The organism is Caballeronia sp. ATUFL_F1_KS4A, from assembly GCF_023630905.1.
Taxonomy (GTDB): Bacteria; Pseudomonadota; Gammaproteobacteria; order Burkholderiales; family Burkholderiaceae; genus Caballeronia; species Caballeronia zhejiangensis.
This window is the reverse complement of record NZ_JALQEB010000011.1, coordinates 1-229,016: the sequence shown is the minus strand read 5'-3', so window position 1 is coordinate 229,016 and position 229,016 is coordinate 1. Positions and strand designations below refer to the sequence as shown.

General features: G+C 63.3%; 213 protein-coding genes, 6 tRNA genes, 1 other RNA gene and 1 pseudogene (1 of these 221 running past the window's edge). 126 read left to right on the top strand and 95 right to left on the bottom strand.

All coding sequences use genetic code 11. From position 1 onward, the window contains the following. The 3 genes from NCS03_RS10960 to NCS03_RS10950 all read right to left on the bottom strand — a co-directional run. Nucleotides 1-273, bottom strand: partial view of a phosphatase PAP2 family protein gene (locus tag NCS03_RS10960; protein WP_250521356.1) — the 5' portion only. 315 nt of this gene lie to the left of the window's left edge; 273 of the gene's 588 nt are visible here — the first part of the coding sequence; the start codon lies at nt 271-273; its stop codon lies beyond the left edge, outside the window. A gap of 30 nt (nt 274-303) precedes the next feature. Beyond that, a complete protein-coding gene (locus NCS03_RS10955) occupies nt 304-1,362 on the bottom strand; it encodes a GlxA family transcriptional regulator (protein ID WP_034472789.1) in 1,059 nt (352 codons plus the stop codon). Between the two features lie 189 nt (nt 1,363-1,551). Further along, a complete protein-coding gene (locus NCS03_RS10950) occupies nt 1,552-2,004 on the bottom strand; it encodes a GDP-mannose mannosyl hydrolase (protein WP_034472787.1) in 453 nt (150 codons plus the stop codon). Nucleotides 2,005-3,085: 1,081 nt separating this feature from the next. Here NCS03_RS10950 and NCS03_RS10945 point away from each other — a divergent pair. The 5 genes from NCS03_RS10945 (at nt 3,086) to NCS03_RS10925 (ending at nt 10,772) form a co-directional block, all read left to right on the top strand. Continuing rightward, the gene (locus tag NCS03_RS10945) at nt 3,086-4,084 is read left to right on the top strand and encodes a GlxA family transcriptional regulator (protein WP_033537200.1); all 999 of its coding nucleotides are present in this window, start codon (nt 3,086-3,088) and stop codon (nt 4,082-4,084) included. 143 nt (nt 4,085-4,227) lie between these two features. Then, nucleotides 4,228-5,757, top strand: a complete 1,530-nt coding sequence (locus NCS03_RS10940; RefSeq protein ID WP_250529153.1) for a mannose-1-phosphate guanylyltransferase/mannose-6-phosphate isomerase — start codon at nt 4,228-4,230, stop codon at nt 5,755-5,757. Between the two features lie 112 nt (nt 5,758-5,869). Further along, on the top strand, nt 5,870-7,249 hold the full coding sequence (locus tag NCS03_RS10935; RefSeq protein ID WP_008342527.1) for an undecaprenyl-phosphate glucose phosphotransferase: 1,380 nt from the start codon (nt 5,870-5,872) through the stop codon (nt 7,247-7,249). 50 nt (nt 7,250-7,299) lie between these two features. Continuing rightward, a complete protein-coding gene (locus tag NCS03_RS10930; RefSeq protein ID WP_008342525.1) occupies nt 7,300-8,454 on the top strand; it encodes a polysaccharide biosynthesis/export family protein in 1,155 nt (384 codons plus the stop codon). 86 nt (nt 8,455-8,540) lie between these two features. Further along, a complete protein-coding gene (locus NCS03_RS10925; protein WP_250529152.1) occupies nt 8,541-10,772 on the top strand; it encodes a polysaccharide biosynthesis tyrosine autokinase in 2,232 nt (743 codons plus the stop codon). Nucleotides 10,773-10,783: 11 nt separating this feature from the next. On the opposite strand, the gene NCS03_RS10920 is transcribed toward NCS03_RS10925, so the two are convergent. After that, nucleotides 10,784-11,074: a hypothetical protein gene (locus NCS03_RS10920; RefSeq protein WP_008342521.1), complete on the bottom strand. Its 291-nt coding sequence runs from the start codon at nt 11,072-11,074 to the stop codon at nt 10,784-10,786. Nucleotides 11,075-11,171: 97 nt separating this feature from the next. Between NCS03_RS10920 and NCS03_RS10915 the strand changes: the two genes are divergently transcribed. Continuing rightward, nucleotides 11,172-11,630, top strand: coding sequence for a hypothetical protein (locus NCS03_RS10915; protein ID WP_244807495.1), 459 nt, complete (start codon nt 11,172-11,174; stop codon nt 11,628-11,630). A gap of 11 nt (nt 11,631-11,641) precedes the next feature. On the opposite strand, the gene NCS03_RS10910 is transcribed toward NCS03_RS10915, so the two are convergent. Continuing rightward, entirely contained in the window at nt 11,642-13,063 is a 1,422-nt protein-coding gene (locus NCS03_RS10910) for a hypothetical protein (RefSeq protein ID WP_241814162.1), read from the bottom strand. Between the two features lie 536 nt (nt 13,064-13,599). Between NCS03_RS10910 and NCS03_RS10905 the strand changes: the two genes are divergently transcribed. Next, nucleotides 13,600-14,295 (top strand): dienelactone hydrolase family protein, encoded by a 696-nt coding sequence (locus NCS03_RS10905; RefSeq protein WP_008342514.1) that lies wholly within the window; start codon nt 13,600-13,602, stop codon nt 14,293-14,295. A 44-nt stretch (nt 14,296-14,339) separates the two neighbouring features. On the opposite strand, the gene NCS03_RS10900 is transcribed toward NCS03_RS10905, so the two are convergent. From NCS03_RS10900 to NCS03_RS10880, 5 genes are read right to left on the bottom strand one after another with little or no spacing between them, the layout of a single operon-like run. Beyond that, nucleotides 14,340-15,449 carry an MraY family glycosyltransferase gene (locus NCS03_RS10900; protein WP_033537192.1) on the bottom strand — a complete coding sequence of 370 codons (1,110 nt, stop codon included), beginning with the start codon at nt 15,447-15,449 and terminating at the stop codon, nt 14,340-14,342. A gap of 58 nt (nt 15,450-15,507) precedes the next feature. Next, on the bottom strand, nt 15,508-16,542 hold the full coding sequence (galE, locus tag NCS03_RS10895) for a UDP-glucose 4-epimerase GalE (RefSeq protein ID WP_250529151.1): 1,035 nt from the start codon (nt 16,540-16,542) through the stop codon (nt 15,508-15,510). Nucleotides 16,543-16,567: 25 nt separating this feature from the next. Continuing rightward, nucleotides 16,568-17,707 carry a glycosyltransferase family 4 protein gene (locus tag NCS03_RS10890; protein WP_034472774.1) on the bottom strand — a complete coding sequence of 380 codons (1,140 nt, stop codon included), beginning with the start codon at nt 17,705-17,707 and terminating at the stop codon, nt 16,568-16,570. Nucleotides 17,708-17,726: 19 nt separating this feature from the next. After that, nucleotides 17,727-18,533, bottom strand: a complete 807-nt coding sequence (locus NCS03_RS10885) for a glycosyltransferase (protein WP_250440066.1) — start codon at nt 18,531-18,533, stop codon at nt 17,727-17,729. Continuing rightward, a complete protein-coding gene (locus NCS03_RS10880; RefSeq protein ID WP_034472769.1) occupies nt 18,530-19,792 on the bottom strand; it encodes an oligosaccharide flippase family protein in 1,263 nt (420 codons plus the stop codon). Before NCS03_RS10880 ends, NCS03_RS10885 begins: the two co-directional genes overlap by 4 nt. 452 nt (nt 19,793-20,244) lie before the next feature. Between NCS03_RS10880 and NCS03_RS10875 the strand changes: the two genes are divergently transcribed. Beyond that, on the top strand, nt 20,245-21,645 hold the full coding sequence (locus NCS03_RS10875; RefSeq protein WP_008342501.1) for a phosphomannomutase/phosphoglucomutase: 1,401 nt from the start codon (nt 20,245-20,247) through the stop codon (nt 21,643-21,645). Nucleotides 21,646-22,036: 391 nt separating this feature from the next. Here the strand turns inward: NCS03_RS10875 and NCS03_RS10870 are convergent, their stop codons facing one another. From NCS03_RS10870 to NCS03_RS10860, 3 genes are all read right to left on the bottom strand, one after another. Beyond that, entirely contained in the window at nt 22,037-22,684 is a 648-nt protein-coding gene (locus NCS03_RS10870) for a hypothetical protein (protein ID WP_250529150.1), read from the bottom strand. 129 nt (nt 22,685-22,813) lie between these two features. After that, entirely contained in the window at nt 22,814-23,284 is a 471-nt protein-coding gene (locus NCS03_RS10865; protein WP_250435019.1) for a YajG family lipoprotein, read from the bottom strand. A 1-nt stretch (nt 23,285) separates the two neighbouring features. After that, on the bottom strand, nt 23,286-25,727 hold the full coding sequence (locus NCS03_RS10860) for a hypothetical protein (protein WP_250529149.1): 2,442 nt from the start codon (nt 25,725-25,727) through the stop codon (nt 23,286-23,288). 224 nt (nt 25,728-25,951) lie between these two features. Here NCS03_RS10860 and waaC point away from each other — a divergent pair, with 224 nt between their 5' ends. From waaC to NCS03_RS10840, 4 genes are all read left to right on the top strand, one after another. Further along, the gene (waaC, locus tag NCS03_RS10855) at nt 25,952-26,947 is read left to right on the top strand and encodes a lipopolysaccharide heptosyltransferase I (protein WP_250529148.1); all 996 of its coding nucleotides are present in this window, start codon (nt 25,952-25,954) and stop codon (nt 26,945-26,947) included. A 47-nt stretch (nt 26,948-26,994) separates the two neighbouring features. Continuing rightward, nucleotides 26,995-27,879 (top strand): Kdo hydroxylase KdoO, encoded by an 885-nt coding sequence (gene kdoO / locus NCS03_RS10850; protein ID WP_175980396.1) that lies wholly within the window; start codon nt 26,995-26,997, stop codon nt 27,877-27,879. A 44-nt stretch (nt 27,880-27,923) separates the two neighbouring features. Next, nucleotides 27,924-29,246 carry a lipid IV(A) 3-deoxy-D-manno-octulosonic acid transferase gene (waaA, locus tag NCS03_RS10845; RefSeq protein WP_250440083.1) on the top strand — a complete coding sequence of 441 codons (1,323 nt, stop codon included), beginning with the start codon at nt 27,924-27,926 and terminating at the stop codon, nt 29,244-29,246. 165 nt (nt 29,247-29,411) lie between these two features. Beyond that, on the top strand, nt 29,412-30,215 hold the full coding sequence (locus tag NCS03_RS10840; protein WP_034472761.1) for an FkbM family methyltransferase: 804 nt from the start codon (nt 29,412-29,414) through the stop codon (nt 30,213-30,215). Nucleotides 30,216-30,242: 27 nt separating this feature from the next. Here NCS03_RS10840 and ureG read toward each other — a convergent pair whose 3' ends face one another. The 19 genes from ureG to NCS03_RS10745 all read right to left on the bottom strand — a co-directional run bounded on the left by ureG (nt 30,243) and on the right by NCS03_RS10745 (nt 48,440). Then, the gene (ureG, locus tag NCS03_RS10835; RefSeq protein ID WP_034472760.1) at nt 30,243-30,893 is read right to left on the bottom strand and encodes an urease accessory protein UreG; all 651 of its coding nucleotides are present in this window, start codon (nt 30,891-30,893) and stop codon (nt 30,243-30,245) included. A gap of 11 nt (nt 30,894-30,904) precedes the next feature. Then, nucleotides 30,905-31,585, bottom strand: a complete 681-nt coding sequence (locus NCS03_RS10830) for an urease accessory protein UreF (protein ID WP_250479452.1) — start codon at nt 31,583-31,585, stop codon at nt 30,905-30,907. Then, complete coding sequence (gene ureE / locus NCS03_RS10825; RefSeq protein WP_250529147.1) at nt 31,572-32,171, bottom strand: urease accessory protein UreE; 600 nt, start codon at nt 32,169-32,171, stop codon at nt 31,572-31,574. The genes NCS03_RS10830 and ureE overlap by 14 nt, the downstream gene beginning before the upstream one ends. A gap of 1 nt (nt 32,172) precedes the next feature. Then, complete coding sequence (ureC, locus tag NCS03_RS10820; protein ID WP_175980394.1) at nt 32,173-33,879, bottom strand: urease subunit alpha; 1,707 nt, start codon at nt 33,877-33,879, stop codon at nt 32,173-32,175. 12 nt (nt 33,880-33,891) lie between these two features. Beyond that, on the bottom strand, nt 33,892-34,197 hold the full coding sequence (locus NCS03_RS10815; protein ID WP_008342484.1) for an urease subunit beta: 306 nt from the start codon (nt 34,195-34,197) through the stop codon (nt 33,892-33,894). 4 nt (nt 34,198-34,201) lie between these two features. Next, a complete protein-coding gene (locus tag NCS03_RS10810; RefSeq protein WP_008342482.1) occupies nt 34,202-34,504 on the bottom strand; it encodes an urease subunit gamma in 303 nt (100 codons plus the stop codon). A gap of 99 nt (nt 34,505-34,603) precedes the next feature. After that, nucleotides 34,604-35,323 carry an amino acid ABC transporter ATP-binding protein gene (locus NCS03_RS10805; protein ID WP_008342480.1) on the bottom strand — a complete coding sequence of 240 codons (720 nt, stop codon included), beginning with the start codon at nt 35,321-35,323 and terminating at the stop codon, nt 34,604-34,606. Then, the gene (locus tag NCS03_RS10800; RefSeq protein ID WP_008342479.1) at nt 35,310-35,960 is read right to left on the bottom strand and encodes an amino acid ABC transporter permease; all 651 of its coding nucleotides are present in this window, start codon (nt 35,958-35,960) and stop codon (nt 35,310-35,312) included. The genes NCS03_RS10805 and NCS03_RS10800 overlap by 14 nt, the downstream gene beginning before the upstream one ends. Then, the gene (locus NCS03_RS10795; RefSeq protein WP_034472752.1) at nt 35,957-36,634 is read right to left on the bottom strand and encodes an amino acid ABC transporter permease; all 678 of its coding nucleotides are present in this window, start codon (nt 36,632-36,634) and stop codon (nt 35,957-35,959) included. Before NCS03_RS10795 ends, NCS03_RS10800 begins: the two co-directional genes overlap by 4 nt. Nucleotides 36,635-36,652: 18 nt before the next feature. Continuing rightward, entirely contained in the window at nt 36,653-37,441 is a 789-nt protein-coding gene (locus NCS03_RS10790) for a transporter substrate-binding domain-containing protein (RefSeq protein ID WP_250521350.1), read from the bottom strand. Nucleotides 37,442-37,613: 172 nt separating this feature from the next. Continuing rightward, nucleotides 37,614-38,474, bottom strand: a complete 861-nt coding sequence (locus NCS03_RS10785; RefSeq protein WP_250479390.1) for an urease accessory protein UreD — start codon at nt 38,472-38,474, stop codon at nt 37,614-37,616. 32 nt (nt 38,475-38,506) lie between these two features. Continuing rightward, entirely contained in the window at nt 38,507-39,199 is a 693-nt protein-coding gene (gene urtE / locus NCS03_RS10780; protein WP_008342470.1) for an urea ABC transporter ATP-binding subunit UrtE, read from the bottom strand. Nucleotides 39,200-39,349: 150 nt separating this feature from the next. Further along, the gene (gene urtD / locus NCS03_RS10775) at nt 39,350-40,216 is read right to left on the bottom strand and encodes an urea ABC transporter ATP-binding protein UrtD (RefSeq protein ID WP_008342468.1); all 867 of its coding nucleotides are present in this window, start codon (nt 40,214-40,216) and stop codon (nt 39,350-39,352) included. Continuing rightward, on the bottom strand, nt 40,213-41,406 hold the full coding sequence (urtC, locus tag NCS03_RS10770; RefSeq protein WP_250496942.1) for an urea ABC transporter permease subunit UrtC: 1,194 nt from the start codon (nt 41,404-41,406) through the stop codon (nt 40,213-40,215). Before urtC ends, urtD begins: the two co-directional genes overlap by 4 nt. Nucleotides 41,407-41,409: 3 nt before the next feature. Further along, nucleotides 41,410-43,014, bottom strand: coding sequence for an urea ABC transporter permease subunit UrtB (urtB, locus tag NCS03_RS10765; RefSeq protein ID WP_008342464.1), 1,605 nt, complete (start codon nt 43,012-43,014; stop codon nt 41,410-41,412). A 77-nt stretch (nt 43,015-43,091) separates the two neighbouring features. Further along, nucleotides 43,092-44,399, bottom strand: coding sequence for an urea ABC transporter substrate-binding protein (gene urtA / locus NCS03_RS10760; protein ID WP_008342462.1), 1,308 nt, complete (start codon nt 44,397-44,399; stop codon nt 43,092-43,094). A gap of 322 nt (nt 44,400-44,721) precedes the next feature. Next, a complete protein-coding gene (locus tag NCS03_RS10755; RefSeq protein ID WP_008342460.1) occupies nt 44,722-46,038 on the bottom strand; it encodes an MFS transporter in 1,317 nt (438 codons plus the stop codon). 175 nt (nt 46,039-46,213) lie between these two features. Next, nucleotides 46,214-46,990 carry an SDR family oxidoreductase gene (locus NCS03_RS10750; protein ID WP_008342458.1) on the bottom strand — a complete coding sequence of 259 codons (777 nt, stop codon included), beginning with the start codon at nt 46,988-46,990 and terminating at the stop codon, nt 46,214-46,216. Between the two features lie 10 nt (nt 46,991-47,000). Continuing rightward, nucleotides 47,001-48,440 carry an aldehyde dehydrogenase family protein gene (locus NCS03_RS10745; protein WP_008342457.1) on the bottom strand — a complete coding sequence of 480 codons (1,440 nt, stop codon included), beginning with the start codon at nt 48,438-48,440 and terminating at the stop codon, nt 47,001-47,003. Nucleotides 48,441-48,628: 188 nt separating this feature from the next. On the opposite strand from NCS03_RS10745, the gene ppa reads away from it, so the two are divergent. Further along, nucleotides 48,629-49,156, top strand: coding sequence for an inorganic diphosphatase (gene ppa / locus NCS03_RS10740; protein WP_008342456.1), 528 nt, complete (start codon nt 48,629-48,631; stop codon nt 49,154-49,156). 51 nt (nt 49,157-49,207) lie between these two features. On the opposite strand, the gene NCS03_RS10735 is transcribed toward ppa, so the two are convergent. Continuing rightward, the gene (locus NCS03_RS10735; RefSeq protein WP_250529146.1) at nt 49,208-49,501 is read right to left on the bottom strand and encodes a GIY-YIG nuclease family protein; all 294 of its coding nucleotides are present in this window, start codon (nt 49,499-49,501) and stop codon (nt 49,208-49,210) included. A 166-nt stretch (nt 49,502-49,667) separates the two neighbouring features. Between NCS03_RS10735 and NCS03_RS10730 the strand changes: the two genes are divergently transcribed. From NCS03_RS10730 to NCS03_RS10710, 5 genes are all read left to right on the top strand, one after another. Further along, the gene (locus NCS03_RS10730) at nt 49,668-50,810 is read left to right on the top strand and encodes a GNAT family N-acetyltransferase (RefSeq protein WP_250529145.1); all 1,143 of its coding nucleotides are present in this window, start codon (nt 49,668-49,670) and stop codon (nt 50,808-50,810) included. 56 nt (nt 50,811-50,866) lie between these two features. Next, nucleotides 50,867-52,921, top strand: a complete 2,055-nt coding sequence (locus NCS03_RS10725) for an NAD(+) synthase (RefSeq protein ID WP_250529144.1) — start codon at nt 50,867-50,869, stop codon at nt 52,919-52,921. A 129-nt stretch (nt 52,922-53,050) separates the two neighbouring features. After that, nucleotides 53,051-53,389 carry a P-II family nitrogen regulator gene (glnK, locus tag NCS03_RS10720; protein WP_008342452.1) on the top strand — a complete coding sequence of 113 codons (339 nt, stop codon included), beginning with the start codon at nt 53,051-53,053 and terminating at the stop codon, nt 53,387-53,389. A gap of 167 nt (nt 53,390-53,556) precedes the next feature. Next, nucleotides 53,557-55,314: a cation:proton antiporter gene (locus NCS03_RS10715; RefSeq protein ID WP_034472734.1), complete on the top strand. Its 1,758-nt coding sequence runs from the start codon at nt 53,557-53,559 to the stop codon at nt 55,312-55,314. Nucleotides 55,315-55,476: 162 nt separating this feature from the next. Next, a complete protein-coding gene (locus NCS03_RS10710) occupies nt 55,477-56,883 on the top strand; it encodes a gamma-glutamyl-gamma-aminobutyrate hydrolase family protein (RefSeq protein ID WP_008342450.1) in 1,407 nt (468 codons plus the stop codon). 87 nt (nt 56,884-56,970) lie between these two features. Here NCS03_RS10710 and NCS03_RS10705 read toward each other — a convergent pair whose 3' ends face one another. From NCS03_RS10705 to NCS03_RS10695, 3 genes are all read right to left on the bottom strand, one after another. Continuing rightward, nucleotides 56,971-57,684 carry a DUF2968 domain-containing protein gene (locus NCS03_RS10705; protein ID WP_034472732.1) on the bottom strand — a complete coding sequence of 238 codons (714 nt, stop codon included), beginning with the start codon at nt 57,682-57,684 and terminating at the stop codon, nt 56,971-56,973. A 51-nt stretch (nt 57,685-57,735) separates the two neighbouring features. Next, on the bottom strand, nt 57,736-58,755 hold the full coding sequence (locus tag NCS03_RS10700) for a hypothetical protein (RefSeq protein ID WP_250457498.1): 1,020 nt from the start codon (nt 58,753-58,755) through the stop codon (nt 57,736-57,738). 211 nt (nt 58,756-58,966) lie between these two features. Then, on the bottom strand, nt 58,967-59,479 hold the full coding sequence (locus NCS03_RS10695; protein ID WP_250435007.1) for a GNAT family N-acetyltransferase: 513 nt from the start codon (nt 59,477-59,479) through the stop codon (nt 58,967-58,969). 245 nt (nt 59,480-59,724) lie between these two features. Here NCS03_RS10695 and NCS03_RS10690 point away from each other — a divergent pair, with 245 nt between their 5' ends. Then, on the top strand, nt 59,725-61,020 hold the full coding sequence (locus tag NCS03_RS10690) for an MFS transporter (protein ID WP_250529143.1): 1,296 nt from the start codon (nt 59,725-59,727) through the stop codon (nt 61,018-61,020). 48 nt (nt 61,021-61,068) lie between these two features. On the opposite strand, the gene NCS03_RS10685 is transcribed toward NCS03_RS10690, so the two are convergent. Continuing rightward, nucleotides 61,069-62,928, bottom strand: a complete 1,860-nt coding sequence (locus tag NCS03_RS10685; RefSeq protein WP_250529142.1) for a tetratricopeptide repeat protein — start codon at nt 62,926-62,928, stop codon at nt 61,069-61,071. Between the two features lie 131 nt (nt 62,929-63,059). Here NCS03_RS10685 and NCS03_RS10680 point away from each other — a divergent pair, with 131 nt between their 5' ends. Genes NCS03_RS10680 through NCS03_RS10670 form a run of 3 tightly spaced genes read left to right on the top strand, consistent with a single transcriptional unit; the run spans nt 63,060 to nt 66,234 of the window. After that, nucleotides 63,060-63,419, top strand: a complete 360-nt coding sequence (locus NCS03_RS10680; protein ID WP_085955275.1) for an ArsR/SmtB family transcription factor — start codon at nt 63,060-63,062, stop codon at nt 63,417-63,419. A 25-nt stretch (nt 63,420-63,444) separates the two neighbouring features. Continuing rightward, on the top strand, nt 63,445-64,440 hold the full coding sequence (locus tag NCS03_RS10675; protein ID WP_250529141.1) for a cation diffusion facilitator family transporter: 996 nt from the start codon (nt 63,445-63,447) through the stop codon (nt 64,438-64,440). A gap of 57 nt (nt 64,441-64,497) precedes the next feature. Beyond that, complete coding sequence (locus NCS03_RS10670; protein ID WP_051996560.1) at nt 64,498-66,234, top strand: FAD-dependent monooxygenase; 1,737 nt, start codon at nt 64,498-64,500, stop codon at nt 66,232-66,234. A 32-nt stretch (nt 66,235-66,266) separates the two neighbouring features. Here NCS03_RS10670 and NCS03_RS10665 read toward each other — a convergent pair whose 3' ends face one another. From NCS03_RS10665 to NCS03_RS10650, 4 genes are read right to left on the bottom strand one after another with little or no spacing between them, the layout of a single operon-like run. Then, nucleotides 66,267-66,512 carry a formate dehydrogenase subunit delta gene (locus NCS03_RS10665; RefSeq protein WP_008342440.1) on the bottom strand — a complete coding sequence of 82 codons (246 nt, stop codon included), beginning with the start codon at nt 66,510-66,512 and terminating at the stop codon, nt 66,267-66,269. A 3-nt stretch (nt 66,513-66,515) separates the two neighbouring features. Then, nucleotides 66,516-69,437, bottom strand: coding sequence for a formate dehydrogenase subunit alpha (gene fdhF / locus NCS03_RS10660; protein ID WP_034472719.1), 2,922 nt, complete (start codon nt 69,435-69,437; stop codon nt 66,516-66,518). A 16-nt stretch (nt 69,438-69,453) separates the two neighbouring features. Next, complete coding sequence (locus NCS03_RS10655) at nt 69,454-71,010, bottom strand: formate dehydrogenase beta subunit (RefSeq protein ID WP_250529140.1); 1,557 nt, start codon at nt 71,008-71,010, stop codon at nt 69,454-69,456. Beyond that, nucleotides 71,007-71,495, bottom strand: a complete 489-nt coding sequence (locus NCS03_RS10650; RefSeq protein WP_250529139.1) for an NAD(P)H-dependent oxidoreductase subunit E — start codon at nt 71,493-71,495, stop codon at nt 71,007-71,009. Before NCS03_RS10650 ends, NCS03_RS10655 begins: the two co-directional genes overlap by 4 nt. Nucleotides 71,496-71,623: 128 nt before the next feature. On the opposite strand from NCS03_RS10650, the gene NCS03_RS10645 reads away from it, so the two are divergent. Both NCS03_RS10645 and NCS03_RS10640 read left to right on the top strand, forming a co-directional pair. After that, the gene (locus NCS03_RS10645; protein ID WP_008342436.1) at nt 71,624-72,694 is read left to right on the top strand and encodes a substrate-binding domain-containing protein; all 1,071 of its coding nucleotides are present in this window, start codon (nt 71,624-71,626) and stop codon (nt 72,692-72,694) included. Nucleotides 72,695-72,788: 94 nt separating this feature from the next. Next, the gene (locus NCS03_RS10640) at nt 72,789-73,058 is read left to right on the top strand and encodes a hypothetical protein (RefSeq protein WP_008342435.1); all 270 of its coding nucleotides are present in this window, start codon (nt 72,789-72,791) and stop codon (nt 73,056-73,058) included. 383 nt (nt 73,059-73,441) lie between these two features. On the opposite strand, the gene ssrA is transcribed toward NCS03_RS10640, so the two are convergent. The 4 genes from ssrA to ompA all read right to left on the bottom strand — a co-directional run bounded on the left by ssrA (nt 73,442) and on the right by ompA (nt 76,182). Beyond that, nucleotides 73,442-73,800, bottom strand: a transfer-messenger RNA (tmRNA) gene (gene ssrA, locus NCS03_RS10635). Between the two features lie 59 nt (nt 73,801-73,859). Continuing rightward, nucleotides 73,860-74,624: a phosphoglycolate phosphatase gene (gene gph / locus NCS03_RS10630; RefSeq protein ID WP_008342397.1), complete on the bottom strand. Its 765-nt coding sequence runs from the start codon at nt 74,622-74,624 to the stop codon at nt 73,860-73,862. Between the two features lie 4 nt (nt 74,625-74,628). Beyond that, a complete protein-coding gene (gene ubiG, locus NCS03_RS10625; RefSeq protein ID WP_008342396.1) occupies nt 74,629-75,327 on the bottom strand; it encodes a bifunctional 2-polyprenyl-6-hydroxyphenol methylase/3-demethylubiquinol 3-O-methyltransferase UbiG in 699 nt (232 codons plus the stop codon). Nucleotides 75,328-75,519: 192 nt separating this feature from the next. Beyond that, complete coding sequence (ompA, locus tag NCS03_RS10620) at nt 75,520-76,182, bottom strand: outer membrane protein OmpA (protein WP_033537188.1); 663 nt, start codon at nt 76,180-76,182, stop codon at nt 75,520-75,522. Between the two features lie 733 nt (nt 76,183-76,915). On the opposite strand from ompA, the gene gyrA reads away from it, so the two are divergent. The 16 genes from gyrA to cysM all read left to right on the top strand — a co-directional run bounded on the left by gyrA (nt 76,916) and on the right by cysM (nt 94,815). Further along, the gene (gyrA, locus tag NCS03_RS10615; protein ID WP_250529138.1) at nt 76,916-79,561 is read left to right on the top strand and encodes a DNA gyrase subunit A; all 2,646 of its coding nucleotides are present in this window, start codon (nt 76,916-76,918) and stop codon (nt 79,559-79,561) included. A 150-nt stretch (nt 79,562-79,711) separates the two neighbouring features. Next, a complete protein-coding gene (locus tag NCS03_RS10610) occupies nt 79,712-80,326 on the top strand; it encodes a DUF2059 domain-containing protein (RefSeq protein WP_008342389.1) in 615 nt (204 codons plus the stop codon). A gap of 207 nt (nt 80,327-80,533) precedes the next feature. After that, entirely contained in the window at nt 80,534-81,616 is a 1,083-nt protein-coding gene (serC, locus tag NCS03_RS10605) for a 3-phosphoserine/phosphohydroxythreonine transaminase (RefSeq protein ID WP_250502331.1), read from the top strand. 26 nt (nt 81,617-81,642) lie between these two features. After that, on the top strand, nt 81,643-82,725 hold the full coding sequence (gene pheA, locus NCS03_RS10600; protein WP_034472713.1) for a prephenate dehydratase: 1,083 nt from the start codon (nt 81,643-81,645) through the stop codon (nt 82,723-82,725). Nucleotides 82,726-82,759: 34 nt separating this feature from the next. Beyond that, on the top strand, nt 82,760-83,680 hold the full coding sequence (locus tag NCS03_RS10595) for a prephenate dehydrogenase (RefSeq protein WP_250496935.1): 921 nt from the start codon (nt 82,760-82,762) through the stop codon (nt 83,678-83,680). A gap of 21 nt (nt 83,681-83,701) precedes the next feature. Then, nucleotides 83,702-85,006 (top strand): 3-phosphoshikimate 1-carboxyvinyltransferase, encoded by a 1,305-nt coding sequence (aroA, locus tag NCS03_RS10590; RefSeq protein ID WP_008342383.1) that lies wholly within the window; start codon nt 83,702-83,704, stop codon nt 85,004-85,006. A 75-nt stretch (nt 85,007-85,081) separates the two neighbouring features. Beyond that, the gene (cmk, locus tag NCS03_RS10585) at nt 85,082-85,768 is read left to right on the top strand and encodes a (d)CMP kinase (RefSeq protein WP_008342380.1); all 687 of its coding nucleotides are present in this window, start codon (nt 85,082-85,084) and stop codon (nt 85,766-85,768) included. A gap of 112 nt (nt 85,769-85,880) precedes the next feature. Beyond that, on the top strand, nt 85,881-87,611 hold the full coding sequence (gene rpsA, locus NCS03_RS10580) for a 30S ribosomal protein S1 (protein ID WP_174447740.1): 1,731 nt from the start codon (nt 85,881-85,883) through the stop codon (nt 87,609-87,611). Nucleotides 87,612-87,634: 23 nt separating this feature from the next. Next, entirely contained in the window at nt 87,635-87,964 is a 330-nt protein-coding gene (locus NCS03_RS10575; protein ID WP_008342376.1) for an integration host factor subunit beta, read from the top strand. A gap of 295 nt (nt 87,965-88,259) precedes the next feature. Next, nucleotides 88,260-88,553 (top strand): LapA family protein, encoded by a 294-nt coding sequence (locus NCS03_RS10570; RefSeq protein ID WP_008342374.1) that lies wholly within the window; start codon nt 88,260-88,262, stop codon nt 88,551-88,553. A 38-nt stretch (nt 88,554-88,591) separates the two neighbouring features. Next, nucleotides 88,592-89,767 (top strand): lipopolysaccharide assembly protein LapB, encoded by a 1,176-nt coding sequence (lapB, locus tag NCS03_RS10565; protein WP_250460419.1) that lies wholly within the window; start codon nt 88,592-88,594, stop codon nt 89,765-89,767. 82 nt (nt 89,768-89,849) lie between these two features. Then, nucleotides 89,850-91,253, top strand: coding sequence for a UDP-glucose dehydrogenase family protein (locus NCS03_RS10560; protein WP_250529137.1), 1,404 nt, complete (start codon nt 89,850-89,852; stop codon nt 91,251-91,253). Then, nucleotides 91,219-92,193: a D-glycero-beta-D-manno-heptose-7-phosphate kinase gene (gene rfaE1, locus NCS03_RS10555; RefSeq protein WP_008342371.1), complete on the top strand. Its 975-nt coding sequence runs from the start codon at nt 91,219-91,221 to the stop codon at nt 92,191-92,193. The genes NCS03_RS10560 and rfaE1 overlap by 35 nt, the downstream gene beginning before the upstream one ends. A 19-nt stretch (nt 92,194-92,212) precedes the next feature. Then, nucleotides 92,213-93,205 (top strand): ADP-glyceromanno-heptose 6-epimerase, encoded by a 993-nt coding sequence (gene rfaD, locus NCS03_RS10550; protein ID WP_250529136.1) that lies wholly within the window; start codon nt 92,213-92,215, stop codon nt 93,203-93,205. Between the two features lie 75 nt (nt 93,206-93,280). Further along, a complete protein-coding gene (locus tag NCS03_RS10545; protein WP_008342369.1) occupies nt 93,281-93,655 on the top strand; it encodes a ComEA family DNA-binding protein in 375 nt (124 codons plus the stop codon). 257 nt (nt 93,656-93,912) lie between these two features. After that, nucleotides 93,913-94,815: a cysteine synthase CysM gene (gene cysM, locus NCS03_RS10540; RefSeq protein WP_034472705.1), complete on the top strand. Its 903-nt coding sequence runs from the start codon at nt 93,913-93,915 to the stop codon at nt 94,813-94,815. 73 nt (nt 94,816-94,888) lie between these two features. Here cysM and mltB read toward each other — a convergent pair whose 3' ends face one another. Then, entirely contained in the window at nt 94,889-96,061 is a 1,173-nt protein-coding gene (gene mltB, locus NCS03_RS10535; protein ID WP_250440040.1) for a lytic murein transglycosylase B, read from the bottom strand. Nucleotides 96,062-96,369: 308 nt separating this feature from the next. Between mltB and NCS03_RS10530 the strand changes: the two genes are divergently transcribed. Then, nucleotides 96,370-97,293 (top strand): histone deacetylase family protein, encoded by a 924-nt coding sequence (locus NCS03_RS10530; protein WP_008342364.1) that lies wholly within the window; start codon nt 96,370-96,372, stop codon nt 97,291-97,293. Here NCS03_RS10530 and NCS03_RS10525 read toward each other — a convergent pair. Further along, nucleotides 97,290-98,171, bottom strand: coding sequence for an alpha/beta hydrolase (locus NCS03_RS10525; RefSeq protein WP_250529135.1), 882 nt, complete (start codon nt 98,169-98,171; stop codon nt 97,290-97,292). The two genes, NCS03_RS10530 and NCS03_RS10525, sit on opposite strands and share 4 nt — an antisense overlap. A gap of 164 nt (nt 98,172-98,335) precedes the next feature. Here NCS03_RS10525 and NCS03_RS10520 point away from each other — a divergent pair, with 164 nt between their 5' ends. The 6 genes from NCS03_RS10520 (at nt 98,336) to NCS03_RS10495 (ending at nt 104,580) form a co-directional block, all read left to right on the top strand. Further along, complete coding sequence (locus NCS03_RS10520) at nt 98,336-99,370, top strand: methionine ABC transporter ATP-binding protein (protein ID WP_008342360.1); 1,035 nt, start codon at nt 98,336-98,338, stop codon at nt 99,368-99,370. Further along, nucleotides 99,360-100,013 (top strand): methionine ABC transporter permease, encoded by a 654-nt coding sequence (locus tag NCS03_RS10515; RefSeq protein WP_008342358.1) that lies wholly within the window; start codon nt 99,360-99,362, stop codon nt 100,011-100,013. Before NCS03_RS10520 ends, NCS03_RS10515 begins: the two co-directional genes overlap by 11 nt. A gap of 14 nt (nt 100,014-100,027) precedes the next feature. Continuing rightward, nucleotides 100,028-100,822, top strand: coding sequence for a MetQ/NlpA family ABC transporter substrate-binding protein (locus tag NCS03_RS10510; protein WP_250460427.1), 795 nt, complete (start codon nt 100,028-100,030; stop codon nt 100,820-100,822). A gap of 175 nt (nt 100,823-100,997) precedes the next feature. Continuing rightward, complete coding sequence (locus tag NCS03_RS10505) at nt 100,998-101,747, top strand: electron transfer flavoprotein subunit beta/FixA family protein (RefSeq protein WP_250496932.1); 750 nt, start codon at nt 100,998-101,000, stop codon at nt 101,745-101,747. Nucleotides 101,748-101,749: 2 nt separating this feature from the next. Further along, the gene (locus NCS03_RS10500; protein ID WP_250529134.1) at nt 101,750-102,685 is read left to right on the top strand and encodes an electron transfer flavoprotein subunit alpha/FixB family protein; all 936 of its coding nucleotides are present in this window, start codon (nt 101,750-101,752) and stop codon (nt 102,683-102,685) included. Nucleotides 102,686-102,789: 104 nt separating this feature from the next. Beyond that, nucleotides 102,790-104,580 (top strand): acyl-CoA dehydrogenase, encoded by a 1,791-nt coding sequence (locus tag NCS03_RS10495; RefSeq protein WP_250529133.1) that lies wholly within the window; start codon nt 102,790-102,792, stop codon nt 104,578-104,580. A gap of 59 nt (nt 104,581-104,639) precedes the next feature. On the opposite strand, the gene NCS03_RS10490 is transcribed toward NCS03_RS10495, so the two are convergent. After that, a complete protein-coding gene (locus NCS03_RS10490) occupies nt 104,640-105,932 on the bottom strand; it encodes a D-amino acid dehydrogenase (RefSeq protein ID WP_034472691.1) in 1,293 nt (430 codons plus the stop codon). Between the two features lie 132 nt (nt 105,933-106,064). Between NCS03_RS10490 and NCS03_RS10485 the strand changes: the two genes are divergently transcribed. Next, a complete protein-coding gene (locus NCS03_RS10485) occupies nt 106,065-106,553 on the top strand; it encodes an Lrp/AsnC ligand binding domain-containing protein (protein ID WP_008342349.1) in 489 nt (162 codons plus the stop codon). Nucleotides 106,554-106,621: 68 nt separating this feature from the next. After that, nucleotides 106,622-107,749 (top strand): PA0069 family radical SAM protein, encoded by a 1,128-nt coding sequence (locus NCS03_RS10480; RefSeq protein WP_008342347.1) that lies wholly within the window; start codon nt 106,622-106,624, stop codon nt 107,747-107,749. Nucleotides 107,750-107,753: 4 nt separating this feature from the next. Here the strand turns inward: NCS03_RS10480 and NCS03_RS10475 are convergent, their stop codons facing one another. Beyond that, a complete protein-coding gene (locus tag NCS03_RS10475; RefSeq protein ID WP_034472686.1) occupies nt 107,754-108,257 on the bottom strand; it encodes a TM2 domain-containing protein in 504 nt (167 codons plus the stop codon). A gap of 240 nt (nt 108,258-108,497) precedes the next feature. Between NCS03_RS10475 and rpsP the strand changes: the two genes are divergently transcribed. The 6 genes from rpsP to NCS03_RS10445 all read left to right on the top strand — a co-directional run bounded on the left by rpsP (nt 108,498) and on the right by NCS03_RS10445 (nt 112,729). Next, nucleotides 108,498-108,752, top strand: coding sequence for a 30S ribosomal protein S16 (rpsP, locus tag NCS03_RS10470; RefSeq protein ID WP_008342343.1), 255 nt, complete (start codon nt 108,498-108,500; stop codon nt 108,750-108,752). Between the two features lie 54 nt (nt 108,753-108,806). Next, a complete protein-coding gene (gene rimM / locus NCS03_RS10465; protein ID WP_250523062.1) occupies nt 108,807-109,553 on the top strand; it encodes a ribosome maturation factor RimM in 747 nt (248 codons plus the stop codon). 25 nt (nt 109,554-109,578) lie between these two features. Continuing rightward, on the top strand, nt 109,579-110,349 hold the full coding sequence (gene trmD, locus NCS03_RS10460; protein ID WP_008342340.1) for a tRNA (guanosine(37)-N1)-methyltransferase TrmD: 771 nt from the start codon (nt 109,579-109,581) through the stop codon (nt 110,347-110,349). A 129-nt stretch (nt 110,350-110,478) separates the two neighbouring features. Continuing rightward, the gene (gene rplS, locus NCS03_RS10455) at nt 110,479-110,868 is read left to right on the top strand and encodes a 50S ribosomal protein L19 (protein ID WP_008342338.1); all 390 of its coding nucleotides are present in this window, start codon (nt 110,479-110,481) and stop codon (nt 110,866-110,868) included. A 143-nt stretch (nt 110,869-111,011) separates the two neighbouring features. Beyond that, nucleotides 111,012-111,671 (top strand): CoA pyrophosphatase, encoded by a 660-nt coding sequence (locus tag NCS03_RS10450; RefSeq protein WP_008342336.1) that lies wholly within the window; start codon nt 111,012-111,014, stop codon nt 111,669-111,671. 119 nt (nt 111,672-111,790) lie between these two features. Further along, complete coding sequence (locus NCS03_RS10445) at nt 111,791-112,729, top strand: CobD/CbiB family protein (RefSeq protein ID WP_008342334.1); 939 nt, start codon at nt 111,791-111,793, stop codon at nt 112,727-112,729. Here NCS03_RS10445 and NCS03_RS10440 read toward each other — a convergent pair whose 3' ends face one another. The 3 genes from NCS03_RS10440 to NCS03_RS10430 are packed head-to-tail and all read right to left on the bottom strand — an operon-like array spanning nt 112,730 to nt 115,241. Beyond that, on the bottom strand, nt 112,730-113,053 hold the full coding sequence (locus tag NCS03_RS10440) for a putative signal transducing protein (protein WP_034472677.1): 324 nt from the start codon (nt 113,051-113,053) through the stop codon (nt 112,730-112,732). Then, the gene (gene rsgA / locus NCS03_RS10435; protein ID WP_250434988.1) at nt 113,050-113,976 is read right to left on the bottom strand and encodes a ribosome small subunit-dependent GTPase A; all 927 of its coding nucleotides are present in this window, start codon (nt 113,974-113,976) and stop codon (nt 113,050-113,052) included. The genes NCS03_RS10440 and rsgA overlap by 4 nt, the downstream gene beginning before the upstream one ends. After that, a complete protein-coding gene (locus NCS03_RS10430; protein WP_008342330.1) occupies nt 113,973-115,241 on the bottom strand; it encodes a M48 family metallopeptidase in 1,269 nt (422 codons plus the stop codon). The genes rsgA and NCS03_RS10430 overlap by 4 nt, the downstream gene beginning before the upstream one ends. 103 nt (nt 115,242-115,344) lie before the next feature. Here NCS03_RS10430 and orn point away from each other — a divergent pair, with 103 nt between their 5' ends. After that, entirely contained in the window at nt 115,345-115,953 is a 609-nt protein-coding gene (gene orn, locus NCS03_RS10425) for an oligoribonuclease (RefSeq protein WP_250529132.1), read from the top strand. On the opposite strand, the gene mog is transcribed toward orn, so the two are convergent. Both mog and yjgA read right to left on the bottom strand, forming a co-directional pair. Next, nucleotides 115,950-116,558, bottom strand: coding sequence for a molybdopterin adenylyltransferase (gene mog, locus NCS03_RS10420; RefSeq protein WP_250529131.1), 609 nt, complete (start codon nt 116,556-116,558; stop codon nt 115,950-115,952). The two genes, orn and mog, sit on opposite strands and share 4 nt — an antisense overlap. Next, nucleotides 116,545-117,150, bottom strand: coding sequence for a ribosome biogenesis factor YjgA (gene yjgA / locus NCS03_RS10415; protein ID WP_034472813.1), 606 nt, complete (start codon nt 117,148-117,150; stop codon nt 116,545-116,547). The genes mog and yjgA overlap by 14 nt, the downstream gene beginning before the upstream one ends. Nucleotides 117,151-117,365: 215 nt before the next feature. Between yjgA and pmbA the strand changes: the two genes are divergently transcribed. Further along, entirely contained in the window at nt 117,366-118,736 is a 1,371-nt protein-coding gene (gene pmbA / locus NCS03_RS10410; RefSeq protein ID WP_008342321.1) for a metalloprotease PmbA, read from the top strand. 62 nt (nt 118,737-118,798) lie between these two features. Here pmbA and NCS03_RS10405 read toward each other — a convergent pair whose 3' ends face one another. Both NCS03_RS10405 and NCS03_RS10400 read right to left on the bottom strand, forming a co-directional pair. Beyond that, entirely contained in the window at nt 118,799-119,296 is a 498-nt protein-coding gene (locus tag NCS03_RS10405; RefSeq protein WP_250496926.1) for a dihydrofolate reductase, read from the bottom strand. Between the two features lie 101 nt (nt 119,297-119,397). Next, nucleotides 119,398-119,598, bottom strand: coding sequence for a hypothetical protein (locus tag NCS03_RS10400; protein WP_008342315.1), 201 nt, complete (start codon nt 119,596-119,598; stop codon nt 119,398-119,400). Between the two features lie 655 nt (nt 119,599-120,253). Between NCS03_RS10400 and NCS03_RS10395 the strand changes: the two genes are divergently transcribed. Then, the gene (locus tag NCS03_RS10395) at nt 120,254-121,633 is read left to right on the top strand and encodes a sigma-54 dependent transcriptional regulator (RefSeq protein WP_008342313.1); all 1,380 of its coding nucleotides are present in this window, start codon (nt 120,254-120,256) and stop codon (nt 121,631-121,633) included. Between the two features lie 150 nt (nt 121,634-121,783). Continuing rightward, nucleotides 121,784-122,755 (top strand): thymidylate synthase, encoded by a 972-nt coding sequence (locus NCS03_RS10390; protein ID WP_008342312.1) that lies wholly within the window; start codon nt 121,784-121,786, stop codon nt 122,753-122,755. A gap of 65 nt (nt 122,756-122,820) precedes the next feature. On the opposite strand, the gene NCS03_RS10385 is transcribed toward NCS03_RS10390, so the two are convergent. Together NCS03_RS10385 and NCS03_RS10380 are read right to left on the bottom strand one after the other, a co-directional pair. Continuing rightward, the gene (locus NCS03_RS10385; protein ID WP_250529130.1) at nt 122,821-124,821 is read right to left on the bottom strand and encodes a DUF6600 domain-containing protein; all 2,001 of its coding nucleotides are present in this window, start codon (nt 124,819-124,821) and stop codon (nt 122,821-122,823) included. A gap of 134 nt (nt 124,822-124,955) precedes the next feature. After that, nucleotides 124,956-125,705, bottom strand: coding sequence for an ArsR/SmtB family transcription factor (locus NCS03_RS10380; protein ID WP_008342310.1), 750 nt, complete (start codon nt 125,703-125,705; stop codon nt 124,956-124,958). Between the two features lie 146 nt (nt 125,706-125,851). On the opposite strand from NCS03_RS10380, the gene NCS03_RS10375 reads away from it, so the two are divergent. Together NCS03_RS10375 and NCS03_RS10370 are read left to right on the top strand one after the other, a co-directional pair. Next, on the top strand, nt 125,852-125,995 hold the full coding sequence (locus NCS03_RS10375; RefSeq protein ID WP_200889189.1) for a hypothetical protein: 144 nt from the start codon (nt 125,852-125,854) through the stop codon (nt 125,993-125,995). A gap of 52 nt (nt 125,996-126,047) precedes the next feature. After that, nucleotides 126,048-126,569, top strand: a complete 522-nt coding sequence (locus NCS03_RS10370; protein ID WP_033537097.1) for an acyl-CoA thioesterase — start codon at nt 126,048-126,050, stop codon at nt 126,567-126,569. Nucleotides 126,570-126,596: 27 nt separating this feature from the next. Here the strand turns inward: NCS03_RS10370 and fumC are convergent, their stop codons facing one another. From fumC to NCS03_RS10340, 6 genes are all read right to left on the bottom strand, one after another. Continuing rightward, complete coding sequence (gene fumC / locus NCS03_RS10365; RefSeq protein WP_250529129.1) at nt 126,597-128,003, bottom strand: class II fumarate hydratase; 1,407 nt, start codon at nt 128,001-128,003, stop codon at nt 126,597-126,599. Between the two features lie 26 nt (nt 128,004-128,029). Continuing rightward, nucleotides 128,030-129,604 (bottom strand): phospholipase D family protein, encoded by a 1,575-nt coding sequence (locus NCS03_RS10360; RefSeq protein WP_250460493.1) that lies wholly within the window; start codon nt 129,602-129,604, stop codon nt 128,030-128,032. 406 nt (nt 129,605-130,010) lie between these two features. After that, nucleotides 130,011-131,459 carry an MATE family efflux transporter gene (locus NCS03_RS10355; RefSeq protein ID WP_250529128.1) on the bottom strand — a complete coding sequence of 483 codons (1,449 nt, stop codon included), beginning with the start codon at nt 131,457-131,459 and terminating at the stop codon, nt 130,011-130,013. 221 nt (nt 131,460-131,680) lie between these two features. After that, nucleotides 131,681-131,902: an RNA-binding S4 domain-containing protein gene (locus tag NCS03_RS10350; protein WP_008342305.1), complete on the bottom strand. Its 222-nt coding sequence runs from the start codon at nt 131,900-131,902 to the stop codon at nt 131,681-131,683. Nucleotides 131,903-132,128: 226 nt separating this feature from the next. Further along, on the bottom strand, nt 132,129-132,575 hold the full coding sequence (locus NCS03_RS10345) for a hypothetical protein (RefSeq protein WP_250460490.1): 447 nt from the start codon (nt 132,573-132,575) through the stop codon (nt 132,129-132,131). 45 nt (nt 132,576-132,620) lie between these two features. Next, complete coding sequence (locus NCS03_RS10340) at nt 132,621-135,284, bottom strand: glycoside hydrolase family 19 protein (protein ID WP_250529127.1); 2,664 nt, start codon at nt 135,282-135,284, stop codon at nt 132,621-132,623. Between the two features lie 608 nt (nt 135,285-135,892). Between NCS03_RS10340 and NCS03_RS10335 the strand changes: the two genes are divergently transcribed. The 3 genes from NCS03_RS10335 (at nt 135,893) to NCS03_RS10325 (ending at nt 138,907) form a co-directional block, all read left to right on the top strand. Next, a complete protein-coding gene (locus NCS03_RS10335) occupies nt 135,893-136,309 on the top strand; it encodes a hypothetical protein (RefSeq protein ID WP_250529126.1) in 417 nt (138 codons plus the stop codon). 70 nt (nt 136,310-136,379) lie between these two features. Then, the gene (locus NCS03_RS10330; RefSeq protein ID WP_034472671.1) at nt 136,380-136,637 is read left to right on the top strand and encodes a hypothetical protein; all 258 of its coding nucleotides are present in this window, start codon (nt 136,380-136,382) and stop codon (nt 136,635-136,637) included. A 149-nt stretch (nt 136,638-136,786) separates the two neighbouring features. Further along, entirely contained in the window at nt 136,787-138,907 is a 2,121-nt protein-coding gene (locus NCS03_RS10325; RefSeq protein WP_250529125.1) for an ATP-dependent helicase, read from the top strand. 8 nt (nt 138,908-138,915) lie between these two features. On the opposite strand, the gene NCS03_RS10320 is transcribed toward NCS03_RS10325, so the two are convergent. From NCS03_RS10320 to NCS03_RS10295, 6 genes are all read right to left on the bottom strand, one after another. Further along, complete coding sequence (locus NCS03_RS10320) at nt 138,916-139,680, bottom strand: DUF4088 family protein (protein ID WP_008342301.1); 765 nt, start codon at nt 139,678-139,680, stop codon at nt 138,916-138,918. A gap of 163 nt (nt 139,681-139,843) precedes the next feature. After that, on the bottom strand, nt 139,844-140,167 hold the full coding sequence (locus NCS03_RS10315) for an AzlD domain-containing protein (RefSeq protein WP_008342300.1): 324 nt from the start codon (nt 140,165-140,167) through the stop codon (nt 139,844-139,846). Further along, on the bottom strand, nt 140,164-140,865 hold the full coding sequence (locus NCS03_RS10310; protein WP_085955274.1) for an AzlC family ABC transporter permease: 702 nt from the start codon (nt 140,863-140,865) through the stop codon (nt 140,164-140,166). Before NCS03_RS10310 ends, NCS03_RS10315 begins: the two co-directional genes overlap by 4 nt. 137 nt (nt 140,866-141,002) lie before the next feature. Continuing rightward, complete coding sequence (locus NCS03_RS10305; protein ID WP_250434971.1) at nt 141,003-141,824, bottom strand: helix-turn-helix transcriptional regulator; 822 nt, start codon at nt 141,822-141,824, stop codon at nt 141,003-141,005. A 74-nt stretch (nt 141,825-141,898) separates the two neighbouring features. Further along, complete coding sequence (locus NCS03_RS10300) at nt 141,899-142,375, bottom strand: CreA family protein (protein ID WP_008342297.1); 477 nt, start codon at nt 142,373-142,375, stop codon at nt 141,899-141,901. Between the two features lie 299 nt (nt 142,376-142,674). Continuing rightward, nucleotides 142,675-143,418, bottom strand: coding sequence for a FadR/GntR family transcriptional regulator (locus tag NCS03_RS10295; RefSeq protein ID WP_034472660.1), 744 nt, complete (start codon nt 143,416-143,418; stop codon nt 142,675-142,677). 110 nt (nt 143,419-143,528) lie between these two features. Here NCS03_RS10295 and NCS03_RS10290 point away from each other — a divergent pair, with 110 nt between their 5' ends. From NCS03_RS10290 to NCS03_RS10280, 3 genes are read left to right on the top strand one after another with little or no spacing between them, the layout of a single operon-like run. Continuing rightward, nucleotides 143,529-144,272 (top strand): (Fe-S)-binding protein, encoded by a 744-nt coding sequence (locus tag NCS03_RS10290; protein WP_034472657.1) that lies wholly within the window; start codon nt 143,529-143,531, stop codon nt 144,270-144,272. Beyond that, nucleotides 144,269-145,660, top strand: a complete 1,392-nt coding sequence (locus tag NCS03_RS10285; RefSeq protein ID WP_250434969.1) for a lactate utilization protein B — start codon at nt 144,269-144,271, stop codon at nt 145,658-145,660. Before NCS03_RS10290 ends, NCS03_RS10285 begins: the two co-directional genes overlap by 4 nt. Beyond that, nucleotides 145,657-146,238, top strand: coding sequence for a LutC/YkgG family protein (locus NCS03_RS10280; protein WP_250529124.1), 582 nt, complete (start codon nt 145,657-145,659; stop codon nt 146,236-146,238). Before NCS03_RS10285 ends, NCS03_RS10280 begins: the two co-directional genes overlap by 4 nt. Before the next feature lie 66 nt (nt 146,239-146,304). Here NCS03_RS10280 and NCS03_RS10275 read toward each other — a convergent pair. The 4 genes from NCS03_RS10275 to fdxA all read right to left on the bottom strand — a co-directional run bounded on the left by NCS03_RS10275 (nt 146,305) and on the right by fdxA (nt 147,131). Then, nucleotides 146,305-146,380: transfer RNA gene (locus tag NCS03_RS10275), tRNA-Asn, on the bottom strand. Between the two features lie 78 nt (nt 146,381-146,458). Then, nucleotides 146,459-146,534 (bottom strand) — tRNA-Asn (locus NCS03_RS10270). A gap of 78 nt (nt 146,535-146,612) precedes the next feature. Then, nucleotides 146,613-146,688 (bottom strand) — tRNA-Asn (locus NCS03_RS10265). Nucleotides 146,689-146,807: 119 nt separating this feature from the next. Continuing rightward, nucleotides 146,808-147,131: a ferredoxin FdxA gene (fdxA, locus tag NCS03_RS10260; RefSeq protein WP_008342289.1), complete on the bottom strand. Its 324-nt coding sequence runs from the start codon at nt 147,129-147,131 to the stop codon at nt 146,808-146,810. A 290-nt stretch (nt 147,132-147,421) separates the two neighbouring features. On the opposite strand from fdxA, the gene pncB reads away from it, so the two are divergent. The 5 genes from pncB (at nt 147,422) to NCS03_RS10235 (ending at nt 153,288) form a co-directional block, all read left to right on the top strand. Then, entirely contained in the window at nt 147,422-148,612 is a 1,191-nt protein-coding gene (pncB, locus tag NCS03_RS10255) for a nicotinate phosphoribosyltransferase (protein WP_008342288.1), read from the top strand. Between the two features lie 136 nt (nt 148,613-148,748). Beyond that, a complete protein-coding gene (locus NCS03_RS10250) occupies nt 148,749-149,420 on the top strand; it encodes a LutC/YkgG family protein (protein ID WP_250529123.1) in 672 nt (223 codons plus the stop codon). A gap of 5 nt (nt 149,421-149,425) precedes the next feature. After that, entirely contained in the window at nt 149,426-150,838 is a 1,413-nt protein-coding gene (locus NCS03_RS10245; protein ID WP_250529122.1) for a sodium:proton antiporter, read from the top strand. Between the two features lie 9 nt (nt 150,839-150,847). Further along, nucleotides 150,848-151,831, top strand: a complete 984-nt coding sequence (locus tag NCS03_RS10240) for a 2-hydroxyacid dehydrogenase (RefSeq protein ID WP_250529121.1) — start codon at nt 150,848-150,850, stop codon at nt 151,829-151,831. Continuing rightward, entirely contained in the window at nt 151,828-153,288 is a 1,461-nt protein-coding gene (locus NCS03_RS10235) for a DNA recombination protein RmuC (RefSeq protein WP_250440021.1), read from the top strand. Before NCS03_RS10240 ends, NCS03_RS10235 begins: the two co-directional genes overlap by 4 nt. Before the next feature lie 13 nt (nt 153,289-153,301). Here the strand turns inward: NCS03_RS10235 and NCS03_RS10230 are convergent, their stop codons facing one another. From NCS03_RS10230 to NCS03_RS10205, 6 genes are all read right to left on the bottom strand, one after another. Next, nucleotides 153,302-153,721: a GNAT family N-acetyltransferase gene (locus NCS03_RS10230; RefSeq protein WP_051078884.1), complete on the bottom strand. Its 420-nt coding sequence runs from the start codon at nt 153,719-153,721 to the stop codon at nt 153,302-153,304. Nucleotides 153,722-153,777: 56 nt separating this feature from the next. Further along, nucleotides 153,778-154,053, bottom strand: a complete 276-nt coding sequence (locus tag NCS03_RS10225) for a hypothetical protein (RefSeq protein ID WP_008342276.1) — start codon at nt 154,051-154,053, stop codon at nt 153,778-153,780. Nucleotides 154,054-154,113: 60 nt separating this feature from the next. Beyond that, nucleotides 154,114-155,418, bottom strand: a complete 1,305-nt coding sequence (moeA, locus tag NCS03_RS10220) for a molybdopterin molybdotransferase MoeA (RefSeq protein ID WP_250458306.1) — start codon at nt 155,416-155,418, stop codon at nt 154,114-154,116. 102 nt (nt 155,419-155,520) lie between these two features. Further along, on the bottom strand, nt 155,521-156,075 hold the full coding sequence (mobA, locus tag NCS03_RS10215; protein WP_250458332.1) for a molybdenum cofactor guanylyltransferase MobA: 555 nt from the start codon (nt 156,073-156,075) through the stop codon (nt 155,521-155,523). Between the two features lie 82 nt (nt 156,076-156,157). Continuing rightward, a complete protein-coding gene (gene moaA / locus NCS03_RS10210; RefSeq protein ID WP_008342271.1) occupies nt 156,158-157,264 on the bottom strand; it encodes a GTP 3',8-cyclase MoaA in 1,107 nt (368 codons plus the stop codon). A 214-nt stretch (nt 157,265-157,478) separates the two neighbouring features. After that, nucleotides 157,479-160,757 carry an Rne/Rng family ribonuclease gene (locus NCS03_RS10205; RefSeq protein ID WP_250529120.1) on the bottom strand — a complete coding sequence of 1,093 codons (3,279 nt, stop codon included), beginning with the start codon at nt 160,755-160,757 and terminating at the stop codon, nt 157,479-157,481. A gap of 897 nt (nt 160,758-161,654) precedes the next feature. On the opposite strand from NCS03_RS10205, the gene NCS03_RS10200 reads away from it, so the two are divergent. From NCS03_RS10200 to NCS03_RS10185, 4 genes are read left to right on the top strand one after another with little or no spacing between them, the layout of a single operon-like run. After that, nucleotides 161,655-162,653 (top strand): RluA family pseudouridine synthase, encoded by a 999-nt coding sequence (locus NCS03_RS10200; protein WP_034473545.1) that lies wholly within the window; start codon nt 161,655-161,657, stop codon nt 162,651-162,653. Then, entirely contained in the window at nt 162,654-163,313 is a 660-nt protein-coding gene (locus NCS03_RS10195; protein ID WP_008342265.1) for an HAD-IA family hydrolase, read from the top strand. It abuts the gene before it with no gap. Then, nucleotides 163,310-163,684 carry a Rieske (2Fe-2S) protein gene (locus NCS03_RS10190; RefSeq protein ID WP_250478766.1) on the top strand — a complete coding sequence of 125 codons (375 nt, stop codon included), beginning with the start codon at nt 163,310-163,312 and terminating at the stop codon, nt 163,682-163,684. Before NCS03_RS10195 ends, NCS03_RS10190 begins: the two co-directional genes overlap by 4 nt. Nucleotides 163,685-163,709: 25 nt before the next feature. Beyond that, entirely contained in the window at nt 163,710-164,672 is a 963-nt protein-coding gene (locus NCS03_RS10185; protein WP_008342262.1) for a S49 family peptidase, read from the top strand. A gap of 2 nt (nt 164,673-164,674) precedes the next feature. On the opposite strand, the gene NCS03_RS10180 is transcribed toward NCS03_RS10185, so the two are convergent. Next, nucleotides 164,675-165,394 (bottom strand): SAM-dependent methyltransferase, encoded by a 720-nt coding sequence (locus NCS03_RS10180; RefSeq protein ID WP_250529119.1) that lies wholly within the window; start codon nt 165,392-165,394, stop codon nt 164,675-164,677. Continuing rightward, complete coding sequence (locus NCS03_RS10175; protein ID WP_250529118.1) at nt 165,391-166,008, bottom strand: Maf-like protein; 618 nt, start codon at nt 166,006-166,008, stop codon at nt 165,391-165,393. The genes NCS03_RS10180 and NCS03_RS10175 overlap by 4 nt, the downstream gene beginning before the upstream one ends. A 322-nt stretch (nt 166,009-166,330) precedes the next feature. On the opposite strand from NCS03_RS10175, the gene NCS03_RS10170 reads away from it, so the two are divergent. The 22 genes from NCS03_RS10170 to nagZ all read left to right on the top strand — a co-directional run bounded on the left by NCS03_RS10170 (nt 166,331) and on the right by nagZ (nt 186,232). Continuing rightward, complete coding sequence (locus NCS03_RS10170; protein ID WP_008342256.1) at nt 166,331-166,951, top strand: DUF177 domain-containing protein; 621 nt, start codon at nt 166,331-166,333, stop codon at nt 166,949-166,951. Between the two features lie 119 nt (nt 166,952-167,070). Beyond that, a complete protein-coding gene (rpmF, locus tag NCS03_RS10165) occupies nt 167,071-167,250 on the top strand; it encodes a 50S ribosomal protein L32 (RefSeq protein WP_008342254.1) in 180 nt (59 codons plus the stop codon). Between the two features lie 138 nt (nt 167,251-167,388). Further along, a complete protein-coding gene (gene plsX, locus NCS03_RS10160) occupies nt 167,389-168,540 on the top strand; it encodes a phosphate acyltransferase PlsX (protein WP_033537090.1) in 1,152 nt (383 codons plus the stop codon). Continuing rightward, the gene (locus tag NCS03_RS10155; RefSeq protein WP_034473534.1) at nt 168,540-169,529 is read left to right on the top strand and encodes a beta-ketoacyl-ACP synthase III; all 990 of its coding nucleotides are present in this window, start codon (nt 168,540-168,542) and stop codon (nt 169,527-169,529) included. Before plsX ends, NCS03_RS10155 begins: the two co-directional genes overlap by 1 nt. Nucleotides 169,530-169,650: 121 nt before the next feature. Further along, entirely contained in the window at nt 169,651-170,583 is a 933-nt protein-coding gene (gene fabD, locus NCS03_RS10150; RefSeq protein WP_250478763.1) for an ACP S-malonyltransferase, read from the top strand. An 11-nt stretch (nt 170,584-170,594) separates the two neighbouring features. Further along, the gene (gene fabG, locus NCS03_RS10145) at nt 170,595-171,335 is read left to right on the top strand and encodes a 3-oxoacyl-ACP reductase FabG (protein ID WP_034473531.1); all 741 of its coding nucleotides are present in this window, start codon (nt 170,595-170,597) and stop codon (nt 171,333-171,335) included. A gap of 250 nt (nt 171,336-171,585) precedes the next feature. Next, complete coding sequence (acpP, locus tag NCS03_RS10140; RefSeq protein WP_004197638.1) at nt 171,586-171,825, top strand: acyl carrier protein; 240 nt, start codon at nt 171,586-171,588, stop codon at nt 171,823-171,825. A gap of 143 nt (nt 171,826-171,968) precedes the next feature. Continuing rightward, entirely contained in the window at nt 171,969-173,207 is a 1,239-nt protein-coding gene (fabF, locus tag NCS03_RS10135) for a beta-ketoacyl-ACP synthase II (RefSeq protein ID WP_008342106.1), read from the top strand. 31 nt (nt 173,208-173,238) lie between these two features. Continuing rightward, the gene (locus NCS03_RS10130; RefSeq protein ID WP_350029357.1) at nt 173,239-173,694 is read left to right on the top strand and encodes a protein YgfX; all 456 of its coding nucleotides are present in this window, start codon (nt 173,239-173,241) and stop codon (nt 173,692-173,694) included. A 96-nt stretch (nt 173,695-173,790) separates the two neighbouring features. Then, the gene (gene rpoE, locus NCS03_RS10125; protein ID WP_008342103.1) at nt 173,791-174,390 is read left to right on the top strand and encodes an RNA polymerase sigma factor RpoE; all 600 of its coding nucleotides are present in this window, start codon (nt 173,791-173,793) and stop codon (nt 174,388-174,390) included. 81 nt (nt 174,391-174,471) lie between these two features. Then, entirely contained in the window at nt 174,472-175,110 is a 639-nt protein-coding gene (locus NCS03_RS10120; protein WP_008342099.1) for a sigma-E factor negative regulatory protein, read from the top strand. A 4-nt stretch (nt 175,111-175,114) separates the two neighbouring features. Next, the gene (locus NCS03_RS10115) at nt 175,115-176,158 is read left to right on the top strand and encodes a MucB/RseB C-terminal domain-containing protein (RefSeq protein WP_008342097.1); all 1,044 of its coding nucleotides are present in this window, start codon (nt 175,115-175,117) and stop codon (nt 176,156-176,158) included. 22 nt (nt 176,159-176,180) lie between these two features. After that, nucleotides 176,181-177,716, top strand: coding sequence for a DegQ family serine endoprotease (locus tag NCS03_RS10110; protein ID WP_034473529.1), 1,536 nt, complete (start codon nt 176,181-176,183; stop codon nt 177,714-177,716). Nucleotides 177,717-177,721: 5 nt separating this feature from the next. After that, entirely contained in the window at nt 177,722-177,982 is a 261-nt protein-coding gene (locus tag NCS03_RS10105) for a glutaredoxin family protein (protein WP_008342094.1), read from the top strand. 135 nt (nt 177,983-178,117) lie between these two features. Continuing rightward, nucleotides 178,118-179,908: a translation elongation factor 4 gene (lepA, locus tag NCS03_RS10100; protein ID WP_008342093.1), complete on the top strand. Its 1,791-nt coding sequence runs from the start codon at nt 178,118-178,120 to the stop codon at nt 179,906-179,908. Between the two features lie 45 nt (nt 179,909-179,953). Further along, nucleotides 179,954-180,847, top strand: coding sequence for a signal peptidase I (gene lepB, locus NCS03_RS10095; protein ID WP_250458315.1), 894 nt, complete (start codon nt 179,954-179,956; stop codon nt 180,845-180,847). A 163-nt stretch (nt 180,848-181,010) separates the two neighbouring features. Further along, a complete protein-coding gene (gene rnc, locus NCS03_RS10090) occupies nt 181,011-182,123 on the top strand; it encodes a ribonuclease III (RefSeq protein ID WP_033537089.1) in 1,113 nt (370 codons plus the stop codon). Between the two features lie 60 nt (nt 182,124-182,183). Next, nucleotides 182,184-183,083, top strand: a complete 900-nt coding sequence (gene era / locus NCS03_RS10085; protein WP_008342088.1) for a GTPase Era — start codon at nt 182,184-182,186, stop codon at nt 183,081-183,083. A 3-nt stretch (nt 183,084-183,086) separates the two neighbouring features. Further along, on the top strand, nt 183,087-183,968 hold the full coding sequence (recO, locus tag NCS03_RS10080; RefSeq protein WP_250434955.1) for a DNA repair protein RecO: 882 nt from the start codon (nt 183,087-183,089) through the stop codon (nt 183,966-183,968). Further along, the gene (pdxJ, locus tag NCS03_RS10075) at nt 183,965-184,738 is read left to right on the top strand and encodes a pyridoxine 5'-phosphate synthase (protein WP_175980375.1); all 774 of its coding nucleotides are present in this window, start codon (nt 183,965-183,967) and stop codon (nt 184,736-184,738) included. Before recO ends, pdxJ begins: the two co-directional genes overlap by 4 nt. Before the next feature lie 11 nt (nt 184,739-184,749). Then, on the top strand, nt 184,750-185,166 hold the full coding sequence (acpS, locus tag NCS03_RS10070; protein WP_250458316.1) for a holo-ACP synthase: 417 nt from the start codon (nt 184,750-184,752) through the stop codon (nt 185,164-185,166). Nucleotides 185,167-185,203: 37 nt separating this feature from the next. After that, nucleotides 185,204-186,232: a beta-N-acetylhexosaminidase gene (gene nagZ, locus NCS03_RS10065; protein WP_250458317.1), complete on the top strand. Its 1,029-nt coding sequence runs from the start codon at nt 185,204-185,206 to the stop codon at nt 186,230-186,232. Nucleotides 186,233-186,279: 47 nt separating this feature from the next. Here nagZ and NCS03_RS10060 read toward each other — a convergent pair whose 3' ends face one another. The 4 genes from NCS03_RS10060 to earP form a co-directional block, all read right to left on the bottom strand. After that, the gene (locus tag NCS03_RS10060; protein WP_250529116.1) at nt 186,280-187,677 is read right to left on the bottom strand and encodes a sigma-54-dependent transcriptional regulator; all 1,398 of its coding nucleotides are present in this window, start codon (nt 187,675-187,677) and stop codon (nt 186,280-186,282) included. A gap of 160 nt (nt 187,678-187,837) precedes the next feature. Next, a complete protein-coding gene (locus tag NCS03_RS10055) occupies nt 187,838-188,188 on the bottom strand; it encodes a BON domain-containing protein (RefSeq protein WP_008342078.1) in 351 nt (116 codons plus the stop codon). A gap of 265 nt (nt 188,189-188,453) precedes the next feature. Further along, complete coding sequence (efp, locus tag NCS03_RS10050) at nt 188,454-189,011, bottom strand: elongation factor P (RefSeq protein ID WP_008342076.1); 558 nt, start codon at nt 189,009-189,011, stop codon at nt 188,454-188,456. Nucleotides 189,012-189,266: 255 nt separating this feature from the next. Next, nucleotides 189,267-190,436, bottom strand: a complete 1,170-nt coding sequence (gene earP / locus NCS03_RS10045; RefSeq protein WP_250529115.1) for an elongation factor P maturation arginine rhamnosyltransferase EarP — start codon at nt 190,434-190,436, stop codon at nt 189,267-189,269. A gap of 101 nt (nt 190,437-190,537) precedes the next feature. On the opposite strand from earP, the gene uvrC reads away from it, so the two are divergent. The 5 genes from uvrC (at nt 190,538) to NCS03_RS10020 (ending at nt 194,270) form a co-directional block, all read left to right on the top strand. Then, nucleotides 190,538-192,574 (top strand): excinuclease ABC subunit UvrC, encoded by a 2,037-nt coding sequence (gene uvrC / locus NCS03_RS10040; RefSeq protein ID WP_008342073.1) that lies wholly within the window; start codon nt 190,538-190,540, stop codon nt 192,572-192,574. Nucleotides 192,575-192,683: 109 nt separating this feature from the next. Beyond that, nucleotides 192,684-193,280 carry a CDP-diacylglycerol--glycerol-3-phosphate 3-phosphatidyltransferase gene (gene pgsA / locus NCS03_RS10035; RefSeq protein WP_008342071.1) on the top strand — a complete coding sequence of 199 codons (597 nt, stop codon included), beginning with the start codon at nt 192,684-192,686 and terminating at the stop codon, nt 193,278-193,280. 154 nt (nt 193,281-193,434) lie between these two features. Further along, nucleotides 193,435-193,510, top strand: a tRNA-Gly gene (locus tag NCS03_RS10030). A 77-nt stretch (nt 193,511-193,587) separates the two neighbouring features. Beyond that, a tRNA-Cys gene (locus NCS03_RS10025) sits at nt 193,588-193,661 on the top strand. A gap of 114 nt (nt 193,662-193,775) precedes the next feature. Next, on the top strand, nt 193,776-194,270 hold the full coding sequence (locus tag NCS03_RS10020; RefSeq protein ID WP_008342069.1) for a GNAT family N-acetyltransferase: 495 nt from the start codon (nt 193,776-193,778) through the stop codon (nt 194,268-194,270). On the opposite strand, the gene NCS03_RS10015 is transcribed toward NCS03_RS10020, so the two are convergent. Further along, on the bottom strand, nt 194,265-195,131 hold the full coding sequence (locus NCS03_RS10015) for a cytochrome c oxidase assembly protein (RefSeq protein ID WP_250434951.1): 867 nt from the start codon (nt 195,129-195,131) through the stop codon (nt 194,265-194,267). The two genes, NCS03_RS10020 and NCS03_RS10015, sit on opposite strands and share 6 nt — an antisense overlap. Nucleotides 195,132-195,133: 2 nt before the next feature. Next, the gene (locus NCS03_RS10010; protein WP_175980488.1) at nt 195,134-195,748 is read right to left on the bottom strand and encodes an SCO family protein; all 615 of its coding nucleotides are present in this window, start codon (nt 195,746-195,748) and stop codon (nt 195,134-195,136) included. 264 nt (nt 195,749-196,012) lie between these two features. On the opposite strand from NCS03_RS10010, the gene otsB reads away from it, so the two are divergent. Both otsB and otsA read left to right on the top strand, forming a co-directional pair. Beyond that, entirely contained in the window at nt 196,013-196,765 is a 753-nt protein-coding gene (otsB, locus tag NCS03_RS10005) for a trehalose-phosphatase (protein ID WP_008342064.1), read from the top strand. Continuing rightward, a complete protein-coding gene (gene otsA / locus NCS03_RS10000) occupies nt 196,762-198,141 on the top strand; it encodes an alpha,alpha-trehalose-phosphate synthase (UDP-forming) (protein WP_008342063.1) in 1,380 nt (459 codons plus the stop codon). The genes otsB and otsA overlap by 4 nt, the downstream gene beginning before the upstream one ends. Nucleotides 198,142-198,190: 49 nt before the next feature. Here the strand turns inward: otsA and NCS03_RS09995 are convergent, their stop codons facing one another. Beyond that, on the bottom strand, nt 198,191-200,071 hold the full coding sequence (locus tag NCS03_RS09995; protein WP_235366332.1) for an ABC transporter ATP-binding protein: 1,881 nt from the start codon (nt 200,069-200,071) through the stop codon (nt 198,191-198,193). Nucleotides 200,072-200,904: 833 nt separating this feature from the next. Here NCS03_RS09995 and NCS03_RS09990 point away from each other — a divergent pair. The 3 genes from NCS03_RS09990 (at nt 200,905) to NCS03_RS09980 (ending at nt 203,543) form a co-directional block, all read left to right on the top strand. After that, on the top strand, nt 200,905-201,969 hold the full coding sequence (locus NCS03_RS09990; protein WP_008342061.1) for a glycosyltransferase family 4 protein: 1,065 nt from the start codon (nt 200,905-200,907) through the stop codon (nt 201,967-201,969). A gap of 221 nt (nt 201,970-202,190) precedes the next feature. Beyond that, on the top strand, nt 202,191-203,018 hold the full coding sequence (locus NCS03_RS09985) for a hypothetical protein (protein ID WP_008342060.1): 828 nt from the start codon (nt 202,191-202,193) through the stop codon (nt 203,016-203,018). A 51-nt stretch (nt 203,019-203,069) separates the two neighbouring features. Further along, nucleotides 203,070-203,543 (top strand): DUF2214 family protein, encoded by a 474-nt coding sequence (locus NCS03_RS09980; protein WP_034473512.1) that lies wholly within the window; start codon nt 203,070-203,072, stop codon nt 203,541-203,543. A 93-nt stretch (nt 203,544-203,636) separates the two neighbouring features. Here NCS03_RS09980 and NCS03_RS09975 read toward each other — a convergent pair. From NCS03_RS09975 to NCS03_RS09960, 4 genes are all read right to left on the bottom strand, one after another. Continuing rightward, nucleotides 203,637-203,711: transfer RNA gene (locus NCS03_RS09975), tRNA-Val, on the bottom strand. Between the two features lie 69 nt (nt 203,712-203,780). Further along, nucleotides 203,781-204,518, bottom strand: coding sequence for a DNA polymerase III subunit epsilon (gene dnaQ, locus NCS03_RS09970; RefSeq protein WP_250434949.1), 738 nt, complete (start codon nt 204,516-204,518; stop codon nt 203,781-203,783). Nucleotides 204,519-204,537: 19 nt separating this feature from the next. Then, nucleotides 204,538-204,999: a ribonuclease HI gene (rnhA, locus tag NCS03_RS09965; RefSeq protein WP_008342054.1), complete on the bottom strand. Its 462-nt coding sequence runs from the start codon at nt 204,997-204,999 to the stop codon at nt 204,538-204,540. After that, entirely contained in the window at nt 204,999-205,832 is an 834-nt protein-coding gene (locus NCS03_RS09960) for a class I SAM-dependent methyltransferase (RefSeq protein WP_008342053.1), read from the bottom strand. The genes rnhA and NCS03_RS09960 overlap by 1 nt, the downstream gene beginning before the upstream one ends. Nucleotides 205,833-205,850: 18 nt before the next feature. On the opposite strand from NCS03_RS09960, the gene gloB reads away from it, so the two are divergent. From gloB to NCS03_RS09925, 7 genes are all read left to right on the top strand, one after another. Beyond that, nucleotides 205,851-206,702 (top strand): hydroxyacylglutathione hydrolase, encoded by an 852-nt coding sequence (gloB, locus tag NCS03_RS09955; protein ID WP_250440003.1) that lies wholly within the window; start codon nt 205,851-205,853, stop codon nt 206,700-206,702. Nucleotides 206,703-206,866: 164 nt separating this feature from the next. Beyond that, nucleotides 206,867-208,513: a transglycosylase SLT domain-containing protein gene (locus NCS03_RS09950; RefSeq protein ID WP_033537087.1), complete on the top strand. Its 1,647-nt coding sequence runs from the start codon at nt 206,867-206,869 to the stop codon at nt 208,511-208,513. A 114-nt stretch (nt 208,514-208,627) separates the two neighbouring features. Beyond that, nucleotides 208,628-209,872: an MFS transporter gene (locus NCS03_RS09945; RefSeq protein WP_250529114.1), complete on the top strand. Its 1,245-nt coding sequence runs from the start codon at nt 208,628-208,630 to the stop codon at nt 209,870-209,872. Between the two features lie 337 nt (nt 209,873-210,209). Beyond that, complete coding sequence (gene carA, locus NCS03_RS09940) at nt 210,210-211,352, top strand: glutamine-hydrolyzing carbamoyl-phosphate synthase small subunit (protein WP_250529113.1); 1,143 nt, start codon at nt 210,210-210,212, stop codon at nt 211,350-211,352. Nucleotides 211,353-211,385: 33 nt separating this feature from the next. Next, entirely contained in the window at nt 211,386-214,640 is a 3,255-nt protein-coding gene (carB, locus tag NCS03_RS09935) for a carbamoyl-phosphate synthase large subunit (protein ID WP_008342048.1), read from the top strand. A 114-nt stretch (nt 214,641-214,754) separates the two neighbouring features. Then, nucleotides 214,755-215,231, top strand: a complete 477-nt coding sequence (greA, locus tag NCS03_RS09930) for a transcription elongation factor GreA (protein WP_008342047.1) — start codon at nt 214,755-214,757, stop codon at nt 215,229-215,231. Further along, entirely contained in the window at nt 215,231-215,746 is a 516-nt protein-coding gene (locus tag NCS03_RS09925; protein ID WP_008342046.1) for a DUF4149 domain-containing protein, read from the top strand. The genes greA and NCS03_RS09925 overlap by 1 nt, the downstream gene beginning before the upstream one ends. Before the next feature lie 56 nt (nt 215,747-215,802). On the opposite strand, the gene NCS03_RS09920 is transcribed toward NCS03_RS09925, so the two are convergent. Further along, a complete protein-coding gene (locus NCS03_RS09920) occupies nt 215,803-216,339 on the bottom strand; it encodes a YhbY family RNA-binding protein (protein ID WP_175980371.1) in 537 nt (178 codons plus the stop codon). 285 nt (nt 216,340-216,624) lie between these two features. Here NCS03_RS09920 and NCS03_RS09915 point away from each other — a divergent pair, with 285 nt between their 5' ends. The 11 genes from NCS03_RS09915 to phoR all read left to right on the top strand — a co-directional run bounded on the left by NCS03_RS09915 (nt 216,625) and on the right by phoR (nt 228,837). Then, nucleotides 216,625-217,287, top strand: a complete 663-nt coding sequence (locus NCS03_RS09915) for an RlmE family RNA methyltransferase (protein ID WP_008342044.1) — start codon at nt 216,625-216,627, stop codon at nt 217,285-217,287. 185 nt (nt 217,288-217,472) lie between these two features. Beyond that, nucleotides 217,473-219,359: an ATP-dependent zinc metalloprotease FtsH gene (ftsH, locus tag NCS03_RS09910; protein ID WP_008342043.1), complete on the top strand. Its 1,887-nt coding sequence runs from the start codon at nt 217,473-217,475 to the stop codon at nt 219,357-219,359. A 209-nt stretch (nt 219,360-219,568) separates the two neighbouring features. After that, nucleotides 219,569-220,369 (top strand): dihydropteroate synthase, encoded by an 801-nt coding sequence (folP, locus tag NCS03_RS09905; protein ID WP_250529187.1) that lies wholly within the window; start codon nt 219,569-219,571, stop codon nt 220,367-220,369. A gap of 113 nt (nt 220,370-220,482) precedes the next feature. After that, complete coding sequence (glmM, locus tag NCS03_RS09900) at nt 220,483-221,844, top strand: phosphoglucosamine mutase (RefSeq protein ID WP_250529112.1); 1,362 nt, start codon at nt 220,483-220,485, stop codon at nt 221,842-221,844. Nucleotides 221,845-222,065: 221 nt separating this feature from the next. Then, a complete protein-coding gene (pstS, locus tag NCS03_RS09895) occupies nt 222,066-223,097 on the top strand; it encodes a phosphate ABC transporter substrate-binding protein PstS (protein WP_008342038.1) in 1,032 nt (343 codons plus the stop codon). A gap of 126 nt (nt 223,098-223,223) precedes the next feature. After that, nucleotides 223,224-224,207, top strand: a complete 984-nt coding sequence (pstC, locus tag NCS03_RS09890) for a phosphate ABC transporter permease PstC (protein ID WP_008342037.1) — start codon at nt 223,224-223,226, stop codon at nt 224,205-224,207. Further along, nucleotides 224,207-225,094, top strand: a complete 888-nt coding sequence (gene pstA / locus NCS03_RS09885) for a phosphate ABC transporter permease PstA (protein WP_250529111.1) — start codon at nt 224,207-224,209, stop codon at nt 225,092-225,094. Before pstC ends, pstA begins: the two co-directional genes overlap by 1 nt. Nucleotides 225,095-225,109: 15 nt before the next feature. After that, nucleotides 225,110-225,970, top strand: coding sequence for a phosphate ABC transporter ATP-binding protein PstB (gene pstB / locus NCS03_RS09880; protein WP_008342032.1), 861 nt, complete (start codon nt 225,110-225,112; stop codon nt 225,968-225,970). Nucleotides 225,971-226,008: 38 nt separating this feature from the next. Further along, nucleotides 226,009-226,713 carry a phosphate signaling complex protein PhoU gene (gene phoU / locus NCS03_RS09875; RefSeq protein WP_008342031.1) on the top strand — a complete coding sequence of 235 codons (705 nt, stop codon included), beginning with the start codon at nt 226,009-226,011 and terminating at the stop codon, nt 226,711-226,713. A 45-nt stretch (nt 226,714-226,758) separates the two neighbouring features. After that, on the top strand, nt 226,759-227,460 hold the full coding sequence (gene phoB, locus NCS03_RS09870) for a phosphate regulon transcriptional regulator PhoB (protein ID WP_008342029.1): 702 nt from the start codon (nt 226,759-226,761) through the stop codon (nt 227,458-227,460). Nucleotides 227,461-227,523: 63 nt separating this feature from the next. Beyond that, nucleotides 227,524-228,837: a phosphate regulon sensor histidine kinase PhoR gene (phoR, locus tag NCS03_RS09865; protein ID WP_008342027.1), complete on the top strand. Its 1,314-nt coding sequence runs from the start codon at nt 227,524-227,526 to the stop codon at nt 228,835-228,837. Here the strand turns inward: phoR and NCS03_RS09860 are convergent. Beyond that, nucleotides 228,815-229,016: pseudogene (locus NCS03_RS09860) on the bottom strand (hypothetical protein); the annotation flags it as partial. The gene phoR and the pseudogene NCS03_RS09860 overlap by 23 nt on opposite strands.

Here is a 229,016-nt window from a genome sequence, read left to right as displayed (position 1 = left end):
CAGCAAGCCGCCCGCGACGGTGTAGATCGACGCGGCGAGCATCGTGTGTCCGCTGATCATGCGCAACTGGATCGCGGCGATCTCGACGCCGCAGCCGGCATAGAGAATCTTCGACAGACCGACGAGCCCCATGCCGATCGCGAGCAGCACGGCCCAGCGCAACGCGAGGCGCACGTCGACCGTGCGCAGCCACAGCGCGCAGACGAGCGCGAGCGGCAGCAGAAAGGCCGCGTCGCCGAGATTCGAAAGCGTCCAGAGTACCTTTGATTCCATGCGTATTTGTTCTAGGCCGGCTCCGGACGTTTACGAACCGTCGCCCTGTTTTCGGCGGCCTGCCATCCGGTATTCGGTCGGCGAGATCGAGAGCCGCTTGCGGAAGATTTTCGCGAGGCCGTCGCCGCTGCCCGCGCCGCAGCGCCGCGCGATCTTGTCGACCGGCAGATCGGTCGCGGCCAGCAACATGCAGCTCGCATCGAGCCGCGCGCGCAACAGGTATTCCGACGGCGTCAGCCCGATCTGCGCCTTGAAGCGGCGCAGGAAATTGCGCTCGCTCATCGCGGCGACGCGCGCCGCATCGGTGATCGAGATCGGCCGCACGTAGTTCTCGCGGATCCAGCGCGCGGCGGCGTCGATCTTCTGGCGCACGCTGCCGGCTTCGGTATCGTCGAGCACGGTGGCGAGCTTCTGCCACGCGCCCGGAATGGAGCGCTCCGATACTTCACGCGCGAGCGCCGCGCCGTGGTCGCGCTTGATGATCGACAGCGCCGCCGCGATCGGCCCTTTGGGATCGTCGAGCGTGAGCGTTTGTTCCGCGATGAAAAGCGGATTCGACAACGCCGGCGCAAGCGCGCGGCCTTGCGGCTCGCCGGCGAAATCGAGCGTGCGGTTCTGCACGTCGAGATTGGCCGCGGCGAGAATCTGCGCGCCTTCGCCGATCGCCTTGATGAACGGAATCTTCGGCGCCACGCGCGCGAGGCGCTTGCGCAGCGCGGCATCGTTACGCGCATGACGCGCGCCCACGCCGCCCGCGATGAACAGCGCGTCGCATTCGTTCATCCAGCGCGTTTCGAGACTCTCGGTCCAGATCCGCATCGAGCAACTGCTCGCCACGCTGCCGCCATCGCTCGACAGAAACATCAGCGAATAATTCGGCGCCTGCGCGCGTGCGTTGGCGTCGGCGGGCAGATGCACCTGATTCGCGACCGAGAAGACCTCGGAGATCGAGCTGACTTCGACGAGCGAAAAGTCCTCGAAGATCAGAATGCCGATTCGCTTCGCCGCGCTGGTCATATCGGCGGACGGCACGTCGGGCGCGACCGCGCGCACGACCTGAAGCCGGCCCGTACCATTGGCGTACACCATCGACTTCTCCCTGTGCGAACCGCGGCAGGCGTCGTGGCCGGCCGGGGTCCGATCGATGCAGGAACGTAAGTAGCGGGAAAGTGAGCTTACATGGGCGCACTATACGCGGCGCCCGGCAGCCGCCGCGCGCCGAGTCCGAAATTGACGAAGTGTTGGCAGATGATCTCGGTACGCGCCTTTTCGCGCGGATCAGCGGAAGTAGGCCTTGGTGTTTTCGTGCACGTCGTCTCGCGCGAGCAGTTCGTCGGGCATAAGCCATCGATAGTCGCTGTGCTGATCGAAGCGGCCGATCGGAACCTTGCTCGAGAGCGTCAGCGCGTAGGCGAGCACGATGTAATGCGTGCCGATGCCATCGGCGCCCGCGAAGTTGTCGTCGTAGAGATGCTCGTAGACGCCGAAGAAGCGTGCGGCCGAACGCTGCGCGCTCGCGACGCCCAACTCGTTGCTGACGATGCGCCTGTAGGCGGCATCGAGCGATTCGTCTTTTCTGATGCGGCCGCCCGGCACGAACCATGTGCCCTGCGCGGGCCGGTTGCGCCGATGCCCCACGAGGATGCGCCGGTTGCCATCGGTGACGATCAGATCGATCGCCACGAGCGGCGCGAGCCGCACGACCGTCAGGAAATCAGCGTTGCTCAGCATCGTTGCTCCGGGTTGGCTTCGGTGAGTCGTGCGTCGCGCAAACGATGCCCGCTGCGACGCCGCATGACCGTGCGTGCGCGCACGCGCGACGGAATTTCACGACTGAAACAAGCAAGGCTGACGAGCAACGGTCAGCACATTGTCAGCGCGGGCGGCAAACCTGACCGATTTGCGTGTCCGCGCGCTGTACGAAAATTTGCGTGAAGACGATTGCGAACGTACGCGCGATTCGAGCCGCATTCAGCCGATCATTGCAAAACAAGAATTGGGCGATTCGGCAAATAGTGTCAAAGCGTGCGCCGCCGCAAAAATACTAGCCGATGGCGGACGGTGACAGCGCCCGAGTCCCGCGCGCATGCAGGTTCGACGCGATCTCGCGTCCGCTGCAATGCAGCATCTAAGTTCATATGAAAATACCGCATTATGCCTTTGAATAAAAATAAAACGGGTTAATCAAAAATCACGTTGGGGACCTCGATTGCGTTATTAGAAAATCATTGAGTATTAATGCCGAAGCCGTTCGCGGATTTTAATCGGCGTCTGAAATGCGCATTACATATCGTTCCTAAATGTAACGGCGAAACCAAAATTTTCCGATTGCAGCGGTACGAACGTCCGCTTTCGCACACATCGATGTTTCATAAATGAATCAATTCGAATGATCGGACTTGGCGGCCATCGCATCCGGCGGACCGCGCAGGGCCGTGCTGCGGAGCTTAGTGAGCAACGCTGTGTCCGATCTGGCGGCACGGGAATCAGATTGAGCTAAACCGCCGAATCAATCCTTGTATGACAAATCCGTATTTGTTTTCCATGCATTGAATGCAGGCTTTCCGGAATTTGGGGAAGGATTTCAATGTGCGCTCACCCTCATAGCGGAACAGATTTTGTGGTTTAAGCGCGAAAATCCAGAGCACAAAAAACATTGTCTGCTTATTATTCAAGCCAGCGGATCGATTCCGCCAACACTTCGTTCCAATCGGTCACGGCAACCCGGCGAAGTTCGGGAAGTCCATTGATGCGCCGCAATGACCGAACAACTCTTCCGCGCCTTCCAGGAAACAAGCTGCAGAGGATGACCATGCCTTACGCCACTCTTGAACCCGCAGTCATGGGTTGGACGCCTCCCGCGTCGAACGCCTCGCAGACCGAGGTGCGCCAGGTCGCGATCCTGCTGTTCGACGGCTTTTCGCTGCTCGGCGCGGGAATCGTCGCGGAGGTCTTCCACATGGCGAACGAGCTGTCGTCGGCGAAGTCGCGGCCGGATTGCACGTACGACGTGCGGTTCCTGTCGGTCGAAGGCGGCAACGTGGCGTGCTCGTCGTCGGTGCGCGTCTGGACGGACGGTCTCGATGCGCGCCACTACGGCGGCTTCGACGCGCTTTTCGTCGCCGGCGGCCGTGGCGCGGAAGAAGCGGCGAAGGACGATCGCATCATCGAATGGCTGCGTCGCGTGCAGACCAAGACCACGGTCGTGCGCGCGATTTCCGAGGGCCGCAAGGTGCTCGACGCCGCGGGCATCGGTCAGGCGCAGGACGCGCAGGCGCGCTACGGCAACGCGATGCAACTCGTGCGCGACGAGCAGCAGGGCGACGCCGGCGACCGCTACGAGTCGATGAAGGGCGCGCTTCTGATCGTGAAGCGCGATCTCGGCATCGACGTGTCGCGCAGCGTCGCCGAACGTCTGATGCCCGGTTCGGCCGCGAAGCTCGTGTCGATCCTCGGCGACAGCGGCGTGGCGTCGGCGGGCGACAAGATCCGCGCGGCGGCGCGCTGGCTGCAGGACAACTGCGAACGGCCGATTTCGGTCGTCGATGCGGCGCAGGTGGCCGCGATGAGCGAGCGCAACTTCTTGCGCCGCTTCAAGATCGAGATGGGCATCACGCCATCCGATTATTTGCTGCAGGCGCGCCTCGCCGTGACCTGTGCGCTTCTGACGGATTCGGAACTGCCGGTCGACAAGATCGCGCGCAGAAGCGGCATGGGCAACGGCGACAGGCTCGCGAAGATTTTCCGCAAGCGCCTTCTGATCTCGCCGACGGAGTACCGGATGCAGAGCAGACGCGAGGCGAACGGCTGACCCGCGCGCTTATGTGACGTGGGCCGCTCTGAGCCCGACTATGGCGTAAAACGTCGGACCTTTGGCCGGACCCGATCGGTCCGGCACTTAATCATTTCCCGAACGGTTCGCCGTTCGGACGAACAGGCAGGCAGGAGTTCTTTATGACGAATGAAGCACGCACGGAAGGTGGGGTGAAGCAGGGAGCAGCAGGTGTGGAGGCGGGCCCGGCCAAGGCGGCCGGGCCGTGCCGCCGCCTCGTCCCTGTGATCCTCGCCGGCGGCTCGGGCACGCGCCTGTGGCCGATGTCGCGTGAACAATTCCCGAAGCAGCTGATCGGCGTCGTCGGACGTGACTCGCTGCTCCAGGCGACGGTGTCGCGGCTCAAAGGCTTTGCCGGCAACTTCAAGGTCGATGGCGAGCCGATCATCGTGTGCGGCGAAGAGCATCGGTTCACGACGGAAGAACAGACGCGCGAAGCCGGCGTCGATGCACGCATCATCGTCGAGCCGGCGCGCCGCGACACCGCGCCCGCGCTCACGCTCGCGGCACTTGCCGCCGTGAGGGACGGCGAGGACGCGATCATGGTCGCGATGCCGGCGGATCACTCCATCGCCGATATTCCGGCGCTGCATCGCGCGATCGCGATCGCTGCGGAACATGCGGAGCGCGGCGTGATCGCGACGCTCGGCATTCCGCCGACGCGCCCCGACACCGGCTTCGGCTACATCCGTCTGGGCGCGGCGCTCGATGACGGCGCGCACGAGATCGACCGCTTCGTCGAAAAGCCGGCGGCGGAACTCGCGGCGCAATACGTCGCGGCGGGCACGTACTGGTGGAACAGCGGCATCTTCGTCGTGCGCGCGAGCGTGTGGCTCGCGGCGCTGCAAAAGCTCAATGCCGACATGCACGCGGCGTGCTCGGCCGCCGCGCAGGAGGGCGAGGCCGACGGCAAGTTCTTCCGCCCGCAGGCGGCGCAGTTCGGGCGCGCGCCGTCCGACTCGATCGACTATGCGGTGATGGAGCACATCGGCACGCCGACGAAGCCGTGCGACGGCGTGGTCGTGCCGCTCGTCGCGGGCTGGTCGGATCTCGGTTCGTGGGACGCCGTGTGGGACGCGATGGACAAGGACGAATCGGGCAACGTCGCGAGCGGCCGAGTCGTGTTCGAAGGCGCGACATCGAGCTATGCGCGCTCCGAAGGCGGACGGCTCGTCGCGTGTGTCGGCACGACCAACGTGATCGTCGTCGAGACGGACGACGCCGTGCTCGTCGCGGACCGTTCGCGCGTGCAGGACATCAAGGGGCTGGTTGCGCGCATCCGCGAGCAGCACGCGCCCGAAGCGGATACGCATCGCAAGGTGCGCCGCCCGTGGGGTTTCTACGATTCGATCGAGCACGGGGAGCGCTTCCAGGTCAAGCGCATCGTGGTGTCGCCGGGCTCGAAGCTGTCGCTGCAGATGCATCACCATCGCGCGGAACACTGGATCGTCGTGTGCGGCACGGCGCTCGTCACGCGCGGCGAAGAGCAGTTTCTGCTCTCCGAGAACGAATCGACGTTCATTCCGCTCGGTGTGCGGCATCGTCTGGAGAACCCGGGCAAGGTGCCGCTCGAAATCATTGAAGTGCAGTCGGGGAGCTATCTCGGCGAAGACGACATCGTGCGTTTCGACGACACCTACGGGCGCAGTTGAGCGTTCGAAGGCAGAAGACTTTCTTGCAACCGTTCACAAGAAGAAGACGGGGCTAACGCGAGGAGGAGACTGAAGGGCGGTAAAGGGCTGATTGCGTTCCGGGGAAAAAAACATGCGCGATTTACAGGGATTGCTCGCGCGCCTGTTCGACGTCTTGATGATCGTCGGCGGTGCGGCAGTGGCGTCGCAAATCAGGTTCGAGTACATCGAGGCACACACCTATTCGGTGGCGTTCGTCGCGTTCGCGGCGGCGTTCTCGCTTGCGCTCTTTCCTGGCTTCGGCGTCTACCAGTCGTGGCGCGGCCGCAGCAAGCTTCAGCTTGCGTGTCAGGTCTCGCTCGGCTGGCTCGTCGTGCAGGGCTGCGCGCTCGCGCTGATGTTCTCGCTGCATCGGCTCGACTACGTGTCGCGCCTCTGGTTCGCCTACTGGACCGCGATGTCCGGCGGCCTCATGATCGCCGGCCGTCTCATCACGCACGCGATTCTCGCGCACATGCGCAACGCGGGCCTGAACCTGCAGCAAGTGGCGATCGTCGGCTGCGGCAGACATTGCGATTCGATGCTGCGCAAGATCGAGCGTTCGCAGGACACCGGTTTTCGCATGTGCGCGGCGTTCAACGCGGCGGCGGGCAAGTCGCGTCTGAACACGCGCCTGCCCGTGTATGACGATTTCGACGCGTTCGTCGCCTTCGTGCGCGCGCAGAACGTCCATGAAGTGTGGCTCGCGCTGCCGCTGTCGGAGGAGCCCACGATCCTGCGCTTCGTGAACGAATTCCGCGACGATCTCATCAACGTGCGCTTCATCCCCGACGTGCGCAGCCTCGCGCTGTTCGAAAGCGGCGTCACCGATCTGCTCGGCCAGCCCGCGATCAATCTCGTCGCGACGCCGTTGTCGGCGTCGGCGCAGCTGCAAAAGGAAATCTTCGACCGCCTGTTCGCGCTCGGCGCGATCATCGCGGTCTCGCCGGCGCTCATCTGCATCGCGCTCGCAATCAAGCTCACTTCGCGCGGGCCGGTGTTGTTCCGGCAGAACCGCAAAGGCGCGGATGGCCGCGTCTTCACCATCTACAAGTTCCGTTCGATGCGCCTGCACACGGAACAGGCCGGAGTGCTTCGCCAGGCCACGCGCAACGATCCGCGCGTGACCCGTGTCGGAGCGTTCCTGCGCCGCACCAGCCTCGATGAGCTGCCGCAGTTCTTCAACGTTCTGCGCGGCGACATGTCGGTCGTGGGCCCGCGTCCACACGCGCTCGAACATGACGACCTGTATCAGAAGGTCGTATCGGGGTACATCCATCGTTACCGGATCAAGCCAGGCATCACCGGCTGGGCCCAGGTCAACGGTTTTCGTGGGGAAACGGATCGGATCGAAAAGATGGAAGGACGCGTCGCTCACGATTTGTACTATCTGGGTAACTGGTCGTTCGGACTCGATATGAGAATCATCGCCGCAACGATCTTCAAGGGACTACGCCACACCAACGCTTACTGATGCAGGGGACGACCATCATGCACAACCAACAACAACCGGGCACCACCTCCATGGCCGCCAACACCAACGTGTCGCGTATCTTCCGCCTCACGAGCCTGGCTGCGGCAGCTTCCGTCGCCGTGATCCTGACGGGTTGCGGGCTCTCGCCGGGCATGCACATGGAAAAGCCCGCCCAGCTCGTCGAAACGTCGAACGATCAGGGCGATCCGGCCACGACCACCAACATTCCGATCACGACGATCGACGCCGCGCTCGTGAAGAAGATGCGCGCCGCGCAGCCGTCCGTGACGGGCGATCCGAACGCCTCGCTCTACGGCAAGCCCGCGCCTTACAAGCTGGGCGTCGGCGACGTGCTGCAGATCACGGTCTGGGATCACCCGGAACTCGTCGCGGCGCTCGGCCAGCCGGCGAACCAGACGCGCACGTCGGATGCCGCGCCCGGCTTCGTCGTCGATGCCGACGGCAATCTGCAATTCCCGTACGTGAACAAGCCGCTGCACGTCGCGGGCAAGACCGAGACGCAGGTTCAGCGCGAGCTGTATGCCGAGCTGTCGAAGGTGTTCGTGAAGCCGCAGGTGACGGTGCGCGTCGCGTCGTTCCGCGCGTCGCAGGTGTATATCGACGGCGATGTCCGCACGCCGGGCGCGCAGCAGATCAACGACATTCCGATGACGCTCACCGAGGCGATCGGCCGCGCGGGCGGTTTCGCGACGACGGCGGATCAGAGCCGCGTCACGCTGATCCGCGATGGCGTCACGTATCACATCAACATGGCCGGCATGACGTCGAAGGGCCGCAGCCCGTCGGACATCATGCTCAAGCCGGGCGATGCGCTGCGTGTCGATTCGCGCGACGAAAACGGCGTCTACGTGATGGGCGAAGTGACCAAGCCGGCCACCGTCATCCCGATGCGCAACGGCAAGCTCACGCTGTCGGACGCGATCTCGCAGGCGGGCAGCTTCAACCCGGAAACGTCGAACCCGCGCGAGCTGTACGTGATCCGCAACGGCGCGACGGACCAGCCGGAGGTCTACAAGCTCGACGCGCTGTCGCCGGTGTCGATGCTGCTCGCGAACAACTTCGAGCTGCAGCCGCATGACGTCGTCTATGTCGACAACAACGGGCTCGTGCGCTTCTCGCGCGTGCTCAACCTGCTGCTGCCGGCGATCAACGCTGGTTTGACGGCGGCCGTGTTGACGAAGTAAGCATCTGGCATCAAGTGTCTGACCGGCGCGCGCGGGGCGCGCCGGAGCATCATGGTTCGACTTAAAAAATATAAGCGAGCGAGATCATGTCGATGAACTTTGATACGCGATACGTGGACGTATCGACGGGTGACGAACTGCGCCTGTCCGATTACCTGGCCGCGGCGATGCTCAACTGGAAGCTCGTGACGCTCGTCATGCTCGCCGTGATTGCGCTCGGCACCTCTTACGCGTATCTCGCGACGCCGACCTACAAGGCCGACGCGATGATCCAGGTCGACGAGCCGGCCAACACGAACAACGCGAACGCCGGCGCCAAGGCGCTGCAAGCCGCCGTTCCGCAACTCACCGAAACGAAGACTTCGACTGCCGCGCAGATCGAACTGCTGCGCTCGCGACTCGTCATCGACGATACGGTGCGGCGTCTGCATCTGGATATCGATGCCTCGCCGCGCGTGTTGCCGGTCGTGGGCAAGCTCGTCGGCAACGTGTTCGCGATGCTGAACCGGCCGATTCCGCAGGGTTATCTGTCGCGCTTCGCGTGGGGCGGCGAAGCCATCGACGTGCCGCTCTTCGACACGCCGAAGGAGCTCTACGACAGGAAGTTCACACTCGTCGCGCTCGAGCGCGGCGCTTACGAACTGCGGGATCCGAACGGACTGATCGTGCTGACGGGGCAGGTCGGCAAGGAAGTGTCGGGCGCGACGCCGCAAGGCCCGGTGACGCTCAAGGTCGACAAGCTCGACGGCAAGCCCGGCGTGCAGTTCGAACTGCAACGCTTCTCGACGATCACGACCATCGATCGTCTTCAGCAGCGCCTGACCGTGGCGGAGACCGCACTGCAATCGGGCATCATCGGCGTATCTCTGGAAGGTAGTAATCCGAAGCAAATCGCGGCGATCGTCAACAACATCGCGAATCGTTATGTGGAGCAGGACACGCAGAAGCGTTCGGCCGAAGCGGAGCACACGCTCGCGTTTCTGGAGCAGCAACTGCCGCTCGTGAAGAAGCAGCTCGATGAAGCCGAGCAGCGCCTGAGCGCGTTTCGCAACAAGCAAGGTTCCGTCGATCTCTCCGAAGAGAGCCGCTTGCTCCTGCAGCAGATCGTCGACAACAAGACGAAGCTCTCCGATCTTCAGCAACAGCGCGCGGAACTGTCGCTGCGCTTCACGGCGAATCATCCGTCGGTGCAGGCGCTCGATGCGCAGATTGCATCGCTCACCGCCGCGCAGACGCGCCTCGGCAAGAACGTGTCGACGCTGCCCGATACCGAGCAGACCGCGCTGCGCTATACGCGCGACGTGCGCTCGAACAGCGAGCTTTACGCGAACCTGCAGAACAGCGCGCAGCAATTGCGCATCGCGAAGGCGGGGCAGGTCGGCAACGTGCGGATCGTCGATCTCGCGCAACCCGCCGACGATCCCGTGCGTCCGAAGCGCGCGCTCGTGATCCTGATCTCGGCGGGCATCGGCCTCGTGCTCGGCATCATCGCGGCGTTCGTGCGCAAGTCGCTGTGGGGCGGCGTCGAGCGTCCCGAAGACATCGAACGGCAACTGGGCACGCGCGTGTTCGCCATCGTGCCGCGCAGCACGCAGCAGCTTCGTCTGCAACGTCAGGTCGGCATGCGCCGCGAAGGCATGCACGTGCTCGCGGCGCAGGCGCCGGAGGATGCGGCCGTCGAAGGCATTCGCAGCTTGCGCACGTCGCTGCAACTGCAGCTCGGCGAAGCGCGCAACAACGTCGTGATGCTGACCGGCTCGCGGCCCGAAGCGGGCAAGTCGTTTCTGTCGGCGAATCTCGCGACGCTCGTCGCATCGACGAGAAAGCGCGTGTTGCTGATCGACGGCGACATGCGCCGCGGCGACATCCACTCGCACTTCGGCGTGCGTCACACGCCGGGTCTATCCGACGTGCTGATGGGCGCCAACGCGATGGACGTCATCGTTCACGACGTGTTGCCCGGCGTCGATCTGATTCCGAAGGGCTCGCTGCCATCGCATCCGGCGGAACTGCTCGCGAGCGATCGGCTCGGCGAAATCCTCGGCGAACTGAAGCAGCTCTACGATCTCGTCGTCATCGATACGCCGCCCGTGCTCGCCGTCACCGACGCGACCGTGATCGGCCGGCACGCGGGCACGAGCCTGCTCGTCGTGCGGCACGGCAAGAATCAGGTGCAGGAAATCGGTGAAACGATGAAGCGCCTCTATCACGGCGGCGTGCACATGAAGGGCGTGCTCCTCACCGATGTGCCGCAATCGAAGGTGCTGATGGGCAGCACCTACGCGGGCTATTACAGCTACGAGAGCATCGGGGAGTAGGTCTTCTCAGTTCAATACGGCGACTTGTAGATGTCGCGCGCACGCGCGGCATTCGACGCCGGCGCCTTCAGACCCGAAGGCGCCGGATAAAGCGTCGCCGCCGCGCTTCGCGGCATCATCATCGCTTTTGCGTCGGCCTTGCGCGTGCCCGGACGCAGCCGCGCGCCCCCCGCCGGATTGCCCACATAGCCGTTCTGTTGCGCGAGCAGCGCGTCCATCGACGGGGTATCGGCCGAATCGCCCGCATACGCGAACGACGGCGCGAAGGCCGCGATGGCCAGCCACAAAAGCGCGTGTTTCATGTGTCTCCTCCTGATCGCGCGATACCGCACGCAAATGGTTGCCGAAAGCGGGCGTCGTTATAATCGCCGTCCGACCTGATTCTTTGGCTTTCCGTCCGTGAAAAAGCTCATCGCTCTCGCAGTCGCTTCCACCGTCCTCACCGCGTGCTCGTCCGTCGAGAAAGAGCAGACGAAGGAACGCACGTTCCTGCTCTCGCAGCAATCGCTCGATACGGCGCAACGCAATGCGACCGTCGCATGCCGCGACGCGGCGCAGTGCGATGCGGCCTGGAAGCTCACGAAGACTTACGTCGAGCAGAATTCGAAGGAACGCCTGACACGCGCCGACAATGCCGCGATCGAAACAGACGTGCCTTCGGACACCGGCAAGCCGGTGTTCTCGGCGACGCGCGTCCCGAACGGCGACGGCGCGACGATCTCGCTCTTCGCGCAATGCAAGGGCATGTTCGAGGACGAGCGCGCGCGAGGCTCGGATTTCGACGACTGCGCGACGAAGATCATCTCCGTTCAAAACGGCTTCGCGCCTTATCTGCGGGCACATCTGCGCGCGCAGTGAGCGGACGGATCTTACTGCGCGGGCAGCGAACCTGACGCGCGCGGCGGATTCGCCGGACGTATCTCCGTGAGCGGCCCGTCTTGCGGATGCATGTCGGGCGGCGCGCCGTAAAAAGGCGCGCTTTGCTGCGGCGTGCGACCGGCCGCTTCGGCGGCGCGCGCGTGGATGCCATGCGCGATGCGCGCATACGACGCGACGACGAGACCCAGCGCGACACCGAACATCAGCCCCGGAAAACGCTCGCCGAGCGGATTACCGCCGATCGACGTCGCGGGCAGCGCAGCGAGCACGAAGAGCGCACGGCCGAGCACCGGCAGCCAGGGCGCATCGGGCGTGCTGTGCCGCCATGCGCGATACGCCCGCGAACCGCGCCAGAGCGCCCACAGAATGGCGATCGGCAGCGCGAGCCCGAACAGCACGCCGCCTGCGAAGAACTGATAGACCCAGAAGTCGCGGCCGGCCGCCCATTTTTTGAAGGCGTAGAAGTCCTGCTCGCTGATGTCGCCGGCAAGATCCGGCAGATACGACGGCGCGTAGCGATAGTCGTGTCCGTAGCCCATGCCGACGATCGTCGACATCGCCGACGACGTAGTCTGATCGACCTGATCCTTCATTTCCGCGAGACGCGCGATCAGCACCGGATCGCGTGCGGGCGGCGCATCCTGCACGAGCGAGAGACGCTTCATCCACGGGGCTCCGATCGTCGGAAAGAACGTGGCCGTCGCGGTGGCCATCGCGATCAGCAGCGTCAGGATCGTGGCCGCGCGCAGACCGGCGGCGAAGAACGCGCGCAGCGAAGGCGCGGCGAGCCACGTCGCATAAGCGATCAGCAGCACGGTGCCGACCAGGAGGCCCGGCGTGCCGAACAGAATCTCGATGACGATCGTCGCGAGAAAAAACAGCCCGGCCAGCTTCCCGATGCGCTGCGCGAAGACGATTTCGTGCAGCAACAGCCCTTGCAGGCAAAGGAACGTGACCGGGACGACGCGAATGCTCAAGGTGTCGATGCCGCCAGGCATCGCCATGCCGAAACCGCCGCCGAACACGAGCGATGCGATCATCGACCAGACCATCGCGCGTTCGATCTGCGCAAGACGCTGCGCATCCCACGGACGGCAGCCTACGAAATAGCCGAGCAGCATCAAGAGGAACGGCAGCACGACGCGCGCGTAGTTGCCGGCGTCGTTGCCTTGCAGCCATTGGGTTGCGACGCTGCCGAAGATCGTGAGCAGAAAGAGCGCGCTGACGAACCCGCGCATGCGCGAGCGGCGCGCGAAGCGCGGCGCGATGAGCAGCATCGCGCAGGCGGCGCCCATCGATGTCACGGTGAGCAGAACATCGATGGCCTTGCTGGCCGTCTCGACGCTTCGTAAGTCGAACGCGAGCGGAAGCAGGCAAAGCCAGATCCAGACGACGGCGAACTTGTTGCGCATGACGGCCCCGGCACCCCTATTTTTTGCGTCGAATATAGCAGCGGCTCTTGTCGTGCGCGGTTGCGGCGGCGTCTTGCGACTAGTCTTCGGCGCGAAACGACGGATGCGCGTGTGCGCCGGACCACGCTTCATCGGACGCTTCGAATCGATGTCCGCAAAGCACGGCATTCTGGCGGATCGCCGCCGTTCGATGGACCGAAGATGCAATGGCCGGAAGCGGTCCGATCCGGCTTGAGACCACTCAATATGCGCGATGTGCGTGCTACACGCCGGAACGAGGTGCCCCGCGATGCCGGGGAAGCAGGCCCACGAGGACGCGCGGTTCCGGCCGCGCGAGCCACTCGATAACAATCGACCCTCGCAGAAGGGAAATGGCATGGGCGGTTCGGCGCGACACGCATGCAAGGCCCCGATCGATCGATACGCTCGATTCATCCGGGGACTCGCGATCATCGCCGAGATGAGTGGTCCGCTTCGAGCGCGGCGCGGGAAAGTTTGGATATGATGGGCTCGCTTCATCATCTAGGAGACTTCCCATGTCCGAGACGCTCAGCATCTCCATCCCCGATGGCAATTTCGACGCTTACGTCGCATATCCCGCGCAAACGACCGCGCCGGCCGTGATCGTGATTCAGGAAATTTTCGGCATCAACGCCGACATGCGCGAAACCTGTGACGAATACGCGCGCCAGGGATACGTCGCGCTATGCCCCGATCTCTTCTGGCGGCTGGAGCCGAACGTCGAACTCACCGATCGCACCGAAGCCGAATGGCAGCAGGCGCTCAAGTACTACAACGCATTCGACGTGAACACGGGCGTCGAGGACATCGCGGCGACGATCGGTTTCGCGCGCGGACTCTCACAAGTGCAGGGCAAGATCGGCTCGGTCGGCTTTTGTCTCGGCGGCTTGCTCTCGTTCCTGACGGCGGCGCGCACGGATGTCGACGCATCGGTTTCGTACTACGGCGGCGGCACGGATCAATACCTCGCCGAACTGCCGAAGATCAAGGTGCCGCTCATGCTGCATCTCGCGGAAGAGGACGAATTCATTCCCGCCGATGCGCGCAACCGCGTGCTGGCGGCGGTGAAGGGGCAGCCGAATGTCGAGGTGTACACGTATCCCGGCTGTCATCACGCGTTCGCGCGCAATCAGGGCGCGCATTACGACGCGGCGGCCGCGCAACTCGCCAACGGCCGCACCGCGGATTTCTTCGCAAAGCACCTGAAATAAGGCTTCGAATGAAAAACGCCGCCTGGAACTCAGGCGGCGTCGCTTCATTTCTTCACCGTGTGCGGCCGGCGAAACACGAGCCAGCGCGGTGATTTGAAGCGCACGATGCTCATGTAGAGCCACACGTAAGTTGCCGCGAACACGACGACGAAGCAGAACAGATGCACCGTATGCCGCCAGAAGAGCGTCGCGGGAATCACGGCGACGAGACACAGCAGCCACAGATACGGCGACGTCAGCGAATTGCGCCGCGTCAGCTCATGCGCGTTCTTCACGCCGACGGCCCAGCGCATCAGACGCTTGTAGACGAGCATATGCAGATGCACGCCGTCCGGAATGCCCGGCGAAATGCCGCGAATGAACTTCTTGCGATAGATCGAGAAGCACGTCTCGAAGATCGGATACATGAAGAGCAGTACCGGATACCACGCGGAGACATCGCGGTTGCGCATCACGAGCATGATCGAGAGTTCGCCCAGCATGAAGCCGACGAAGTACGCGCCGCCGTCGCCGAGAAAGATCAGCCCGGCGGGGAAGTTCCAGATGAAGAAGCCCATCACCGCGCCCATCATGATGAGCGAGCCGGAGAGCACGATCGGATCGTGCACCTGGAACGCCACATAGGCGAGCGAGGCGAACATCATGAAGCTGACCATCGATGCGAGGCCGTTGAAGCCGTCGATGATGTTCACCGCGTTGGCGAGCGCCGCGACGGCGAGCACCGTCACCGCGCATGAAATGACCGCGTAGGACAACAGGAAATCGAGCGGCGGCACGCTGATGCGCGTGACCGCGATGTTCAGGAACGCATAGGCGAGGCCCGCGGCGGCCATCGTGCAGACGAGGCGCGCGAGCGGCGAGACGCGCTTGGTCAGGTCTTCGATCAGCCCGGAGAGAAACGCCGGCAAGCCGCACGCGACGATGCCGAGAATGCCGCCCGATACGGCCGGATAGCCCCATCGCAACTGCACGGCCGATGCCGTGAGCCCGCAGATGATGCCCACGCCGCCGATGCGCGGAACGGGCCGCGCGTGAAACTTCTGCACGCCGGCGAGATCGGTGTCGCCGAGCACGCCTTCCTGCAGGTGTGCGAAGCGCACGATCAACAAGGTCACGAAGAGCGAGACCAGAAAAGCAAGCGCGAAACTAAGCATGAAATAGAACCGATGGAAAAAAGCGGCGCCGCGCGCAAAGCGCAGCGCCTCGACGCTTTTAAGCGAACCCTTGCGGATTCTGCGACTGCCAGCGCCAGTGATCCGCGCACATGCGTTCGATGCCATGCTCCGCGCGCCAGCCGATCAGTTCCGCCGCGGCGGCCGGATCGGCGTAGCAGGCGGCGATATCGCCCGGACGGCGCGGCACGAGCTCATACGGAACCGGCTTGCCCGACGCCGCCTCGAACGCCTTCACGACATCGAGCACGCTATAGCCTTGCCCGGTGCCGAGATTCACGACGAAGCTGCGGTCGAGCTTCCTGAGCGCATCGATGGCCGCGATATGCCCGCGCGCCAGATCCACGACGTGAATGTAATCGCGCACGCCGGTGCCGTCGTGCGTATCGTAATCGCTGCCGAACACGCGCAGTTGCGCGAGCTTGCCGACGGCCACTTGCGCCACATACGGCATCAGGTTGTTCGGAATGCCCGCCGGATCTTCGCCGATCAAACCGCTCTCGTGCGCGCCGACCGGATTGAAATAGCGCAGCGTCGCGATGCGCCACGACGGATCGGACACTTCGAGATCGCGCAGGATCTGCTCGGCGATGAGCTTGCTCTGGCCGTAGGGGTTCGTCGCGGAAAGCGGAAACGATTCGTCGATCGGCACGCTCTTCGGCACGCCATACACCGTCGCCGACGAGCTGAACACGAAGTTGCGCACGCCGCGCGCTTTCATGACCTTGAGCACCGCGAGCAGGCTGCCGATGTTGTTCTCGTAGTACTCGATGGGCTTCGCGACCGATTCGCCCACGGCCTTCAACGCCGCGAAGTGGATCGCGCCGGTGATCGCGTGCGCGTCGAAGATGCGGTTGAGCGCGGCTTCGTCGCGGGCATCGGCTTCATAAAACGTGACGCTCTTGCCCGTGATGCGCTCGACGCGCTTCAACGACTCCGCGCGACTGTTGACGAGATTGTCGATGACCACGACGCCATAGTCCGCGTCGAGTAGTTCGACGCACGTATGCGAACCGATGAAGCCCGCGCCGCCGGTGACGAGAATCGTGCCCTTCGTCGGCTGATTGCCATTCATCTTGTGCTCTCCCGATTGCATGAAATCAAAGTGAAATGCCGGTAATGGCATGTATTGTGCCCTTGTAGCGTTCGACGACATTTTTTTCGTCGAATTCGCTCGCGACCTTTTCGCGGCCGCGCCGCGCCATGGCGGCGCGCTCGTCGGCGGAGAGCGTCAGCATGCGCTCGAGCGCTTCGGTCAGGCTGTCGGCGCTTTTGACCTCGCAGAGCAGGCCGTTCACGCCGTCCTCGACCACTTCGCGGCAGCCGGGAACGTCGGTGGCGACGATCGGGCGGCCCATCGCCGATGCCTCCATCAGCGTGCGCGGCACGCCTTCGCGATACGAAGGCAGCACGACGCAATCCGCCGCGGCGACGAGCGGCCGCACGTCGTTCGCTTCGCCGAGATATTCGACGATATGCTCCGCTTCCCACTTTTCTACGTCGGTGCGGCTGATCGCGCTCGGATTGTCGACGCCGACCGGCCCGAGCAACTGAAAACGCGCGTGCGGAAACTTCGCGCGAATCCTGCGTGCGGCTTCGACATATTCCGCCACGCCTTTATCCCACAACAGACGGCCGATCAGGATGAACACGAAATCCTCGCGCGCGGGCAGCGGCTCGAACGCGAATTCATCGAGATCGACGCCTTCGCCATGCAGACGCCGCGCGCGATCCGGATGCGCGAGCAGATTCTCGTGCAGGAAGGCTTCGTGATCGTCGCGATTGAGGAACCACACTTCGCGCGGAAAGCGGAACGCGAAACGGTACAGCCGCTTCGCGACCTGCGCCGTGCGGCTCTTCTGGATGAAGACGTAGCCGAGACCCGTCGTCACCGCGATCGACGGCACGCGCGCGAGCATCGCGGCAAGCGAGCCGTAGATGTTCGGCTTGATCGTATAGTGAAACACGATATGCGGACGCGTCGCACGATATTCGCGAAAGAGCGCGGCGAGCGTCCTGAGGTCATCGCGCGGATCGGTGCTTTTCGATGCGACCGGCAACTCGACGCAGCGGCAGCCCATTTCGGTGAGCGGCTCGAAGGTGCGGTCGCGCGGCGCGATGATCGTGACTTGCGCGCCGCGCGCGGTCAGCATGCGCAGCACGCCTTGCCGGTAGGTATAGATCGCCCACGCCGTGTTGCACACGAGGGCGATACGAAGCTTCGACTTTTCTTTGGTCATCCGGAAGTCAGGAATAGGTTCACGCGGCGGATGCGCGCTTCAGCAAGCGCGCCTTCAATCCACGCAACGCGCGATACGGCAAAACGAGATGCGCGATGCTCTTCGCGACGCCCGCCCAGTCGAGCGGATTGGTCACGCGCAAATGGCGCAGTTGCAGACGCAGTGTCGACATGATTTGCGCACGCCGTTTGGTCGCGCTGATGCCGCTTTCGTTCAGTTCGTAGAAGAGACCGAACTCGGGCAGATTCGCGCCGTCGTGCCGTTGTAGCAGACGCAGGATCAGATCGAGATCCTCGGCGGCGCGATACTGCGCGCGATAGTTGCCCGCTTCGATCACGGCGTCGATGCGCAGCATCAGCGACGGATGCGTGAAGCATGTGCGCGCGAGCATCATGCGGCGGATCGCGGCGGGATCGGCGGGCGGCGTGAGATCGAAGAGCGGCGCGCCATCGGTCGATACGACGTGCGTCCACATGCCGAGCACCGCGACGCGCGGATGCGCCTCCATATACGCGCGTTGCTTCGCGAGGCGAGCGGGCGTCGCGAGATCGCCTGCGTCGATGCGCGCCGCGTAACGGACGCCTCGCGCGTACAGCGCCGCGATGCCCGCTTCGAGCGCGCGCTCGATGCCGCCGTTTTTCGGCATGCGCAGAATGTCGATGTTCATGCCGTCGATGACGGGCGCGACGATAGGCGGCGTGCTGCCATCGTCGACGATGAGCACGTTCACCATCGACGTTTCGCCAAACGACGCGAGCGTGCGTTCGACATCGGCCTGGCCGTTGAACGCGGGCATCAGCACGGCGACATCGTGGAGTTCGTTCATGCGCGCAGCCGAAAACGGATGTAGTAGAAATTCACCGACGCCGCCGCGACATAACCCGCCGCGAGTCCGATCAGCGCGCCGTAGCCTTCCATGCGCGGTATCGCGAACCAGTTCACCGCGAACGCGACCGCGAGCGCGAAAAGCCATTTCGATAGCAGCACATACTTCGCCTGATATTTCAGCACGACGAGATTGCCGATCGCTTCGATGCCCGCGGGCACCGAAAGCCACACGGCCCAGCGGAAGATGTCCGCCGCGCCCGCGTAATTCGGTCCGAACACGCGCGCGATGATGAAGCCCGCGAGCGCATCGAGGACGGCCGCGCCTGCGATCATCAGCGCGGCGGTCATCGCGAAGAGGCGCACGAGATTGCGCTTCAGGCGCGCGGTTTCCTGCACGCGATACACGAACGCCGGCGCGATGGTCTGCGAGAGCATCAGCGCGAGCGCGATCCAGTTCTCGTTCAACTGCTGCGCGGCGGAGTAAAGCCCGAGTTCCGCGAACGACACGCGATGCGCGAGCATCAGCCGGTCGAGCTTCAGGAACAAATACATGCAGATGAGGCCGAGCCAGAACACCGTGCCCGCGCTCGCGAAATGTCTGAACAGTGCGCGGTCGAAACGCCAGCCGAGCGTGCCGCCGTGACGGCGCACGTAGTACGCGACGAGCGCGGCGCTGATCGCCGCGGCTTCGAGCGCCCAGAGCCAGCCGAAGCTCGACGGCGCGGCCGCGATGCGCACGAGCGCGAAGACGAGCGCCGCCTTGACGATGGCCGCCGCCATGCTCGCGATGAGCTGCGGCTTGCTGTAGGTGAGGCTTTGCAGCCACGAATTGACGACGCCGATGAACGGCTCGCGAAAGAGCATCGTGACGGCGAGTCCGGCGAGCATCAGCCCGACCATCGGGTCCGTGCCGCCGGCGGCGATCCAGATCCACGTCACGCAGAGTGCGACGACCGACACGCCCATGCGCAGCACGAACGCGCTGCCGAGTACGGCGCCGGTATCGGCGGGCTTGCGGTTGACGATCGTCGGCACGAGAATCTCCGCGCCGCACACCCACGTGATCGGCGCGATGACGAGCAGCAGCGTGTTCGCGTATTGCCATTTGCCGAAGTCGTCCGGGCCGAGGTAGCGCGCGAGCAAACCGGAGATGACGATGGCGACCGCGATCTGCGTGAGCCGCTCCAGCCCGAGCCAGACGATGTTGGCGAGCGCGCGGGCGACGTCCGGATTGCCGGAGCGCGTGAGCGCCTTCATGCGGTGAAGCGCTCGGCGTAATCGGGCACGGCGCGTGCTACCCAAGCCTGACCGCCTCGCGCAAACGTGCGATCGGTCAAGTTTTGTGTGTTTGCACGCAGACGCGCCTCATTCGAAGGCATCGAGGCGAAAGAGCGTTTGAGCATTGGATTAGAATGAACGCGCAGGCTCCAACCGGCTTCGTCAGAGCGAGCGCAACCACCAGAGCGCCGAAAGACAGCGATTATAAGTGCGGTCCGTGGGCCGCCCGCTGCGCCGGTTTTGCATCCATTTGCTTCGAATTGTTTCTTTCGTATTGGTTTACCAGACGCATAGGCAGAATTCGATACGTCATCTGGCAGTCGTTCGCGCGCGCTGTGCATTGCAGCGGCGCGCCAACCGTCACGACCTGCATGCCCTCATGGCTGCATCGCCGAGAAACCATCAATTAATAGAGAGGAGGTAGCCATCTCATGAGCCAAGTTTCCCAATCCATTTTCAAGGCCTACGACATTCGCGGGATCGTCGGCAAGACGGTCGACAAGGACGTCGCTAAGAGCATAGGCCAGTCGTTCGGCAGCGAGATCAAAAAGCAGGGCGGCGATTCGGTCGTGGTCGCGCGCGACGGTCGTCTCTCCGGTCCCGAACTCGTCGGCGCACTCTCGGATGGCCTGCGCGCGGCGGGCGTCGATGTCGTCGATATCGGCATGGTGCCGACTCCGGTCGGCTACTTCGCGGCGAGCGTGCCGCTGCCGTTGCCTTCGGGCGAGCGTCGCGTCGATTCGTGCATCGTCGTGACGGGCAGCCACAATCCGCCGGACTACAACGGCTTCAAGATGGTGCTGCGCGGCGCGGCCATCTACGGCGATCAGATCCAAGGCTTGTACAAGCGCATCGTCGATAACGACTTCACGACGGGCGAAGGCACGTACACCGAATTCGACGTGTCGCAGATGTATCTCGACCGCATCGTGTCGGACGTGAAGCCGGTGCGCGCGATGAAGATCGTCGTCGATACGGGCAACGGCGTCGCGGGCGGTCTCGCGCCGCGTCTTTTCAAGGCGCTCGGCTGCGAGCTGGTCGAACTCTTCACGGAGATCGACGGCAACTTCCCGAATCATCATCCGGATCCGGCGCATCCGGAGAATCTGCAGGACGTCATCAAGGCGCTCAAGGAAACGGACGCGGAAGTCGGCTTTGCGTTCGATGGCGATGGCGACCGTCTCGGCGTCGTCACGAAGGACGGGCAGGTCATCTATCCGGATCGCCAGTTGATGCTGTTCGCGCAGGAAGTGCTGTCGCGCAACAAGGGCGGCCAGATCATTTACGACGTGAAGTGCACGCGCAATCTCGCGAAGTGGGTGCGCGAGCAGGGCGGCGAGCCGGTCATGTGGAAGACCGGCCATTCGCTTGTGAAGGCGAAGCTGCGTGAAACGGGCGCGCCGCTCGCGGGCGAAATGAGCGGCCACGTGTTCTTCAAGGATCGCTGGTACGGCTTCGACGACGGTCTGTACACCGGCGCGCGTATGCTCGAAATCCTGTCGCGCGTGGCCGATCCGAGCAAGCTGCTCAACGATCTGCCGAATTCGCTTTCCACGCCTGAACTGCAATTGAAGTTGCAGGAGGGCGAGAATTTCGAGCTGATCGCGCGTCTGCAGAAATCGGCGAAGTTCACTGGCGCCGACGACGTGCTGACGATCGACGGTCTGCGTGTCGAGTACCCGGATGGGTTCGGGCTGGCGCGTTCGTCGAATACGACGCCGGTCGTCGTGATGCGTTTCGAAGCGGACAACGACGCGGCGCTTAAGCGCATTCAGGAAGATTTTCGTCGGGTGATTCTGGCGGAGAAGCCGGACGCGCAGTTGCCGTTTTAAAAAGTTGATGAGATATCGGCGGCTTTCCGGAGCATGGAGGCCGCTGATTTGTTTGCGGACGCTGGGCGACGTCGCCGGGTGAGTCAACTGTTATTCGGAACAGGCGACCGTCAACACTAGTGATGCATGCCCGCACCAAGCCCGTGATGACAGGTTTACTTTCCTCAAGAAACGCAGTTTCGGCTCTCGCCTTCTTCGCTTCTGCCGCTATCAGATAGCACTGCCCAGTGCATCAGGCAGGCTTGGCACAGTGCATGAATAGGCGGAACCAGAGAAAAGTGACAAGGCACCAAGGGATCTACGGCACATGACCAACAATATGTGCCAGGATATGCCGCGGGCGTCGGCGGAGGGTCCTGCAAAGGCTGGACTATCCTTTCTAATTCGAGAGCTACCAGCAATTAATCGATCCTCTCTGGCATTGTTCGATCTCGGTATTGGACAGTGCTCGCTCCCGGATAGCATTCATGGCCTCCTCGGACTGTATTTCCATCGAAACTGCTATCCCCGTTGAGTCATCATTCCAATTGAAGCCAATTGCGCGGTGCAGATCCAGCCTTTCGCCCTTCACTCTATAAAAGTATCTTATGGCTTGAAATTCACCGCTGCTCGACGTCAAGCCGGAAAAATAACCCTGCATGAATCTGTCCTTGGCCAACAAGGGAGCACTTCCGAGATCAGTTATAGATCGTCCGTCCTTCGAGATCTTCCAATAGTGCATTCCGTTTGCATCGCGCCTTTCGCCAGTGGTGACACCAAGGCCTTGACTGATGCCATTGTCGAAATCGATCAATGAATCCAGCGAAAGCTGATAGGCTGAGTCCGCATAGACTGTTCTTGCCCAGGCGCGCTTTTCAGCTCCGACTAATACCGTCAGCGTGATCGTCCCGCCGCCTTCGTCGTCGGGGCAGGCTTCAACGAGTACGCGGCCGTTACTGACTTTAGATAGTGATAGATTCGCGCGTTGACATGACGCAAAGACGCTAGCCGATAGACAGCAAGAAATAGCGCCAATGGCGATTATGAATTTGCGTCGCATAAAATGTCCTTTGCCTTTTGGGAGCGAAGCTTCTTAGCCCGCTCACATGACCTCGGGTACGTGTCGTGGCATCGGTCGACAATGGGTTGAAATCTAAACTTCTTACCTGAAGCCGACAGCGCAATTTCTTCATCGGTTCAACCGTCTAGTTTCCGTCCTGCAAAGCTTCGGTTCGTTCCCGTCATAGTACGTGCTCACGAGTACATGCTTAAGGCGATCGACCCGCAAATTGACGAACTCATCCGCGCATTTCGGACGTATTTCCACGAAACCACGTCTGATTGGCGAGTAGAGAAAAACACGCGATATCGTGCTCGTTGCCATTCCTTCGTCCAAATACCACACAGAAAAGCCCCTGGTTCCATCGAAGCCGTAATCATCCACGCCAATATGAGGAGCGCTCTCTGTATCGAGTTCTATGTCTTGGGACGTTAAACCAAAGATGGTATCGCGGACATCCACATGTACCGACCGATCCTTCAATCGAACGGATGCTGACGCTGTTTCGGTCACTTTAAACGTCACGGTCTGAGCCGAGGCCCTTGCTAGTGCAAATAGGAAGGCGCAGACGACAATCATTAATGGTTTGTGGATCTTCATATCAATCGTCGCTCCTGGTCAGATCGGGCTTAATCGTGGTTCGTCGAGTAGGCGCGATTATTTCCGGGAAATAGCCGAGCGTTGCGTCCCATAATCCATTCATTATAAAAATGGTATAAGCCTGTCGTTCGTTGTATCCATTGAAACCGCCGTTGACCAGCCTGTTGATGAGTCCAATATTATCGGCGGAGTATTCTTTATCTGCGACGCGATTGATATTCTGACCTTGCGAGAATGCCTTTGAAACCCAGTAGAATCCTCCAGAATCACAGGCTAACGGAGGCTCCTCCGCAATGCGATCAGGATCGAAACGAGGGAACCAACGCATAGGCATCCCGCCATCTCGAGGATTGAAATTATAGTGCTCAGACGTCTCGGTAATTCTGACGGGCGAGTTAGGAAGTCGCTCAACGTAAGGCCCAACGTGCGCAGGCAATGCCCGATACGTTCCATACTCTGAAAAATTTCCCGCCCAAGTCAGTTGCATAATCCCGCGTCCGTAGAACGGTCCATAAAATTGAGTCGCTGGATTTACCGCCGAGTACTTACCGAAACCCCACTCACTCAACAATCGCCTTACGCCTCCCAAATTCCGCCACTGGGCAGTCTCCAGCAGAACCTGAGCGAGAAATATTGCAGTTCTACGGGCGTCTGCTCCCAGATATTTTCGAATCGTCTGATTCAGCGCGATTACATGATTTTGTATGCGCGCGATTGCAGTGGATTTTGTGATGACATACGTTGAATTGTTCGTTGTTATTGCTGATGCGGGCGATCCGTTATTCGTGTAATACGGATAGCGAGGAAAAGTGTTGGCGAACTCCTTGTGATTCAACCACCCACACTTCCTAAAATGCCGAATAAACGCAAGCGGATGAAAGAACCAAAATTTCTTTCCTTCGCCAAGCGGCGTTTGCGCCAGGAACTGACACCGCTTCACGAAGTTGATGAAGTTCTCGTAACCGTGCGGATCAGTATCCTTGCGTTTGCCAAAAAATCCCTCCGGCTCGTTCAACCAGCCGTAGCGCTGATCGTTGTTGCTCGCATCCCATTCGCTCCGGGCGTGACAGATGAACCCTTTGAGCTTGGCGCGCACGCTCACATCGCGCTGTACTAGCGCCGCTACCTGCTGATCGTGGCTGAATTCTGACGTCATATCGCTTGGAGTAATCGGCTGCGAATCGGTCGCACCCGCAATTCGACACAAGGTGTCGTATCCGCACAGCCCATCCTGATCGAACGGCGTATTGCCATCTTCGATCTTCTGCCAGTGCATGAACGACGGAAAGTCCGCATCCGAAAGCTTCTGGATGCCGGCCTGATTGATGTCGATATAGCCCGTTTTGCCCTCAGCAAACGGCACCGAGACCCATGTAGCCTGTTCAGTGGCAGTCAAGGTCGGCGTATCCGTGCTCAGGATTCGCCCGAAACGCAATAACTCGAAGCCTTCGCTCGGACAGGTTCCATAGAGCGCAGTGGCACGCTCATAAAGGCCGTACTCGTATTCCTCGAATTTGTCCCGTGCGAAATCGGATGTCACCGGAACAGGCTTACCGTCTCCGCGATCAATCCACGCACGCATAAAGCGCTCGCCACGATTGAAATACGTCTCGACATAAAGCGTGCTGTTTTCGTTCAACGCACCAGTGTCCAAAGCCGGAAAGAACGGCTTGGGCGAGCGGCCCTTAGTTTTCAGATCACCTAACCCCGCCGGCACGCTGACGAACGTCGAACCGCCCGGAATCACAAAATACGTGCTTCCCCAGTAATCCTTCGACGCCGGCGTCGTTGGCTGCGCTTCGCCTAATGCGACCTTATGCCCGTCTTGCTCAAAATATGCGATGAAATCCTCCTCGGTCATGAAGATCTCAAAGTGCAGATGAGCCTCGCCCTGATACCGGCCGCGAAAACCCAACCGATCCTTCCGAAAAACCTTCTTGCCCGCGCCCGCCTGCACACCGTCCGTCTCGGCGAGCAGCCACGCAGGGAGCGCATTGGGCGAGCTGTCCGAAGCAGGATGGTTCGGCTGCGGGCTCAATTCATTCGTTTTCACCAGATCAAGCAAATGCATATACAGCGAATAGAACGTGATGGTGCGGCCTTCGCCGGTATCGGTTACATGCTTGAGCAGTACGAATCCGATGTTGCTGTTCAATGCCTCGGTGCCATCGGCGTTTCTATGTCCGTCCGAGATGGCCTTCAACGACACGCGATAGGCGACGACCTCTCCGTCTGCGATCGCGCGCACGGGCTCGAGCTGGCCGAGCCCTCCGAACGGCACCACGTGCATGCCGCAATGCCAGCGACGATCGAACGCGATAGGAAATACGCCACTGTGCGACAACTCGAAAGTATCGACCACATCCATCATCGGGTCGGTCTTCCATTTCTCAGCGGGCATGTTGAGGCCTTCAGCCGGAAGGAACGGCGGGCTGATTATCATGATTTAGCGTTACTAAATATACAGTGCGACAGAACTGAATCTTTCTCGGCTTATGGAGCAGCAGCGCGCCAATGCGACGACGTCCGAGTTCCACTCAGCCAGCATTATTTCAGACCTGAACCGCCGCGAAAGTCACGAACTGTGCCCGTTCAGCAGGCAAGCCGCGCTAAAATCCCCGTTTTCCTGCTCACCGCGCCGCGCCGTCCGCGCTTCTCCATCTCAGCGTGCAAAAGATCCTGATCGTCCGCGTGTCGTCGCTTGGCGACGTCGTCCACAACATGCCGGCCATCGCCGACATCCGCCGCCGCTATCCCGATGCGCAAATCGACTGGCTCGTCGAGGAAAGTTTCGCGAGTCTCGTCGAACTCGTACACGGCGTGCGCCGCGCGATTCCGTTTTCGCTCAGGCGCTGGCGCAAGGCGTTCACGTCGCCGGCGAACTGGCGCGAAATCGGCAAGTTCAAGCGCGAACTCGCCGCCGAAAAATACGATCTCGTCATCGACTGCCAGGGTCTCATCAAGACCGCGTGGGTCGCGAGCTGGGCGCGCGGGCCGCTCGTCGGCCTCGGCAATCGCACCGACGGCGCGGGCTACGAATGGCCGGTGCGCTTTTTCTACGACCGGCGCGTGCCGATCGAACCGCGCACGCATGTCGTCGAGCGCACGCGGCAACTCGTGGCGGCGGCGCTCGACCTGCCGAAGCCGCAAATGACCGACGACATCGACTTCGGCCTCGACACGCGACGCGCGACGCTCGCCGTCTCCGCGCTCGGGCTGAATCTTCCCGTGCCTTACGTCGTGTTCGTGCACGCCACCTCGCGCGCCGACAAGCAATGGCCCGAAGCCGCGTGGATCGAACTGGGCCAAGCGCTCGTGACGCGCGGCGCGTCGATCGTGCTGCCGTGGGGCAGCGAGGCCGAACGCGCAACGAGCGAAAAGCTCGCGAAGGAATTCGGCGCGGCCGCGATCGTGCCGCCGAAGATGTCGCTGCCCGCGGTCGTCGGGCTGATCGACGGTGCCGCGGCGACCGTCGGCGTCGATACCGGTTTGGTGCATATTGCCGCGGCGCTGAAGCGCCCGACCGTCGAGTTGTACAATTTCTCGACCGCATGGCGCACCGGCGGCTATTGGTCGCCGAACGTCGTCAATCTCGGCGACGCGAGCCGGCATCCGACGCTTTCCGAAGTGAAGACCGCGCTCGCGGGCTTCGGCCTGCTGTAGTTTTCACCGCGCTGCGCTGTGTGCGGGCAACTCAAGGTCGTAGACACATGACGGAATCTCAAATCATCGAAGTCGCCTCGGGCGATTGGCAAGGCAAGAACCTGTCCGTGCCGCGCGAGACGCTGCTCGCCGGCGTCGAGAACGGCAAAGTGCTGTATTTCCCCAACCTGCGCTTTCCGATCGAAGGCGGCGAGCTTTCGCTGCTCGATCCGGGCATCGCGGATCCGAAGCGCAAGAACATCAGCCTCGCGCCCAACGGCGGCGCGTTAAACGGCGTGCTCGGCGACAGCGTGATGCAGTCGGCGGTGCGCTCGCTCATCAAGCGCTATCAGGATCATGCGCGTTCGCTCGTCGACGGGCTCTTTCCCGAATACGACGGCAAGCTGCGCGTCGCGCCCACGAGCCTCAGGCTGCGTCAGGTCGAGACGCGCGAAACATCCTGGCGAAAGGACGATGCCCGTCTTCACGTCGATGCCTTCCCGTCGCGGCCAACGCACGGCGAGCGCATCTTGCGCGTGTTCACGAACATCAATCCGAAAGGCGCGCCGCGCGTGTGGCGCGTCGGCGAGCCGTTCGAGGACATGGCGAAGCGTTTCCTGCCCGGCATCAAGGCGCAGGCGCCCGGCTCGGCGTGGCTGATGAATCTGCTGCACATCACGAAGTCGCCGCGCAGCGAGTACGACCATCTCATGCTGCATCTGCATGATGCGATGAAAGCCGATCTCGACTATCAGAAAAATTCGCCGCAGGAGACGATGCCGTTTCCGCCCGGCTCGGTGTGGGTCTGCTTTTCCGATCACACCTCGCATGCGGTGATGTCCGGCCAGTTCATGATGGAGCAGACCTTCTTCCTGCCCGTCAAGGCGATGGCGCGCCCCGATCACGCGCCGCTCGGCATTCTCGAACGCCTGAAGGGCCGGGCGCTCGTTTGAGCGGCGCCGCCTCGTCCGCCGCTACGCCGGGCGCATCGGCTTCCGTGCTCCGGCTCGTCTATCGCGCGCTCTGGTGGATCGTCGCGCCGCTCGCGGTGCTGCGGCTCTACATCCGTTCGCGAAAGGAGCGCGGTTATCGCGAGCATATCGGCGAGCGTTTCGGCCACATCGCGCCGCGCCGCGCCGACGATCTCGCGCCGCTCATCTGGGTGCACGCGGTGTCCGTGGGCGAGACGCGCGCGGCGCAGCCGCTCATCGACGCGCTGATGAAAGCGCATCCCGAAGCGCGCGTGCTGCTCACGCACATGACGCCGAGCGGCCGCGCGACCGGCGTCGAGCTTTTCGGCGACCGCGTGTTGCGCAGCTATCTTCCCTACGATCTGCCCATTCTCGTGCGGCGCTTTCTGCGCGCGTGGCGGCCGTCGCTCGGCATCGTGATGGAAACCGAAGTCTGGCCGACGCTCATCGACGAATGCAAACGCGCCGACGTGCCGCTCGTCTTGACGAACGCGCGCATGTCGGAACGTTCGTACCGGCGCGCGGCGAAGTTCGGGCGCGCGGTGCGCGAGGTGTTCGGCGGCTTTTCGCGTGTGCTCGCGCAGACGCCGTCCGATGCCGAGCGGCTCACCGCGCTCGGCGCGCGCAATGTCGCCGTGCTCGGCAATCTGAAGTTCGACATGACCGCGCCGCCCGAACTGGTCGCGCGCGGTCACGCGTGGCGCGCGGCGATCGGCGAGCGGCCCGTGTGGGTCGCGGCGAGCACGCGCGAGGGCGAGGAAACGCTCGTGCTGCGCGCATTCTCGGCCCTCAACGTGCCCGATGCGTTGCTGATTCTCGTGCCGCGTCATCCGCAGCGTTTCGACGAAGTGTCCGCGCTGATCGCGAGTCTCGGGCTGACGAGCGCGCGCCGGTCGGTGTGGGCGCCGAAGCCCGTCGCGGCGGGCTCGGGCGCGGACGTGCCCGAGCCGTTGCCGGCGAGCGTGCAGGTCTTGCTCGGCGATTCGATGGGCGAGCTCGGCGCGTATTATGCGGCCGCGGATCTGGCGTTCATCGGTGGAAGTCTGTTGCCGCTCGGCGGGCAGAATCTGATCGAAGCGTGCGCGGCAGGTGTGCCGGTGCTGATCGGCCCGCACACGTTCAACTTCACGCAGGCGACCAACGATGCGATCGCGGCGGGCGCGGCGTTGCGCGTGCAGGATCCGCAGGAGCTCGCGCGCGGTCTGCGCGAGATTTTCGGCGACAAGGCGCGGCGTCTCGCGATGAGCGCGGCGGCTTCGGCGTTCGCGGCGCGGCATCGCGGCGCGACGGAGCGTACCGTGAGCGTGCTGAGCGCGCTGCTTGAAGAGGACAGCGAAGCGGCGAAGTGATCCGACGCGATCTCGCTGTTTTCTGCCGCCAACTGCGCTTTTCCTCAGATGAAACTTGCGAAGTAAGTTCGGAGGATAATGAACTTCCTCGAGCCGATCCTTTCGAACGAATAACAAGCGGCCGGGTGCCTGCGAACGTGCTTCCAATTTTCTTCGAGGACGCGCATGCAAGATCTCATCAAGTCCGTCGTCAAGGACATGTTGCCGCCAAGACTGTTGCGCCTGCTGCGGCCATCCCCAGGACCGACCGACGCATGGGGCACCGTCCGTTACGGCGCGCATGGCCTGATTCTTCCCGGCAATCGGCGCTTCGAATACCGGCCTTGTCCGGCGGATCGCTCGGTTTGTCGGCAGATCTTCTTTCTTCGCGAATACGCGACGGATCATCTCATGCGCGCGAAGGAAATCGCCGCGTTCTATGAGGCTTGCGAAAATCCGCTGATCGTCGATGCGGGCGCCAATATCGGCGCCGCCGCAGTGTGGCACGCGCTCACTTATCCGAAAGCGAAGATCGTCGCCATCGAGCCGGACATATCGAATTTCGCGCTGCTCAACAAGAATGCACAGGCGTTTCCGTCGATCAAACCGCTCAACGCCGCGATCGCGGCCAAGCGCGGCACGCTTTATCTGAACGATCCGGGCGGCGGCGAGTGGGCGTTTCGCACCGCGGAGCAGCCCACCGAGAAAGGCTATGCCGTCGATGCGCTCACGCTCGAAGACGTGATGCCGTCCGGCACGACGCCGTTCATCCTGAAGATCGACATCGAAGGCGCGGAGGCCGACCTGTTCTCGCGCCATTGCGATGCGCTGAACATGTTTCCGGTCATCATCATCGAGCTGCACGACTGGATGCTTCCCGGCGAATCGAACAGCCGCAACTTCCTGCAATGGCAAGTCGCGATGAAGCGCGACTTCGTGCAGGTCGGCGAGAACGCGGTCTCGATATCGAATTCGATCGCGCTGCCGTAACGCGCTGTCGTCACGCGATTTTCCGCGTCAAGCCAGCAGCAAACCCTTCTTCTCGATGAAGCGGATGACTTCGTCGAGCCCATCGAGCGCCTTCAGATTGCACATCACGAAGGGCCGCTCGCCGCGCATCTTCTTCGCGTCGCTCGCCATGATGTCGAGATTCGCGCCGACGTGAGGCGCTAGATCGGTCTTGTTGATGACGAGCAGATCCGACTTGGTGATGCCAGGCCCGCCTTTGCGCGGAATCTTCTCGCCGCCCGCGACATCGATCACGTAGATAGTCAGATCGGAGAGTTCGGGGCTGAAAGTCGCCGCGAGGTTATCGCCGCCCGATTCGATGAACACGATATCCGCATCCGGAAACTTCGACACCATGCGATCGACGGCTTCGAGATTGATCGACGCATCTTCGCGGATTGCCGTATGCGGGCAGCCGCCCGTCTCGACGCCCATGATGCGCTCGGCCGGCAGCGCGCCCGCGACGGTCAGCAGGCGCTGATCTTCCTTCGTGTAGATATCGTTGGTGATGGCGACGAGATCGTATTTCTCGCGCATCGCCTTGCAGAGCATTTCGAGCAGCGTGGTCTTGCCGGAGCCGACCGGCCCGCCGACACCGACACGCAACGGCGGCAGTTTCTTGGTTCGGCGAGCGGCGGAAGAGTAAGCGGGAGCGTTCATGGAGTGTCGGTTCAGGAGCGGAAAAGCCGCGAATATTGCGATTCGTGCCGCGCGGACAAAACGCCGAGCTGCGGCGCGAAGGTGTTGATCTGTTCAGGCGCTGTATCGAGCGCGCGGCGCACGGCGGCATCGATCGGCTCGCGCAACGCGACGATGATGCGCTGTCCCGCGAGCTGGCCGAGCGGCACGGCCTTGAGCGCGGCGGCCGCCTGATTCTCGACCCAGCTGAATGCGTAGGCCGCGAGCGCGGCGTCGGGTGCCGCATCGTGCGCGAACGCAGCGAAGGCGAAGGCGGTCGGCTGCGCGATCGGCTTGATCGCGGCGAGCGTCGCGCGGCGTGCTTTGTCGCCCCATTCGAGCGACACGCACAACTGCGCGAGCGACCAGCCCATCTGCTCCGTTTCGCGTCGCAGTTCCGCCGACTCGCGACTCCCGATGTATTCATCGTTCGCGGCGTTCAGCGCGGCTACGTCGTGCGAACGCCAGTGTTCGATCTGATGCGCGAGCATCGGCAATTCGCCGCGCGCGAGCACGCTGGAAAGGCCGCTCGCGATCCAGTCGCGCGCGCTGTCGCCGTCGTGGATCAGGCCGTGCTCGATCGCCGCTTCGAGCCCTTGTGAATAGCTGAACGCGCCGATCGGCAATGCCGGCGACGCGAGATGCAACAGCGCGGTGAGTTCAGCGATGCGCATGGCCGTGGTGATGATGACCGTGATCGTGATCATGACTATGATCGTGGCCGCACGACGAATGATCGTGATCGTGCCCGTGATGCTCGTCGAATACCTTCTGCGCGAGCGCGTAGTCTTCGCTGAATGTCTCGTCGTGGCCGTGCTTGTGTCCGCCGCCGTACGCGCCCGTTTCGGGCTGGAACGGCTGCGATTCGTGCGCGACGAGCACGCCTAAGCGCTTCAGCATGTCTTCGAGCACGGGATCGGCTTCGAGCTTCAGATACTCCGCGCCGACTTCGACCGGCGTATGCCGGTTGCCGAGGTGATAGGCCGCACGCGTCAAGAGACGCACGCTCGGCGCACGCACGATGAGCACGTCCTCCGCCGCCGCGACGACGCGCACGAAGCCGCCGTCGTCGGCGACGAGCATGTCGCCATCCGCAAGCACGGTGCCGCGCGGCATGACGAGGGCGACTTCCTCGCCGTTGTCGAGCGTGGCGGCGAGGCGGCTCTTGCAGCGCGCATCGAAGGGAAGAGTCAGCGTGGGCGCGCGTTTTTTGAGGACGTCGGCAAGCTTCGCGGTCAGACGTTTGTCGATGGTACGCATATCAGAACAAGAAGTAACGCTGCGCCATCGGCAGAACGGTGGCGGGATCGCATGTGAGCAATTGTCCGTCGGCGATCACCTGATAGGTCTGCGGATCGACGCTGATGGACGGCTGCCATGCATTGTGAATCATGTTGGCCTTCGTCACATTGCGGCAGTTCCTGACCGCGACGATCTGCTTTTGCAAGCCATAACGATCCGCGATGCGCGCCTCCATCGCCATCTGCGATACGAATGTCAGCGACGTCTTGCCGAGCGCGCCGCCGCGTGTCGCGAACATCTCGCGATAATGCACTGGCTGCGGCGTCGGAATGGACGCATTCGGGTCGCCCATCTGCGCGACCGCGATCATGCCGCCCTTGACGATCATCGCGGGCTTCACGCCGAAGAACGCGGGTTCCCAGAACACCAGATCGGCCCACTTGCCCGGCTCGATCGAGCCGACTTCATGCGCGATGCCGTGCGTGATTGCCGGATTGATCGTGTACTTCGCGACATAGCGCTTCGCGCGGAAATTATCATTACGCGCGCTGTCTTCGGGCAACGCGCCGCGCTGCACCTTCATCTTGTGCGCGGTCTGCCATGTGCGAATGATGACTTCACCGACGCGGCCCATTGCTTGGGAATCCGAAGAAAGCATCGACAGCGCGCCGAGATCGTGAAGGATGTCTTCGGCCGCGATGGTCTCGCGACGAATCCGCGATTCCGCGAACGCGATGTCTTCCGCGATCGACGGATCGAGGTGATGGCACACCATCAGCATGTCGAGATGCTCATCGAGCGTGTTGACGGTGTAGGGGCGCGTCGGATTCGTGGAAGAGGGCAGCACGTTCGATTCGCCCGCGACCTTGATGATGTCCGGCGCATGGCCGCCGCCCGCGCCTTCTGTGTGATACGTGTGGATCGTGCGGCCCTTGAACGCGGCGATGGTCGTTTCGACGAAGCCCGCTTCGTTCAGCGTGTCGGTGTGGATGGCGACTTGCGTGTCGGTGTCGTCGGCGACGCTCAAGCAATTGTCGATCGCGGCGGGCGTCGTGCCCCAATCCTCGTGCAGCTTCAGGCCGATCGCGCCCGCTTTCACCTGCTCGATCAGCGGCTCCGGCAGGCTCGCGTTCCCCTTGCCGAGAAAGCCGAGATTGACGGGCCAGCCGTCGGCGGCCTGCAGCATGCGCTCCATGTGCCACGGGCCCGGCGTGCAGGTTGTCGCGTTGGTGCCGGTCGCGGGGCCGGTGCCGCCGCCGAGCATCGTCGTGACGCCGCTCGCGAGCGCTTCGTCGATCTGTTGCGGGCTGATGAAGTGAATGTGCGTATCGACGCCGCCCGCCGTCACGATCATGCCTTCGCCCGCGATCACTTCCGTCGCCGCGCCGATCGCGATGTTCACGTTCGGCTGAATGTCCGGATTGCCCGCCTTGCCGATGGCGAAGATGCGTCCACCCTTGATGCCGATATCGGCCTTCACGATGCCCCAGTGATCGAGGATCAGCGCATTGGTCACGACGGTATCGACGACGTCGGCGGCCGGGCGCTGCGACTGGCCCATGCCGTCGCGAATCACCTTGCCGCCGCCGAACTTCACTTCTTCGCCGTAGGTCGTGAAGTCGCGTTCCACTTCGATGATGAGATCGGTGTCGGCGAGGCGCACGCGGTCGCCGGTGGTCGGGCCGAACATTTCGGCATAAGCGCGGCGGCCGATGCGTAGCGTCATATCTGTCCTTTTTTAGAGCGGGCCCATGACGAGCGCGTTGAAGCCGTACACATGGCGATCGCCGGCCAGCGCGACGAGTTCGACGGTGCGTTCCTGACCGGGTTCGAAGCGGACTGCCGTGCCCGCCGCGATGTTCAATCGGAAGCCGCGCGCCTTCTCGCGCTCGAATTTGAGCGCCGCGTTGACTTCGTAGAAGTGGAAGTGCGAGCCGACCTGCACCGGCCGGTCGCCATGATTCGCGACCACGACCGTAACCGTCTCGCGGCCCGCATTGAGCTCGTGCTCGCCATCGTCGATGAAATATTCGCCGGGGATCATGGTGTCAGGGAATCGGATGATGAACGGTGACGAGCTTGGTGCCGTCGGGGAAGGTCGCTTCGATCTGGATGTCGGGAATCATCTCGGGCACGCCTTCCATCACGTCGTCGCGCGTGAGCAGCGTGGTGCCGTAGTGCATGACTTCGGCGACGGTCTTGCCGTCGCGCGCCGCTTCCATCAATGCCGCCGATATGAACGCGACCGCTTCCGGATGATTGAGCTTGAGGCCGCGCGCGCGGCGACGCTCGGCGAGCAGGGCCGCTGTGAAGATCAGCAGCTTGTCCTTTTCTCTGGGCGTGAGTTTCATGGGCTTCTTCTATGGAGAAAAGTGTTTCGGGCTTTGCAATGCTAGCACCGGAATGCCGCGTCTCATGCGCTTTTAAGGGGCTTTCGGTCGGCTTTCGGCTTACTGGATGAAGCGCTGCAACTCCACGGTCGACGGCCGCTCGAAGATGGCGTCCGGCGCGCCCGATTCCCACACGCGCCCCTGATGCATGAACACGACCTTGTCGCTCACCTTGCGCGCGAAGCGCATTTCGTGCGTGACCATGATGAGCGTCATGCCGTCGCGCGCGAGGTCTTCGACGACCGCTAGCACTTCGCCGACGAGTTCGGGATCGAGCGCCGATGTGATCTCATCGCAGAGCAGCACGGTCGGCTTCATCGCAAGTGCGCGCGCGATCGCGACGCGTTGCTGCTGACCGCCCGAAAGCTGATCGGGAAAAGCATCGAACTTGTCGCCGAGACCGACGCGTTCGAGCACGGTATGCGCCGTCGCGCGCGCCTTCGCCCTGTGGATCTTCCTGACGACGGTCTGCGCGAGCATCACGTTTTCGCCCGCGGTGAGATGCGGAAAGAGGTTGTACTGCTGAAACACCATGCCGACTTTCAGCCGCAGCGCGCGCAGGTCGGCATGACGCGCATCGATATGCTCGCCGTCGATTTCGATCGAGCCTTCGTCGATGCTCTCCAGACCGTTGAGCGTGCGCAGCAACGTGCTCTTGCCCGAGCCGCTGCGCCCGATGATCGACACGACTTGTCCGCGCTCGACGGCGAAGTCGATGCCCTTCAGCACCTGATTCGCGCCGAACTGCTTCTGAAGATTGCGGGTTTCAACGAGCGGCATTCCATTTCCTTTCGAGCGTGCGCGCATAGCGCGTCAGCGGATAGCAAAGCAAGAAGTAGATAACGGCGACGAGCCCATACACGAGAAACGGCCGGAAAGTTGCGTTCGAAATCATCGTGCCAGCCTTCGTCAGTTCCGTGAAGCCGATGATCGATACGAGCGCCGTGTCCTTCACCGCCTGCACCGCGAAGCCGACCGTCGGGCCGACCGCGATGCGCGTCGCTTGCGGCAGGATCACGTGACGAAGCTGCTCCATGTAACTCATCGCGAGCGACGACGATGCTTCCCACTGGCCCTTCGGCACCGCTTCGACCGCGCCGCGCCAGATCTCCGCGAGATACGCGCTCGTGAAGAGCGTGAGACCGACGCTCGCCGCGAGCCACGGCGACACGTCGATGCCGAGCAAGGGCAGGCCGAAGAACACGAGGAACAACTGCATGAGAAGCGGCGTGCCCTGAAAGAGCTGGATATAGCCTTTGACGAGCATGCGCAGCACTTGCGATTTCGACACGCGCATGACGAGCAGCACGAAGCCGACGATGCCGCCCAACACGAACGACACGATCGACAGCACGACGGTCCAGCGCGCCGCGAGCAGCAGGTTCTCGAAGATCTGCGCGAGCGTGAATTCGATCATCGCGCGGCGCTCCGGTGATTCATCAGAAAGCGCTTGCCCATGGCGTTCAATGCGGCGCGCAGAGCGAGCGCCATCACGAGATACGCGGCCGTGATGAAGAAGCACGTCTCGAACGCGCGGAAGTTGCGCGACTGGATATAGCTCGCGGCATACGTGAGATCGGGCACCGATATCTGCGAGACGACCGCCGAGCCGAGCATCGTAATGACGATCTGGCTCGTCAATGCGGGGAACACTTTGGCGAGCGCTTGCGGCAACACGACATGACGGAACGTCTCGCCACGCGACATCGCGAGCGATGCCGCCGCTTCGAGATGACCCTTCGGCACGGCGGCGACGCCCGCGCGCACGATCTCGATCGAGTACGCGCCGAGATTGAGCGTCATCGCGAGAATGGCCGCGACGTATTCGCTGAGATGAATGCCGAGCGCGGGCAGGCCGAAGAACACGAAGAACAGTTGCACGATGAACGGCGTGTTGCGGACCGCTTCGACATAGGCGCCGACGATCGCCGCGAGCCACGCATGCCGGCTGTTGCGCGCGGCGGCGCCGAGCACGCCGACCGACACGCCGAGCGCCGTCGAGACGGCGGTCAGCGCGAGCGTGGTCGCCGCGCCGCTCGCGAACATGCCCGCGTACTGCGCTAGATCGGCGAATTGAAGTTCATAGGCCATACGATGCCGCGCTCCCGATCAAAGGGTCGCGGGCAGCGGCTGGTTGAACCACTTCTTCGACATCGTGTCGAGCGTGCCGTCCTTCTTCGCCTGCGCGATGGTGTCGTCCACTTTCGACATCAGGCGCGGCTCGTTCTTGTTCATGCCGACGAAGCACGGCGAATCCTTGATGATGAACTTCGCTTCCGGCCGGCGCGGCGGATTCTTCGACAGGATCGCCGCCGCGACGATGTTGCCCGCCGCGATCAGTTGCACCTGTCCCGAGAGAAAGGCCGAGATGGTCGCGTTGTTGTCCTCGAAGCGCTTGATGGTCGCGTTGGGCGCCATCTGCGAGAGCGCGATCTCTTCGAGCGCGCCGCGCGTGGCGCCGACGGTCTTGCCGGTGAGATCGGCGGGGCTCGTCACCTTGATGTCGGCGGGGCCGAACACGCCTTGGAAGTAGGGCGCGTAAGCCGTCGAGAAGTCGAGCACCTTCTCGCGTTCCGGCGTCTTGCCGAGCGACGAGATCACGAGATCGACCTTGTTGGTCGTCAGATACGGGATGCGGTTCGCGCTGTTGACGGGCACGAGTTCGAGCTTCACGTTCATCGACTTGGCGAGCAGCGCGGCCATGTCGACGTCGTAGCCTTGCGGTTTCATGTCGGCGCCGACCGAGCCGAAGGGCGGATAGTCTTCGGGCACGGCGACGCGCAGCGTGCCGTTCTTCGCGATGGTGTCGAGCGCGTCGGCATGCGCGGCGAGAGGCGCGAGGGAAAGCAGCAGCGCGACGAGTGCGGTGCGCCGCGTGCGGGAAAAAGTCGTGAGCATCGATGATCCTTCGGTCTTGAACGGCCGCGTTGGAATGCGCGGCTCTCGAGCGAAGGCTTAAAGCGAGAGTCGTGCCATCGATGCTTATTTCTTATGCTGTCAGCGTTTGCCGGTTACGCATATATCGCCGCGCACAACGGATGTGCAGACGCGTGCGCTTCGTTGGTGCGTACTAGGTAGTCCACAAACGCAGAGGTCGCGCATCGACGCCATGCACGAGCGGACGAAGACGCGACCAGCAATCGGTGAGTGCGTTTTGCAGCGGTTCCATGGAGCGGCTGATCGCGCGCACGATCAGCACGCCCGGCGCGACGCACGATGCGCCTGCGCGGAGCTCATCGTCGAAGGGAAGATGTGCGGCGAGGGTCTCGGCGAGGGCATCGTCGCATGCGGGGCCGATCGCCCAGAGCGTGCCGTAAGCGGGGAAGCCCGCGAGACCTTGAGCGGAGTCGCGCAGCGGATCGCGCGCATCGAGCAGCGTGCGTTCGAACCAGAGCGTCGAACCATTGCGATGCGCGATACGCGATGTCGCCTTGATTTGCCCTTGCGTCCACTTTTCGCCGGCGGCGGCGCGCCCGAGCAGCATTGCGTCCCAGCCGATCGCGCTCGCGCCTTCATCGAGTGTCAGGTTGAATTCGAGTTCGACGTTCGACGATTCGAACACGATGTTGTTTTGCGGTAGCCAGTCGAGCTTCGCATGCGCGGCGAGATCGATATCGATGCGCTGCGTCGCGAGCTTGCCGTTGGCCTTGTACCACTTGGTCGCGCCGGGCGTCGTGATGACGGCGTGCGTGTCTTGGTGCAGACGAACGTCGATGGAAAGACGATCGCCGCCCGCGACGCCGCCGGGCGGGTGCACGATCACCGAATGACAGATATCGCCTTCGGGATAGAGCGGCCGTTGCAGCCGCAATGGGCCTTCGTGCTTGCGATGAACGCAGACGGTGCGGCCGTGCTGACGGGCGTAGCCGAGTTCGAGCGAGCCGCGCCAGATGTTCGGATCGGCGAGTGTTGCGTGCGATTCGTGGTGCATGAGCGATGCGTTCTTCTAGAGCGGAGCCTCGATCATACGGCGATCAGCTCGCGCACTCCATGCGCGTCCATTTCCGAGCCCGCGCCGCCCGCGACGATTTCGCCGCGGCTCATGACCCAGTATCGATCGGCGAGTTCGCGCGCGAAGTCGTAATACTGCTCGACGAGCAGGACGGTCATGCCCATTTCGTCGACGAGTTGCCGAAGCGTTCGGCCGATATCGCGGATGATCGATGGCTGAATGCCTTCGGTCGGCTCGTCGAGGATGAGCAGTTGCGGCTCGCTCATCAGCGCGCGGCCGATTGCGAGTTGCTGTTGTTGACCGCCGGAGAGATCGCCGCCTCGGCGGTTCTTCATGTCTTTGAGGACGGGGAACAGCGCGTAGATGTGATCGGGAATCTTCGATGGCGCTTTGCGGCTCGCTGCTCCGACGAGCAGGTTTTCTTCGACGGTGAGACGGCCGAAGATGTCGCGGCCTTGCGGCACGTAGGCGAGGCCGTTTGCGACGCGCGCGTGGGTGGGCATCGAGGAGAGCTTGTTGCCGCGCCAGGCGATGGTGCCGCTTTTTGTCGGGACGACACCCATCAGGCAGCGAAGGAGCGTCGTTTTGCCCACGCCGTTGCGGCCTAGCAGGACGGTGAGTTTTCCATCGGGGACGGTGAGTTTCACATCGCGGAGGATGTGGCTGCCGCCATAGTATTGGTTCAGGTTTTCGACTTCTAGCATTTGCTTTGTCTCTTGGTCTGCGCTTGTTTGCTTACGCTTGCGTGGAGTCCTGTGATCGCGTCGGTCTATTAGCACTGCCCCGCACAGGGGCAACGCTAATCGACCACTAAGAAAACAGGCTTCCACGACGACCCACGCCGACATAAAACACTAACGCCCAAGATAAGACTCAATAACGGCCTCGTCCCGTTTGACGTCATCGAGCGTGCCTTCGGCAAGAACACTCCCCTCAGCCATAACAGTAACCTTCCCGCTATCCCCCGAAAGCGCAGCAACAAACTCCATATCATGCTCGACGACCATCATCGAACACGACCCACGCAGCTTGTTGAGCAACTCCGCGAGTTCCATCGTTTCATGATCGGTCATGCCGGCCGCAGGCTCATCGAGCAGCAAGAGAGCAGGCTGCTGCATCAACAACATGCCGATTTCGAGCCGCTGCTTCTGCCCATGCGACAACTCGCCCGCAAGCCGCGTCGCCTGATGCTGAAGGCGAATCAGCTCCAGCGTCTCTTCGATGCGAGCCTGCGCGGCACCATCCAGCCGCGCCCTCAACGATGCGAACCAGCGCTTGTCCGTCTTCATCGCGAGTTCGAGGTTCTCCCACACCGGATGATTCTCGAACACAGTCGGCTTCTGAAACTTGCGCCCGATGCCCGTGCGCGCAATCACCGGCTCCGACATGCGCGTGAGATCGAACGTCTGCCCGAGAAAAACCTTGCCGTCGTCGGGACGCGTCTTGCCGGTGATGACATCCATCATCGTCGTCTTGCCCGCGCCGTTCGGGCCGATCACGCAGCGCAACTCGCCCACATCGATCGACAACGTCAGCTTGTTCAGCGCGCGAAAGCCGTCGAAGCTCACGGTGACGTCCTCGAGATAGAGGATCGTGCCGTGCGATACATCGATCTCGCCGGGCGCGAGCACATGCCCCAGGCCCGACGACACGTTGATGTTCTTGTGGCTCGTCTCCGGAATCGGCGGCAAATCCACGATCAATGCGTTATGTGCAGTCATTCGGCAGCGTCTCCATGCGCCTTCTTGCGGCGCGCGAGATCGATCAGTCCCATGATGCCGTTCGGCAGAAGCAAGGGCACGAGCGTGAAGATGAGGCCGAGGAAAAACAGCCAATACTCCGCGAAATAGGCGGTGAAAAAGCTCTTCGCGCCGTTGACGGCGAACGCGCCGACGATCGGTCCGATCAGCGTGCCGCGTCCGCCGACCGCGACCCAGATCGCCATTTCGATCGAGTTCGCGGGCGACATCTCGCTCGGATTGATGATGCCGACCTGCGGCACATACAACGCGCCCGCGATGCCGCACAACACCGCCGACACCGTCCAGATGAAGAGCTTGTACGCGAGCGGGCTATAGCCGAGGAACATCAGGCGCGCTTCGCCGTCGCGCACGCCGGTGACGACTCGCCCGAGCTTCGACGTGACGATCCATCTCGCCGCGAGAAACGCGAGCACGAGCACCGCGAACGTGATGAGAAAGAGGGCAGTGCGCGTGCCCGGATGCGTGATTGGAAAGCCCGCGATGCGCTTGAAGTCGGTGAAGCCGTTGTTGCCGCCGAAGCCCGTTTCGTTGCGATAGAAAAGCAGCATCGCGGCGAAGGTCATCGCCTGCGTGATGATCGACAGATACACGCCCTTCACGCGCGAGCGGAACGTGAAGAAGCCGAACACCCACGCAAGCACGCCAGGCACGAGGACGACGAGCAACAGCGCATACCAGAGATGTTCCGTGCCCTCCCAGTACCACGGCAGCTTGTGCCAGTCGAGAAACACCATGAAGTCGGGAAGATCGCTTTGATACGTCCCCTCGCGGCCGATCGAGCGCATCAGGTACATGCCCATCGCGTAGCCGCCCAGCGCGAAGAAAAGCGCATGGCCCAAGCTCAGAATGCCGCAATAGCCCCATACGAGGTCGAGCGCGAGCGCGCCGATTGCGTAGCACATGAGCTTGCCGACGAGCGTCATCGCATAAGCCGAGAGATGGAACGTGCTCGTTTCCGGCAGCACGAGCGCGCTGACGGGCACGAAGATGCTCATCGCGATGACGAGCGCGATCAACGCGAGCCAGCCTTTCTTCGGCAAGAGCGCGGCGCGCGGCGGCAGGCCGAGCGCGAAGCCTGCGCGCGCCGCGCCCGGATCGGGTTGCGGCGTGACGTCGAGGTTCGTGCCGACATTGGTCGAGGCGGTCATGTCTCAAGCCTCCGCGCTGCGGCCCTTGAGGGCGAACATGCCCTGCGGACGCTTCTGGATGAACAACACGATGAGCACGAGCACCGCGATCTTCGCGAGCACCGCGCCCCAGAACGGCTCGACCGCCTTGCTGACGAGCCCGAGCCCGAAGCCGCCGATCACCGTGCCCGCGAGCTGGCCGACGCCGCCGAGCACCACCGCCATGAACGAATCGATGATGTAGCTCTGGCCGAGATCGGGCCCTACGTTGCCGATCTGCGAGAGCGCGCAGCCGCCGAGTCCCGCGATGCCCGCACCGAACGCGAACGCGTACGAATCGACACGCGCTGTCTTGACGCCGACGCACGCGGCCATGCGGCGGTTCTGCGTCACCGCGCGCACGAAGAGGCCGAGGCGCGTCTTCGTGAGCACGCCCCACGCGATCGCGACGACGGCGAGCGAGAACGCGAGGATCGTCAGACGGTTGTACGGGAGGATGAGGTTCTGCATCACGGTGACGCCGCCGCTCATCCACGAGGGATTCGTCACCTGCACGTTCTGTGCGCCGAAGAGCGTGCGCGTCGCCTGAATCAGGATCAGGCTGATGCCGAAGGTCGTCAGCAGCGTTTCGAGCGGACGTCCGTAGAGATGCTTCAGCACGAGCCTTTCGAGCACGATGCCGACGAGCCCCGCGGCGATGAACGACGCAGGCACCGCGAAGAGCGGATACCAGTTGAACGCGGCGGGCGCGTAATGCTGCACGAGGTTCTGCACGACATAGGTCGCATAGGCGCCGATCATCAGGAACTCGCCGTGCGCCATGTTGATGACGCCGATCAGCCCATATGTGATCGCAAGCCCGAGCGCCGCGAGCAGCAGCACGCTGCCGAGCGAGAGGCCCGCGAAGATCGTGCCGAAGATTTCGCTGCGGCGCTGAATCGAATCGAGTGCGTAGATGCCTTCCTGAGCCGCGTTGCGTACGCGTTCGTCGGGTTCGTTGAACGTGCCGTCGGCCTTCTTCGCGACGATCGGGCGCAGCAGTTCGTACATGTCGAGGTCATGGCGCGCCGCGACGAGTTGCGCGGCTTCGAGACGCCTGTTCACGTCGGGATCGTGCAGCGCGGTCATCGCCCAGAGCGTGTCGAGGCGCTTCTTTAGTTCGGAATCCTTTTCGATGGCGCGAGCTCGGTCGATCATCGGCTTCATCGATGCGTCCGGGTTCTTCAGCAACGCAGCGATGGCGTCGCGGCGTTTGGCCGTATCGGGCGATGCGAGCTGCAGCCCCGACAACGCGCCCGCGACCTTCGTGCGCAGCAGATTGTTCAGCGTGATCGGCTGCGCATCAGGCGCTTCGGCGGTCTTGCCGGTGATCGCGTCCTTCGTGCCGTCATCGGTCTGAATGTAGACGTGACCGTTATCGGTCGCGACGAGCGAGCCATCGGACAGCGCGCCGAGCACGGCGATGGAAGGCGCATCGGCATTGGCAATGAGCTTGTCGATGGCGGCGGTCTTGGCTTCGAAGTCGTCGCCGGCGAGCGGGGCGAGATCGTCGTTGGTGAGCGCGTGGGCCGCGAGCGACGTCATCGCGAGGATGAGCGCAAAGAGCGCGCGCTTGAGGGAGCCGGTCATGTGGGCCTTTCCGTTAGAACTCGAAAGGCCGCGCGCATCGCATGAAACGCGCGGCCTCGCTGCATCGACGTCACGCGTTACGCGACACGCACACGCTGACGGCGCAGGAACGCGGGAATCGAGCTGACGACATCCGGCTTGCCCTCGTTGCCCGCGATATACGGGCTCCACGGCTGCGCGCGTATGGCGGTCTTCGTCTTCCAGACGACGTTGAACTGACCGTCGCCGCGAATTTCGCCGATCATCACGGGCTTATGCAGATGATGGTTGCCGTCCATCGTCAGCGTGAAGCCGGAAGGCGCGGCGAAGGTCTGACCGACCATCGCGGTGCGGACCTTGTCGACATCGGCGCTCTTCGCCTTTTCGACGGCCTGCTTCCACATGTGGATGCCGACGAAGGTCGCTTCCATCGGATCGTTGGTGACGCGCTTGTCGCCGCCCGGAAGGTTCTGCGCCTTTGCGTACGCAAAGAATTCCTTCTCGAACTTCGAGTTGTTCGGGTTCTTCACCGACATGAAGTAGTTCCATGCGGCAAGATGGCCGACGAGCGGTTTCGTGTCGATGCCGCGCAGTTCCTCTTCGCCGACCGAGAACGCGACGACAGGCACGTCCGTCGCTTTCAGGCCCTGGTTGCCGAGTTCCTTGTAGAACGGTACGTTCGAATCGCCGTTGATCGTAGAGATGACAGTCGTCTTTCCCCCTTGGGCAAAGGTCTTGATGTTCGCGACGATGGTTTGATAGTCGCTATGTCCGAACGGTGTGTAGACCTCCTGAATGTCTGCATCTTTCACGCCCTTGGAGTGAAGGAACGCGCGCAGGATCTTGTTGGTCGTGCGCGGGTACACGTAGTCGGTGCCGAGCAGGAAGAAGCGCTTGGCGCTGCCGCCTTCCGGTCCCATCAGATATTCGACGGCGGGAATCGCCTGCTGATTCGGCGCGGCTCCCGTATAGAACACGTTGCGGGACATCTCTTCGCCTTCGTACTGCACGGGGTAGAAGAGCAGGCCGTTGAGTTCCTCGAACACCGGCAGCACGGACTTGCGCGACACCGAGGTCCAGCAGCCGAACACGACCGCGCACTTGTCCTGCGTGAGAAGCTGACGCGCCTTCTCGGCGAAGAGCGGCCAGTTCGAAGCGGGATCGACGACGACGGGCTGAATCTGCCGGCCCATGACGCCGCCGCTCTTGTTGATATCGGCGATGGTCATGAGTGCCGTGTCTTTCAGCGACGTCTCGGAGATCGCCATCGTGCCCGACAGCGAATGGAGGATGCCGACCTTGATCGGACCGGTATCGGCGGCGTGGGCTTTCGTGATCGGAAGTTGGCCCGCAAGGGCGAGCGCGCCCGACATGGAGCCGAACTTCAGCAGACTGCGTCGTTTCATTTCTGTGTTCCCCTTGCCGATGTGGTTGTTTGAGCAATGACGATTGCTCGGAGCGTTCTGCAAGGGGTATGCCAATTGGGGTCTTTTGCCCTAATGGCGGGGGTTTGCGGGGAATCGCAGGGAAGTTTTACTTCGGGGGATGGGGGTTAGCGGGCGAGGTTTTGGTGCATGCACGGGGGATGTGCATCGTTGCGGTGCGGGTTTCGTTCTTTTCCGCCGGCTCCCGATTACGCGTCGGTCTATTGGGACTGCCCTGCACAAGGGCAGTGCCAACAGACCGACGCGATCACAGGCTTCCGCGAAAAAAAAGCGGAATGCAACCTTACCGATTAACCAACCGCGCCGGCACACTAAGCACAAGCACAGCCCCAAGAACGAGAAAACCCGCGAGCATATACATCCCACTCGAATTAGAAGCAGTGACCTGCTTCAACCACCCCACGAGATAAGGACTCAAAAACCCGGCGAGATTCCCAAGCGAGTTGATCATCGCAATACCCGCAGCCGCCCCGGTGCCGGCAAGAAACGCCGTCGGCAGACTCCAGAACAGCGGCAGCGTCGTGAGAATGCCCATCGTGGCGAGCGTGAGGCCGAGCATCGCGAGCGTCGTGTTGTTGAACCACACCACCGACAGCACCAGCCCGATCGCACCGATCAACGCCGGAATCGCGATATGCCAGCGACGCTCGCCGGAACGATCCGCGCTGCGCGCCGCGTACAGCATGCCGATCACCGCCGCGCCATAAGGAATCGCGGAGAGCAGGCCGACATGCAGCGCATCCTTGATTCCCATCGACTTGATGATCGTCGGCAGCCAGAAGCTCACGCCATACAGTCCCATCACGAACGAGAAGTAGATGATGCTCATCAGCCACACTTTCGGGCTCGACAAGATCTTGCCCAGCGACAGATCTTCCTTCTGGACGTTATCCGCCGCGATGTTGCGTTCGAGCAGTTCGCGTTCTTCCTGCGTGAGCCAAGAAGCCTTCGAGATACGATCGTCGAGCTTCAGGAACACGACGATGCCGACGATGATCGACGGAATGCCTTCGAGCAGCAGCAGCCATTGCCAGCCGTGCCAGCCGTTCTTCATGTGGAACGCATCCATGATCCAGCCGCTGATCGGCCCGCCGATCAGACCCGAAAGCGCGATCGCCGTCATGAACAGCGTCGTGATGCGCCCGCGCCGCTGCGCCGGAAACCAGTACGTCAGATAAAGAATGATGCCGGGGAAGAAGCCCGCTTCCGCCGCGCCGAGCAGAAAGCGCATGACGTAGAACATCGTCGGCGTGGTGATGAACATCGTGAGCGCCGAAATGACGCCCCACGTGATCATGATCCGCGCGATCCACACGCGCGCGCCGACGCGATGCAAGATGATGTTCGACGGAATCTCGAAGATGAAGTAGCCGAAGAAGAAAATGCCCGCGCCGAAGCCGTACACGGCATCCGACAGTTGCAAATCGGCGGCCATCTGCAGCTTGGCGAAGCCGACGTTCACGCGGTCGAGATACGCCACCACATAACAGATCAGCAGAAGCGGCGCGAGACGCCAGACGACCTTTCGGTAAGTGGCCTCCTCGAACGCGGAAGGCGTGCCCGCGCCGGGGCGCGGCATGGGTTTGGCGGTGCTGGCCATGATGCTTGTCTCCAATATTTTTTGTGTGCGCCAGGCGAGCGGACGGGCCCGCTCGCGATTACAGGCGCGTAAGGATTCTAGCCCGTCGGCCGCACCGCAAAACGCCCGTTTCTGCTAGGGAAAGCACCGATGCCCGCACTCGCCGCACGCGGCGCGCGGCGTGCGCGGGCAAGCGTCAGACGCAGCGTCCGCCGTCCACTTCGAGCGCGACGCCGGTGATGAACTCCGCATCGTCGGATGCGAGATAAAGCGCCGCGTTGGCGATGTCCTGAGGCGTCGAAAGCCGGCCGAGCGGTATCGTCGCGAGAAACTTGCGGCGGTTCTCGGGCGTGTCCTCCATGCCCATGAACTCGGAGAGCAGGGCGGTCTCGCCCATCACCGGATTGATGCAGTTCACGCGGATGCGGTCCGCGCCCAGTTCGACCGCGAGCGCCTTGCTCGCGATGATGACCGCCGCCTTGCTGCCGTTGTACCAGACGAGTCCCGGACGCGGCCGCACGCCCGCCGTCGACGCGATATTGATGAACGCGCCGCCGCCCCGTTCGCGAAAGTACGGCACGAACTGCTCGACGCTCCAATAGATGCTCTTCACGTTCACCGCGTAGACGCGGTCGAATTCGGCCTCGGTGACGTCGAGAACGGGCTTGTTACGGTGCGTCGTGCCCGCGTTGTTGACGACGACCTGCACGCTGCCGAAGTCCCCGATCGCGGCATCGAAGAGCGTTTGCCAGTCGGCGCGCTTCGTCACATCGCCTTGAACGGCGATCGCGCGGCCGTGCTTCACCTCCGGCGACGATGCGAGCGCGATCTCGCTCGCGACGCGCTCGGCGGCCGGCCCGTTCAGATCGTTGACGACGACGTTCGCGCCCTCACGCGCGAACGTCTTCGCGATGCCTTCGCCGAATCCCGAGCCGCCGCCCGTCACGATGACGGTTTTGCCCTGCAGTCGCATGCGTGTCTCCTTATCCGTGTTTGATGGCGATGGTCTTGAGCGTCGTGAAGCCGTACAGCGCCTCGAAGCCTTTCTCGCGTCCGTGTCCCGAATGCTTGACGCCGCCGAACGGCAATTCGATGCCGCCGCCCGCGCCGTAGTTGTTGATGAACACCTGTCCGGAACGCACGCGGCGCGCGAGCCGCATCTGACGCGCGCCGTCGCGGGTCCAGATGCCGGCGACGAGCCCGTAGTCGGTGCCGTTGGCGAGTCGCAGCGCGTCGGCTTCGTCGTCGAAGGGCATCGCGGCGAGCACCGGGCCGAACACTTCCTCGCGCGCGAGACGATGCGTCGGCGGGACGTCGCGCAACAGCGTCGGCGCCTGATAGAAGCCCGCTTCGGGCGCATCGCCGACGACTTCGCCGTGCGCGGCCATCGGAATGCCGTCGTGCTGCGCATCGGACAGAAAATCCCACACGCGCTGCTGCTGCTTCGCGCTGATGAGCGGGCCGCAGTCGAGATCGAGCTTGCTCGGACCGACCTTCAGCGCCGCGAACGCCTCCGAGAGACGATCCAGCAAGGGTTCGTACGCCGCGCGCTCGATCAGCACGCGGCTGCCCGCCGAGCACGTCTGTCCGGCGTTCTGCACGATCGCGGCGACGAGCACGGGGAGAGCGGCGTCGAAATCGGCATCGGCGAATACGATTTGCGGCGACTTGCCGCCGAGTTCCAGCGTGACGGGGACGTGATTGTCGGCGGCCATCTTGGTGACGGCCGCGCCCGTCGCGGGCGAGCCGGTGAACGAGATGTGATCGATGCCCGGATGCCGCGCGAGCGCCGCGCCCGCTTCGTGACCGTATCCGGTGACGATATTGAGCGCGCCATCCGGCAGGCCGGCTTCCGCCGCCAGTTCCGCGATGCGCAACAGCGACAGGCACGCGTCCTCCGCCGGCTTCACGACGCACGCGTTGCCCGTGGCGAGCGCCGCGCCGACGCTGCGCCCGAAAATCTGCAGCGGATAGTTCCACGGCACGATATGCCCGGTCACGCCGTGCGGCTCGCGGATCGTGAGCACGGTGTAGCCGTGCTGATAGGGCAGGGTTTCGCCGTGGAGCTTGTCGGCGGCGCCCGCGTAAAACTCGAAATAGCGCGCGATGCCGGTGGCGTCGGCGCGTGCCTGCTTCAGTGGCTTGCCGGTGTCGCGCGCCTCGACCTGCGCGATCTCCTCGTGGCACGCGCCGATCAGCATCGACAGGCGCGCGAGGATGCGCCCGCGTTCCGCCGCGCTCGTCGCGCCCCAGCCGCCGTCGAAGGCCGCGCGGGCGGCGGCGACCGCGCGGTCGATGTCCGCCGCGGTGCCCCGCGCGATCTGCGCGAAGACCTGGCCATCGGACGGATCGACGACCGGAATCGTCTCGTTGCCCGATGCCGCGATCCAGCGGTTATCGATGAAATGCTTCGCGTCTTCCATGCATGTCTCCTGAAATCGGATGTTCTGGAGCCGGAAACCGATTATCGCGCCAACCGGGAACGCGCGTCGGGCGTGCGGGGTCGATTGGCTATAATGGCGAAATCACGCGCAGACAAGCGCGACGGGCCGCAAGACACCGTCCGCCCGTGCGATTCCATCTCCGATCTCAACTTCTCCAGAGAGCGCTCATGAGCTTCAACAACGTACCTCCCGGCAAAGATCTCCCGCACGATTTCAACGTCATCATCGAAATTCCCGCGCAGAGCGATCCGGTCAAATACGAAGCGGACAAGGACATGGGCCTGCTCGTCGTCGACCGTTTCGTCGGCACCGGCATGCGCTATCCGGCGAACTACGGCTTCATTCCGCAGACGCTCTCCGGCGACGGCGACCCGGTCGACGTGCTCGTCATCACGCCGTATCCGCTGCTGGCGGGCTCGGTCGTGCGTGCGCGCGCGGTCGGCATGCTGCAGATGACCGATGAATCGGGCGTGGACGCGAAGCTCGTCGCGGTGGCGCACGACAAGGTCTGCCCGATGACGGCGAACATCAAGTCGATCGACGACGTGCCCGAGTATCTGAAAGACCAGATCAAGCACTTCTTCGAGAACTACAAGGCGCTCGAAAAGGGCAAGTGGGTGAAGGTCGAAGGCTGGGCCGGCATCGACGCCGCGCACAAGGAAATCTCGGAAGGCGTCGCAAACTACAAGAAGTAAACGCGTTCTCCGACAAAACGCCGCCGCGTGTCACCCACGCGGCGGCGTTTTTTATTCTTCTTCGCTTGCTTCGGCCTGAGGCAACAACGACTCCAGCGTCCTTTCCCCCGCAATCAACGCGCGCTTCTGCTGCGCGGTCAGTTGCTTGACGCGATATTCCGCGCGCAGCGCCTCCGATTTCCCCGCCAGTTCGAACGACGCCAGCACGCGCACCGGCTTTCGCGCCCGCGTGTAGCGCGCGCCCTTGCCGCTCGCGTGCGCGGTGAAGCGCGCCTCGACGTCCGTCGCGATGCCCGTGTAGAGGCTGCCGTCGGCGCATTCGATCAGGTACAGAAACCAGGGCATGGGAGAACGATGAAAGATTTGCCGCGCATTATCGCCGAAAGCACCGCGCCGGGGCGTTTTGTCCGCATCGGCGCGCCGCTGCGACTTGCGCGAGAATAGCCGCTTTCGGGCGCGCTCTGCGATGGTTCGGGGCGTGCTCGTCGGTCAATCACAGCGAGGTAGCCTGTTGAATCGCGAGGTCGAAATTCATGTGGTCGATGCGCTCGCCGACATCGCCGCCGACGACTGGAACCGGCTCGCCGGCGAAAACCCGTTCGTGCGTCACGCGTTTCTCTCGGCGTTACAGGAGACGGAGTGCGCCGTCAAGCGCACCGGCTGGCGCGCGCATCATCTGATACTGAAGCGTGGCGGCGAATTTGCCGGCGCGATGCCGCTCTACATCAAGTCGCATTCGCGCGGCGAATACGTGTTCGATCACGCCTGGGCCGATGCCTTCGAGCGCCACGGTCTGCGCTACTACCCGAAGGCGCTGTCGGCGGTGCCGTTTTCGCCGGTCACGGGCCCGCGCCTCATCGCCGCGCATCACGAGGATCGCGTGCTGCTCGCGCGCGGCGCGATCGAATTGACGCGGCGACTCGAACTGTCGTCGCTGCACGTGCTGTTTCCGCACGCGCAGGATGTCGAGGCGCTCACCGACGCGGGCTACATGCTGCGCGAAGGCGTGCAGTTCCACTGGGAGAATCTGCCCGGCGATGGCTACGCGAGCTTCGACGCCTTCCTCGCGACGATGAGCCACGACAAGCGCAAGAAAGTGAAGCAGGATCGCCGGCGCGTGGCGGATGCGGGCGTCACGTACAAGTGGCTGCGCGGTGGCGAAATCGACGATGCCGCGCTCGACTTCTTCTACGACTGTTACGACAACACGTATCGCGAGCACTGGAACGCGCCGTATCTGACGCGCGAGTTCTTCGGCCGCATTCACGCCGATGCGCCCGACAGCATGCTGCTCGTCATCGCCGAAGTGGACGGCGAGCGCCTCGCGTGCGCGCTCAACATGATCGGCGGCAACACGATGTACGGCCGCTATTGGGGCACGCGGGAGTTCGTCTCCGGGCTGCACTTCGAGACGTGCTACATGCAGGGCATCGCGTATTGCATCGAACATAGGCTCGCGCGTTTCGAGGGCGGCGCGCAGGGTGTGCACAAGATGTCGCGCGGACTGTTGCCGACGCCGACATGGTCCGCGCACTGGATCGCGGATCGGCGTTTCGCGCACGCGATCGCCGAATTTCTCGATGCCGAAACGCAGGCGATGGATCAGCACATCGAGGAACTCGAAGCGCACACGCCGTTCAGGAAGAAAACCTGAGATGCGATAATCGATTCGACCCCCTTCGCTGCAACTCGCGCACATCCATGTCAGCCATGAGCAGAAATTTCTTCAACCTGTACAGCCACGATTTCGCGCGCGTCGCGGTCGGCGTTCCGTCCTGCAAGGTCGCCGATCCCGCGTTCAACGCGGCGCAGACGATCGAACTCGCGAAAGAAGCCGCCGCGCACGGCGCGGTGCTCGTCGCGTTTCCCGAGCTCGGGGTGTCCGCGTATACGTGCGACGATCTCTTCCATCAGCGCGCCTTGCTCGACGCGTGCGAAGACGCGCTGCAAAGCATTCTCGACGCATCGAAGCAACTCGATATCGCGATGATCGTCGGCGCGCCGGTGCGCGCCGAGCACAAGCTCTTCAACTGCGCGATCGTCATCGCTGGCGGCTTCATTCGCGGCGTCGTGCCGAAGAGCTATCTTCCGAACTACGGCGAGTTCTACGAGGCGCGCCAGTTCAGTCCCGCCGATGCCGCCGCCGAAAACACGGTCACGCTATGCGGTCAGGACGTGCCGTTCGGCGCGTCGCTGCTGTTTCAGATCGAGGATCTTCCGCTCTTCCGGTTTCACGTCGAGATTTGCGAGGACGTTTGGGTGCCGATTCCGCCGTCGTCGTTCGCGGCGCTCGCGGGCGCGACCGTGCTCGTGAATCTGTCGGCGTCGAATATCGTCGTGGGCAAGTCGGCTTATCGGCATCAGCTCGTCGGGCAGCAGTCTGCGCGTTGCGTCGCGGCGTATCTGTACACATCGGCGGGCAATGGCGAATCGTCCACCGATCTCGCCTGGGACGGGCAAGGCCTCATCTACGAAAACGGCGAGCTGCTGGCGGAGTCCGAGCGCTTCTCGGACAAGTCGCACCTCATTTACGCCGATATCGATCTCGAACGCCTCTCGCGCGAACGCATGCGGCAAACCACGTTCGGCCGCTCGACGCATCGCCACGCCGGCGAAGTCGCGCAATTCGACGTGATCGCATTTCCGCTATCGATTCCCGACGATGAAAAGCTGCCGCTCGAACGCCGGGTCGCGCGCTTTCCGTACGTGCCCGCCGATGCCGCGCGCCGCGACGAACGATGCAACGAGGTCTACAACATTCAGGTGCAGGCGTTGCTGCAACGGCTGCAATCGTCGGGGATGTCGAAGGTGGTCATCGGCATATCGGGCGGGCTGGACTCGACGCATGCACTGCTCGTGTGCGCGAAAGCGATGGACCGCCTGGGTCTGCCGCGCTCGAACATCCTCGCCTATACGATGCCCGGCTTCGCCACCAGCGACCGCACGCTCAAGCAGGCGCGCGAGCTGATGGAAGTCGTCGGCTGCACGGCGAGCGAGATCGACATTCGCCCGAGCTGCGTGCAGATGCTCGCCGACATCGGCCATCCGCACAGCACGGGCGCCGAACAATACGACATCACGTACGAGAACGTGCAGGCGGGCGAACGCACGAGCCATCTGTTCCGGCTTGCGAACTTCAACCATGCGATCGTCATCGGCACGGGCGATCTGAGCGAGCTCGCACTTGGTTGGTGCACCTACGGAGTGGGCGATCACATGTCCCACTACAACGTGAACGCGAGCGTCCCGAAGACGCTGATCACGCATCTGGTGCGCTGGGTTGCCGAGTCGGGACAGATCGGCGGAAGCGGAACCGATGTGCTCGAAAACATCCTCTCCACCGATATCAGCCCGGAACTCATCCCCGGCAAGACGAGCGGCGTGGTGGAGCAGAAGACGGAGAGCGTCATCGGCCCGTACGAATTGCAGGACTTCAATCTGTACTACACGTTGCGCTTCGGCTTTGCACCAACGAAGGTCGCGTTTCTCGCGTTGCATGCATGGCGCGATCGCGATGCGGGCGCGTGGCCGGAAGGCCCGACCGTTACGCGGAATCAATACGACATCGGCGCGATCCGCAAAAATCTGCGCATCTTCCTGGATCGGTTCTTCCGCACGAGTCAGTTCAAGCGCTCATGCGTGCCGAACGCGCCGAAGGTCGGCTCGGGCGGCTCGCTTTCGCCGCGCGGCGACTGGCGCGCGCCGAGCGACGGCCAGGCGACGGTGTGGCTCGCGGACCTCGAACGCGTGCCGACGAAGGAGTGATATCCGACGTCCTCGCGAATATACGGACCGCCTGCTCGATGAAACGCGGCTAGAATCGAAAACATCTGTCCCGCGCGGGACACGACCTTTTTTCGAACCCATTGAATCGATCTTTACGCGAGGCACGCCATGAAACGCATCACCGCCATCATCAAACCGTTCAAGCTCGACGAAGTTCGCGAAGCGCTGGCCGAAGTGGGCCTGACCGGTCTCACGGTCACGGAAGTGAAGGGCTTCGGCCGTCAGAAGGGGCATACCGAGCTTTATCGTGGTGCAGAGTATGTCGTCGACTTCCTGCCGAAGGTGAAGATCGAAGTCGTCGTCGCGAACGATCAAACCGATCAGGTCATCGACGCGATCATCGGCGCCGCGCGCACGGGCAAGATCGGCGACGGCAAGATCTTCGTCGCCGATGTCGAGCGCGTGATCCGCATTCGCACCGGCGAGGAAAACGAAGCGGCAGTCTGAGCGCCGTTGTTCTTTCGTTTTCATCGAGGCCCGCCATTTGCGCGGGCCTTTTCTTTGCGCTTGCACCAGCGCGATGCGCGTCCAAAAGATCGCTTGCCGGAGGGCAGGAATCCGCGTCCGTGCGGTAACATCGGCTATCCCATTATCATTTTGTAAGGAAATAGTTGATGCATCACGCGATCGGCTTCATTCAGGATCTCGCAGTGATCATGGCCATCGCGGGCGTGGTGACGGTGCTCTTTCACCGTCTGCGGCAGCCGGTCGTGCTGGGTTATATCGCGGCGGGCGTGATCATCGGGCCGTACACGCCGCCGTTCAATCTGATCCACGACGAAGCGACCATCCAGACGCTCGGCGAACTCGGCGTCGTCTTCCTGATGTTTTCGCTCGGGCTCGAATTCAGCTTGCGCAAGCTCTTCAAGGTCGGCGCGACCGCCTTCGTCGCCGCGCTTTCGGAAATCGTGCTGATGATCTGGGTCGGCTACGAGATCGGGCGATGGTTCGGCTGGAGCTCGATGGACTCGCTCTTTCTCGGCGCGATGCTCGCGATCTCGTCGACAACCATCATCGTGAAGGCGCTTTCCGAACTCGGCATGAAGGGCGAGCACTTCGCGCAGATCGTGTTCGGCATTCTGATCGTCGAAGACATACTCGCGATCGCGATGCTCGTGCTGCTCTCCGGCATCGCGCAGACGGGGTCCGTAAGCGCTGGCGTCGCGGTCGTCACGCTCGGCAAGCTGCTGCTTTTCATGACGGTGTCGCTGGTCGTCGGCATTCTCACGGTGCCGCGCGCGCTCAACTACGTCGCGAAGGCGAAGAGCGACGAGATGCTGCTCGTCACCGTGCTCGGCTTCTGCTTCGGCTTCTGCCTGCTCGTCGTGAAGCTCGATTATTCGATCGCGCTCGGCGCGTTTCTCATCGGCGCGATCATGGCGGAGTCGCGGCATCTCGCGCGCATCGAGCATCTGATCGCGCCGGTGCGCGACATGTTCTCGGCGATCTTCTTCGTCACCATCGGTTTGCTGCTGAACCCGACGGTGCTCGTCGACTACGCGTGGCCGATCGCCGTCATCACGATTGCCGTCGTGCTCGGCAAGATCGTGTCGTGCGGGCTCGGCGCGTTTCTCGCCGGCAAGGACGGCCGCACGTCGATGCGCGTCGGCATGAGCGTCTCGCAGATCGGCGAGTTCTCGTTCATCATCGCGTCGCTCGGCCTGTCGCTGAAGGTCACGAGCAGCTTTCTCTATCCGATCGCGGTGGCCGTGTCCGCGCTCACGACGCTCTTCACGCCGTATCTGATCCGCGCCGCCGATCCGCTCACGATGCGCCTTTCCCGCGCGATGCCCGCGCCGCTCGCGCATACCTTCGGCCTGTATTCGCAGTGGCTCGCGAGCCTGACGCCCGCGTCCGGCGGCCCGACGCTTTTCTCGATGACGCGGCGCATCGTCATGCAGATCGCGGTGAATCTCGCGCTCGTCGCGGCGATTTTTCTCGGCGCGTCGTATGCGGCGCCGTTCGCGTCGGGCTATCTCGCGCGCTGGCTCGACACCGATAACGCGCAGCGCGTCGTGCTGTGGGGCGCCGCGTTGGTGATCGCGCTGCCGTTTCTCGTCGCGGTGTATCGCAAGCTCGAATCGCTCGCGCTGCTGCTCGCCGAAGTGAGCGTGCAGCCCGCGAAAGCGGGGCGCTTCACGAGCGCGATCCGTTCGGCGATTTCCGGGCTCATTCCGATCGTCGCGATGTTCGGCGTCTTCCTGCTCGTCGCGGCACTGTCGGGCGGGATCCTGCCGCCGTTCGGGTTGATGGTCGGCGTGCTCGTGTGCGTCGCGCTGTTGCTGACGGTGTTGTGGCGCTGGTGCGTGAAAATCCACGCGACGATGCAGATCGCCTTGCGCGAGACCTTCGAGGAGCCGCGCGACCATTGAGGGTTTTCGTCACGGGATAGCCCCGACAGCGGCCCGCACCGGGTTCCCGCGATAATGTGAGCCAATGTGACCAAATGTGTGCTGGTTTGCCCCGTGCAGGTCTCAGGCGGATAATCGGGGTTTGTCCACTCTCCTTATGGCGTTCGAGCGCCTGAATCAGGAATGAGCGATAACAAAACGTCCAACGACGCAAGCAGCACCGATGCCCGCCGCAGCGGCGCCGATTCACAAGCCGCCCCGCGCAGCGCGAACCCGACGGCCTCGCCCGAAGCCGCCGCCGCGGCCTCGGCGCCCGGTCCGCAGGCGAGCGCGACCGAACGGGCATCGACGGATGCGCCTTCGAGCGCGTCGAACGTCGAGCCGGCCGACACGGCGCAAGCCCGCCGCGACGACGCGCTGCAGGACGCTCGCGAGGCGCGCGCATCGGCGGCTAGCGCGACCGCCGCGCAGGAAGCCGCGGTGCGCGAGAAGCAGCGCGCATCGGCGAAACCGCGTGCGAGCCTCGCCGAAAACTTCGAGGCCGCGACCGATGCGGAAGCCGCCAGCACCGCGAACGCGCAATCCGCGTCATCCGATTCCCCGACTGGCCGCGCCACCGTTCTGCCGCCCGAATTCACCGAGGCGCCGGACTTCGGCAAGCTCAATCCGCCGCCGCTGCCCGCCACCGAGCAGACGTCCGCGCAGCCTCAACCCGCGTATCTCAAGCAATCCGATTCGGCGTGGTCCGTCTTTGGCCGCGTGATCGCGGCGCGCGCGCGGCAGATTTTCGATCGCGCGGGACAGCGCATGACTCAGCGCACGTTGCGCATCGGCGTGTCGGCGCGGATCTTTCATCCGGAGCCGGGCGCGAAAGGGTTGCGCGGCAAGACGCTGCAATATCTCGAGGAATCCATCGCGCATTGGGTGATGTCGCGCGACGTGCTCGTGTTCATGATTCCGACGGTCGGCAATCAGGGCATGCTGCACACGAGCAATATCCGTCTGCGCGACTACGCGAAGCATCTCGACGGCCTGCTGCTGCAAGGCGGCGCGGACGTCTCGCCGCAGTCGTACGAAGAAGCGACGACGCGTCCCGAATGGCCGGGCGACCGCGTGCGCGATATGTACGAACTGGAGTTGCTGCATGAGTTCGTCGAGTCGGGCAAGCCGGTGCTCGGCGTGTGCCGCGGCTGTCAGCTCATCAACGTGGCGTTCGGCGGCACGCTTTACGGCGACATCGCCACCGATGTGCCCACGGCCGGCATCCACGTCAACGAGCAGTACGACCAGCATAGGCATTCGATCCGCTTCCCCGAAGGCTCCACGCTCGTCAACATGTTCCCCAACCAGCGCGAGGCGATCGTCAACTCGATCCACCATCAGGCGGTGAAGACGATCGGGCGCGATCTGAACATCGAGGCGGTGTCGGCCTCCGATGGGATCATCGAGGCGGTGCGCTACCGGAAGGCGCCGTTTGTCGTCGGCGTGCAGTGGCATCCGGAGTTTCATCGCGCGGGCGGCGCGGAACTGCTCGATTGCACGCCGCTGCTCGATACGTTTCTGCGCGTCGCGCGCGAAACACGCTTCTGACGCGAGACGCGTTTTCGACGTCGCCAAGCAGGAAGGCCCGCTCGGATCGAGCGGGCCTTCTTCGTTTTCAGATGCGTATCGCGCAGATCAACGCGACGGCGACGCGCTCACCGGCGCGAGTCCGGCTTCCGTCTGCTTTTGAAGCTGCTCGACCTGCAACTGCAGCGTGCGCAGCTTGCGTTCGGCTTCGAGCTTGTCCGTCTGCAGCACGGCCGATTCGGCCTGCAATTGCTGCTGACGTTGCGACACCTGCGAATCCTGCTGCTGCGCGAGTTCGAGATCGGCGGTGAGACGGTTGGCGCGATCCGCCGATTTCGCTATCACGCGATCGAGCAGCGCTTTCTGCGCCTGCAATTGCGCGCGGCGGATTTCGCCATCGGCAAGCTCGAAGCTCTTGCGTGAGAACTGCGCGTAGATCGTTTCCGCGCGGGCCGCGTCCTGTGTCTTCACGACGCGCCACAAGCGCGCGTCCTGCGACAGCGCGACGTAATACAGCATTTCCTGCGCGAGGAAGTAGAGCCGCGCCCCGTAACTGCCGTTGCGCGTGGCGCGCAACTCGGTGAGGCTTCCCGCCTGCACGAGACTCTGCAACTCGGCGATGTTCCCCTCGACGCGCGGCGCGTTCGAGTTGGCGGTCAAGTCGGAGAGGTCTACGGGCGCGGGTTGCGCGGGCTCGCTTGCAGCGGATTTCGCCGCCGTTGCGGGCGCCGCGAACGTGCTGCCGAAAGGCGCAAGGAAACCACACAGGGACAAGGCGAGGGCGAGCGTCGCGTAACGGAGATGATGACGTAGTTGCTTCATGTTGGCGTCGTGGCCGGGAATGGTTGATCGTTCTGATGCGTATTGCGCGCTTCAGCGCGCGCTGTTCGCGGATGCGCGACCGGACGAGGCCGCGTTGCTGTCGAGTGTCGGTGAGTGCTGAAGCATCGCGTAGAGCGTGGCCGGATTCGTCGATTCCGACGCCTTCGACTGGCTCGCGATTGTTGCGGCCGGCGTCGAGCGCGTGCGCCGCGCGGGTCCGTGCTTGGCGGACCGGCTCGCGATTTTTTCGACCCGCGTCGCCCGCGCCGGTCGCGCCGATTCCTGCTTCACGACGCGCGCGTCCGACGCAGGGATGCGGTAAAAGGCCGGCTTCCCTCGCGGCGTCAGTACGGCTCGCACACGACCGCCGTTCTTTTCCGGTCCTGCCGTCGATGCCGCAGGTGACTTCGGATTGTCAGCAGTCACGATTCCTGGCGCGACGGAGTCATTGGCGGTTGCGGCCGGGAGCGAGGCGGGAGGCTCCGCGACCGAAGGCTGCGCGTCCGTCGCGGGTTGATCGGCTGTCGATACGGCGGTCGCCGCGACCGGCGCCGGAGCCGATGCGGGCTCGGCTTGCTGCGTGCGCGTCTCGCTCTGCGCGGCCGGTGCGGCGTCGCGCTTCGAGTCCGACGGATATCCGAGCACGAGCCATACGATGAACACGCCGCAAGCCGCCGCGATCGCAGTCGCGACCGGCGCGCTCAGGCGATAGGTCCGCGCGGTCTTCGGAGCGTTGACCGCCAGTTGGATGGGATCGGTGCGCGAGTCGCTGGCGTTGCTGGGGGCATTCGAGCCTTGCATGAGGCGCAGCATCGCGCGGGGAATGTCCTCTTTGCCGAAGACGCCCCACAGGCTCGTGGCGCGATAGGGCGAACTGGTGTCGGACAGGCTCAGCGCCGGCACATAAGCCGTGGCGAAGCGCGCGGCGAACAGCGCGACTTCAGATGCCGACTGGACAGGTCGCGCGCACGCGGGCGTCCACTCGCAACCGAATTTCAAGGACGGATCCTTCAGCACGCGCAGCGCCGGCAGACGCAGATTGCCTTCCACTACGATCAAGGGTTCGGACATGAAGATTCCACATGCATGCGCCCGGGCGTGGGCAACGCGACAACTCACCCGGACCATCGTGGTGTATGGAGACAGCACCGCGGGTTCGACGCGAGAATCGCCGAAATTTCGACCCGCGATCATACGAAACGGTCACGTCCCCGACGACCAGAAGATTCCTATTGTCGATTTTTGACAGGAATGCTTATTGACCGAGCCGATCCTCGTGTGCTCAGTCGAGCGGATACACGTATCGAAGAGAGAAAAGCGCGACGCCCGCCATGTGATCCGCTTCGCGCGCCGCGAGTTGCCAGCCGCGCGATTCGTAAAAGCCGATCGCCGCGGCGTTCTGTTCGAGCACGGAAAGATACAGTTCCCGCGCCCCGCGCGCGCGTGCCCAGCGCGCCGCTTCCTCGAGCATCGCGGTGCCGGTGCCGAGGCCGCGATGTCCCGGCAGCGCGTGCAGATTGTCGACGAGCACGCTGCCCGCCGCATCCGGCTCGACGAGACAGATGAAGCCGACCGGCTCGCCCTCGTGCTCCGCGATGAACACGGTCGCCGCGCCGGCCGCGACATCCTTCATGCGCGCGATCCAGTGTTCGGCGCGCTCCGCGCTCAGATCGCGATCGAGATACTCGTCCGGCAGGATGCCCCGATACGCCGACGCCCAACTCGACGCGTGCATCGAGGCGATGAGGGCGGTGTCTTCGGCGGTCGCCGTGCGTAGCCTGATATTCGCGTTCATCTTTTGAGGTGCTGTCAGTTAAAAGTTAGGCATACGTAATCGTATTTTAAGCTTTATTTCGGCGATATTGCACGAAGTTGTGTACAGTCGCGAGCGGCGCGGCGTTAAGATTGTCGACGTTGCACTTACAAAAGATGGCACAAGTCGTCCCGTCGTGGCGGCCGGCCGAGCACGGCGACCGTCTACGGTCTTGCGGCCACGCCGAAACCAAAACTGAGTGCGCCCACAGCTCTTTCGAGAAATTCATGTCCACAGCCCACGTAGCACCCGCCAACGAGTCGAAGTTCAAGACGGTGTTTCGCGTCGTCAGCGGAAACTTCCTTGAAATGTATGACTTCATGGTCTACGGCTATTACGCCTCGGCGATCGCCAAAACCTATTTTCCGAGCGGCAACGAATTCGCCTCGCTGATGCTCGCGCTGTCCGTCTTCGGCGCGGGCTTTCTGATGCGGCCGGTCGGCGCCATCGTGCTCGGCGCCTATATCGATCATCACGGCCGGCGCAAAGGCCTGATCCTCACGCTCGGGCTAATGGCCGTCGGGACCGCGTGCGTCGCGCTCGTGCCGGGCTACGCGACCATCGGTGCGCTCGCGCCGGTCATCGTACTAGGCGGGCGGCTGCTGCAAGGATTCTCGGCCGGCGTGGAGCTGGGCGGCGTCTCCGTGTATCTGTCCGAAATCGCGACCAGGGGCAACAAGGGCTTCTATTGTTCGTGGCAGTCGGGCAGCCAGCAGGTCGCCGTCGTGTTCGCCGCCCTGATCGGCGTCATCATGAACCGGCTCCTTCCGCCCGAGCAGATGACCGCGTGGGGCTGGCGCGTGCCGTTTTTGATCGGCTGCCTGATCGTGCCGTTTCTCTTCATCGTGCGGCGCTCGCTGCGTGAAACAGACGAGTTCCTCGCGCGGAAGCATCGTCCGAGCATGGGCGAGATCGCGCGCTCGATCGGGCAGAACTGGGGCGTCGTGCTGGCCGGCATGGGCATGGTCATCATGACGACGGTGTCGTTCTACATGATCACCGCGTACACGCCGACCTTCGGCAAGGAAGTGCTGAAGCTCTCCGCGATCGATGCGCTCGTCGTGACCGTATGCGTCGGCATCTCGAATCTCGTCTGGCTGCCGCTGATGGGCGCGGTCTCGGATCGCATCGGCCGCCGCCCGGTGCTGCTCGTCTTTACGATTCTCACCATTCTGACGTCGTATCCGGTCGTGCAATGGCTCGTCGCGGAGCCGTCGTTCGTGCGTCTGCTGATGTGCGAACTGTGGCTCTCGTTCCTGTACGGCAGCTACAACGGCGCGATGGTGGTGGCGCTGACCGAAGTAATGCCCGTCGATGTACGCACGACCGGCTTCTCGATGGCCTATAGCCTCGCGACGACCATCGGCGGTTTCACGCCCGCGATTTCGACGTATCTGATCCACGCGACCGGCAACAAGGCCGCGCCCGGACTGTGGATGGGACTTGCCGCGGTGTGCGGCCTGATCGCGACGCTCGTGCTGTATCGGTCGCCCGAGGCGCGCAATCAGTACAAGACGGCGTGATCCGGCTGAACAGTCGAAAAAAATCCCCGCGGATGAAGCAGGGATTTTTTATGCAGGAAGCGCAGCCAGCGCCGCCGCGGTGTCGTCGATGACTTCGCGCCATTGCCCCGGCGCGCGCTGACGCACGAGCCGCGCGCCCGGATACCACGCGCATTCGGCGCTGCCGATGCCCCAGCGCCAGTCGGCGGCGAACGGCAGCATTACCCAGAGCGGCTTGCCGAGCGCGCCCGCGAGGTGCGCGACGGACGTATCGACGGAGACGACGGCGTCGAGCCGATCGACGATCGCGCCCGTATCGGCGAAGTTTTCGAGCCGGTTTTCCAGCAGATGAATCGATGCCGCGTTCGCATGCGCGCCCAGCAAGTCACGCTCGCGGCCCGTGACGAACGGCTGCAGCACGACCCAGTCGATGCCTTCGAGCGCGAACAGCGGCGCGAGCTCGGCGACAGGGATCGAGCGCGTTTCGCCCGGCTGCATCCGTCCGGACCAGGCGATGCCGATCTTGCGCTTGTGCTGGCCACCGATCGAGCCGCGCCACTTGCGCCGGTATTCGGCGGGCACGACGAGATAGGGCGCGCGCGCCGGGATCGCGTCGAGCGCGGTCATGCCGAGCGCGAGCGGCAGGCTTAACAGCGGACAGAACGCGTCGGCGTGCACCGGGACGCCATCTGACTTGCTCTTCAGTTCGACGCGCGCGGCATGCGCGGCAGGCGCGAGCAGCGGCACGAGCGCGGGCTGCACTTCGAGCACCAGCTTGCCGGCGAGCTTCGCCGCGAACGGCACGAAACGCGCGAACTGCAAGGTGTCGCCAAAGCCCTGCTCGGCGCGCACGAGCAGCGTGCGGCCCGGCATCGGTTCGCCGTTCCAGCGTGGCAGGCGCGGCGGCGGCTCGCTGCCGGGCGTCTGCAGACGCCACTCGTAACCGGCGAGACCGCGCGCGTAATCGCCGATGGCGAGCAGGGCCAGCGCCCGGTTCAGATGCGCGGCGGGCATCGAAGGATCGATGCGCAACGCTTCGTCGAATGCGCGCAGCGCCGCCTGATGCGCGCCGAGCGCAAGCCGCGCGTTGCCGAGGCACAGCCAGGCGACGCCGTATTTCGGATCGAGCCCGACCGCGCGCTCGAAGTGCGCGATGGCGTCATCGTGACGGCCCAGCTTCGCGAGCGCGTGACCAAGCCCGAAATAGCCCGGCGCGAAATGCGGATGCAAGGCGACGGCTTTCTGCAGCGCTGGCAGCGCGTCTTCCGGATGGCCGTGCGTTTCGAGGAGATTGCCGAGATTGAAGTGCGCGGCGACGTAGTTCGGCTCGGCGTCGAGCGCGGCGCGAAAGTGCGCGATCGCGCCGAGGGTATCGCCGAGCGCGTTCAACGCCATGCCGAGATTGTTGTGCGCGCCGGCATGACGCGGACGCAGCGCGAGCGCGCGCCTGAACGCCTGCGCGGCGTCTTTGAAGCGCTGCAGCGCGGAAAGCGAGTTGCCGAAGTTGTTCCACGCGGCGGCGTCGTTCGGCTGCAGGCGCAGCGCCTTCTCGAACGCGTCGGCGGCGTCTTCGTGACGGCCGGCCGCCGTGTAGGCGTTGCCGAGGTTGTACTGCGCGAGCGGAAAGCCCGGCGCGAGCGTGAGCGCGTTGCGAAAGCGCTCGATCGCGTCGTCGAGACGGCCGAGCGCCTTCAGCGCGTTGCCGAGATTGAGCTGCAGGCCGGCATCGGTCGGGCGCAGGTCGACCGCGCGGCGCACGAGCTCGGCCGCCTCCGCGTGCTGGCCCTGTTGATGGCGCAGCACGCCGAGATAGTGCAAGGCGTCGACATGATGGGGTTCGGCGGCGAGCGCGGCCTGATAGTCGCGCTCCGCGTCGGTCAGGCGACCGTCGCGATGGGCCGCGAAACCGCGGGCGAATACGGTGTCCATGACGGGGAAACTGCTGTCCCGGAAAAGCAAACCTCGCATTTTCCCACACCGGGGACAGCGCCCCGCCAAAGCGACGTTGACTTGTTGCGGCGATGGCACTTAACATATGAACATCTATTCATATGTTGACGATGTCCGTGGCTTCCGATCCGGTTTCCGATTCTTCCGCCGCCGTCCCGATCACTTCGGATGACCGCGTCGTGCCGCTCGCCGATCTGTTCCGTCTGCTCGGCGACCCGACGCGCCTGCGCATCGTGCTCGCATGCGTCGAACGCAAGCGCGCGGTGGGGGCGATCGCGGAGTTGCTCGGGTTGTCCGCGTCGCTGGTGAGCCATCATCTGCGGCTCTTGCGCGCGGCGCGAATCGTGCGGGCCGAACGCCAGGGCAAGCAGGTTTTCTACGTGGCGGCGGATCGCCATATCAGCACGATGCTCGCCGAGCTGCGAGAGCACATCGCGGAGCCGCAGGCCGATGCCGCGGACATCGAATGACACTCACCGAACAACGAGCACGCCGATGAGCACGCATCAGCACGACAAACACGAGCATCACGACGGGCACGAGCACGAGCACGGGCACGGGCACGGGCACGGGCACGGCGGACATGGACATCACCATCATCACGCGCCGCAGGAAGGGCAGGGCCGCACGTTCGCGCTCGCGGTCGGCCTGAATCTGCTGATCGTGATCGTGCAGGCCATCTACGGCTTTCTCGCGCATTCGACCGCGCTGCTCGCCGACGCCGGCCACAATCTCTCCGATGTGCTCGGCCTGCTGCTCGCGTGGGGCGCCGTGTGGCTCGGCAAGCGCCGGCCGAACGCGCGCTATACGTTCGGTCTCGGCAGCTCGTCGATTCTGGCGTCGCTCGCCAACGCCGCGCTCCTGCTGTTCGCGTGCGGCGCCATCGTCCTCGAAGCGATCGAGCGTCTCTTCGACCCGGCGCCCGTCGCGGGCCTCGACGTGTTCATCGTCGCGACGCTCGGCATGGTCGTGAACGGCTTTTCCGCGTGGCTCTTCATGCACGGCAGCAAGGAAGACCTCAACGTGCGCGGTGCGTTCCTGCACATGGCCGCCGATGCCGCGATCTCCGCCGCCGTCGCGGTGAGCGGCCTCATCATCCTGTTCACGGGCGCGAGCTGGCTCGATCCGCTGATGAGCCTGATCGTCGTGTCGGTGATCGTCTACGGCACCTGGGGACTCGGGCGCGACGCGATGCGCCTCGCGATGGCCGCCGTTCCGCCTTCGGTCGACATGTCGCGCATCGAGCGATATCTGACCGGGCTTCCCGGCGTGCGCGACGTCCACGACCTGCACGTCTGGGCGCTCTCGACGACCGAAAACGCGCTCACCGTGCATCTCGTGATGCCGCAAGGCCATCCCGGCGATGCGTTCGTGCAGGACGTCGTCACGACCTTGCGCAGCGAATATTCGATGCATCACGCGACCGTGCAGGTCGAGTTCGGCGAGGCATGCCAGGCGTGCGTGCTCAGCGAGCGCGGCCACGCCCACTGAGCGAGCGGTTCGCGGGCGTACACTAGAGCGCGTGACGTTTCAGGGAGGACCGACTGCATGTTCGCGCCAAAGCTGAATCCGAACGACAAGCTGGACGTGGCGCCCGTTCTCATCGTCGGCGCCGGTCCGACGGGCCTCGCCGCCGCGATGAGTCTCGCGCGCGCACACATTCCGGTGAGGCTCGTCGACCGCGCGCGCGAGCCGTCGCCGCATTCACGCGCGATCGGCATTCAGGCGCGCACGCTCGAACTCTTCGAACAGCATCGCGTCGTCAAGCCGTTTCTCGAGCTCGGCCATCGCGCGCGCGTCGCGAATCTCTATTCCAACGGCCAGCGCCTCGCGCGCCTCGATTTCGATCCGCTGCAGACGCGTTATCCGTATCTGCTCTTTCTCGAACAGTCGCAGACCGAACGTCTGCTCGCCGAGCATCTGGCGGGCTGTCGCGTCGATATCGAGCGCGGTGTCGAAGTGGTCGATGTGTCGCAAGGCTCGGCCGGTCTGCACGCGACGCTGCGCCATCCGAACGGGCGCGACGAGCTGCTGCGGCCTTCGTATCTGATCGCCGCGGACGGCGCGCACAGTTTCGTGCGGCATCGGCTCGGCATCGGTTTCGACGGCAAGACGTTCGATCAAACGTACCTGCTCGCCGACCTCGATGCGGACTCCGACTGGCCCGACGACGAATTCCACATCTTCGCTTCGGGCGAAGGCTTGGCCGCGCTCTTTCCGATGGGCGGCGACCGCGCGCGCCTGATCGCCGATCTGCCCGCGCCTGCCGCAAGCGCGGTCAACGCGGCCGGCGCGAAAGCCGGCCCGACGCTCGACGAATGCCGCGCGCTCGTCGAGCGGCGCGTGCATCACAAGATCGCGCTGTCGAACATGACGTGGTCGTCGTACTTTCATCTGAATAGCCGCATGGTCGACAAGCTTCGCGTGGAGCGCGTGTTCCTGGCCGGCGATTCGGCGCACGTGCATAGTCCCGCCGGCGCGCAGGGCATGAACACCGGCATTCAGGAAGCGTTCAATCTCGGCTGGAAGATCGCTCGCATGCTCGCGGGCAACGCGCCCGAGCGGCTGCTCGACACTTATCACATGGAGCGGCATCCGATCGAGCGCGACGTGCTGCGCCAATCGAGCATGCTCACGCAGATGGCCGGCGCCGAGCATGGCCCGATGAAGCTGATGCGCGATCACGTGATGCCCGCGCTCGCCGCGATCGGTCCGTTGCGCGACGCGATGCGGCGCACGGTCAGCGAGCTGTCGATCAACTATCGCAAGAGTCCGCTCACGCTGGAGCGTCTGCTCGACGGCGGTCCGCGCGCGGGCGAGCGCGCGCCCGATGCGCGTGTGCATGTCGTCGACGGGCCGCTCGGGCGTTTGCCGGGCGTGGGCTGTCTTTACGATCTGCACGATCCCGGCTGCTTCTCGCTGTTTCTGCTGGTGAATCCGTCGGGCGAGGACGATATCGCGCTCGCGCCCGCGACGATCACCGTCGCCCACGCGATGCGCGATCCCGATCTCGACGGCCTCGCGCAGTCCGTCGAAGCGATCCTGCCGAACGCGGTGCGCGTGTGGCGCATCACCGATACGCAAGGCGACGGCGCGAACTCGCTCACCGACAACTATGGCCGCACGCGCCCCGCGTTCTATCTCGTGCGTCCCGATGGCTATATCGCGGCGCGCGGGCGGGCGCCGTCGGATGTGCACGCGCTCTTGCGTCACTGCGAAACGTGGTTCGGCGCGCAGGAGACGAACATCGAGCGGCAGCCGCAACGCGAGTATCGGGAGGATTGAAAAAGCCCTGCGGTGCAGGGCTTCGAGGAGTTTCAGGCGGTCGCAGCTTTCGGCGTCAGATCTATTCGATGCAGACTGAGCGCCTCGCGCACGATCGGCTCCATCGTCGCGCTCGCTTCCGGATTGTCGAGCGCGGCGAGAATCGCGAGCCGCATGCGCGGCTCCCAGAACCGGCGGATGTGATCCGCGACGCTATCGACGGCTTCGGGGCGGTCCGGCATCGAATCGAAGAATTCGCCGATGCGGTTCGCCATCTCGATCAGGTTATCGACATCCATTGCTTATTTTCCTGAAGAAGTCGTGGCGAGGTTGAGCAGCTCGAGCTGCTGCGTGTTGAAGCGCGAATACTCCTTCTGCCATTGCGACGGCTGCTCGACCGGCATCACCTGCACCGCCGTCACCTTGTACTCCGGACAGTTCGTCGCCCAGTCGGAAGAATCCGTCGTGATGACGTTCGCGCCCGACTCGGGGAAGTGGAACGTCGTATAGACGACGCCCGGCTGCATGCGCTCCGAGATCTTCGCGCGCAACACGGTCTGCCCCGCGCGCGACTCGATGCCGACCCAGTCGTCCATCTTGATGCCGCGATCTTCCGCGTCGACCGGATGGATCTCCAGGCGATCCTCGTCGTGCCATTGCGAGTTTTCGGTACGACGCGTCTGCGCGCCCACGTTGTATTGCGACAGGATGCGCCCCGTCGTGAGCAGCAGCGGATATTTGCGCGTGACCTTTTCCGGCGTCGCGACGAACTTCGTAATGACGAAGCGTCCCTTGCCGCGCACGAATTCGTCGATGTGCATGGTCGGCGTGCCGTCCGGCGCGCGCTCGTTGCACGGCCACTGGATGCTGCCGAGCTCGTCGAGACGTTCGTACGAGACACCGTGGAACGTCGGCGTGAGACGCGCGATCTCGTCCATGATCTCGGACGGGTTCGCGTAGTTCATCTCGTAGCCGAGCGCGCGCGAAAGCTTGATGGTCACTTCCCAGTCGGAGAAGCCCGCGAGCGGCGGCATCACCTTGCGCACGCGCGAGATGCGGCGCTCGGCGTTGGTGAAGGTGCCGTCCTTTTCGAGGAAGGTCGAACCGGGCAAGAGCACGTGCGCGTACTTCGCCGTCTCGTTCAGGAAGATGTCCTGCACGACGATGCATTCCATCGACGACAGCGCATCGGCGACGTGCTGCGTGTTCGGATCCGACTGAACGATGTCCTCGCCCTGGCAGTAAAGGCCCATGAAGGTGCCGTGCATCGCGGCATCGAACATGTTCGGAATGCGCAGGCCCGGTTCCGGCTGCAGCTTCACATCCCACGCTTCTTCGAAGAGCGAGCGCGTCGCAGCATCGCCGATATGCCGATAGCCCGGCAGCTCGTGCGGGAACGAGCCCATGTCGCACGAGCCCTGCACGTTGTTCTGGCCGCGCAGCGGATTCACGCCGACGCCTTCACGGCCGACATTGCCGGTCGCCATCGCGAGATTCGCGATGCCCATGACCGTCGTCGAGCCTTGCGCGTGCTCCGTGACGCCGAGGCCGTAATAGATCGCGCCGTTGCCGCCCGTCGCGTACACGCGCGCGGCTTCGCGCACCAGTTTCGCGGGCACGCCGGTGACGCTTTCCATCGCTTCGGGCGAGTTCTCTTCCGTCGCGACGAAATCGCGCCATTGGCCGAACGCGCGCTCCTCGCAGCGCTCGGCGATGAAATCGTCCTTCAGCAAGCCTTCCGTGACGATCACGTGCGCGAGCGAATTGACCATCGCGACGTTCGTGCCGGGGCGCAATTGCAGGTGATACTGCGCCTTGACGTGCGGCGTATCGACGATATCGATGCGGCGCGGATCGATCACGATCAGCTTCGCGCCTTCACGCACGCGGCGCTTCAGCCGCGAGCCGAAGACGGGATGGCCGTCGGTCGGATTCGCGCCGATCACGATGATCACATCCGACTGTTCCACCGATGCGAACGTCTGCGTGCCCGCCGATTCGCCGAGCGTCGTCTTGAGGCCGTAACCGGTCGGCGAATGGCAGACGCGCGCGCAGGTATCGACGTTGTTGTTGCCGAACGCCGCCCGCACGAGCTTCTGCACGAGATACGTCTCTTCGTTCGTGCAGCGCGACGACGTGATGCCGCCGATCGAATCGCGTCCGTACTTGTCCTGAATGCGGCGGAACTCGCTCGCCGCATAGTTGAGCGCTTCGTCCCACGACACTTCGCGCCACGGATCGGTGATCTTCGCGCGGATCATCGGCTTCTTGATGCGGTCCTTGTGCGTCGCGTAACCCCATGCGAAGCGGCCCTTCACGCACGCGTGGCCTTCGTTCGCCTGGCCGTTCTTGTTCGGCGTCATGCGCACGACGGTGTTGCCCTTCATCTCCGCCTTGAGCGAGCAGCCGACGCCGCAATACGCGCACGTCGTGATGGCGGAATGCTCCGCCTGGCCGAGCATGATGACGCTCTTTTCCTGCAGCGTCGCGGTCGGGCACGCGGCGACGCACGCGCCGCACGACACGCATTCGCTTTCCATGAACGGCACGTTTTCGCTCGCGGCGACGCGCGATTCGAAGCCGCGTCCGGCGATGGTCAACGCGAACGTGCCTTGCGTTTCCTCGCACGCGCGCACGCATCGATTGCAGACGATGCACTTCGACGGATCGTAGGTGAAGTAGGGGTTCGACTCGTCCTTCTTGTCCTTCAGATGGTTTGCGCCTTCGTAGCCATAGCGCACTTCGCGCAAGCCGACGACGCCCGCCATGTCCTGCAACTCGCAATCGCCGTTGGCGGGACAGGTGAGGCAATCGAGCGGGTGATCGGAGATATAGAGCTCCATCACGTTCTTGCGCAGCGATTGCAGCTTGTCGCTTTGCGTGCGTACTTTCATGCCCGCTTCGACGGGCGTCGTGCACGATGCCGGATAGCCGCGCTTGCCTTCGATCTCGACGAGGCACAGGCGGCACGAACCCCACGGTTCGAGCGAATCGGTGGCGCAGAGCTTCGGCACGTTGACGCCGGCTTCGATCGCGGCGCGCATCACGGACGTGCCGGCCGGAACCGTGACGCTTTCGCCGTCGATTTCCAGCGTCACGTCGACATCCGCATGACGCAGCGGCGTGCCGTAGTCGGTTTCGTCGAACGGATCGCGGCGCTGCACCGATGCCGCGCTCTTGCACGCGCAGTTGCCGGAGCCGCAGCCGTTGATGGTGTTGGACATGTTTGTCTCCTTTTCTTTACGCCGCCTTCTGCGCGGGCGTGCGGGGCAAGCCGAAATCTTCGGGGAAGTGATCGAGCGCGGACATCACCGGAAACGGCGTCATGCCGCCCATCGCGCAGAGCGAGCCGGACACCATCGTGTCGCACAGTTCGCGCAAGAGCGTGATCTGCTTCACCGACGTATCGCCCTCGCGAATCTTCGCGATGACTTCCTCGCCGCGCGTCGAGCCGATGCGGCACGGCGTGCACTTGCCGCACGATTCGAGCGCGCAGAAGTGCATCGCGTATTGCGCGAGCTCGGCAAGGTTCGATGTGTCGTCGTGAACGACGAGCCCGCCGTGGCCGACCACCGCGCCGACCTTCGCGTACTCCTCGTAATCGAGCGGAATATCCCACTGGCTTTCCGGCAGATACGTGCCGAGCGGACCGCCGACTTGCACCGCGCGCGCGGGACGTCCGCTCGCGGTGCCGTCGCCGTAGGTATAGATCAGCTCGCGCAGCGTCACGCCGAACGCGAGTTCGACGAGTCCGCCTTGCTTCACGTTGCCGGCGATCTGGAAGGGCAGCGTGCCGCGCGAACGGCCCATGCCGAAGTCGCGATAGAAGGCCGCGCCCTTCGCGAAGATGATCGGCACCGTCGCGAGCGTGATGACGTTGTTGATGACCGTCGGCTTGCCGTACAGACCCGTGAGCGCGGGCACCGGCGGCTTCGCGCGCACGATGCCGCGCTTGCCTTCGAGCGATTCGAGCAGCGCCGTTTCCTCGCCGCACACGTACGCGCCCGCGCCCTTTGCGACATACAGTTCGAACTCGTGCGACGTGCCGAGCACGCTCGCGCCGAGCCAGCCCGCGTCGCGCGCCTTGTCGATCGCACGGCTCAGCGTCGCGATCGAATGCGGATACTCGCTGCGCACATAGATGTAGCCCTTGGTCGCGCCGACCGCCACGCCCGCGATGATCATGCCTTCGATCAGCATGTACGGATCGCTTTCCATGACGAGGCGGTCGGAGAACGTGCCGGAGTCGCCTTCGTCGGCATTGCAGACGATGTATTTCTGGTCCGCCAGCGCGCCGCGCACGGTCTTCCATTTGATGCCCGCCGGGAACGCCGCGCCGCCGCGTCCGCGCAGGCCGGAATCGAGCAGCGCTGCGCAGACGGCGTCGCCGTTCATGTCGAGCACGTTGCGCAGGCCATGGAGTCCGCCGAGCGCGACGTAATCGTCGATCGACAACGGATCGGTAATCCCGATGCGCGCGAACGTCAGACGCTGCTGGTTCTTCAGATACGGAATCTCATCGACGATGCCGACGTTCTTTTCATGCGCGCTGCCTTCGTGGAAGCCCGCATCGAAGAGCGAGGCGACGTCTTCCACGTCGACGTTCGAATAGCCGATGCGCCCGTCCGGCGTCTCGACCTCGACGAGCGGTTCGAGATAGAAGAGGCCGCGCGAGCCGTTGCGCACGAGTTGGACGTCGAGGCCGCGCTTCAGCGCTTCGCTCGCGATGGCTTGGGCGACGGCGTCCGCGCCCAGCGCGAGCGCGGCGGAATCGATCGGTACATAGATGCGGGTCATGCCGTCACCTCCGCGACTTTCGTCTGCGCCGCTGCATACAGGCGGTCGAACTTCGCCGGCGTCACGCGCGCGTGCAGTTCGCCGTTGATCGTCATCGCCGGGGAGCGCGCGCATTGACCGAGGCAGAACACGGATTCGAGCTCGGTCTCTTCGGCATGGCCGCTGTCGAAGCGGCAACCCGTTTGTCCTTCGATGTGATCCTTCAGCGCTTCCGTGCCCATGCTGCGGCACGCTTCCGCGCGGCAAAGCTGCACGATCACGCGCGCGGGCGGGGCGGACCGGAAGTGATGGTAATACGTGACGACGCCATGAACTTCTGCGCGCGACAGCGACAGCGTTTGTGCGAGCGGCGCGATCGCCGTCTCCGGCACATAGCCGACTTCGTCCTGGATGGCGTGAAGAATGGTCATCAACGTCGCGCCTTGTACTGCGTGGCGACGCACGATTTCAGCGGATGCAGCGGCGGAAAACTGCGGATGTGTCATGGGGCTCCTCCAACACTCGGCATATGTTTTGTTGGTACATATTTGGACGGATATAATTACGGGTGCCGAGCCTGTAAAAGAACAATAGGCGTCGTGATATATCTTGGCAATAGGAAGGGGGAGTGCATATGGTGGACGTCGAATGCCGCGCGGAGCTGATCCTGCGCGACGCGGATGGCCGGGAAACCAGTCTCAGCGCGGTTGTGCCGCTTTTGAAGCTCGTCGCGCAGACGGGCAGCATCGCGAACGCCGCGAGCGCTAAGGGTTTGTCCTATCGTCACGCGTGGGGTTTGTTGCGCGAAATCGAAGCGCGGCTGGGCGGTGCGCTCATCACCAAATCGCGCGGTCGCGGCTCGGTGCTGTCCGAACTGGGCGAATCGGTGTTGCGCGCGCAGCGCGTGTGCGGCGAGCGGCTCGAAACGCCGTTGCAGGCGGTGGCGAACGATGTGGCCATCGAGCTGAACCGGCGTCTCGCGGGCGGCGTCAGCCAGGTGCGGATTCACGCGTCGCACGGTTACGCGGTCGCGGCGCTCGTGCGCGCGCTGGGCGATCAACGCGTGCCGGTCGACATCAAATATCGCGAGAGCGCCGAAGCGGTGAGCGCCCTCGCGCGCGGCGAGTGCGAACTGGCGGGCTTTCACTTGCCGATCGGCGAATTCCGTTCCACTTGCGCGGACATTTATCGGCCGTTTCTGGACCGGAACAGGCATCAGCTCATCCGGCTCACACGCCGCACTCAAGGGCTGTTTCTGCCGAAGGGCAATCCGAAGCAGATTTCCGGCTTGCGCGATCTCGCGCGCGGCGACGTGCGCTTCGTCAATCGTCAGCCGGGTTCGGGCACGCGCATGCTGCTCGATCTGTCGTTGCGTAGCGTGGGCGTCGATCCCGATCAAATCAACGGCTACGCGACCACCGAGCTCACGCATTCGGCGATCGCCGCGTTCGTCGCGAGCGGCATGGCCGATCTCGGCTTCGGCGTGCAGCCCGCCGCTCATCATTTCGCGCTCGATTTCATCCCGATCATCGACGAGGATTACTTCTTCGCGTGCGAGCGCGCCCGGCTCGACGAGGCGCAGCTTGCGTCGGTGCTGCGTATTTTGCGCAGCGACGGCTTCACGGAGAGCGTCGCTCATCTGGAGGGCTACGATCCGGCGCACTGCGGCTTGCTCGTCGATGTCGACGAAGGCCTGCACGGCTGAAACGGAAACATGCTGTAAAAGAGCGGGGCGGACGCAAAACTGCCATCGACGGCGAATTGAGCTAACCTAACGCTTTGCTGTCGACTTCACTGCCATGAAACTCTCGTTGCTTGCTTGTTCTTCCGCCGCGCTCGTCGCTGGCGCGATCTATATGGTTCCCGTCGCTTTTGCCCAGAACTCGCCGGGCGTGCCGGGCGGCGTGCTGCAGGACCAATTCCGTTTGAACGAGCATCCGCAGATGCAGTTCGCGGCGTCGGCGCCGTCGGCGAAATATCAGCAGGGCAAATCGGCCATGCGCCGCCGTGGCGATAACGGCGATCCGAACGGCTGCAATCTGAAGTGTCCGCAGGACGGTTCGAACTAAGGCAAAAAAAGACCTCGCACGGAGCGAGGCCAAGGTACTTGGAATGACACCTGGCCCGCCGCAAACCTCCGACGTTCCGAAGTGCAGCTTCAGAATAGGCTGAGGCTCGGACGGCGAGAATCGGAGTTTTCTGAGTAAACCGGCATCCGATCTGTTGGTCATTGACACAAAGCAACAGCATTCGGACCGCTCCGATACGAACGCAGCGCGTGGCCGCCTATTCTCTCGGACGTAGCGATGGTTGTCTCTGTCCTCGCTATGTCTCTCAAGGATGTTTGCCCCGCCCCCGTGCGGGGCTTTTTTTTCGTCTGTCGTTGTGCCTGCCGTGCGGCCAAAGAAAAACCCGCGATGCTTGCGCGATCGCGGGTTTCACGGGGGTGTTTTGGTGGAGGCGGCGGGAATCGAACCCGCGTCCAGAAGCGCTCTACGACCAGTTCTACATACTTAGTTCTGTCATTTGATTTAACCGTAACGACGCGGACGAACACGCTGCGTTACGGCGATTCACTAGATTTTCGACTCGGGCGTCGTGACGCCACCAAAGCTTATCTGACGTATATGACCTCTCGTGGTATTGCTACCCTAACCCGTCAGCGAATTAGTGAGAGGACGGCTAGCCCTTAGGCTGCCAGTGCGAACGTATCGTCGTTTGCAGTTACGTTTTTCCCATTGATTAACGAGGTGACGGGTCCTCGGTATGCCCTGACCGCTTCACAACCCCTGTCGAAACCAGGTCGCCCCCAAGCGGAAGAGAAATTATCCCACGAAAAGCCATATGAGGCGAATCGCGGGACTTTCAAGTCAGGCGATGTCACGCAGCAGATGCTGCAACTCCTCAGGCGAATCGACGACGTGATTGGCGTGCCAGCGGCGCGGCGGAATATCGTCGCCGCAATAGCCGTAGGCTGCCGCCACGGTGATCATGCCAGCCGCGAAACCGGCCTGCACGTCGCGCAAATCGTCGCCGACATAGACGATGCGCTCCGGCGCGACATCCAGCAGCTCGGCCGCGTGCAGGAGCGGTGCCGGATGCGGCTTCGAATGCGGCGTCGTGTCGCCGCAGACGAGGCAGCCCGCGCGCGTGTCGAGTCCCAGCAAGGCCACGAGCGGCGCGGCGAACCGCGTCACCTTGTTCGTGACGATGCCCCAGCGCACGCCGCGCGCATCGAGTTGATCGAGTATCTCGGCGATGCCCGGAAAGAGCGTCGTCTCGATGCACAAATCGGCTTCGTAATTGGCGAGGAATTCCTCGCGCATCGACGCGAAGTCGTGATGCTCCGGCCCGATCTCGAACGCGCCGCCGAGCAGACCGCGCGCGCCCCCCGACGCGAACGGCCGCAACGTTTCGAGCGGGCGCATTTCGAGGCCGCGATCGTGCCGCATCTTGTTCACCGCGGCGACGAGGTCGGGCGCGGTGTCGGCGATCGTGCCGTCGAGGTCGAACAGCACGGCCTGGCACAGCCCGAGGCCATCGCCTTCGGCAAGGCGCTGGGGCAGGGGATTCGTGTCTTCCGGAAGGGGCGTGGTATCGATGGTGCCCGTAGACAAGGGATCGTCGTTGGTCATGGCGTCAGGCTTCGCGGCGGCAAGCCATCATGTAGTTGATGCTCGTGTCGTTCGACAGGCCGAAGTGCCTGGAGATCGGCCGATACGTGATGCCCTTGATATCGACGGGCAAGAGCGAGGCGGCGCGCGCGAACGTGGCGAGCTCCGACGGTTTGATGAAGCGCGCGTAATCGTGCGTGCCGCGCGGCAGCATGCGCGCGATGTATTCCGCGCCGATGACGGCGAACAAATACGCCTTCGCGTTCCGGTTCAACGTGGAGAAGAATACCCAGCCGCCCGGCTTCACGAGCGCGGCGCAAGCGGCAACGGTGCCCGCGGGATTCGGAACGTGCTCGAGCATCTCCATGCAGGTGACGACGTCGTATGAGCCCGGTTCGCGCGCGGCGAGCGCTTCCGCCGAGATTTCTTCGTACGCGACCTCGACGCCGCTTTCGAGACTGTGCAGATCCGCGACGCCGAGCGCGCTCGACGACAAGTCGATGCCTTTGACGTTCGCGCCGCGCGTGGCCATCGACTCGGACAAAATGCCGCCGCCGCAGCCGATGTCGAGAACGCGTTTGCTCATTAGATGCGCGTGCGCGTCGATCCAGTCGAGCCGAACCGGGTTCAGTTCATGCAGCGGCTTGAACTCGGCGTTCGGGTCCCACCAGCGATGCGCGAGCTCGCTGAATTTCTGCAGTTCGTGGGGATCGACGTTGGTCATGTTCGGGAGTGCCTTGTTTGAGTCGTGAATCGATTAGGACCGAGTATATAGGCGACGCAATGGGCGGGCAAAACGCGGCATAGCCGAAGCCTACCTGAATCGGCGGCCCATTAAACGAATGCGCGAAACGCTTCGGGCATAAAAAAACCCCCGCCGAGGCGGGGGTTTGATCTGCGGCAATCCTGCTCGCTATTACTGCTGCGGCTGACGCGTCGTGCCGACAACTTCGACTTCCACGCGACGATCCGGTGCGAGGCAAGCGATGAGTTGCTTGCGATTCTTCTGTTGGCAGCTACCCTTCGTGACCGGGTCGCGCTTGCCCTTGCCTTCCGTGTAGATACGGTTGGCTTCGATGCCCTTGCTGACCAGGTAAGCCTTCACAGCTTGCGCACGGCGCAGCGACAGACGATCGTTGTACTTGTCCGAACCGATGCGGTCGGTGTAACCCGTTGCAACCACGACTTCGAGGTTCAGCGCGCCGATCTTCGATGCCAGGTCGTCAAGCGCCGTCTTGCCAGCCGGCTTCAGAACAGCCTTGTCGAAGTCGAACAGGGCGTCGGCTTGATACGTGATCTTCTGCGTCGTGATAGCAGGCGGCGGCGGAGCGACCGGCGTCGGCGGCGGTGCAACTTGCGCGACCAGCGCGCCGTCGCACTTCGCGTTTGCCGTAGCCGGCGTCCAGAATGCGTCGCGCCAGCACAGTTCGTTCGTGCCGTTCATCCACACATACTCGCCCGTACCGTTCACCCAGTTGTCATTCACGGCTTGTCGCGAGGCCGGCACCGACTGTGCCGAGGCCGATGCAGCCATAACTGCGGTAGCTGCAATGAACGCGAGCTTTGAAAGTTTATTCATATTTCTCCTCTCGAAATTGAGATTACCGCAGGTTTACTGCGAGCCTGTAGACGAAGACAAGTCATACATTGCTCGAAGTATAACATTCCCTACGGAACAAAACGCGCTGTATAGACTTCGAGCAGTGTCTAAGTTTGTGCGTTGGCATTTTGCCATATCGTTCCCTTGCAACGATAAAAATATCCCCGCACGCTGCACGCCCGCAACCTTATGTGGTGCATGCGCAACAAGAAGGGGACAGGAGACGGTCAGGCCCGGAGAAGGCGCAAAATCCGCGCATATTGCGTGCCTGAATGCCATTTCCTGCGTGTTTTTATCGCGGGTACTTTATCGATCAGCAAAAAGACGAGGCGGCATGATAGCCCGCCGAAGTGACGAAAGGACGGAAATCGTTCCCCGGTTTTTGTAAGTAATTGGTACGACGTTGCGCAATGCGAACTCGGCGTGCACATTCTGGCTGGACGCGCGCAACACACTGTATGTATACAGCAGTCGTCAGGGCGCCAATGTCGCGCATGGTAGAATCTCCTGATGCGCTGCGTTCGCACGCATAAATATGACATGCGCAGCATATGCACCGTACGCAGCGCTCAGAGGCGTGCGCCGCATATGGGGGCGCGCAGCGTACGCCGGCTACGCCCCGCGGCAGCCTCATGTCGTGCGGCTGACGGGCGAGATTCGCGAAATCGTCGCGCGCTGCCGTGTCGCCGCTGCATAGTTCAAGACACGGATAATGGATCAATTCGCCAAAGAGACTCTGCCAATCTCCCTCGAGGAGGAAATGCGCCGCTCGTATCTCGATTACGCGATGAGCGTGATCGTCGGGCGGGCGCTTCCCGATGTACGCGATGGCTTGAAGCCGGTGCATCGTCGGGCGCTCTACTCGATGCACGAGCTGAACAACGACTGGAATCGCGCGTACAAGAAGTCGGCGCGTATCGTCGGTGACGTCATCGGTAAGTACCATCCTCACGGCGACGCGTCCGTCTATGAGACGATCGTTCGGATGGCGCAGCCGTTCTCGCTGCGCTACATGCTGGTCGATGGCCAGGGCAACTTCGGTTCGGTCGACGGCGACAACGCCGCGGCGATGCGTTACACCGAAATCCGCATGGCGAAGATCGGCCACGAGCTTCTGGCCGACATCGACAAGGAAACGGTCGACTTCGGGCCGAACTACGACGGCAGCGAAAACGAGCCGCTCGTTCTGCCGGCGCGCATTCCCAATCTGCTGATCAATGGCTCGGCCGGCATCGCGGTCGGCATGGCGACCAACATTCCGCCGCACAACCTGCGCGAAATCGTCGACGCCTGCCTGCATCTGCTGAATACGCCCGAGGCCACCGTCGACGAACTCATCGAGATCGTGCCGGCGCCGGACTTCCCGACCGCCGGCATCATCTACGGCGTGGCGGGCGTGCGCGACGGTTATCGCACGGGGCGCGGGCGCGTCGTGATGCGCGCGGCCACGCACTTCGAAGAGATCGACCGCGGCCAGCGCATGGCCATCATCGTCGACGAAATTCCGTATCAGGTGAACAAGCGCACGCTGCTCGAGCGCATCGCCGAACTCGTCAACGAGAAGAAGCTGGAAGGCATTTCCGATATTCGCGACGAATCCGACAAGTCGGGCATGCGCGTCGTGATCGAGCTGAAGCGCGGGGAAGTGCCGGAAGTCATTCTGAACAACCTGTACAAGCAGACTCAGCTGCAGGACACGTTCGGCATGAACCTGGTCGCGCTCGTCGACGGCCAGCCGAAGCTCCTGAACCTGAAGGAGATGCTCGAGTGCTTCCTGTCGCATCGACGGGAAGTGCTGACGCGGCGCACTGTATACGAACTGCGCAAGGCCCGCGATCGCGGGCACGTGCTCGAAGGTCTCGCTGTCGCGCTCGCTAACATCGACGAATTCATCGCGATCATCAAGGCCGCGCCGACGCCGCCTATCGCGAAGCAGGAACTGATGGCGCGTCCGTGGGATTCGTCGCTCGTGCGCGAAATGCTCACGCGCACCGAGACCGAGGCTTCGGGCGGCCGCGCGGCGTATCGTCCGGAAGGGCTGAATCCGGCATACGGCCTGCAGGAAGACGGTCTGTATAAATTGTCGGACGTTCAGGCGCAGGAAATTCTGCAGATGCGTCTGCAGCGCCTGACGGGTCTGGAGCAGGACAAGATCGTCGGCGAGTATCGCGAAGTGATGGCGCAGATCGCCGAGCTGCTCGACATCCTCGCGCGGCCGGAGCGGATTCGCCAGATCATCGTCGAGGAGCTGGGCCAGATTCGCGCCGAGTTCGGCGACGACCGCCGTTCTCGTATCGAGATGAACGCGACCGAGCTCAACACCGAAGACCTCATCACGCCGACGGACATGGTCGTCACCATGTCGCATTCCGGTTATGTGAAGTCGCAGCCGCTTTCCGAATATCGCGCGCAGAAGCGCGGCGGTCGCGGCAAGCAGGCGACGCAGATGAAGGAAGACGACTGGATCGACACGCTCTTCATCGCGAACACGCACGATCACATGTTGTGCTTCTCGAATCGCGGCCGCGTGTACTGGATCAAGGTCTATGAAGTGCCGCAGGGCTCGCGCAACTCGCGCGGCCGTCCGATCGTCAACATGTTCCCGCTGCAGGATGGCGAGAAGATCAACGTCGTCCTGCCAGTCAAGGAATTCTCGGTCGACAAGTACGTGTTCATGACGACCGCGCTCGGCACGGTCAAGAAGACGCCGCTCGAAGCGTTCAGCCGTCCGATGAAGAAGGGCATCATCGCGGTGGGTCTCGACGAGGGCGATTACCTCATCGGCGCCGCCATCACCGACGGCCAGCACGACGTCATGCTGTTTTCCGACGCGGGCAAGGCCGTGCGCTTCGACGAGAACGACGTGCGCGCGATGGGCCGCGAGGCGCGCGGCGTGCGCGGCATGCAGCTCGAAGACGGGCAGCAGGTCATCGCGATGCTCGTTGCGGGCGGCGAGAATCAGTCGGTGCTGACGGCGACCGAGAACGGGTACGGCAAGCGCACCCCGATCAACGAGTACACGCGTCATGGCCGCGGCACGAAGGGTATGATCGCGATCCAGACGTCGGAGCGTAACGGCCGCGTCGTCGCGGCGACGCTCGTCGAGCCGGAGAGCGAGATCATGCTGATCACGACCGCGGGCGTGCTTATTCGCACGCGAGTTTCGGAAATCCGCGAAATGGGCCGTGCAACTCAAGGTGTTACACTCATCAGCCTTGACGAGGGTACGAAGTTGTCGGGACTGCAGCATATCGCCGAAGCGGAAGCCGAGGCCGAACTCGAGGCAGACGCCGGTTCGGAAGATTCTGCAGCGAAACCGGGTGACGCGGAAAATGGTGAAGGCGAAGAAAACGCCTGATATTTTTTGTGTCTCAACGCTCTCGTTATCGCTTTTGAAAGCTCGGATTGGTTAAGCTGCGCGACGTGACATGAGCGGGTTGCCGGCGTCGAAACGACAGGCAACGCTCGTCGCCAGTGCTGAACTGGATATTTTTTACAGGGAGTAATAATGCAAGGACGTTTCAAGCAGTGGATGTTGCTGGCCGCTTTCGTGCCGACCTTCGCGATGGCTCAGTCGCTTCAGAATCAGGCGCCCGCGCAAACGGCCGCACCGGCAGCCGCAGCAGCACCGGTTGATCCGGCCAAGCAAGCCGCGATCAAGGACCTGCTCGACGCGATCGACGCGCAGAAGCTGGTCGGTGCGATCGGTAACAGCGCGCAGATGCAATCGAAGCAACTCGTGCCGGCGATCCTCTCGGACGCGCTGTCCGAGAACAAGACGATGAACGACAAGCAGAAGCAAGCCGCCGTTCCGACGCTGCAGAAGAACGCAGTGCCGAAGCTGGTCGACTCCGCCGGCCAGGTTTTCGCCACCGACGCCTTCCGCAAGGACGCGATGCAAGCTCAGTACGACGCATACGCCAAGTACTACTCGACGGACGAGATCAAGGATCTGACCAACTTCTACAAGAGCACGACTGGCCGCAAGTTCATCCAGGTTCAGGACCAGGTTGGCCGCGACGTCGTGAATGGCCTGATGCAGAAGTACATGCCGCAAGCCATCAAGGCAACGCGCACGCAAGCCGATCAGGAAGTGGCGAGCGTCAAGCCGAGCGCCAAGTAAGCTCGATGACGTCGGCCTGACGGGAATCCGCCGGCGGGGCTCACCGCCCCGTGCATTGGCGGGTTTTCAGGACAGTGCGATAATGGCTGTTTGCGCGCGAGCGCAAGCAGCCATTTCTTTTTCGGGCGCGAAAACGGTGATTGCGCGGTCTTCGCTGCATTTGCCGCGCAATTCGCGCCTGCCGAATCGGATTTCCGGGATCTCCAGATGCGCGTGTTCAATTTCTCCGCCGGCCCAGCCGCCATGCCAGAAGAAGTCCTGAAGCAGGCAGCCGATGAAATGCTCGACTGGCAAGGCAGCGGCATGAGCGTGATGGAAATGAGTCACCGCGGCGCGGAGTTCATGTCGATCCACGAGGCCGCGCTCACCGATCTGCGTGAACTGTTGGACGTGCCGGCGTCGCATCGCATTCTGTTTCTGCAGGGCGGCGGCATCGGCGAAAACGCCATCGTGCCGATGAATCTGCTCGGCAAGCGGCAAACCGCCGACTTCGTCGTCACCGGTTCATGGTCGACGAAATCGTTCAAGGAAGCGCAGAAGTACGGCACGCCGCATCTCGCGGCGAGCGGCAAGACCGAAGAAGGCTTCACGCGCGTGCCGGCTTTCAGCGAATGGAAGCTGTCGGACGATCCGGCCTACGTGCATCTGTGCAGCAACGAAACCATCGACGGCGTCGAAGCCTTCGAGATTCCCGATCTGGGCGACATCCCGCTCGTCGCCGACGCGTCCTCGCACATCCTCTCGCGCCCGATGGACATCGCGAAGTTCGGCGTGCTCTTCGGCGGCGCGCAGAAGAACATCGGCATGGCGGGCGTGACCGTCGTGATCGTGCGCGAAGACCTGCTCGACCGCGCGCTGTCCATCTGTCCTTCGGCGTTCGAGTGGAAGACCGTCGCCGAGAACAACTCGATGTACAACACGCCGCCCACGTATGCGATCTACATCGCCGGTCTCGTGTTCAAGTGGCTGAAGAAGCAGGGCGGCCTCACGGCGATCGAAGCGCGCAACGTCGAAAAGGCGAAGCTGCTGTACGACACCATCGATTCGAGCGATTTCTACGTCAACAAGGTCGAGCGCCCGAACCGGTCGCGCATGAACGTGCCGTTCTTCCTCGCCGACGAATCGCGCAACACCGATTTCCTGGCCGGCGCGAAGGTGCGCGGGCTGTTGCAACTGAAGGGCCACAAGTCCGTCGGCGGCATGCGGGCATCGATCTACAACGCGGTGCCGATCGAGGGCGTGAAAGCGCTCGTCGATTACATGAAGGAATTCGAGCGCGAAAGCGCTTAAACCTGGCTTCAAACATCAAGCACCGCATGGACGACGATCTCAATACAAGACTCAAACCGCTGCGTGAGCGCATCGATGCGCTCGACGCGCAACTCATCGCGCTGCTGAATCAGCGCGCTTCCGTCGCGCTCGAAGTCGGCGAAGTGAAGAAGCATTTCAATGCGCCCGTGTTTCGTCCGGAGCGCGAGATGCAGGTCATCGCGCGCCTGCAGGAAATGAGCGACGGGCCGCTCGCCGACGAGCACATCGCGTCGATCTGGCGCGAGATCATGGCCGCGAGCCGCGCGCTCGAACAGACGATCAGCGCTGCGTTCCTCGGCCCGGTCGGCACCTATAGCGAACAGGCGATGTTCGAATACTTCGGGCATTCGATTCAGGGCGTGCCGTGCCCGTCGATCGACGAAGTGTTCCGCGCCGTCGAGGCGGGCGCGGCGCAGTACGGCGTCGTGCCGGTCGAGAATTCGGCAGAAGGCGCGGTGTCGCGCACGCTGGATCTGCTGCTGCAGACGTCGCTCTTGATCGGCGGCGAACTCGCGTTGCCGATCCATCACAATCTGCTGACCGCGTCCGGCACGCTCGACGGCGTGAAGCGCGTATGCGCGCATCCGCAGGCGCTCGCGCAGTGCCAGCGCTGGCTGTCCGCGAACGCGCCGCATCTGGAACGGCAAGCGGTGTCGAGCAACGCGGAAGCCGCGCGCATGGCGGTCGAAGATCCGACGGTCGCGGCCATCGCCGGCGATCGCGCCGCGACGCATTACGGCCTCGGCGTCGTGTTCTCGATGATTCAGGACGATCCGCACAATCGCACGCGATTCGTGATCGTCGGCAAGCAGCCGACGGATTCGAGCGGCCACGATCAGACGTCGCTCATCGTCACGGTGAAGAACGAATCCGGCGCGGTCTTCAAGCTGCTCGAGCCGCTCGCGAAACACGGCGTTTCGATGACGCGCTTCGAGTCGCGTCCCGCGCGTTCGGGCGCGTGGGAGTACTACTTTTATATCGATATCGAAGGCCATCGCGACGATGCCGCGGTTGCGGCCGCGCTCGACGAACTCGGGCGCAAGTCCGCGTTCCTGAAGATTCTCGGTTCGTATCCGCGGGCGCGTTGAGCGGCCGCTTCGTTTTCAGCTTCAGGCTGCATCGATGTTCTCTTTCAATAAACTGGTTATCTTCGGCGTCGGCCTGATCGGCGGATCGCTCGCGCGCGCGTTGCGTGAGCGCGCGGGGCTCGAAGGTCGCGTCGTCGGCGTGGGTCGGTCGCGTGCGTCGGTCGAGCGCGCCATCGAACTCGGCGTGATCGACGAAGCCGCCGCGCTCGACGACGACGCCGCGCTCGTCAAGGTGCTCGAAGGCGCCGACGTGGTGCTGCTCGCCGCGCCCGTCGCGCAGACCGAGCCGCTGCTCGCGCGCATCGCGCCGTTTCTCGACGCGCGAACCATCGTCACCGACGCCGGCAGCACGAAAACCGATGTCGTCGCGGCGGCGAAGCGCGCGCTCGGTGCGCGCGTCGCGCAGTTCGTGCCGGGACATCCGATCGCCGGGCGCGAGTCGAGCGGCGTCGATGCGGCATTGCCCGATCTGTACGTCGATCGCAATGTCGTGCTGTGTCCGCTGCCGGAAAATGCGGCGGATGGCGTCGAACGCATCGCGTCGATGTGGCGCGCGAGCGGCGCGTGCGTGCGTCAGATGAGCGAGGCGCAGCACGATCGCGTGTTCGCGTCGGTGAGTCATTTGCCGCACGTGCTCTCGTTCGCGCTCGTCGATCAGATTCTCGACACGCCCGATGCCGATCTGAAATTCTCGTTCGCCGCAGGCGGCTTTCGCGATTTCACGCGCATCGCGGCGTCGAGTCCCGAAATGTGGCGCGATATCTGTCTCGCGAACCGCGCCGCGCTGCTCGCCGAGCTCGACGATTACACCGCGGTGCTCGCGCGTTTTCGCGCGGCGATCGACGCATCGGACGGCGCGGCGCTCGAAGCGGCGTTCGCGCGTTCGCGCGTCGCCCGGAAAGAATGGCAGGAACGCGGCGGCATCAAGCCTTCGAACGACATCGCCGCCAAGTAAGCCGCGAAACAAGGAAACAACATGGAACATCTCGATCTCGGACCTTTTTCCCGCGCGTCCGGCACCGTGCGCCTGCCCGGCTCGAAGAGCATTTCGAACCGCGTGCTGCTGCTCGCGGCGCTTGCGCACGGCGAAACGTCGATCACGAATCTGCTCGATTCCGACGACACGCGCGTGATGCTCGCCGCGCTCCGGAACCTGGGCGTCGCCGTGCGCGAGGACGGCGAGCGCGTGATCGTCGGCGGGACGGGCGGCGCGTTTCCGTCGAAATCGGCGGAGCTGTTTCTCGGCAACGCGGGTACGGCGGTGCGTCCGCTGACCGCGGCGCTGGCCGTGAACGGCGGCGAATATCGTGTGCACGGCGTGCCGCGCATGCACGAGCGGCCGATCGGCGATCTCGTCGACGGGCTGCGCCAGATCGGCGCTGCGATCGATTACGAGCTCAACGATGGCTTCCCGCCGCTCAGGATCCACGCCGCGAAGATCGCCATCGACAAGCCGATCCGCGTGCGCGGCGACGTGTCGAGCCAGTTTCTCACCGCGCTCCTGATGAGCCTGCCGGTCGTGGAAGGCCGTAACGGTCCCGTTACGATCGAGATCGAAGGCGAACTCATTTCGAAGCCGTACATCGAAATCACGATTCGTTTGATGGAGCGCTTCGGCGTGACGGTCGAGCGCGACGGCTGGGCGCGCTTCACCGTTCCCGCCGGCGTGAGCTACAAGTCGCCGGGCGCGATCATGGTGGAAGGCGATGCGTCGTCGGCCTCGTATTTCCTGGCGGCGGGCGCGATCGGGCATGGACCGGTGCGCGTGGAGGGCGTCGGTCGTTCGAGCATTCAGGGCGATGTCGGCTTCGCGGACGCGCTGAACCGCATGGGCGCGAACGTGATGATGGGCGAGGACTGGATCGAAGTGCGCGGCGTCGAATCGGACGATGGCAGGCTCGCGCCCATCGACATGGATTTCAACCTGATTCCCGACGCCGCGATGACGATCGCCGTGGCCGCGCTCTTCGCCAGCGGCACGACGACGCTGCGCAATATCGCGAGCTGGCGCGTGAAGGAAACGGATCGCATCGCCGCGATGGCGAACGAGTTGCGCAAGGTCGGCGCGACCGTGGAAGAGGGTGCGGATTATCTCGTCGTCACGCCGCCGGCGAAACTGACGCCGAACGCCGCGATCGACACCTACGACGATCACCGCATGGCGATGTGCTTTTCGCTCGTGAGCCTCGGCGGCGTGCCGGTCCGCATCAACGATCCCAAATGTGTGGCTAAAACCTTTCCGGACTACTTCGACCGCTTCTCGACGCTCGTGAAAGCGTAACGGGAGCGCTGTACCGTGAAACGCGATGACTTCGACTTCCATGACCGTAATAACGGGCCAGAACGGCCAGACTCAATGAAACCGACCCGTCCTTTCGACCCAACACCAGTGATTACCATCGACGGGCCGACGGCGTCGGGCAAGGGCACGGTCGCGGCGATCGTCGCGGCGACGCTCGGCTTCCACCTGCTCGACAGCGGCGCGCTCTACCGGCTCGCGGCGCTCGCGAGCATCCGCTACGAAGTGGACAAGGACGACGCCCCCGGCCTTGCAAAACTGGTCGAGGCGCTCCATATCACGTTCCGCGAAGGTTGCGCGCAGCTCGATGGCGCCGATGTCTCGGGCGAAATCCGGCAGGAAGAAGTCGGCAACCGCGCCTCCGCCATCGCCGTGCATCCCGAAGTGCGCCAGGCGCTCGTCGCGCGCCAGCGGGCTTTTCGCAAGCGCCCCGGCCTCGTCGCCGACGGCCGCGACATGGGCACGGTCATCTTCCCCGACGCCACGCTGAAGGTGTTCCTGACTGCAAGCGTCGAGGCGCGCGCGGCGCGGCGGTATAAGCAATTGATGCAAAAAGGTTTTTCTGCTAATATGGATGACTTGCTGCGAGATTTGCGCGCACGCGATGCCCGGGACATGAACCGGAGCGCCGCGCCGCTCAAGCCCGCGGCGGATGCGAAGACGCTGGACACCTCCGGTTTGTCGATCGATCAAGCGGTCGAGCAGATCATCGGCTGGTTCAGCGAGATTCGTGTAGTGCAGTAGAAGTAAGGTGCTCTGCCGGGAGGCAGGGCGTGTGTTAAACCATTTAACCCCGTATGGCGTTGCGCATCTGGGTAAAACCCGCCGGTTCATTCTGAATCACCGCGCAAAGGCCGTGCAAATATCGATTTTTATGTCCGACCTGCAAACCTCCACCCCGAATACCGAATCCTTTGCGGCTCTGTTCGAAGAGTCGCTGACCAAGCAGGACATGCGCGCCGGCGAAGTGATCTCCGCCGAAGTCGTGCGTGTCGACCACAACTTCGTGGTCGTCAACGCTGGTCTCAAGTCCGAAGCCTATATTCCGCTCGAAGAATTCCTGAACGACGCGGGTGAAGTGGAAGTGCAGGCGGGCGACTTCGTTTCCGTCGCGATCGACGCGCTGGAAAACGGCTATGGCGACACCATCCTGTCGCGCGACAAGGCGAAGCGCCTCGCTTCGTGGCTGTCGCTGGAAAAGGCGCTGGACAACAACGAACTCGTGACCGGCACGATCACCGGCAAGGTCAAGGGCGGCATGACCGTGATGGTCAACGGCATCCGCGCGTTCCTGCCGGGTTCGCTCGTCGACACGCGTCCGGTCAAGGACACGACGCCGTACGAAGGCAAGACGCTCGAATTCCGCGTCATCAAGCTCGATCGCAAGCGTAACAACGTGGTGCTGTCGCGCCGCGCGGTCATCGAAGCGACGCAGGGCGAAGAGCGCGCGAAGCTGCTCGAGACGCTGAAGGAAGGCGCGATCGTCGAAGGCGTGGTCAAGAACATCACCGACTACGGCGCGTTCGTGGACCTCGGCGGCATCGACGGCCTGCTGCACATCACCGACATCGCATGGCGCCGCGTGCGTCACCCGTCGGAAGTCCTGTCGGTTGGCCAGGAAGTCACCGCCAAGATCCTCAAGTTCGACCAAGAGAAGAACCGCGTTTCGCTCGGCATCAAGCAACTGGGCGACGATCCGTGGGAAGGCATCTCGCGCCGTTACCCGTCGGGCACGCGCCTGTTCGGCAAGGTCACGAACATCACCGACTACGGCGCATTCGTCGAAGTGGAATCGGGCATCGAAGGCCTCGTCCACGTGTCGGAAATGGACTGGACCAACAAGAACGTTGCTCCGTCGAAGGTTGTTCAACTGGGCGACGAAGTCGAAGTCATGGTTCTCGAAATCGACGAAGACCGCCGCCGTATCTCCCTCGGCATGAAGCAGTGCAAGCCGAATCCGTGGGATGACTTCAGCCGCAACTTCAAGAAGGGCGACAAGATCAGCGGCGCCATCAAGTCGATCACCGACTTCGGCGTGTTCATTGGTCTGCCTGGCGGCATCGACGGTCTGGTTCACCTGTCGGATCTGTCGTGGTCGGAAACCGGCGAAGAAGCCGTTCGCAAGTACAAGAAGGGCGACGAAGTCGAAGCCGTGGTTCTGGGCATCGACGTCGACAAGGAACGCATCTCGCTCGGCATCAAGCAGCTCGAAGGCGATCCGTTCAGCAACTTCGTGGCGATCAACGACAAGGGCGCTATCGTCGACGGCGTTGTGAAGTCGGTCGATCCGAAGGGTGCGGTCATCACGCTGTCCGGCGAAGTCGAAGGCTACCTGCGTGCTTCGGAAATCGCGCAAGACCGCGTGGAAGATGCGCGCAACGTGCTGAAGGAAGGCGAGAAGGTCAACGCGATGATCATCAACATCGATCGCAAGTCGCGTGGCATCAACCTGTCGATCAAGGCGAAGGATTCGGCCGAACAGCAGGAAGCCATGCGCAGCCTGCAGGGCGACTCGAACGCCGCCGCGACCGGCACGACCAACCTCGGCGCGCTGCTCAAGGCCAAGCTCGACGGCCAGAACAGCTAAGCCCTTAACGGCACAGCTGCAGAATGACCAAATCGGAATTGGTCGCCCAGTTGGCGTCGCGATTTCCGCAACTTGTCCTCAAGGATGCGGATTTCGCGGTGAAGACGATGCTGGATGCGATGTCGGAGGCTCTGGCCAACGGTCATCGCATCGAGATTCGCGGCTTCGGCAGCTTCGGGCTCAATCGTCGTCCGTCGCGCGTCGGGCGCAATCCCAAGTCGGGTGAAAAGGTGCTGGTGCCGGAGAAATTCGTGCCGCACTTCAAGCCGGGCAAGGAGTTGCGCGAACGCGTCGACGGCCGCGCGGGCGAGCCGCTGAAAGCTTCGAATGACGACGATGCCGACGATCTCTGATCGGCACGCATCCTGACTGATGATCCTTCAGGATTTTCGGTTCGCGGCGTCGGCCTGCGAGGCAATCGACCAGAAAAGCACCCTTCGGGGTGCTTTTTTTATGCGCGGCGTTTCGATAGCAGCGATCCAGCGCGACGGGTGCGTTGTTTGCTAAAAATTCATGCGTCGAGCGGGCGACTGCCGGCGCCCGGGAGCATCAATTACAATACCGGTCACTTTGACCTGGGTGTTCAACCGCGCAGGCCCGGCCGAAACGGAAGGGCCGTCTGGTGCAACCGCTCTTGCGAGACCCTACATGAAATTCATCGTCTGGCTGATCCGCGTTCTGGTATTCGTGCTGTTGCTGGTGCTGGCGCTCGCCAATACCCAGCCCGCGACGCTGAACTTTCTCGCGGGCTACGCGTGGCAGGCGCCGCTTATTCTGATCGGCCTCGCGTTTTTCGTGGTGGGATTGCTCGCGGGGCTCGTGTCGGCTGTGCCGGCCAGGGTGCGTCTGCGCATGGAGAACGGGCGTCTGAAGCGCGAGCTGCGCGTCGCTCGCGAGACGCCGGTGGTGAAGGAAGAACCGCCGATGCCGCCGCTCATCTGACCTTTCGCGCAGACATCTGACACTCAACGACTAATCGCATGGATCTAGACTTCTGGTGGCTGCTTGTCATCCCCGTCGCTTTCGCGCTGGGGTGGATGGCGTCCCGCTATGACTTGAAAGCGCTGTTGTCCGAAAATGCGAATCTGCCGCGCTCGTATTTTCGCGGCCTCAACTTTCTGCTCAACGAGCAACACGACAAGGCGATCGATGCGTTCATCGAAGTCGCCAAGCTCGATCCCGAAACGATCGAACTGCATTTCGCGCTCGGCAATCTGTTTCGCCGTCGCGGAGAGACCGATCGCGCGATTCGCGTGCATCAGAATCTGTTGAGTCGCGCCGATTTGCCGGTCGCGGAACGCGATCACGCGCTCTACGAACTCGGACAGGATTTCCTGAAGGCGGGCCTGCTCGATCGCGCCGAGGAAACGTTCAAGTCGCTCAACGCCGGCGAATATTCGCTCGGCGCGCAGCGCGCGCTGCTGACCATCTACGAGATCGAAAAGGACTGGCCGAAATCGATCGCGACGGCCGAGCAGATCGAAAAGATGGGCGCGCCCTCGCTGCATATGGAAATCGCGCATTTCCACTGCGAGCTGGCGCAGGAAGCGCTTCAGCGCAAGAATCCAGATGGTGCGCGCGCCGAACTGAAGCTCGCGCTGGCATCGAACCCGGACAACGTGCGCGCGACCATCCTGGCAGGCGATGTCGAAGCGGCCGCCGGCAACGTCGATATCGCGATCGCGCACTGGAAGCGCGTCGAGGAGCAGAACGAGGCGTATCTGCCGCTCGTCGCCGAGAAGCTGATGAAGGCGTACGCCGCGCTCGGGCGCAAGGAAGAGGGCGTCGATCTGCTGATCGATTACGCGACGCGCTATCCGTCGAACGATCTGCTCGATGTCGCCTACAAGCACGTTCAAGAGTTGCGCGGTCTCGAAGCCGCGCACGAGCTGGCACGCAAGCAGATGCAAAGCGCGCCGAATCTCGCGGGCATGACGCGTCTGCTCGAGGCGCAGGAAGCGACGGCCGACGAGCCGCGCCGCGGCGAGCTCGAACTGATGCGTAATCTGGTGAAACAGCGCACTAAGAATCTGCCGCGTTATACGTGTCAAACTTGCGGGTTCCGTGCGCGTCTATTCTATTGGCAATGCCCCGGCTGCAGCGGCTGGGAGACGTACGCGCCGCGTCGCGTCGAGCCGATCACGAGCTCGGCCTGAGCCAGCGCGGCGAGCATGACATCGGGCGGCGCGCGAATGCGCCGCTTCTGCCACCGGCATTTCAGGAACAACCGGAAAGCGTATGAAAGTGACCATCGTCGGCACGGGTTACGTCGGTCTCGTAACCGGCGCGTGCCTTGCCGAAATCGGCAATGACGTGTTTTGCGTGGACGTCGATCCGCGCAAGATCGAAATTCTCAACAATGGCGGCGTGCCGATCCACGAGCCGGGCCTTCAGGAAATGCTGAGGCGCACGCGCGCGGCAGGCCGCATCCAGTTTTCCACCGACGTGAAAGCGAGCGTCGAGCACGGCGACATTCAATTCATCGCGGTCGGCACGCCGCCCGACGAAGACGGCTCAGCCGATCTGCAATACGTGCTCGCCGCCGCGCGCAATATCGGCAAGTATTCGAACGGCTTCAAGGTGATCGTCGATAAATCGACGGTGCCGGTCGGCACGGCGCTGCAAGTGAAGCGCGTCGTCGAGGAAGAGTTGCGGGCGCGCGGGCTCGGCGAGTCGGAGAAGCACGGCTTCTCGGTCGTGTCGAATCCGGAGTTCCTGAAGGAAGGCGCGGCTGTGGACGACTTCATGCGCCCGGATCGCATCGTGATCGGCATCGACGACGACCGCGCGGGCAACCTCGCGCGCGAGAAGATGAAGCGCCTCTACACGCCGTTCAACCGCAATCACGAGCGCACGCTGTACATGGACGTGCGTTCGGCCGAGTTCACGAAGTACGCCGCCAACGCGATGCTCGCGACGCGCATCTCGTTCATGAACGATCTGTCGAATCTCGCGGATACCGTCGGCGCCGACATCGAATCGGTGCGGCGGGGCATGGGCTCGGATCCGCGCATCGGCTATCACTTCCTGTATGCGGGCTGCGGCTATGGCGGCTCGTGCTTCCCGAAGGACGTGCAGGCGCTCGCGCAAACCGCGCGCGAAAACGGCCACACGCTGCGCGTGCTCGAGGCGGTCGAAGCGGTCAATAACGATCAGAAGGAAGTGCTCGTCAACAAGATCGTGAAGCGCATGGGCGAGGATCTGCGCGGGCGCACGTTTGCCGTGTGGGGCCTCGCATTCAAGCCCAACACCGACGACATGCGCGAGGCGTCGAGCCGGCGCGTCATCGAGGCGCTGCTGCAGCGCGGCGCCACGGTGCGCGGCTACGATCCCGTCGCGCGCGACGAGGCAGAGCGCGTGTTCGCGCTCGATCTCGCGGATCGCCCCGACGACTTCCAGCGCCTGCATCTCGTGAACACGCAACAGGATGCGCTGACGGACGCGGACGCGCTCGTCATCGTGACCGAATGGAAAGAATTCAAGAGCCCGGATTTCTGGCACTTGAAGAGCGCGTTGAAGACGCCGGTGATCTTCGACGGCCGCAATCTGTATGAACCGGAAGCGATGGCCGAAATGGGCATCGACTACTTTGCAATAGGACGTCCCCATGTCGAACTCGACCGCAACGGCAGCCACAACTAACGCCGATATTCCCGTCGTCCCGCTTGCGCGCGTTTCGGCGGCGCGCGTGCTCGTGGTCGGCGACGTGATGCTCGACCGCTACTGGTTCGGGGACGTCAACCGCATCTCGCCCGAAGCGCCCGTGCCGGTCGTGCACGTGCAGAAGAAGGAAGACCGCCTCGGCGGCGCGGCGAACGTCGCGCGCAACGCGGCGGCGCTCGGCGCGCAGGCCGGCCTGCTTTGCGTAGTGGGACATGACGAGCCGGGCGAGCGCATCGTCGAGCTGCTCGGCGAAAGCAAGGTCGCGGCGCATCTCGAGCGCGATCCCGAACTGCTCACGACCATCAAGCTGCGCGTGCTGTCGCGTCAGCAGCAGTTGCTGCGCGTCGATTTCGAGAACACGCCGAATCATGAAGTGCTGCGCGCGTGTCTCGAACGGTTCACCGAGATCCTGCCGCAGCACGACGTGATCCTCATGTCCGATTACGCGAAGGGCGGCCTCACGCACGTCACGCAGATGATCGCCGACGCGAAACGCGCCGGAAAGCCCGTGCTCGTCGATCCGAAGGGCGACGACTGGGACCGTTATCGCGGCGCGACGCTCATCACGCCGAATCGCGCGGAGCTGCGCGAAGTCATCGGCCAGTGGAAATCGGAAGAAGATCTGCACGAGCGCGTGAGGAAACTGCGTGCGGAGCTCGATCTTTCAGCGCTGCTCCTCACGCGCTCGGAAGAGGGCATGACGCTCTTCACCGAGGACCAGGTGCTGCACACATCGGCTGAAGCGCGCGAAGTGTATGATGTCTCGGGCGCCGGCGACACCGTCATCGCAACGGTCGCGACCATGCTGGGCGCGGGTGTGCCGCTCGTCGACTCGATCGTCTATGCGAACCGCGCGGCGGGCATCGTCGTGGGCAAGCTCGGTACGGCGACCGTCGACTACAACGAACTCTTCGCCTGACCTTATCTGAAATAACGCCATGACCATCATCGTTACCGGTGCAGCCGGCTTCATCGGCAGCAATATCGTCAAGGCGCTCAACGAGCGTGGCGAGAATCGCGTGATCGCGGTCGACAACCTCACGCGCGCCGACAAGTTCAAGAATCTCGTCGATTGCGAAATCGACGATTACCTCGACAAGACCGAGTTCGTCGAGCGCTTCAAGCGCGGCGATTTCGGCCGCGTGCGCGCGGTGTTCCACGAAGGCGCCTGTTCGGACACGATGGAAACCGACGGCCGCTACATGATGGACAACAACTTCCGCTACAGCCGCGACGTGATGGACGCGTGCCTCGCGCAGGGCGCGCAGTTCCTGTATGCATCGTCGGCGGCGACATACGGCGGATCGAGCCGTTTCGTCGAAGAGCGCGAAGTCGAGAAGCCGCTCAACGTGTACGGTTATTCGAAGTTCCTCTTCGATCAGATCGTGCGGCAGGTGCTGCCGAAGACGGAAAGCCAGATCGCCGGCTTTCGCTATTTCAACGTGTACGGCCCGCGCGAAACGCACAAGGGACGCATGGCGTCGGTCGCGTTTCACAACTTCAATCAGTTCCGCTCGGAAGGCAAGGTCAAGCTCTTCGGCGAGTACAACGGCTATGCGGCCGGCGAGCAGACGCGCGACTTCATCTCGGTCGAAGACGTCGTGAAGGTGAATCTGTTCTTCTTCGATCATCCGGAGAAGTCGGGCATTTTCAATCTCGGCACCGGGCGCGCGCAGCCGTTCAACGACATCGCGTCGACGGTCGTGAACTCGCTGCGCGCGCTGAACGGCGAAGCGGCGCTCTCGCTCGCCGAACTCGTGCAGCGCGGTCTGATCGAGTACGTGCCGTTCCCCGACGCGCTGCGCGGCAAGTACCAATGCTTCACGCAGGCGGACCAGTCGAAGCTGCGCGCAGCCGGTTACGACGCCTCGTTCCTTACGGTTCAGGAAGGTGTCGATCGCTACGTGCGTTGGCTATTCGGCCAGCTATAAACGCGCTTCGAGCCTCTCTAAACTGGGTCTCACGGTTGGCGCTGGTGCCGGCCGGTTCTTCACGGAGACTCAGTCATGTTCAAGCAAGCACTCTCGTCGATCGCTGCGTTCGCGCTCATCTTTTCCATCGGTAGCGCGTTCGCGGCCGTCGACGTCAATACCGCCAACTCCGACGCGCTGCGCGGCATCAAGGGCATCGGTCCGGCGAAGGCGAAAGCCATTCTCGATGAACGTCAGGCGCACGGTCCGTTCAAGGACGCGAGCGATCTCGGCACGCGCGTCAAAGGCATGGGCGGCAAGACCGTCCAGCGTCTGGAAGCGGAAGGACTGACAATCGGCGCAACGACGAAGACCGCGGCCGTCGCCGCACCGCCTGGCGGCGCGAACTCGGCTGTCGCGACGCCGGTTTCGGCGTCCGCATCAGCTAAACCGGTCATTGTGAAGAAATAAGCACGGCCCGGAGGCGCGCCCTGGTGCGCGGCGCGCCATCGATCTCCTTCAGCCTTCGGATGTCTTGGGCTCCCCGCGGACGGCCTCCCCGCGGGGCTTTTTGCATGCGCGGACGGCGCGCGCGAGCGGCATCCCATCCGTGCATCAGGGATGCACCGGCATCGGCGGAACCGGTGGGCTACAATCGACGAATCCCTATATCAAAATCCGCGCGGAAAGGCAGTGTCGTCCGCGGGGAATCCGAATCGGCTCCGCATATGGCTTACATGACTATCGAAGACACGATCGGCAACACGCCGCTCGTGCAACTCGTCCGCATCGTCGACGATGAAATTCGCAGCCGCAACAACGTCGTGCTGGGCAAGCTCGAAGGCAACAATCCGGCGGGATCGGTGAAGGACCGGCCGGCGCTGTCGATGATCAGGAAAGCTGAAGAGCGCGGCCGCATCAAGCCGGGCGACACGCTCATCGAAGCGACGAGCGGCAACACCGGCATCGCGCTCGCGATGGCCGCCGCAATGCGCGGCTACAAGATGGTGCTGCTGATGCCGGAAGATCTGTCGATCGAGCGCCGCCAGAGCATGGCCGCGTATGGCGCCGAAATCGTGCTGACGCCGGTGACGGGCGGCATGGAATACGCACGCGATCTCGCCGATCAGATGCAGCGTGACGGCAAAGGCATCATTCTCGATCAGTTCGCGAACCCGGACAATCCGCTCGCGCATTACGAAGGCACGGGCCCGGAGCTGTGGCGTCAGACCGAAGGCCGCCTTACCCACTTCGTCTCGTCGATGGGCACGACCGGCACGATCATGGGCGTGTCGAAGTATCTGAAAGAGCAGAACGAAAAGATCGAGATCATCGGCGCTCAGCCGGAAGAAGGCTCGCGCATTCCGGGCATCCGCAAGTGGCCGGAAGCGTATCTGCCGAAGATTTTCGATCGCAGCCGCGTGGATCGCGTGGAGAACGTAAGTCAGGCGGCCTCCGAAGCGATGGCGCGACGCCTCGCATCGGTCGAAGGCATTTTCGCGGGCATTTCGTCGGGCGGCGCGTGCGAAGTGGCGCTGCGCATCGCGCGCCAGGTGGAGAACGCGACGATCGTGTTCATCGTCTGCGATCGCGGCGACCGTTATCTTTCGACGGGCGTGTTCCCGGCGTGATGCCGCGCATCCTGATCGCGCAATGAGAGAACCCCGGCGAGCCGGGGTTTTTTACGTCTGTAGCGGACAAACGTCACTGCGAATTCGCGCCCGTGTCGCCCGCGACCATGCGCGCCTTGACCGCTTCGCCAAGCTGATACACCGCGAGCGCGTAGAAGAAGCTGCGGTTGTAACGCGTCAGCACGTAGAAGTTCTTCAGCCCGAGCGTGTATTCGGTCGCGCGGCCGGGCGTGGGCAAATCGACGACGGTGAGCGGCGTCGGCGCTTCTGCGTCGATATTCAAGCCCGGCTCGTTGAGCAGCATGCCGGCCTTCGTCAGTTGCGCGAGCGACCATTTCGGTTCCGGCGCGCCATCGGCGGCGGCCTGCGCGATGCCCTGACTGCCGACATCGCCGGCGATGCGCCACACGACCGGCCGGCCCGGTTCCCAGCCGTTCTGCTTCAGATAGTTCGCCACACTGCCGATGGCGTCTGCCGGGCTCGTGCGCAGATCGATGCGGCTGTTGCCGTCGTAATCGACCGCGTATTGCACGATGCTGCTCGGCAGGAACTGCGGAATCCCGATCGCGCCCGTGTATGAACCGAGGACGGTCGTCGGATCGATCTGCGAATCGCGCGTCCACACGAGCAGGTCTTCGAGATTCTTGCGGAACGTCGCCATGCGCTCGACGCGGTTCGGCGTGTTCGGGTAATCGAAGGTGAGCGTGGTCAGCGCGTCGAGCGCGCGGAAGTTGCCCATGTACTTCCCGTAGATCGTCTCCACGCCGATGATTCCGACGATCACCTCCGGCGGCACGCCGAATTGCTCGGACGCGCGCTGCAGCGTCGCCTGATTCGCGCGCCAGAACTTCACGCCCGCGTTGATGCGAACCGGCTCGATGAAACGCCCCTGGTACGCGCGCCAGTTCTTGGCCTGCGGCGTGGGCGACGGCAACACCAGTTTCGCCGCGGTCGCCGAATAGCTCACGCGCGCAAACAGATCGTGCAGCGCGGACGAATCGAAGTCGTAGCGCGCGACCATGTCATTGATGAACGCATCGACATTCGGATTGTTCGCGTAGCGCTGCGGCACGATCTCTTCTTCGAACACCTGCCCTTGCGGCGTCGCGGCCTGCGGCTGCTGCGACTGCGCAAAGGCACTGTTCCCGGAGAGAAAGCCGAGCGCGCAGACGAGGGAAGTAACGAGTGCGCGCTTTGCCGGCCTGGATGAAGCCGTGAAGACGAACGGAGCAAACTGGAAAGTCATAGTGTGCGTGGTTGGGGGCGGTTGGGGCGATGCCGGATGCGCGAGTGGCCAAAAACGCCTGTGAAGTCGAATCGATGCAACGATTCTCAGCGGAACGCAACAGCCTGCAACATGCCGCGCGCAATCGCTCGGCCGGCAAGGCGTCGGGGCAGTATAACCGACGCTTCGCGCCCATATCGGCCATGTGCCCGGGCGAGGGCGGCCGTGCCGGACGGTGTGGTAACTTAACGTCAATTACGCGACAAGTGGTCGCGTATGACGAAAAAATACGAGACGAGAGCCGACGACAAGCGGCATTGCGAGACATCATGGCCACCGGCTTCTACTCCCACCCCGACTGCCTCCAGCACGACAACGGCCAATGGCATCCCGAGTGTCCGGCGCGCCTGCAGGCGATCGAAGACCAGCTGATCGCGAGCCGGATCGATTCGCTCATCGAGCGCGAGGAAGCGCCGCTCGCCGACGAAGCCGACCTCGCGCGCGTGCATACGCAGGCGCACATCGACTACATCAAGAGCCGCACGCCGGAATCGGGCCGAAGCGAACTCGACCCCGATACGTCGATGTGCCCCCAGTCCTATCGCGCGGCGTTGCGCGCGGCGGGCGCGGCGGTCGCGGCCACCGATGCCGTCATCGAAGGCCGTTACGACAACGCGTTTTGCAGCATCCGGCCGCCGGGCCATCACGCCGAGCCCGCGCGCGCGATGGGCTTCTGCCTCTTCAACAACGTCGCGATCGCCGCGCGGCATGCGCTGGAAGTGCACGGCCTGCAGCGGGTCGCGATCGTCGATTTCGACGTGCATCACGGCAACGGCACCGAAGCCGCGTTCAGCGGCGATTCGCGCGTGCTGATGTGCAGTTTCTTCCAGCATCCGTTCTATCCGTTTTCCGGCGCCGACAATCACGCGGCGAACATGGTCAACGTGCCGCTCGCCGCGCGCACTAAGGGCATGCAGGTGCGCGAGGTCGTCGACATGATGTGGCTGCCGCGGCTCGAAGCGTTCAAGCCGCAGATGATCTTCGTCTCGGCCGGCTTCGATGCGCATCGCGAAGACGACATGGCGAACATGGGTCTCGTCGAGGACGATTACGCGTGGATCACCGAGCAGATTCGCGGCGTCGCGAAGCGCCACGCGCAAGGGCGCATCGTGAGTTGTCTCGAAGGCGGCTATAACCTGTCGGCGCTGGGCCGCAGCGTCGTTGCGCATCTGCGGGTGCTGGCGGAAATCTAGCGGGCGCGAGCGCGCGCGTAGTCCGCGCGCACGAGCGTCCAGTCGATCAGCTCGCGGATCACGCGCTCGCGGTCGAGATCGTTGAGCGTTTCGTGGGCGCTGCCTTCGTGGACGATGAGCGTGGTGTCGGTCGATCCCGTGTTGGCTTCGAACTCGCGGCTGCCGGCGGGATCGCAGATCGCGTCCGCGCTGCCGTGAAAGACGAGAAGCGGCAGCTTGATGTCGCCGCGCTTTTCCGCCACGCGCTCCATGCCGGCGAGAATCTGCGCGGCAGTGCGTGCGCAGACGGCTGCGTGATGCACGAGCGGATCGCGCTTGTACGCTTCGACGACGCCCGGCGCGCGCGACAGCAGCGCCGGATCGATGCTGAACGCGGCGACGCGCGGCGCGACCACGCCCACGATGCGGCTCAGTTTGGCCTTCCGGCGCGGCGTGCCCGGTCCGATCTTCAATGCCGGGCTCGACAGGATCAGACCGGCCAGCTTGTTCTCCTGCGCACGCTCGGCGGCGTAGAGCGCCGCGATCGTTCCGCCCATGCTGTGGCCCATCAAAAAGAGCGGCGTGCCGGCGGGCGGCGTGGCCGCGCACGCTTCGAGCAGGACATCGGTGTCGCGCAGATAGTCCGTGAAGACGCGAACCCACGCCCGTTCGCCCGACGACTTCCCGTGTCCGCGCAGATCGATCGCGATCAGCTCGATGCCCGCCGCGTTCAGCGCGGTCGCGAGCGCGTCGTAACGGCCCGCGTGTTCGCCGAGACCGTGGACGAGCGCGATCCGCGCGTTGAGTTCGATGCCCGGCGCGGGGTGCCAGCGATGCAGAAACAGTTCGACGCCGTGTCGCGTCGTGACGGCGCTCGTCGAATAGATAGTGCGTGACATGGCGCGGTAAATATCTCCACGTTATTAGCCGATCTGAAATCATTATTAAACAGAATGTAACGCGTCCTGTAAAATCCCCGCCACGATACAAACAGCTAAGAACGAGCGGCGGCCGGCGGCGCGGGTGGGTTCCACCCGACAAGCCTTCCGCCGTTTGCATTTTCATGATCGAAATACGCAATCTTTCGCAGCGTTTCGCGGGGCCCCGAGGCTGGGTCGAAGCGCTGCACAACGTCAATCTGACGATTCCCGCCGGCGAAGTGTTCGGCATCATCGGGCGCAGCGGCGCGGGCAAGAGCACGCTGGTTCGCACGATCAATCTGCTGACGCGGCCGAGCGAAGGCAATGTGATCGTCGACGGACGCGATCTCACGACGCTCGGCAAGGACGATCTGCGCGCCGCGCGCCGCGACATCGGCATGATCTTTCAGCATTTCAATCTGCTGAGCTCGCGCACGGTGTACGACAACGTCGCGCTGCCGCTCGAACTCGCCGGCAAGAAGCGCGCGGAGATCGAAGCGGCCGTGTTGCCGCTGCTCGATCTCGTCGGCCTCACGACGCACAAGGACAAGTATCCCGCGCAGATCAGCGGCGGACAGAAGCAGCGCGTCGGGATTGCGCGGGCGCTCGCGAGCAAGCCGACAGTGCTGCTCTCCGACGAAGCCACGTCCGCGCTCGATCCCGAAACCACGCGCGCGATTCTCGATCTGCTGCGCAAGATCAATCGCGAGCTCGGGCTCACCATCGTGCTCATCACGCATCAGATGGAAGTGATCAAACAGGTCTGCGATCGCGTCGCGGTGCTCGACGCCGGGCGCGTGGTCGAAGAGGGCAAGGTCGTCGATGTCTTCATGCAGCCGCATCACGAAGTCACGCGCGCACTGATCGGCGACGTGATCGCGCACGAGTTGCCGCCCGCATTGAAGGCACGCGTGATCGAGCGGCTCAAGACCGGCAGCGGTCATTTGCTGCGGCTCGCGTTCACGGGCTCGGGCGTCGATCAGCCGATTCTCTCGGAGACGATCCGCCGCTACGAACTCGATTTCAACATCCTGCACGGCCAGATCGACGAGATTCAGGGGCAGGCGTTCGGCTCGCTCGCGGTGCTCGCGGGCGGTCAGCCGGTGAAGATCGCCGAAGCGATCGAATATTTGCGCTCGCAGGGCGTCGTCGTGGAGGAGTTGTCCCATGTTGAGTGAAATGTTCGACATGTTCGTCCAGTCGTTCTGGGAAACGCTGATCATGGTCGGCATCTCGGGACTCGTCGGCGCGGCGGTCGGTTTGCCGCTCGGCGTGCTGCTCTATCTCACCGATCGCGACGGCGTGCTGCAGAACATCGGCGTGAATCGGGTGCTCGGCGGCATCGTGAATGCGGTGCGCTCGACGCCGTTCATCATCCTTCTCGTCGCGGTGATTCCGTTCACGCGGCTCGTCGTCGGCTCGTCGATCGGCACCGCGGCCGCCGTCGTGCCGCTGACGATCGCCGCTGCGCCGTTCATCGCGCGGCTCGTCGAGACGGCACTGCGCGAAGTGGATCGCGGACTCATCGAGGCCGCGCAGGCAATGGGCGCGACGACATCGCAGATCGTCTTCAAAGTGCTGTTGCCGGAATCGCTGCCGGGCGTCGTCGCTGGATTGACGATCACGTTCGTGTCGCTCGTCGGCTATTCGGCGATGGCGGGCGCGATCGGCGGCGGCGGTCTCGGCGATCTCGGCATCCGCTATGGTTATCAGCGTTTTCTTCCTGAAGTGATGATCACGGTCGTGGTCATTCTCATCGTGTTCGTGCAGCTCGTTCAGTCGTTCGGCGACTGGCTCGTTCGTCGTCTCAGTCACAAATAACCACTCAAGAAACCATGCAACGTCGATTCATTCTGAAGTTCGCCGCCGCGCTGTTGAGCGCAACGCTGTTCAACGGTGCCGCGCACGCCGATGAAGCCATCAAGTTGGGCGTGACCGGCGGCCCGCACGCGCAGATCATGGACGTGGTGAAGCAGGTCGCCGCGAAAAACGGGCTGAAGGTCACGGTCGTCGAGTTCTCGGATTACGTGCAGCCGAACGCCGCGCTCGCCGCCGGCGATCTCGATGCGAACAGCTATCAGCATCTGCCGTATCTCGACGCGCAAGTGAAGGATCGCGGCTACAAGCTCGTCAAGGTCGCCGATACGGTGACGTTCCCGATGGGCATCTACTCGAAGAAGCTGAAGTCGCTGTCGGCGCTTGCCAACGGCGCGCGCATCGCGGTGCCGAACGATCCGACCAACGGCGGCCGCGCATTGCTGCTGCTGCAGAAGCAAGGTCTCATCAAGCTGCGCGCGGATGCGGGTCTGAAAGCGACGCCGCTCGATATCGTCGAGAATCCGAAGAAGCTGAAGATCGTCGAACTCGACGCCGCGCAGATTCCGCGCTCGCTCGACGACGTCGATGCCGCCGCCATCAATACGAACTTCGCGATGGAAGCGGGCCTGAAGCCGAAGTCGGACGCGATCGCAATCGAAGATCCGCGCGGTCCGTATGTGAACATCATCGCGGTTCGCGCGGCCGACAAGGACAAGCCGTGGGTTGCGAAGCTGATCGCGGCGTATCACTCGCCGGAAGTGAAGCAGTTCATCGAAGGCAAGTACGCCGGCGCGGTGATTACGGCCTGGTAATCGTTTTCATGGTCGGATTCGGGTTTTCGTGGATATAAATAGAACGATCGTTCGATAAAATTCGGCTCATACCTATTGCACGATCGCCGACCCCACCCGCTTTTGGAGGGGTGATCTTACGCGTCACTCGTATAATGGCGCTGGGTTGACGTAATCGTAACTTTGGAGCGTGTGCATGAAAATTCTGGTGCCAGTCAAGCGCGTGGTCGACTACAACGTGAAGGTCCGCGTGAAATCGGATAACACGGGTGTCGATATCGCCAACGTGAAGATGTCGATGAACCCGTTCGACGAAATCGCCGTGGAAGAGGCGGTGCGTCTGAAGGAAGCGGGTGTTGCTACGGAAGTGATCGCTGTGTCGTGTGGTGTTACGCAATCTCAGGAGACGTTGCGGACAGCGTTGGCTATCGGTGCGGATCGCGCGATCCTGGTCGAATCCGCCGATGAACTGCAGCCGCTGGCGGTCGCGAAGATCCTGAAGGCGCTAGTCGATCAAGAGAAGCCTGAGCTCGTCATCCTGGGCAAGCAGGCCATCGACGACGACTCGAATCAAACCGGCCAGATGCTCGCTGCACTGGCGGGTTTGCCGCAAGCGACGTTCGCATCGAAGGTCGTCGTTGCCGATGGCAAAGCCACGGTATCGCGCGAAGTCGATGGCGGCGCCGAAACGCTGTCGCTGAAATTGCCCGCAGTCGTCACCACCGATCTGCGTCTGAACGAGCCGCGCTACGTGACGCTGCCGAACATCATGAAGGCGAAGAAGAAGCCGCTGACGACGGTGAAGCCCGCCGATCTCGGCGTCGATGTCGCGCCGCGTCTCAAGACGCTGAAAGTCGTCGAGCCACCGAAGCGCAGCGCGGGCATCACCGTGCCCGACGTGAAGACGCTGGTCGAAAAACTGAAAACCGAAGCGAAGGTGATCTGAACATGACGATTCTCGTAATTGCAGAACACGACAATGCGTCGATCAAGGCCGCGACGCTGAACACGGTTGCAGCGGCATCGAAGATTGGTGGCGATGTGCATGTGCTGATCGCGGGATCGAACGCGCAGGGCGCGGCGGATGCGGCGGCGAAGATCGCGGGCGTTTCGAAAGTGCTGCTCGCCGATGCGCCGCAACTCGCTGAAGGCTTGGCGGAGAACGTCGAAGCTACGGTGTTGAACATCGCGAAGGATTATTCGCACATTCTGGCTCCGGCGACCGCGTACGGTAAGAACGTCGCGCCGCGTATCGCTGCACACTTGGATGTCGCGCAAATCAGCGACATCACCGCCGTCGATAGCGCCGATACTTTCGAACGCCCGATCTACGCAGGCAACGCCATCGCCACGGTTCAATCGAGCGATGCGATCAAGGTCATCACCGTTCGCGCGACGGGCTTCGATCCGGTTGCGGCGGAAGGCGGCAGCGCATCGGTCGAGAAGATCGAAGCCGCAGCCGATGCAGGCATCTCGCAGTTCGTGAGCCGTGAAGTGACGAAGCTCGATCGTCCGGAACTGACGAGCGCGCACATCATCGTGTCGGGTGGCCGTGGTCTGGGCAGCGGCGAGAACTACACGAAGACGCTAGAACCGCTCGCCGACAAACTCGGCGCGGCGCTGGGCGCATCGCGCGCGGCAGTCGATGCCGGCTATGTCCCGAACGATTTTCAGGTGGGTCAAACCGGCAAGATCGTCGCGCCGCAACTGTACGTTGCGGTCGGCATCTCGGGCGCGATTCAGCACTTGGCCGGCATGAAGGACTCGAAAGTCATCGTCGCCATCAACAAAGACCCGGAAGCGCCGATCTTCAGCGTCGCCGATTACGGTCTCGTCGGCGATCTGTTCTCGGTCGTGCCGGAACTGGTGAAAGAGCTCGGCTAACCGCGCCATGTGAGTCGAACACTCACCACAAAAATAAGAAAGGGCGCGACGAACGTTGCGCCCTTTTTTTGTACCCGAAAATTGAAACAGGAGGAGACAGGACGATGAGCTATCGCGCACCCGTCAAGGACATGTTGTTCGTAGTGAAGGAGCTGGCGGATATCGACCGCATCGCCGCGCTGCCCGGTCACGAAGACGCGGGCTTCGATACGGCGCAGGCCGTCGTCGAAGAAGCCGCGCGCTTTTGCAGCGAAGTAATCGCGCCGCTGAACGTCGAAGGCGATCGCAATCCGAGCGCCTGGGCGAACGGCGAAGTCACGACGACGCCCGGCTTCAAGAACGCGTTCCGCCAGTTCGCGGAAGGCGGCTGGCAAGGCGTCGTGCATCCGGCGGACTTCGGCGGACAGGGCTTGCCGAAGCTCATCGCGACGCCGTGCATCGAAGCGCTCAACTCGGCGAATCTCTCTTTCGCGCTGTGCCCGCTGCTCACCGACGGCGCAATCGAGGCGCTCCTCACCGCCGGCAGCGACGAGCAGAAGGCGCGCTATCTGCCGAAGTTCATTGGCGGCGAATGGACCGGCACGATGAACCTCACCGAGCCGCAGGCGGGTTCCGATCTCGCGCTCGTGCGCACGCGGGCCGAGCCGCAGGGCGATGGCACGTACAAGGTCTTCGGCACGAAAATCTTCATCACGTACGGCGAACACGACATGGCGAAGAACATCGTCCATCTCGTGCTCGCGCGCACGCCCGATGCGCCCGAGGGCGTGAAAGGCATCTCGCTCTTTCTCGTGCCGAAGTTCCTCGTCAATGACGACGGCTCGCTCGGCGAGCGCAACGACGTGCATTGCGTGTCGATCGAGCACAAGCTCGGCATCAAGGCGAGCCCGACGGCCGTGCTGCAATACGGCGATCACGGCGGGGCGACCGGGTATCTGATCGGCGAGGCGAATCGCGGCCTCGAATACATGTTCATCATGATGAACGCGGCGCGTTTTGCGGTCGGCATGCAGGGTGTCGCGATCGCCGAGCGCGCGTATCAGCAGGCGGTCGCGTACGCGAAGGAGCGCGTGCAGAGCCGTCCCGTCGATGGCAGCGCGAAGGAGCCGGTGACGATCATCCATCATCCCGACGTGCGCCGCATGCTCTCGACGATGCGCGCCTACACCGAAGGCGCCCGCGCGCTCGCCTACGTCGCAGCGTCGCACAGCGATCTCGCGCACGGCCATCCGGACGATGACGCGAGGAAGAGTCATCAGGCGATCTACGAATATCTCGTGCCGATCGTGAAGGGCTTTTCCACGGAAATGTCGGTCGATGTCGCGAGTATCGGCGTGCAGGTGCATGGCGGCATGGGCTACATCGAGGAGACGGGCGCGGCGCAGCATTATCGCGATGCGCGCATTCTGCCGATCTACGAAGGCACGACGGCGATTCAGGCGAACGACCTCGTCGGTCGCAAGACCGTGCGCGATGGTGGCCGTGCGGCGCAAGCGCTGCTCGCGCAGATCGATCAGACGATCGCCGCGCTCGCCGAAGTGGATGGCAAGCCGTTCAAGTCGATGCATCGACATTTGAGCGCGGGAAGTCTGTCGCTGGCGCGCGCGATCGAGTTCATCGTCGCGAAGTTCAAGAGCGATCCGAACGCGGTGTTCGCGGGCAGCGTGCCGTATCTGCGGCTTGCGGGCATCGTGTTGTCCGGATGGCAGATGGCGCGCGCGATGCTCGTCTCGCAGGTGAAGCGCGCGGAAGACGAGCGCTTTCATTCCGCGAAGATCGCGACAGCCGAGTTTTTCGCGGAGCACATTCTGTCGCTGGCTCCTGGGATCGAGGCGTCCATCATCAGCGCGAACGGCGGGGAAGGCGTGCTCGCACTCAGCGAAGATCAGTTCTAGAAACGACAAAGCGCCTTCATCGAAGGCGCCTTTGCTTTGCTTTGATGCGACAACGCGAATTACGCGTTCGCGTATCCCGGACGCGTCTTCACGCCGACGTCGCCGAAATAGCGATGCACCGAAAGGTCGTCCGCGCGGATCGCGGGCTGCTTGCCGGACATGAGATCGGCGAGCAATTGGCCGGAGCCGCACGACATCGTCCAGCCGAGCGTGCCGTGGCCCGTGTTCAGGAACAGGTTCGGCACCGGCGTGCGGCCGACGATCGGCGTGCCGTCAGGCGTCATCGGGCGCAGGCCGGTCCAGAACGTGGCGTTCGTGGTGTCGCCGCCGCCCGGGAAGAGGTCGTTCACGCACATTTCGAGCGTTTCGCGACGCGCCGCTTTCAGCTTCTTGTCGTATCCGACAATTTCCGCCATGCCGCCCACGCGGATGCGGTCGTCGAAACGCGTGATCGCGATCTTGTACGTTTCGTCGAGCACGGTCGACACAGGCGCGCGGTTCGCATCGACGATCGGCGCGGTAATCGAATAGCCCTTCAGCGGATAGACCGGAATCTTGACGAGATCGCCGAGCAGTTTCGGCGAATACGAGCCGAGCGCGACGACGTACGAATCCGCCGTCACCAGTTCCTTGCCGCACTGCACGCCGGCGATGCGGCCATTCGCGACGGCGAGTGCGTCGATCGACGTGTTGTAGCGGAACTTGACGCCGAGCGCTTCGGCCATTGCGGCGAGCCGCGTGGTGAACATCTGGCAGTCGCCGGTTTCATCGTTCGGCAGACGCAGACCGCCCGTCAGCTTGTGCGACACGGCGGCGAGCGCGGGTTCGGCCTTCTTGAGTTCGTCGGCAGTGAGCAGCTCGAACGGCACGTTCGCGTCTTTCAGCACGGCGATGTCCTTGCCCGCGCCATCGAATTGCTGCTGCGTACGGAACAGTTGCAGCGTGCCCCCCGTGCGGCCTTCATAGGAAATGCCCGTGTCCGCGCGCAGCGCCTGCAGGCAGTCGCGGCTGTATTCGGCGAGGCGGACCATGCGGCCCTTGTTCACCGTGTAGCGATCTTGCGTGCAGTTACGCAGCATTTGCCACATCCATTGCAACTGATTCATCGTGCCGTCGAGGCGGATCGCGAGCGGCGCGTGCTTTTCGAACATCCACTTCACGGCCTTCAGCGGCACGCCCGGCGCGGCCCACGGCGATGCATAACCGGGAGAGATCTGTCCGGCGTTCGCGAAACTCGTTTCGAGCGCGGGCCCGGCTTCGCGATCGATGACCGTGACTTCGTGGCCGGCGCGAGCAAGGTAATACGCGCTCGTCACGCCGACGACGCCGCTTCCGAGAATAACGATTCGCATGTGATCTCCAATTCGATTTCGCTGGACAGCCGGCCAAACCTGCGACACCCTGTCCGTCTAGTGTTATCGCCTATAGTATTGAGATCAAAGCAGTTTTAGTTATTGTATTTGGTCGATTTTCAGGAAAAAGAAATGCGAACGCAGCGAAATCCGGTCCGCACGCTCGACAAGCTCGATCACAAGATCTTGAACATCCTTCAGGAGGACGGCCGCATCGCGATGAAGGATCTGGCGGAGCGCGTCGGATTGTCCGTGACGCCGTGTATCGAGCGCGTGAAACGCATGGAGCGCGACGGTGTCATCGTCGGCTATTACGCGCGCGTGAATCCGACTGAACTCGGCGCGGCGCTGCTCGTGTTCGTCGAGATCACGCTGGATCACAAAAGCGGCAACATGTTCGAGCAGTTCCGGCGCGAAGTGCAGAAGATTCCCGAAGTGCTCGAGTGTCATCTCGTGTCGGGCGATTTCGACTATCTGATCAAGGCGCGGATCGGCGAAATGGCGGACTATCGCAAGCTGCTCGGCGACATCCTGTTGCAACTGCCGGGCGCGGTTCAGTCGAAGAGCTATGTGGTGATGGAGGAGATCAAGGAGACGCTGAAGATTCTCGTCGAGACGTGATTTTTCGCTTGCGACGAAACGTCGATACTGTATATTTGTACAGTATCAATCGTTGGATTTTGTCGCAAATGTCATCGCCGGATCGTGAATATCCCGTCGCGCCGCCCGCTCCGTTGAAGGGGCGCGGCGCGGTCACGAACATCCAGGGCCGCTACGAGAAGGACGAGCGCGAGCGCGTCGACGACGGCTGGCTGCACGCCGCGGATGCCGAGGACGAGAGCGCACCGCCGCTGCGCACGCAGGTGTTCGAAGAGCGCGCCAAAACCATCCTCACGCGCAACAGTTCGCCGGATATTCCGTTCTCGGTATCGCTCAATCCCTATCGCGGATGCGAGCACGGCTGCATCTACTGTTTCGCTCGTCCGACGCACAGCTATCTCGGACTGTCGCCCGGCCTCGATTTCGAAAGCCGCATTTACGCGAAGATCAACGCGCCCGAATTGCTCGAACGCGAACTGGCGAAGCCGAACTACGAGCCCGAGCCAATCGCGCTCGGCGTCAACACGGACGCGTATCAGCCGGTCGAACGGGATCTGCAACTCACGCGGCGCGTCATTCAGATGCTGCACGACTGCGGCCATCCGTTCGCGGCGATCACGAAGAGCTCGCTGATCGAGCGCGACATAGACCTGCTCGCGCCGATGGCCGAACGCGGCCAGATGATGGCGGCGATCACAGTCACCACGCTCGATGCCGATATCGCGCGCACGCTCGAACCGCGCGCGGCCACACCTTCGCGGCGTCTGCGCACGATTCGCACGCTCGCGGAGGCGGGCATTCCAGTGGGCGTGAGCATCGCGCCGGTCATTCCGTTCGTGACGGAGCCGGACCTGGAGCGTGTGCTGGAAGCGTGCGCAGAGGCGGGCGCGACGACCGCGAGCTATATCGTGCTGCGTCTGCCATGGGAAGTCGCGCCGCTCTTCAAGGATTGGCTCGCCGCGCATTTTCCCGACCGCGCGGATCGCGTGATGAGCCGCGTGCGCGATATGCGCGGCGGCAAGGATTACGACTCGGATTTCTCGAAGCGCATGAAAGGCGAGGGCCTTTGGGCCGACATGCTGAAACAGCGCTTTCAGAAGGCGACGAAACGTCTTGGGCTTAATGCAAGACAGCGCGGGATTCTCGATATGTCCGAGTTTCAGCGACCGGCGAAACGGCCGCCGCCGCCGGCGAGCCCGCAGCTCGATTTGTTCTGACGTCCTATTGCGACAAAGTCTTCGCGGCTTCGACCTGGCCTTCGAAATAAGTCTGGAACGTGAGCGCGAGACCGGTCATCAGCAGAAATGCGCCGATCAGCAGCGAAAAGATCACGACGAAGATCACGGTCCAACCGGAGCGGCTTTCGCGTCCCGTGTGCGCGTTGAATTGCGCGTCCCACTTGGCGTCCGGGCGCAGGCCGTAGACGAGCGCGGAGAGGAAAGCCGCAAGCAGCGAGATTGACCCGGGAAACGCCAGCGCCCAGCCGAGAATCGACGTGCGCTCCGTTTCGGCGAGCAGCAGATAGCCGAACGCGCCCATGACGATACCGACGATATGCGCCCAGCCGTACTTGTCGCGCATTCCATAGAGGTAAAAGCGATGCAGTCCGATATAGCCGAACAGGAACGCCAGCGCGGCGGTCAGCGTTTTCGAGCGGAAGTATGGCGGAACCTGCTTGCCGGCCGGCTTGGAGCCGGATTGCGTGGCGACGGACGAGGAAGTCATCAGCGAAAGCGGTGGTGGATTGAGGCGGACGCCGGTCTGACATTTTACGCCTACCGCCGAGCACGCCGCCCATGGCACGTTGCCGCATCGGCGTGATTTCCGGTATCCGGCAACGCGCCGAATTCTTGTCGAACTTGCCGTCACATGCAAAAAATGCGTTAAGTGTTTGTTAGGGCGTCGGAATCCGGCTATAATCGCCTGTTCTCGTTGTTCCGAACCCCGGTTTTCAAGGATTTCAGCATGGTCATCATCCGCTTGGCTCGTGGCGGCTCGAAGAAGCGCCCGTTCTACAACATCGTCGCAACCGACTCGCGTAGCCGCCGTGACGGCCGCTTCATCGAGCGCGTGGGTTTCTACAACCCGGTCGCGACCAAGGGCGAATCGCTGCGCATCGCGCAAGATCGCCTGACGTACTGGCAAGGCGTTGGCGCGCAACTGTCGCCGACCGTCGAGCGTCTCGTCAAGCAAGCTCAGCAAGCCCAGCCGGCTGCTTGAGTTCGCTGAGCCGACGCTGTAGTAAACGCTCGAAACCTGCCCAAAGGTTCGCCGATGTCCGCGCGCGATTCTGAATCCGGCCGCGCATCGGAAAACATCGGCCGAACGAAGCCGGGGCAAGATGAAAGTTCCGCCACGTTTGGCGCGTTCGTCCGCAAGCCGGGCGCGCGCCGCGTGGCGGGCGACGTTTCGGGTAGCAACAAAGGCAGCGATAAAGGCAGCATTCAGCCGGAAGCCGCAATCGAGCGGGTCGAGGCTTTGCCCGAAGACGCCGTCGAAGTCGGTTTTATCGCCGATGCGTACGGTCTGAAGGGTTGGGTCAAGATCGTTCCGCACGCGAACGGCAAGCAGGGCGGCGACGCGCTGCTGAGCGCCAAACGCTGGTGGCTCGTCAAAGGCCGCGATCGCAAGTCCGCGCGCTGCCTGCAGTCGAAAGTGCACGCCGATACCATCGTCGCGCGTCTGGCCGGCTGCGATGACCGCGATGCGGCGCTCGCGCTGAAGGGCCATACGGTGAATATCGCGCGTGGCGATTTCCCGAAGCTCGACAGCGACGACGAATTCTACTGGGTCGATCTGATCGGCCTCGATGTCGAAAATGAAGCTGGCGTTGCGCTTGGTCGCGTCGCCGATCTTATCGACAACGGCGCGCATTCCATTCTGCGGATCGAGTATCCGAATACGAACAAGGACGGCGCGCCCGTCACCGGCGAGCGGCTCATTCCGTTCGTCGGCGTATATGTGAAGACGGTGGACCGGGCGGCGAAGCGTATCGTCGTCGACTGGGACGCCGATTATTGAACATCGGCACGTTACGGAGAGAGCGATGCAGTTCGATGTCGTAACGCTCTTTCCCGAAATGTTTCGCGCGCTGACCGACTGGGGCATCACCAGCCGGGCGGTGAAGCAGGAGCGGTTCGGTCTGCGTACGTGGAATCCGCGCGATTTCACCACGGACAACTACCGCACCGTCGACGATCGCCCTTACGGCGGCGGCCCCGGCATGGTCATGCTGGCGCGCCCGCTGGAAGACGCGATCCACGCGGCGAAGGCTGCGCAGCGTGAGCAGGGCATCACGTCGACGCGCGTCGTGATGATGTCGCCGCAAGGTGCGAAGCTGGATCACGATCGCGTGATGCGATTCGCGCAGGAACCCGGTCTCGTATTGCTGTGCGGCCGTTACGAAGCGATCGATCAGCGCCTGATCGACCGTGAAGTGGACGAAGAAGTGAGCCTCGGCGACTTCGTGCTGTCCGGCGGAGAACTCCCCGCCATGGCGCTGATGGACGCCGTAGTGCGTCAGTTGCCGGGTGTGCTGAACGACGCGCAATCGGCGGTGCAGGACAGTTTCGTCGATGTGCTGCTCGATTGCCCGCACTACACGCGTCCGGAAGAGTACGACGGCGTGCGCGTTCCCGATGTGCTGCTCGGCGGCCATCACAAGGAAATCGACGCCTGGCGCAGGCGCGAAGCATTGCGCAACACATTCAACAAGCGGCCCGATCTGATCGAGCGGGCGCGCCGCAGCAAGATGTTGAGCCGTGCCGATGAGGCGTGGCTCGCAGAACTCGCGAAGGAAGCGTCGAAGCCCGCATAGGTTTCGAGCGGACGAGCGGGAAAATGGGGGCGTCGAGTGGTATCGGCGCCTGAAGCAAACCCATCCTCTACCGGGGCCTGACTCAATACAAGGCACACAACTCCGGCAAGATGGCACAAGGAGTCAGTAATGAATCTGATTGAGCAACTCGAGAAGGAAGAGATCGCACGCGTTCTGGGCGAGAAGAGCATCCCCGACTTCGCGCCGGGCGATACCGTCGTCGTCAACGTGAACGTGGTCGAAGGCACGCGCAAGCGTGTTCAGGCTTACGAAGGCGTCGTCATCGCGAAGCGTAACCGTGGCCTGAACTCGAACTTCATCGTCCGCAAGATCTCGTCGGGCGAAGGCGTCGAGCGTACGTTCCAGACCTACTCGCCGCTGCTCGCGAGCATCGTCGTGAAGCGTCGTGGCGATGTCCGCCGTGCGAAGCTCTACTACCTGCGCGAGCGTTCGGGCAAGTCGGCTCGAATCAAGGAAAAGCTGGTGTTCAAGGACAAGTCTGCTGCTTCCGCAGAGTAAGTCCCTCGCCAGAAGCAGTACGGAAAAAGCACCCCTCGGGTGCTTTTTTCTTTGGTGTGTTCAAATTGAGGCTTCCACAGAACCGTTCTCGACCCGTGTCCACCGGAAAGACTTCGACTCCCCGCATCCTCGAACCCGAAACGATGCCCGTCCTCTCGACGGGCGAGACACTCCCGCCCGTTCCGCCCGAGCGCCTCACGCCTGAAGGCTTGCGCGCGCGTTTCGCGATGGATCTCGACTGGGCGCAGGAAGAGCGCGAGCAGCGCATCAAGGCGATCGGCGGCGATCCGCGCGTGGCGTCCGTGCTGGTGCCGCTCGTCGTGCGCGAGGGCGGCTTGACCGTGCTGCTGACGCAGCGGGCCGATCATCTGTCGGATCACGCGGGGCAGATCAGTTTTCCGGGCGGCCGACGCGAGCCCGAAGACGCCGATGCCGCCGCCACCGCGCTTCGCGAGGCCTACGAAGAGGTGGGGTTGGGCGCGGAGCATTGCGAGGTCATCGGCGCGATGCCCGAGTATCTGACGGGCACGGGTTTCAAGGTGACGCCGGTCGTCGCGCTCGTGAATCCGCCATTCACATTGAAGGCCGATACACGCGAAGTCGCCGATATCTTCGAAGTGCCGCTCGCGTGGCTCATGAATCCCGCGAATCATGAAGTGCGGGTCTTTCGCTGGGAAGGCGGCGAGCGTCGTTTTTTTGCCATGCCATACAGCCCCGGCGACGGGAAGGCTCCTTATTTCATCTGGGGCGCAACGGCTGGCATGTTGCGCAATTTTTATCGCTTCCTCGTGGCTCGCGCGTGACGGCGCGAAAAGTCCGCGCCCTTGTTGCGCGTTGCGCAAATACTTAGCGCATTAAAGGCGTCGGGCGCTGTGCTATCGTTACGCGAAACTCGAACTATCCGACCGTTTCGGCGCTTCGCATGACTTTTTTCTCCGTATTGCTGGCTCTCGTCATTGAGCAGATGCGCGCGTTATCGCCGCACAATCCGATTTCGGCGTTGCTTCAATATCATGCGGAATCCACCGCGCACGGTTTCGATGCCGGCAAGGAGAAGCATGGCATCGTCGCGTGGCTCGTGGTCGTGCTGCCGTGGACGCTCTTCGTCGGGCTCGTCTATTACGTGCTCTATCGGATCAACTTCGTTCTGGCATTCTTCTGGAACGTAGTGATCGTCTATTTCACGCTCGGTTTCCGGCAGTTCAGCCACTATTTCACCGATATCCACCTCGCGCTCAACAACGACGACGTTCCGCGCGCGCGCGAAGTGCTGGCCGAGTGGACCGGCATCGATACGGTCGACATGCCTGTAAGCGAAATCGTCCGGCATACGCTGGTTCATGCGGTCGTGGCATCGCACCGGCACGTGTTCGGCGTGTTCTTCTGGTTTCTGATTCCGATCGGCCCGGCGGGCGCGGTGCTCTATCGCATCGCCGAATACCTCGCGCGCGCGTGGTCGAAGCCGAATCCCGAGCGCACCGCGGAGTTCTCGTCGTTCGCGCAACGCGCGTTCTTCATCATCGATTGGGTGCCCGCGCGTCTGACGTCGCTCGGTTTCGCGATCGTCGGCAATTTCGAGGACGCCATTTACGCGTGGCGCAATCACGCGCGCCAATGGCCGGACGCAAACGAAGGCGTGTTGCTGGCAGCGGGCAGCGGTGCGCTGGGCGCGCGTCTCGCGGGGCCGCTCGCCGAGCCGCTTTCGGTCGAAGCGCTTGCCGTCGGCGATGCCAGTCCGTTGCCCGTCGGCGACGATTGCACGCCGCGCACGCTGCAATCGGCTGTCGGCCTCGTATGGCGGGCAGTCATTTTGTGGATGTTGCTGCTGCTGATGCTGACGATCGCCGTGTGGCTGGCGTAATCAATCGTCGAGCGGATCGCGCGCCGTCTGGCAATTCCAGCAGACGGTGAACTGCGGCTCCAGCCACTCGCCGCAATGCTTGCACTTCCAGGGCCGGGCGTTCGCGTCCGGCCCTTTTCTCGCGCGCTCCAGAAGGCGCAAGGCCAGCGCTTCGTCGCGATCGTCGACGATCCAGATTTCCGGCGCGCACTGATCGGCCGGAATCTCCCCCATCGCGCCATTCAAATAACGGTTGTGCAACTCGCACGGCACGCCCGCGGCCGACAGCACGTTCACCCAATGCTGCGCCGTGATGAGATCGGGAGCGCGCGTGAGCCGCTTCATCGAACGATCTGGCTGGCTTCGTGCACGAGTTGCGCGTAGAGCGCGTGACGTTCGGGGCGAATCTTTCCCGCTTCGACGGCTTCGAGCACCGCGCATCCCGGCTCGTGCAGATGATGGCAGTTGTAGAAGCGGCAATGTCCGAGATAAGGCCGGAAATCGGCGAAGGCGCGCTCGAGCTGGCCTTCCGACAGATGATGCAGGCCGAATTCCTGAAAGCCCGGCGAATCGATCAGCGAGCCGCCGCCTGGCAGATCGTAGAGACGCGTGAATGTGGTCGTATGACGGCCGCTGTTGAGCGCGGACGAAATCTCGCGTGTGGCGGCGTCGGCATCGGGGACGAGCAGGTTCACGAGCGTCGATTTGCCCATGCCGGATTGACCGAGCAGGATCGTCGAGCGGTCTTTGAGGCGTGCGTCGAGTTGCGGATGAACGTCGCCGGGCGCCATCTTCGCCGAGAGCTCGATCACCGTGTAGCCGAGTTCGCGATACGGCGCGAGACGTTCGCGCGCGAGCGGCAACGCGCTTTCGACATCGATCTTGTTCAATACGATCAGCGATTCCAGACCGTGCGCCTCGGCCGCGATCAGCGCGCGTCCGAGCAGGTCTTCGCTGAAATGCGGCTCGGTGGCGAGCACGATCAGAAGTTGATCGAGATTCGCCGCGAAGAGCTTCGACTTGAACTGATCGGAACGATAGAGCAGATTGCGCCGTTCGGCGATCTCGACGATCACGCCCTGATCCGCCGACGACTGCTCGTAGAACACGCGATCGCCTACGGCCACTTCGCTTTTCTTGCCGCGCGGGAAGCACTGGAGCATCGCGCCGCCGTCTTCGGGCGTGACGAGATAGTGCCGCCCGTGCGCGGCGATCACCGTGCCTTCGAGCCGTGCCGCCGCACCTGACCGCTTGAACCCGCGCGTCATGCGGCGTGCTGCATCAGGCGGTCGATGCGCTGCGAGGCGGGCGGATGCGAGTAGTAGAACGCGGTGTAGATCGGATCGGGCGTGAGCGTCGACGCGTTGTCTTCATACAGCTTCACGAGCGCGTTCACGAGATCCTTCGGATCGGTCTGGCTGGCGGCGAAAGCATCGGCTTCGAACTCGTTCTTGCGCGATGTCAGGCTGCCGAGCGGCGTGATGAAGAACATGAACACGGGCAGCACGAGCATGAAGAGCACGAGCGCGAGCCCGTTATTGCTGCCGACGAGCGACGGCCGCACGCCGAGACCTTCATAGAACCACGTCGTCTGAATGAGCCAGCCGAGCAGCGCGAGCATCGCGAGGCTGATGCCGAACATGACGACCATCAGCTTCAGAACGTGACGGCGCTTGAAATGGCCGAGTTCGTGCGCGAGCACCGCTTCGATTTCGTTGCCGGAAAGCCGCGCGAGCAGCGTGTCGAAGAACACGATGCGCTTTGCCGCGCCAAAGCCGGTGAAATACGCGTTGCCGTGCGCCGAGCGGCGGCTGCCGTCCATCACGAACAGGCCTTTCGCGGCGAAGCCCGTGCGCGACATCAGATTCGTGATGCGTGCGACGAGTGCTTCATCCTTCAGCGGTTCGAACTTGTTGAAGAGCGGCGCGATGAAGGTCGGATAGATGATCATCGCGAGCAGCTGGAAAGCCACCCAGACCATCCACGTCCACAGCCACCAGAAGGTGCCGGCGCGATCCATGAGCCAGAGCGTGAGCAGCAAGAGCGGCGCGCCGATCACGATGGCGAGCACCGTGCCCTTGACGAGATCGACGAAGAAGAGCTTCTTCGACATGCGATTGAAGCCGAACTTTTCCTCGATCACGAAATGGCGGATGTAGTCGAACGGCAGATCGATGACGCTCGTGATCGCCACCACCGACGCCACCAGCGCGATCTGTCCGAGATAGCCGCGGCCGAGCCAGTCCGAAATGGCGAGATCGAGCGCCTGGACGCCGCCGAGCAGCGTCAGCGCGACGAGCACGACCGCGCTCGTGACGACTTCGATCATGGTGAGGCGCGTGCGCTCGACGGTGTAATCCGCGGCGCGCTGATGCGCCGTGAGCGGGATCGTGCCGCTGAATTGCGCGGGCACGCCGTTGCGATGCGCGGCGACGTAGCGGATCTGGCGCGATGCGAGCCACAGCTTGGTCGAAACCATCGCGACGAGGGCGACGACGAAGATCGTCGAGAAGGCGAGAGTGAGGTTGGTCATCCGGGAATTCCGATTGAACTATGCGAGAATTATAGGTTCTAGGCCGTGCCGGCGCGCTCAGAAACTGTGCGGCATGGCTTTCCCATCTTTCAGGCCGCTTTTCATGACCGACATCTCCACCACGCCCGAATCAGAAGAAAACGCGCTCGCGCGCAGCGACATGAACCTCGTGTGGCTCGACATGGAGATGACCGGCCTCGATCCGGACAACGATCGCATCATCGAGATCGCGGTGGTCGTCACGAATTCGACGCTCGACAAGATGGTCGAAGGCCCGGTCCTCGCGATTCATCAGACGGAAGAAGCGCTCGGCCGCATGGACGAGTGGAATCGCAACACGCACGGCCGCTCGGGGCTGACGGAGCGCGTGAAGGCATCGACGATCGATGAAGCCGAAGCCACGCGCCAGATCCGCGATTTTCTCGGGGCTTACGTGCCGCCCGGCAAATCGCCGATGTGCGGCAACTCGATCTGCCAGGACCGCCGCTTCATGGCGCGCTGGATGCCCGAACTGGAGACGTTCTTCCACTATCGCAATCTCGACGTCAGCACGTTGAAGGAACTGTGCCGCCGCTGGCAGCCGGCGATTTACAAGGGCTTTCAGAAGCGTGCGATGCACACGGCGCTCGCCGATATCCACGAGTCGATCGACGAGCTCAAGTACTACCGCCAGCATTTCCTGATTCCGTCGGCGAGCGCAGCCGCGTCCTAATTCTTCGGCGGGCGGATCGCGCTCTTCGGACGAAACGCGGCGACCACTTCCGGCCGCGTTTCGATATACGGCCCGCCGATCAGATCGATGCAATACGGCACGGCCGCGAAAATGCCCGGCACTCTCGTTCTGCCGTCTGCGTCTTTCAGACCTTCGAGCGTTTCGCGGATCGACTTCGGCTGGCCCGGCAGATTGATGATGAGCGCAGCGTGGTCTTCCGTTTCGCGAATCACCGCGACTTGCCGCGAGAGAATGGCCGTCGGCACGAAATTCAGGCTGATCTGGCGCATCTGCTCGCCGAAGCCGGGCATCGGCTTGGTGGCGACGGCGAGCGTCGCCTCGGGCGTCACGTCGCGGCGGGACGGGCCGGTGCCGCCTGTCGTCAGCACCAGATCGCAGCGGTGCGTATCGACGAGCTCGACGAGCGTCGCGGAAATGGTCGCGGCGTCGTCGTGAATCAGCCGCGTCTCGGCCCGAAACGGCGTCGAGAGCGCCGCGCCGAGCCACTCGACGAGCGACGGCAAGCCCTTGTCCTCGTAGACGCCGGAAGACGCGCGATCGCTGATCGACACCAGTCCGACTATCAGTTCGTCATGCGTCGTCATCGCGATCGTCCTCGTCGTCTTCGACATCGTCGTCTTGCGCGCCCGACGCGTTCTTGATCCACTGGAAGAGTTCGCGGTAATAGCGCGGCGGCTTTTGCTGCTCGCGCTCCTTGCGCGCGTTGCGGATCAGCGTGCGGCCTTCCTGCGGATCGACGCCCGGATGCGTGCGGATGAATTCGGTGAGCGCGGCGTCATCGGCGAGCAATTGTTCGCGCGTGCGCTCGATCCAGTGCATGCGCGCGGTTTCGGCCTTGTTCACGCCGCGATGGGTGTCGAGCGCGGTGCGCAGCGCGGCGACTTCGTCTTCGGTCAGCGAGCGCATGACCTTGCCGACGTACTGCAACTGACGGCGCTTGCCTTCGTGATCGGTGATGCGGCGTGCCTCGCGCACGGCGTCGCCGAGATCCTCGGGCATCGGCATGCGTTTGAGCGCATCCTTGGGCAGCGCGATGAGCGCTTCCCCCAGCTCCTGCAGCGCGTGCATTTCGCGCTTGAGCTGGGATTTGCTCGGACGGTCGTAGCCGTTTTCGTCGGCCTCGCGATCGTCGTCGCGGCCGGAATCGATCGGTTGAATGCGGGTTTTACGGTTCATCCCGACATTGTAGCTTGCGCCCGCATCGCTTTTGCCGGGTCGCGGCCGGCGCTGCGACAAACCTTGGCGGGTGAATGCACGCCGTCCTTGCTATGATCGCGTGATACGCCGGTCCCGCTTTGCGATGCTCGACGACGAGCGCATCTGGCCGGGAATCCCGAAGCAATCACGACATGCGCGGGCGCGACACGCCCGACTTCCAAAGGCAACCAAAAATGGCAGCAGACATGGACGTCAAGCAACGCTACTTCCCGCATACGCAGGATGAGCTGAAGGAGATCGCCTCCGACATCCTGCGCTACGCGAAGGAACTCGGCGCGAGCGATGCGGCCACCGAGATCTCCGAGGGCGACGGCCTGTCGGTGAGCGTGCGGCGCGGCGAAGTGGAGACCATCGAGCACAATCGCGACAAGATGGTCGGCGTGACCGTGTTCATCGGCAAGAAGCGCGGCAACGCGAGCACTGCGGACTTCACGCGCGACGCATTGCGCGACACGGTCGCGGCCGCGTACAACATCGCGCGCTTCACGGCGGAGGACAGCGCGGCCGGCCTCGCGGAAGCCGAGTTGCTGGAAAAGTCGCCGCAGGACCTCGATCTTTATCACCCGTGGGACATCGACGCCGAAGAGGCCGCCGAGATCGCGCGCCGCGCGGAGGCCGCAGCGTTCGCCGTCGACAAGCGCGTGACCAATTCGGAAGGCGCGAGCGTTTCCGCGCAGCATTCGCAGTTCGTGCTCGCGACGTCGCGCGGCTTCATGGCGGGCTATCCGTACTCGCGTCACTACATTGCGTGCGCGCCGATCGCCGCGGCCGGCCGCGACATGCAGCGCGACGACTGGTACACGTCCAAACGCGATGCATCCGCGCTTGCGGCGCCAGAAGCCGTCGGCCGCTACGCCGCCGAGCGGGCGCTCGCGCGGCTCAACGCGAAGAGCCTCGACACGCGCAAGTGCCGCGTGCTGTTCGAAGCGCCGCTCGCGGCGGGCATTCTCGGCGCGTTCGTGCAGTCGGTGAGCGGCGGCGCGTTGTATCGCAAGACTACGTTCCTCGTCGATAGCCTCGGCAAGCCGGTGTTCGCGCCGCATATCCAGATCGTCGAGGATCCGCATGTGAAGGGCGGCATGGGCAGCGCCCCGTTCGACGAAGAAGGCGTGCGTACGCAACGCCGTAACGTCGTCGAGGATGGCGTCGTGCAGGGCTATTTCCTCTCGACGTATTCGGCGCGCAAGCTCGGCATGCAGACGACCGGCAACGCGGGCGGCTCGCACAATCTGACGATGACGAGCGCGCACACGAAGCCCGAGGACGACTTCGAAGCGATGCTGAAGAAGCTCGATACCGGCCTCCTGCTTACCGAACTGATGGGGCAGGGCGTGAACTACGTGACGGGCGACTACTCGCGCGGCGCGTCGGGTTTCTGGGTCGAGAACGGCAAGATCGTGCATGCCGTCGAGGAAATCACCGTGGCGAGCACGCTGCAGGAGATGTTCCGCCATATCGAGGCAATCGGCGCGGATACCGTCGTGCGCGGCACGAAGGAAATCGGCTCGGTGCTGATCGAGCGGATGACGGTCGCGGGCCAGTAAGCCGCGCCGGTCGAGAACAGAAAGGCTCCGGAGCGCATCCGGAGCCTTTTTTCATTCCGGCTTCATTCCGACGAGGCGATGCGCTCGTAAGTCACGAAGGCGAACGCGAAATCGTTCGGCGCCGCTGCGCGATGCGTCTCGCGCGACACTTCGCGCCACAACTCGGGATCGGGCGCCGGAAAGCGCGTGTCGCCATCGAAATCGGCGTCGATCTCGGTGACGATCATCTTGTCCGCACGCGCAATGGCATCCTGATACAACTGCGCGCCGCCGATCAGAAACGCTTCCTTCGCCGGTTCGAGCGCGAGCGCCGCTTCGAGGCTCGTCACGACATCGCAGCCTTCGTAGCGCCGGGTGCCGTCGCGCGACACGACGATATTGCGCCGCCCCGGCAGCGCCCTGCCGATGGATTCATGCGTCTTGCGGCCCATGATGATGGGCGCGCCCATCGTCGTGCGCTTGAAGAAGGCGAGATCCTCGGGCAGGCGCCAGGGCAGTTGGTTTTCGCGTCCGATCACGCCATTGCGCGCGCGGGCGACGATCAGAGTCAGCGTCGTCATGGAATAGAAGTCCGGCAAGCTGGCGCGCGCGGGCAGCGCGGCCGGGTGACGATTCTAACCGACGCTTGCGGCGCGGCCAGCGCTCGGCGCGCCGCGCGGGCCTACGCCTCCGGCGCTTCGTCGCCGAGCGGCAGCGTCGTGTGCCATGGGGGCGGCGCGATCTCGTCCCATAGCGTCACGCTGACGCCCGAGCCAGTCGGACGATCGTCGGGCAGGCCCGACGCGGCGGATTCGTCCGCGTTCTCGCCATTTTGATGCGCGTCGGTTGTTTCTCCGCGCCTTAAAGAACTATCGCGTGCCATCGTGACGACATAACCAAGTAATAAATTCCCGCCACGGAAATATCCGGAAATAAAGTAATCGCTTTCTCGGTAAAACGATTAAGCGGGAGTCGAACGCAGGGATAAAGATGAACGCTCGTTCGGCAGCGAGTATTTCTTACCTTCGAGCGCGGTTCTATTGGAGCGAATTGCGTGCCATGTCCGGCAGAGCGTTGCTGCGCAATGAATCGCGAAAATCCGACGAAAGTCCGCAGCAAAAATTCGGCTGTAAACGTTTCACTGCTGAAACATGAAGGCAGAAAAACGTGAACTTCCGGCGAAATCGGTATAAGATTTTGTCTTATTAAATTGTGCGCAATCTCGTTGATAATCGTGTGAGAAATTCTTGCCAAGGCCGTCCTGTCAAGGTTTTGTGGCTAATCCGGCGACTCTCGCGATATTTGTTTCCGGGGTTTCTGGGTTATAGTAGTCTCTCAAAAACGGCGCAGAATCAGACATAAAGGGTTTCGTGGAAGGGTGCGTGGTGTTTCGCGCCGTGTCCCGGGGGCGACGGTTCGAATGGCAAATCCTCTCCAGACGTTTGCGAGCAACGTGCGAGGGCAACGAAGTTTGCGATGTAGCGCGAGCCTTGAACTACGTGACCTTTTCAACGAATGTTGAACAAAGGATCTGAATAATGGACGTCGCTCGGCGGCAACTCATCTATGTGACTCGCGATCCAAGCGAGACGCTGTGCGCGCGATTCGAGGAGCGCGGTTGGCATATCGAAATCGTCGCGAACGCGCGCGACACGCGCAAGGCTTTGCGCAGCGATCTGGCGACCGGCGGGCTGCTCGATCTGTCGAGTCATTTCGAATCTCATGAACTGGCGGCGTTCGAATCGTCGCTGACGATGACCAACGTGGGCTGGGTCGCGGCCACGGTTGCCGGGCAACTGGAAGACGCTGCCGTGCGGCGTCTCATTCGCGACTATTGCTTCGATTACGTGACGCTGCCGACGTCCAACGACCGCATCGTCGATTCCGTCGGTCATGCGTACGGCATGGTTTCGCTGCATGACGCCGCGTCGAACGATGCGCGCAGCGAGGGCCGCGCCGAGGGCGAAATGGTCGGTTCGTGCGACGCGATGCTCGCGCTCTTCCGCTCGATCCGCAAAGTCGCGATGACCGATGCGCCCGTGTTCATCTCCGGCGAATCCGGCACCGGCAAGGAACTCACGGCTGTTGCCATTCACGAGCGCTCGGCGCGCCGCGATCAGCCGTTCGTGGCGATCAACTGTGGCGCGATTCCCGCGCATCTGCTGCAATCGGAGCTCTTCGGCTACGAACGCGGCGCTTTCACGGGCGCGAATCAACGCAAGATCGGCCGTGTCGAAGCGGCCAATGGCGGCACGCTGTTCCTCGATGAAATCGGCGACCTGCCGCTCGAAAGCCAGGCGAGCCTGTTGCGCTTCCTGCAGGAGCGCAAGGTGGAGCGCCTCGGCGGACACGGCTCGACGCCCGTCGACGTGCGCATCATTTCCGCGACGCACGTCGACATGCAGACCGCGATGATCGAAGGGCGCTTTCGCGCGGACCTGTATCACCGGCTGTGCGTGCTGCAGATCGACGAGCCGCCGCTGCGCGCGCGCGGCAAGGACATCGAGCTGCTCGCGAAGCACATGCTCGACCGCTTCAAAAAGGACGCGAGCCGTCGTCTGCGCGGATTCTCGCCGGATGCGATCGCCGCGATCCACAACTACGGCTGGCCGGGCAACGTGCGCGAGCTCATCAACCGCGTGCGGCGCGCCATCGTGATGTCGGAAGGGCGCCAGATCACAGCGCGCGATCTCGAACTCGGCGAATACGTCGAAGTCGCGCCGGTCTCGCTCGCACAGGCGCGCGAGGCCGCCGAACGACAGGCGATCGAACTCGCGCTGCTGCGCCATCGCGGGCGTCTTGGCGACGCCGCGCACGAATTGGGCATCTCGCGCGTGACGCTGTATCGGCTGTTGAGCGCGCATGGCATGCGTCACATCGAGGTCGATGCGCCCTCGGAGCACGCCACGCGCGGCTGACAGCCAGGTCGCGGACGAACACCGGACGGGCGCCACAAGGCGCCCGTTTTTTCGTGCCGCTGCACTAAGCGCCCGCATCCATCGCTTGGTAAAATCGATCGTTTACGCCTTCCGCTCGCGAGGGCGCGCAGCGTACCCAGGGAACATCGAATGAAACAGTATCTCGAGCTCGTCCAGACGATTCTCGATACCGGCACTTGGCAGGAAAACCGCACGGGCATCCGCACGATCAGCATGCCCGGCGCGATGCTGCGTTTCGACCTGCAGCAAGGCTTCCCGGCCGTGACCACGAAAAAGCTCGCGTTCAAGTCGGCGATCGGCGAACTCGTGGGCTTTCTGCGCGCGTCGAAGAGCGCGGCGGACTTTCGCGCGCTCGGCTGCAAGGTGTGGGACGCCAACGCCAACGAGAATCCGGAGTGGCTCGAGAATCCGTATCGCCAGGGTCCGGACGATCTCGGCGACGTCTACGGCGTGCAGTGGCGCAAGTGGCCCGCGTACAAGCTCGTCGACGCCTGCGCGGGCGACCAGATCGCCGACGCCACGAATCGCGGCTATCAGCTCGTGACGAGTTTCGTCGAAAACGGGCGCGAGCAGGTGCTGCTGTACAAGGCGATCGATCAGTTGCGTCAATGTCTCGACACGATCATCGAGCGCCCGACCGACCGGCGCATTCTGTTTCACGCGTGGAATCCGGCGAAGCTCGACGAGATCGCGCTGCCCGCGTGCCATCTGCTGTATCAGTTCATCCCGAACGCGGTGACGCGCGAGATTTCGCTGTGTCTGTACATCCGCAGCAACGACGTCGGCCTCGGCACGCCGTTCAATCTGACTGAAGGCGCGGCGCTCCTGCATCTCGTCGGACGGCTGACGGGCTACAAGCCGCGCTGGTTCACGTACTTCATCGGCGACGCGCACATCTACGAAAACCAGCTCGACATGCTGCACGAGCAACTGAAGCGCGAGCCGCTGCCTTCGCCGCAACTGATCATCTCCGATCGCGTGCCGGATTACGCGGTGACGAAGCGCTATGAACCGGAATGGCTGGAGAAGATCGAGCCGAAGGATTTCGCGCTCGAAGGCTACAAGCATCACGACGCGCTCACGGCGCCGATGGCCGTATAAGCCGGGTTTCGTCGGTTTGCACAAGAAAACGCGCGGTCGAGGCCGCGCGTTTTGTTTTTGAGGTCTTAACCGCGATGGTGCTCGTTGCCGCCGCCACGTTGCTGTTGCGGTTGTTGCGGTTGATGAGGCTCCCGATTCTGCATCTGCGGCGGCGGAGCCTGACGAACTTCCTGATGCATCGGCTGACGCGTTGGCTCCTGGTGAGGCTGCAGCCGCTGCGCTTCCGGCTGCGGATGAGGCGGCGGCATCTCATGGCGCGGCTGTTCGACCCGCGCCTGGCGATACGCCTCCGGCGACGCGTGATTGGGCTGCGGCTGCGTCGAATGCATCGGCATGCGTTGATCGACGTGCGGCGCATCGTTTGCGCGTTGACGCTGCCACATCGGTTGATACGCCTGCTGCGGCGCGCGCGGCTCGCGCGAAACGGCATGTCCGCGCGATGAATCCCCATGCGCGAAGCGCGGATCGTTCGCGCCGAATTGCGCAGGCTGCGGCGGATGCGCAACGCCGTAGCCATGCGGCTGCGCAGGCTGAGCGGGAACCGGCGCCGGCAACGCGCCGCCCGCGATGACCGACCGCGCCGGTCCATGCGTCGCGACGAGATGCACCTGTTCGTTGCGCGCGCCGTACCCGCCGCGCGGATCGCGATTCTGCTGCACGTACCGGTCATGAAAAGCCGGCGGCGCGACGGGCGCGCGTGTCGCGACCACCGGTCGTCCGAATCCGGCCTGCGGCGGCTGATAACTCGCGCGTCGCCCACCGGGCGCGAAGCTGTCGCGCGTCGGCGCAATGCCCGGCGCGCCCGCGAAGAAGCGCGGATGGCGCCAGCGCGACGGATCGACCGCGTACGGCTGACGTCCGACCGGCTGGCCAAGCACGAACAGGTTCGTCGGCACGGCCGTCAGCCCGCGCGGCGCGTGATAGTTGACGTACGTATTGCGCACATAGACATTGCGGTTCACGCGTTCGAAATAACGCGGACTCCAGCCATCCCGATGCGGACGCCACGCTTCGCCCGGTCCGAGCGGAAACCACGCGACGCCCGCCGCCGCGATGCCGCCGACCGTCAGCGCGACGTTCCAGTCGGGGCCGCCATCGCCATCGCCATCGCCGACGAAACCGACGAGCGCAGGCGAGTACGCGGGCGGCGCGCTGACGTCCATCGGGCCGGGCACCCACGCCCATCGCGATCCGATATACGCCCAGCGGCCATAGTGATACGGCGCGAAGCCCCACGGCGCGTCGTCGATCCATGTCCATCCCCACGGATCCTGCCAGGCCCAATGTCCCTGACGATACGGCGCCCAGTCGGCGGACACGGCGGTCGGCGTCCAGACCGGCCCGTACGACGGATCGTTGCGCCACGTTCCGTTGGCGTCGAGATCCTGATAACCGGGCACGTCGCGCGATACATATCGCGCCGAAATCGAGCGATCTTCGGATGGGTCGCGCCCGGCGGCCCATTGATCGAACGCGTCGGGCGCGGGCGCCGCATTCGCCGATGCCTGCTGCAGATTCGTGCCCTCGAACGTCATCTGCTGCCCGCCCGCGAGTTGCACGGAGCCACCGTCGCCGTACGCGGTCACGCCGCCGCTTCGCACCGTCACGGTCGTCGCGCGGCCATCGGGCGCGACGTCGACGCGCATCTCGCCGGGCGTCGTGATCGCGAGCGCGGTGTTCGGCGTGTCGATCTCGTAGGTCGTGCCGGGCGGGAGTTCGTGCACGCGCGTCGACAGCGTGCCCTGGGCGATCTTGAGTTGCACGGTGTCGTCGTCGAGCGCGAGGACGGACAGCGCCGTCGATGACCCGAGCCGCACCGCCGTCGAACCGATATGCAGTTCGGAGCGCGCGTTCTCGTCGTTCCAGAGTTGATCGCCCGTCGTCAGCGGACGATTGATCTGCGCGTAGGACCAGTCGGATGCGCCCGCTGGCTCGGTCGTCACCGTGCCCGCCATGTAGTTGAGCCGCGCGATGCGTCCGGGCGGATCGCCTTGTCCGGTTTGCGCAAACGCGTTAAGCCCCGATGCCGACAAAAGCACGCACAAAGCGGCGATCCTGATCTTCATTACGTTCTCCGGCGGCCGCGCGTGCGTTCCGTTCGGCGCACTGAGTTCGCGAGACCTGTCGGATCAATGTATCGCCGGCTCCTGTATCCGTACGATGCCGTTTGTAACGGCTCGCAGGCGCGCGTAACAAAGCTTTATCGCGCGGACAGGAAGCCTTCGAAATGCCGATGCCCCGCGGGCGTCACGCGCAGGACGCGGCGTTTCGCCGTGCGCTCGATCCAGCCGTGCGACTCGCACGCGTCGAGAAACGCCGCGCCGAGCGCGCCGCCCAGATGCGGCCGGCGCTCGCTCCAGTCGATGCAGGTGCACGCGAACCGTCGCCGCCGCGCGCGCTGCGCCTTCAGATCGATGCCGAGTTCGGCGAACGCCTGCGCGCCTTCGGGCGTGGCGTCGAGCGCGGCGGGGCCGTGCGCGGCGTCGTGACGATCGGCGGCGGCGAGCCAGTTGCGCGCGATCATCCGCTCGAAGAGCTGCACGGCGAGTTCGCCCGCCAGATGGTCGTAGCAGGTGCGCGCGAAACGCATTTCGACAGGCACGGCGGAAGGCGGCCGTTCCGGCGCGCGCTGCGGCGCGCTCGCCCGCGCGAGATTGGCGAGCGCTTCGATGGCCGCGGCGATATCCGCCGTCGCGATCCGGTAGTACCGATGCCGTCCGCTCACTTCGAGCGCGAGCAGTCCGCCTTCGGTCAGCCGCGCGAGATGCCCGCTTGCCGCCGATGGCGACAGCCCCGCGATCATCGTCAGTTCGCCGGCGGGGCGCGCGGTGCCGTCCATCAGCGACCAGAGCATGGCGGCGCGGCCCGGATCCGCGATCAGCGCGCCGATGCGCGACAGGCCGGGAAAATGGCGCGCGCGGGAATCGGCGTCGTCGAAAGCGGGGTTCATGGCGATTTCCGTATCGGGCGAAGTAGTCGATGCGTCCACTGTAGCGCGATCGCGCAACCGACGTTTCACCGTGCGCCGAAATGTCGATGCGCGAGGCGCGGCGCTAGAATGACCGCTGGCATTTCGAGGCAGCAGGGGAGAGTTCCATGGCCAGATTCATTCTCGCGAGCGCTATAGGCGTTCTCGTGCTCTGCGCGGGCTGCGCGGGCGCGCCGTCGTCGGCGGCGGGCAGCGGCGGCAGCATCACGATGTACGGCACGATCGATCAGGGCATCACCGTCCACGATTGAATATTGCCGACCCTATAATCGGCATTCATTTTCCGCATCAGCCGGGCTTCCCATGAATACGCCGACCTCATCCCCCATTCCAGCCGTCCCGAAAAGCCGTGCGGAAACCACTTTCCGCTTTCTCGCCGAGCCGACTTCGGTGAATTTCGGCGGCAAGGTGCACGGCGGCGCGCTGATGAAATGGATCGACGAAACCGCCTACGCCTGCGCCGCGATGTGGTCCGGGCGCTATGCGGTCACGGTGAGCGTCGGCAACATCCGTTTTCGGCGGCCGATTCTCGTCGGCAATCTGGTCGAGTTGCGCGCGCGCGTCGTGACGACGGGGCGCACCAGCATGCACATCCACATTTCCGTGCATGCGGGCGACCCGAAAGTCGGCGAGCTTCAGCAGACGACCGATTGCCTGATGGTTTTCGTCGCCGTCGATGAAAAAGGCCAGCCGACGCCCGTGCCTGCGTTCGTGCCGGAAACGGAAGAGGAAAAGCGCCTCGCGAAATACGCGATGGACGTGAAGGACGCGCTCGATGCAATCGTCGAGCTGAAGCCGGAAGAGGTGGCAGCGGGGAAGGTGTAACCCGCCGCTCTTCGGGCAAGAACGCGCTTACCTTTTTCCCACCATTTCCTCCGGCTTGACCCATTCATCGAACTGCTGCTCGGTCACGTGACCGAGCGCGAGCGCGGCGGCCTTCAGCGTCGTGCCTTCCTTGTGCGCCTTTTTCGCGATCTGCGCGGCCTTGTCATAGCCGATATGCGGATTCAACGCCGTCACGAGCATCAGCGATTCGTTCAGCAGACTGTCGATGCGCTTCTCGTTCGGCTCGATGCCCACCGCGCAGTTATCGTTGAAGCTCTGCGCGCCGTCCGCGAGCAGGCGGACCGATTGCAGCACGTTGTGCGCGATCATCGGCCGGAACACGTTCAGCTCGAAGTTGCCGCTCGCGCCGCCGAAGTTCACCGCGACATCGTTGCCGAAGACCTGGCAGCAGAGCATCGTGACGGCTTCGGATTGCGTCGGGTTCACCTTGCCCGGCATGATCGAGCTGCCCGGCTCGTTCTCGGGGATCGACAGCTCGCCCAACCCGCAGCGCGGTCCGCTCGCCAGCCAGCGGATGTCGTTGGCGATCTTCATCAGGCTCGCCGCGACCGTCTTCAGCGCGCCGTGCGCGGCGACGAGCGCATCGGCGGCGGCCATCACCTCGAACTTGTTCGGCGCAGTCTCGAACGGCAGGCCGGTGAGCTTGCCGATCGCCTGCGCGACCTTCACCGCGAATTCCGGATGCGCGTTCAGCCCCGTGCCGACCGCCGTGCCGCCCTGCGCGAGCTGATACAGATGCGGCAAAGTCGCCTCGACGTGCTTCATGCTCTGATCGAGCTGCGCGACGTATCCCGAAAACTCCTGCCCGAGCGTGAGCGGCGTCGCGTCCTGCAAGTGCGTACGGCCGATCTTCACGATCTTGTCGAACGCCTTCGCCTTCTTGTCGAGCGTATCGCGCAACGTTTTCAGCGACGGCAGCAGATGCTTCTTGATCGCCACGGCCGCGGCGACGTGCATCGCGGTCGGAAACACGTCGTTCGACGACTGGCCGCGATTCACATCGTCGTTCGGATGCACGAGGCGCTCCTCGCCGCGCGGACCGCCCATGATTTCGCTGGCGCGATTGGCGATCACCTCGTTCAGATTCATGTTGGTCTGCGTGCCCGAGCCGGTTTGCCAGACGGCGAGCGGAAATTCGTCGGGATGCTTGCCGTCGATGATTTCCTCGGCCGCCTGAACGATCGCCTTCGCCTTCTTCGAGTCGAGCACCTTCAGGCCTTCGTTCACTTCCGCGGCGGCGTGCTTGATGATCGCGAGCGCGGTGATCAGCTCGGGCGACTGCTTTTCCGTCGAAATCTTGAAGTTTTGCAGCGAGCGCTGCGTCTGCGCGCCCCAGAGCTTGTCGTTCGGCACGGCGATCTCGCCGAACGTGTCCTTCTCCATCCGTACGTCGTCCTTCGCATCGTGTGACATGGCGTGAGTTTCCTTACGAAGTTGGATCAAAGCTGCTTGTCGACGGGCAGCATCATAAAGAGGCCCGTCATCGCATTGCGATAAAGACCTGCCTCGGGATCGAAATTGTAGGTGACGAGACTGCCGTTTTCCTCGGTGATCCAGACGAGGCCCGACTGCGGCGCGCCCGTGCGCCGAAGCTCCTCCGTCACCGCCGCGCTCGCCAGTTGCACCTGCCAGCTCACCTTCGGCGAAATGCCGTTCTCGAAGAGTTTCGCGGCTTCCTCGGCGATCGGCTTGCTGTGGATCACGAGCGCGAGCTCGGTATTGAGCTTCGCCGAACGCGGATCGAGATTCATCGAGCCGATCACGAGGATACTCCGATCGATCACATAGGCCTTCGCGTGCAGGCTCGCGCGCGACTGCGAGCCGAAGAGACCCGCGCGCGGACTGCTTTCGCCTTCGACCTGAATCGGCTTGAACTCGTACAGTTCGACGCCGTTTTGCAGCATCGGAATGCGATACGGCGCGTAGCCCGCCTGCACGGCGACGGCATCGGTCGCGGCGAGCGAATTCGTCAGCACCGCGACGCGCACGCGGCGCTTCGTCAGACCGGCGAGCGCCTTCACGCCCGCGTCGTGCGGCACGAAGTAGGGCGACAGGATCAGGAATTCGCTCTGCGCGTCCTTCAGCAGAGCGACGAGGCGCTCCATCGGCGGGCTTTTGTAGTCGTCGCTCGGATGCTCGATCTTCGATGGCGAATCGACCCGGAACTCCGTCGGCGCCCACACGAGGCCCATTTCCTCGCGCGCGATCTGCTGCGCGAGCGGCGTCGCATTGAGCGGCTTCGCGTTCAGCGGATCGGCCTGCTCGCGCCAGTGCTTGCGCAAGTCGTCGCGGGTCTTGTCGAGTTCGCGGGCGTCGAACTTCTGCTTGTTGAGCGCGCGCAGCGGGTACGCGAGCGAACTGTTCCAGTAATCGTCGAAGCTCGCGGATATTTCTTGCGTGACCGGACCGGCGGCGAAGACGTCGAGATCGCGAAACTGCAAGGTCGGGCTCGCGCTGAAGTACTCGTCGCCGAGATTGCGGCCGCCGACGATCGCGATCTGGTTGTCCGCGATCATCGCCTTGTTGTGCATGCGGCGCGTGAAGTGACTGAGATTTGTGAAGAAATTCTGCGTGCGCTCGGAGAAGCTGCGTTGCGCGCTGCCGTACGGGTTGAACACGCGAATCTCGATCTTGTCGTGCGAATTGAGCGCCGCCATGATCTGGTCGATGTCCTTGAAGTTCAGATCGTCGACGAGCATGCGCACGCGCACGCCGCGATCCGCCGCATACAGCGCCGCGCCGAGCAGCAGCTTGCCGGTGTTGTCCTCGTTGGCGATGTAGTACTGCATGTCGAGCGTCTTCGTCGCCGCGCGCGCGAGTGCGATGCGCGCCTGCAGCGCGTCGGTGCCGGTCGGCAGCAGGCGCACCGCCGACTCGTCCGGATGCCGTTTCTCGAGCGGCGCGAGGGCGGTCGCGAGGGGCGTCGTTTCCGTCGATGCCAGCGCGTGGCTCTCCGGCCGGTCGAACGCCGTCGCGGGCGGGCGCGTCTCGCAAGCGGCGACGAGCGTCGTCATCGTCACGATGACGGCGATGTTGCGCACGGCGGCGCCGAATGTTCGTGCGCGCGCGTCGCGGCGCGCGATTTGCCGCAATCCCCGGTTTTCCGACACTTCGATTCCCCGTTCTGGTCGCCGCTCGTGAAGCGCTCGGCGACGTTTTCGCGTTTTCGGTCTTCAGCACGAAAGTAGCAAGGAGCGTACTCGCGCCGGATCTCGAAATTATTCTATGGGAAATCGGGAAAGCGCCGAACGTTGCACTGGGCGGTGGCGTACGGACGAAAAAAAGCCCGCTGGCTAGAGCGGGCCTACAACCCCTGTCACAGATGTCTCAAGGAGGAGACGGGTTCATCGTAGCAATGCGCGCCGCGCGGCCCAACCAAGCATTCGTGCTATGCAAATCGGCGCGCGGATCGTGTGCTTATCAGACGTGACCGTGCGGCGCGGCGCTCGCGGCGCCGGCGTCGTCCGGCCGTGGCGTGATGCCGGTTTCGATGAAGCGCCGGCTGATGCGACGGAAGCGCAGCGTCATCAGCACGGCGACGCTCGCGAGCCCGGCCGCGAGGCCCCACCACAGGCCCTTCGCGCCGAGTTCGAAGTGGAACGCGAGCACATAGCCGGTCGGAAAGCCGACGCCCCAGTAGCCGAACGCGGCGGCGAGCATCGGAATGCGCGTGTCCTTCAGGCCGCGCAGGCAGCCGGAGCCGACCGTCTGCATGCCGTCGACGATCTGGAACACCGCCGCGACGCCGAGCAGCGACGCCGCGAGCGCGACGGTATGCGCGTTGGCGGGATCGTCGAGATGCAGATACAGCCCGACGATCGCGCGCGGCACGGCGATCAGCACGAGCCCGGAGCACATCATGAAGCCGACGCCGAGCGCGAGCGCGACGAAGCCCGCGTGACGCGCGGCGACAGGCACGCCCGCGCCGACCCAGTAGCCGACGCGCACGTTCGCCGCCTGGCCGATCGCCAGCGGCACCATGAACGCGACCGACGCGACGTTGAGTGCGATCTGATGCGCGGCGAGCGGCGCTTCGCCGAGCAGGCCGACCATCATGCCGGTGGCGAGAAAGAGCGTCGATTCGACCCCGTAGGTGATCGCGACGGGCCAGCCGATGCTGAACAGTTCGCCCATCAGCGGCAGGCGCGGGCGCGCGCGCGCGACGAAATGCCGGTAGCGCGGCCGCAGATGCAGCACCGCGACGAGCGCGATCGCGATGCCCCATACGGTGATCGTCGTCGCCGCCGCCGAGCCGAGGAAGCCTTCGCGCGGCAGGCCGTACGCGCCGTGGATCAGGCCGTAGTTGAGAAAGCCGTTGACGAACACGCCGCCGATGGAGATCCACAAGAGCCTGCGCGCCGCGCCGATGGCGGGCAGAAACGCGCGCATCATCCCGACGCCGATCAGACTGCCGGGCGTCCCCCAGCGCAGCACCGCGCAGTATTCGCCGACGTTCTTCGCGAGCGTCGCGGGTTCGTGGAACGCGAGCAGGATCGGTTCGGCGTAGCTCAGCAGCACGAACGCGGGCACGGCGAGCAGCAAGGAGAGCACGAACCCGGTCCAGTAGATGCTTGGCACGCGATGATCGGCATTCGCGCCGCGCGCATGCGCCACCGACACGGAAACGGACGTCAGCACGCCCTGCAGGAGCGTCACGACGACGAAAAAGAGATTCGCGCCGAGGCCGCCCGCGGCGAGGGCATCGGGGCCGAGCGAGCCGAGCAGGATGGTGTCGGTGACGCCCATCGCCATCTGCGAGAGCTGCGCGATGGCAAGCGGCGCGGCGAGACGCGCCGTGTCGACGGCGTGACGCGAGAGGCTCGGCGGTCCTTGATGCGCGCGCGCGGCGCGCGTGACTGGCGGTTGCATGTTGATCGGATCGAAACGAAAAGGCCGCAATGAGTGCGGCCGGACTGGAACGCGAGGGGGCAAGGATCGAAGCGCAAACGCGCTGACGGGAACCGACGCTGAAACCAGAACGAAAGAACAGACCGTCAGCTTATTGCGTCGCGTGCGGCATGTCGATGACGCGTTTGCTTATGCCCGGATTTTCGCAATTGCGCGGCGTGTGCGCGCAAATCGCCGCGCGCTTAATCGGGCGCGCGCACGTAAATCGTCTGGCCGTCGAGCTTCACTCGCTGACCCGCGCGGATCTTGCAGGTCTTGCGCAGTTCCACCTGGCCGTCGACGGTGACATCGCCCATGGCGACGCGCGCCTTCGCCGAGCCGCCGCTGTCCGCGAGGCCCATCAGCTTGAGCAGATTGTGGAGTTCGATGAAGTCGCCCGTCAGGGTGAATTGGAGTGGCGGCATGAGGCGGGCATGGCGGGAATGCGGGAAGGGCTCAATGATAAACCACGCCGGGCATGCGCCGTGCTCGACACCGCGGGACTATGCCTCGGCTCCTTATACGTTCGGTTCATTGCCATGTGCAGCGGCGAACCCATCCTGCACACTATCGAGGTCGACGCCGTAAAAACCAGCGCTTTGCTGCTGTTCTCGTCCGCGCTTGCGCCACCGGGTCTTGGACAACGTTAAATCATTGATCGACGCCATCTTGGGGAGCTACGGTTTCTATACCTCTATAGGCGCGCTGACTCAGTTTCTGAAATTCACCCGGTTGGCAGGTCTTGTTAAAAACGGTCCTTCCATTTTTCTTTACGTACAGTCCGCTTGGAAAGCCTTGATACAAGACATAGTCAAAACCACTTTGTCTGAATTTTACATGAGTATATTGCGCGTTCCCTCCAGAAGTATCGCTGATCGCAATACGATGTCTGGGCGAAAGCGGCACATCCGGATACTGCAGATCAAGCTGGTTCACAGTACCGTAACGATATTGGACGTAACCATTATCGGGGGAGATGTTTCCTGACGCACAGATCGATACGATTTTTCTGTCCATTTGACAACTGAAATAAATTTCCTCAAAAGCGTGACAGAGCGTCTGCTCCGTTCGCGCCTCGGCAGATGCAACAACTGGCATCGCTAAAATCGCGAAAACGCAGCAAGAATTCAATGATCGCAGCATTTAGTTGAAATCCCCTCGAATCCAAATCTGTTCAAAGTTCGCCACACGCGCAGCATAGCTGTTGGTATTGCGATTCACAATAGCGGTAATCTCATTTACCTGCATTGCGGTCGTTCCTCGATCGGCAATCGCTGGCAACCCATTTGCCACCCAAAAATACGCGGCGGACCTCGCAGCGTATTTCGGTTGGCACAATAGATCGGGGCTGTCCTCATAATCAACGCGGTCTTCCGGCCATTCGTCCTGATGCGCCTGATTCCAGCGTGTAAAAGATCGGTAATTGGCGCGGCCTGTCAGTTGTTTCATTCCGCGTCCTCGGTATTTCCAACCGTCTCCGCTCTCGAAGTCGCCATTCCCGAGTTCCGCGCGTCCGCCATATGCGCCGTTTGCAATTGCTTCAAAATCAACTTGATTCATCGGCAAGCCGTCCGCTTTGATCGGTCTGTTAGTCTGGTACCCGTGCGTCGTCGCCTGTTGAGGGTTTCTGCGGAAATACGAGAAGCTTGCAACTAGTGCGCTTGCTTTCCAGACGAAACCTTCTTCGACTGTCATCGATTTCCCTGTTTCCTGCATCACCTGAGCGAAGAAATGAGCTCTTCTGGATGGGGTGTCCAAGGCATACACCTCGAGGTGCGCGTTCAACTCGTCGATCAACTCTTGAAGGACATTTGCTTGGGCGAGAGGAAATACGCGTTGCATCATTTCCAGTGTGAATTGGAATTTGGTCCGAAAATTCCCCACCAATCCCACAGGATGCAGATGAAACACATCCGCCTGAGGAAATCCCGGAACCTTCGCCTTCACCTCATCCCACCACACGAGCTTCTCGATACGCTTCTGCTCTTCTTTGTACTGGGGGTTCGGCGTGGCGTTCTCGATTTCCGTGTAGAGCTGTCGCCACTTCTGCGGATTTGTCCACTCGCTTTCATGCTTCACAATCAATCGGGATGCCGCTTGCATCAGCCATGGATAGTGGCCTGACTCACCTGCATAGGCTAAGCACAAGTCGTCTGCAGCACGGCTGCCATCGCCTTGCGGAAACAGCTTTCGGTACACCGCCTGCATCATTGGACTCAACTTGCTCAAGGCCTTCGCATCTGCAGCACCGGTATGACTGGCAAAGTTCACCCACGCCTTGGTCCTCGAGAACATGGTGTGAGCCGGATCTTGTGCCCCGTCGATACAAGCGAAGTCCACCCATTTCTGGGCGAACTCTCGCGTCACAGTTCCGCCCGCGAACTGCTCTTCACGCACCCATCCCTCGATCGCTTGTCCTCGCTGATCCGCGCTGCCAACGCGCCACCAGTTCATCTTTCGTCCGTTGCGATCCGCCGTCGCTTCAGCGTGTCGCTTGTTCGTATCCCGCGCCAGTTCGGCCAGTGACCACCGCTGCACCACGCCCGTCACCGGCGGTTCACTACCCGCCTGCTCCGCGTTGCGATAGAGCTTAGTCCCCTCCGCGATACGCAATAGCGTCGGCTCGGAAGAAAGCCCCAGCCGCTTCCACTCGTCGGGATGCGCGCTGTGCGACGCGACCCACGTCCTGCTTTGCTCAATGAACGATTTGACGCTGTCGTCACAGAACACCTCGATGTGCGCCATTTTCGTGGCGGACGGCGGATTCGCATTCAATGAATCAAAGCGGCCAAGATGGCCTATCAATTCGCCCGCTTTCACGGCGATGCCCTGCGCATTCGCGTCGTCTGCTCCACCGGCCAACAACGTAACCATGACGCGATCGAAGGCATCGTCAGGCAGGATTTCCTGCACCACCGGACCACCGTTCTCGCTACCCAGAAATATCCAACCGCCCACTACTGTGGTGGGCGGAGCATCGCCCACCTGGGCCGCGTACGGTTGCGCACCATGCGCGTCCGTGATCTTGCCCCAGCCATGTTGCCGCTCGCCAATACTCACAGACGCACCTTGGGGCAGAATGCCAAGCGCCGGACTTGCTCCACGGCCCGTCTTCGGAGCGCTGCGGATTCTCAAACCTTGCTGACTAGCATCTGGCGCCTGACCGGTTCGGCTCGGAGCTGCCTTGTCCCGCGCATAGGACGTGACTTTGTACTGAGCAAGCGCAGATAGATACGCCGGTTTGGCCTTGCCCGTATCGCGCTCATACTCCTCGTACGCTTGCAGATGCATGTACAGGCTATAGAAAGTCAGCTTCGTGCCTTTCGGGAACTCCATCGAATGGCGAACCAAAGCGAATCCGGTGCTATAGGGCGCTTGCACGTTTCCGAGTTGGCTCACCGGATAAGTCCGGTCCACCCGGTATGCAATGACGTGGCCATCTGCAATGCATCGCACGCCTTGCTTCAAATCCAGCTTGCTGCCCGCGCCGCTGTCGGTGATGTGGATACCGCCGTGCCAAAAGCCTTTCTTACTCACCAAGAAGGTTCCGCCGGGTTCCTTCTCCGAGAGCAGTTGGTAAATCTCGTGTTCGTCGGTGAACCTGACTGCCGCATCCGTATCCCTCTGCCCCTTCTTCAGGAACGGGAAGGCAAACGACAACTTCTTGACCTTTGTGTCGGGCGGCGTCGCTTGCGGTGCGTTACGAGGGACTGCAGGCGCACTGCGTTGGCCACCTGAAGCGGGCTGGGGTGCAGACGCAGGTTGCGGCGCCGAAGCGGGTCTTGCAGCAGTTGCTGATGTTGCCATCTCGATTCTTATTCAGAAAATCCAAAGGAAATCGGGTTCGCACTGACGTTCAGACCGGGACAGGAACGCGAAGCCTTTCTATCGGCCTGACCGACAGTCAGGTTGCGCCTGCCTCGATTTAAGTGGCAGGACTAATGATTATCATCGTACCGTGCGATAGTTCAATATCGGTGCCATGAACTGTCACCGATTGTCACATCGTTGCCCTGTTGATTGTCTTGTTAGCGTCGGGGCCGTTACCTGCTGTTATGCGGCCCACCGTCTGTTTTTCGCCCGTGGTCGCAACTTGCGCGTCGAGCTTCAACGGATGAAACCCGCTCTGCGGCTGCTGGGAAGAGCGAGATACCGACGATGTGGCCGGGCATGCGCCGTGCTCAGGGATCGCGAGGACCGGTAATCCCCACTCAAGCGCGCTCGTTGGCAAATGTAGCCAGATGAAACCGTCGGTAACAGTGACTGATTTTCGCGAACTTGCCCGATTGACCGCCGGTCCGACCATTTGATCGATGCAGCTTCGGTCATTCTTTCCAATCGACAAAAGTCGCGCGGATCGCTCGTTTCATCGTCGTAAGAGCGCCGCCGACGCCAACTAAAGAGAGGACTAGCTCATGACTCGCGCACGAATCCTTTTGATCGGCTCCGCCATCGCCACGTTCGCCGCTTCGGGCGCTTATGCGCAAACCGCGACCCAGTCCGCACCGGTGCAGACGCAAACGGAAGCGCAAGTGCAGCCGATGCAAGCCCAACAGCCGATGACGCCGCCGCCGCAGAACCTCGTCGCGCCCGCGCCGACCGATCCGCTCGTCGAGCGCCGCAATGCCAATGCGAAGGCGAACGCCGAATACAGCGCGTCGAAGAAGGCGTCGAAGGCCGAATTGAAGGCGCAAACCGAGCAGGCCAAGGCGCAGTACAAGGAAGAGGTGAAGAACGCGAAGATCAATCGCAAGGCGGACAAGGACGCCGCCAAGGCCGAATTGAACGCGACCGAGCCGAACGCACCGAAGGACACCGGCTTGCAGCATTAAGCGGGCGAACCGGGAATCGCCGCGAGCTCGCGTTTGGCGCGGCTCGCGGCATCGAACAAGGGAGAAGACCATGAATCGAAAAACTCATGCACTGCTGGCCGCGCTGATCGCGGGGACGTTCGCGAGCGCGAGCGCGGCATCGTTCGCACAGACGACGTCGGATACGCCGACTGCCGCCGATCAAAAGGCCGCGAAGGAACAGAGCAAGGCCGACAAGAAGGCGGCCGTCGCGCAAGCCAAGGCCGACAAGAAAAAGACCGAGGCGCAATCGGACGCCAATGAAGCCGCCGCCGAAGCGAAGCTCAAGAACGCGAAGAAGGCCGACTGACGCAAATCTTTTGCAGCGATGCGAGCCCGGTTCCGTGCGAGCCGGGCTCGTTGCATTTGGGGCCAAAACCCTTGTCGAGCCAAAGGCTTGCGCGTGCGGGTTGTATGGATATACAGTGTGCGTCACTCATTTCCCGCCGCCTTTCTCCCGTGCTCACGCTCCCCGACACCGCCGACGAATCCACCACGAAACAGGTCGCCGACTATCTCGCGAAGCTCAACGAGGCGCAGCGTCAGGCCGTCGAATTCGGCGTCGACGAACCGGGGCGCGCGGGCGGGCCGCTGCTCGTCATCGCGGGCGCGGGATCGGGCAAGACCAACACGCTCGCGCATCGCGTCGCGCATCTGCTGGTAAAGGGCGCGGATTCGCATCGCATCCTGCTGCTCACGTTTTCGCGCCGCGCGGCGCTCGAAATGACGCGGCGGGTGTCGCGCATCGCAATGAACGCGCTCGGCACGAGAAGCGCAATCGCGCAGGGTTTGTCGTGGTCGGGCACGTTCCATAGCGTCGGCGCGCGGCTGTTGCGCGATTACGCCGATCTCGTCGGGCTCGCGCCGTCGTTCACCATCAACGATCGCGAGGATTCCGCCGATCTCATGAACCTCGTGCGGCACGAGCTCGGTTTGTCGTCGAAGGAAAAGCGCTTTCCCGCCAAATCGACGTGCTTCGCGATCTACTCGCGCGTCGTCAACACCGGCGCGTCCCTGGCGACCGTGCTCGATCAGTCGTATCCGTGGTGCCGCGAGTGGGAAGCGGACCTGAAGCGCCTCTTCGCCGCGTACGTCAGCGCGAAACAGGCGCAAAGCGTGCTCGATTACGACGATCTGCTGCTCTACTGGTCGCATCTCGCGGCGGAGCCGTCGATTGCCGCCGATCTCGCGAGCCGCTTCGATCACGTTCTCGTCGACGAATATCAGGACACGAACCGTCTGCAGGCATCCATTCTTCTCGCGATGAAACCGGACGGGCGCGGCCTTACCGTCGTCGGCGACGATGCGCAATCCATCTACTCGTTTCGCGGCGCGACGGTGCGCAACATCCTCGATTTTCCCGGCCACTTCGATCCGCCCGCCGCGACCGTCACGCTCGACCGCAACTATCGTTCGACCTTGCCGATTCTCGAAGCGTCGAACGCGGTGATCGGCCTCGCGACCGAGCGCTACACGAAGAATCTGTGGACCGACAAGGCATCGGCGCAAAAGCCGCGCGTCGTTGCCGTCGCCGATGAAGCCGATCAGGCGCGCTATGTCGTCGAAAAAGTGCTCGAAGCGCGCGAAGGCGGCATGAAGCTCAAGGCGCAGGCGGTGCTGTTTCGTGCCGCGCATCACAGCGCGGCGCTCGAAATCGAATTGACGCGCCGGAACATTCCGTTCGTGAAGTTCGGCGGACTGAAGTTTCTCGATTCCGTTCATGTCAAGGACGTGCTCGCGGTGTTGCGCTGGGCCGAGAATCCGCGCGATCGCGTCGCGGGCTTTCGCGTCGCGCAGTTGTTGCCGGGCGTCGGACCGGCGATCGCCGGGCGCCTGCTCGACAGCGTGAGCGCGCCGGACGCGGTGGCGTCGAATGCGATCGCCGCGTTTCAGGCGCCCGCGCGCGCGTCGGAGGACTGGCCGCGTTTCGTCGGCCTGATGGCGAAGCTCTGCGGCCGCGACTCCGGCTGGCCCGCCGAGTTCGAAATGATCCGGCGTTGGTACGAGCCGCATCTGGAACGCAATCACGAGGACGCGGCGATCCGCATCGGCGACGTGTTGCAGATGGAAAGCATCGCGGCGACGTATCCCACGCGCGAGCGCTTTCTCACCGAACTGACGCTCGATCCGCCCGACGCGACCAGCGACGAATCCGGCGTGCCGCTGCTCGACGAAGACTATCTGATTCTCTCGACGATCCATTCGGCGAAGGGCCAGGAATGGCGCAACGTGTTCGTGCTGAACGGCGTCGACGGCTGCATTCCGTCCGATCTCGGCACGGGCAGCGACGAAGAACTCGACGAGGAACGGCGGCTGTTATACGTCGCGATGACGCGCGCGAAGGAAGACCTGCACATCATCACGCCGCAGCGCTTCTACGTGTACAACCAGACGCATCTCGGCGACCGTCACGTATGGGCGCAGCGCACGCGTTTCATTCCGCCGCATCTGATGCAGAACTTCGAAGCGGCCGCGTGGCCGCCCGTCATCGCGCCCGCTGCGCCGACGGCGGCGGGGCTGGCTGCGGCCGCGAAAGCGAAGATCGATATCGCGGCGCGCCTAAAGGGAATGTGGGACTGACCTGAATCTCAGCGCTGCGCGCGCGATGCACGCGGCGCGCGCGGCGACGGCGAGAAGATGCTGCGCAGCCATGCTGCGAAGCGTGTGTAGCCGTCGTAAGGCTCTTCGACGAAAAGCTCGGGCCGCAGCGAGCGCAGATATTCCAGCACTTGCTGCGCTTCCTGCTTCTGGATCGAGCCATAGAAGATGCCGAGCCGCAGCAGGCAGCGCAGTTCGCCGAGCTTCTCGCGCGCGGTCGAACCGATGCTCGTCTCCACCGAAATTTTGGTTTCATACACGCGCTGACGTAGCGAATCGGCGAGACGCCATGCGGGCGTCTGCATCTTTTCCTCGACTTCGCGAATATCCGCCGCCGCCGATTTGATCTGCGAGGCGAGCATGTCGACTTGCGATACGTCGCCGTCCGCTTCGGTGACGATCGCCGTCGCCCACGCGCGCGACGCCTTGACGAGATCCTCGGCGGTCCAGTCCGCGCGGATCGCGAACGCGAAGCCGTGCTCGGCTGCCTGCCGGATCAGGATCTCGACGACGTCCGGAAACTCCTTGTCGAGCGCGCGCTTCGCCCACGCGTACTGGCCGTGCGTGAGCATGCGCTGCACCGCCTGCTCGGTGAGCGGCGTGTTGTTGTCCAGGAGCTTCGCGCGCAGGAAGTCCTCGAACGAAGGCGTGACGAATTGCGGATCCAGCTTCAGCGACAGACGCGTGAACGCTTCGAAATCGCGCTGCAGCGAAGCGATGGTCTCGTCGCGTAACGATAAGGTGATTTGACGCATGTTGGTTCCCGGTTCCGCCTTCGATCTCCGAAGGCGGGAAAAGCTGTCGGCGCCGCGTCTCAGGCGGAGTCCATTCGTTTCTGTTATCGGCGCGCGCTTCAGGAACTTGAGGATTCTTCGATGCTCTTTGAAAGCCGTTTAACGGCTGATGGAGAGAAAACGTTTAGCGCAGCACGGCGAACTGCCACGCGAAAAACACCGCGAGCGACACGGCAATCGTCAAAAGCGGCCGTTTCGTGAACGCGCAAACGATGATCGCGACGATCGCAGCCACGAGCTGCGGATTGCGCCAGGTGATTTCGGCGCCGTTGCCGTGCGGCGAGACGGTCATCGGCACGATGATCGCGGTGAGCACCGTCACCGGCACGAACGAAAGCGCGGTGCGGACGATCGGCGGAAAGGGCAGGCGTTCGCCCAGCACGAACACGGCGGCGCGGATCGCGAACGTAACGGCCGCCATGCCGAAGATCAGCGTGACGTAGTTCATTGCGTGCGCTCCTTCGCGTTCTTCAGACGATGTTTCGCGTGGCCCTTCGCTTGCGGACGGTTTTCCATCAGCGTGAGCAGCATGCCGACGGCCACGCCGACGAACACCGCCGCGAGCAGGCCGAGCTTGTACGGCCAGCCTTGCCACGCGAAGGACAGCACGCCCGATGCGAGCGCCGCCGCGACGAAGCGCACGGCGACGAGCTGCGGCACGACGATCGCGATGAACGTCGCGACCATCGCGAAGTCGAGCCCGAGCGATTTCAGTCCGGGAAACGCGGCGCCGAACAAGAGGCCGAGGAGCGTCCACAACTGCCAGTTCAGATACATCGCGACGCCGGAGCCGAAGAAGTAGTGCGGCCCGATCTCGCCCGGCGCGCGCTTCCGATAGTGCGCGTAGGCGACGGCGAAAACTTCGTCGGTGAGCATGCCCGCGAGCGCCCAGCGCCAGCGGCGCGGCAGATGCGCGACATACGGCGCGAGCGTCGCGGAATAGAGCACATGACGCAGATTGACGACGAGCGTCGTCGCCAGAATGACGGCGAAGCTCGCGTGCGACGCGATCAGGCCGACCGCGATGAACTGCGCCGAGCCCGCGAACACGACGAGCGACATCAACTGGCCGTGCCAGAGCGTGAGCGGACTTGCGGTGACGAGCGTGCCGAAGATCACGCCGAAGGGCGCGGCGCCGATCATCATCGGGATGGTGTCGCGTGCGCCGGCGGCGAATTCGCGCAAAGGTGTTGCTTTCAAGATTTCCTCCTATGGAAGCGAGGATACGCAAAACGTCGATGAGAATGCTTGTACGTTCTTGCGCTTTCCCGAGGCCGGACCGCCTAACGCCAGCGGCCGGGCGGCACGCCGAACGTGCGCTTGAAATGGCGCGTGAAGTGACTCTGATCCGTGAAACCGCTCGCCGCCGCGACATCCGTCACGGATGCGCCCGCGCGCAACGCCGGCAGCGCGCGCACGATCCGCAGCTGATTGCGCCACGCATGCGGCGCAAGACCGGTTTCGCGCGTGAAGAGGCGCGCCGCGTGGAAGGTCGAGAGACCGACCGTCTGCGCGAGTTCGGCGAGCGTGACGGGTTCGAGGAGATCCTCGGCGAGGCGGGATTTCATCGTCGTGACGCGGTGCGCGTCGGCGGCGAGCGGCGCGATGCGCGGACGTTCGAGCGCGTGGCGTCCGAGCAGCGTCGTCACTGCATCGACGAGCGCCAGTTCCGCGGCGAGCGGGTCGGCGCCGTTTTCCAGCAGGCGATGCGCGATCTCCAAACGCCGCGCGAGATCGGGATCGCGGATGATTTCATCCGGAAACCACGGCGACGATTCCGGCCGCCCCGACAGGTCGCGCGCGAGCGTTTCGACGAACGGCACCGGCAGATAGAACACGCGATAGCGCCAGCCCGCATCGACGGCCCGCGCGCCGGTATGCACTTCGCCGGGATTGATCACCGGCACCGAACCGGCTTCGGCGACGTGATGCGCGCCGCGATAGTCGAAGCACTCCGCGCCGGCCTCGATCACGGGCACCGTATAGGCGTCATGCCAGTGCGGCGAGAATTCGTGATCGTAGTATTCGGCCGTGACCATGTCCGCGTCCGGCACGAGCGGCGAGCGCCAGTAGCGTGCGGCATTGCGGAAACGGTCGGCGTGCATGATCGAGCAATTCTGAGATAAGCGGAATCGCCCAGTTTACAACTTTGCTTCGCGCCCGGCCGGACAGTTGCGTGTCACTTCACCGGTATGGTCGTGCCCTCGGGCATCGGAACCGCCGTCACGCTGTTTTTCGGGCTGCCGGTCGCGATGCGGTCGCTGTAAGTCAGATAGACGAGCGTATTGCGTTTCGTATCGACGACGCGCACCACATGCAGCGTCTTGAAGATGAAGGACATGCCGGCCGAGAACACGTCGGTTTTCTGCTTGAGCGGTTCGGCGATCTTGATCGGCCCGACCTGGCGGCACGCGATCGACGCTTCCGTCGGATCTTCGGCGATGCCCAGCGTGCCTTTCACGCCGCCCGTGCGCGCGCGGGACACATAGCAGGTGACGCCCTGGACGAGCGGATCGTCGTACGCATCGACGGTCACGCGGTCCGATCCGGTGAAGCGGAAGTTGGTGTTGACGCTCGCGATTTCCTCCGCGTGCGCGAGTCCGGCGCCGGAGAAAAGTGCGAGCGATGCGGCGAGCGCGAGGACGGAGCGGTTCATCGTCATCCTTCGGAAAAGAGAAAGGGCGTCGTATTGTATCGACGCCCTTGGCTCTTCGATGCATCTCGTGCCCGCATGCGGTCAATGAAAGATCAGATACAGAATCACCAGCACGATGACCGGCACGCCGAGCAGCCATCCGAGTAGATAAGGCATGTTGTCCTCCTTCGCATGTTGTTTTCGACGGTTTCAGTATCGCGAGGATGCGCCGCCCGCGTTAGCCGTGCGTGTCCGAAATGCGTGTAGGCGACGTCCTATCATCACTTTCTTGCGGCTTACAGATTCGTAATGTGATTGGATCAGGCCGCGCGGTTTTTCTTCGCGGGAACATCGCGATACAGCGTGCGCACGTAATCGAGATGCGCGCCCGCGCACTCCCGCGCCCGCGCCGGATCGCGCGCTACGATCGCATCGAAGATCGCGCGATGCTGCGTCATCAGGTTCGCTTCGACTTCGTCGTCGTAATCGACGAGACGGTGCGACGTGAGCATCGATTCGCGCACCAGTTCATTGAGTCCGTGCATGACGTGCGTGAGCGCGACGTTGTGCGTCGCGTCCGCGATGGCGAGATGGAACGCCGCGTCTCTCTCCGCGATGCGCGTGCTTTTTTCGGCGACGGCGTTTTGCAGCGCGTCGAAGGCAGCGGCGATGCGCGCCAGATCGTCGTCGGTGGCGCGCTCGGCGGCGTAGGCGGTCGAGAGCGTTTCGAGGCCGTGGCGAAGTTCGAGAACGTCGGCGCTCGCGTTCGGCTGTTGCTCGAGCAGGGCGGCGAGCGGATGCGACACGAGCGGCGCGGTCACATCCGATACGACAAAACCGCCGCGCCCGGCCGCGCGGATGAATCCGTCCGACTCCAGACGGATCAACGCCTCCCGCAGCGACGGACGCGACACGTTCAACTGCTCCGCCAGATCGCGCTCGGCGGGCAGGCGCTGGCCCGGCAGCAGCGTGCCGTTCGAAATCAATTCCCGGATCTGTCCCGACACGACATCGGAGAGACGCACGCGGGCGTAGGAATGCGCATGGACGGGCTGGAAAGTCATCGTTCGACGTGAATGCGAGGTGAAAGCCGGGGAATGCCCGAGTTTGACACGAAAGAGGCATCTCATTAAAGTCTTGGTCAGACCAAGCTTACCAAATCGCCGAACCCGTCATGAAAGTCGCCTTGTTCGTCCCCTGTTTCATCGACGCTTTTTATCCGCAAGTCGGCATCGCCACGCTCGAACTGCTCGAACGGCTGGGCGTGGACGTCGACTATCCGCAGGATCAGACCTGTTGCGGCCAGCCGATGGCCAATAGCGGCGCACACAAGGAGGCTGCCGGCGCCGAGCGCGTGTTCGCGCGCAATTTCGCCGACTACGACTATGTCGTCGGGCCATCGGCGAGTTGCACGCATCACGTACGCGAGCATTTCACCGCGATCGAGCAGACGAGCGCCGTGCAGAAGGTGCGGCGCAATACGTTCGAGCTCGTCGAATTCCTGCACGACGTGCTGAAGGTGCGCGAGTTTCCGTGGGCCGAATTTCCGCACAAGGTCGGGCTGCACAACAGTTGCAGCGCGGTGCGGCATCTGCGCGAAACGTCGAATTCGGAAGTGGCCGGAACGCCGTATTCGAAGCCGCGCACGCTGCTCGAACGCGTGAGGGGTATCGAGTTCGTCGCGCCCGCGCGTCCCGACGAATGCTGCGGATTCGGCGGCACGTTCTCGGTGACGGAAGAGGCCGTCTCCGTGCGGATGGGTCAGGACAAGGTGCGCGATCACGTCGGCGCGGGCGCGGAGTACATCGTGTCGGGCGACATGTCGTGTCTCATGCATCAGCAAGGCTGCGCCGAGCGCATGAAAGCCGATGCGAAGTTCATCCACATCGCGCAGGTTCTGAACGGGGCGCGCGCATGAGCAAAAGCGTTCGTATCGATCACGCGAAGGCGGCGGGCGCGTTCCTGCAGAAGCCAGATCACGTCGCGTTCCACGACAAGCGTCTGTGGGACTTGCGCAGCAAGCGCGACGCGCAGGCGCACGGCATCCCCGAATGGGAGACGATGCGCAATCTCGCATCGGCGATCAAGGAACACACGCTGTCCAATCTCGCCGATTACATCGCGCAGTTCGTCGATCAGGCCGAGAAAAACGGCGTCGTCGTGCATTTCGCGGCGAACGCCGAGGAGCACAACGCGCTCGTCTTCAAGCTGATGAGCGAGCGCGGCATGACGTCGCTCGTGAAGAGCAAGTCGATGCTCACCGACGAGTGCTACATGCGCGACTATCTCGAACCGCGCGGCATCACGGTGATGGAAACCGATCTCGGCGAGCGCATCCAGCAACTCGATCATCAGGATCCGAGCCATATGGTCGTGCCGGCCGTGCACAAGCTGCGCGCGGACGTGGCCGAACTGTTCGGCAAGACGATCGGCACCGATCCGCGGAACAGCGACATCCACTATCTCGCGGAAAGCCAGCGCATGAACACGCGGCCGTATTTCGTGCGCGAGAAGACGGCGGGCATGACGGGCTGCAACTTCGCGGTCGCGGAGACGGGCACGGTCGTCGTGTGCACGAACGAGGGCAACGCGGATCTTTCGGCGAACGTGCCGCCGCTGCATATCGCGTCGATCGGCATCGAAAAGATCATTCCGACGATCAGCGATCTCGGCGTGTTCGTTCGAATGTTGTCGAGAAGCGCGCTCGGCTCGCCGATCACGCAGTACACGTCGCATTTTCGCGCGCCGCGTCCGGGCACGGAGATGCACTTCATCCTCGTCGATAACGGCCGCTCAGAACGCCTCGCGATGGACGATTTCTGGTACTCGCTCAAGTGCATCCGCTGCGGCGCGTGCATGAATACGTGTCCGGTGTATCGCAGAAGCGGCGGGCTTTCGTATGGCGGGACGTACTCCGGTCCGATCGGCGCGATCATCAATCCGACGCACGATTTGAAGCGCTATAGCGCGCTGCCGTTCGCGTCGACGATGAACGGCAGTTGCACGAATGTCTGTCCCGTGAAGGTGAACATTCACGAGCAGATCTACAAGTGGCGCGAGGTCATCGCCGAGAAGCACGAAGTGCCGTTCGTGAAGCAGGAAGTGCTGAAGATGGCGGGGCGCCTGCTCGCGAGCCCGACGCTTTATCGTGCAACGGTCGCATCGCTCGGCGGCGCGTTGAAGCGCCTGCCCAACTTCGTGCTCTACAACCCGCTCAATATCTGGGGACGCGGCCGCGATCTGCCCGAAGCGCCCGCCGAGACTTTTCACGAGTGGTACAGGAAAAACCGGAAGCTCGATAAATGACGACTCGCGAAGCTTTTCTCTCGAAGATCCGCGCGGCGCAGCCCCCATCGCGTCCGCGCCCGGACGTGCCCGTGTTCCCGTCGCCGGAAGGCGAACTGAAGGCGCGCTTTACGACCGCGCTCACCGCGATGGGCGGCACATGCGTCGAAGCGGCCCGTCTCGAAGACGTGAACGCGCTGATCGCGGCACGCTTTGCCGATGCGAAGGTGATTGCATCGGCGGTTCCGGGCGTCGACGGCACGCGGCCGCTTTCATCCGATACCGTGCCGGCATCGCTTCAGGATGTCGATGTGGGCATCGTGCGAGGGCGCTTCGGCGTCGCTGAAACGGGCTCGGTGTGGTTCAGCGAAGAAGAGTACGTCGTGAACGCGATCGGCTATCTGTCGCAGCATCTCGTCGTGCTGCTCGACCCGGCGCAACTCGTCGAGGGCTTGCAGCAGGTGTATCGACGCGACGATTTCAAAGCGGCGCGATATGCGGTACTCGTGACGGGGCCGTCGGCGACGGCGGATATCGAAGGCGTGCTGATTCGCGGCGCGCAGGGCGTGCGCTCGCTGACCGTCGTGTGGCTTGCGTGAAGCGATGAAGTCAGCGCACAAAGCAAAAAGCCCAGTCATGCGACTGGGCTTTTTGACAGAAGCTTTTGGCTCCCCGACCTGGGCTCGAACCAGGGACCTACGGATTAACAGTCCGGCGCTCTACCGACTGAGCTATCGGGGAACAACTGAAACATCTACAACTGAAATAAAAACTCAGCCAACTGACCGAGCTCTTTTGAAACCGACTTGCTGGAGTTTTTGGCTCCCCGACCTGGGCTCGAACCAGGGACCTACGGATTAACAGTCCGGCGCTCTACCGACTGAGCTATCGGGGAACAACTGAAACATCTACAACTGAAATAAAAACTCAGCCAACTGACCGAGCTCTTTTGAAACCGACTTGCTGGAGTTTTTGGCTCCCCGACCTGGGCTCGAACCAGGGACCTACGGATTAACAGTCCGGCGCTCTACCGACTGAGCTATCGGGGAACATCTACAGCAGAGAAGCGGAATTATAGGGGGCTGCTTTTGGCGTGTCAACGCTCAATCTTCATTTGATACGCATTTTTTGCAATCAAATGAAGCGCGTGCGTCGGCGAGCGCAACAATCAACGCTCGAGCAGACTCAGCTTTTCCTTGACGTCCTTGAACTCGTCCGCTTCCGGAAGCGAGCCTTTCGTCTTCGTGATGCTCGGCCAGTTACGCGCGAGTTCAGCGTTCAGTTCGGTGAAGTGCTGTTGGTCGCCAGGCACATCTTCTTCGGCGTAGATAGCGTTCACCGGGCACTCGGCGACGCACACGGCGCAGTCGATGCACTCGTCGGGATCGATCGCGAGAAAGTTGGGACCTTCGCGGAAGCAATCCACCGGGCACACGTCCACGCAATCGGTGTACTTGCACTTGATGCAGCTTTCGGTCACAACGTGAGTCATTCAGGCTCCTGCATGCGGAATTCGTGGGGGCGGCGCCCTGGCGGCTGCATGGGCCGGAAGGTGCGCTTGCCGAAACGCATATTGTAGCGTAACGGTAAAAGTGGGCGCGCGGCGCGCGAAGCGCTCTTTATATCGATTCGTGATGTATGTATGCGCGGCGTCGCAAAAGGGCAGGGCACGGATCATGTCTGCGCGGACATTCGGGTAACATGACCCTAAAGGCCTCGGGCTGCGCGCTGTCAAGCAGGCAAAGCGCGCGGTCCATTCGCGTGGATGTTCCCGTCAGAACCATGATCATCAATTCGCTGCTCGATACCGACCTCTACAAGTTCACGATGATGCAGGTCGTGCTGCATCACTTCCCCGCGGCGCATGTCGAATATCGCTTCCGCTGCCGCACGCCGAATGTCGATCTCGTGCCGTATATCGATGAAATTCGCGACGAAGTGCGCCAGCTTTGCAATCTGCGCTTCAAGGAAGAGGAACTGGATTATCTGCGGCGCATGCGCTTCATCAAGAGCGACTTCATCGATTTCCTCGCGCTCTTCCATCTGAATGAAAAGTCGATCCGCATTTCGCCGTCGCCTAAGAAGAACGGCGAGATCGACATCGAGATCGAAGGGCCGTGGCTGCACACGATTCTCTTCGAGATTCCGGTGCTCGCGATCGTCAACGAAGTCTATTTCCGCAACACGCAGCGCAAGCCCGAGTATGAAACCGGCCGCGAGCGCCTGCGCGACAAGATCAAGCTGCTCGCCACGCCACCCGAATATTCGGACTGCAAGATCGCCGATTACGGCACGCGCCGCCGTTTTTCGGGGCAGTGGCACGAGGAAGTCGTGCTCACGCTGAAGGACAAGCTCGGTGCGCAGTTCGCCGGCACGAGCAACTGCTTCTATGCGATGAAGCACGGCTTGCGGCCGCTCGGCACGATGGCGCATGAGTACTTGCAGGCGTGTCAGGCGCTCGGCCCGCGTCTGCGCGACTCGCAGATCTTCGGCTTCGAGATGTGGGCGAAGGAATATCGCGGCGACCTCGGCATCGCGCTGTCGGACGTCTACGGCATGAAGGCGTTTCTGCGCGACTTCGACATGTACTTCTGCAAGCTGTTCGACGGCGCGCGCCACGATTCGGGCGATCCCTTCGATTGGGGCGAGCGCCTCATCCGGCATTACGAAGAAAACCGCTGCGACCCGCGCACCAAAGTGCTCGTGTTCTCCGACGCGCTCGATATCCCGAAGGTGCTGCAGCTGTACGAGCGTTTTCGCGGACGTTGCCAGCTCGCGTTCGGCGTCGGCACGAATCTCACCAACGATCTCGGCTATCAGCCGCTGCAGATCGTCATCAAGATGGTTCGATGCAACGGTCAGCCGGTCGCGAAACTCTCCGATTCGCCCGGCAAAAACATGTGCGACGACAAGGCGTATCTCGCTTATCTGCGTCAGGTCTTCGGCATCGAGCAGCCGGTCGGCGACGACTGAGCGACGCGCATTCGTCCATTCGGCCTATGCCGTTCGGCCGAGGTTCGTGCGTGTATGCCGCTCGCTATAATTCGGACGCGTCGTAAATCATCGCGGCGCGCACGAATCTCAAGCACGCCAACACGAGGACGGCACCATGGATACATCGGACGCGCGCCGCAATATTCTCGCGCGCATTCGCAGCGCGCAGGGCCGTCGCGGCACGGCTACGGATGCCGAGCGCGCTGGCGCAGACGAGTATGTCGAGCGACATCCGGCGGGTCCGCGTCCTCCGTTGCCTCAGACGCGTGACGAGCTCATCGCGCGCTTTACGCTCGAAGCGGAGCGTCTTTCCACGACCGTCGCCGAAGTCGAATCGCTCGACGATGCGCCCGCCGAAGCCGTGCGCTATCTCCAGTCGCTGAACCTTCCCGTCGATGTCGTCGCGTGGCCCGCGCTTGCTCATCTGCGCTGGTCCGAAGCGGGCATTCGGGCGGCGTTTCGCAAGCCTGCCGATGAAGATCTCGTCGGCATCACCGGCTGCTTCTGCGCGACTGCTGAAACCGGTTCGCTCGTGCTGCTCTCGGGCGCGCAGACGCCCGCATCCGGCGCGCTCTTGCCGCAGACGCATATCGCGATCGTGCCGGCGTCGCGCATCGTCGCCGCGCATGAAGATGCATTCGCGTTGATGCGCGCCGAGCGCGGCGAGTTGCCGCGCGCGGTGAACGTCGTGTCGGGTCCGTCGCGCACCGGCGATATCGAACAGACCATCGTGCTCGGCGCGCATGGGCCGTATCGCGTGCATGTGATCGTCGTGCGCGGAGCGTGAGTCAGATGCGGCGTCTGGTTTTGTACGTGCCTTGCGCGATGCTGGCGCTGATCGCTGCGCCGGCCGCTGCTGCGACGCTCGACGGCGCGACGCTCCCGGCCACATGGGGCATACCGTTCGTCGGCATCCTGCTTTCCATCGCGGTGTTTCCGCTCGTCGCGCCGAAGGTTTGGCATCACCATTTCGGCAAGATCGCGGCGGGGTGGGCGATCGCGTTCCTCGCGCCGTTCGGGCTTGCGTTCGGTGTCGGCACGGCGGGCAGCGTGCTCGTCCACGCGATGCTCGAAGAGTACGTGCCGTTCATCATTCTGCTCGCAGCGCTGTATACGGTCGCGGGCGGCATTTGCGTGCGCGGCAACCTGCACGGCTCGGCTCATCTCAATACCGGACTGCTCGCGCTCGGCACCGCGCTCGCGAGCGTCATGGGCACGACGGGCGCGGCCATGCTGCTGATCCGTCCGCTTTTGCGCGCGAACGACAATCGCAAGCACGTCGTGCATGTCGTCGTGTTCTTCATCTTTCTCGTCGCGAACGCAGGCGGCTCGCTCACGCCGCTCGGCGATCCGCCGCTTTTTCTCGGCTTTCTCAACGGCGTCGGCTTCTTCTGGACTACCGTGCATCTCGCGCTGCCGATGCTCTTCGTCTGCGCCGTGCTCCTCGCGGTGTTCTTCGTGCTGGACAGTTTCTACTGGCGCAGGCACGACGCGCGGCCCGCGTTTCTCGACCCGACGCCGGATACGCCTCCGCTCGGCATCGACGGCAAGATCAATTTCGCGCTGCTCGCGGCGATCGTCGTGCTCGTGCTGATGAGCGGCATCTGGAAACCCGGCATCACGTTCGACATCTTCGGCACGCATGTCCAGTTGCAGAATCTCGTGCGCGACGTGCTGCTCGTCGCCGTGCTGCTCGCATCGCTCGCGCTCACGCCGAAAAGCGCGCGCGCGGGGAACGCGTTCGACTGGGCGCCCATCGAGGAAGTCGCGAAGCTCTTCGCGGCGATCTTCATCACCATCGCGCCGGTCATCACGATCCTGCGCGCGGGTGAATCGGGCGCGTTCGCGGGCATCGTGCACGCGGTGTCGGATGCGCAGGGCAAGCCCGTCGACATCGCGTATTTCTGGGCGACCGGTCTTCTGTCGTCGTTTCTCGACAACGCACCGACCTACCTCGTCTTCTTCAATCTCGCGGGCGGCGACGCACGCACGCTCATGACCAGCGACGCCACGACGCTCGCCGCCATCTCCGCGGGCGCGGTCTTCATGGGCGCGAACACGTATATCGGCAATGCGCCGAATTTCATGGTGAAGGCGATCGCCGAATCGCGCGGCGTACGCATGCCGAGTTTCTTCGGTTTCATGGCGTGGTCGGGCGCGATTCTCTTGCCGCTTTTCGCCGTTCTAGGCTGGCTATTTTTCTAGGAGCAACCGATGAAGAAGAAAGTGCTGGTAGCGCGTCCCACTTTTCCCGACGTGATCGAGCGACTGAAGCAGCATTTCGATGTCGATGTGAATCTCGGCGACGTGCTCCCGCAGGAAGAGTTCGCGCGGCGTCTCGCAGACAAGGACGGCGCGTTCACGGCGGGCGAGATGGTCGGCGAGAAAGAGCTTTCGGGCGCGCCGAATCTGAAGGTCGTTGCGAACATGGCGGTCGGCTACAACAACTTCGACATGCGGGCGTTCGACGCGCACAAGGTGCTCGGCACCAACACGCCCAACGTGCTGAACGAAACCACGGCCGATTTCGGCTGGGCGCTGATGATGGCGGCGGCGCGTCGCGTCACCGAATCCGAGCACTTTCTGCGCGCGGGCAAGTGGCAGAAGTGGTCGTTCGACTCGTTCCTCGGCACCGATGTCTACGGCTCGACGCTCGGCGTGATCGGCATGGGGCGCATCGGGCAGGCGCTGGCGCGGCGCGCGGCCGGCTTCAACATGCGCGTGATGTATCACAACCGTTCGCGCGTCGCGCCGGAAATCGAGCGCGAGCTGAATGCCGAGTACGCGTCGAAGGAAGATCTGCTCAAGCGCGCGGATCATGTCGTGCTCGTCGTGCCTTACTCGAAGGAAAGCCATCATACGATCGGCGCGGCCGAACTCGCGCTGATGAAGCCGACGGCGACGCTGACGAATATCGCGCGCGGCGGCATCGTCGACGATGCGGCGTTGATCGCGGCGTTGCGCGACAAGCGCATCGCGGCGGCGGGCATCGACGTGTTCGAGGGCGAGCCGAATTTCAACCCGGATTTCCTGCTGCTCGACAACGTCGTGCTGACGCCGCATATCGCGAGCGCGACCGAAGGCACGCGCCGCGCGATGGCCAATCTCGCGGCCGACAATCTCATCGCCGCGCTGGGCGAAGGGCCGCGCGCAGGCGATCCGCCGAACCCGATCAATTCGGACGTACTGAAGAAATGATGGAACTGCTGGTTGGCGCGATCGCCGTGCTGGCGATCGCGCTGGTGGTCTCGCTCGTCGCGCTCGTCATGACGATGCGGCGCAATTCGAACGCGGTCATCTTCGACGAGTTCGAAGCGCTCACCGATCGCGTCAACGACATGGGCGAGGCACACGCGCGCGCGCAGGAACGGCTCGAACGCGGCTTGCGTGGCGATATCGCGGAGAGCGCGCGCGTCTCGCGCATGGAATCGCAAAGCGGCTTCGCGCAATTCCATCAGACGCTTTCGACGCAACTGGCGAGCACGTCGAACGTGCAGAACGCGCAATTCGACGCGCTTGCGCAGCAGCTCGCACAGCAAAGCCAGCAGGCGCGCGAGGATCAGGGCAACGCGTTGAAGCGCTTCGCCGATTCCATGTCGCTGCATCTCGCGCAGCTTTCCGAAGCGAACGAGCGGCGGCTCGGCGAAGTGCGCGCGACGCTCGAAGCGCGCCTGAAGGACATCGAGGCGAACAACGCGACGAAGCTCGACGAGATGCGCCGCACCGTCGACGAAAAGTTGCACGCGACGCTGGAGCAACGGCTCGGCGAGTCGTTCAAGCTCGTCTCCGACAGGCTGGAGCAGGTGCATCGGGGACTCGGCGAGATGCAGACGCTCGCGGCGGGTGTCGGCGATCTGAAGAAGGTACTGACCAACGTCAAGACGCGCGGCATCTGGGGCGAAGTGCAGCTCGAAGCGCTGCTGGAACAGTTGCTCACGCCCGATCAGTACGCGAAGAACGTCGCGACGGTTCCGAAGAGCAACGAACGCGTCGAGTTCGCGATCAGGCTGCCTGGCCGGCACGACGCGCCGGGTGCGCCGGGCGACGTGGCTACGCCCGTGTGGCTGCCCATCGACGCGAAATTTCCGCGCGAGGACTACGAGCGTCTGATCGATGCGCAGGAACGCGCGGACCCGGCCGGTGTCGAGGACGCGTCGCGCGCGCTGGAAGGGCGCTTGCGCGCGGAGGCGAAATCGATCGCGCAGAAGTACGTTGCGCCGCCGCACACGACGGACTTCGCATTGCTCTTCCTGCCGACCGAAGGTCTCTACGCGGAAGTCTTGCGCCGTCCTGGCCTGAGCGATTCGTTGCAGCGCGAGTTTCGCGTGACCGTCGCGGGACCCACGACGCTGACCGCGCTCCTCAACAGCCTGCAGATGGGCTTCCGCACGCTGGCCATCGAGAAGCGTTCCAGCGAAGTGTGGCAGGTGCTCGGCGCGGTGAAGACCGAGTTCGGCAAGTTCGGCGAAGTGCTGGCGCGAACAAAGTCGCAGCTCGAAACGGTGACGCGCTCGATCGAAGCGGCGCAGACGCGCACGCGGCAGATGGGCAAGCGCCTTCGGGATGTCGAGGCGTTGCCCGGCGAACAGGCGGCGGGATTGTTGGGCGAGGCGTTCGGCGATCCGTCATCGCCCGAAGGCGACGACGAGCCGTGATGCAGGACGCGATTCAGGACGCGAGGCGTTCGAGCGGCTCGCCCGTCACGCGCACGATGCGCCAGTCGGGCAGCACGGTCGCGCCCATCTTTTCGTAGAAATCGATGGCGTTCTGATTCCAGTCCAGCACCGACCATTCGAAGCGGCCGCACTGGCGCTCGACCGCGAGCGCGGCGAGCTTTTTCAGCATCAGCGTCCCGAGGCCGCTGCCGCGCATCGAAGGACGCACGTAGAGGTCTTCGAGATACAGGCCGCGCTTGCCGAGGAAGGTCGAGAAGTTCTGGAAGAAGAGCGCATAGCTGACGATTTCGCCTTCGACTTCCGCGACGAGCGCTTCAGCGGCCGGTCGTGCGCCGAAGAGCGCGTCATGCACGCCTTGCTCCGTCGCGATGAACAGATGCGTGAGCTTCTCGAACTCGGCCAGCTCGTACATCAGGCCGAAGATCGCGGCGACGTCGGCGGGCGAGGCCGCGCGGATGATCGGGGCGCTCACGCTTCCTCCGGCGCGTCGGAGAGCACGATCTCGATGCCGCCGAAACGCGAGGCCACCCAGTTGTACGCGTGGCACGCGATCCACAGCAGGATGAAACCGAGAATCGCGTTCAGGAGCAGCGCGCTCGTGACGGTGCTCACTTCCACCGAGCCGTATCGCACGAACGCGACCACGACGCCGAGCAGCACAATGGGCACGCTGAAAGTCAGGTACACGAGAATCAGCGCCTTGGCGGTCTGTCCCGGTGCGATGAATGAAATCTGCTTTTTCATGGAAGGAAAGCCCCGTCTATCGATGTAGGAATGTTTGTACCGGCTGGCGGCGGCGCCGGATCAGATCAGGCCGTCGAACGGCACGATTTCGACTTCGTCGCCCGCTTCGACGTCGCCGCGCGCGTGCTCGAGCACGATGAAGCAGTTCGCTTCGCTCATCGAACTCAGCACGCCGGAACCCTGCGGACCGGTAGTGACGACGCGAAAGCGCCCGTCGTCGTCGCGCGTCGCGATTCCGCGCTGGAACTCGGTGCGGCCCGCGCGCTTTTTCATCGGCTCGGCGGCGCGCGCGCGGATGACGGTGAGCGGCTGGCGCATCGCGCCCGACATCGCCAGAAGCGCCTCGCGCACGATGAAGTAGAACGTCGCCATTACGGCGACCGGGTTCCCCGGCAACCCGAAGAAGAGCGCCGACTCGCCCGCGCCCGGGCGCTCGCCCGACCACAGCCGGCCGAATGCCAGCGGGCGGCCGGGGCGCATCGCGATCTTCCAGAAGGCGACGTCGCCGAGCGAATTCATCAGCGCGCGCGTGAAGTCCGCATCGCCGACCGACACGCCGCCCGAACTGATGACGACATCGGCGCTTTCGGTCGCATGACGCAGCGCCTTTTCGAGCGAGGCGCGATCGTCGCGCACGATACCCAGATCGACGGTTTCGACGCCGAGCCGCTTGAGCATTGCGAAGAGCGTGTAGCGATTACTGTCGTAAAGGCTGCCAGCGCTCAGCGTTTCGCCGACCGAACGCAATTCGTCGCCCGTCGAAAAGAAGGCGACGGTGAGCCGCCTGCGAACCGACACTTCGCCGATACCGAGCGACGCGAGCAAACCGAGATCCGACGCCCGCACGACGCGACCCGCGAGCAGCGCCGGCTTGCCTTTCGCGAGATCCTCGCCGGAGAGGCGGCGATTCTGGCCGGCATGGATCGTCGCCGGCGAAAAGCGGATCGCGTCGCCTTCGCGCGTGACGAACTCCTGCGGCACGACCGTGTCGCAGCCGGGCGGGATGAGCGCGCCCGTCATGATCCGCACGCATTGATCCGCGCCCGGCGCGCCTTCGAACGGCCGCCCGGCGAGCGCCGTGCCCGCGACGGACAAGCCGACCGTATCGCCACCGCGCGAGAGCACATCGCCGGCGAACGCGTAGCCGTCCATCGCGGAATTGTCGTAAGCGGGGACGTCGATGGGCGAGATCACATCCTCGGCGAGCACGCGGCCGAGCGCGTCGAACAGGCTCACGCGCTCGATCTGCGCGTCCCGCATGCGCGGCATGGCCCACTGGCGCACGATTTCCTGCGCGGCTTCAACGGGCAGCGCATTCGGATCGTAGTGGGCGACGCAGGCGGAAAAATCCTTGGACGTGGTCATGAATCGGCGTGGATCGCGGCCGGAATCCGGCGAAGCAGCACGTGGCCGCGCGGTGGTTGAGCGCCCGCAATGGCGATGTGAGCGGGCAGCCGGTTGAACGAGTCAGCGGCGTTCCAGATCGGCGAGCTGCTGTAAATCGTTGATATTGTAAAACGCGCGTTCGTCGTGAAATTGGACTTCCACCGCCTTGTGGCGCGCGTACCACGCGCGCACCTTGCGCTCGCCCGCGTCCAGCCAGGCGTCCAGGTCGTCGGCGAGCGATGTACGCAGCAACGCGAAAACGGGGTGGGCCATGACTTCGCCCGACGCGTCGATTGTTGCTGCGTATGCAACGTCGCCGCCGTGCGCGTCGAGTGCTTGCATCAACGCGGCGCCGATGTGTTCGTCGACGAAAGGGGCGTCGCAAGGCGCGGTCAGAACGAATTCGGTGCTCGCAACGCGCAACGCAGCGGCGATGCCGGCGAGCGGCCCGGGGAAATCCGCGCGCGCGTCCGCGACAACGCGCGCGCCGAATGCCGTGCCGAGGCGCGCGTAGTCTTCGATGGAACGATTTGCGCTGATCAGAAGCGCGCCCGCCTGAGGCGCGATGCGCCGCATCACGTGCAACGCGAGCGGCTCACCGCGAAACGGCTGCATGCCCTTGTCGATGCCGCCCATGCGCGAGCCGCGTCCGCCCGCGAGCACGAGCGCCGTGACGCTGGACGATGAATGAGCGCTCAGCACGAACGATCCGCCGCGCTCAGCCGCCGATGTACGACATCTCGACGCGACGTGCATCGTCGCGAGATGGCGCCGACGCGCTGCCGCGCAATTGCGAATACCGGTCGCCGCGCGCCTCCCAGATTCGCGCGATGGCTGTGGCGACTTCGTCGTCGCCCGCGCCGCTGCGGATCAGTCCGCGCAGGTCGTGGCCGGAAACCGCGAAGAGACACAGATACAGCTTGCCTTCCGTCGAGAGCCGGGCACGCGTGCACGAGTCGCAAAACGCGCGTGTGACGCTCGAAATCACGCCGATTTCACCGCTGCCGTCGCGATAGCCCCAGCGCTGCGCCGTTTCCGCGGCCGTGTGGGCTTCGAGCGGTTCCAGCGGAAAGTGCGCGTCGATGCGTTCGACCACTTGCACCGAAGGCAGCACTTCGCTCATGTTCCAGCCGTTCGACGCGCCGACATCCATATATTCGATGAAACGCAGAACCGCGCCGCTGCCTTTGAAATGGCGCGCCATCGGGACGATTTCCTGATCGTTCGTGCCGCGCTTCACGACCATGTTCACCTTGATCGGAGCGAGCCCGGCGGCTTGCGCCGTCTCGATGCCGTTCAGCACGTCGGCGACCGCGAAATCGGCATCGTTCATGCGGCGAAAGAGGGCGTCGTCGAGCGCATCGAGGCTCACGGTGACGCGCGACAAACCCGCGTCCTTCAGCGACTTCGCCTTGCGCGCGAGGAGCGAGCCGTTCGTCGTGAGCGTCAGATCGAGCGGGCGGCCTTCGGGCGTGCGCAACAGCGCGAGCCGCTCGATCAGGAATTCGATGTTCTTGCGCAGAAGCGGCTCGCCGCCCGTAAGGCGAATCTTTTCCACGCCGTGGGCGACGAATACGCGCGCGAGGCGCTCGATTTCCTCGAACGAGAGCAGGGCGGCGTGCGGGAGAAACTGGTAATCCTTATCGAACACTTCGCGTGGCATGCAGTACACGCAGCGAAAGTTGCAGCGATCTGTCACGGAAATGCGCAAATCCCGCAATGGGCGCGCGAGCGTGTCCGTGAGCAGCCCGGACGGCGATGTCGCGGCGCCGGAGAAATCCGGGATCGCGCTGACATCGGCGAGAGGAATGATGCGTCGGGGCATGATGACTCGGGGCTCGGCTCGGCCGCTTCGGCCTTGTTCGAATAATGGTTGGATCGTTCCATTCTAACGGAAGCGGGACATCGGGACGCACTGCCACGGAGTCGCGGTTTTCCCTCGGTTCAGCCGTTTTACGACGCAAAAAAACGCCATCGATCGGGGATCGATGGCGTTTCTGGCTTTTGCCCGTTCACCGGAGTGAACGGGACGCGCGCGCTTAGTGGGCCTGCTTGCTGGTTTCCACTTGCTGCATGGGCGCGGTGTCGGCCGGCGGAAGTGCCTTGCGTTCGCGCGGCACGCGCACCGCAGCCGGCTCGCGTGCGGCGGCGGCATTGGCTTCGCGCAGCTTGCCTTCGTCGGTGTTCACCCAGACGAGGCCCGCACGCTCCAGCATCGGCTGAAGGGTTTCGACGGCGATCGGCGTCGACGTTGCAGGCGCGGCGGGCGCAGCGACCTTCACCGGCTCGTCGACGACTGCGACAGGCTCCGGCGCGAAGACCGGCGCTTGCGTCTGCGCTTGCGCGATCTCGACCGGCTTCACTGGCTCGACGGCCGTCGCTTCGGGCGTCGATGCGACAGCGGCGGTCTTCACCGGCTCGGCGACTTCGGCAGGCTCGGCCGCGACCGGCTCGACGGGCGTCGGCGCCGTTTCCACGGGCTTCGGCTCTTCGGATGCGACCGGCGCGGACGCGGGTGCGAACGGATCGGCCAATTTCGTCTCGGCGACCTTCGGCTCCGGACCGAACGGATTCTCGACCTCCGGTGCCGGAGCGGGCTTGGCGAAGAGATCGAAGTTCGTCGGTTCGGGCGTTTGCGCCTTCAGTTCAAAAGGCTCGGCCTCAACAGTCTTGGCGACCGGCGCTTCCTCCGCAGCGGCGGGCGCTTGCTCTTGCGGCTTCGCTTCGAGCGGCTGAGCGGCCGGTTGCTGCACCGACGCTTCCACCGGTTGCGGCGCGGCCGGGCGGGGTTCGCGACGTGCAGCCGCTTCCTGCGCGGCTTCCGCATCAAACACGCCGGCTTGCGCCGAAGTGCTCTCTGCTGCGCCTTCTGCTTCGGCGACGTCCGCCGCGTGATTCACCGTCATGCCGTCTTCTTCGCGCTCGCGACGACCGCCACGACGCCCACGGCGACGGCGACGACGCTCTTCGCCGTCACGTGCGGCCGCCGCGTCGGATGCCGCATCGATGCCGGTCACTTGCGCGTCCGCATTGGCTTGCGCCGCTTCGACGATTTCCGACGGCACCGTTTCGCCTTGCGTCAGCGCCTCGACGGCGGCTTCCGGTTGCGGCTTGCGACGCTCGCCGCGTTCCGCGCGCTCGGTTCGTTCAGCGCGGTCGCCACGCTCGGCGCGTTCGCCACGATCCGGACGCTCGCGGCGTTCCGGACGTTCGGTTGCTTCCGGACGCGCTGCGCGTTCCGCGTTGCGGTCGCGCGCTTCACGCGGTTCGCGTGCCTCGCGTGCCTCGCGCGGCTCGCGTGCTTCGCGTGCCTCGCGCGGTTCACGAGCCTCACGCGGCTCGCGGACTTCGCGCAGTTCACGACCTTCGCGTCCGCCACGCGCCTCGCGATCCTCACGACGGCCGCCCTGGCGCGCCGCGCCGTTGGCGCCCGCCGCCGTGCCTGCCGCAGCGCCTTCGCGCGCGGCGCCACCGCTACGTCGATTGCGGTTGCGATCGCCGCCGCCGGTGCGTTCACCGCGTTCGCGCGGCGCGCGCGTGGCCGGTTGCGCTTCGACCGGAGCCGGCGCGGGTTGCGGCGCAGGCTGAATGCCGAACAGATTCTTGATCCACGCGATGAATCCGCCGCTCGCCGGAACGGGCGTCGGCGCGGGCGCGGCCTCGACGGGCGCGGGCTTCACCGGCGCGCTCGGCGCGGGCTTCTCGGGCGTGATGCCCTTCACGGCGGCCTCCTGCTTCGGCTTCACCTCTTCGGTGCGCTTGCTGTAGCCGGTCTCCGATTCGAGCTCGCTCGCCGCTTCGACGGCCATCTTCCACGACGCGCGCGGATCGTCGAGACGCGCATCGTCGTGACGCAGACGCTCCAGCTTGTAGTGCGGCGTTTCGAGATGCTTGTTCGGAATCAGGACGACATTGACCTTGAAGCGCGACTCGATCTTGTTGATTTCGGAGCGCTTTTCGTTGAGCAGGAAGGCGGTCACCTCGACCGGCACCTGGCAATGGATCGCCGCGGTGTTTTCCTTCATCGCTTCTTCCTGAATGATCCGCAGCACTTGCAGCGCGGACGATTCGGTATCGCGGATGTGACCCGTGCCGTTGCAGCGCGGGCACGTCACGTGGCTGCCTTCCGACAGCGCGGGACGCAGGCGCTGACGCGACAGTTCCATCAGGCCGAAGCGCGAGATCTTGCCCATTTGTACGCGGGCGCGGTCGTGCTTCAACGCATCTTTCAGGCGCTGCTCGACTTCGCGCTGGCTCTTGGCCGATTCCATGTCGATGAAATCGATCACGATCAGCCCGCCCAGATCGCGCAGACGAAGCTGACGCGCGACTTCGTCGGCGGCTTCGAGATTGGTGCGCGTCGCGGTTTCCTCGATGTCCGCGCCCTTGGTCGCGCGCGCCGAGTTCACGTCGATGGCGACGAGCGCCTCGGTGTGATCGATCACGATCGCGCCGCCCGACGGCAGCGGCACCGTGCGCGAGTACGCGGTTTCGATCTGATGCTCGATCTGGAAGCGCGAGAAGAGCGGCACGTCGTCGTGATAGCGCTTCACCTTCGAGAGGTTGTCGGGCATCACGATATCCATGAAGGCGCGCGCCTGGTCATGGATTTCGGTCGTGTCGATGAGAATTTCGCCGATATCCGGCTGGAAGTAGTCGCGAATCGCGCGGATGACGAGGCTCGATTCGAGATAAATGAGCATCGGCTGGCCGGCGACGCCGCTCTGCGACGCGGCTTCGATCGCGCGCCACAGTTGCATCAGGTAGTTCAGGTCCCACTGGAGCTCTTCCGCCGAACGGCCGATACCCGCCGTGCGCGCGATGATGCTCATGCCTTCCGGCAGTTCGAGCTGCGCCATGGTTTCGCGCAGTTCCTGCCGTTCGTCGCCTTCGATGCGGCGCGACACGCCGCCGCCGCGCGGGTTGTTCGGCATCAGGACGAGGTAACGTCCGGCCAGCGAGATGAACGTGGTCAGCGCCGCGCCCTTGTTGCCGCGCTCTTCCTTCTCGACCTGGACGATGAGTTCCTGGCCTTCGCGCAGCGCGTCCTGAATGCGCGCGGAGCGCATCTCGACGCCATCGCGGAAATACTGGCGGGCGACTTCCTTGAACGGCAGGAAGCCGTGGCGGTCTTCGCCGTAGTTGACGAAGCAGGCTTCGAGCGATGGCTCGATGCGGGTGACGACTCCCTTGTAGATGTTGCCTTTGCGCTGTTCGCGCCCGGCGGTTTCGATGTCGATATCGATGAGCTTCTGCCCATCGACGATGGCGACGCGCAATTCCTCTTGCTGCGTCGCGTTAAACAGCATTCGTTTCATGAAACGGCTCCAGAATGGCTCCGTCCTCCCTCGTCGTGCGAATCGGCGTCGGTGACTGATGCATCACGCGCGCGAAGCGGGAAGGTGGGCGTGCCACGCTTTTTTGTGTGTTGTCACAAAGCACGCTGGAGCGGGACTTCTGGCGGGAGAATTGCCGAAAGCAGGCCGCGGCTTCCGCATCGGACAGCCGCGCCGTGGGGCGCATTGCGAAGCAACTGCGAGACGTACGACAGATCGCTCGGCTCGTGGCGAGGATGAACGGCGGCGCTGCGGCTCCGCGTCTCAAAATGGACGCGCCGAACCGGCCTGCGCTCTTGCAAAGAGCCTGATTCCTCCCAACGGCGGCCGCGAGGAAGAGCGGTCTCGCGCAAACCGGCGCGATGCTTCGTAACCGATCCTCTTTGCTGCCTTGCCGCGCCGGCACGGCCGCGGGCCCGACTTGTTTCTGTCGGCTCCCGTCGGCTCGCGGCCGCATGTCTCGCCTCTTTTGCGGCGTTGTCGCGCTTCGCAGAAATCAGCGCAGCAGCGATTTCGCCGTCAGTTGTTCGCAAAATCGGCGAGCGTCGATTTGCCTTTTTCTCCCGCTCGACGGCAGGGTCGATCCGGGCTGGCATCCGGTTTTGCCGGGCGCCGTCGCTTCTCGCCGATAAAATTCTTTTTGACCAAAAATCCGTTACCGTCGGCGATCGACTCGACCGAACGCGCCTGTGGGCTCCGTCCTTGCCGGTGATATCGCCGTGCGTGCAACTCGTCGCTCTCGATTTTCCGGGTGAGCAACCGACCTTGGGCGCAAGTAAAATGATGGTTTATCGCTTGCACCGATACAGTCTGAATAATTCGGCCGCTGCTTGATCCTAAGCGTCGACCTTTTCAGGCTGCTCGCAAATTATATTCAGAATGAATGAGTTAGGCAAAACATCCCATAAACAGGTCGCAAGCGAACAAGTGTCGATGATCGAAGTCGACGAAACGGCCGCCGGTCAGCGGATCGACAATTTTTTGCTGCGCGTCTGCAAGGGCGTCCCGAAGAGCCATATTTACCGCATTCTCCGAAGTGGCGAAGTGCGCGTGAACAAGGGACGCATCGACGCGGCTTACCGGCTCGAACTGGGCGATCTCGTGCGCGTGCCGCCGATCCGCATCGCGCAGCAGGACGCGGCGCCGGTGTCGTCGAACGCGCCCGCCGCCGAATTCCCGATTCTCTTCGAGGACGACCATCTGATCGTCATCGATAAACCGTCCGGCGTCGCGGTGCACGGCGGCAGCGGCGTCGCGTTCGGCGTCATCGAGCAGTTGCGCAATGCGCGGCCGCACGCAAAATTTCTCGAACTGGTGCATCGGCTGGATCGCGAGACGTCGGGCGTGCTCATGCTCGCCAAGAAGCGCCAGGCGCTCGTCGGGCTGCACGAGCAGATTCGCGAAAATCGGGTCGACAAGCGCTATTACGCGTGCGGTCACGGCGACTGGCAGAGCGACTGGGGCCGCCGGCGCATCGTCAAGGCGCCGTTGCATAAATATGTCGCAGCGGATGGCGAGCGGCGCGTGCGAATCCAGGAGAACGGGCTGCCGTCGCATACGGTCTTCAATCTGATCGAGCGCTGGCGCGACTACGCGTGGGTCGAGGCAGAGCTGAAAACCGGCCGCACGCACCAGATTCGCGTGCACATGGCGAGCATCGGCCTGCCGATCGCGGGCGACGCCAAATACGGCGATTTCGCGCTGAACAAGGAATTGGCCCGCCCGAGCGCGAAGCCGTCGCTGAAACGCATGTTTTTGCACGCGTATCGACTGAAAATCACGCACCCGGCGACGGGCGAGCCGCTGCAATTCGAAGCGCCGCTGCCCGTCGAGTGCAAACGGTTCATCGAACAACTGAAAAACCGGGAGACCGAGTAAATGGCGCGGCAGCAATTCGATCTGATCGTTTTCGACTGGGACGGCACGCTGATGGATTCGACCGTCCACATCACGCGCAGCATTCAGGCCGCGTGCCGCGACCTCGGGCTGCCGGTTCCCGCCGATGAATCCGCGAGCTATGTGATCGGCCTCGGCCTGAAGGACGCGCTGCAGATATGCGCGCCGACGCTCGATCCGTCCGACTATCCGCGCCTGGCCGAACGTTACCGCTTCCATTTCCTGACGATGGGCCAGAAAACCGAACTCTTCGGCGGCGTGCGCGAACTGCTGCAGGAATTGCGCGATCTCGGCTATTTTCTCGCGGTCGCGACGGGCAAGAGCCGCGTCGGGCTGAATCGCGCGCTCGACGAATCGCGGCTCACGAGCCTCTTCGACAGCACGCGCTGCGCGGACGAAACGTTCTCGAAGCCGCATCCCGCAATGTTGCAGGAACTCACGCGCGAGCTCGGGCAGGATCTCGGGCGCACGGTGATGATCGGCGACACGACGCACGATCTGCAGATGGCGATCAACGCGGGCGCGGCGGGCGTCGGCGTCGGTTATGGCGCGCATCCGGCCGATTCTCTCGCGGCGCTCAAGCCGCAGTACTGCGCCGACAGCGTCGCGTCGCTCGCCGGCTGGCTGCGGGAGCACGCATGAGCGAACCGGTGCGGGTATGCGCGTCCGACGAACTCGTCGATGGCGGCGCCGGCGTGCGCGTCAACGCGACCGAAGCGAGCGGCGACGCGGTCGTGTTCTTCGTCCGATACGGCGGCGAAGCGTTCGGTTATCTGAACCGGTGCGCGCACGTGCCGATGGAGCTCGACTGGAACGAGGGCCAGTTCTTCGAAAGCTCGGGCCTATACTTGATGTGCGCGACGCACGGGGCGATCTACGAGCCCGATACCGGCAAATGCGTCGGCGGTCCTTGCCGCGGCGCGCGTCTGCGGGCCGTGACGGTCGAAGAGCGCGACACGCCGGAAGGGCGCGCGGTCTTCTGGCTGCCCGACGACGCCCTGCGTCCCGCCTGATTCAATCTCTACATATCCACGACGCATGTCCGACAACATTCCGCCGCGCAATAACGACAACTGGGAGCGCGAAGCGCTCGAACGCATCGCGCTCGCCGCGATTCGCGAGCAGCGCGCCGCGCGTCGCTGGCGCATCTTCTTTCGCTTCCTGTTTCTCGGCGTGATCGCGCTGATCGCCTGGGGCGTGTTCGATTTCACCGGCGATCGTGCCGCGAAGGCGGGCAAGCACACGGCGCTGATCGACCTGCAGGGCGAGATCTCCGCGAACAGCGATGCCAGCGCCGACAACATCGACGGTGCGCTACAGAGCGCGTTCGAGGACGAGAACACGGCGGGCGTGATTCTGCGCATCAACAGTCCGGGCGGCAGTCCGGTGCAGGCGGGAATCATCAACGGCGAAATCCGGCGGCTGCGCGCGAAGTATCCGAAGACGCCGCTGTACGTGGTCGTCGACGACATGTGCGCGTCGGGCGGCTATTACGTCGCGGCGGCGGCGGACAAGATTTACGTCGACCGCGCGAGCATCGTCGGCTCGATCGGCGTGCTGATGGACGGCTTCGGCTTCACGGGCCTGATGGACAAGCTCGGCATCCAGCGCCGCATGCACACGTCGGGCGCGAACAAGGGCGCGTTTGACCCGTTCTCGCCGGAAACGCCCGCGATGAACGCGCACGCGCAGGAAATGCTCGATCAAATTCACACGCAGTTCATCGATGCCGTGAAGCTCGGGCGCGGCAAGCGTCTGAAGGATGATCCGGAGCTGTTCTCGGGCATGTTCTGGACCGGCGAAAAGAGCGTCGAACTCGGTCTCGCCGATGGTTTCGGCGACGCCAGCTATGTCGCGCGCGAGGTCATCAAGCAGCCGGATATCGTCGATTACACGCAAAAGGAAAGCATCAGCGAGCGTGTGGTGCGGCGCTTCGGCGCATCCGTGGGCGATGCCGCCATGCGCGCGCTCACGCTCGGCGGCAAGCCTCAGTTGCGCTGAGTTTATGAAGCCAGCAAGAGGAAGATCGCCGGGCGCTTATGCAGGTCCGGCGCGGCCTGCTTCTTCCAGTCGGCCGCCGTGCGCGTGACGATGTTTTCGCCCGGCAGCGTCAGATCGACGGCGACGCAAATGAGCGTCGACGGCGCGCAGCCAGCGATGAGCGCGTCGAGCATCGCCTTATTGCGATAGGGCGTCTCAATGAAAATCTGCGTCTGATTAGCCTTGCGCGACAGTTGCTCCAGCTCGCGCAGCCGTTTCGCGCGTTCGCCGGCATCGACCGGCAGATAGCCGTTGAACGCGAAGCTCTGTCCGTTCATGCCGGAAGCCATCAGCGCGAGCAAGATCGAGCTCGGTCCGACGAACGGCACGACCTTCACGCCACGCTGATGCGCGCGCCGCACGAGCAACGCACCGGGATCGGCGACGGCGGGACAGCCCGCTTCGGAGACGAGGCCGGCGTCGGTGCCGGCGAGGATCGGCGCGAGCAGCTTGTCGATTTCCGCTGGCGGCGTGTTCACATTCAGCTCGCGCACCTCGATTTCCTGAATCGGACGTTCGGTGCCCACTTTCTTCAGAAAGGCGCGCGTCGTTTTGGCGTTTTCGCCGATGTAGTACGCGAGCGCGGCCGCCTGCGCGCGCACCGGTTCGGGCAGTACTTGGGCGAGCGTGTCGGCGTCGCCTTCGCCGAGCGTGTTCGGAATCAGATAGAGAACGCCGGTCATGCCGCCTCCAGCACCGGATGGCCGGCGTTCGCGAGCATTCCGGTCAGCGCGATCAGCGGCAGGCCGATCAGCGCGGTGGGATCGTCGGATTCGATCGCTTCGAGCAACGCGATGCCCAGGCCTTCCGCCTTGGCGCTGCCGGCGCAGTCGTACGGCGTTTCGGCGCGCAGGTACGTCTCGATCTGGGCGTCCGAATAGCGCCGAAACCGCACGCGCGTGACGATATCGGCGGATTGCGCGTCGCCCGTGCGGCTGTCGAACAGGCAAAGCGCGCTGTGGAATTCGACGCTGCGTCCGCGCATCGCCTGGAGCTGGGCGAAGGCTTTCTCGTGCGTGCCGGGCTTGCCGATCTGCTTGCCGTCGAAGGTCGCCACCTGATCCGAGCCGATCACGAGGGCGTTCGCGTCGTTGCCGCTCCGTCCGGCCGCCGCACGCGCCTTGGCGATCGAGAGCCGAACCGCGGTCGCTTCGGGCGTTTCGTTGGCGAGCGGCGTTTCGTCGATATCGGGCGACACGACGTCGAACGAAATGCGCAAGCGTTCGAGCAATTCGCGCCGATAAGGTGAACTGGACGCCAGAATCAGGCGTGGCGGCGATTTCGAAGCTTCAGACATGAGACGAACCGGACAAAAAAGGGTGTAAAAACGACGGGCTGCGATTCAGCCCTTAAGTATTTGACTCGAAAGAACAAAGCCGATATGATTTTGGGCTTTTCATCGGTACGTGCGCGGGCGAAGGCTCTCCTGTCATCGATGAAACCGGTCGAGCCGAAGAGTCAGAAAGCACGAGGTCAGACAGCATGATGCCGGCCAGATGCACATTGGGGCAAATTCGGGCAAGTCGGGCCTGCATCGAAGCTGCATTTAAGCCGAGTCGCGGTGCATACTGAGCACTCACCGGTAGCACTAACCCAAGTAAGGCCAAGCAGGAGCGCACATGACTCAGAATCCTGGCAAACCTGTGAGCCCCGCCGATCCGCGCGCGCTCGACATTTACGAATTCGCCAAGAGCGGCAGGCAATCGGCCGGCGCGCTGCGTGTGTCGCAGATGCCGCGCATGTTAGCCGAAGTGCCGGCTGATGTGCCAGACGGCGATACCGTGTTCACCTGGCAAGGCGAGGGCTCGACCCAGCCGGAATTGCAGGACGACGGCACGGAGGCGCCGCAGCCGTATCTGCGTCTTGCGGTGCACGGTTCGGTGTGGCTCACGTGCCAGCGCTGCCTTCAGCCGTATTCGCAGCATCTCGATGTCGATGCGACATATCGGATCGTGGCGACGGAAGAAGAAGCGGACGAATTTCCGCTCGACGACGATGAAGTCGAAGTGATCGTGGGCTCGCGCCAGTTCGATCTCGTCGACTTGATCGAAGAGGAGTTGTTGTTGTCCTTGCCGCTCGTGCCCAAGCACAACGTATGTCCCGAGACGCACGAAAGTCTGCTTCCGGGCACGGCGGACGACGAGCCGGATGAAAGCGATGTGACGGATGAGGACGAAAAGCCGAATCCGTTTGCCGTGCTGGAGAAGCTCAAGGGCGGCTCCGACGGCAAGAAGCACTGAAATGGTTTTGTAGCACGCAACAAACTGGTAGCGTGATGTGCGCACCCGATGGCCGAACGGCCGAGGGCTGTCGGCGGATCGGGCTGTGTTAGAATTCGCAAAATTTTTCTGGAGTAATCATGGCAGTTCAGCAAAACAAGAAGTCGCCGTCGAAGCGCGGCATGCACCGTTCCCACGACTTCCTCCCGACGGCTCCGCTGGCTGTCGAGCCGAGCACGGGCGAGGTGCATATGCGCCACCACGTGAGCCCGAACGGCTACTATCGTGGCAAGAAAGTCATCAAGACGAAGAACGACTAAGCGTTCATCGACGCTCGATGCGCCCGCCGGAATCATTCCACGGGCGCGCGGGCGCAACTCGCTCTTGACACTTTCCCGGTACGACGAGAAGGCGGCATTTCACTGCCGCTTTTTTGTGTCCGAAATTCGTCGCGTTCCATGACTGTAAAGATAACCATCGACTGCATGGGAGGCGACCACGGTCCGGCCGTGACCGTTCCCGCTGCCGTCAATTTCGTGCGCTCGCATCCCGACGCGCACCTGATGCTCGTCGGTCTCGAGCAGCCCATCCGCGCTCAGCTCAAGAAGTACAAGGCTTCCGACGAGCCGCGTCTGACCGTCGTTCCCGCCAGCGAAGTCGTCGCGATGGACGACCCGGTCGAAGTCGCGCTGCGCAAGAAGAAAGATTCGTCGATGCGCGTCGCGCTCAATCTCGTGAAAGAGGGCGAGGCGCAGACCTGCATTTCCGCCGGCAACACCGGCGCGCTCATGGCGGTGTCGCGCTATGTGCTGAAGACGCTCGCCGGTATCGAGCGGCCTGCCATTGCGTTCGCGATGCCGAGCCAGAAGGGCTACACCACGGTGCTCGACCTGGGCGCCAACGTCGATTGCGAACCCGAGCATCTGCTGCAGTTCGCGGAGATGGGCCACGCGCTCGTATCGGCGATCGAAGGGCGCGAACGGCCCACGATCGGTCTGCTCAACATCGGCGAAGAAGTCATCAAGGGCAACGAAACGATCAAGCGCGCGGGCGAACTGCTGCGCGCGAGCACGCTCAACTTCTACGGCAACGTGGAAGGCAACGACATCTATAAAGGTACGACCGATGTCGTCGTGTGCGACGGCTTCGTCGGCAATGTCGCGCTGAAGACCTCCGAAGGTCTCGCGAAAATGCTCGCCGACATGATCAAGGAAGAGTTCAGCCGCAACTTCGCCTCGAAGTTGATGGCGCTCGTCGCGCTGCCCGTGCTGAAGCGTTTCAAGAGGCGTGTCGATCCGGCGCAATATAACGGCGCGGCCTTGCTCGGCCTGCGCGGGCTCGTAATCAAAAGTCACGGTTCGGCCGAGGCCTTCGGGTTTGAGTGGGCCATCAAACGCGGGTATGATGCCGTCAAAAATGGCGTGCTCGAACGCCTGGTGCGCGCGATGGAAGAAAACGCTCCCGCCGCGCGCGAGGCGGACGCGAACGGTCCCGCGTCGGCGGCCGCGGATCAATCGATCCAGCAGGCCGCTTCACAGCTGAACCCACAGCCAAACTCGCAGCCGAACCCGCCGGGCGAGTCCGGTACTGCGCTACATTCGAAGGCATAATGGCTCAATCCAATCTTTACTCTCGCGTGCTGGGCACCGGCAGCTATCTGCCGTCCGAGCGTGTCACGAATCAGGACTTGGCGGACCGTCTCGCGAAGCAGGGCGTCGAGACCAATGACGAATGGATCGTCGCGCGCACCGGCATTCACGCGCGACATTTCGCAGCACCGGATCAAACCACGAGCGATCTCGCGCTGATCGCTTCGCAGAAGGCGATCGAGGCGGCGGGCATCGATCCGCAATCGATCGATCTGATCATCGTCGCGACTTCCACGCCTGACTTCGTGTTCCCGAGCACGGCGTGCCTGTTGCAAAACAAGCTCGGCATCAAGAACAACGGCGCGGCCTTCGACGTGCAGGCGGTGTGCTCCGGTTTCGCCTACGGCGTCGCGACGGCGGACAGCTTCATTCGCAGCGGCATGAACCGCACGGCGCTCGTCGTCGGCGCGGAGACGTTCTCGCGCATTCTCGATTTCAACGATCGCACCACGTGCGTGCTGTTCGGCGACGGCGCGGGCGCGGTCATCCTCCAGGCGTCCGATGAGCCGGGCGTGCTGTCGAGCGCGCTGCACGCGGACGGCAGCTATTCGGACATTCTCTGCACGCCGGGCAACGTGAACGGCGGCGTGGTTCAGGGCAGCGCGTTCCTGCACATGGACGGGCAAGCGGTGTTCAAGCTCGCGGTCAACGTGCTCGAAAAGGTCGCGCTCGAAGCGCTCGACAAGGCGAAGCTCACGCCTGAAGACATCGACTGGCTGATTCCGCATCAGGCCAACATCCGCATCATGCAAAGCACGGCGCGCAAGCTGCATCTGCCGCCGGAGCGCATGGTCGTGACGGTCGGCGAGCATGGCAACACGTCGGCGGCATCGATTCCGCTCGCGCTCGACGTCGCGGTGCGCGACGGCCGCATCAAGCGCGGCGACAACATTCTCATCGAAGGCGTGGGCGGCGGCTTCACGTGGGGCGCGTCGGTCATCCGCTACTGATTCGCCGATCAGATCCCTCTACCCAATTCGTAACTGATCCCTCTTCATCGCTGACCCCGCGCGCTCCTCCAGCGCGCGGTCCATGAGGACATCGCGGATCATTCCAATCAACGAGGACGATATGAAATTTGCGTTCGTTTTCCCCGGACAAGGCTCGCAGTCCATCGGCATGCTCAACGCATTCGCCGATCACGCGATCGTGCGCGAGACCGTACAGCAGGCTTCCGACGCGCTCGGCCAGGATCTCGGCAAGCTGATCGCCGAAGGCCCGGCAGAAGAGCTGAACCTGACGACGAACACGCAGCCCGTCATGCTGACGGCCGCGTATGCGATTTATCGCGTGTGGGAAAAGGAAACGGGCCTGAAGCCTGCGCTCGTCGCTGGTCACAGCCTCGGTGAATACACCGCGCTCGTCGCGGCGGGCGCGCTCGCGTTCGCGGACGCCGTGCCGCTCGTGCGTTTTCGCGCGCAGGCGATGCAGAACGCGGTGCCGGTCGGCGAAGGCGGCATGGCCGCGATCCTCGGCCTCGACGACGACACCGTGCGCGCCGTGTGCGCTGAAGCCTCGTCGGCGGGCGTCGTCGAAGCGGTGAACTTCAATGCGCCGGCGCAGGTGGTCATCGCCGGTTCGAAGGCGGCCGTCGAGAAAGCGTGCGAGGTGGCGAAGGCGAAGGGCGCGAAGCGTGCGCTGCCGCTGCCGGTTTCCGCGCCGTTCCACTCTTCGCTGCTCAGGCCCGCATCGGATCAGTTGCGCGACTATCTCGCCAAGGTCGAAGTGAAGGCGCCGCAGATTCCGCTGATCAATAACGTCGATGTCGCGATCGTCTCCGATCCCGCCGCGATCAAGGACGCGCTGGTGCGTCAGGCCGCCGGTCCGGTGCGCTGGGTCGAGTGCGTGCAGGCGATGGCGAAAGACGGCATCACGCACGTCATCGAATGCGGTCCGGGCAAGGTGCTCGCGGGCCTGACGAAGCGTATCGACGGTAATCTCGTCGGCGGCTCGATCTTCGATCCGGCATCGCTCGAAGAAACGCGCAAACTGATCGCTGGCTAAGGACGAACAACATGAATCTGCAAAACCAGGTAGCAATCGTCACGGGCGCGTCGCGTGGCATCGGACGCGCGATCGCGCTCGAACTCGCGAAGCAGGGCGCGACGGTCATCGGCACGGCGACGAGCGAAAGCGGTGCTGCGGGCATCAGCGAAGCGTTGCAGCAAGCGGGCGGCAAGGGCCGTGGCGCGGTGCTGAACGTGAACGACGCCGCCGCGGCGGATGCATTCATCGACGGCATCGTCAAGGAATTCGGCGGGCTGAACGTGCTCGTCAACAATGCGGGCATCACGAAGGATCAGCTCGCGATGCGGATGAAGGACGACGAGTTCGACGCCGTCATCGATACGAACCTGCGCGCGGTGTTCCGTCTTTCGCGCGCGGTGCTGCGCCCGATGATGAAGGCGCGCGGCGGCCGCATCATCAACATCACGTCGGTGGTGGGTTCGTCGGGCAATCCTGGCCAGGCCAACTACGCGGCGGCAAAGGCTGGCGTCGCCGGCATGACGCGCGCGCTCGCGCGTGAGATCGGCAGCCGTGGCATTACCGTGAACTGCATCGCGCCCGGTTTCATCGACACCGACATGACCAAGGTTCTGCCGGAAGAGCAGCGCACCGCGCTCACCGCGTCTATCCCACTTGGCCGACTGGGCGCGCCCGAAGATATCGCGCATGCTGTGGCATTCCTGGCCTCGCCGTTCGCCGGTTACATCACCGGCACGACGCTGCATGTGAACGGCGGCATGTACATGTAAGGCCTTAATAGGCATTTCGCAGAATTTCGCTTAATATCCGCGCCGGAACGGGCGCGCAAAATGCTCGAAGGAGCAACGTGCGTACCGCTTTCGCGCGGCAGTGAAGAATCGATGCAATGCCGGCCGCCGCCCTCTTGATGAAGGGCAGGACACGGTGGAGCATGGAACTGACGCGTCGTATTTTGCGGGTCCAAACCTGATAAAATGCGCGCACTTGTATTTTTGAACTTTTTTCCCCTCGGAGGGCTGCATGGACAACATCGAACAGCGCGTGAAGAAGATCGTCGCCGAACAACTGGGCGTGGCGGAAGCCGAAATCAAGAACGAAGCTTCGTTCGTGAACGATCTGGGCGCTGACTCGCTCGATACGGTCGAACTCGTCATGGCGCTGGAAGACGAATTCGGCATGGAAATTCCCGATGAAGAGGCCGAAAAGATCACCACAGTTCAGCAAGCGATTGACTACGCGCGCGCCAACGTCAAGGCCTAAGGCCGGACGCGCCAGCGACTCATCGTCAATCAGCTCGATGCATCGTCGCTGCAAACCGATTTGACAGCCACAGGGCACACAGGGCGGTTTCCTGTGGCCGCTGTGGCTTTTGTTTTTCGTCATTCTATGGATAAGGGGTTACCGTGAGCCGTCGTCGAGTTGTTGTTACAGGCCTTGGGCTCGTATCGCCTGTCGGCAATACTGTTGCCGACGGCTGGGCCAATCTGGTCGCGGGCAAGTCGGGCATCGCCAATATCACGAAGTTCGACGCGACGAACTTTTCCACGCGTTTCGCCGGTGAGGTGAAGGGCTTCAATATCGAAGACTACATGCCCGCCAAAGAGGCGCGCCATATGGATACGTTCATCCATTATGGTTTCGCCGCGGGCGTGCAGGCCATGCAGGACAGCGGCCTCGAAATCACCGATGAAAACTCGGAGCGCGTGGGCGTCGTGGTCGGCTCGGGCATCGGCGGTCTGCCGATGATCGAAGTCACGCAAACCGAACTGCTCAATCGCGGCCCGCGCCGCATTTCGCCGTTCTTCGTGCCGGCGTCGATCATCAACATGATCTCCGGCCATCTTTCGATCCGCTTCGGTCTGAAAGGCCCGAATCTGTCGATGGTCACGGCCTGCACCACCGGCCTGCACTGCATCGGCGAGGCGTCGCGACTGATCGAATACGGCGACGCGGACGTCATGATCGCGGGCGGCGCGGAAGCCACGGTTTCCCCGCTCGGCATCGGCGGTTTCGCGGCAGCGCGCGCGCTCTCGCAGCGCAATGACGATCCCGCGACGGCGAGCCGTCCGTGGGACACCGACCGCGACGGTTTCGTTCTCGGCGAAGGCGCGGGCGTGATGGTGCTCGAAGAGTACGAGCACGCGAAGAAGCGCGGCGCGAAGATCTACGCGGAAGTGCTCGGCTACGGCATGAGCGGCGACGCGTATCACATGACCGCGCCGCCGGAAGACGGCGACGGCGGCCGCCGCGCGATGGTCAACGCGATGAAGAACGCGCGCATCAATCCCGATGAAGTGAACTACGTCAACGCGCACGGCACGTCGACGCCGCTCGGCGACATCGCGGAGACGATCGGCATCACGCGTGCGCTCGGCGATCAGGCGAAGAAGGTCGTCGTGAACTCCACCAAGTCGATGACCGGCCACCTGCTGGGCGGCGCGGGCGGCCTGGAGTCGGTGTTCACCGTGCTGGCGATCCACAATCAGGTGTCGCCGCCGACCATCAACATCTTCAATCAGGATCCGAAGTGCGACCTGGACTACTGCGCGAACACCGCGCGGGAGATGAAGATCGACGTGGCGGTCAAGAACTCGTTCGGCTTCGGCGGCACGAACGGCTCGCTCGTCTTCAAGCGCCACTGAGCTCGGCGCGCTCGTCATCACGGGGATCCATATGGCGAGCGTGTGTGTGAATCGGCCGCATCGTGACGCAGGCGTCGCGATGCGGCCGTCGCGTTTCTTGCGGGGCGCAATGCTCGGCTTCGTAGCCGTTGCGGGAGCGTCGGTGTTCCAGTGCGTTTTCGCGCATGCGGAGCACGCGGGGCACGCCGCCGTGGCTTGCGCAGCGGCGCTGGCGGTGCTCGGGCTGGCGTCGTACCGGTGGATGAACGCCCAGCCATCGGCGATTGGCCTTCTTCCCGACGGCATCACGATCTGGAACCGAAGCGGCGAGATGCGCCACACGAGCATCGCTGGGTGCGCGCAATGGAGCGGACGCCTCATCGCGTTGACGCTTTGCGATACGCGCGGGCGGCGCGAAACGCTCGTCGTCGCGGCCGATTCCGTCGATGCCGACACCTTCCGCCAGCTCTCGGTCCAGGCTCGCCGCGCCGCAGCGTCCCACCTGTAACGACTGTAACGGCGCATGAGCGTTCCGGTAGCCTTACAGGCGGTAACGCTACAATAGCCGTCCGCGCAACTTCCCCAAGCTAATCGGATTTCCCAGGTGAGTGAAAAAGAAATCGACCAATTGCTGGTCGAACGTGTCCAGAAGGGTGACAAGGCCGCGTTCGAACTGCTGGTCGCCAAATACCACCGCAAGATCATTCGACTGATCTCGCGCCTCGTGCGCGACCCCGCCGAGGTCGAGGACGTCGCCCAGGACGCCTTCATCAAGGCCTACCGCGCGCTGCCGCAATTTCGCGGCGAATCGGCGTTTTACACCTGGCTATACCGCATTGCTGTCAATACGGCAAAAAACTATCTTGCAACTCAGGGCCGCCGCGCTCCCACTTCTACCGAAGCCGATGCAGAAGAAGCGGAAACTTTCTCCGACGCGGACCAACTAAGGGATATCAACACGCCCGAGTCGATGTTGATGAGCAAGCAGATCGCTCAGACTGTCAACGCCGCGATGGCGTTGCTGCCCGAGGAATTGCGCACCGCCATCACGCTTCGGGAGATTGAAGGACTGAGCTACGAGGAAATCGCCGAAATGATGGATTGCCCGATCGGCACCGTCAGATCGAGAATTTTTCGTGCTCGCGAAGCCATTGCGGCAAAATTGCGTCCGTTGTTGGACACTCCCGAAGGCAAACGCTGGTAGGCGGCGAAAACCCTCGGGGCAGGGACGCGATATCTGGGTTGGTGGTGTCACAACGGGGTGTGGTCAAAGATGGGGAGCATCATGGGGTCGGTCTCGGTGCAGAATCAAACACAGGCGGGTTCGCGCGGCGAGCGCATGTCGGCTTTCGTCGACGGCGAAGCGCTCGGCGAAATTGGCAGCATCAGCCAGTTTCTCGCGGATCTGAAAGGCGACGAACGCGCGGCGTGGTCGGAATATCACCTGATCGGCGACGCCTTGCGCTCCGACGATCTCGCGGTCAGCCCGGCGCGCAGCAGCGCGTTCATGGCCGCATTCTCCGAACGTTTCGAAGCTGAGGCGCACGTACTCGCGCCGGCTGCATTGCCGGGCGTGACGACGAAAGCGCGGGGCGGCATGTTGCGCCGTCGCGTGATGCCGGCCTTCGCGGTTGCCGCGGCGGCCGCTACGCTGACATGGATCGTCGTGCCGCAGCTGCAAGGCGTCGATCGCAACTCGGGCGCGCAGGTGGCGAGCGTCGCGCCGGCGGATTCGTCGATGCAGCGGGTGGCGCTCGCGTCGGTGCCCGCGGTGACCACGCGTACGCCGATCGTCGAAGCGAACATCATCCGCGACGCGAATCTCGATCAGTATCTCGAAGCGCATCAGCAGTTCTCCCAGCAGCCCGCGATGCCCGGTTCGATGCCCCTGATTCGCGCGGCGGCTATAACGCAAGGCCAATAATTTGATGCTGAGTGTGCGGTTGAATAAAACAAGATATTGGGGGCGGCTGCCGGCATTGATGCTCTGCGCAGCCGCGCTGTTGACGGCGGCAACGAGCTCGTTCGCTCAGGGAGACGATCCCGCCACCGCCCGCAAGACAGCCGCCACTCTGCTCAACCGCATCCACGAAGCGGCCCAGCAGCAGAATTACGAGGGCACGTTCGTCTACCAGCGTGGCGCGACGGTGCAGTCGTCGCGCATTACGCACGTCGCCACGCGCGGTGACGGCGAATACGAATCGCTCGAAAGTCTCGACGGCGCGCCGCGCAAGATGCTGCGTCACGACGACGACATGTTCACCTTCGTGCCGGAGCGTCATCTGCTCGTGGTCGAGCATCGGCAGAACCGGGATTCGTTCCCGGCGCTGTTGTCGACGAGTGGCGATCAGGTGCTTTCCGTCTACGATCCGAAGCTGTTGGGCACGGACCGCGTCGCGGGGATCGAAAGCCAGGTGCTGGAGCTCGATCCGAAAGATTCCTATCGTTTTGCCTACAAGCTGTGGGCCGATGCGAAAACCGGCTTGCTGCTGCGCGCGCAAACGCTCGATCCGGACGGGCAAGTCCTCGAGCAGCTTTCTTTCTCTCAGGTGCGTATTGGCGGGCCGATCGACAAGGCGCCGATCGCGAACGGCATTCGCAACACGTCGGGCTGGACCGTCGTGCGGCCGCCCGTGCAGCCGGTCGACATGGAAGCGCAGGGCTGGCAACTGACGCCGACTATCGCGGGCTTTCGCAAGATTCGCGAGTTGCGCCGTCCGATGGCGTCGAGCCAGCAAGGCCAGCCGCCGATTCCGGTCGATCAGGCCGTGTTCTCCGACGGCCTCGCGACGATCTCGGTTTTCGTCGAGCCGGTGGAGAAAAATACGCGCAAGGAAGGCGCGGGCAATAGCGGAGCGACGCACGTTCTGGTGAAGCGCCGCGGGGATTTCTGGATCACCTTGCTGGGTGAAGTGCCGCAAGCCACATTGCAGCAATTTGCTTCTACCATAGAATACAAGCCTTCCAAGTAATCCAGATCCCGGCCTCCAACCTATGAGCAACTTCTCGCTGCGCAAGTTCATCGCGGCCGCGGCGCTCGCCGTGTGCCTGCCGTTCGTATCGCAATCTGCGTCAGCGGTGCCCACGGTGAACCTGCCGGACTTCACGACGCTCGTCGACAAGGTGGGGCCCTCGGTCGTGAACATTCGCACGACCTCGCGCGTCGGTTCGGGCAGCGATCTGCGCGGCCTGCCGCCCGGTCTCGATGAAGGCGACATGTCGGAATTCTTCCGACGCTTCTTCGGCATTCCGATGCCGGGTCAGCCGCCTCGTGGAGGTGGCGGCGGCGGAAATAACGGCGGCGGAAGTCAGGGCGATCAGGGCAAGGGCGGCAGCCGCAACGCGCCCGACGACAACCAGGACAACTCGGAGCAGAGCAGTGGCGTCGGCTCGGGCTTCATCCTGTCGACCGATGGCTACGTGATGACCAACGCACACGTCGTCGACGATGCCGACACCATCTACGTCACACTCACGGACAAGCGCGAATTCAAGGCGCGTCTCGTCGGCGTCGACGAGCGCACGGACGTGGCCGTCGTCAAGATCAGCGCATCGAACCTGCCGGCGATCACCATCGGCGATTCGAACAAGGTGCGCGTCGGCGAGTGGGTGCTCGCAATCGGTTCGCCGTTCGGCCTCGACAACACCGTGACCGCGGGCATCGTCAGCGCGAAGGGGCGCGATACGGGCGATTACCTTCCGTTCATCCAGACCGATGTCGCCGTGAATCCGGGCAACTCGGGCGGTCCGCTCATCAACATGGCGGGCGAGGTGATCGGTATCAATTCGCAGATTTACAGCCGCACGGGCGGTTTCATGGGCATCTCGTTCGCGATCCCGATCGACGAAGCCATGCGCGTCGCCGATCAGCTGAAGACGTCGGGCAAGGTGGTGCGCGGGCGCATCGCGGTGGCGATCGGCGAAGTGACGAAGGACGTCGCGGATTCGCTGGGCTTGCCGAAAGCGCAGGGCGCGCTCGTGTCGAGCGTCGAATCGGGCGGGCCAGCCGACAAGGCCGGCGTGCAGCCAGGCGACATCATCCTCAAGTTCAACGGTCAGAACGTCGAGACCGCGACCGATCTTCCGCGCATGGTCGGCGATACGAAGCCCGGCACGAAGACCACGCTCACGATCTGGCGCAAGGGCCAGACGCGCGATCTGTCGATCACGGTCGCCGAAATGCAGCCGGACAAGGTCGCGAAGACCGAGCAGAAGAAACCGCCGCAGCCGAAGGAGCGCGCGAGCAATTCGCTCGGCATGGCGGTGAGCGACATTCCGGCAGATCAAAAGAAGGCGCTCAAGCTGTCGAGCGGCGTTCAGGTCGATGCCGTCGAGGGACCGGCGGCACGCGCGGGCTTCCAGAAGGGCGACATCATCATGCGTATCGGCGATACGGATATCACGAGCGCCAAGCAGTTCCAGGAAGTCGCGCAGGGCCTCGACGCGAGCAAGATGGTCGCGATTCTCGTGCGTCGCGGCGACAACACGCAGTTCGTGCCGGTGCGCCCGCGCGTGCCGGCGCAGAAATAAGCGCGATGACGTCGAAGCCAGGCGCGGCCTTCATTCTGTACGGGCGCGCCTGGTGTCATCTGTGCGAGGACATGCGGGCCGAACTCGAGCCAATCGCCGCGCAACACGGCATTCCGATCGAATGGATCGACATCGACGAAGATCCGCTGCTCGAAGCGCGCTACGACGAACGCGTGCCGGTTCTGGCGCTCGATGGCGTCGAGCTGTGCCAGTACCGGCTCGACGCTGACGCGGTACACGCAGCGCTGCTCGCGCGCGGTCGGTGAGGGCGGCGCAGGCGAAATCCGCCGGGGCACCCCCGTTTTCGGCTAAAATGCTCAAGTTTTCCCCAAATTTTCAAGGCGTGCTCCGCGTTGGTGAGGGCGCGCCTTTTTCGCTTTTTTTGGCACGATCGGCACTGAATGGATCATATTCGTAACTTCTCGATCATCGCGCACATCGACCACGGCAAGTCGACGCTCGCTGACCGCATCATCCAGTTGTGCGGCGGCCTGTCCGACCGTGAGATGGAAGCGCAGGTGCTCGATTCGATGGACCTCGAGCGCGAACGTGGCATCACGATCAAGGCGCAGACCGCGGCGCTGACCTATAAGGCGCGCGACGGCCGCGTCTATAACCTCAACCTGATCGATACGCCGGGGCACGTCGACTTCTCCTACGAAGTCAGCCGCTCGCTCTCCGCGTGCGAAGGCGCGCTGCTCGTCGTCGATGCGTCGCAGGGCGTCGAAGCGCAGACGGTGGCGAACTGCTACACGGCCATCGAACTCGGCGTCGAAGTCGTGCCGGTGCTCAACAAGATCGATCTGCCGGCCGCGAACCCCGAAAACGCGATCGCGGAAATCGAGGACGTGATCGGCATTCAGGCCGCGGACGCCGTCCATTGCAGCGCGAAGACGGGTCTCGGCGTCGAGGACGTGCTCGAATCGCTGATCGCGAAAGTGCCGCCGCCCGAGGGCGATCCGGACGCGCCGCTGCAGGCGCTCATCATCGACTCGTGGTTCGACAACTACGTCGGCGTCGTGATGCTGGTGCGTATCGTCAACGGCACGCTCAAGCCGAAGGACAAGATCAAGATGATGGCGACCGGCGCGCAATACCCGGTCGAGCATGTCGGCGTGTTCGCGCCGAAGTCGACGAATCTCGCGCAATTGTCGGCGGGGCAGGTGGGCTTCGTGATCGCGGGCATCAAGGAACTGACGGCCGCGAAAGTGGGCGATACCGTCACGGTCGCGAGCCGTCCGGCCACCGAGCCGCTGCCGGGCTTCAAGGAAGTGAAGCCGCAGGTGTTCGCGGGGCTCTATCCGGTCGAGGCGAATCAGTACGACGCGCTGCGCGAATCGCTCGAAAAGCTGAAGCTCAACGACGCGTCGCTGCAGTTCGAGCCGGAAGTGTCGCAGGCGCTCGGCTTCGGTTTCCGTTGCGGCTTCCTCGGCCTTCTGCACATGGAAATCGTGCAGGAGCGTCTCGAGCGCGAATTCGACATGGACCTCATCACCACCGCGCCGACGGTGATCTATGAGGTCGAGCAGCGCGACGGCACGACCATCATGGTCGAGAATCCGGCGAAAATGCCGGAGCCGCAGAAGATCGAGGAAGTGCGCGAGCCGATCGTCACCGTGAATCTGTATATGCCGCAGGAATATGTCGGCTCCGTCATCACGCTGTGTACGGCCAAGCGCGGCTCGCAGATCAACATGCAGTATCACGGCCGTCAGGTGCAGCTGACCTACGAAATCCCGATGGCGGAAATCGTGCTCGACTTCTTCGACCGCCTGAAGTCGACGTCGCGCGGCTATGCGTCGATGGACTACGAGTTCAAGGAATATCGCGCGGCGGATGTCGTCAAGGTCGACATGCTCATCAACGGCGACAAGGTCGATGCGCTGTCGGTCATCGTGCACCGTTCGCAGAGCCAGCATCGCGGCCGCGAAGTGGCGTCGAAGATGCGCGAACTGATTCCGCGTCAGATGTACGACGTGGCGATCCAGGCGACCATCGGCTCGAACATCATCGCGCGCGAGAACATCAAGGCGCTGCGCAAGAACGTGCTCGCGAAGTGCTACGGCGGCGACATCTCGCGCAAGAAGAAGCTGCTCGAGAAGCAGAAGGCCGGCAAGAAGCGCATGAAGCAGGTCGGCTCTGTCGAAATCCCGCAAGAGGCTTTCCTGGCGATTCTGCGGGTCGACGAGTAACGCGCGCACTGCGAAGCAAACAACGATAACAACCGGAAGCGATTGATGAATTTCGCATTGATTCTTTTGATCCTCGTCGTATTGACGGGTATTGCCTGGGTGCTCGACAAGCTGGTGTTTCTGCCGCAACGGCGCCGCGCCGCCGATGCCGCGGTGGCCGAGTTCGATCGCCAGCAGGAGCGCGTCGGCGAGCGTTTCGCCGATGAAAACGCCCCGCAGACGCGCGCCCGCCTGCACGACGACAAGCTGCGCCAGCCGTGGTGGCTCGAATACACGGCGAGCTTCTTCCCGGTGATTCTCGCGGTATTCGTCGTGCGCTCGTTCATCATCGAGCCGTTCAAGATTCCGTCCGGCTCGATGGTGCCGACGCTGCTCGTCGGCGACTTCATCCTCGTGAACAAGTACGAATACGGCCTGCGCATGCCGATCACGAACACGAAGATGACCGACGGCAGCCCGCTCAAGCGCGGCGATGTCGTCGTGTTCCGCTATCCGAAGGACGAATCGGTCGACTACATCAAGCGCGTGATCGGCCTGCCGGGCGATACCGTCGCGTACGAAGACAAGAAGCTCACGATCAACGGCAAGCCGGTGCCGGAGACGCCGCTGCCCGATTATTTCGACGACGAGCGCATCGGTTACGCGAAGCAGTTCGAGGAAGATCTCGACGGCCGCAAGAACGCGATCCTGAACAATCCGCAAGTGCCGCCGTTCATCGTCGGCGCGGACGATTTCCCGTTCCGCGACAACTGCAATTACAACGCTCAGGGCGTGACGTGCAAAGTCCCGCCGGGCAACTACTTCATGATGGGCGACAACCGCGACAACAGCGCGGACAGCCGCTACTGGGGCTTCGTGCCGGACAAGAACATCGTCGGGCGCGCCTTCTTCATCTGGATGAACTTCAGCAATCTCAAGCGCATCGGCGCTTTCCAGTGAACACACATCACGCCGGCTCGTCTCCTGAGACAGCCGGCGTTGCTCATTCTTAAAACAAGCTTCGAAACGGCGTGAAGAAGCGCGGCTAACACCGTCTCGCCACGCGTTTTCCGGCGCGGTCCGGCGGAATCGTCCGCCCGCGCGCCCGCGTTATACTCTCTCCATGCCATCTTCTCCGTTGGAAAGCCGGCTGCGGTACGAATTTCGCAATGCGGAATTGCTGCGCCAGGCGATGACCCACCGCAGTCACAGCGCCACGCACAATGAACGGCTCGAATTTCTCGGCGATTCCGTTCTAAATTGCGTGGTGGCCGCGCTTTTGTTCCAACGATTCAGCAAACTCGACGAAGGCGACCTGTCGCGCGTGCGCGCGAATCTGGTCAAACAGCAGTCGCTTTACGAAATCGCGCAGGCGTTGAACGTGTCCGAAGGCCTGCGGCTCGGCGAAGGCGAATTGCGCAGCGGCGGCTTTCGCCGTCCGTCGATTCTCGCCGACACGCTCGAAGCAATCTTCGGCGCCATCTTCCTCGACGGCGGTTTCGACGCCGCTTTCACCGTCATCAAGCGGCTGTACACGCCGGTGCTCGATCACATCGATCCGCGCACCATCGGCAAGGATGCGAAGACGCTTCTGCAGGAATATCTCCAGGGCCACAAGATCGCGTTGCCGACTTACACCGTTATCGCAACGCACGGCGCCGCGCACAATCAGCAGTTCGAAGTCGAATGCACGGTGCCGAAACTCGACGTGAAAGTGTCCGGTTCCGGCGCGAGCCGCCGCGCCGCCGAGCAGGCTGCCGCGAAGAAGGCGCTCGACGAAGTGATGGCCGCTGCACCGACGCTCGGCATGAAGCCGAAGCGCAAGGGCGCGCGCGCGGCGAAGCAGGTCGAGCCCGAAGTGGTGCCCGGCGTCACCGGCATTCAGGCGGCGCTCGATCTGCGGTCGCCCGATCGTCGCGAGCGTCAACATGCACCGCACGGCACGCAGCAGGCGCCGCAGGAACGCCCGGCCACCGCGCCGCTCGCCGTGATTCGCGCGACGCACGTCGAGCCGTCGGCGGGCGCTTACGCAGCCGCCGACAAGCCCGAACGCGCCGTCATTCACCGGCCGGAGAAAGCGGCGAAAAGCGATGCGACGCAAACGTCCGAACGCAGCGCGAATGCGGACAAGCCCGCGCCGTCCGACGAACGCGACGACGACGCCGGCACGCGCAACAGCGCCGCCGCGGATGCGCCCGCGGGCCGCGTCGTGCGCGCCGCCGACGCCGGTCACTGACGCGCGCATCGAGCGCACATCGCGCCCCCGCGCCCCAACGACTTCTTGCCGCACACATCTATGAACGCTCCTACTTCTTCCGGTTTCCGCTGCGGCATGGTCGCGATCGTCGGCCGTCCTAACGTCGGCAAGTCGACGCTCATGAACGCGCTCGTCGGCCAGAAGGTGAGCATCACCTCGCGCAAGGCGCAGACGACGCGCCACCGCATCACCGGCATCAACACGTTCGACGACGCGCAGTACATTTTCGTCGACACGCCCGGTTTCCAGACACGTCACAGCGGCGCGCTGAATCGCTCGCTGAACCGCGCGGTGACGTCGACGCTCACGTCCGTCGATGCGATTCTCTTCGTGATCGAAGCGGGCCGCTTCGGTCCGGACGACCAAAAGGTGCTCGATCTGATCCCGACCGGCACGCCGACTTTGCTGATCGCAAACAAGCTGGATCGCGTCGGCGACAAGAGTTCGCTCTTTCCCTTCATGCAGCAGATGTCGGCCTTGCGGGACTTCCGCGAGATCGTGCCGCTGTCGGCGAAAAACGTCGACGACATCAAGCGCCTCTTGTCGGTCGTGAAGCCGTATCTGCCGGAAGGCGAGCCGATCTACGGCGAGGACGATCTGACCGATCGCAGCGAACGCTTCCTCGCCGCCGAAATTCTGCGCGAGAAGGTGTTCCGCTGGACCGGCGACGAACTGCCGTACACGAGCACGGTGCTCATCGACAAGTTCGAGACCGAAGGGCGTCTGCGCCGCGTGTTCGCGACGATTCTCGTCGATCGCGACATGCACAAGGCGATGATCATCGGCCAGAAGGGCGCGAAGCTGAAGCAGATCAGCACCGAGGCGCGGCTCGACATGGAGAAGCTCTTCGACGGTCCCGTGTATCTCGAAACCTTCGTCAAGGTGAAGAGCGGCTGGGCGGACAACGAAGCGGGCCTGCGCGCGTACGGCTACGAGTGATGCATGGACGACGGCCCGAACGACGCCCGGATGATTCCGCCCGCCGATGATCGTCCCGACGACGATTTCGACGCGGAAGAGCGCCCGGCCGCGCGCGCCGTGCCAAAGCGGCGGCGCGCGGCGCCGTCATCGACATCCGATGCCGAGTCTGCGCCGAGAAAGCCGCGTTCGGATTTTCGCGTCGCCGAGCAGCCGGGATTCGTGCTGCACAGTTATCCGTATCGCGAGACGAGTCTGATCATCGACGTGTTCTCGCGCGATCACGGGCGCGTCGCGCTCGTCGCGAAGGGCGCGAAGCGTCCGCATTCCGCGCTGCGCGGCGTATTGCAGACGTTTCAGCCGCTGGGACTTTCGTGGACCGGCAAGGGCGAAGTCCGCACGCTGACGACCGCCGAATGGGTCGGCGGCATGTTGCCGCTCGCCGGCGACGCGTTGCTATGCGGCTTCTACGTCAATGAATTGCTGGTGAAGTTCTGCGCCCGCGAGGACGCGCATCCGGCGCTCTTCAACCATTACGTGCTGACGCTCTCGCGCCTCGCGCACGACGAACCCGCCGCTCAGGTGTTGCGTTCATTCGAATGCGTGCTGCTGCGCGAAACCGGCTACGCGATGAATCTCGTGCGCACGGTGACACGCCAGCCGGTCCTCGCCGACGCCCGCTATGTCTTCGATCCAGACCGCGGCGTGCGCGAGGCGTCGGACGATCTTCCGGCGCAATGGCCGATGATTTCGGGGCAAACGCTCATCGACATGGAGCGCGACGACTACACGAATCCGCAGACCGCCGCGCAGAGCAAGACGCTGATGCGCTTTCTGCTGAATCACTACCTGGGCGGCACGCCGCTCGCCACCCGTCAGATATTGATCGACCTGCAAAAACTATGAGCTTCTTTCTCACATCGCCTGCGAATGTGATCGATCTGGGCGTGAACATCGATCACGTCGCCACGTTGCGCAACGCGCGCGGCACGTCGTATCCCGATCCAATCCGCGCGGCGCTCGCCGCCGAGGAAGCGGGCGCGGACGCCATCACGCTGCATCTGCGCGAGGATCGCCGTCATATCGTCGATGCCGATGTGCGCACGCTGCGTCCGCTCCTCAAAACGCGCATGAACCTCGAATGCGCGGTGACGCGCGAGATGCTCGACATCGCGTGCGAGATCAAGCCGCACGACGTCTGTCTCGTGCCGGAAAAGCGTCAGGAAGTGACGACTGAAGGCGGCCTCGATGTCGCGGGCCGCTTCGAAGAGGTCAAGGCCGCGTGCAGGCAACTCGCCGACGCGGGCGCGCGCGTGTCGCTTTTCATCGATCCTGACGAGACGCAGATTCGCGCCGCGAAAGAGGCCGGCGCGCCCGTCATCGAACTGCACACGGGCCGATATGCCGAAGCGCACGACGAAGCCGAACAGCAACGCGAATTCGAGCGCGTCGCGGCGAGCGTCGATGTCGGCAACGCGCTCGGGCTGAAGGTGAACGCGGGCCACGGCCTGCACTACACCAACGTGCAGGCGATCGCGGCGCTGCCGGGCATCGTCGAGCTGAACATCGGACATGCGATCGTCGCGCATTCGATCTTCGCGGGCTGGGACAACGCCGTGCGCGAGATGAAGGCGATCATGGTCGCGTCGCGTCTCGCGTCGGCCAACGCGCGCTGAGCGGGCACATCATGACGATCTACGGAATTGGCACGGACGTCGTGCAGGTGAGCCGCGTCGCGGCGGTCATGAGACGCACCAAGGGCCGCTTCGCCGAAAAGGTGCTCGGCCCCGACGAACTGCGCGTCTACCACGCGCGCAATGCGCGTTCGGAAGTGCGCGGTCTCGCGTTTCTCGCGACGCGCTTTTCGGCCAAGGAAGCGTTCTCGAAGGCGATCGGCCTCGGCATGCGCTGGCCGATGACGTGGCGCGCGCTGCAGACGCTCAACGAGCCGAGCGGCAAGCCGATGATCGCGGCCTCCGGCGAACTCGCGCAATGGCTCGAGCAACGCGGCATCACGGCGAAAGTCACGGTCAGCGACGAGCGCGATTACGCGGTGTCGTTCGTGATCGCGGAAGTGGCCGACAGCGCGCCCGGCCAATCCTGAATTCAATCCAACCAAGACTAAAAGCCAATTGAATCCGATGAAACGCACTCTCGGCCCCGTCATGTTCGACGTCGCCGGCACGACGCTCTCCGACGCGGATATCGAACGCATCACGCATCCGATGACGGGCGGCATCATTCTCTTCGCGCGGCATTTCACCGACCGCGCGCAACTCGTCGCGCTGACCGATGCGATCCGCGCGGTGCGCGATGACATCCTGATCGCCGTCGATCACGAAGGTGGCCGCGTGCAGCGTTTTCGCACCGACGGCTTCACCGTGCTGCCCGCGCCGGGCAAGCTCGGCGAGCTGTGGGACAAGGACGTGCTCGCCGCGACGAAGGCGGCGACCGCGTTCGGCTACGTGCTCGCGTCGGAGTTGCGCGCGTGCGGCATCGACATGAGCTTCACGCCGGTGCTCGATCTGAACTACGGACAGTCGAAAGTGGTCGGCGATCGCGCCTTTCACGCCGATCCGCGCGTCGTGACAATGCTCGCGAAGAGCCTGAATCACGGCCTCGCGCTCGCGGGCATGGCGAACTGCGGCAAGCATTTTCCGGGTCATGGTTTCGCCGAAGCCGATTCGCACGTCGCGCTGCCGACCGACGATCGCACGCTCGACGAGATCCTCGCCGCCGATGTGCGCCCGTACGACTGGCTCGGCATGTCGCTGGCGTCGGTGATTCCGGCGCATGTGATTTACACGAAGGTCGACGACAAACCGGCGGGATTCTCGCGCATCTGGCTGCAGGACATCCTGCGCGGTAGGCTCGGCTTCAACGGGGCGATCTTCAGCGACGATCTGTCGATGGAAGCCGCGCGCGCGGGCGGCACGCTCACCGAGGCCGCGACGGCCGCGCTCACGGCGGGCTGCGACATGGCGCTGATCTGCAATCAGCCGGAAGAGGCGGGCAAGGTGCTGGAGCAGTTGCGCTATACGCCGCCGAAGGCGTCGGCGCAGCGTCTCAAGCAGATGCGTCCGCGCGGCAAGGCGCTGCGCTGGAGCAAGCTGCAGGCGCAGGCCGAATATCAGGCGGCGCGCGCGCTCGTCAAAGAGATGCTCGGGTAAACGAAAAACGCCACGGATCTCGTGGCGTTTTTTTGTGGCAGGTGAAATCAGGACGATTCCAGCTTCATCCGCTGCAGCTTGTTGTAGAGCGTCTTCGGGCTGATGCCGAGCAGCGTCGCCGCGCGGTGACGCGTGCCACCGACCGCTTCGAGCGTCGCGCGAATCAGCATGTCCTCGACGTCCGCGAGCGCGGTGCCGACCGTCACCTGCACGCTGCTGCCGTTGAGACCGCGACCGCCGAGGCCGCCCGGCTCATCGACGCGCAATGTCTCGATCGTCTCGCCCGACGCGTGATACGCGCGCCGCACGCGCTCGCGCAGCTCGCGCACGTTGCCGGGCCATTCGGTCGCGATGCACTCGCGGATAAACGCCGGGCTGATACGCTTCGGCGAGCCGCTCGTGATTCCGGTGATGTGATTCTCGCGGTTCAATTCGTCGACGAGCGTTTCGGCGATCAGCGCGATGTCGTCGTCGCGATCGGCGAGCGGCGGCAGCATGATCGACGACGCCGACAGACGCTGAAACAGATCCTCGCGCATCGCGCCGCTCGCGACGGCTTCGCGCATCGGCGTGCGGGACGCGGCGATCAGGCGGAAGTCCGTCATGATTCGATTGCTGCCGCCGACGCGCATGAACGTCTGCGAATCGAGCGCGCGCAGGAGCGCTTCCTGTTGCGCGGCGGGCAGCAAATCGATCTGGTCGAGGAACAGCGTGCCGCCGCCCGCCTGTTCGAGCAGACCCGGCTCGCGGTTCTCGGCGCCCGCGAAGGCGTTGCGCTCATGGCCGAAGAGAATGCTTTCCATCGAGCGCTGCGTGCCGTCGGGCGCCTGGCGGCTCGCGGAGCAATCGAACGTGACGAACGGGCCTTTGCGACGGCGGCTCAATTGATGGATCGTGCGCGCCGCGATCTTCTTGCCCGTGCCCGGATCGCCGCAGATCAGCACAGCGGCTTCGGTCGGCGCGGTGTGCTCGATCAGATCGTAGACGTGCTGCATCGCTGCGCTGCGGCCGATCATGTCGCCGAAATGGCCGAGATCGCGCAGCGTCGTTCGCAGCGACTGGACTTCCTCGGTGAGCTCGTACGGCCGCGGAATGCGCGCAAGCAAGCTGCGCAAGCGCGGGATGTTCACGGGCTTCAGCAGATAGTCCCAGATGCCGTGTCGCAAGCCTTCGATCGCGCTTTCCACCGTCGCATTCCCTGTCATCACGATGACCGGCAGCGCGCCATCGGGCGGTTGCGAGGGCAGGCTCGGCAACAAGTCGAGACCGCTGCCGTCCGGCAGATTCAGGTCGATCAGCACGACATCGGGGATGAAGCGGGTCAGCGCGGAGCGCGCCTCGGCGAGCGTCGTCGCGGTATCGACGGAAAAGCCGTCTGCCGTGAGGATCGCGGACAGGCCGGAGAGGCTATTGGGATCGTCTTCGACAATCAGTGCGTGTGGCATGGCGGACCAACGTATCAAAGTGGACTGTAATGCGCCGTTTCCGCGTGGGATCGGGCGTGTCGTGGGCGGAATACCGCGCCGCTTTCCGGCGTTCGGCGCGTACCCCGCTGCGGTTTTTTGTCCTGCGTAACTCGTTCGGCATCGTTGTGCTGCAAGCGCGTCATTGCGGTCTGAGATGCAGTTCGTTGCTGACCGACTGCACGCCCGGGACACTGCGCGCCACGGCCAGCGCTTTCTGAATCTGCACCTCCGAATCTGCGTATCCCGACAACTGCACGACGCCGCGATACGTCGCGACGCTCACCGGCAATGGCTTCAACTGCGGATCGGCGGCGAGCGCGGCTTTCACGCGAGCGGCGAGCGCAGCGTCGTCGGTTGCGATTTCGCCGCCGGTGTTCGCATTCGCCGATGTCGCCGGACTCGACTTGCAGCCGGCGATGAGAGCAAAGGCGGGCAATGCGAGCGCCGCGACGATCAGAAACCTGCTCCGGATGAAAGGCGTGCTTTGCATGTCGGCTTGGAAATCTTGATCTGGTTGACCGAGCAGAAACCGTGCCAGGCAGTTAATTTTTCCGATGTGCGTCGCGCACGCGGGGCCAGCGCGGGCGGCTGGGGGAATCGGCGGTGGAGCGTATCGGGGCGCGACCGGTAAAGTTTGCCTGAAATTGTCAAAAAATTCATGCAAAAGAAAAAGCGCCCGCGATGGGGCGCTTTTTTGAACCGATCGGGCGGTGCGCTGCACCGGCCGTTCGGCTTACGACACAGCGGCGTAAGGCTTACGCGCGGCTGCGATATTCATTCGTGCGGGTGTCGATTTCGATCTTGTCGCCGATGTTGCAGAAGAGCGGCACTTGCAGTTCGAAGCCGGTGTTCAGCTTGGCGGTCTTCAGCACCTTGCCCGACGACGTATCGCCCTTGACGGCCGGTTCCGTGTAGACGATCTCCCGAACCAGCGTGGTCGGCAGTTCGACCGAGATGGCCTTTTCGTTGTAGAACACGACTTCGCACGCCATGCCGTCTTCGAGGTAGTTGAGCGCGTCGCCCATCATTTCGGCTTCGACTTCGAACTGGTTGTAGTCGGCGTCCATGAAGACGTACATCGGATCGGCGAAGTACGAGTACGTCACTTCCTTGCGATCGAGCACGACGACGTCGAACTTGTCGTCAGCCTTGTAGACGGTTTCCATGCCCGCTGCCGTCAGCAGGTTCTTGAACTTCATCTTCACGACCGCGGCGTTGCGGCCCGACTTGTTGTACTCGGCGCGCTGCACGACCATGGCATCGTTGCCGATCATGACGACGTTGCCGACGCGGAGTTCTTGTGCGGTCTTCATAAAACTGGGTCCTGTACGAATGGATTTGGCTTGAATGCCTGAAATGAATCGATCCGACGGCGGCGGTGCCTCGGTTTTATGCCGCCGCCGTGCGAGTGTTCGGGCTAACGAGGGATCTGCCGCGAACGGCTTGAGCAAATGGCTTGATCTTCGCGGCGCAAAACTGGACGAACTGCGCCTTGCTTCCTCGGATAACCGCTTATTTTAACTGAGTTTTTGCTTGTTTGGCCAGTCGATTGGCGCTCCGGAAACGCGTCAGCGCGAGTTTCGTCTGCTGATTCGCGAGGCCACATGGGCGGCGAGATTGCCGGCCAGATCGCCGATGCCCGCGAGTTCCTTCGCCCACTTCACGGCGCGGCGCTCCCATTCTCGCCGATGCGCCCAAAAGTCCGCCCAGTCGGGAACGCCCACGCCATTCCACGCGTGCCAGAAGCGTGCGGCCGCCTCGCGCGCGGACGGATCGAGCGTGCGCGTGTAATGCGCGAGCGCGGCGTCGAGCTTGGGCAGATGGGCGTCGTCGGCTTGCGGGTAGATGTGCCAGACGAAGGGCTTCATCGCCCATTGCGCGCGCACGAACGAATCCTCGCCGCGCACGAAGTTGATGTCGGCGGCCCAGAGCAGCTCGTCGAAACGCGTTTGCTCGACGAAGCCGAGCGCGTGCGCCTCCAGCGCGCCGGCGCGCGCCGTCGTGCCGGCGATGAAGTTCGGCACGTCGAAAAAGCGTGCGACCGCGCCCGAGATGCGGCCTTCGGGAACGAGCAGCACGACGGGCACATCGCCGTCGCGCCATTGCGCGAGGAGCGCGTCGACCGCCGGATTCTCATATGCGAACAGCGACACGACCGTATGTTCGCCGCCCGGCCGCTCGATCCCGACGCGCTCGCGCCACCACGCGTTCGCATCGAAGCGCTCGCGGCGCGCGTCGAGATCGCGTTCCTTCAGCACGCCGCCCGTGCCCTTGCCGAGCCCGGGAAAGAAGAAGCTCTTGTCGAGCGGATAGCGCGGATGCGGCGACGGGCGCATGTGGAAATCGGCGACCCAATCCTCGCCACTCAGATATTCGAGATTGATCCAGACCGGCTTCGGATCGCGGCGTGCCATCGCGGCGATGTACGCATGCGGCAATTCGCACGCGAACGCCTCGATCACGACATCGGCGATGGCAAGCGTGTCGCCCGCATGCGCAGGCTCGCGCCAGTGCTCGATCGCGATGCCCATCGCCTCCTGGCGCGGCAGCGTCGCATCGACGTCGGGGCAGAGCGCGTGAAAGACAGTCAGATCGTCGACGAAAAGACGCACGCGCCAGCCGTGCTCCGCGTGCAACTGCCGCGCGAGACGCCAGCACACGCCGATGTCGCCGAAATTGTCGACGACCGCGCAGAAGATGTCGCAGGCGAGTTCCTGATTGGCGGCAAGCGTAGTCATGAGGACGAAGGCGCGCGGTTTAATGTTCTAAACTGGCGATTCTAAGATAACGCTCCAGGCACGGCTCACCGTCGTGCCGATGCCTTTCGTCCCCTTGCTGCATGACTGACACCGACGCCCTCCAACCGGATTTCGACCCGAAAACGACGCTCGCGCAATTGCCGCATCTGCCCGGCGTGTACCGCTACTACGACGGCGACGGCAACGTGCTCTACGTCGGCAAGGCGCGCAATCTGAAGAAACGCGTGTCGAGCTACTTCACGAAGACGCTGCATTCGCCGCGCATCGCGATGATGGTCACGCGCATCCGCAAGATCGAGACGACCGTCACGCGCTCGGAAGCCGAAGCGCTGCTGCTCGAAAACAATCTGATCAAGGCGCTCGCGCCGCGCTACAACATCCTTTTTCGCGACGACAAGTCGTATCCGTTTCTCAAGCTCACCGGCCACAAGTTTCCGCGCATGGCGTATTACCGCGGCGCGGTCGACAAGAAGAACCAGTATTTCGGCCCGTTTCCGAGCGCGTGGGCGGTGCGCGAGAGCATCCAGATCCTGCAGCGCGTCTTCCAGTTGCGCACCTGCGAGGACTCGGTGTTCAACAACCGCACGCGGCCGTGTTTGCTGCATCAGATCGGGCGCTGCACCGCGCCGTGCACCGGCTTGATCAACGAAGAGGATTACGCGCGCGACGTGTCGAATGCGTCGCGCTTTTTGCTCGGGCGTCAGGGCGAGGTGATGAAGGAGCTCGAGCAGAAGATGCACGCGTTCGCCGCGGATCTCAAGTTCGAACAGGCCGCGGCGGTGCGCAATCAGATGAGCTCGCTGTCGACCGTGCTGCATCAGCAGGCGATCGAAGTCGGTGGCGAGAGCGATGTCGATATCCTCGCGGTCGTCGCGCTCGGGGGCAAGGTATGCGTGAATCTCGCGATGGTGCGCGGCGGCCGGCATCTGGGCGACAAGGCGTATTTCCCGGCGCACGTCGAAAGCGCGATGGCGCTCGGCGACGAAGACGAGCTTGCGGATGCCAACGAAACGGTAGATGCGCCCACCGAAACGGAAACCGAAACCGAGTCCGAAGAGCCACGCGAAAGCTCGCTGGAATCCGAAGTGCTGGAAGCCTTCATGGCGCAGCATTACATCGGCAATCGCGTGCCGCCGGTGCTCGTCGTGAGTCATGCGCCGTCGAGCCGCGAGCTCGTCGATCTGCTGATCGAGCAGGCGGGGCACAAGGTCACGCTGCTGCGTCAGCCGCAAGGGCAAAAGCGCGCGTGGCTCTCGATGGCCGAGAACAACGCCAAGCTCGCGCTCGCGCGCCTATTGTCGGAACAGGGTTCGCAGCAGGCGCGCACGCGCGCGCTCGCGGACACGCTGTCCATGGAGATGGACGATCTCGCGCAACTGCGCATCGAGTGCTTCGACATCAGCCATACGATGGGCGAGGCGACGCAGGCATCGTGCGTCGTGTATCACCATCACAAGATGCAGTCGGGCGAATACCGGCGCTACAACATCACCGGCATCACGCCGGGCGACGATTACGCCGCGATGCGGCAGGTGCTCACGCGCCGATACGAGAAGATGGTCGCGCAGGCCGCCGCGAACGCCAACGATGAAGCCGCGACTCTGCAACCCGACGATGCCGCCGATCCCAACGTCACGCCCGATGGCGCCGAACCGGTCGCGGCGGGCGGCACGCTGCCGAACATCGTGCTGATCGACGGCGGCAAGGGCCAGGTGGAAATCGCGCGGCAGGTGTTCTCCGAGCTGGGTCTGGATCACGGCATGCTGGTAGGCGTAGCGAAAGGAGAAGGGCGCAAGGTCGGCCTGGAGACGCTCGTGTTCGCCGACGGCCGCGCCGCGCTCGAACTCGGCAAGGAAAGCGCGGCGCTGATGCTCGTCGCGCAGATCCGCGACGAGGCGCACCGCTTCGCCATCACCGGGATGCGCGCGAAGCGGGCAAAGGCGCGCCAGACTTCGCGGCTGGAGGAACTGGAAGGCGTCGGCGCGAAACGGCGTCAGCGGCTCCTGTCGCGTTTTGGCGGATTGCGCGGCGTGCAGGCGGCGAGCGTCGAGGACCTGGCGAGCGTCGAAGGCATTTCGCTCGCGCTCGCGCAGCAGATTTATCGTCAGTTGCATTGAGCCGCAAAGCCGGCCGCGCGGCGCGCCACAGCGGTGCGCCGCCTTGTGAGCGCCGGATCGACGCGGCACAATGGCGGCTTCCTTACATGTCCCTCAACCGCTTTCGCCCATGCCGTTCAATCTACCGATCTTCCTGACGTGGCTGCGAATCGTGCTGATTCCGCTCGTCGTGGGCGTGTTCTATCTGCCGGACATGATGATGAGCCCGGAGCATCGCAACCTGCTCGGCATGGTCATCTTCGTGCTCGCCGCACTCACCGATTGGTTCGACGGCTTTCTCGCGCGCAAGCTCAATCAGACGTCGTCGTTCGGCGCGTTCCTCGATCCCGTTGCCGACAAGCTGATGGTCACCGCCGCGCTGCTCGTGCTCGTGCAACTGTCGCGGCTCAATGCGGTGATCGCGCTCATCATCGTTGGACGCGAAATCACGATTTCCGCGCTGCGCGAATGGATGGCGCAGATCGGCGCATCGAAGAGCGTCGCGGTGAATCAGCTCGGCAAGTTCAAGACCGTGTGCCAGATGGTCGCGATCCCGATGCTGCTGTTCTACGGGCCGCTGAAGATCGCCGGCACCCAATGGATCATCGACACGCGCGTGTGGGGCCTGTGGCTCATCTACGTCGCCGCGTTCCTCACCGTCTGGTCGATGCTCTACTACATGAAGCTCGCGTGGCCGCAGATTCGCGAGCGCGGCGGCATGCTTTGAGGCGGAAAACGCGCTCATTGCAAAAATTGCGTCGAAGCGAAAAAATCCTCTCACAAAACAGTTGACAGCCTTCTTTGGCTTCTACATAATCTCGTTTCTCTGATGCACGACGCGACGCAGCAAGCGAAGCAAGAGCAAAAGAAAGCAGTAACACGCGGGAGTAGCTCAGTTGGTAGAGCGCAACCTTGCCAAGGTTGAGGTCGCGAGTTCGAGACTCGTCTCCCGCTCCAGTCAAAGGGGAAGCCAAGCTTCCCTTTTTGTTTGGTGGCTCAGCCGGTCAATTGCCGGTGGCACCAGAACCGCTTGTGGCGCGGTAGCAAAGCGGTTATGCAGCGGCCTGCAAAGCCGTTTAGACCGGTTCGACTCCGGTCCGCGCCTCCACTTGAAAAGCCCTGATCCGTCAGGGCTTTTTCTTTTTCGGAACGCCGGTAGCCACCGATTCTGCGTCCCGTGGCGGCACGGCATAATTGCAACGTTTCTGCCACACCTACTCCAATGACCGACTCACTCTCCCAACTCGAATGGCGCTGGAAGCGCTTCGACGATCTGTCGACGACCGAGGTCTACGACATGCTCGCGGCCCGTAGCGCCGTGTTCGTCGTCGAGCAGAATTGCGTGTATGGCGATATCGACGGCCTCGATGTCGACGCGTGGCATCTTCTCGCATATGGCGAAGGCGAGAAGCGCCCTGCGCTCGCGGGTTATCTGCGCGTGCTGTTGCCGGGTCATCCGGACGAGGGCGAGAAGGACGTGCGCATCGGCCGCGTGCTGACGACCGCGAAGTTTCGCGGCCTGAAGCTCGGCAATGCGATGCTCGAACGCGCGCTCGAGCAGATCCTGAAGCAATGGCCCGATCAGCCGGTCAGCCTTCACGCACAGGCGCACTTGCAGCGCTTCTACGGCGCGTTCGGCTTCGTGCCGTCGTCGGGTGTGCATGACGAAGACGGCATTCCGCACGTCTGGATGCGCCGTCCCGGTTTTCCTTCATGACGCGCTGACGTTGACGGGCGCCGCGATCGCGACGCTGCGTTCCTTGATGAGCCGCGAGCGCGCCGACAGCCGCAGCCAGTGACGCAGCGCAATCAGCGCGCCGATCACGCTCATCATCGATCCGGGAATCCACAGCAACAGGCCGCCGATCTGCTGATCGCGCATCGGCGTGATCCAGGTGAACGCGCGGCCGCAAATCGAATAGATCGGATACAGCTCGTGCGGCGTGAAGAAGATGTACGCGCCGAGAATGATCTGCGGCGGAATCGCGGCGATCACGACGAGAATCCGTCTGCCGGGCGCGAGGCGCGCGGGCGGCGCGGGCCGCGGGTCGAGAATGAGCCACCAGAACAACAGGCCGTCGATCACCATGCTCCAGTTCATTACGCGATAGAGCCGGTAATCGAGCATCGCCTTGAAGTGGATCGGCGACAGCAGCCAGAAATAGATCAGCCCGACGAACAGCGCGACGGCGATCACGGGATTGAACACGACATCGCAAAAGACGCGCGCAATGCGCGTTTGCGCGGCCGGACGCAACCAGCGCTGCCGCCATCCGAACGGAATGCCCGCACGCAGCGCCGCGCCCGGATACGACAGCGCGATCAGAAACGGACCGAGATGATGCAGCACGAGATGCTGCAATCGATGCATGAAGAATTCGTGCTCGAAGAAGTAATCGAGCCGCGTGTGCAGCGCCACGTAAAGCGCAACGAGGCCGAACCAGAACGCGATGCGCCGCGACACCGACACGCGCGCATGCCGCGCCCCGCGCGCGAACAGAATCCCCGCGACGAGCACCGCGATCACGACCGTCGGCGACGGCTCCCACGGATCGAGCCAGTAAAGCAGCGTGCTCATCGTCAGGCGTCCTTTGCGTGGATCACGCGCTTCAGATCGGCCGCGATGGCGTCGATCGAATCGTGATCGGTCGCGAGCAGGCGCGCGTGACCGGCGGCATCGAAGATATAGACGGCCGAACTGTGCGTGACTTCATACGCGCCGTCCGGATCGCGCTTTTCCATCTGATACGCGACGCGATAACGCTGCGCGACTTTCTCGATCGCGCGATCCGTGCCGGTCAGGCCGACCGCGTGCTTGTCGTCGAAGGCGCGCACGTAGGAGCGCAAAAGCGCGGGCGTGTCGCGCGCCGGGTCGACCGAAACGAAGACGATGCGCGTCTCGTCCGCATCCGGCCCAACGCGTTGCAGCACTTGCATCAGGCGCGCCATCGTTTCCGGGCAGACATCGGGGCAATGCGTGTAGCCGAAGTAGACGAGCGTCGTCTTCCCGGCGAAGGATCGTCCGGTGACGCTCGCGCCGCCATCGTCGATGAGCGAGAAGTCGAGATCCGGCAGATGGCCCGATACATCCGTCAGATGCCACGGCTCGGCGGGCTTCGAACAGGCGGCGAGGGCGCACAGCGAGAGAAGGGCGACGAGGCGCCGCGCGGGAAATTCGAGGAACGAAGCGTGCATCGGGAATGGCGTTGCAGGATGATTCGATTTGAACTTCGTCGCAAAATACACGCCTTTCACGCGTCTCCAGCGCATCATGTCGCTATCGGACTATTTTTGAGACGATTTGCCGCATGGTTCAAGCGCGCTGAAAGGCCGCACGTCGAAAGCTGAAAGTTCGGAGCTTTCTGAATTGAAAGCCTTCGCGCGGTAAGATTCGCACGCATTGCGTCGTCCGAAACGGACCGCGCGCCACATCACAGGCAAACCACAGGCCAAAGATCGATGCAAATTCTTCCCGATTCCCTGTCTCTTGCCGAGACCGCCTTTTTCTTCGATTTCGACGGCACGCTCGTCGAACTCGCCTCGACGCCCGATGGCATCTTCGTGCCGCGCTCGGTGCCCGACATCCTCGCCGCGTTGAGACGCGCGACCAACGGCGCGGTCGCGGTCGTATCGGGGCGCGGCATCGACAATATCGATTCGTTCCTGCAGATGGACGATCTGCCCGTCGCGGGCATGCACGGCGCGGAACGGCGCGATTCGAACGGCGATGTGCAGCGCATCGGCTTCAACGACGAGCGGCTCCTGCGCATGGAGCACGCGCTCGAGAAAGTCGTCAGCGCGAATCCGGGCATGCTGCTCGAAATCAAGGGCGCGGCGCTCGCGCTGCATTACCGCAATGCGCCCGACCGCGAGCCGGCGGCGCGCGCGGCGACGCAAAAGCTCGTCGCGGAATATGCCGATGCCTACGTGCTGCAGCCGGGCAAGATGGTCTACGAGATCAAGCCGAAGGACGTCGACAAGGGCCGCGCGGTGCGCGCGTACATGGGCGAGCCGCCGTTCACGGGGCGCAAGCCGGTGTTTATCGGCGACGATCTCACCGATGAAAAAGGTTTCGCGGTCGTGAACGAGTTCGATGGCCTGTCGATCAAGGTCGGCCCCGGCGATACGGTTGCGCGCGCGCGCATCGAATCGGTCGAGTTGCTGCTCGACTGGCTGCAAGTAATCGCGGGCACGGCGGGGAAGCACGCGTGAGCCGGCTGATCATCGTTTCGAATCGCGTCGCGCCGATTTCCGAAGGCGGGCCCGCGGCGGGCGGGCTTGCGGTCGGCGTCTACGACGCGCTCAAGGAAACCGGCGGCATGTGGTTCGGCTGGAGCGGGGACGTGCTCACGTCCGCACCTGACGACATCAAGCTCGAAGAGCACGGACCGGTGACGTTCGCGACCATCGGACTCGTGCGGCGCGATTACGACCAGTACTATCGCGGCTTCTCGAATGCGACGCTCTGGCCCGCGTTTCACTATCGGCCGGACCTGATCGAGTTCGACCGGCACGAATACGACGGCTATTGCCGCGTGAATCGCTGGCTCGCGGCGCAGCTCGCGCCGCTGCTCAAGCCCGACGACGTGATCTGGGTGCACGACTATCACCTGATTCCGTTCGCGCAGGCGCTGCGCGCATTGGGCGTGAAGAATCGCATCGGCTTCTTTCTGCACATTCCGTTTCCGGCGTCGCAGATTCTGTTGAGCGTGCCGCGTCATCGCGAACTGGTCGAGGCGCTGTGCGCGTTCGATTTGCTCGGTTTTCAGACGGAGCCGGACCTGCGCGCGTTCTGCGATTACATCGAAACAGAAGCGGGCGGCGCGTTGCAGCGCGACGGCGCGAAGCCGGTCGCGATTCGCGCGTTCGGTCAGACGCTGCGTGCGGCGGCGTATCCGATCGGCGTCTATCCGGATGAAATCGCCGCGCTCGCGAAAGACGGCGAGCGCGGACGCGACGTGGAAATCGTCAAGTCGACGCTGCATCATCGCAAGCTCGTGATGAGCGTCGATCGTCTCGATTATTCGAAAGGGCTCGTCGAGCGTTTTCGCGCGTTCGAGCGGCTGATCGAACACGATCCGCAGCAGCGCAACAACGTGTCGTTCCTGCAGATCGCGCCGCCGACCCGCTCCGATGTCGATGCCTATCGCGACATCCGCTTGCAGCTCGAAGCGGAATCGGGCCGCATCAACGGGCGATACGCCGAACTCGACTGGACGCCGATTCGCTATATCCATCGTCAGTACGAGCGGCCGGTGCTCGCCGCGCTGTTCCGCGAGGCGCACGTGGGTCTCGTCACGCCGTTGCGCGACGGCATGAATCTCGTCGCGAAGGAATATGTGTCGGCGCAGAATCCGGACGATCCCGGCGTGCTCGTGCTGTCGCAATTCGCCGGCGCGGCGCGCGAGCTGACGGCCGCGCTCATCGTCAATCCGCTCGATATCGACGGCATGGCCGATGCACTCGCCATCGCGCTCAGCATGCCTTTGAACGAGCGAAAAGCGCGCTACGAAGAGATGATGGCGCAATTGCGCGACAACAACGTCTCGGTGTGGCGCGACAACTTTCTGCGCGACCTCAAGACGTGAAAAAGGCCGCGTTCCTTGCGGAAAACGCGGCCTTTTTGCTTGATGACGCTTACGCCGGCTGCTTGTGCGGCGTCGCGACGATCGACGGCACCTTGCCGTGCTGCTTCGCCAGCAACTCGCGATACAGCCCCGGCCGCTCGCGCAATTCTTGCGGCGGGCCGTCGTCGATGACCTTGCCCGCGCTCATCACGATGATGCGGTCGAAATTCTGCAGCGTCGACAGACGGTGCGCGATCGCGATCACGGTGCGGCCGACCATCAGCCGGTCGAGCGCCTGCTGAATCGCTTCTTCCGATGCGCTGTCGAGCGCCGACGTCGCTTCGTCGAGCAGCAGAATCGGCGCGTTCTTCAGAATCGCGCGCGCGATCGCGATGCGCTGACGTTGACCGCCCGACAGCTTCACGCCGCGGTCGCCGACGATCGTGTCGAATCCTTCCGGCATCGCCTCGATGAAGTCCGTGCAGCGCGCCTCGCGGGCGGCGGCGAGCACTTCCTCGCGGCTCGCATCCGGACGTCCGTACGCGATGTTCTCGAACACGGTGCGATGGAACAGCGAAATATCCTGCGGCACGAGCGCGATCGCGTGGCGCAGGCTGTCCTGCGTGATCGCGCTGATATCCTGGCCGTCGATCTTGATGCTGCCCTTTTGCGGCTCGTAGAAGCGTTGCAGCAGCGCGAGCACGGTCGATTTGCCCGCGCCCGACTTGCCGATCAGCCCGACGCGCTGGCCCGGCTCGATATGCAGATAAAAATTGTCGAGAATCGGACGGCGGCGCGGATAGGCGAACGTCACGCCCTCGAAATCGACGCGCCCGCCTTGCGGCACGAGTTCCGTCGCGTCCGAGCGGTCCGGCATGCCGTGCGGCTCCAGCAGCGTCTGCACGGCTTCGGCGAGACGCGCGACGTGTTGCGTCACATCGACGAGCGCCACGGCCAAGTCGCGCGTGCCGTGCAGGATCGTGAAACCGAGCGAGCTGACGAGCACGATATCGCCCGACGTCGCGCGGCCTTGCGACCACAGCCACAGCGCCCAGCCGAGCAGGCCTGCGGAAAGGATCGCCGTGACGACCGCGTGGAACAGGCGCAGCTTTTCGAGGTACAGCAGACTCTGCTGACGCGCGACCATTTCGGCCTTGACGGTCGAGCCGAAACGCTTCTGCTCGCGGAACGTCATGCCGAACGCGCGCACGAGCGCCATGTTGCCGATCACGTCGACGAGCTCGCCATCCACCGACGCCGCCTTCGACGCGAAACTGTGATGCCGCGCCGAGCCGCGCTTCGCGAGCCGGTACAGGATCAGCGCGAGGATCAGCGATGCGGTCATGAGACCGGCCGCCATCAGCGGATTGACGGAGACGATCATCACGATCGCGCCCAGCACCGCGATGCACGGCGGCAGGACGTTCCACGCCATCACGTTCTCGGAGGTGTAGATCGCGTTCGACGTCGCCGTGATCCGGCTCGCGAGCATGCCTGGCTGCTTCTCGGAGAAGTACGTCGGCGAGTGGCCGGACAGATACGAGAAGAGGTCCTTGCGCAAGTCGCCGGTAACGATCACGAAGACGTGCGCGCCGACCCAGCCGCCGACCCGCCACAGCAGGTTGTCGGCGGCGATCAGCCCGACCAGGATCATGAACGCGCCCCACAGCGGGCCGGGATGCCCGCGGCCTTGTCCGAGGACGTCGATCAGATGCTTGATCGCGTACTGCGAGGCGAGGGCGCAACCGACCGCGGCGAACACGCTGAAGAGCACGATGGCATGCGCGACGGGGTGACGGCGGATGTAGCGCATCAGGAACGCGAGCGGCCGATGCGCGTAGCTCGAAAGCTTCGCGTTGTGCGCGTTACGCTGGGAAACGGTGAGTTGGTCCAATGGTCTTTTTTGGTCGTAGAGCGGTTGAGCGTGTGTTGCGCCTTCGGGCAGTGCCATGCGCGGTACGAGATGCGACTGCCGGCATGCGATGCGTCGCCCGATCCGGCGCGACTGACGTCAAGCGAGGCGACGCTGCGCCGTCTCCATCACTGGATTGTAGCCAGTATCGCGCTGCGGCATCGCGACTTCGGGCATGTGACGCTCGGCGCGTGTGGCCATCCGAACATCATCCACGGCAAAAATCGGGCGTCGCCTCAGCCTTTCGGCCGCCGAGCGCGGCTGACGGCATGGGCGCGCATTGTAAGCACATTGCACGACTTTTTGCGATGGAACGCTCGTCTGAAGGATCTGCGCCAATCGCGCCAGCGAACACAAAAGCACGTGTCGCGCCCGATAACGCAGCCGGTGCCGCAATCCGGCCTACGCGGCGGGTCAGACGGCGCGGAGTGCGTGCTGCCGCCCGGGCATCGTCAGAGCCCGTGCTCAAATGTAGAACAACCTTAATAAACAGTGGTTTGCAAAGTGTATCCCCCTTGTAACAAGGTAAATATGTTGAAATGACTGCCGGCGCCGCTCTGGAAAAAACTCCATAATCCGATCCGGGTTTGCCCTTAGGCCATCGACAGGTTTTTGCAAGTTCGCGTCAACCGCCGCAGCAGATACGCGTTAATTGCTGGCGCGCGGCGATTTTGAGATATGGAACCGCAATTGCTAGATCGAATCGCCTGCGCGACGAACCGGTGATCAGCGACCCCGCTTTTTCACTCGAGCATCAGCCTTTGCGCCGCGGCCGCCGCGCCGCGGAAAGCTTCGCCCGAGCCGAGCGATTCGCTTTCCAACGTCAACATGACAGCAGTACTTGCCTGATTCTTTATTAGGAGTTTCACGACATGCGAATCGCTCAAATCGCGCCCCTCCACGAGGCTGTTCCGCCGAAGCTGTATGGCGGCACGGAACGCGTGGTGTCTTATCTGACCGAGGCACTCGTGGATGCTGGACACGACGTCACGCTCTTCGCGAGCGGCGATTCGCAGACGTCCGCGAAGCTCGAGGCGTTCTGGCCGCAGGCGCTGCGCCTCGACCCGACGATCCGCGACACGATGGCGCCGCATATGCTGCTGCTCGAAGAAGTCCGCCGCCGCGCCGACGAGTTCGACGTGCTGCATTTCCACATCGACTATTACCCGTTCTCGCTGTTCGCGCGCCAGCCGGTGCCGTTCCTGACGACGATGCACGGCCGTCTCGATCTGCCCGAACTGCAGCCGATCTTCAACACGTTCAACGACGTGCCGGTCATCTCGATCTCGGACAACCAGCGTCAGCCGCTGCCGCAGGCGCACTGGCTCTCGACGGTGTATCACGGTCTGCCGGAAAACCTGTTGAAGCCGATCCCGAACGTCAAGCCCGGCTATCTCGCGTTCCTCGGCCGCATCTCGCCGGAAAAGCGCGTCGACCGCGCGATCCGCATCGCGCAGGCGGCGGGCATGAAGATCAAGATCGCGGCGAAGCTCGACAAGGCCGACCGCGCCTACTACGAAGAAGAGATCAAGCCGCTCTTCGCGCTGCCGCACGTCGAGTACATCGGCGAAATCAGCGAAGCGGAGAAGACCGAGTTCCTCGGCAACGCCCACGCGCTGCTGTTCCCGATCGACTGGCCGGAGCCCTTCGGCCTTGTGATGATCGAAGCAATGGCCTGCGGTACGCCGGTGATCGCATTCAACCGCGGCTCGGTGCCGGAAGTGATCGAGAACGGCGTGTCGGGCTTCGTCGTCGAAGATGAACTTTCGGCGATCGCCGCCGTGAAGCGCCTGGATCAACTGCCCCGCGAAAAGGTTCGCGCCGCGTTCGAGCAGCGTTTCTCGTCGAAGGTCATGGCCGCGAACTACGTCAACGTGTATGAAGAACTGCTGCGCCAGAAGCGCCGCACGGTTCTGCGCGAAGTCAACGCGAGCTAAGCAAGTCTTGCCGCTTCGCCGCGGCATGAGTTGAAAAACGACGCCCCGCGTGCCTCAAGGCACGCGGGGCGTTGTCGTAATAGCACATTCAGGCATGCCTTTCGCGCGACAGACCGCGCTGCGGATGTGAAACCTCTGACGACATCCGTAATCTCCCTATAATGACCGGGCTTCGCGATGCGCGGAGCGGCATGCATCGCACGTGGACAGGAGCGTTTCTTTTGGCGAGACCCAAGCAAATCAGCGCGAACCCGGCGCCGGGCGCCGGCACTGTGTTCGCATTGCGCGCCATCGGGCTGGTGCTCGCGGCGCGCTGGGCGTTCTCGATGTCCGAGATGGGCTATCTGTCCTCGCTGCGCGCGATGACGTCGTCGCCGTGGGCGTGCGTGAACCTCGTCCTGATCTTTCTTCTGATCGTGCTGCCGGGCGCGAAGGCGCGCACGGAGCGGCCGCTGCATCCGCTGCCGCAATGGCTGCGGCAGGCGTTGCGCTTCATTGCGCTGCTGGCTTTCGGCTTCGCGATGTTTTCCGTCGGCGCGTTCGTCTGGAGTTCCGGATGGCGGCGCTTCACGCAGGCGCTCGCCGAGACCAACGGCTGGCTGCTCGTCGGGCCGGCGCTTTATGCCATCGTCATGTGGATCTGCCGTCCGCGCGCGCTCTGGCGCACGAATATCGCGGCGCGGCGCTTCGCGATCGGGCGCTATGCGCTCTCGCTCGATCCCGTCACGCGTACCGCCGTCGTATGGGCGGAAAGCCGCAAGCTCGGCCAGTACGACGCGCGCGAGCTGTCGGTGAAATGGCCGGAGCCGGCGGAGACGTCGCCGTCGACGAGCATGCTCGCGCCGGCGACCGAGCCCGCCGCGCCTGCTATCCGCGCGAGCGGGGAAGTGCGGCACGGCCTGTTCGCGCGCCGGCCGAAAGTCGAATTGTTGTGGGACTCGCCGGCCGCGGCCGGGCACAATCGCACCACCGTGTTCCGCGCGCCGCTCGCGAGCGAAGGCGACCGCAACGCGGCGCGCGCGCTCGATGCGACGCTGCGTCAGGTCTGATCTAGCCGAAATTGCCGTACACGTCGTTCCTGTCTCTTCAGGGAGGAAAGGATGCTGATACGTTGGTTGCTGGCCGCGCTTCATCTTCTTGCTTTCGGTTTCGCGCTCGGCTCGGTGCTCGCGCGCGCCCGCGCGTTGCGGCGTCTCGATCCCGCGGAATCCATTCAGGCGAACGAACTGCGCCTGCGTGACGTCTTTCGTTCGGATTCCGTGTGGGGCGTTACGGCGATCGTGCTGATCGTCACGGGCGTGACGCGCGCGTTCGGCGGATTCGAAAAGGGCGGCGCGTTCTATCTGCACGAGCCGCTTTTCCATCTGAAGATGACGGCGCTCGTCGTGATTCTGCTGATCGAAGTCTCACCGATGCTCGCGCTGATCCGCTGGCGCATCGCGCTCGCGCAGGGCGGGCCGATCGATCTCACGCGGGCGCGACGCTTCGCATGGCTGAGCGATCTCGAAGCCGGACTCGTCATGTTGATGGTGATCGCCGCGAGCGGCATGGCGCGCGGCGTGTGGGCGTCGTGATGCCCGTTTCACCGGCTGAAAATGAAAAAGGCCCAAGTCGTGAGACTTGAGCCTTTTGATCTTCGGTGCTTGTCTTTACCAACACCAGAATTCTGGTGGGTAGTACTGGGATCGAACCAGTGACCCCTGCCGTGTGAAGGCAGTGCTCTACCGCTGAGCTAACCACCCGAAGAGAGACGAGATTATGTCAGGCGTTTTTGATTTCGTCTAGTGCTTCGTTAAGCAAATTCGAAAAAATTACGCAGGAACGGCTTCTCCTTCGGCGGGAGCCGGTTCCGTGCGCCAGACGCTCGTGCCTTTCATCGCCTTGTCGAGATCGTTCAGCAGGGCTTCGTGCGCGGCGAGTTCGTCGGCGCTCGCGGCGATAACCGGCAGATCGAGATCGTCGAACGCGATGCGCGACGTCGAAACCGAGCCCGACGCGGGCTGATCGCCGAGCATGTCGATGACGAGGCTTTCCTGGCCGCGCGTCATCGCGAGATAGACCTCGGCGAGCAGCTCCGAGTCGAGCAGCGCGCCATGCAGCGTGCGATGCGCGTTGCTGATGCCGAAACGATCGCACAGCGCATCCAGCGAGTTGCGCTTGCCGGGGAACATCTGCTTGGCTTGCGCGAGCGAGTCGATCACGCCCGCGCACGTCTCGGCGATTTTCGGCAGCCCGAGCAGCGCGAATTCCATATCGAGAAAGCCGACGTCGAAGGGCGCGTTGTGGATGATCAACTCCGCGCCCGCGATGAAGTCGCGAAGTTGCGCGGCGATCTCCGCGAACTTCGGCTTGTCGCTCAGGAATTCGGTGGTGAGGCCGTGCACGGCGAGCGCGCCGGGATCGCTGTCGCGCTCCGGGTTCACGTAGAGGTGCAGGTTGTTGCCCGTCAGCCGGCGGTTGACCAGCTCGACGCAGCCGATTTCAATGATCCGGTCGCCCGTCCTCGCGTTCAGGCCGGTGGTTTCGGTGTCCAGTATCAGTTGGCGCATAAGTTGGCGTGCGTTTCGTTCAGTTGTCCGCAAGCGATGTCACGCCGCGATTGGCGAGCGCATCGGCGCGTTCGTTTTCGGGATGTCCGGCGTGGCCCTTGACCCAGCGCCATTCGATCTCATGCCGCGCGACGAGTTCGTCGAGGCGTTTCCATAGATCGGCGTTCTTGACGGGCGTCTTCGCGGCCGTCATCCAGTTCTTTTTCTTCCAGCCGTGAATCCATTCGCTGATGCCTTTCTGCACGTATTGCGAATCGGTGTGGATGATCGCGTGACACGGACGTTTCAACGCCTCGAGCGCGGAGATCACGGCCATCAGTTCCATGCGGTTGTTGGTGGTCGCGGCTTCGCCGCCGAACAGCTCCTTCTCCAGCGAGCCGAAACGCAGCAGCGCGCCCCAGCCGCCGGGTCCCGGATTGCCTTTGCAGGCGCCGTCCGTGTAGATGTCGATTACCTTGTTCGATGCGGATTCTTGAGTCATCAATGCTCTTTGCGAGTCTCGTTGCGCGTGTGCGGAGCGGCGACCGGAGCGAGGCCAGGCGCGAGCGCGGGTTTTTTGAGCTTGCGCGGACCGATGACGCGCATGCCGCGCACGCGTTTGACCGCCGTGATCATGTACGCCGCGCCGAAGATGGGCCACCAGCGATCGCCGGCGGCTTCCATGAATTGATAGCGTTGCAGCCATTTGTCCGTGACAAGCGGCGGACGATAGCAGCCGAAGCGCCCGCGTTCAAGGTCGAATCCGAGCAGCTTGATCCAGTCCTTGATGCGCGTGAACGCGATCATCTCGTGCGCCGATGGCACGAACGGCCGTCCCGCGACCTTGCCGAGCGACTGCCGCGCGCCCCACAAACTCAGCGAATTGAAGCCGAGGATGATCAACTGGCCTTCGGGCACCAGCACGCGCTCGGCTTCGCGCAGCAGGCGGTGCGGATCGGGCGAGAATTCGAGTGTGTGCGGCAGCACGAGCAAATCGACGCTCTGCGCTTCGAAAGGCAGGTCGAGCAGATCGCACCACACGGTGCTGCGGCCGTCGGGCGCGCTCGCCGCGGGAAGCGCGCTCACGCCGGGCGTCGTCGCGCGCGGCGGCGTGTACGGTGCGCTCGATGCGCTTTCGGCGTCGAGCACGAGCGCGCGCCCGGTCATGCGATTTTCGCGCAGCGCGTCGAGCTGCGGCATGCCGAGCTGCAGCGCGTGATAGCCGAAGATGTCGGACACGACGTGATCGAGCTGCGCCTGCTCCCATTCGAGCACGTAGCGCCCGGGCGCCGAGCTCGTCCAGGTGGGCCAGTCTATAATCGATCGGTCAGACATGTTCGGATTGCCGCATAGATGATCGCCATGAATTCGCTTGCCAAGAAATCGCCTGCCCAGGATGCACTCGATGCACTCGAATACGTGCCGGTCCCGGCATTCGAGGACAACTACATCTGGCTCGTGTCGGACTCGCGCGATGCGGTCGTGATCGACCCCGGCGACGCCGCGCCCGTCGAGGCCTATCTGGCCAAACGTGGTTGGCGGCTGACCGCTATTTTACTCACGCACCACCACCACGACCACGTCGGCGGCGTGAAAGCACTCATCGATAGCCGAACGGCAGAGGGTGGGATTCCCGTCTACGGCCCGGCTGGCGAGCGCATCGAGCATCTGACGCAGCGCGTCACCGGCGGCGACAGGGTGCGCATCGACAAGCCGGCGCTCGAACTCTCCGTGATCGACGTGCCGGGTCACACGGCCGGACACATCGCCTATTTCCAGGCGGGCGATCCGAACGGCACGCCGCATCTTTTCTGCGGCGACACGCTCTTCGCGAGCGGCTGCGGCCGTCTTTTCGAGGGCACGCCGCAGCAGATGCTCAGTTCGCTCGACGCGCTCGCCGCGCTACCGGACAACACCCAGGTTCACTGCGCGCACGAGTACACGCTGTCGAACATCAAGTTCGCACGCGCGTGCGAGCCGGACAACACCGCGCTGCTGCGCTGGAGCGAGGACGCGCAGGCGTTGCGCGCCGCCGGCAAGCCGACTTTGCCGACGACCATCGGCCACGAAAAAACGGTGAATCCGTTCCTGCGTGCGGACGTCCCGGCGATCCACGCAACGCTTGCGTCGCAATTCGGCGCGCCCGTTTCGGACCGGCTCGAAGCGTTTCGAATGATGCGCGGCTGGAAGGATAAGTTCCGCTAACCCGAACCTATTTGGGGCTAACTTCAACCGAAACGTTGGAATCGACGTTAGATGCAGGATTTTGCAAGGGTTTTGCGCGCATTCTTATTGACGTCTTAAGTGCTGTTCCGTACTATCGGCTGCAAATTTCCAAGCATCATCTTTTGGAAGCAGAGACGTTCTCCATGCGACTAACCCTTAGCGCGCTGTCCGTCCTGATGCTCGCCGCGTGCGCGAGCCAAGGACCTACGGCGTCAGATCCAATTACAGCAACAGCCAACTCCAACGCTTCGCCGCAACAAGTCGCCGACACGATTCGCCGCACCGCAGCAGCCAAGGAAACCATTAACGTCGACAAGACGCCCGTGACTTCGCTCGCGGGTTCGTCCGATCTCTGGAACCGCATCCGCGGCGGCTTTCAAATTCCCGATCTGCAAAGCGACCTCGTCGACATGCAGGTCAACTGGTACGCGCAACGCCCGGATTACGTCGAGCGCATGACCACGCGCTCGCAGAAGTATCTGTATCACATCGTCGAGGAACTCGAGCAGCGGCATATGCCGACCGAGCTCGCGCTCCTGCCGTTCATCGAATCGGCATACAGCCCGCAGGCGCTATCGGTCGCGAAGGCCGCGGGCATGTGGCAGTTCATGCCGGGCACCGGCCGCGATTACAACCTCAAGCAGAACATGTGGCAGGACGAGCGCCGCGACGTGCTCGCGTCGACGTCTGCCGCGCTCGACTACCTTTCGCGTCTGCACGACATGTTCGGCGACTGGCATCTCGCGCTCGCCGCATACAACTGGGGCGAGGGCAACGTGCAGCGCGCGATCGCGCGCAACGAAGCGGCGGGCTTGCCGACCGACTACGAAAGCCTGCGCATGCCCAACGAGACGCGCAACTACGTGCCGAAGCTGCAGGCCGTGAAGAACATCGTGAGCAATCCGCAGATGTACGGTCTCACGTTGCCGGACATCCCGAATCACCCGTATTTCGTGACGGTCACGACCGCGCGCGACATCGACGTGACGATGGCCGCGAAGCTTGCCGGCATGAGCGTGGAAGAATTTCGCTCGCTGAATCCGTCGTTCTCGAAGCCGGTGATTCTCGGCGCGACCAATCCGCAGATTCTGCTGCCGTTCGATAACGCTGCTTCGTTTCAGCGCAACCTATCGTCGTACTCGGGCGCGTTGTCGTCGTGGACGACGTACACCGTCACCGAGCGCGCGCGTCCGGCGGCGATCGCCGAAAAAATCGGCGTGGACGCTGACACGCTGATGTCCGTCAACCGCATTCCGGCGGGCATGCGCCTCAAGCCGGGCTCGACGATCGTCGTGCCCCGCACCGACGATGACGACGAAGACATCAGCGCCGACGTCGCGGCCAACGCGATGCTCGCAATCGAGCGCGACGTGCCCGACACGCGCCGGCTCGTCATCCGCGTGCGCCGCAAGCAGTCGATCGGCACGCTGGCAGACCGCTACAACGTTTCGCCGGCACAGTTGCGCGCATGGAACCGCACGCGCGGAGACATGTTCATGCCGGGGCAGGTGGTCGTGCTGCATGTGCCGTATGGCCGACCGGTTCCGGCCGAGCCGGGTCCGGCGCGTGTGGAGACGGTGGCGGCGTCGAGCCGTTCATCGGGCGGCGTGTCGAAGATCGGCACGCGCGTACCTGAGCCGAAGACATCGCGCGGCGGCAAGACAAGTGCCCATACGTCGGGGAAGGTAACGAAGGTGTCGTCTTCTTCGGCATCGCATGCTGCAAAGCCTGCTGCCGCGGCCAAGACCGCGAAGCCGGCTGCCACGTCGAAGAGCAGCAAGAAGAAATAACGCATGCGGTTTTGCCGGCGCGATAACCCACGCCGTCACCAAGGTGACGGCGTGTTCTTTTGCGGACGCCGCTAAACTGTCGATCCGAAAGAATCGATGAAGCGTCCGTTTCATATGTCGTCCACCGTTCGTCTCCGCGTTTTCATCCTCTTCGCCGCCGGCTACTTCGTCTCGTACGTGTTCCGCGGCGTCAATCTCGGCTTCGCGCCGCTCATCACGCACGAACTCGGCTTGTCGGCCGCCGATCTCGGCCTGCTGACGGCGCTGTACTTTATCGGCTTCGCTGCCGCGCAGATTCCTGTCGGCGTACTGCTCGATCACTTCGGGCCGGCGCGTGTGACGGCCGGCATGCTCGTGTTCGCCGCGGCGGGCACTGGCGTGTTTGGGGCATCGAATAGCCTGGCAGGGCTGATGGCCGGGCGCCTGCTCATCGGCGTCGGCGTGTCGGTGTGTCTGGCGGCGGCGTTCAAGGCGTCGGCGCAGCATTTCCCGATCTGGCGCCTGCCGCTCATCAACGGCTTCACGATGGCCGTCGGCGGATTGGGCGGCGTCGTCGTCGGATCGCCGCTGTCGGCGCTGCTCCAATTCGCAACGTGGCGTCAGGTGTGCTTCGGGCTCGCGGTGTTCACGCTCGTCGTCGCGGCGGCGATTGCGCTCTTCGCGCCGCGCAAGGCGGATACGCATCATCAGGCGGACATCGTCACGCAGTTCAAGGGCACGTGGCACATCATGAGAAGCGCCGCGTTCTGGAAGATCGCGTCGTTTCCGGTCGTCACGCAGGGCGTCTTCTTCGCGATGCAGTCGCTCTGGATCCGTCCCTATCTCATCGACGTGATGAATCTCACGCCCGCGCATTCGTCGGCGATCGTCTCCGTGCTCGGTTTCGCGATGATGTTCGGCTCGGTGGGCTTCGGCGCGGCGGCGCGCAGTCTGGAGCGGCGCGGCGTGTCGGTGTACGCGTTCTGCGGCGCGGGCATGGTGCTTTTCGTCGCCACGCAGTTGCTCATGGTGCTGCGCGTGCCGCTGCCGCCCGCGACGCTCATCGCCGCGTATGGCGTATTCGGCGGCACGGGCATCCTGAGTTATGCGGTCGCGGCGAAGTATTTCCCGTCGCACATGGCGGGACGCGTGAATACGACGCTCACGCTCGTCATCTTCCTGCTGATCTTCGGCTTTCAGGTCGGGGTCGGCACTATGTTGTCGCTTTGGCCTGCGGAAGCGGGGCGCTATCCGGCATCGGCGCATATTTCGGTGTGGGCGGCGCTGATTGCGCTGCAAGTGGCGAGCGCGATCTGGTACATGTTGCCGGGCCGCGCGCTGCACGAACGCGAGGCGGAAGTGGAGAACGCGGCGTCGTGAACCGGGCGGCGGGAGGCAAGCAGAGCGCTCCCAAATTTGGCAGATGTGTCAATTTAACGCTATAATTCGAAGGTTTGAGCACATCAACCCGCACCCTAGCGCCTACCTCCCACACACCGTCGTTCGCTGCGCCAGTCGGCGCGCGCCGCACGCCGCCAGTCGCCCGCTTCGTCACTGCGTTTGCCCATGCAAGCGAGCTGAACCGAACCGCGACGCGCGCCTCGCGAGCCGCCGCCACACTGCGCGAAGGAAACCCCTCGTTCTTCGAGCGACGGGAAGCCAAGCCTGAATTTCGGACAGACAGGTCGGTAACAGGGTGTTCCCCAAGGAGCTTCCCGTGTTGCCGTCATTTTCCCCCGCACTTCTCGCACTTGCCGACGGCACGGTCTTTCGTGGTCAATCGATCGGCGCGCCCGGTTCGACGATCGGCGAAGTGGTGTTCAACACCGCCATCACCGGTTATCAGGAAATCCTGACCGATCCGAGCTATGCCCGCCAGATCGTCACGCTGACCTATCCGCACATCGGCAACTACGGCGTGAACGCCGAAGACGTCGAAGCCACCAAAGTCCATGCCGCCGGCCTCATCATTCGCGACCTGCCGGTGCTCGCATCCAACTTCCGTTCCGAGCAGACGCTCTCCGACTATCTCAAGGCGCAAGGCGTCGTCGCGATCGCCGGCATCGACACGCGCAAGCTCACGCGTATCCTGCGCGAGAAGGGCGCGCAGAACGGCTGCATTCTCGCCGGTTCCGATGACGAAGCGAAAGCGCTCGAGCTCGCACGCTCGTTCCCGGGCCTCGCGGGCATGGACCTCGCGAAGGTCGTGTCGACGGACCAGCCCTACGAATGGACGCAGACCGAATGGCGTCTGGGCAGCGGCTACGGCAAGCAGGAAGCGCCGAAGTTTCGCGTCGTCGCGTTCGACTATGGCGTGAAGTACAACATCCTGCGCATGCTGGCGGAGCGCGGTTGCCACGTGACCGTGCTGCCCGCGCAATCGACCGCCGCCGATGCGCTCGCGCTCAATCCGGACGGCATCTTCCTGTCGAACGGCCCCGGCGATCCGGAGCCGTGCGATTACGCCATCGCGGCCACCAGGGAATTCATCGAGCGCGGCATTCCGACGTTCGGCATCTGCCTCGGCCATCAGATCATGGGTCTCGCCGTCGGCGCGAAGACGATCAAGATGAAGACCGGCCACCACGGCGCGAACCATCCGGTGAAGGACATGGACGACGGCCGCGTGGTCATCACGTCGCAGAACCACGGTTTCGCGGTCGATGCGTCGACGCTGCCCGCCAACGCGAAAGTCACGCACGTCTCGCTCTTCGACGGCACGCTGCAAGGCTTCGCGCTCACCGACAAGCCCGCCTTCTGCTTCCAGGGCCATCCGGAAGCGTCGCCCGGCCCGCACGACATCGCGTATCTGTTCGACCGCTTCATCAAGCTGATGGAAGCACAGAAGGTCGCAGCCTAAGAACAGAACATCGCAAATATACAGAGCACAGTTATGCCGAAGCGCACAGACATCAAGAGCATCCTCATCATCGGCGCGGGTCCGATCATCATCGGCCAGGCGTGCGAGTTCGATTATTCGGGCGCGCAAGCATGCAAGGCGCTGCGTGAGGAAGGCTACAAGGTCATCCTCGTCAACAGCAATCCGGCGACGATCATGACGGATCCGAACACGGCCGACGTCACGTATATCGAGCCGATTTCGTGGGAAGTGGTCGAACGCATCATCGCGAAAGAGCGCCCGGACGCGATCCTGCCGACCATGGGCGGACAGACTGCGCTCAACTGCGCGCTCGACCTGTTCCATCACGGCGTGCTGGAAAAGTACAAGGTCGAGCTGATCGGTGCGTCGCCGGAAGCGATCGACAAGGCGGAAGACCGCCAGAAGTTCAAGGACGCGATGACGAAGATCGGCCTCGGTTCGGCCAAGTCGGGCATCGCGCATTCGATGGAAGAAGCGCTCGCCGTGCAGCAGCAGATCGCCGAAGCGACCGGCAGCGGCGGCTATCCGACCGTGATTCGTCCGTCGTTCACGCTGGGCGGCTCGGGCGGCGGCATCGCGTACAACAAGGAAGAGTTCGAAGAGATTTGCCGTCGCGGTCTCGATCTCTCGCCGACGCGCGAGCTGCTCATCGAAGAATCGCTGCTCGGCTGGAAAGAGTACGAGATGGAAGTCGTCCGCGATAAAAAGGACAACTGCATCATCGTCTGCTCGATCGAAAACCTCGACCCGATGGGCGTGCACACCGGCGATTCCATCACCGTCGCGCCGGCGCAGACGCTCACCGACAAAGAGTATCAAGTGCTGCGCAACGCGTCGCTCGCGGTGCTGCGCGAGATCGGGGTCGATACCGGCGGCTCGAACGTGCAGTTCGCGATCAACCCGAAGGACGGCCGCATGGTCGTCATCGAAATGAATCCGCGCGTGTCGCGTTCGTCGGCGCTGGCATCCAAGGCAACGGGATTCCCGATCGCCAAGGTCGCCGCGAAGCTCGCGTGCGGCTACACGCTCGACGAACTCAAGAACGAAATCACCGGCGGACAAACGCCCGCATCGTTCGAACCGACGATCGATTATGTCGTGACGAAGGTGCCGCGCTTCGCGTTCGAGAAATTCCGCGAAGCGGATTCGCGCCTGACCACGCAGATGAAGTCCGTCGGCGAAGTCATGGCAATGGGCCGCACGTTCCAGGAGTCCTTCCAGAAGGCGTTGCGCGGTCTGGAAGTCGGCGTCGACGGTCTCGATGAGAAGACCACGAGCCGCGACGAAGTCATCCGCGAAATTGGCGAGCCGGGTCCGGACCGCATCTGGTATCTCGGCGACGCGTTCCGTCTCGGCCTGACGATGGAAGAAATCTTCGAAGAGACGTCGATCGATCCGTGGTTCCTCGCGCAGATCGAACAGATCATCCTCAAGGAAAAGGCGCTCGAAGGCCGCACGCTCGCGAGCCTCACGCGTGACGAACTGCTGTATCTGAAGAAGAGCGGCTTCTCGGACCGGCGTCTGGCGAAGCTGACCGGTTCGACGCAAGCAGACGTGCGCAAGAAGCGTCACGAAATGAAGGTGCGCCCGGTGTACAAGCGCGTCGACACGTGCGCGGCCGAGTTCGCGACGAAGACCGCCTACATGTACTCGACGTACGAAGAAGAGTGCGAAGCGAATCCGACCGACAAGAAGAAGATCATGGTGCTGGGCGGCGGCCCGAACCGGATCGGGCAGGGCATCGAGTTCGACTACTGCTGCGTGCATGCCGCGCTCGCCATGCGCGAGGACGGCTATGAAACCATCATGGTCAACTGCAATCCGGAGACGGTTTCCACCGACTACGACACGTCCGACCGTCTGTACTTCGAATCGCTGACGCTCGAAGACGTGCTCGAAATCGTCGATCTGGAAAAGCCGGTCGGCGTGATCGTGCAGTACGGCGGCCAGACGCCGCTCAAGCTCGCGCTCGATCTGGAAGCGAACGGCGTGCCGATCATCGGCACGTCGCCGGACATGATCGACGCCGCCGAAGACCGCGAGCGCTTCCAGAAGCTGCTCAAGGATCTCGATCTGCGTCAGCCGCCGAATCGCACGGCGCGCGCCGAAGACGAAGCGCTGAAGCTCGCGGAGGAAATCGGTTATCCGCTGGTCGTGCGTCCGTCGTACGTGCTCGGCGGCCGCGCGATGGAAATCGTCCACGAGCCGCGCGACCTCGAGCGCTACATGCGCGAAGCCGTGAAGGTGTCGAACGATTCGCCGGTGCTGCTCGACCGCTTCCTGAACGACGCGATCGAATGCGACGTCGACTGCATCTCCGATGGCGACGACGTGTTCATCGGCGGCGTGATGGAGCACATCGAACAGGCGGGCGTGCACTCGGGCGACTCGGCTTGCTCGCTGCCGCCGTATTCGCTGTCGCAGGAAACCGTCGACGAACTGAAGCGGCAAACCGCCGCAATGGCGAAGGCACTGAACGTCATCGGCCTGATGAACGTGCAGTTCGCGATTCAGCAAGTCGCGCAAGACGACGGCTCCAAGAAGGACATCATCTACGTGCTCGAAGTGAATCCGCGCGCATCGCGCACGGTGCCGTACGTGTCGAAGGCAACCGGTTTGCCGCTCGCCAAGATCGCCGCTCGCGCGATGGTCGGCCAGAAGCTCAAGGCACAAGGCGTGACGAAGGAAGTCATTCCGCCGTACTTCAGCGTGAAGGAAGCGGTGTTCCCGTTCGTGAAGTTCCCGGCGGTCGATCCGGTGCTCGGACCCGAAATGCGCTCGACCGGCGAAGTGATGGGCGTGGGCCGCACGTTCGGCGAGGCGCTCTTCAAGTCGCAGCTCGCGGCGGGCTCGCGTCTGCCGGAATCGGGCACGGTGCTTCTGACCGTGATGGACGCCGACAAGCCGAAGGCCGTCGAAGTCGCGCAGATGCTGCACGAGCTCGGCTATCCGATCGTCGCGACCAAGGGCACGGCCGCGGCCATCGCGGCGGCAGGCGTGCCGGTGAAGGTCGTCAACAAGGTGAAAGACGGCCGTCCGCACATCGTCGACATGATCAAGAACGGCGAGATCGCGCTCGTCTTCACGACCGTCGACGAAACGCGCGCCGCCATCGCCGATTCGCGCTCGATCCGCATGAGCGCGCAGGCCAACAAGGTCACGTACTACACGACGATGTCGGGAGCGCGCGCGGCGGTCGAAGGGTTGAGGTATCTCCGAGATTTGGAAGTCTATGATTTACAAGGCTTGCATGCTCGCCTAAACTAAGGCTTCGATTACTGGTCTAAGTATCACGAGCCGCGGTTAAGCGGCGTCTCCTGCTCTGTGGGAGATGCGCTTAACCGCGGTAATTTTTTTGACGAAATTGTTTGTGAGTGGTCTATGAGCACGATTCCTTTGACGAAGCGCGGCGCGGAGTTGCTGCGCGACGAATTGCAACGCCTGAAGGCCGTGGAGCGTCCGGCGGTCATCAACGCGATCGCGGAGGCGCGCGCGCAAGGCGACTTGTCGGAAAACGCGGAATACGACGCCGCGAAGGAAAAGCAGGGGTTCATCGAGGGCCGCATCGCGGAAATCGAGTCGAAGCTGGCCGCCGCGCAAGTGATCGATCCGACGCAGGTAGAAGCGGAAGGTCGCGTGGTGTTCGGCGCGACCGTCGAACTCGAGGACCTGGAATCGGGCGACATGGTGACGTATCAGATCGTCGGCGATGACGAAGCCGACATCGATCACGGCCTCATCTCCGTGAGCTCGCCGATCGCGCGCGCGCTGATCGCGAAGTCGGAAGGCGACGTGGCATCGGTGCAGGCGCCGAGCGGCGCACGCGAATACGAGATCATCGCGGTTCGCTACGTCTGATGGAGCACCGGCTCTTTCGCACCATCAGCATGGTCTGGGTCGGCAGTCTGCTGACCCTCGGCCTGGTCGCTGCGCCCGTGCTCTTTTCGATGCTCGACCGCACGTCGGCGGGCTCGGTGGCGGCGCAGCTCTTCCGCATCGAGGCGATCATCGGCGTGATCAGCGCGCTGGTGCTGATCCTCATCGGCAATCGCTTCGTGAAAAGCGGCATCGTCGATTACAAACGCGTGCGGTGGATCGTCGCGGTGATGCTCGTGTGCGTGCTGGTCGGCTATTTCGCCTTGCAGCCGTTCATGAACTCGCTGCGAATGGCGGCGCAGGAAGCGGGCACCGATCTCGCGAGCTCGCCGTATGCGAAGGAGTTCGGCATTCTGCACGGCCTATCCAGCGCGATCTATCTGATCGAATGCCTGTTCGGCATTGCGCTGGTGTGGCGCTTGCCGGGCGCGGCGCCCGTCAAGATCGTGCCGAAGGGGAAATCCGCCAAGGTGGCGGCGAAAAGAGCGCGGAGCTGAATCGCGCTTGCTCGGGACGGCGCGTGCGTTTCATTGGAAATGCACACGCCGTTCGATCATTTGACCGTCTGATGCTGGCGCTTCGAACTGGTCTGACGTTTCTTCGCGCGCTTCACGTTGCCGCCGGCGGTCACACGTTCGTTGCCCAGTACCTTCAGCGTCTGCTTTTTGGGTTTCTTGAACGCGGGCGCATCGCGGGTGATTTTCACTGCCTTCACCGTGCGCGGCGCGCGGCCCTTCGTCTCGCGTTCGGCGGCTTCGCCTGCGCTCGGAGGCATCGTGCTGCGCGTGCGGGTGGCGCGGGTTTTCGGAGCGGCGCCTTCGGGTCTCCAGATCACGAGCAGCTTGCCGATATGCTGAATAGGCGCGGCGTTCAGGCGATCGCAGATTTCGTCGTAGATTTCGACGCGTGCTTCGCGTTCGTCGCCGAATACGCGGACCTTGATGAGCTGATGCGCTTCGAGGTGGACGTTGATTTCCTTCAGCACGGCATCGGTCAGACCCTCCGCGCCGACGAGCACGACGGGCTTGAGCGCATGGGCCTGGGAGCGCAGATCGGCGCGTTCGGCGGGGGAGAGTTTAAGAGCTGGCATGAGAAATTTCGGACTCGACTAAAATGTGGGCGGCGTGAGGTAGATTCGCGAGGCGGTTTGAACACGCTGCAGCGAAAGCGCACGGCTTCGTGCCGGATCTTCGGCGCATCGGTCGCGCCACCGCCCACCAGAAACAGAACAGGCCGGATGCACGGGTTTTCGGAGCGCGAGCGCGCCGAGGACCGGTCCGGCCGACAAGACGCGTATTATCCGCTAAAAGCCTCGCGCGATGCAGCAAAATACGCACCGGGCGTGCTGTCAGCGCGCCACATGAGCTCAGTTTGAATGGCAAAGAACCGTTTTAATCATTCGTGGTTGCATGACCACATCAACGATCCCTACGTAAAGATGGCGCAGCGCGAGGGCTATCGCGCGCGCGCCGCATACAAGCTGAAGGAGATCGACGAGCAGGACAAACTCATCAAGCCGGGTCAGGTCATCGTCGATCTCGGCTCGACGCCCGGCTCCTGGAGCCAGTACGCGCGCAACAAACTCGCGCAGGGCGCGAAGCGCGATGCCGAGCGCCAGGGCGGCATCGACGGCACGATCATCGCGCTGGATATTCTGCCGATGGAGCCGATTTCGGACGTCACGTTCATCCAGGGCGACTTTCGCGAGGACGAAGTGCTCGCCCAACTCGATGAAATCGTCGGCGAGCGTCAGGTGGACCTTGTAATCTCCGACATGGCCCCCAACCTCTCAGGCGTGGCGAGTGCGGATGCCGCGCGCATCGAGCATCTATGCGATCTGGCGCTGGAGTTCGCGCAGAACCATCTGAAACCGGAGGGTGCGCTGCTGGTCAAATGTTTTCACGGCAGCGGATACAGCCAGATCGTTGAGAAGTTCAAGCAACAGTTCAAGGTGGTTGCGCCACGCAAGCCGAAAGCTTCTCGCGACAAATCGTCGGAGACTTTTATTCTCGGGCGGCGGCTCAAGCAACCGAACTGAACGGCCCGCTGGAGCGATTCGGCGAATTACGGCGATATTTTCGCGGAATATGCCGAAAAAAACCTCTCTGCCGCTATTTGTGCGGTAGTTAAACCTTATGGCAGGGGTTAGCGGTCTGGATTAGAATGCTTTGGTGGCGTCGCAAGGTTTATGTAGGCGCCCGTCTATGAGTGAGGAGTGGTGCTTTGAACAACAATATGTTCTCTAAAGCGGCAGTGTGGCTCGTGATCGCACTGGTGCTGTTTACGGTGTTCAAGCAGTTCGATAAGCCCCGCGTCCAGGAAGGTGTGTCCTATTCGCAGTTCATGGACGACGCGAAGAACGGCAAAGTCAAGAACGTCACCGTTCAGGGCCGCAATCTGACGGTCACTCCGAACGACGGCCAGAAGTACCAGATCGTGTCGCCCGGCGACATATGGATGGTCGGCGACTTGATGAAATACGGCGTTCAGGTCAGCGGCAAGGCTGACGATGAACCGAATGCGCTCGTCTCCGCGCTGTACTACCTCGGACCTACGATCCTGATCATCGGCTTCTGGTTCTACATGATGAGGCAGATGCAGGGAGGCGGCAAAGGCGGGGCGTTTTCGTTCGGGAAGTCGCGAGCGCGGCTGATCGACGAAAACAACAACGCAATCAATTTCACCGACGTCGCGGGTTGCGACGAAGCCAAGGAAGAAGTCTCGGAACTCGTGGACTTCCTGCGCGACCCGCAGAAATTCCAAAAGCTCGGCGGACGCATACCGCGCGGCGTGCTGCTGGTCGGCCCGCCGGGAACCGGTAAGACGCTGCTGGCGCGCGCCATCGCGGGCGAAGCGAAAGTTCCGTTCTTCAGCATTTCGGGTTCGGACTTCGTCGAAATGTTCGTCGGCGTGGGCGCGGCTCGTGTGCGCGACATGTTCGAGCAGGCGAAGAAGCATGCGCCGTGTATCGTGTTCATCGACGAAATCGACGCGGTCGGCCGTCATCGCGGCGCCGGCATGGGCGGCGGCAACGACGAGCGCGAGCAGACGCTGAACCAGATGCTCGTCGAGATGGACGGCTTCGAGGCGAATTCCGGTGTGATCGTGATCGCGGCGACGAACCGTTCGGACGTGCTGGACAAGGCGCTGCTCCGTCCGGGCCGTTTCGACCGTCAGGTCTATGTCGGTCTGCCGGATATCCGCGGCCGCGAGCACATCATGAAGGTGCACCTGCGCAAGGTGCCTATCGCGAACGACGTCGATGCATCGGTCATCGCGCGCGGCACGCCGGGTTTCTCGGGCGCCGATCTCGCGAATCTCGTGAACGAGGCTGCGCTGTTCGCGGCGCGTCGCGGCAAGCGCATCGTCGAGATGCAGGATTTCGAGGACGCGAAGGACAAGATCTTCATGGGTCCGGAGCGCAAATCGGCTGTGATGCGCGAAGAAGAGCGTCGCAATACTGCGTACCACGAGTCGGGTCACGCGGTGGTTGCGAAGCTGCTTCCGCATGCCGATCCGGTGCACAAGGTCACGATCATGCCGCGCGGCTGGGCGCTGGGCGTTACGTGGCAGTTGCCCGAGCATGACCGCGTGAACCTGTATCGCGACAAGATGCTGGAGGAAATCGCGATCCTGTTCGGTGGCCGCGCAGCGGAGGAAGTGTTCCTGAATTCGATGTCGACCGGTGCGTCGAACGACTTCGAGCGCGCAACGAAGATGGCGCGCGACATGGTGACGCGCTACGGCATGTCCGACGTGCTCGGCACGATGGTCTACGTCGATACGGAAGACAACGGCATGTTCGGCAAGATGGGCGCGAAGTCGGTGTCCGAAGCCACGCAGCAGAAGGTCGATGCGGAAATCCGCCGCATCCTCGACGAGCAATATGCGCTCGCCCGGAAGCTGCTGGAAGACAACCGCGACAAGGTCGAAGCGATGACCAAGGCGCTGCTCGAATGGGAAACCATCGACGCGGACCAGATTGGCGACATCATGTCGGATCGTCCGCCGCGTCCGCCGAAGAACATGCCGCCGCCGTCCGGCGACACGCCATCCGGTGGTAGCAGCGGCACCGAGGTCAAACCGGGCAACGCGCCGGCAACGGCCTGAGTTTCCTGCATGAGTTCATGGGCCGGTGTGCATAGCACGCCGGCCCATTTTCACTTTATGGCGTCCGTTTTTAATCAGGTGCTGAACGCGGCGCCGTCTCCGTCCCTCCGTTCCGTTCTATCCGCTTGGCCACTTCAACCCCATCCCCGATTTCAGCCGCGCCGCTCCAATGCGGACGCTTCACGCTGACCTTCGACCGCCCGCTCGTCATGGGCATCCTCAACGTTACGCCGGACTCGTTCTCCGATGGCGGCCGCTTCATTTCGCGCGACGCCGCACTGGCTCGCGCGGAGCAGATGCTCGCCGACGGCGCCGACATGATCGATATCGGCGGCGAATCCACGCGTCCCGGCGCGCCGCCCGTGCCGCTCGACGAGGAACTCGAGCGCGTGGTGCCGATAGTCGAGGCATTGCGCGCCGTTCGGGTGCCGCTTTCCGTCGACACGTACAAACCAGCCGTGATGCGCGCCGCGCTCGACGCCGGCGCGGACATGATCAACGACATCTGGGGCTTGCGTCAGGACGGCGCGATCGACGCCGTCAAGGGCAGCAACTGCGGACTTTGCGTGATGCACATGCTCGGCGAGCCGCGCACGATGCAGCTTCACGAGCCGGTGTACGAAGACGTCGTCGCCGACGTGCGCAAGTTCTTCGCGGAGCGCGTCGCCGCACTCGGGCGCGCGGGCATTGCGACAGAGCGCATCAGTCTCGATCCGGGTTACGGCTTCGGCAAGACGGTCGAGCATAATTACGCGTTGCTCGCGCATCTCACGGACACGTCGCCCGCCGGGACGAACTTTCCGTTGCTCGCGGGCATGTCGCGCAAGTCGATGCTTGGCGCCGTCACCGGACGCGGCGCGGGCGAGCGGCTCGCGGCGAGCGTCGCCGCGGCGGTGTGCGCGGCAGAGCGGGGCGCGGCCATCATCCGCGTCCACGATGTCGCCGAAACCGTCGATGCGCTGAAAGTCTGGCAGGCAACAAAGAATGCTGCCGGGAATGGGCATTATTGACACTGGCCTCATTCATCAGCAATTTGGGCGCAGGCGCGCGCCGATAGAACTCATTAACTAAAATCGTGGACCGATACGATGCGCCGAACGGTCGCGAGGAGGGTCAAGCAACAATGGCACGTCAATATTTTGGAACCGACGGCATCCGTGGCCGCGTAGGCGTCGCGCCGATCACGCCGGATTTCGTACTCAAGCTCGGCTACGCGGCCGGAAAGGTGCTTGCGGGCGCCGACCGCGCACAGCAAAAGAAGGGCAATCGTCCGACGGTATTGATCGGCAAGGACACGCGCGTGTCGGGCTACATGCTCGAAGCCGCGCTGGAATCCGGCTTTTCGGCGGCGGGTGTCGACGTGATGCTGGCCGGCCCGATGCCGACGCCTGGCGTCGCCTATCTGACGCGTGCACTGCGGCTGTCGGCGGGCGTCGTGATCAGCGCGTCGCACAATCCGTACGACGACAACGGCATCAAATTTTTCTCCGCCGACGGCAACAAGCTGCCCGACGAAGTCGAACTGGAAATCGAGCGCCAGCTCGAGCAGCCGATGGAATGCGCGCCTTCCGAGCGCCTCGGTAAAGCCCGGCGTCTGGATGATGCAGGCGGACGCTACATCGAATTCTGCAAGAGCACCTTTCCCGCGAGTTTCGACTTGCGCGGTCTGAAGCTCGTCGTCGATTGCGCGCACGGCGCCGCATATGACGTCGCGCCGCACGTTTTCCATGAACTCGGCGCGGAAGTCGTGTCGATCGGCGTGTCGCCGAACGGCTTCAACATCAACGACGGCGTCGGCGCGACCGCCCCGGACGCGCTCGTGCGCGCGGTGGTCGAGCACAAGGCGGATATTGGCATCGCGCTCGACGGCGACGCGGACCGTCTGCAGGTCGTCGATTCGGCCGGCCGTCTCTATAACGGCGACGAATTGCTCTACGTGCTGGTCAAGGATCGCATCGCGACCGATGGCAAGGTGGAAGGCGCAGTCGGCACGCTGATGACCAACATGGCCGTCGAGGTGGCGCTGAAGGAGGCGGGCGTGCAGTTCGTGCGCGCAGCGGTCGGCGACCGCTACGTCCTCGAAAAATTGCGCGAGAACGGCTGGCTGCTGGGCGCGGAAGGCTCGGGCCACATTCTTTCGCTGGACCGTCACTCGACCGGCGACGGCATCGTCTCGGCGCTCCTCGTGCTAGCAGCGATCCAGCGCAGCGGCAAGTCGCTCGCCGATCTGCTTCGCGGCGTCAGCCTGTTCCCGCAAAAGCTCATCAACGTGCGGATGAGCGCGGGCGCGGACTGGAAAGGCAGCGCCGCGATTCGCCGCGCGGTCGAGCAAGCCGAGCAATCCCTCCAATCGCACGGCCGGGTCTTGATTCGCGCGTCGGGAACCGAACCGGTCTTGCGCGTGATGGTGGAAGCATCGGCGCAACAGGACGCGGTTCGATACGCGGAAACGATTGCGCAGGTCGTAAAGGACGCGACTTCGTAGGCGTTCACTGAAGTTCATCGCGTTTCGCTGAAAGCGGGCTTCGGCCCGCTTTTTTATTTGCGCCGCCGGCTTGACGGATAGGCTGTGATCAAACTTTCAGCACGTAAGCGCATTGACATGCTGGCTTCACGATTAGTCATATTACTGTCACAGACTCCTCCTATATTTCGCGGTGTCGTCTACACGCTCACGCGACACACGCTCACTACTGGAGATTAAGAATGAAATTGATGCAAACCGCGCTGGCCGGCCTGATTGGTGCAGTGTTCGCCATCTCCGCTCAAGCAGCCGACATCACCGGCGCGGGTTCCACCTTTGCAGCGCCGATCTACACGAAGTGGGCGGACGCCTACCAGAAAACGGGCGGCGGCAAGGTGAACTACCAAGGCATCGGCTCGTCGGGCGGTATCAAGCAAATCATCGCGAAGACCGTGGATTTCGCGGGCTCGGACGCTCCGTTGAAAGACGACGAACTCGCGAAGAACGGCCTGTTCCAGTTCCCGACGGTCGTCGGCGGCGTGGTGCCGGTCATCAACGTGCCGGGCGTGAAAGCTGGCGAAGTGACGCTATCGGGCCAGGTGCTCGGCGACATCTACCTCGGCAAGATCAAGAAATGGAACGACCCGGAAATCGCCGCGCTGAACCCGAAGGTCAAGCTGCCGGATACGGACATCGCGGTCGTGCGGCGCGCCGACGGCTCCGGCACGAGCTTCATCTGGACGAACTATCTGTCGAAGGTGAACACCGAGTGGAAGTCGAAGGTCGGCGAAGGTTCGACGGTCAACTGGCCGACGGGCACGGGCGGCAAGGGCAACGACGGCGTCGCGGCATTCGTGCAGCGTCTGCCGGGCGCGATCGGCTACGTCGAATGGGCGTACGCGAAGCAGAACAAGATGACCTACGTCGGCATGAAGAATTCGGCCGGCACGGTCGTCGAGCCGAAGACCGACACGTTCAAGGCAGCGGCAGCGGGCGCGGACTGGTCGAAGTCGTTCTATCAGATTCTGACGGACGAGCCGGGCAAGAACGCATGGCCGATCGTCGGCGCGACCTTCGTGCTGCTGCACGCGACGCAAGAGAAGCCGGCGCAGGGCACGGAAACGCTGAAATTCTTCGACTGGGCGTTCAAGAACGGCGGCCAGGCTGCGAACGATCTCGACTATATCTCGCTGCCGGATTCGGTCGTCGCCGAAATCAAGACGCAATGGAAGGCGAAGGTCAAGGACGCATCGGGCAAGGCGGTCGCGGAATAAGGGAAGCAAGCAGTCGTTTGAAACTGTCCTAAGCTTCTGATTCGCGGGACAGCAACGCAGCAAGGAAGCCGCGCGGCGAGCCAACGTTCGCCGCGCGGTCTGACACGTAGCGAAACCAAGGCTCCCATGTCGGACATCAACCTATCGTCGGCCGTGCCGGCGGCGCATACGCAGCGCGCGCCGAGCCGCATCGGCGACATCATTTTCGGCGGCGTGACGCGGCTTGCGGCTGTCATCACGCTGCTCCTGCTCGGCGGCATCATCGTTTCGCTGATCATCGCGTCGATGCCGACCATTCAGAAATTCGGCCTCTCGTTCCTCTGGCGTTCGGAATGGGATCCGCCCAGCGACTCGTTCGGCGCGCTCGTGCCGATCTACGGCACGATTGCGACGTCGATCATCGCGCTCATCATCGCGGTGCCGGTGAGCTTCGGCATCGCGCTCTTTCTGACCGAACTGTCGCCCGCGTGGCTGCGCCGTCCGCTCGGCGTCGCGATCGAACTTCTCGCGGCGATTCCGTCGATCGTCTACGGCATGTGGGGCCTGCTCGTGTTCGCGCCGATCTTCGCGCAATACTTCGAAAAGCCCCTCGGCAAGCTGCTCGGCGACGTGCCCCTGATCGGCATCTTCTTTCAAGGCGCGCCGATCGGCATCGGCATTCTGTGCGCCGGCGTGATTCTCGCGATCATGATCATTCCGTACATCGCATCCGTGATGCGCGACGTGTTCGAAGTGACGCCCGTGCTGCTGAAGGAATCGGCATACGGCATCGGCTGCACGACGTGGGAAGTCATGTGGAAGATCGTGCTGCCCTATACGCGCGCCGGCGTGATCGGCGGCGTCATGCTCGGCCTCGGCCGCGCGCTCGGCGAGACGATGGCTGTGACGTTCGTCATCGGCAATACGAACCTGCTCGACAACGTGTCGCTCTTCTCGCCCGGCAACAGCATCACCTCGGCGCTCGCGAACGAATTCGCGGAAGCGAGTCCGGGCCTGCATACGTCGGCGTTGATGGAGCTCGGTCTGATTCTTTTCGTCATCACGTTCTTCGTGCTCGCGCTCTCGAAGCTGATGCTTCTGCGCATGGAACGCGGGGAGGGCCGTAAATAATGAGCCGTCCCGCTACGTTCAACCAGGATTCGAGCCGCGTGGAAGCCACGCGTCAGAAGCTGCAGCGCCGCCGTCGCGGCACGAACGCGGTTGCGCTGACGCTCTCGCTCGCCGCGATGGCCTTCGGCCTCATCTGGCTCGTGTGGATTCTCTTCACGACGCTCAGGCTCGGCATCGGCGGGTTGTCGGTCGATCTGTTCACGCAATCGACGCCGCCGCCGAACACCGATGGCGGCGGTCTCGCCAACGCGATCGTCGGCTCGCTGATGCTCGTCGTGCTCGCAACGTTCGTCGGCCCGCCGCTCGGCATTCTCGCGGGCGTCTACCTCGCGGAGTATGGCCAGAAGCGCTGGCTCGCGAGCGTCACGCGCTTCATCAACGACATCTTGCTGTCCGCGCCTTCGATCGTCGTCGGTCTCTTCGTGTATGCGATCGTCGTCGCGAAGATGGGCCGCTTCTCGGGCTGGGCCGGCGTGATCGCGTTGGCGCTGCTGCAGATTCCGATCGTGATCCGCACGACGGAAAACATGCTGAAGCTCGTGCCGAACGCATTGCGCGAAGCCGCGTTCGCACTCGGTACGCCCAAGTGGAAGATGGTGATGTCGATCACGCTGAAGGCGTCGGTGGGCGGCATCGTGACGGGCGTGTTGCTGGCGGTCGCGCGTATCGCCGGCGAAACCGCGCCGCTGCTTTTCACGGCGCTGTCGAATCAATTTTTCTCGTGGGACATGAACCAGCCGGTGGCCAATCTGCCGGTGACGATCTACAAGTTCGCGATGAGTCCGTTCCCGCAGTGGCAATCGCTCGCGTGGGCCGGTGTGTTCCTGATTACGCTCGGCGTGCTGGGTCTGAATCTCCTGGCGCGCGCGATCTTCTCGAAGAAATAAGGGTGGAGTGATTCCATGAACATGGTCGAAAGCGGTGTCAACCACCAGGAAAAGCAGATCGAGCGCGGCCCGGTGCCGGGCAGCGTGCGCCCGACGCACAGTTCGCAGCCTGCCGATTCCATCAAGCCGAAGATCGAGGTGAACAACCTCAACTTCTTCTACAACAAGTATCACGCGCTGAAGAACATCAACCTGCGCATTCCCGAGAAGAAAGTGACGGCGTTCATTGGTCCGTCGGGCTGCGGCAAGTCCACGCTTCTGCGCACGTTCAACAAGATGTATGCGCTTTATCCGGAGCAGCGCGCCGAAGGCGAAATCCTGATGGACGGCACGAACCTGCTCGACACGACGAAGGATATTTCGCTCCTGCGCGCGCGCGTGGGCATGGTGTTCCAGAAGCCGACGCCGTTCCCGATGTCGATCTACGACAACATCGCGTTCGGCGTGAAGATGTTCGAGCAACTGTCGCGCTCGGAAATGGATGACCGCGTCGAATGGGCGCTCACGAAAGCCGCGCTCTGGACCGAAGTAAAGGACAAGTTGCAGCAAAGCGGCTACGGTCTGTCGGGTGGCCAGCAGCAGCGTCTGTGCATCGCGCGCGGCATCGCGATTCGTCCGGAAGTGCTGCTGCTGGACGAACCTTGCTCGGCGCTCGACCCGATTTCGACGGGCCGTATCGAAGAGCTGATCGCCGAACTGAAAAGCGATTACACGGTCGTCATCGTCACGCACAACATGCAGCAGGCGGCGCGTTGTTCGGACTACACTGCCTATATGTATCTCGGTGAATTGATCGAGTTCGGCGACACCGAAAAGATCTTCATCAAGCCGGCCCGCAAGGAAACGGAAGACTACATCACGGGCCGCTTCGGCTGATCGTCAGCCAGGTGAAACAGAAGGCTTAAGGAGCATATATGTCCGATAAACATCTTTCGAGCCAGTTCGACGCCGACCTCAACGCGGTGTCGTCGAAAGTGCTGGAAATGGGCGGTCTGGTCGAGTCGCAGATCATCGCGGCGATGCAGGCGCTGAACGAATTCGACATCGGCATCGCGGATCAGGTGATCGCGGCCGAAGCGCGTCTGAACATGATGGAAGTCGAGATCGACGAAGAGTGCAGCAACATCATCGCGCGCCGTCAGCCGGCTGCGCGCGACCTGCGTCTGTTGATGGCGATCTCGAAGACGATCACGAATCTCGAACGCGCCGGCGACGAAGCGGAGAAGATCGCCAAGCGCGTGAAGCGCATCAACGAAGACGGCGCGGGCCGCACGGTGAACATCGCCGAGATCAAGCTGTCGGGCGAAATGGCGGTATCGATCCTGCGCCGCGCGCTCGATGCGTTCGCGCGTCTCGACACGGTTGCCGCCGCGCAGATCGTGCGCGACGACAAGGCCATCGACGAGGAATTCCGCGCCTTCGTGCGCAAGCTCGTGACGTACATGATGGAAGATCCGCGCACGATTTCGGCGGGCCTCGATTATCTGTTCATCGCGAAAGCGGTGGAGCGCATCGGCGATCACGCGAAGAACATCGCTGAGTTCATCATCTACATCGTCAAGGGCACCGACGTGCGGCACATTTCGCGCGATCAGCTCGAACGTGAGGCGCTGAGTTAATCGCGCGCAATCGTTTCATTTCAAGCAAAAGGTCAAGAGGTGCCGATGCCCAGCAGTATCCTCGTCGTCGAAGACGAACCCGCGATCTCCGAACTGATTTCGGTGAACCTTCAACATGCGGGACATTGCCCGATTCGTGCGTATAACGCGGAACAGGCGCAAAACCTGATCAGCGACGTGCTGCCCGATCTCGTGTTGCTCGACTGGATGTTGCCGGGCAAGTCGGGCATCGCGTTCGCGCGAGAGCTGCGCAACAACGAGCGCACGAAGCACATTCCGATCATCATGCTGACAGCGCGCGGCGACGAGCAGGACAAGGTGCTTGGCCTCGAAATCGGCGCGGACGATTACGTCACGAAGCCGTTCTCGCCGAAGGAACTGATGGCGCGCATCAAGGCGGTGTTGCGCCGGCGCGCGCCGCAGCTCACCGAAGACGTCGTCGCGATCAACGGGCTGCGTCTCGATCCGGCGACGCATCGCGTGGCGGCGAGTCATTCGGGCAACGACATCAAGCTCGATCTCGGTCCGACGGAATTTCGCCTGCTGCACTTTTTCATGACGCATCCTGAGCGCGTGCACAGCCGCACGCAATTGCTGGATCAGGTGTGGGGCGATCACGTGTTCGTCGAAGAGCGCACGGTCGATGTGCATATCAAGCGCCTGCGTGCTGCGCTCAAGCCGGCGGGTTGCGATGCTATGATCGAAACGGTGCGCGGCAGCGGATACCGGCTTGCGAAGAGCGCCTGAGTTCTGCTTCAACGTTATCCGCTTTAACTTGCCGCATCAACGTCACTCAGACTCACCGACAACATGAACATCATCTGGACGCGTGCGATCGTGTCCCTCGCGCTGCTCGCCGCGCTGTGCGCCGCGATCGGCGCATTCGCGGGCTTGCGCATCGCGCTTGCCTTCGCGGTGCTCATGCTCGTCGTGCAGGGCTTCTTCGTCACGTATCACATGCAGCGCCTCTGGCGTCTGCTCGAAGCGCCGGTCTACGGCGAGGTGCCGAGCGCGCTCGGCATCTGGGGCGAGATCTACTATCGCCTGCACAAGCTCGCGAAGCGCTGGCACGCGCAAGTGCGTCAGGTCGAGCAACAGCATGCGCGCTTCATTCAGGCGATCCAGGCGTCACCGAACGGCGTCGCGATGCTCGACGATCACGATCAGATCGAGTGGTGTAACGACATCGCCGAGAAGCACTTCGGTCTCGATGCGAAGCGCGACTTGCGCCAGCACATCACGCATCTCGTGCGCAATCCCGATTTCGTCCGCTATCTGAACGCGCACCACTACGAAGAGATGCTCGTGATGCGCGGCATGGGCGTGAATCGCAAATACACGGTTTCGGTGCAGGTGTTTCCGTACGGCGACAATCGCAAGCTGCTTCTGACGCAAGACATTACCGAACTGGAGCGCACGGATTCGATGCGCCGCGATTTCGTCGCGAATGTCTCGCATGAGTTGAAGACGCCGCTTACCGTGCTATCCGGCTTTCTCGAAACCATGCGTGAGTTGCCGCTCGATGAAGCCGATCGCATGCGTTATCTCGACATGATGGAGCAGCAGGCGTCGCGCATGCAGAACATCGTGCGCGATCTGCTCGTGCTCGCGAATCTCGAAGGCGACATGCGGCCGCCTGGCGATGAACTGCTGGATATGCGCGCCGTGCTGCGTCATTTGGAAGACGACGCGAACAATCTGTCGAACGGGCGCCATCGCATCACGTTTCATAGCGACGATGCGCTGACGGTTGCGGGCGTCGAGACGGAAGTGATGAGCGCGCTCGGCAATCTCGTGACCAACGCCGTGCGTTATACGCCTGATGGCGGGACCATCGAGGTGACGTGGCAGCGCATGAAGGACCGTGCGGTTTTTACGGTGCGGGATACGGGGCTCGGGATTCCTGCGGAGCATATTCCGCGTTTGACGGAGCGGTTTTATCGAGTGGATCGGAGCCGGTCGCGGGATACGGGGGGAACAGGGCTTGGGCTTGCCATCGTCAAGCATGTGCTGCAACGGCACGGTGCAGAGCTCGACGTTAAAAGCGAAGTGGGGAAGGGGAGTATGTTTATCGTGAGGTTTCCGGGGTCGCGGACAGCGTTTAGGAAGTCGCTTGCGGCTTGAGTGGGTTCTGGTGATTGTCGCCGGATCCCGTTGTCGTGTCGGTCTTGTGCTTGTTTGCTTCCGCTTTCGTGGAATCCTGTTTTCGCGTCGGTCTATTAGCACTGCCCCTGTGCGGGGCGGCAGTCACTTTCTTTGCTGCTGCAAAGAAAGCAACTGTATTGAGCGTCAAGGGTTGAGTT

Coding starts and splice junctions, on each gene's coding strand:
- NCS03_RS10955 (WP_034472789.1), bottom strand. CDS start 1,362: ATGGTGTACGCCAATGGTACGGGCCGGCTTCAGGTCGTGCGCGCGGTC.
- NCS03_RS10950 (WP_034472787.1), bottom strand. CDS start 2,004: ATGCTGAGCAACGCTGATTTCCTGACGGTCGTGCGGCTCGCGCCGCTC.
- NCS03_RS10945 (WP_033537200.1), top strand. CDS start 3,086: ATGCCTTACGCCACTCTTGAACCCGCAGTCATGGGTTGGACGCCTCCC.
- NCS03_RS10940 (WP_250529153.1), top strand. CDS start 4,228: ATGACGAATGAAGCACGCACGGAAGGTGGGGTGAAGCAGGGAGCAGCA.
- NCS03_RS10935 (WP_008342527.1), top strand. CDS start 5,870: ATGCGCGATTTACAGGGATTGCTCGCGCGCCTGTTCGACGTCTTGATG.
- NCS03_RS10930 (WP_008342525.1), top strand. CDS start 7,300: ATGGCCGCCAACACCAACGTGTCGCGTATCTTCCGCCTCACGAGCCTG.
- NCS03_RS10925 (WP_250529152.1), top strand. CDS start 8,541: ATGTCGATGAACTTTGATACGCGATACGTGGACGTATCGACGGGTGAC.
- NCS03_RS10920 (WP_008342521.1), bottom strand. CDS start 11,074: ATGAAACACGCGCTTTTGTGGCTGGCCATCGCGGCCTTCGCGCCGTCG.
- NCS03_RS10910 (WP_241814162.1), bottom strand. CDS start 13,063: ATGCGCAACAAGTTCGCCGTCGTCTGGATCTGGCTTTGCCTGCTTCCG.
- NCS03_RS10905 (WP_008342514.1), top strand. CDS start 13,600: ATGTCCGAGACGCTCAGCATCTCCATCCCCGATGGCAATTTCGACGCT.
- NCS03_RS10900 (WP_033537192.1), bottom strand. CDS start 15,449: ATGCTTAGTTTCGCGCTTGCTTTTCTGGTCTCGCTCTTCGTGACCTTG.
- galE (WP_250529151.1), bottom strand. CDS start 16,542: ATGAATGGCAATCAGCCGACGAAGGGCACGATTCTCGTCACCGGCGGC.
- NCS03_RS10890 (WP_034472774.1), bottom strand. CDS start 17,707: ATGACCAAAGAAAAGTCGAAGCTTCGTATCGCCCTCGTGTGCAACACG.
- NCS03_RS10885 (WP_250440066.1), bottom strand. CDS start 18,533: ATGAACGAACTCCACGATGTCGCCGTGCTGATGCCCGCGTTCAACGGC.
- NCS03_RS10880 (WP_034472769.1), bottom strand. CDS start 19,792: ATGAAGGCGCTCACGCGCTCCGGCAATCCGGACGTCGCCCGCGCGCTC.
- NCS03_RS10875 (WP_008342501.1), top strand. CDS start 20,245: ATGAGCCAAGTTTCCCAATCCATTTTCAAGGCCTACGACATTCGCGGG.
- NCS03_RS10870 (WP_250529150.1), bottom strand. CDS start 22,684: ATGCGACGCAAATTCATAATCGCCATTGGCGCTATTTCTTGCTGTCTA.
- NCS03_RS10865 (WP_250435019.1), bottom strand. CDS start 23,284: ATGAAGATCCACAAACCATTAATGATTGTCGTCTGCGCCTTCCTATTT.
- NCS03_RS10860 (WP_250529149.1), bottom strand. CDS start 25,727: ATGATAATCAGCCCGCCGTTCCTTCCGGCTGAAGGCCTCAACATGCCC.
- kdoO (WP_175980396.1), top strand. CDS start 26,995: ATGACGGAATCTCAAATCATCGAAGTCGCCTCGGGCGATTGGCAAGGC.
- NCS03_RS10840 (WP_034472761.1), top strand. CDS start 29,412: ATGCAAGATCTCATCAAGTCCGTCGTCAAGGACATGTTGCCGCCAAGA.
- ureG (WP_034472760.1), bottom strand. CDS start 30,893: ATGAACGCTCCCGCTTACTCTTCCGCCGCTCGCCGAACCAAGAAACTG.
- NCS03_RS10830 (WP_250479452.1), bottom strand. CDS start 31,585: ATGCGCATCGCTGAACTCACCGCGCTGTTGCATCTCGCGTCGCCGGCA.
- ureE (WP_250529147.1), bottom strand. CDS start 32,171: ATGCGTACCATCGACAAACGTCTGACCGCGAAGCTTGCCGACGTCCTC.
- ureC (WP_175980394.1), bottom strand. CDS start 33,879: ATGACGCTACGCATCGGCCGCCGCGCTTATGCCGAAATGTTCGGCCCG.
- NCS03_RS10815 (WP_008342484.1), bottom strand. CDS start 34,197: ATGATCCCCGGCGAATATTTCATCGACGATGGCGAGCACGAGCTCAAT.
- NCS03_RS10810 (WP_008342482.1), bottom strand. CDS start 34,504: ATGAAACTCACGCCCAGAGAAAAGGACAAGCTGCTGATCTTCACAGCG.
- NCS03_RS10805 (WP_008342480.1), bottom strand. CDS start 35,323: ATGCCGCTCGTTGAAACCCGCAATCTTCAGAAGCAGTTCGGCGCGAAT.
- NCS03_RS10800 (WP_008342479.1), bottom strand. CDS start 35,960: ATGATCGAATTCACGCTCGCGCAGATCTTCGAGAACCTGCTGCTCGCG.
- NCS03_RS10795 (WP_034472752.1), bottom strand. CDS start 36,634: ATGGCCTATGAACTTCAATTCGCCGATCTAGCGCAGTACGCGGGCATG.
- NCS03_RS10790 (WP_250521350.1), bottom strand. CDS start 37,441: ATGCTCACGACTTTTTCCCGCACGCGGCGCACCGCACTCGTCGCGCTG.
- NCS03_RS10785 (WP_250479390.1), bottom strand. CDS start 38,474: ATGCACCACGAATCGCACGCAACACTCGCCGATCCGAACATCTGGCGC.
- urtE (WP_008342470.1), bottom strand. CDS start 39,199: ATGCTAGAAGTCGAAAACCTGAACCAATACTATGGCGGCAGCCACATC.
- urtD (WP_008342468.1), bottom strand. CDS start 40,216: ATGACTGCACATAACGCATTGATCGTGGATTTGCCGCCGATTCCGGAG.
- urtC (WP_250496942.1), bottom strand. CDS start 41,406: ATGACCGCCTCGACCAATGTCGGCACGAACCTCGACGTCACGCCGCAA.
- urtB (WP_008342464.1), bottom strand. CDS start 43,014: ATGACCGGCTCCCTCAAGCGCGCGCTCTTTGCGCTCATCCTCGCGATG.
- urtA (WP_008342462.1), bottom strand. CDS start 44,399: ATGAAACGACGCAGTCTGCTGAAGTTCGGCTCCATGTCGGGCGCGCTC.
- NCS03_RS10755 (WP_008342460.1), bottom strand. CDS start 46,038: ATGGCCAGCACCGCCAAACCCATGCCGCGCCCCGGCGCGGGCACGCCT.
- NCS03_RS10750 (WP_008342458.1), bottom strand. CDS start 46,990: ATGCGACTGCAGGGCAAAACCGTCATCGTGACGGGCGGCGGCTCGGGA.
- NCS03_RS10745 (WP_008342457.1), bottom strand. CDS start 48,440: ATGGAAGACGCGAAGCATTTCATCGATAACCGCTGGATCGCGGCATCG.
- ppa (WP_008342456.1), top strand. CDS start 48,629: ATGAGCTTCAACAACGTACCTCCCGGCAAAGATCTCCCGCACGATTTC.
- NCS03_RS10735 (WP_250529146.1), bottom strand. CDS start 49,501: ATGCCCTGGTTTCTGTACCTGATCGAATGCGCCGACGGCAGCCTCTAC.
- NCS03_RS10725 (WP_250529144.1), top strand. CDS start 50,867: ATGAGCAGAAATTTCTTCAACCTGTACAGCCACGATTTCGCGCGCGTC.
- glnK (WP_008342452.1), top strand. CDS start 53,051: ATGAAACGCATCACCGCCATCATCAAACCGTTCAAGCTCGACGAAGTT.
- NCS03_RS10715 (WP_034472734.1), top strand. CDS start 53,557: ATGCATCACGCGATCGGCTTCATTCAGGATCTCGCAGTGATCATGGCC.
- NCS03_RS10710 (WP_008342450.1), top strand. CDS start 55,477: ATGAGCGATAACAAAACGTCCAACGACGCAAGCAGCACCGATGCCCGC.
- NCS03_RS10705 (WP_034472732.1), bottom strand. CDS start 57,684: ATGAAGCAACTACGTCATCATCTCCGTTACGCGACGCTCGCCCTCGCC.
- NCS03_RS10700 (WP_250457498.1), bottom strand. CDS start 58,755: ATGTCCGAACCCTTGATCGTAGTGGAAGGCAATCTGCGTCTGCCGGCG.
- NCS03_RS10695 (WP_250435007.1), bottom strand. CDS start 59,479: ATGAACGCGAATATCAGGCTACGCACGGCGACCGCCGAAGACACCGCC.
- NCS03_RS10690 (WP_250529143.1), top strand. CDS start 59,725: ATGTCCACAGCCCACGTAGCACCCGCCAACGAGTCGAAGTTCAAGACG.
- NCS03_RS10685 (WP_250529142.1), bottom strand. CDS start 62,928: ATGGACACCGTATTCGCCCGCGGTTTCGCGGCCCATCGCGACGGTCGC.
- NCS03_RS10680 (WP_085955275.1), top strand. CDS start 63,060: ATGTCCGTGGCTTCCGATCCGGTTTCCGATTCTTCCGCCGCCGTCCCG.
- NCS03_RS10675 (WP_250529141.1), top strand. CDS start 63,445: ATGAGCACGCATCAGCACGACAAACACGAGCATCACGACGGGCACGAG.
- NCS03_RS10670 (WP_051996560.1), top strand. CDS start 64,498: ATGTTCGCGCCAAAGCTGAATCCGAACGACAAGCTGGACGTGGCGCCC.
- NCS03_RS10665 (WP_008342440.1), bottom strand. CDS start 66,512: ATGGATGTCGATAACCTGATCGAGATGGCGAACCGCATCGGCGAATTC.
- fdhF (WP_034472719.1), bottom strand. CDS start 69,437: ATGTCCAACACCATCAACGGCTGCGGCTCCGGCAACTGCGCGTGCAAG.
- NCS03_RS10655 (WP_250529140.1), bottom strand. CDS start 71,010: ATGACCCGCATCTATGTACCGATCGATTCCGCCGCGCTCGCGCTGGGC.
- NCS03_RS10650 (WP_250529139.1), bottom strand. CDS start 71,495: ATGACACATCCGCAGTTTTCCGCCGCTGCATCCGCTGAAATCGTGCGT.
- NCS03_RS10645 (WP_008342436.1), top strand. CDS start 71,624: ATGGTGGACGTCGAATGCCGCGCGGAGCTGATCCTGCGCGACGCGGAT.
- NCS03_RS10640 (WP_008342435.1), top strand. CDS start 72,789: ATGAAACTCTCGTTGCTTGCTTGTTCTTCCGCCGCGCTCGTCGCTGGC.
- gph (WP_008342397.1), bottom strand. CDS start 74,624: ATGACCAACGACGATCCCTTGTCTACGGGCACCATCGATACCACGCCC.
- ubiG (WP_008342396.1), bottom strand. CDS start 75,327: ATGACCAACGTCGATCCCCACGAACTGCAGAAATTCAGCGAGCTCGCG.
- ompA (WP_033537188.1), bottom strand. CDS start 76,182: ATGAATAAACTTTCAAAGCTCGCGTTCATTGCAGCTACCGCAGTTATG.
- gyrA (WP_250529138.1), top strand. CDS start 76,916: ATGGATCAATTCGCCAAAGAGACTCTGCCAATCTCCCTCGAGGAGGAA.
- NCS03_RS10610 (WP_008342389.1), top strand. CDS start 79,712: ATGCAAGGACGTTTCAAGCAGTGGATGTTGCTGGCCGCTTTCGTGCCG.
- serC (WP_250502331.1), top strand. CDS start 80,534: ATGCGCGTGTTCAATTTCTCCGCCGGCCCAGCCGCCATGCCAGAAGAA.
- pheA (WP_034472713.1), top strand. CDS start 81,643: ATGGACGACGATCTCAATACAAGACTCAAACCGCTGCGTGAGCGCATC.
- NCS03_RS10595 (WP_250496935.1), top strand. CDS start 82,760: ATGTTCTCTTTCAATAAACTGGTTATCTTCGGCGTCGGCCTGATCGGC.
- aroA (WP_008342383.1), top strand. CDS start 83,702: ATGGAACATCTCGATCTCGGACCTTTTTCCCGCGCGTCCGGCACCGTG.
- cmk (WP_008342380.1), top strand. CDS start 85,082: ATGAAACCGACCCGTCCTTTCGACCCAACACCAGTGATTACCATCGAC.
- NCS03_RS10575 (WP_008342376.1), top strand. CDS start 87,635: ATGACCAAATCGGAATTGGTCGCCCAGTTGGCGTCGCGATTTCCGCAA.
- NCS03_RS10570 (WP_008342374.1), top strand. CDS start 88,260: ATGAAATTCATCGTCTGGCTGATCCGCGTTCTGGTATTCGTGCTGTTG.
- lapB (WP_250460419.1), top strand. CDS start 88,592: ATGGATCTAGACTTCTGGTGGCTGCTTGTCATCCCCGTCGCTTTCGCG.
- NCS03_RS10560 (WP_250529137.1), top strand. CDS start 89,850: ATGAAAGTGACCATCGTCGGCACGGGTTACGTCGGTCTCGTAACCGGC.
- rfaE1 (WP_008342371.1), top strand. CDS start 91,219: ATGTCGAACTCGACCGCAACGGCAGCCACAACTAACGCCGATATTCCC.
- rfaD (WP_250529136.1), top strand. CDS start 92,213: ATGACCATCATCGTTACCGGTGCAGCCGGCTTCATCGGCAGCAATATC.
- NCS03_RS10545 (WP_008342369.1), top strand. CDS start 93,281: ATGTTCAAGCAAGCACTCTCGTCGATCGCTGCGTTCGCGCTCATCTTT.
- cysM (WP_034472705.1), top strand. CDS start 93,913: ATGGCTTACATGACTATCGAAGACACGATCGGCAACACGCCGCTCGTG.
- mltB (WP_250440040.1), bottom strand. CDS start 96,061: ATGACTTTCCAGTTTGCTCCGTTCGTCTTCACGGCTTCATCCAGGCCG.
- NCS03_RS10530 (WP_008342364.1), top strand. CDS start 96,370: ATGGCCACCGGCTTCTACTCCCACCCCGACTGCCTCCAGCACGACAAC.
- NCS03_RS10525 (WP_250529135.1), bottom strand. CDS start 98,171: ATGTCACGCACTATCTATTCGACGAGCGCCGTCACGACGCGACACGGC.
- NCS03_RS10520 (WP_008342360.1), top strand. CDS start 98,336: ATGATCGAAATACGCAATCTTTCGCAGCGTTTCGCGGGGCCCCGAGGC.
- NCS03_RS10515 (WP_008342358.1), top strand. CDS start 99,360: ATGTTGAGTGAAATGTTCGACATGTTCGTCCAGTCGTTCTGGGAAACG.
- NCS03_RS10510 (WP_250460427.1), top strand. CDS start 100,028: ATGCAACGTCGATTCATTCTGAAGTTCGCCGCCGCGCTGTTGAGCGCA.
- NCS03_RS10505 (WP_250496932.1), top strand. CDS start 100,998: ATGAAAATTCTGGTGCCAGTCAAGCGCGTGGTCGACTACAACGTGAAG.
- NCS03_RS10500 (WP_250529134.1), top strand. CDS start 101,750: ATGACGATTCTCGTAATTGCAGAACACGACAATGCGTCGATCAAGGCC.
- NCS03_RS10495 (WP_250529133.1), top strand. CDS start 102,790: ATGAGCTATCGCGCACCCGTCAAGGACATGTTGTTCGTAGTGAAGGAG.
- NCS03_RS10490 (WP_034472691.1), bottom strand. CDS start 105,932: ATGCGAATCGTTATTCTCGGAAGCGGCGTCGTCGGCGTGACGAGCGCG.
- NCS03_RS10485 (WP_008342349.1), top strand. CDS start 106,065: ATGCGAACGCAGCGAAATCCGGTCCGCACGCTCGACAAGCTCGATCAC.
- NCS03_RS10480 (WP_008342347.1), top strand. CDS start 106,622: ATGTCATCGCCGGATCGTGAATATCCCGTCGCGCCGCCCGCTCCGTTG.
- NCS03_RS10475 (WP_034472686.1), bottom strand. CDS start 108,257: ATGACTTCCTCGTCCGTCGCCACGCAATCCGGCTCCAAGCCGGCCGGC.
- rpsP (WP_008342343.1), top strand. CDS start 108,498: ATGGTCATCATCCGCTTGGCTCGTGGCGGCTCGAAGAAGCGCCCGTTC.
- rimM (WP_250523062.1), top strand. CDS start 108,807: ATGTCCGCGCGCGATTCTGAATCCGGCCGCGCATCGGAAAACATCGGC.
- trmD (WP_008342340.1), top strand. CDS start 109,579: ATGCAGTTCGATGTCGTAACGCTCTTTCCCGAAATGTTTCGCGCGCTG.
- rplS (WP_008342338.1), top strand. CDS start 110,479: ATGAATCTGATTGAGCAACTCGAGAAGGAAGAGATCGCACGCGTTCTG.
- NCS03_RS10450 (WP_008342336.1), top strand. CDS start 111,012: ATGCCCGTCCTCTCGACGGGCGAGACACTCCCGCCCGTTCCGCCCGAG.
- NCS03_RS10445 (WP_008342334.1), top strand. CDS start 111,791: ATGACTTTTTTCTCCGTATTGCTGGCTCTCGTCATTGAGCAGATGCGC.
- NCS03_RS10440 (WP_034472677.1), bottom strand. CDS start 113,053: ATGAAGCGGCTCACGCGCGCTCCCGATCTCATCACGGCGCAGCATTGG.
- rsgA (WP_250434988.1), bottom strand. CDS start 113,976: ATGACGCGCGGGTTCAAGCGGTCAGGTGCGGCGGCACGGCTCGAAGGC.
- NCS03_RS10430 (WP_008342330.1), bottom strand. CDS start 115,241: ATGACCAACCTCACTCTCGCCTTCTCGACGATCTTCGTCGTCGCCCTC.
- orn (WP_250529132.1), top strand. CDS start 115,345: ATGACCGACATCTCCACCACGCCCGAATCAGAAGAAAACGCGCTCGCG.
- mog (WP_250529131.1), bottom strand. CDS start 116,558: ATGACGACGCATGACGAACTGATAGTCGGACTGGTGTCGATCAGCGAT.
- yjgA (WP_034472813.1), bottom strand. CDS start 117,150: ATGAACCGTAAAACCCGCATTCAACCGATCGATTCCGGCCGCGACGAC.
- pmbA (WP_008342321.1), top strand. CDS start 117,366: ATGGCAGCAGACATGGACGTCAAGCAACGCTACTTCCCGCATACGCAG.
- NCS03_RS10405 (WP_250496926.1), bottom strand. CDS start 119,296: ATGACGACGCTGACTCTGATCGTCGCCCGCGCGCGCAATGGCGTGATC.
- NCS03_RS10400 (WP_008342315.1), bottom strand. CDS start 119,598: ATGGCACGCGATAGTTCTTTAAGGCGCGGAGAAACAACCGACGCGCAT.
- NCS03_RS10395 (WP_008342313.1), top strand. CDS start 120,254: ATGGACGTCGCTCGGCGGCAACTCATCTATGTGACTCGCGATCCAAGC.
- NCS03_RS10390 (WP_008342312.1), top strand. CDS start 121,784: ATGAAACAGTATCTCGAGCTCGTCCAGACGATTCTCGATACCGGCACT.
- NCS03_RS10385 (WP_250529130.1), bottom strand. CDS start 124,821: ATGAAGATCAGGATCGCCGCTTTGTGCGTGCTTTTGTCGGCATCGGGG.
- NCS03_RS10380 (WP_008342310.1), bottom strand. CDS start 125,705: ATGAACCCCGCTTTCGACGACGCCGATTCCCGCGCGCGCCATTTTCCC.
- NCS03_RS10375 (WP_200889189.1), top strand. CDS start 125,852: ATGGCCAGATTCATTCTCGCGAGCGCTATAGGCGTTCTCGTGCTCTGC.
- NCS03_RS10370 (WP_033537097.1), top strand. CDS start 126,048: ATGAATACGCCGACCTCATCCCCCATTCCAGCCGTCCCGAAAAGCCGT.
- fumC (WP_250529129.1), bottom strand. CDS start 128,003: ATGTCACACGATGCGAAGGACGACGTACGGATGGAGAAGGACACGTTC.
- NCS03_RS10360 (WP_250460493.1), bottom strand. CDS start 129,604: ATGACGACGCTCGTCGCCGCTTGCGAGACGCGCCCGCCCGCGACGGCG.
- NCS03_RS10355 (WP_250529128.1), bottom strand. CDS start 131,459: ATGCAACCGCCAGTCACGCGCGCCGCGCGCGCGCATCAAGGACCGCCG.
- NCS03_RS10350 (WP_008342305.1), bottom strand. CDS start 131,902: ATGCCGCCACTCCAATTCACCCTGACGGGCGACTTCATCGAACTCCAC.
- NCS03_RS10345 (WP_250460490.1), bottom strand. CDS start 132,575: ATGCCAGTTGTTGCATCTGCCGAGGCGCGAACGGAGCAGACGCTCTGT.
- NCS03_RS10340 (WP_250529127.1), bottom strand. CDS start 135,284: ATGGCAACATCAGCAACTGCTGCAAGACCCGCTTCGGCGCCGCAACCT.
- NCS03_RS10335 (WP_250529126.1), top strand. CDS start 135,893: ATGACTCGCGCACGAATCCTTTTGATCGGCTCCGCCATCGCCACGTTC.
- NCS03_RS10330 (WP_034472671.1), top strand. CDS start 136,380: ATGAATCGAAAAACTCATGCACTGCTGGCCGCGCTGATCGCGGGGACG.
- NCS03_RS10320 (WP_008342301.1), bottom strand. CDS start 139,680: ATGCGTCAAATCACCTTATCGTTACGCGACGAGACCATCGCTTCGCTG.
- NCS03_RS10315 (WP_008342300.1), bottom strand. CDS start 140,167: ATGAACTACGTCACGCTGATCTTCGGCATGGCGGCCGTTACGTTCGCG.
- NCS03_RS10310 (WP_085955274.1), bottom strand. CDS start 140,865: ATGATGATCGGCGCCGCGCCCTTCGGCGTGATCTTCGGCACGCTCGTC.
- NCS03_RS10305 (WP_250434971.1), bottom strand. CDS start 141,824: ATGCACGCCGACCGTTTCCGCAATGCCGCACGCTACTGGCGCTCGCCG.
- NCS03_RS10300 (WP_008342297.1), bottom strand. CDS start 142,375: ATGAACCGCTCCGTCCTCGCGCTCGCCGCATCGCTCGCACTTTTCTCC.
- NCS03_RS10295 (WP_034472660.1), bottom strand. CDS start 143,418: ATGACTTTCCAGCCCGTCCATGCGCATTCCTACGCCCGCGTGCGTCTC.
- NCS03_RS10290 (WP_034472657.1), top strand. CDS start 143,529: ATGAAAGTCGCCTTGTTCGTCCCCTGTTTCATCGACGCTTTTTATCCG.
- NCS03_RS10285 (WP_250434969.1), top strand. CDS start 144,269: ATGAGCAAAAGCGTTCGTATCGATCACGCGAAGGCGGCGGGCGCGTTC.
- NCS03_RS10280 (WP_250529124.1), top strand. CDS start 145,657: ATGACGACTCGCGAAGCTTTTCTCTCGAAGATCCGCGCGGCGCAGCCC.
- fdxA (WP_008342289.1), bottom strand. CDS start 147,131: ATGACTCACGTTGTGACCGAAAGCTGCATCAAGTGCAAGTACACCGAT.
- pncB (WP_008342288.1), top strand. CDS start 147,422: ATGATCATCAATTCGCTGCTCGATACCGACCTCTACAAGTTCACGATG.
- NCS03_RS10250 (WP_250529123.1), top strand. CDS start 148,749: ATGGATACATCGGACGCGCGCCGCAATATTCTCGCGCGCATTCGCAGC.
- NCS03_RS10245 (WP_250529122.1), top strand. CDS start 149,426: ATGCGGCGTCTGGTTTTGTACGTGCCTTGCGCGATGCTGGCGCTGATC.
- NCS03_RS10240 (WP_250529121.1), top strand. CDS start 150,848: ATGAAGAAGAAAGTGCTGGTAGCGCGTCCCACTTTTCCCGACGTGATC.
- NCS03_RS10235 (WP_250440021.1), top strand. CDS start 151,828: ATGATGGAACTGCTGGTTGGCGCGATCGCCGTGCTGGCGATCGCGCTG.
- NCS03_RS10230 (WP_051078884.1), bottom strand. CDS start 153,721: ATGTACGAGCTGGCCGAGTTCGAGAAGCTCACGCATCTGTTCATCGCG.
- NCS03_RS10225 (WP_008342276.1), bottom strand. CDS start 154,053: ATGAAAAAGCAGATTTCATTCATCGCACCGGGACAGACCGCCAAGGCG.
- moeA (WP_250458306.1), bottom strand. CDS start 155,418: ATGACCACGTCCAAGGATTTTTCCGCCTGCGTCGCCCACTACGATCCG.
- mobA (WP_250458332.1), bottom strand. CDS start 156,075: ATGGGCGGCATCGACAAGGGCATGCAGCCGTTTCGCGGTGAGCCGCTC.
- moaA (WP_008342271.1), bottom strand. CDS start 157,264: ATGCCCCGACGCATCATTCCTCTCGCCGATGTCAGCGCGATCCCGGAT.
- NCS03_RS10205 (WP_250529120.1), bottom strand. CDS start 160,757: ATGAAACGAATGCTGTTTAACGCGACGCAGCAAGAGGAATTGCGCGTC.
- NCS03_RS10200 (WP_034473545.1), top strand. CDS start 161,655: ATGAATGAGTTAGGCAAAACATCCCATAAACAGGTCGCAAGCGAACAA.
- NCS03_RS10195 (WP_008342265.1), top strand. CDS start 162,654: ATGGCGCGGCAGCAATTCGATCTGATCGTTTTCGACTGGGACGGCACG.
- NCS03_RS10190 (WP_250478766.1), top strand. CDS start 163,310: ATGAGCGAACCGGTGCGGGTATGCGCGTCCGACGAACTCGTCGATGGC.
- NCS03_RS10185 (WP_008342262.1), top strand. CDS start 163,710: ATGTCCGACAACATTCCGCCGCGCAATAACGACAACTGGGAGCGCGAA.
- NCS03_RS10180 (WP_250529119.1), bottom strand. CDS start 165,394: ATGACCGGCGTTCTCTATCTGATTCCGAACACGCTCGGCGAAGGCGAC.
- NCS03_RS10175 (WP_250529118.1), bottom strand. CDS start 166,008: ATGTCTGAAGCTTCGAAATCGCCGCCACGCCTGATTCTGGCGTCCAGT.
- NCS03_RS10170 (WP_008342256.1), top strand. CDS start 166,331: ATGACTCAGAATCCTGGCAAACCTGTGAGCCCCGCCGATCCGCGCGCG.
- rpmF (WP_008342254.1), top strand. CDS start 167,071: ATGGCAGTTCAGCAAAACAAGAAGTCGCCGTCGAAGCGCGGCATGCAC.
- plsX (WP_033537090.1), top strand. CDS start 167,389: ATGACTGTAAAGATAACCATCGACTGCATGGGAGGCGACCACGGTCCG.
- NCS03_RS10155 (WP_034473534.1), top strand. CDS start 168,540: ATGGCTCAATCCAATCTTTACTCTCGCGTGCTGGGCACCGGCAGCTAT.
- fabD (WP_250478763.1), top strand. CDS start 169,651: ATGAAATTTGCGTTCGTTTTCCCCGGACAAGGCTCGCAGTCCATCGGC.
- fabG (WP_034473531.1), top strand. CDS start 170,595: ATGAATCTGCAAAACCAGGTAGCAATCGTCACGGGCGCGTCGCGTGGC.
- acpP (WP_004197638.1), top strand. CDS start 171,586: ATGGACAACATCGAACAGCGCGTGAAGAAGATCGTCGCCGAACAACTG.
- NCS03_RS10130 (WP_350029357.1), top strand. CDS start 173,239: ATGGCGAGCGTGTGTGTGAATCGGCCGCATCGTGACGCAGGCGTCGCG.
- NCS03_RS10120 (WP_008342099.1), top strand. CDS start 174,472: ATGGGGTCGGTCTCGGTGCAGAATCAAACACAGGCGGGTTCGCGCGGC.
- NCS03_RS10115 (WP_008342097.1), top strand. CDS start 175,115: ATGCTGAGTGTGCGGTTGAATAAAACAAGATATTGGGGGCGGCTGCCG.
- NCS03_RS10110 (WP_034473529.1), top strand. CDS start 176,181: ATGAGCAACTTCTCGCTGCGCAAGTTCATCGCGGCCGCGGCGCTCGCC.
- NCS03_RS10105 (WP_008342094.1), top strand. CDS start 177,722: ATGACGTCGAAGCCAGGCGCGGCCTTCATTCTGTACGGGCGCGCCTGG.
- lepA (WP_008342093.1), top strand. CDS start 178,118: ATGGATCATATTCGTAACTTCTCGATCATCGCGCACATCGACCACGGC.
- lepB (WP_250458315.1), top strand. CDS start 179,954: ATGAATTTCGCATTGATTCTTTTGATCCTCGTCGTATTGACGGGTATT.
- rnc (WP_033537089.1), top strand. CDS start 181,011: ATGCCATCTTCTCCGTTGGAAAGCCGGCTGCGGTACGAATTTCGCAAT.
- era (WP_008342088.1), top strand. CDS start 182,184: ATGAACGCTCCTACTTCTTCCGGTTTCCGCTGCGGCATGGTCGCGATC.
- recO (WP_250434955.1), top strand. CDS start 183,087: ATGGACGACGGCCCGAACGACGCCCGGATGATTCCGCCCGCCGATGAT.
- pdxJ (WP_175980375.1), top strand. CDS start 183,965: ATGAGCTTCTTTCTCACATCGCCTGCGAATGTGATCGATCTGGGCGTG.
- acpS (WP_250458316.1), top strand. CDS start 184,750: ATGACGATCTACGGAATTGGCACGGACGTCGTGCAGGTGAGCCGCGTC.
- nagZ (WP_250458317.1), top strand. CDS start 185,204: ATGAAACGCACTCTCGGCCCCGTCATGTTCGACGTCGCCGGCACGACG.
- NCS03_RS10060 (WP_250529116.1), bottom strand. CDS start 187,677: ATGCCACACGCACTGATTGTCGAAGACGATCCCAATAGCCTCTCCGGC.
- NCS03_RS10055 (WP_008342078.1), bottom strand. CDS start 188,188: ATGCAAAGCACGCCTTTCATCCGGAGCAGGTTTCTGATCGTCGCGGCG.
- efp (WP_008342076.1), bottom strand. CDS start 189,011: ATGAAGACCGCACAAGAACTCCGCGTCGGCAACGTCGTCATGATCGGC.
- earP (WP_250529115.1), bottom strand. CDS start 190,436: ATGACTACGCTTGCCGCCAATCAGGAACTCGCCTGCGACATCTTCTGC.
- uvrC (WP_008342073.1), top strand. CDS start 190,538: ATGACTGACACCGACGCCCTCCAACCGGATTTCGACCCGAAAACGACG.
- pgsA (WP_008342071.1), top strand. CDS start 192,684: ATGCCGTTCAATCTACCGATCTTCCTGACGTGGCTGCGAATCGTGCTG.
- NCS03_RS10020 (WP_008342069.1), top strand. CDS start 193,776: ATGACCGACTCACTCTCCCAACTCGAATGGCGCTGGAAGCGCTTCGAC.
- NCS03_RS10015 (WP_250434951.1), bottom strand. CDS start 195,131: ATGAGCACGCTGCTTTACTGGCTCGATCCGTGGGAGCCGTCGCCGACG.
- NCS03_RS10010 (WP_175980488.1), bottom strand. CDS start 195,748: ATGCACGCTTCGTTCCTCGAATTTCCCGCGCGGCGCCTCGTCGCCCTT.
- otsB (WP_008342064.1), top strand. CDS start 196,013: ATGCAAATTCTTCCCGATTCCCTGTCTCTTGCCGAGACCGCCTTTTTC.
- NCS03_RS09995 (WP_235366332.1), bottom strand. CDS start 200,071: ATGGCACTGCCCGAAGGCGCAACACACGCTCAACCGCTCTACGACCAA.
- NCS03_RS09990 (WP_008342061.1), top strand. CDS start 200,905: ATGCGAATCGCTCAAATCGCGCCCCTCCACGAGGCTGTTCCGCCGAAG.
- NCS03_RS09980 (WP_034473512.1), top strand. CDS start 203,070: ATGCTGATACGTTGGTTGCTGGCCGCGCTTCATCTTCTTGCTTTCGGT.
- dnaQ (WP_250434949.1), bottom strand. CDS start 204,518: ATGCGCCAACTGATACTGGACACCGAAACCACCGGCCTGAACGCGAGG.
- rnhA (WP_008342054.1), bottom strand. CDS start 204,999: ATGACTCAAGAATCCGCATCGAACAAGGTAATCGACATCTACACGGAC.
- NCS03_RS09960 (WP_008342053.1), bottom strand. CDS start 205,832: ATGTCTGACCGATCGATTATAGACTGGCCCACCTGGACGAGCTCGGCG.
- gloB (WP_250440003.1), top strand. CDS start 205,851: ATGATCGCCATGAATTCGCTTGCCAAGAAATCGCCTGCCCAGGATGCA.
- NCS03_RS09950 (WP_033537087.1), top strand. CDS start 206,867: ATGCGACTAACCCTTAGCGCGCTGTCCGTCCTGATGCTCGCCGCGTGC.
- NCS03_RS09945 (WP_250529114.1), top strand. CDS start 208,628: ATGTCGTCCACCGTTCGTCTCCGCGTTTTCATCCTCTTCGCCGCCGGC.
- carB (WP_008342048.1), top strand. CDS start 211,386: ATGCCGAAGCGCACAGACATCAAGAGCATCCTCATCATCGGCGCGGGT.
- greA (WP_008342047.1), top strand. CDS start 214,755: ATGAGCACGATTCCTTTGACGAAGCGCGGCGCGGAGTTGCTGCGCGAC.
- NCS03_RS09925 (WP_008342046.1), top strand. CDS start 215,231: ATGGAGCACCGGCTCTTTCGCACCATCAGCATGGTCTGGGTCGGCAGT.
- NCS03_RS09920 (WP_175980371.1), bottom strand. CDS start 216,339: ATGCCAGCTCTTAAACTCTCCCCCGCCGAACGCGCCGATCTGCGCTCC.
- NCS03_RS09915 (WP_008342044.1), top strand. CDS start 216,625: ATGGCAAAGAACCGTTTTAATCATTCGTGGTTGCATGACCACATCAAC.
- folP (WP_250529187.1), top strand. CDS start 219,569: ATGGGCATCCTCAACGTTACGCCGGACTCGTTCTCCGATGGCGGCCGC.
- glmM (WP_250529112.1), top strand. CDS start 220,483: ATGGCACGTCAATATTTTGGAACCGACGGCATCCGTGGCCGCGTAGGC.
- pstS (WP_008342038.1), top strand. CDS start 222,066: ATGAAATTGATGCAAACCGCGCTGGCCGGCCTGATTGGTGCAGTGTTC.
- pstC (WP_008342037.1), top strand. CDS start 223,224: ATGTCGGACATCAACCTATCGTCGGCCGTGCCGGCGGCGCATACGCAG.
- pstA (WP_250529111.1), top strand. CDS start 224,207: ATGAGCCGTCCCGCTACGTTCAACCAGGATTCGAGCCGCGTGGAAGCC.
- pstB (WP_008342032.1), top strand. CDS start 225,110: ATGAACATGGTCGAAAGCGGTGTCAACCACCAGGAAAAGCAGATCGAG.
- phoU (WP_008342031.1), top strand. CDS start 226,009: ATGTCCGATAAACATCTTTCGAGCCAGTTCGACGCCGACCTCAACGCG.
- phoB (WP_008342029.1), top strand. CDS start 226,759: ATGCCCAGCAGTATCCTCGTCGTCGAAGACGAACCCGCGATCTCCGAA.
- phoR (WP_008342027.1), top strand. CDS start 227,524: ATGAACATCATCTGGACGCGTGCGATCGTGTCCCTCGCGCTGCTCGCC.